At 39.5% G+C, this 167860-nt stretch carries 155 protein-coding genes and 7 tRNA genes; 67 read left to right on the forward strand and 95 right to left on the reverse strand.

From position 1 onward, the window contains the following. Nucleotides 1-213, reverse strand: a 213-nt coding sequence (locus tag AC1M9N_RS07910; protein WP_481954557.1) for a hypothetical protein, incomplete at its 3' end; no start/stop codon positions are given. Nucleotides 214-584: 371 nt separating this feature from the next. Beyond that, a complete protein-coding gene (locus tag AC1M9N_RS07915; RefSeq protein ID WP_035264120.1) occupies nt 585-1709 on the reverse strand; it encodes an endonuclease/exonuclease/phosphatase family protein in 1125 nt (374 codons plus the stop codon). A gap of 186 nt (nt 1710-1895) precedes the next feature. On the opposite strand from AC1M9N_RS07915, the gene asd reads away from it, so the two are divergent. The 4 genes from asd to truA all read left to right on the forward strand — a co-directional run bounded on the left by asd (nt 1896) and on the right by truA (nt 7042). Next, nucleotides 1896-3014, forward strand: a complete 1119-nt coding sequence (asd, locus tag AC1M9N_RS07920; RefSeq protein ID WP_481954558.1) for an aspartate-semialdehyde dehydrogenase — start codon at nt 1896-1898, stop codon at nt 3012-3014. 284 nt (nt 3015-3298) lie between these two features. Further along, nucleotides 3299-5221 (forward strand): hypothetical protein, encoded by a 1923-nt coding sequence (locus AC1M9N_RS07925; RefSeq protein ID WP_481954559.1) that lies wholly within the window; start codon nt 3299-3301, stop codon nt 5219-5221. 37 nt (nt 5222-5258) lie between these two features. Then, a complete protein-coding gene (locus tag AC1M9N_RS07930; RefSeq protein WP_481954560.1) occupies nt 5259-6236 on the forward strand; it encodes an asparaginase domain-containing protein in 978 nt (325 codons plus the stop codon). An 8-nt stretch (nt 6237-6244) separates the two neighbouring features. Further along, nucleotides 6245-7042, forward strand: coding sequence for a tRNA pseudouridine(38-40) synthase TruA (gene truA, locus AC1M9N_RS07935; protein WP_481954561.1), 798 nt, complete (start codon nt 6245-6247; stop codon nt 7040-7042). 52 nt (nt 7043-7094) lie between these two features. On the opposite strand, the gene AC1M9N_RS07940 is transcribed toward truA, so the two are convergent. Next, nucleotides 7095-8102 (reverse strand): AraC family transcriptional regulator, encoded by a 1008-nt coding sequence (locus AC1M9N_RS07940; protein ID WP_035264130.1) that lies wholly within the window; start codon nt 8100-8102, stop codon nt 7095-7097. A gap of 228 nt (nt 8103-8330) precedes the next feature. Here AC1M9N_RS07940 and infA point away from each other — a divergent pair, with 228 nt between their 5' ends. Next, nucleotides 8331-8552 carry a translation initiation factor IF-1 gene (gene infA / locus AC1M9N_RS07945; RefSeq protein ID WP_004692529.1) on the forward strand — a complete coding sequence of 74 codons (222 nt, stop codon included), beginning with the start codon at nt 8331-8333 and terminating at the stop codon, nt 8550-8552. 329 nt (nt 8553-8881) lie between these two features. Then, nucleotides 8882-9199, forward strand: a complete 318-nt coding sequence (locus AC1M9N_RS07950; protein ID WP_481954562.1) for a hypothetical protein — start codon at nt 8882-8884, stop codon at nt 9197-9199. 27 nt (nt 9200-9226) lie between these two features. Here the strand turns inward: AC1M9N_RS07950 and leuB are convergent, their stop codons facing one another. The 5 genes from leuB to leuC all read right to left on the reverse strand — a co-directional run bounded on the left by leuB (nt 9227) and on the right by leuC (nt 13472). Beyond that, a complete protein-coding gene (leuB, locus tag AC1M9N_RS07955) occupies nt 9227-10306 on the reverse strand; it encodes a 3-isopropylmalate dehydrogenase (RefSeq protein ID WP_179998721.1) in 1080 nt (359 codons plus the stop codon). Nucleotides 10307-10336: 30 nt separating this feature from the next. After that, on the reverse strand, nt 10337-10915 hold the full coding sequence (locus AC1M9N_RS07960; RefSeq protein ID WP_179998722.1) for a hypothetical protein: 579 nt from the start codon (nt 10913-10915) through the stop codon (nt 10337-10339). 97 nt (nt 10916-11012) lie between these two features. Further along, nucleotides 11013-11663, reverse strand: coding sequence for a 3-isopropylmalate dehydratase small subunit (leuD, locus tag AC1M9N_RS07965; RefSeq protein WP_481588649.1), 651 nt, complete (start codon nt 11661-11663; stop codon nt 11013-11015). Nucleotides 11664-11681: 18 nt separating this feature from the next. Next, nucleotides 11682-12011: a hypothetical protein gene (locus AC1M9N_RS07970; protein ID WP_155756938.1), complete on the reverse strand. Its 330-nt coding sequence runs from the start codon at nt 12009-12011 to the stop codon at nt 11682-11684. 12 nt (nt 12012-12023) lie between these two features. Beyond that, on the reverse strand, nt 12024-13472 hold the full coding sequence (leuC, locus tag AC1M9N_RS07975) for a 3-isopropylmalate dehydratase large subunit (RefSeq protein WP_035264359.1): 1449 nt from the start codon (nt 13470-13472) through the stop codon (nt 12024-12026). Nucleotides 13473-13706: 234 nt separating this feature from the next. Between leuC and AC1M9N_RS07980 the strand changes: the two genes are divergently transcribed. Both AC1M9N_RS07980 and AC1M9N_RS07985 read left to right on the forward strand, forming a co-directional pair. Continuing rightward, nucleotides 13707-13943, forward strand: a complete 237-nt coding sequence (locus AC1M9N_RS07980; protein WP_035264169.1) for a DUF2061 domain-containing protein — start codon at nt 13707-13709, stop codon at nt 13941-13943. Between the two features lie 131 nt (nt 13944-14074). After that, on the forward strand, nt 14075-14932 hold the full coding sequence (locus AC1M9N_RS07985; RefSeq protein WP_035264171.1) for a LysR family transcriptional regulator: 858 nt from the start codon (nt 14075-14077) through the stop codon (nt 14930-14932). Nucleotides 14933-15002: 70 nt separating this feature from the next. On the opposite strand, the gene AC1M9N_RS07990 is transcribed toward AC1M9N_RS07985, so the two are convergent. Then, entirely contained in the window at nt 15003-15254 is a 252-nt protein-coding gene (locus AC1M9N_RS07990; RefSeq protein WP_035264173.1) for a DUF2789 family protein, read from the reverse strand. A gap of 185 nt (nt 15255-15439) precedes the next feature. Next, on the reverse strand, nt 15440-16090 hold the full coding sequence (locus AC1M9N_RS07995; RefSeq protein ID WP_035264175.1) for an HAD family hydrolase: 651 nt from the start codon (nt 16088-16090) through the stop codon (nt 15440-15442). 183 nt (nt 16091-16273) lie between these two features. Between AC1M9N_RS07995 and AC1M9N_RS08000 the strand changes: the two genes are divergently transcribed. From AC1M9N_RS08000 to AC1M9N_RS08010, 3 genes are all read left to right on the forward strand, one after another. Next, entirely contained in the window at nt 16274-16744 is a 471-nt protein-coding gene (locus AC1M9N_RS08000; protein ID WP_035264177.1) for an RNA pyrophosphohydrolase, read from the forward strand. Nucleotides 16745-16842: 98 nt separating this feature from the next. Beyond that, on the forward strand, nt 16843-19137 hold the full coding sequence (ptsP, locus tag AC1M9N_RS08005; protein WP_481587333.1) for a phosphoenolpyruvate--protein phosphotransferase: 2295 nt from the start codon (nt 16843-16845) through the stop codon (nt 19135-19137). A 68-nt stretch (nt 19138-19205) separates the two neighbouring features. Next, nucleotides 19206-19400, forward strand: coding sequence for a hypothetical protein (locus AC1M9N_RS08010; RefSeq protein WP_481610080.1), 195 nt, complete (start codon nt 19206-19208; stop codon nt 19398-19400). Between the two features lie 3 nt (nt 19401-19403). Here AC1M9N_RS08010 and AC1M9N_RS08015 read toward each other — a convergent pair whose 3' ends face one another. The 6 genes from AC1M9N_RS08015 to AC1M9N_RS08040 all read right to left on the reverse strand — a co-directional run bounded on the left by AC1M9N_RS08015 (nt 19404) and on the right by AC1M9N_RS08040 (nt 27795). Further along, on the reverse strand, nt 19404-19589 hold the full coding sequence (locus AC1M9N_RS08015) for a DUF7230 family protein (protein WP_481610079.1): 186 nt from the start codon (nt 19587-19589) through the stop codon (nt 19404-19406). A gap of 217 nt (nt 19590-19806) precedes the next feature. Then, nucleotides 19807-21366 (reverse strand): MoaF-related domain-containing protein, encoded by a 1560-nt coding sequence (locus AC1M9N_RS08020; RefSeq protein ID WP_481954563.1) that lies wholly within the window; start codon nt 21364-21366, stop codon nt 19807-19809. A gap of 321 nt (nt 21367-21687) precedes the next feature. Further along, on the reverse strand, nt 21688-23601 hold the full coding sequence (locus AC1M9N_RS08025; RefSeq protein WP_481610077.1) for an ABC transporter permease: 1914 nt from the start codon (nt 23599-23601) through the stop codon (nt 21688-21690). Next, nucleotides 23601-24770, reverse strand: coding sequence for an efflux RND transporter periplasmic adaptor subunit (locus AC1M9N_RS08030; RefSeq protein WP_481610076.1), 1170 nt, complete (start codon nt 24768-24770; stop codon nt 23601-23603). Before AC1M9N_RS08030 ends, AC1M9N_RS08025 begins: the two co-directional genes overlap by 1 nt. 207 nt (nt 24771-24977) lie before the next feature. Next, nucleotides 24978-26627 (reverse strand): acyl-CoA dehydrogenase family protein, encoded by a 1650-nt coding sequence (locus AC1M9N_RS08035; RefSeq protein WP_481954564.1) that lies wholly within the window; start codon nt 26625-26627, stop codon nt 24978-24980. A 151-nt stretch (nt 26628-26778) separates the two neighbouring features. Beyond that, complete coding sequence (locus tag AC1M9N_RS08040; RefSeq protein WP_481954565.1) at nt 26779-27795, reverse strand: AraC family transcriptional regulator; 1017 nt, start codon at nt 27793-27795, stop codon at nt 26779-26781. A gap of 109 nt (nt 27796-27904) precedes the next feature. Here AC1M9N_RS08040 and AC1M9N_RS08045 point away from each other — a divergent pair, with 109 nt between their 5' ends. Further along, nucleotides 27905-30142 carry a fatty acid desaturase gene (locus AC1M9N_RS08045; protein ID WP_481954566.1) on the forward strand — a complete coding sequence of 746 codons (2238 nt, stop codon included), beginning with the start codon at nt 27905-27907 and terminating at the stop codon, nt 30140-30142. Nucleotides 30143-30568: 426 nt separating this feature from the next. After that, nucleotides 30569-32089, forward strand: a complete 1521-nt coding sequence (locus AC1M9N_RS08050; protein ID WP_035264193.1) for a catalase — start codon at nt 30569-30571, stop codon at nt 32087-32089. Between the two features lie 46 nt (nt 32090-32135). Here AC1M9N_RS08050 and AC1M9N_RS08055 read toward each other — a convergent pair whose 3' ends face one another. Then, nucleotides 32136-33257, reverse strand: coding sequence for an MBL fold metallo-hydrolase (locus AC1M9N_RS08055; protein ID WP_092766704.1), 1122 nt, complete (start codon nt 33255-33257; stop codon nt 32136-32138). Between the two features lie 681 nt (nt 33258-33938). Here AC1M9N_RS08055 and hcaR point away from each other — a divergent pair. Continuing rightward, a complete protein-coding gene (gene hcaR / locus AC1M9N_RS08060; protein WP_092766703.1) occupies nt 33939-34844 on the forward strand; it encodes a DNA-binding transcriptional regulator HcaR in 906 nt (301 codons plus the stop codon). 43 nt (nt 34845-34887) lie between these two features. Here hcaR and AC1M9N_RS08065 read toward each other — a convergent pair whose 3' ends face one another. From AC1M9N_RS08065 to AC1M9N_RS08075, 3 genes are all read right to left on the reverse strand, one after another. Next, on the reverse strand, nt 34888-35556 hold the full coding sequence (locus tag AC1M9N_RS08065) for an HAD family hydrolase (protein WP_481954567.1): 669 nt from the start codon (nt 35554-35556) through the stop codon (nt 34888-34890). A gap of 126 nt (nt 35557-35682) precedes the next feature. Continuing rightward, nucleotides 35683-36648, reverse strand: a complete 966-nt coding sequence (locus AC1M9N_RS08070) for an RluA family pseudouridine synthase (protein ID WP_035264199.1) — start codon at nt 36646-36648, stop codon at nt 35683-35685. A 553-nt stretch (nt 36649-37201) separates the two neighbouring features. Continuing rightward, a complete protein-coding gene (locus AC1M9N_RS08075) occupies nt 37202-37339 on the reverse strand; it encodes a hypothetical protein (protein WP_179998737.1) in 138 nt (45 codons plus the stop codon). A 67-nt stretch (nt 37340-37406) separates the two neighbouring features. Here AC1M9N_RS08075 and AC1M9N_RS08080 point away from each other — a divergent pair, with 67 nt between their 5' ends. The 4 genes from AC1M9N_RS08080 to AC1M9N_RS08095 all read left to right on the forward strand — a co-directional run bounded on the left by AC1M9N_RS08080 (nt 37407) and on the right by AC1M9N_RS08095 (nt 43132). Then, nucleotides 37407-40784, forward strand: coding sequence for an Rne/Rng family ribonuclease (locus AC1M9N_RS08080; protein ID WP_481954600.1), 3378 nt, complete (start codon nt 37407-37409; stop codon nt 40782-40784). A 205-nt stretch (nt 40785-40989) separates the two neighbouring features. Next, nucleotides 40990-42831: a long-chain-acyl-CoA synthetase gene (locus AC1M9N_RS08085; RefSeq protein ID WP_481588638.1), complete on the forward strand. Its 1842-nt coding sequence runs from the start codon at nt 40990-40992 to the stop codon at nt 42829-42831. Nucleotides 42832-42961: 130 nt separating this feature from the next. Next, a tRNA-Lys gene (locus tag AC1M9N_RS08090) sits at nt 42962-43037 on the forward strand. A gap of 19 nt (nt 43038-43056) precedes the next feature. Continuing rightward, nucleotides 43057-43132, forward strand: a tRNA-Lys gene (locus AC1M9N_RS08095). Between the two features lie 91 nt (nt 43133-43223). Here the strand turns inward: AC1M9N_RS08095 and AC1M9N_RS08100 are convergent. Continuing rightward, nucleotides 43224-43835, reverse strand: a complete 612-nt coding sequence (locus AC1M9N_RS08100; RefSeq protein ID WP_481588637.1) for a hypothetical protein — start codon at nt 43833-43835, stop codon at nt 43224-43226. Between the two features lie 270 nt (nt 43836-44105). On the opposite strand from AC1M9N_RS08100, the gene AC1M9N_RS08105 reads away from it, so the two are divergent. The 3 genes from AC1M9N_RS08105 to AC1M9N_RS08115 all read left to right on the forward strand — a co-directional run bounded on the left by AC1M9N_RS08105 (nt 44106) and on the right by AC1M9N_RS08115 (nt 46807). Beyond that, nucleotides 44106-44369: a PspC domain-containing protein gene (locus AC1M9N_RS08105; protein ID WP_179998741.1), complete on the forward strand. Its 264-nt coding sequence runs from the start codon at nt 44106-44108 to the stop codon at nt 44367-44369. Nucleotides 44370-44517: 148 nt separating this feature from the next. Then, nucleotides 44518-45300 carry a sulfite exporter TauE/SafE family protein gene (locus AC1M9N_RS08110; protein WP_481596198.1) on the forward strand — a complete coding sequence of 261 codons (783 nt, stop codon included), beginning with the start codon at nt 44518-44520 and terminating at the stop codon, nt 45298-45300. A gap of 97 nt (nt 45301-45397) precedes the next feature. Beyond that, nucleotides 45398-46807: an SLC13 family permease gene (locus tag AC1M9N_RS08115; RefSeq protein ID WP_481596197.1), complete on the forward strand. Its 1410-nt coding sequence runs from the start codon at nt 45398-45400 to the stop codon at nt 46805-46807. A gap of 74 nt (nt 46808-46881) precedes the next feature. Here the strand turns inward: AC1M9N_RS08115 and AC1M9N_RS08120 are convergent, their stop codons facing one another. After that, nucleotides 46882-48108 (reverse strand): hypothetical protein, encoded by a 1227-nt coding sequence (locus AC1M9N_RS08120; RefSeq protein ID WP_481596196.1) that lies wholly within the window; start codon nt 48106-48108, stop codon nt 46882-46884. 348 nt (nt 48109-48456) lie between these two features. On the opposite strand from AC1M9N_RS08120, the gene glyQ reads away from it, so the two are divergent. Then, a complete protein-coding gene (gene glyQ / locus AC1M9N_RS08125) occupies nt 48457-49434 on the forward strand; it encodes a glycine--tRNA ligase subunit alpha (RefSeq protein ID WP_035264216.1) in 978 nt (325 codons plus the stop codon). Then, nucleotides 49434-51503 carry a glycine--tRNA ligase subunit beta gene (glyS, locus tag AC1M9N_RS08130; RefSeq protein ID WP_481954568.1) on the forward strand — a complete coding sequence of 690 codons (2070 nt, stop codon included), beginning with the start codon at nt 49434-49436 and terminating at the stop codon, nt 51501-51503. Before glyQ ends, glyS begins: the two co-directional genes overlap by 1 nt. 41 nt (nt 51504-51544) lie before the next feature. On the opposite strand, the gene AC1M9N_RS08135 is transcribed toward glyS, so the two are convergent. Next, the gene (locus AC1M9N_RS08135) at nt 51545-52552 is read right to left on the reverse strand and encodes an ATP-binding protein (RefSeq protein WP_481608879.1); all 1008 of its coding nucleotides are present in this window, start codon (nt 52550-52552) and stop codon (nt 51545-51547) included. Between the two features lie 130 nt (nt 52553-52682). Here AC1M9N_RS08135 and AC1M9N_RS08140 point away from each other — a divergent pair, with 130 nt between their 5' ends. Further along, complete coding sequence (locus AC1M9N_RS08140; RefSeq protein ID WP_481608880.1) at nt 52683-53075, forward strand: hypothetical protein; 393 nt, start codon at nt 52683-52685, stop codon at nt 53073-53075. A gap of 196 nt (nt 53076-53271) precedes the next feature. On the opposite strand, the gene AC1M9N_RS08145 is transcribed toward AC1M9N_RS08140, so the two are convergent. Next, nucleotides 53272-53805, reverse strand: a complete 534-nt coding sequence (locus tag AC1M9N_RS08145; RefSeq protein WP_481597538.1) for an HPP family protein — start codon at nt 53803-53805, stop codon at nt 53272-53274. A gap of 96 nt (nt 53806-53901) precedes the next feature. On the opposite strand from AC1M9N_RS08145, the gene AC1M9N_RS08150 reads away from it, so the two are divergent. The 3 genes from AC1M9N_RS08150 to AC1M9N_RS08160 all read left to right on the forward strand — a co-directional run bounded on the left by AC1M9N_RS08150 (nt 53902) and on the right by AC1M9N_RS08160 (nt 57966). After that, nucleotides 53902-54441, forward strand: a complete 540-nt coding sequence (locus AC1M9N_RS08150; protein WP_481597537.1) for a TetR/AcrR family transcriptional regulator — start codon at nt 53902-53904, stop codon at nt 54439-54441. 499 nt (nt 54442-54940) lie between these two features. Then, nucleotides 54941-56959, forward strand: a complete 2019-nt coding sequence (locus AC1M9N_RS08155) for a CocE/NonD family hydrolase (RefSeq protein WP_481954569.1) — start codon at nt 54941-54943, stop codon at nt 56957-56959. 374 nt (nt 56960-57333) lie between these two features. Next, nucleotides 57334-57966 carry a hypothetical protein gene (locus AC1M9N_RS08160; protein ID WP_481610896.1) on the forward strand — a complete coding sequence of 211 codons (633 nt, stop codon included), beginning with the start codon at nt 57334-57336 and terminating at the stop codon, nt 57964-57966. A gap of 110 nt (nt 57967-58076) precedes the next feature. On the opposite strand, the gene AC1M9N_RS08165 is transcribed toward AC1M9N_RS08160, so the two are convergent. The 3 genes from AC1M9N_RS08165 to AC1M9N_RS08175 all read right to left on the reverse strand — a co-directional run bounded on the left by AC1M9N_RS08165 (nt 58077) and on the right by AC1M9N_RS08175 (nt 61407). After that, a complete protein-coding gene (locus AC1M9N_RS08165) occupies nt 58077-59030 on the reverse strand; it encodes a 2-hydroxyacid dehydrogenase (protein WP_180028624.1) in 954 nt (317 codons plus the stop codon). A 70-nt stretch (nt 59031-59100) separates the two neighbouring features. Then, the gene (locus AC1M9N_RS08170; protein WP_481596187.1) at nt 59101-59841 is read right to left on the reverse strand and encodes a TetR/AcrR family transcriptional regulator; all 741 of its coding nucleotides are present in this window, start codon (nt 59839-59841) and stop codon (nt 59101-59103) included. Between the two features lie 303 nt (nt 59842-60144). Continuing rightward, nucleotides 60145-61407: a hypothetical protein gene (locus AC1M9N_RS08175; protein ID WP_481610061.1), complete on the reverse strand. Its 1263-nt coding sequence runs from the start codon at nt 61405-61407 to the stop codon at nt 60145-60147. A gap of 121 nt (nt 61408-61528) precedes the next feature. Between AC1M9N_RS08175 and AC1M9N_RS08180 the strand changes: the two genes are divergently transcribed. Together AC1M9N_RS08180 and AC1M9N_RS08185 are read left to right on the forward strand one after the other, a co-directional pair. Further along, nucleotides 61529-62302 carry a class I SAM-dependent methyltransferase gene (locus tag AC1M9N_RS08180; RefSeq protein ID WP_481610060.1) on the forward strand — a complete coding sequence of 258 codons (774 nt, stop codon included), beginning with the start codon at nt 61529-61531 and terminating at the stop codon, nt 62300-62302. A 53-nt stretch (nt 62303-62355) separates the two neighbouring features. Beyond that, complete coding sequence (locus AC1M9N_RS08185; protein ID WP_481592251.1) at nt 62356-62931, forward strand: hypothetical protein; 576 nt, start codon at nt 62356-62358, stop codon at nt 62929-62931. 49 nt (nt 62932-62980) lie between these two features. Here AC1M9N_RS08185 and AC1M9N_RS08190 read toward each other — a convergent pair whose 3' ends face one another. Together AC1M9N_RS08190 and AC1M9N_RS08195 are read right to left on the reverse strand one after the other, a co-directional pair. Further along, nucleotides 62981-63418: a protease inhibitor I42 family protein gene (locus AC1M9N_RS08190; protein ID WP_481610894.1), complete on the reverse strand. Its 438-nt coding sequence runs from the start codon at nt 63416-63418 to the stop codon at nt 62981-62983. Nucleotides 63419-63496: 78 nt separating this feature from the next. After that, nucleotides 63497-64066 carry a hypothetical protein gene (locus AC1M9N_RS08195; RefSeq protein WP_481610083.1) on the reverse strand — a complete coding sequence of 190 codons (570 nt, stop codon included), beginning with the start codon at nt 64064-64066 and terminating at the stop codon, nt 63497-63499. A 241-nt stretch (nt 64067-64307) separates the two neighbouring features. On the opposite strand from AC1M9N_RS08195, the gene AC1M9N_RS08200 reads away from it, so the two are divergent. Next, nucleotides 64308-64940: a class I SAM-dependent methyltransferase gene (locus tag AC1M9N_RS08200; RefSeq protein WP_481610893.1), complete on the forward strand. Its 633-nt coding sequence runs from the start codon at nt 64308-64310 to the stop codon at nt 64938-64940. Nucleotides 64941-64971: 31 nt separating this feature from the next. Here the strand turns inward: AC1M9N_RS08200 and AC1M9N_RS08205 are convergent, their stop codons facing one another. Beyond that, nucleotides 64972-65439: a Holliday junction resolvase-like protein gene (locus AC1M9N_RS08205; RefSeq protein ID WP_481610892.1), complete on the reverse strand. Its 468-nt coding sequence runs from the start codon at nt 65437-65439 to the stop codon at nt 64972-64974. A 132-nt stretch (nt 65440-65571) separates the two neighbouring features. Here AC1M9N_RS08205 and AC1M9N_RS08210 point away from each other — a divergent pair, with 132 nt between their 5' ends. The 4 genes from AC1M9N_RS08210 to AC1M9N_RS08225 all read left to right on the forward strand — a co-directional run bounded on the left by AC1M9N_RS08210 (nt 65572) and on the right by AC1M9N_RS08225 (nt 68709). Beyond that, the gene (locus tag AC1M9N_RS08210; protein WP_481592254.1) at nt 65572-66216 is read left to right on the forward strand and encodes a ParA family protein; all 645 of its coding nucleotides are present in this window, start codon (nt 65572-65574) and stop codon (nt 66214-66216) included. A gap of 126 nt (nt 66217-66342) precedes the next feature. After that, complete coding sequence (locus AC1M9N_RS08215) at nt 66343-67452, forward strand: AI-2E family transporter (RefSeq protein ID WP_035264258.1); 1110 nt, start codon at nt 66343-66345, stop codon at nt 67450-67452. Between the two features lie 121 nt (nt 67453-67573). Next, complete coding sequence (gene sodC, locus AC1M9N_RS08220) at nt 67574-68152, forward strand: superoxide dismutase family protein (RefSeq protein WP_035264260.1); 579 nt, start codon at nt 67574-67576, stop codon at nt 68150-68152. Nucleotides 68153-68418: 266 nt separating this feature from the next. Then, nucleotides 68419-68709: a DUF3817 domain-containing protein gene (locus AC1M9N_RS08225; RefSeq protein WP_179998758.1), complete on the forward strand. Its 291-nt coding sequence runs from the start codon at nt 68419-68421 to the stop codon at nt 68707-68709. Between the two features lie 29 nt (nt 68710-68738). Here the strand turns inward: AC1M9N_RS08225 and craA are convergent, their stop codons facing one another. Both craA and AC1M9N_RS08235 read right to left on the reverse strand, forming a co-directional pair. Continuing rightward, nucleotides 68739-69962 carry a chloramphenicol efflux MFS transporter CraA gene (gene craA / locus AC1M9N_RS08230; RefSeq protein WP_481954570.1) on the reverse strand — a complete coding sequence of 408 codons (1224 nt, stop codon included), beginning with the start codon at nt 69960-69962 and terminating at the stop codon, nt 68739-68741. 171 nt (nt 69963-70133) lie between these two features. Continuing rightward, the gene (locus AC1M9N_RS08235) at nt 70134-71015 is read right to left on the reverse strand and encodes a pirin family protein (RefSeq protein WP_481954571.1); all 882 of its coding nucleotides are present in this window, start codon (nt 71013-71015) and stop codon (nt 70134-70136) included. 305 nt (nt 71016-71320) lie between these two features. Here AC1M9N_RS08235 and AC1M9N_RS08240 point away from each other — a divergent pair, with 305 nt between their 5' ends. Beyond that, nucleotides 71321-72049, forward strand: a complete 729-nt coding sequence (locus AC1M9N_RS08240; RefSeq protein ID WP_481954572.1) for a YoaK family protein — start codon at nt 71321-71323, stop codon at nt 72047-72049. Between the two features lie 61 nt (nt 72050-72110). Here AC1M9N_RS08240 and AC1M9N_RS08245 read toward each other — a convergent pair whose 3' ends face one another. From AC1M9N_RS08245 to AC1M9N_RS08255, 3 genes are all read right to left on the reverse strand, one after another. Then, nucleotides 72111-72482, reverse strand: coding sequence for a hypothetical protein (locus AC1M9N_RS08245; protein WP_481954601.1), 372 nt, complete (start codon nt 72480-72482; stop codon nt 72111-72113). 224 nt (nt 72483-72706) lie between these two features. Next, nucleotides 72707-73135: a hypothetical protein gene (locus tag AC1M9N_RS08250; RefSeq protein WP_092766682.1), complete on the reverse strand. Its 429-nt coding sequence runs from the start codon at nt 73133-73135 to the stop codon at nt 72707-72709. 77 nt (nt 73136-73212) lie between these two features. Next, nucleotides 73213-74622: an FAD-binding oxidoreductase gene (locus AC1M9N_RS08255; protein WP_481954573.1), complete on the reverse strand. Its 1410-nt coding sequence runs from the start codon at nt 74620-74622 to the stop codon at nt 73213-73215. Between the two features lie 352 nt (nt 74623-74974). On the opposite strand from AC1M9N_RS08255, the gene serA reads away from it, so the two are divergent. The 3 genes from serA (at nt 74975) to AC1M9N_RS08270 (ending at nt 78204) form a co-directional block, all read left to right on the forward strand. After that, nucleotides 74975-76207, forward strand: a complete 1233-nt coding sequence (gene serA / locus AC1M9N_RS08260; RefSeq protein ID WP_035264273.1) for a phosphoglycerate dehydrogenase — start codon at nt 74975-74977, stop codon at nt 76205-76207. A 135-nt stretch (nt 76208-76342) separates the two neighbouring features. After that, the gene (locus tag AC1M9N_RS08265; protein ID WP_481596175.1) at nt 76343-77212 is read left to right on the forward strand and encodes an EamA family transporter; all 870 of its coding nucleotides are present in this window, start codon (nt 76343-76345) and stop codon (nt 77210-77212) included. 113 nt (nt 77213-77325) lie between these two features. Beyond that, on the forward strand, nt 77326-78204 hold the full coding sequence (locus tag AC1M9N_RS08270; RefSeq protein ID WP_481596174.1) for an EamA family transporter: 879 nt from the start codon (nt 77326-77328) through the stop codon (nt 78202-78204). A 35-nt stretch (nt 78205-78239) separates the two neighbouring features. On the opposite strand, the gene AC1M9N_RS08275 is transcribed toward AC1M9N_RS08270, so the two are convergent. The 3 genes from AC1M9N_RS08275 to truB form a co-directional block, all read right to left on the reverse strand. After that, nucleotides 78240-78698 (reverse strand): hemerythrin domain-containing protein, encoded by a 459-nt coding sequence (locus tag AC1M9N_RS08275; protein ID WP_035264279.1) that lies wholly within the window; start codon nt 78696-78698, stop codon nt 78240-78242. Between the two features lie 148 nt (nt 78699-78846). Continuing rightward, the gene (locus AC1M9N_RS08280; RefSeq protein ID WP_092766679.1) at nt 78847-79614 is read right to left on the reverse strand and encodes a sulfite exporter TauE/SafE family protein; all 768 of its coding nucleotides are present in this window, start codon (nt 79612-79614) and stop codon (nt 78847-78849) included. A 12-nt stretch (nt 79615-79626) separates the two neighbouring features. Then, on the reverse strand, nt 79627-80532 hold the full coding sequence (gene truB / locus AC1M9N_RS08285; RefSeq protein WP_035264283.1) for a tRNA pseudouridine(55) synthase TruB: 906 nt from the start codon (nt 80530-80532) through the stop codon (nt 79627-79629). 146 nt (nt 80533-80678) lie between these two features. Between truB and AC1M9N_RS08290 the strand changes: the two genes are divergently transcribed. From AC1M9N_RS08290 to AC1M9N_RS08320, 7 genes are all read left to right on the forward strand, one after another. Next, complete coding sequence (locus tag AC1M9N_RS08290) at nt 80679-81719, forward strand: lipase secretion chaperone (RefSeq protein WP_481590088.1); 1041 nt, start codon at nt 80679-80681, stop codon at nt 81717-81719. Between the two features lie 37 nt (nt 81720-81756). After that, complete coding sequence (locus tag AC1M9N_RS08295; protein WP_481954574.1) at nt 81757-82743, forward strand: lipase family alpha/beta hydrolase; 987 nt, start codon at nt 81757-81759, stop codon at nt 82741-82743. 282 nt (nt 82744-83025) lie between these two features. After that, nucleotides 83026-84009: an esterase/lipase family protein gene (locus AC1M9N_RS08300; protein ID WP_481954575.1), complete on the forward strand. Its 984-nt coding sequence runs from the start codon at nt 83026-83028 to the stop codon at nt 84007-84009. A gap of 221 nt (nt 84010-84230) precedes the next feature. Further along, nucleotides 84231-85220: a lipase family alpha/beta hydrolase gene (locus tag AC1M9N_RS08305; protein ID WP_081403225.1), complete on the forward strand. Its 990-nt coding sequence runs from the start codon at nt 84231-84233 to the stop codon at nt 85218-85220. A 158-nt stretch (nt 85221-85378) separates the two neighbouring features. Next, nucleotides 85379-86353 (forward strand): esterase/lipase family protein, encoded by a 975-nt coding sequence (locus AC1M9N_RS08310; RefSeq protein WP_481592260.1) that lies wholly within the window; start codon nt 85379-85381, stop codon nt 86351-86353. Between the two features lie 228 nt (nt 86354-86581). Next, nucleotides 86582-87559, forward strand: coding sequence for a lipase family alpha/beta hydrolase (locus AC1M9N_RS08315; protein ID WP_481590092.1), 978 nt, complete (start codon nt 86582-86584; stop codon nt 87557-87559). A gap of 142 nt (nt 87560-87701) precedes the next feature. Further along, nucleotides 87702-88682, forward strand: coding sequence for a lipase family alpha/beta hydrolase (locus AC1M9N_RS08320; protein ID WP_481954576.1), 981 nt, complete (start codon nt 87702-87704; stop codon nt 88680-88682). 61 nt (nt 88683-88743) lie between these two features. Here the strand turns inward: AC1M9N_RS08320 and rplS are convergent, their stop codons facing one another. The 12 genes from rplS to ispH form a co-directional block, all read right to left on the reverse strand. Next, the gene (rplS, locus tag AC1M9N_RS08325; protein ID WP_004787066.1) at nt 88744-89115 is read right to left on the reverse strand and encodes a 50S ribosomal protein L19; all 372 of its coding nucleotides are present in this window, start codon (nt 89113-89115) and stop codon (nt 88744-88746) included. A 179-nt stretch (nt 89116-89294) separates the two neighbouring features. Continuing rightward, on the reverse strand, nt 89295-90035 hold the full coding sequence (gene trmD / locus AC1M9N_RS08330) for a tRNA (guanosine(37)-N1)-methyltransferase TrmD (protein ID WP_092766672.1): 741 nt from the start codon (nt 90033-90035) through the stop codon (nt 89295-89297). Nucleotides 90036-90061: 26 nt separating this feature from the next. Then, nucleotides 90062-90610: a ribosome maturation factor RimM gene (gene rimM / locus AC1M9N_RS08335; RefSeq protein ID WP_035264305.1), complete on the reverse strand. Its 549-nt coding sequence runs from the start codon at nt 90608-90610 to the stop codon at nt 90062-90064. A gap of 18 nt (nt 90611-90628) precedes the next feature. Then, nucleotides 90629-90886 carry a 30S ribosomal protein S16 gene (rpsP, locus tag AC1M9N_RS08340; RefSeq protein ID WP_035264308.1) on the reverse strand — a complete coding sequence of 86 codons (258 nt, stop codon included), beginning with the start codon at nt 90884-90886 and terminating at the stop codon, nt 90629-90631. Nucleotides 90887-91030: 144 nt separating this feature from the next. Further along, nucleotides 91031-91495 carry a type IV pilin protein gene (locus AC1M9N_RS08345; protein WP_481596170.1) on the reverse strand — a complete coding sequence of 155 codons (465 nt, stop codon included), beginning with the start codon at nt 91493-91495 and terminating at the stop codon, nt 91031-91033. Further along, nucleotides 91479-91976 carry a type IV pilin protein gene (locus AC1M9N_RS08350; RefSeq protein WP_481954577.1) on the reverse strand — a complete coding sequence of 166 codons (498 nt, stop codon included), beginning with the start codon at nt 91974-91976 and terminating at the stop codon, nt 91479-91481. The genes AC1M9N_RS08345 and AC1M9N_RS08350 overlap by 17 nt, the downstream gene beginning before the upstream one ends. A 9-nt stretch (nt 91977-91985) precedes the next feature. Beyond that, nucleotides 91986-95657 carry a PilC/PilY family type IV pilus protein gene (locus AC1M9N_RS08355; protein ID WP_481954578.1) on the reverse strand — a complete coding sequence of 1224 codons (3672 nt, stop codon included), beginning with the start codon at nt 95655-95657 and terminating at the stop codon, nt 91986-91988. A 12-nt stretch (nt 95658-95669) separates the two neighbouring features. Then, complete coding sequence (locus AC1M9N_RS08360; protein ID WP_481607267.1) at nt 95670-96413, reverse strand: pilus assembly protein PilX; 744 nt, start codon at nt 96411-96413, stop codon at nt 95670-95672. After that, nucleotides 96410-97447, reverse strand: coding sequence for a PilW family protein (locus tag AC1M9N_RS08365; RefSeq protein ID WP_481607266.1), 1038 nt, complete (start codon nt 97445-97447; stop codon nt 96410-96412). Before AC1M9N_RS08365 ends, AC1M9N_RS08360 begins: the two co-directional genes overlap by 4 nt. After that, entirely contained in the window at nt 97447-97965 is a 519-nt protein-coding gene (gene pilV, locus AC1M9N_RS08370) for a type IV pilus modification protein PilV (RefSeq protein WP_228143086.1), read from the reverse strand. Before pilV ends, AC1M9N_RS08365 begins: the two co-directional genes overlap by 1 nt. Beyond that, nucleotides 97965-98396 carry a pilus assembly FimT family protein gene (locus AC1M9N_RS08375; protein WP_481607265.1) on the reverse strand — a complete coding sequence of 144 codons (432 nt, stop codon included), beginning with the start codon at nt 98394-98396 and terminating at the stop codon, nt 97965-97967. The genes pilV and AC1M9N_RS08375 overlap by 1 nt, the downstream gene beginning before the upstream one ends. Nucleotides 98397-98549: 153 nt before the next feature. After that, complete coding sequence (gene ispH, locus AC1M9N_RS08380) at nt 98550-99500, reverse strand: 4-hydroxy-3-methylbut-2-enyl diphosphate reductase (RefSeq protein WP_092766665.1); 951 nt, start codon at nt 99498-99500, stop codon at nt 98550-98552. A 134-nt stretch (nt 99501-99634) separates the two neighbouring features. Here ispH and gmk point away from each other — a divergent pair, with 134 nt between their 5' ends. The 6 genes from gmk to bfr all read left to right on the forward strand — a co-directional run bounded on the left by gmk (nt 99635) and on the right by bfr (nt 104419). Further along, nucleotides 99635-100255: a guanylate kinase gene (gene gmk, locus AC1M9N_RS08385; protein WP_035264330.1), complete on the forward strand. Its 621-nt coding sequence runs from the start codon at nt 99635-99637 to the stop codon at nt 100253-100255. Nucleotides 100256-100330: 75 nt separating this feature from the next. Beyond that, the gene (rpoZ, locus tag AC1M9N_RS08390) at nt 100331-100612 is read left to right on the forward strand and encodes a DNA-directed RNA polymerase subunit omega (RefSeq protein WP_035264331.1); all 282 of its coding nucleotides are present in this window, start codon (nt 100331-100333) and stop codon (nt 100610-100612) included. Nucleotides 100613-100815: 203 nt separating this feature from the next. Further along, the gene (locus AC1M9N_RS08395) at nt 100816-102918 is read left to right on the forward strand and encodes a RelA/SpoT family protein (RefSeq protein WP_481954579.1); all 2103 of its coding nucleotides are present in this window, start codon (nt 100816-100818) and stop codon (nt 102916-102918) included. Nucleotides 102919-102993: 75 nt separating this feature from the next. Then, complete coding sequence (locus tag AC1M9N_RS08400) at nt 102994-103377, forward strand: RidA family protein (RefSeq protein ID WP_035264336.1); 384 nt, start codon at nt 102994-102996, stop codon at nt 103375-103377. Between the two features lie 153 nt (nt 103378-103530). Further along, entirely contained in the window at nt 103531-103725 is a 195-nt protein-coding gene (locus tag AC1M9N_RS08405) for a bacterioferritin-associated ferredoxin (protein WP_035264349.1), read from the forward strand. A gap of 229 nt (nt 103726-103954) precedes the next feature. Then, nucleotides 103955-104419 (forward strand): heteropolymeric bacterioferritin subunit Bfr, encoded by a 465-nt coding sequence (gene bfr / locus AC1M9N_RS08410; RefSeq protein WP_035264352.1) that lies wholly within the window; start codon nt 103955-103957, stop codon nt 104417-104419. 36 nt (nt 104420-104455) lie between these two features. Here bfr and AC1M9N_RS08415 read toward each other — a convergent pair whose 3' ends face one another. From AC1M9N_RS08415 to tpiA, 16 genes are all read right to left on the reverse strand, one after another. After that, nucleotides 104456-106084, reverse strand: coding sequence for a PglL family O-oligosaccharyltransferase (locus AC1M9N_RS08415; protein ID WP_481954580.1), 1629 nt, complete (start codon nt 106082-106084; stop codon nt 104456-104458). Nucleotides 106085-106153: 69 nt separating this feature from the next. Continuing rightward, nucleotides 106154-107134, reverse strand: coding sequence for an O-antigen ligase family protein (locus AC1M9N_RS08420; protein ID WP_481954581.1), 981 nt, complete (start codon nt 107132-107134; stop codon nt 106154-106156). 377 nt (nt 107135-107511) lie between these two features. Then, nucleotides 107512-107973 carry a pilin gene (locus AC1M9N_RS08425; protein ID WP_481954582.1) on the reverse strand — a complete coding sequence of 154 codons (462 nt, stop codon included), beginning with the start codon at nt 107971-107973 and terminating at the stop codon, nt 107512-107514. Between the two features lie 182 nt (nt 107974-108155). Beyond that, nucleotides 108156-108716: a TPM domain-containing protein gene (locus tag AC1M9N_RS08430; RefSeq protein ID WP_481954583.1), complete on the reverse strand. Its 561-nt coding sequence runs from the start codon at nt 108714-108716 to the stop codon at nt 108156-108158. Continuing rightward, nucleotides 108710-109780 (reverse strand): TPM domain-containing protein, encoded by a 1071-nt coding sequence (locus AC1M9N_RS08435; protein WP_481954584.1) that lies wholly within the window; start codon nt 109778-109780, stop codon nt 108710-108712. The genes AC1M9N_RS08430 and AC1M9N_RS08435 overlap by 7 nt, the downstream gene beginning before the upstream one ends. Before the next feature lie 30 nt (nt 109781-109810). Beyond that, on the reverse strand, nt 109811-110401 hold the full coding sequence (locus AC1M9N_RS08440) for a LemA family protein (RefSeq protein ID WP_035266027.1): 591 nt from the start codon (nt 110399-110401) through the stop codon (nt 109811-109813). Nucleotides 110402-110552: 151 nt separating this feature from the next. After that, entirely contained in the window at nt 110553-110957 is a 405-nt protein-coding gene (locus AC1M9N_RS08445) for a ribosome-binding factor A (RefSeq protein ID WP_035266025.1), read from the reverse strand. Next, the gene (gene infB / locus AC1M9N_RS08450; RefSeq protein WP_180028666.1) at nt 110957-113671 is read right to left on the reverse strand and encodes a translation initiation factor IF-2; all 2715 of its coding nucleotides are present in this window, start codon (nt 113669-113671) and stop codon (nt 110957-110959) included. Before infB ends, AC1M9N_RS08445 begins: the two co-directional genes overlap by 1 nt. Nucleotides 113672-113685: 14 nt before the next feature. Then, nucleotides 113686-115170, reverse strand: a complete 1485-nt coding sequence (gene nusA, locus AC1M9N_RS08455; RefSeq protein WP_035266021.1) for a transcription termination factor NusA — start codon at nt 115168-115170, stop codon at nt 113686-113688. 39 nt (nt 115171-115209) lie between these two features. Further along, a complete protein-coding gene (gene rimP, locus AC1M9N_RS08460) occupies nt 115210-115734 on the reverse strand; it encodes a ribosome maturation factor RimP (protein ID WP_035266019.1) in 525 nt (174 codons plus the stop codon). 202 nt (nt 115735-115936) lie between these two features. Next, a tRNA-Met gene (locus AC1M9N_RS08465) sits at nt 115937-116013 on the reverse strand. Nucleotides 116014-116104: 91 nt separating this feature from the next. After that, a tRNA-Met gene (locus tag AC1M9N_RS08470) sits at nt 116105-116181 on the reverse strand. Between the two features lie 81 nt (nt 116182-116262). Beyond that, nucleotides 116263-116339: transfer RNA gene (locus AC1M9N_RS08475), tRNA-Met, on the reverse strand. 48 nt (nt 116340-116387) lie between these two features. Continuing rightward, nucleotides 116388-116472, reverse strand: a tRNA-Leu gene (locus AC1M9N_RS08480). Nucleotides 116473-116525: 53 nt separating this feature from the next. Further along, complete coding sequence (gene secG / locus AC1M9N_RS08485; RefSeq protein ID WP_035266018.1) at nt 116526-116855, reverse strand: preprotein translocase subunit SecG; 330 nt, start codon at nt 116853-116855, stop codon at nt 116526-116528. A gap of 13 nt (nt 116856-116868) precedes the next feature. After that, nucleotides 116869-117660, reverse strand: a complete 792-nt coding sequence (gene tpiA / locus AC1M9N_RS08490; protein WP_481954585.1) for a triose-phosphate isomerase — start codon at nt 117658-117660, stop codon at nt 116869-116871. 261 nt (nt 117661-117921) lie between these two features. On the opposite strand from tpiA, the gene pilB reads away from it, so the two are divergent. From pilB to coaE, 4 genes are read left to right on the forward strand one after another with little or no spacing between them, the layout of a single operon-like run. Next, complete coding sequence (gene pilB, locus AC1M9N_RS08495; RefSeq protein ID WP_481954586.1) at nt 117922-119631, forward strand: type IV-A pilus assembly ATPase PilB; 1710 nt, start codon at nt 117922-117924, stop codon at nt 119629-119631. Between the two features lie 20 nt (nt 119632-119651). After that, complete coding sequence (locus AC1M9N_RS08500) at nt 119652-120878, forward strand: type II secretion system F family protein (protein ID WP_092766657.1); 1227 nt, start codon at nt 119652-119654, stop codon at nt 120876-120878. Beyond that, on the forward strand, nt 120878-121738 hold the full coding sequence (locus AC1M9N_RS08505; RefSeq protein ID WP_481954587.1) for a prepilin peptidase: 861 nt from the start codon (nt 120878-120880) through the stop codon (nt 121736-121738). Before AC1M9N_RS08500 ends, AC1M9N_RS08505 begins: the two co-directional genes overlap by 1 nt. 42 nt (nt 121739-121780) lie before the next feature. Continuing rightward, the gene (coaE, locus tag AC1M9N_RS08510; RefSeq protein ID WP_481597508.1) at nt 121781-122383 is read left to right on the forward strand and encodes a dephospho-CoA kinase; all 603 of its coding nucleotides are present in this window, start codon (nt 121781-121783) and stop codon (nt 122381-122383) included. Between the two features lie 16 nt (nt 122384-122399). Here the strand turns inward: coaE and AC1M9N_RS08515 are convergent, their stop codons facing one another. From AC1M9N_RS08515 to ppnP, 3 genes are all read right to left on the reverse strand, one after another. Next, nucleotides 122400-123326: a DMT family transporter gene (locus AC1M9N_RS08515; protein ID WP_481954588.1), complete on the reverse strand. Its 927-nt coding sequence runs from the start codon at nt 123324-123326 to the stop codon at nt 122400-122402. A 6-nt stretch (nt 123327-123332) separates the two neighbouring features. Then, nucleotides 123333-124079, reverse strand: a complete 747-nt coding sequence (rlmB, locus tag AC1M9N_RS08520; protein WP_035266007.1) for a 23S rRNA (guanosine(2251)-2'-O)-methyltransferase RlmB — start codon at nt 124077-124079, stop codon at nt 123333-123335. A 136-nt stretch (nt 124080-124215) separates the two neighbouring features. After that, the gene (ppnP, locus tag AC1M9N_RS08525) at nt 124216-124539 is read right to left on the reverse strand and encodes a pyrimidine/purine nucleoside phosphorylase (protein ID WP_092766653.1); all 324 of its coding nucleotides are present in this window, start codon (nt 124537-124539) and stop codon (nt 124216-124218) included. Between the two features lie 316 nt (nt 124540-124855). Between ppnP and recN the strand changes: the two genes are divergently transcribed. From recN to ruvX, 3 genes are all read left to right on the forward strand, one after another. Further along, nucleotides 124856-126523 carry a DNA repair protein RecN gene (recN, locus tag AC1M9N_RS08530; RefSeq protein WP_481608908.1) on the forward strand — a complete coding sequence of 556 codons (1668 nt, stop codon included), beginning with the start codon at nt 124856-124858 and terminating at the stop codon, nt 126521-126523. 81 nt (nt 126524-126604) lie between these two features. Further along, nucleotides 126605-127159: a YqgE/AlgH family protein gene (locus AC1M9N_RS08535; protein ID WP_035266003.1), complete on the forward strand. Its 555-nt coding sequence runs from the start codon at nt 126605-126607 to the stop codon at nt 127157-127159. After that, on the forward strand, nt 127152-127595 hold the full coding sequence (gene ruvX, locus AC1M9N_RS08540) for a Holliday junction resolvase RuvX (protein ID WP_481954589.1): 444 nt from the start codon (nt 127152-127154) through the stop codon (nt 127593-127595). Before AC1M9N_RS08535 ends, ruvX begins: the two co-directional genes overlap by 8 nt. Before the next feature lie 16 nt (nt 127596-127611). Here the strand turns inward: ruvX and AC1M9N_RS08545 are convergent, their stop codons facing one another. Next, entirely contained in the window at nt 127612-128235 is a 624-nt protein-coding gene (locus AC1M9N_RS08545) for an alpha-ketoglutarate-dependent dioxygenase AlkB family protein (RefSeq protein WP_481954590.1), read from the reverse strand. 135 nt (nt 128236-128370) lie between these two features. On the opposite strand from AC1M9N_RS08545, the gene AC1M9N_RS08550 reads away from it, so the two are divergent. Next, a complete protein-coding gene (locus AC1M9N_RS08550; protein ID WP_481610035.1) occupies nt 128371-130173 on the forward strand; it encodes an ABC transporter ATP-binding protein in 1803 nt (600 codons plus the stop codon). 3 nt (nt 130174-130176) lie between these two features. Here AC1M9N_RS08550 and AC1M9N_RS08555 read toward each other — a convergent pair whose 3' ends face one another. From AC1M9N_RS08555 to uvrC, 5 genes are all read right to left on the reverse strand, one after another. Continuing rightward, nucleotides 130177-130710 carry a DUF4269 domain-containing protein gene (locus AC1M9N_RS08555; RefSeq protein ID WP_481596157.1) on the reverse strand — a complete coding sequence of 178 codons (534 nt, stop codon included), beginning with the start codon at nt 130708-130710 and terminating at the stop codon, nt 130177-130179. Nucleotides 130711-130808: 98 nt separating this feature from the next. Beyond that, nucleotides 130809-131177 carry a hypothetical protein gene (locus tag AC1M9N_RS08560; RefSeq protein ID WP_481596156.1) on the reverse strand — a complete coding sequence of 123 codons (369 nt, stop codon included), beginning with the start codon at nt 131175-131177 and terminating at the stop codon, nt 130809-130811. A 55-nt stretch (nt 131178-131232) separates the two neighbouring features. Then, nucleotides 131233-131820, reverse strand: coding sequence for a CDP-diacylglycerol--glycerol-3-phosphate 3-phosphatidyltransferase (gene pgsA / locus AC1M9N_RS08565; RefSeq protein WP_035265993.1), 588 nt, complete (start codon nt 131818-131820; stop codon nt 131233-131235). A gap of 103 nt (nt 131821-131923) precedes the next feature. After that, entirely contained in the window at nt 131924-132718 is a 795-nt protein-coding gene (locus AC1M9N_RS08570) for a thioesterase family protein (RefSeq protein WP_481952169.1), read from the reverse strand. A gap of 115 nt (nt 132719-132833) precedes the next feature. After that, nucleotides 132834-134633 carry an excinuclease ABC subunit UvrC gene (gene uvrC, locus AC1M9N_RS08575; RefSeq protein WP_180028652.1) on the reverse strand — a complete coding sequence of 600 codons (1800 nt, stop codon included), beginning with the start codon at nt 134631-134633 and terminating at the stop codon, nt 132834-132836. A 228-nt stretch (nt 134634-134861) separates the two neighbouring features. On the opposite strand from uvrC, the gene AC1M9N_RS08580 reads away from it, so the two are divergent. Next, nucleotides 134862-135911, forward strand: coding sequence for an AAA family ATPase (locus AC1M9N_RS08580; RefSeq protein ID WP_481596154.1), 1050 nt, complete (start codon nt 134862-134864; stop codon nt 135909-135911). 32 nt (nt 135912-135943) lie between these two features. Here AC1M9N_RS08580 and AC1M9N_RS08585 read toward each other — a convergent pair whose 3' ends face one another. Both AC1M9N_RS08585 and lpxO read right to left on the reverse strand, forming a co-directional pair. Further along, nucleotides 135944-136897, reverse strand: coding sequence for a hypothetical protein (locus AC1M9N_RS08585; protein ID WP_481596153.1), 954 nt, complete (start codon nt 136895-136897; stop codon nt 135944-135946). Nucleotides 136898-137026: 129 nt separating this feature from the next. Beyond that, nucleotides 137027-137941, reverse strand: a complete 915-nt coding sequence (gene lpxO / locus AC1M9N_RS08590; protein ID WP_035265982.1) for a lipid A hydroxylase LpxO — start codon at nt 137939-137941, stop codon at nt 137027-137029. A 505-nt stretch (nt 137942-138446) separates the two neighbouring features. On the opposite strand from lpxO, the gene fadB reads away from it, so the two are divergent. From fadB to AC1M9N_RS08605, 3 genes are all read left to right on the forward strand, one after another. Further along, a complete protein-coding gene (gene fadB, locus AC1M9N_RS08595) occupies nt 138447-140600 on the forward strand; it encodes a fatty acid oxidation complex subunit alpha FadB (RefSeq protein WP_092766638.1) in 2154 nt (717 codons plus the stop codon). 12 nt (nt 140601-140612) lie between these two features. Further along, nucleotides 140613-141785: an acetyl-CoA C-acyltransferase FadA gene (gene fadA, locus AC1M9N_RS08600; RefSeq protein ID WP_035265978.1), complete on the forward strand. Its 1173-nt coding sequence runs from the start codon at nt 140613-140615 to the stop codon at nt 141783-141785. Nucleotides 141786-141868: 83 nt separating this feature from the next. Beyond that, nucleotides 141869-142612 (forward strand): hypothetical protein, encoded by a 744-nt coding sequence (locus AC1M9N_RS08605; RefSeq protein ID WP_481954591.1) that lies wholly within the window; start codon nt 141869-141871, stop codon nt 142610-142612. Nucleotides 142613-142707: 95 nt separating this feature from the next. On the opposite strand, the gene AC1M9N_RS08610 is transcribed toward AC1M9N_RS08605, so the two are convergent. After that, entirely contained in the window at nt 142708-143217 is a 510-nt protein-coding gene (locus AC1M9N_RS08610) for a hypothetical protein (protein ID WP_481954592.1), read from the reverse strand. Between the two features lie 574 nt (nt 143218-143791). Between AC1M9N_RS08610 and AC1M9N_RS08615 the strand changes: the two genes are divergently transcribed. Next, the gene (locus AC1M9N_RS08615) at nt 143792-144469 is read left to right on the forward strand and encodes an Lnb N-terminal periplasmic domain-containing protein (protein ID WP_481954593.1); all 678 of its coding nucleotides are present in this window, start codon (nt 143792-143794) and stop codon (nt 144467-144469) included. A gap of 54 nt (nt 144470-144523) precedes the next feature. Here the strand turns inward: AC1M9N_RS08615 and AC1M9N_RS08620 are convergent, their stop codons facing one another. Beyond that, on the reverse strand, nt 144524-145318 hold the full coding sequence (locus AC1M9N_RS08620) for a hypothetical protein (RefSeq protein WP_481954594.1): 795 nt from the start codon (nt 145316-145318) through the stop codon (nt 144524-144526). A gap of 298 nt (nt 145319-145616) precedes the next feature. On the opposite strand from AC1M9N_RS08620, the gene AC1M9N_RS08625 reads away from it, so the two are divergent. Both AC1M9N_RS08625 and AC1M9N_RS08630 read left to right on the forward strand, forming a co-directional pair. Beyond that, nucleotides 145617-146330 carry a DsbA family oxidoreductase gene (locus AC1M9N_RS08625; RefSeq protein ID WP_481952164.1) on the forward strand — a complete coding sequence of 238 codons (714 nt, stop codon included), beginning with the start codon at nt 145617-145619 and terminating at the stop codon, nt 146328-146330. A gap of 428 nt (nt 146331-146758) precedes the next feature. Continuing rightward, nucleotides 146759-147955 carry a hypothetical protein gene (locus tag AC1M9N_RS08630; protein ID WP_481954595.1) on the forward strand — a complete coding sequence of 399 codons (1197 nt, stop codon included), beginning with the start codon at nt 146759-146761 and terminating at the stop codon, nt 147953-147955. A 60-nt stretch (nt 147956-148015) separates the two neighbouring features. Here AC1M9N_RS08630 and AC1M9N_RS08635 read toward each other — a convergent pair whose 3' ends face one another. The 6 genes from AC1M9N_RS08635 to AC1M9N_RS08660 all read right to left on the reverse strand — a co-directional run bounded on the left by AC1M9N_RS08635 (nt 148016) and on the right by AC1M9N_RS08660 (nt 154243). Next, a complete protein-coding gene (locus tag AC1M9N_RS08635) occupies nt 148016-148297 on the reverse strand; it encodes a hypothetical protein (protein WP_481954596.1) in 282 nt (93 codons plus the stop codon). A gap of 220 nt (nt 148298-148517) precedes the next feature. After that, nucleotides 148518-150437 carry a molecular chaperone HtpG gene (htpG, locus tag AC1M9N_RS08640; RefSeq protein WP_481954597.1) on the reverse strand — a complete coding sequence of 640 codons (1920 nt, stop codon included), beginning with the start codon at nt 150435-150437 and terminating at the stop codon, nt 148518-148520. A 92-nt stretch (nt 150438-150529) separates the two neighbouring features. Next, nucleotides 150530-150877: a lysozyme inhibitor LprI family protein gene (locus AC1M9N_RS08645; RefSeq protein WP_481954598.1), complete on the reverse strand. Its 348-nt coding sequence runs from the start codon at nt 150875-150877 to the stop codon at nt 150530-150532. Between the two features lie 131 nt (nt 150878-151008). Next, nucleotides 151009-151593: an OmpW/AlkL family protein gene (locus AC1M9N_RS08650; RefSeq protein WP_481587406.1), complete on the reverse strand. Its 585-nt coding sequence runs from the start codon at nt 151591-151593 to the stop codon at nt 151009-151011. Between the two features lie 308 nt (nt 151594-151901). Beyond that, a complete protein-coding gene (locus tag AC1M9N_RS08655) occupies nt 151902-153272 on the reverse strand; it encodes a Na+/H+ antiporter family protein (protein WP_092766629.1) in 1371 nt (456 codons plus the stop codon). A 92-nt stretch (nt 153273-153364) separates the two neighbouring features. Beyond that, nucleotides 153365-154243, reverse strand: coding sequence for an alpha/beta fold hydrolase (locus AC1M9N_RS08660; RefSeq protein WP_481954599.1), 879 nt, complete (start codon nt 154241-154243; stop codon nt 153365-153367). A 124-nt stretch (nt 154244-154367) separates the two neighbouring features. Between AC1M9N_RS08660 and AC1M9N_RS08665 the strand changes: the two genes are divergently transcribed. Continuing rightward, the gene (locus AC1M9N_RS08665; protein WP_035265952.1) at nt 154368-154856 is read left to right on the forward strand and encodes a DUF4442 domain-containing protein; all 489 of its coding nucleotides are present in this window, start codon (nt 154368-154370) and stop codon (nt 154854-154856) included. Between the two features lie 62 nt (nt 154857-154918). On the opposite strand, the gene AC1M9N_RS08670 is transcribed toward AC1M9N_RS08665, so the two are convergent. From AC1M9N_RS08670 to AC1M9N_RS08715, 10 genes are all read right to left on the reverse strand, one after another. Beyond that, complete coding sequence (locus AC1M9N_RS08670) at nt 154919-155275, reverse strand: DNA transfer protein p32 (RefSeq protein WP_481592362.1); 357 nt, start codon at nt 155273-155275, stop codon at nt 154919-154921. A gap of 197 nt (nt 155276-155472) precedes the next feature. Next, on the reverse strand, nt 155473-159666 hold the full coding sequence (gene rpoC, locus AC1M9N_RS08675; protein WP_035265945.1) for a DNA-directed RNA polymerase subunit beta': 4194 nt from the start codon (nt 159664-159666) through the stop codon (nt 155473-155475). 144 nt (nt 159667-159810) lie between these two features. Continuing rightward, complete coding sequence (gene rpoB, locus AC1M9N_RS08680) at nt 159811-163899, reverse strand: DNA-directed RNA polymerase subunit beta (protein WP_481590119.1); 4089 nt, start codon at nt 163897-163899, stop codon at nt 159811-159813. Nucleotides 163900-164204: 305 nt separating this feature from the next. Beyond that, nucleotides 164205-164576: a 50S ribosomal protein L7/L12 gene (rplL, locus tag AC1M9N_RS08685; protein ID WP_035265942.1), complete on the reverse strand. Its 372-nt coding sequence runs from the start codon at nt 164574-164576 to the stop codon at nt 164205-164207. A gap of 51 nt (nt 164577-164627) precedes the next feature. Further along, nucleotides 164628-165134: a 50S ribosomal protein L10 gene (gene rplJ / locus AC1M9N_RS08690; RefSeq protein ID WP_035265941.1), complete on the reverse strand. Its 507-nt coding sequence runs from the start codon at nt 165132-165134 to the stop codon at nt 164628-164630. 301 nt (nt 165135-165435) lie between these two features. Continuing rightward, nucleotides 165436-166131 carry a 50S ribosomal protein L1 gene (gene rplA / locus AC1M9N_RS08695; RefSeq protein WP_035265940.1) on the reverse strand — a complete coding sequence of 232 codons (696 nt, stop codon included), beginning with the start codon at nt 166129-166131 and terminating at the stop codon, nt 165436-165438. Between the two features lie 3 nt (nt 166132-166134). Continuing rightward, the gene (rplK, locus tag AC1M9N_RS08700) at nt 166135-166563 is read right to left on the reverse strand and encodes a 50S ribosomal protein L11 (protein WP_004813566.1); all 429 of its coding nucleotides are present in this window, start codon (nt 166561-166563) and stop codon (nt 166135-166137) included. Nucleotides 166564-166678: 115 nt separating this feature from the next. Next, entirely contained in the window at nt 166679-167212 is a 534-nt protein-coding gene (gene nusG / locus AC1M9N_RS08705) for a transcription termination/antitermination protein NusG (RefSeq protein ID WP_035265938.1), read from the reverse strand. 7 nt (nt 167213-167219) lie between these two features. Then, nucleotides 167220-167660: a preprotein translocase subunit SecE gene (gene secE / locus AC1M9N_RS08710; protein ID WP_035265936.1), complete on the reverse strand. Its 441-nt coding sequence runs from the start codon at nt 167658-167660 to the stop codon at nt 167220-167222. A 77-nt stretch (nt 167661-167737) separates the two neighbouring features. Further along, nucleotides 167738-167813, reverse strand: a tRNA-Trp gene (locus tag AC1M9N_RS08715). Nucleotides 167814-167860: the final 47 nt, after the last annotated feature.

Consider the following 167860-nt stretch of genomic DNA (forward strand, 5'->3'; position numbering starts at 1 on the left):
TTTAGCTTCTTTAGCTTCTTTAGCTTCTTTAGCTTCTTTAGCTTCTTTAGCTTCAGTGTTCGCGACCTGTTCTTGAGATGCAACCGCATCCATCATTTTTTCATCAGCTTCTTGTGCAAATACGCTGGTGCTCATTAGTACATTTAACACAACGATTGAAGCGAAGGATTTGCTTGTAGTTATGTCTTTCATATTTTTAAGAAACAAAGTCATACCCCATCTGCTCAATATTTTCATTTTGGCAAATCATATCATTAATAAAAGATTAGAGCTGAATAACGAGATTTAATTCATTCGACCTGTATGCATATAAACGTTTAAATCCACCATAAACTAAACCCGAGTTCTACATCCTGTAAAACTCGGGTCGATGAGGTTGTGCTTTTCAAAAATCATATTATTGTTTTATTGGCTTTCCTTTCCTACATCATCTCCATGATGATTTTCCGTCGGCGTCGTCTTCCATATTGGGATCATTCCATTCCCATTCCCTGTGCCGATAAGCTTAGATTACGCTTAAGCTCGCTTCGTGACTATGGGTCAACAGACACATTCATTGTAAGCAATTTCTTACACGCATCTATTCACACTTGTTTGCCATCTTTATAATCTTGCGCAATTTCATCTGTCACTTGTTTCTCTTCTTTCTCAGCTTTCGCAATACCTTCTTGAATCGCCTCCTGAGCCTCTTGCTCATCAGCATCCGTCTGTTCTAATTCTTGCTGTACTTGCTCAAATTGTCGTCCAGTTTGTAAAACAACGTACACAGGAAAGTGATCCGAACCAATATGCGGTAATCGCTCCATTTTCACCAAAGCAAAATCAGTGCTGTGGAATACATGATCGAGTGACCATCGTAATAGCGGATAGTCCGCATGGAAGGTATTGACATAATGACGTCCAACACGCGGATCTAATAAACCACTGATACGTTGAAATAGTCGTGTGGTACGAGACCATGCCACATCGTTTAGATCTCCCATGACAATGCAACTTTCATCCAAGTCTTTAATTTGATCACCCACAATCAACAATTCAGCATCACGTAATGTAGAGTCTTTGGCTTCAGTTGGACTCGGCGGTTTGGGATGTAAACAATATAATTGAACTGGTTGTCCAGAACGTAATTTCACTGTGGTATGAATAGAAGGAATCTCATTACTCAGTATGAATTTGACTTCGGTATCACTCAATTCCAACTTACTGTAGAGATGCATTCCATAGAGATTATCTAAAGGTACTGGAACACGATAAGGATAATCCGCTTCGATGACTGAAAGTTCATTCTGCCAGGTTTGGTCTGTTTCAAGCGTCAATACGATATCGGGTTGATGCTGATGAATCTGTTCAATCAAACGATGATATTCTGTATTTGGTGTTAAAACATTCGACACAATTAAAGAGATTTGCTTTGATGGATCAAGTTGATCTGGTTGGACCTGTTTCACCTGTTTTTTCCAAATTAAGGTATAAGGCAAAACCATCTTCAATTGATATGCTAATGCAGCAATTAATCCAACAAATATGACTTGGCGTCTTAAATCCCATTCCCCATCCCAAATCAACAGGAGGATAAATGCGATAAAGCCTAGGGCTAAAATTTGTAGTCTTGGAAAATCGGCACCTCGAAACCACCACTCATCACGCGGAATCAAAGACCAAAAACTTAACCAAATCACAACAACAGCCAGTATCTCAATCCATAGCATAGCGCTTCTCTTTATATATTCTTAATTTTTCGATGATTCATAAATTTATATTAGTTTTGCATGTAACATAAACAAGATATATTGCACAATATATTTGCTGTTTTGATTGTGTACCACTTGCAGTTATACACTCTTTTGATACACTCGAACCCCCTTTTTTATTTTAACGCACCGAGGCAAAGTGACATGAAAGTAGGTCTGGTCGGTTGGCGCGGGATGGTTGGTTCCGTCCTTATGCAACGTATGGTTGAAGAGAATGATTTCGCTCATTTTGAGCCATTCTACTTCTCTACCAGTAATGCAGGTGGTGAAGCCCCTGCGTTTGGTGGTAAAACTGCCCCAGCACTTATGGATGCGACAGACATTAATAGTCTGAAGCAAATGGATGTCATTATTACCTGCCAAGGTGGTGATTATACCACTGAAGTTTTCCCTAAGTTGAAAGCTGATGGTTGGAATGGTTACTGGATTGATGCTGCATCTACAATGCGTATGGACGATGAAGCAATCATCGTATTAGATCCAGTCAACATGAATGTGATCAAAGACGGTTTGGTAAAAGGTACGAAAACATTTGTGGGCGGTAACTGTACTGTTTCATTGATGTTAATGGGTCTTGGTGGTCTGTTCCAAAACAATCTTGTTGAATGGGCGACTTCAATGACTTACCAAGCTGCTTCTGGTGCGGGTGCGCAAAACATGCGTGAACTCATCACAGGTATGGGCTATTTGTATAACAATACAAAAGATCTATTAGACGATCCTCGTTCTCCAATTTTAGATATCGACTCTAAAATTGCTGAATTACAACGTGGTGAAGGATTCCCTTCAGCAAACTTCGGTGTACCTTTAGCAGGTTCTTTAATTCCTTATATCGACAAACAGCTTGAAAGCGGTCAATCGAAAGAGGAATGGAAAGGTCAAGTTGAAACCAATAAGATTCTTGGTAATTCACAAATTGTACCTATTGATGGTCACTGTGTACGTATTGGTGCAATGCGCTGTCACTCACAAGCATTGACTTTAAAACTTCGTAAAGATGTTCCTTTAAATGAAATTGAAGACATCATTGCAAGTGCAAATGACTGGTCTAAAGTTGTGCCGAACACACGTGAAGCATCAATGACTGATCTTACACCTGTTGCAGTAACAGGCACGCTTACTGTTCCAGTAGGTCGTTTACGTAAACTCAATATGGGTAAAGAGTATTTAGGCGCGTTCACTGTTGGTGACCAATTACTTTGGGGTGCTGCTGAACCTTTACGCCGTATGCTACGCATCTTGATTGACTATAAAAATGCTTAATATTTAATAGTCACTTCAATAAAAAGCCGGTCTGATTAGATCGGCTTTTTTTATGCAATTTGAATTGATTAGAGCTTGGAGTGCTATTTGAAAGGAAATATTATGACATCGATACAAAAAACAGTTAAATTACAATCTCATCACTTCTTATTTCGAACATCTTGATCGATGCATAATGATGAACTGAGAATATAAAAAATCGAGATTAAAAACAGTCCAATATTTCGAGCACTCAGGTATTAGATTTGCAATAAATTCATTGAATTCAATGAAGGGGAAAAATTATGTTGTATGTCATTCCATTTGTCGTCTTGTTGTTAATCGCACTGGTGCTCAAAAAACGTGAGGATAAACAAAAAAATGGTGACACAGGATCAACAAAATCTAAAAAAAATGTGAGTGTAAAACGCGCTAAGAAAAGCCCTAAAACTCGCTCCACCCCACAACAAGCCTATTCACAGCACGGTCATGGCGCACCACAAGACTTAAGTGCTGAACCAGTGGCTGATGAACTTAAAGCCAGCATTGAATACTTAATTCAATCAGAAAGCTATATGTCAGCCGAAGCAAAAATCAATCAAGCATTGAATCGTGATCCTAGACAACATGAGCTTTACTCGTATTTGATTGATATTCACATCCTACAGAATGATGAATTTGCTTTAAAACAATTAAGTAATTATTTACGCTCCACTGGATTACATTACATTGCGGATGAAGCTGAAGACAAACTTAAAGCTGCAAAAGAAGCGGAACAGAATAAAGAAATTGCGAAAGAATCACGGGATATATCGAACACCGAGAATCAGCCTCGTCATGCTGCACAGTTTCATAGCACCAGTTTTATAACTGAAATCCCTGCAGTGCAATCAGAACAAGCCTTTGATCATCTCATCAAATCACAGGATGAACAACATAGCACTCAGGAAAGCACACCCACTGAAACAAATGAGACCACAGAGCAATCTTCTCTTCCTTCTCAAAGCTCAACATTTGTGTTTGAAACAGAACAATACCCACATCCCTTACAAGCCAAAGAGAAGAAAAGCACTCCTGAGGAAGAAACTGAGCATGTCTCTGCTGAACCTACTGCTCATTTTGTATTTAGCTCAGAACAGCTGGATTTAGCAGAAGAGTTTACGCTCAATAAAACCAATGAAGAAATCATTGACCAGCTCCCTTCTGATCAGGCTGAAAATCAGCAGGCAACTGAACAACAGACTCCATCGCAAAACGAGCATTTTGAACTCGATTTTTTTATGGAAGATACACCTCAACCCACTTCACAACATCCATTCGAGCAAGTTGATGAGAAGGCTCCTGCATCAAAAGAGCAAACATCTTTAGAATTTATAACGACAGATTTAACTTTCGAGCAAAATGCTCAAACACAGACTGAATCTGAAACAACCAATCAATCGACTGAAGATCGCGCACCCTTAGAGTTTGATTTAGACTTCACCAGTTTTCAGTCTGAAAATAAATCACAAACAGAATCAGTGCAGTCGACCGCTAGAGAGAACCGTGCTTCAGAAAATGAGTCCATCCAAAATCTCGACTTCACACTTGATTTGAGTCAAGAATGGGGTGAAAAAACAGATCTCCCTCATTCAGCACTGAGTTCTTCTCCATCAGAAAAAAATCTACAAGAACTGAATATTGAAATCGATCCATTGGAATTTAGCTTTTCAGATCAGTCGGAACAGCCTCATTCTCAAACAACATCTAAGGATGAACTCACTTTTGATCTTTCAGATGATTTTAACTTTGATGCTGAAATATCTAGCTCAGCAAAAGTTCCAGAACAAACCATGAATGATCAGAATTTAGATTTCGTGACTTTAGAATTTGAAGAAAATCTTGATTCAAAATCTACAGAAAAAAGCTCAATTGAACCAACAAACGAATTTAATTTTGACCTCAATTCTTCAGATGAAAACGTAGAAGTGCAACACAGTCATTCGTATGAAACATCTGCGATAAAAATGAATCCGAATCGTCCTGATGATCCTCTTGTGCAACGTTATCCTGAATTACTCAACGTTGATGAAATTCAACTTAATTTAGATTTGGCGGATCAATACATTAAATTTGGCGCGTTTGATGAAGCAGAAAAATTAATTACGGAATATGAATCGCATTACAATGACGAACAAAAAATGCGTGCAGCAAAACTCCGAGAGAGCATGGAATCTGATTCCAATTAATCTTAATATGAAGCAGTCTAATCAGGCTGCTTTTTTTATGAGTTCAAAAATAGCTTTAATCTATATGGGTGGGACATTTGGTTGCGTTGGTGAACCTTTAGCGCCTATGCCTGCTGCCGATTTTTTTCCGCAATTAAAAGAAATTTTGCCCGTTCAAAATCAAATCGAGCTTGTCCAGGCTCATGAGATTAAAGACAGTAGTGCATGTACGGCACGTGATTGGTTGCTGTTAATCCAACAAATCCAGCAATTACAAACTAAACAATTTCAAAAATTTATTGTCATTCATGGTACCGATACCATGAGTTATGCTGCGGCTATTCTTTCTCGATTTCTCCATGATACGTGTCGAGTCATTATCACAGGTAGCCAATTTCCCCTACTCAATCATGCCGCGACAACTTTGCATCCATCGAGCGACGCTTTAAATAATCTAAATCATGCCATCCAACATATGGAAAATGTGTCTGATGGTGTTTACTTATGCTTTAACCATCAAATTTTTCATGCTAGAACTGCAGTTAAGACTCATCGCACGGCACTAAATGCATTTTGTGGTGAAGCATTTACAAATGTCATCAAGCCCATATCAAGTTCTTTTTTCAACATTACTGAGCAACATATTGAACGCTCGATACAACTCAATATTGCGAATCTGAGTCTTCGCCCCATTGAAATCAAATTATTCAATCAGCATTTAACGCGTTTTATCGACAATCCGCCTCATGTACTCATACTTCAAGCATATGGAACCGGTAATTTAGCAATTAATGCGGATACCACAGATATTTTGAAGCAGCTTCGTGCCTTAGGCTGCCATATTGTATTAAGTAGTCAGGTCATGTTTGGAGAATTAGATCAACGCTATGCAATTAGCAGTTGGATTAAAGCATCTGATATTTTGATCGACGATACACTCAGTGATGCCGATCTTTATGCCAAAATTCTAAAAATGTATTTACAATACCCCTCCACAGATCAATGGTTACAACATTGGTATGATTCATCAAATTAGAGGTTCAAATGCCGCGTTTTGCAATCGGAATTGAGTTTAGTGGCGTTCGGTATCGAGGTTGGCAAACACAGCAACCTGGTGTGCCGAGCGTACAAGAAACCATGGAAAAAGTGTTGAGCAAAATTGCTGATGAACCCATCATTTTGCATGGTGCGGGTCGAACAGATGCAGGTGTTCATGCCACAAATATGGTGGCTCACTTTGACACAAATGCAATACGTCCAATTCGTGGCTGGCTTATGGGGGCTAACAGTACACTCCCTAAAGATATTGCCATCCAATGGATTCAAGAAATGGATAGTGATTTTCATGCACGCTTTAAAGCGCAGGCTCGCCGTTATCGTTATGTCGTTTATAACAGCCCCATGCGCCCTGCCTTACTCCACAAACAGGTAACGCATGCTTATTACCCACTTGATGTGGATAAAATGATTGCTGCAGCCTCAAAATTTGAGGGTACTCATAACTTTGAAAGCTTTAGAGCTGCTGCGTGTCAATCCAACCAGCCTGTACGCCATGTGAGCCATTGCAAACTCATCAAACACGGTGCTTACCTCGTTCTAGACATCCAAGCAGATGGTTTTTTACACCATATGGTTCGCAATATTATGGGCTGTTTACTGGAAATCGGTCAGGGCATGTACGACATTGACTATATCGATGAAATATTCGCAGCAGAAGACCGTAAAGCAGCAGGGATCACAGCACCACCTGACGGCCTTTACTTTATCCAAGCACACTATCCTGCAGAGTTTAACTTGCCTAAAGTACCCCTAGGCCCTCATTGGTTAAACATGCCTGAATAGTTTTTTATTTTGAATTGAATAGAAAAAAATCCCTTCAAAAGAAGGGATTTTTTTAGCGCTGTTTCCGCTTACGATATTCAACAGGTGTCTCATTGGTCCATCGTTTAAAGGCACGATAGAACGTACTTGGTTCCGAGAAACCCGTCAGATAGACAATTCTCTCTACGCTTTCATTGGTGTTTGCCAAAAGTTTTTTAGCTAAACGACAACGATAGTCAGATAAAATTTGCTGGAAGCTTGTATTGGCTTCACTGAGCTGTGTTCTCAAACGACGTGGGGTAATATTCAACTGAGCCGCCACAGTTTCTAGCGTTGTTTCTCCACTCTCAAGTGTAGAACCAATGGCACGGCGCACCTCACCCACTAAATCGTATCGAGCCAACTCCTGTAATTTTTCAATCGCCAACTGCTCATGTAGTTGAAGTAATTCTGGCTCGGCTTGCCAAAGTACATAATCTAAAATTGCAGGATCAAAATAAAGTCGCGTTTCTTTTTGACCTAAACTTACCGGGCACTCATATACACGGAAATACTCATCGTCTGAAGCACCCTCGCTAAAGTTAAAATCGATATATATAGGTTGAAAACGACCTTCAGTAATAAATTTGAAGAATCTTAAAATGCCTGAAATCGCGCACTCAGAAAAATGACGATTGACTAGGTTTTCAGAGAAAGGTTGTTCACCATTGGTTAGGTAGCAACGATCATCTTCAATAACCAATTTGGCATGAAATGCATCACTGATTAGACGTTGATATGCTAAAGCCCTTTTCAGGCCTTCGCCAAAATTTTCAGATGAAATAAAAAGATGTTCAATCACTTGACCACGATAAAGTGGTAAATGCTCACCTAAATGTAGACCAATGTCTGGATCTTTACTGACTTCTTCGGCAGCAACCCAGAAAGCGTACTGCGCGCTTAAAGGCGTACGCGCATTTTGATCTACTTGATTTAAGGCCACACCCGCTTTTGTTAAAATTTCTTCTGTGGGCAATCCAGCACGACGAATTGCTTGATAACCTAATCGTAGAACAACCGAAGCATCAGTTAGCTGACTCACGCAGTGCCCTTCCTTGTATGTTATTAATATTTACTTAAAACTTATGAATTAGATTACAGTCGATTGACCAAACTGACAACATAGTTAAGCATTTTTTTGTTTAAAAATTTTATTTGTTTGTTCGACAAGTTTGACCATAGAAACGCCGACTGAACTTGGTTTAACCTTGTTTTTTTCTAAAATTTTGCCTATAATTTGCGCCTTTCCAATTTGATCATCAGGTAGGCTATGGCCAATAAAGAGGAACTTATCGAGTTCGAAGGCGTTGTCACCGAAACGCTTCCTAATACTATGTTCCGTGTACGTTTAGAAAACGGTCACGAAGTAATTGCACACATTTCTGGTAAAATGCGTAAACACTATATTCGTATTTTGACTGGCGACAGTGTTAAAGTTGAAATGACACCTTATGACTTATCTAAGGGTCGCATTACTTACCGTGCACGCTAAGTGTTAGTAAGCGAAAAGCCACATTGAGTGGCTTTTTTTGTTTTTGTACTTTTATTTTATGAATCGCATAGAAAGTTCATTCAGCTAAATCAATCGCCTGTCTTTGTGATAAGAGACAAATTCAGATATATAGAATAATTAAACTCACTATTTGTTCTTAACTTTCAATCAAATATAAAAACAATGCTCATATACACACTCAACCACAAAAAATCGTCGTACTGCCCCACTATTTCGTGCACTAAATAAATTGTGTTTTTTGCCCATCTGCATATTTACACTTTTCCTGTTTACGGCATGCCAAACAGCAAATTTTCAGAACAAAAAATATGAACACTTATGTTTCACAATTTGTACGGCAAGATATCCAACATATGCGTGAAAATATCAATTTGAATTCTTTTAACATTAAACTGAAGTCTAATCTTGTGATTCGAGATGAGCGGGAAATTTTCACTTTTGAACGTATAGTCAACACCGCGATTCCAATGGGAAATTCGATGAAAGATGAAAATGGTTTTATGATTCCTGTACAGACAGCTTCAGCAAGTCAGTCATACGGTAACGTAATGACTTGCTCAAGTGTTTTTAGCTTAAAAAAACAATATCGCTTTCAAAAGCTCGGCAATAAAAAACGCAGCTCATAGGCTGCGTTTTGAATGAATCAACTGAAATTAGTTAAGCGCTGCAACAACTGCTTCACCCATTTCAATTGTCCCAACCTTCTTCATGCCTTCAGACATAATGTCAGCTGTACGTAAACCTTGGTCTAAAACATTCCCTACTGCATCTTCAATCGCTTTTGCTGCAGCTTCTTGACGGAACGTATATCGAAGCATCATTGCAACAGATAAAATTGTTGCCAATGGGTTTGCGATATTTTGACCTGCGATATCTGGTGCTGAACCATGACAAGGCTCATACATCCCTTTACCATTTTCATCTAAAGAAGCTGATGGCAACATACCGATTGAACCAGTCAACATCGCAGCCTCATCAGACAAGATATCACCGAACAAGTTACCTGTTACGATCACATCAAATTGTTTAGGTGCACGAACCAATTGCATTGCTGCATTGTCGACATACATATGTGACAAGTTAATGTCAGCATACTGTTCAGCATGCAACTGAGTTACTGTTTGTTTCCAAAGCTCAGTGACTTCAAGAACATTCGCCTTATCCACTGAACACACTTTACCACCGCGTAGTTTCGCCATTTCAAACGCCACTTTAGCAATACGTTTGATTTCTGACTCTGCATATACGTCGGTGTTAAAGCCTTGCTTCTCACCATTCTCTAATTCACGAATACCACGTGGTTGACCGAAGTAAATACCACCAGTTAATTCACGGACAATTAAAATATCTAAGCCTGAAACAATTTCAGGTTTCAAACTTGAAGCATCTGCCAATTGAGGATACAAGATCGCTGGGCGCAAGTTAGCGAAAAGGTTAAGTTCGCTACGTAATTTCAATAAACCACGCTCAGGACGAATTGAGCGCTCAATTGTATCCCACTTCGGACCACCAACAGCACCTAACAAAATCGCATCTGCTTTTTTTGCTTGTTCAGAGGTAACTTCTGGATAAGGTGAACCATGCGCATCAATTGCAGCGCCACCCAATAAACCTTGTTCCCATGTTAAATCTAGATTGAATTTTTCATTGACACGGGTGAGGACCTGTTCAGCTGCTTTTACAATTTCAGGACCAATGCCGTCACCAGCTAAAATCAAGATTTGTTTAGACATGAGATTTTCCATTTGTAAAGTTAGTATGAACTAACGTGTTTTTAAATTTTTTTGTTCCACAAACTCACCTAGTCCATTGAGAACATTATAGGGTTTGCAGAAACGACGAATGGTTTGTTGCTCTTGCAACAAGTCAACACATAATGGCTCTGGTGCAGAAGCATCAAGTAAACTTTTTTTTCCACTGCTTCGATCTCTAAACATTACAAATCGGTAATCTTTTTTTGCTTCGAAGCGATGGATGACATTAATAGTTTCTGCTTTTTCCTCTGAAATCGGATAAAAGCGAACCACCACTTCATGCAGTCCAGCAGGAACTGAAAGATATAAGGCTTGCGGATCTTTCAAAGAGCCAGCATTTAATCGCACGATACCTTGCTTGATCGCACGCTGATCTAATCTTCGAGATTGAGCATCAACAATGGGATGCTCATCGAATCTTTCAAACTCACAATTCAGCGTTCCTGAGCAATAAATCAAAGCATGATTTCTGGTTTCAGGCGTTTCTTTAATCTTTTTCAGTTGTAATCGGTCTACGGTCTGACAAGCGGATAAAACGGCGACAGACAATCCGAAAAACGCGTAGCGTAATAAAACTTTTGCCTTCATTTGTGCCCAACCTCACCAAACGGCGCAAAACTAAAAGAATAATTTTGCACCGATATTAGCAAGACTTGAATCAGAGCACTATAGCTTTAAGTATCAGTTACGCTTTGATTTCTTGGAATACCCATGGGCGAACAGCTTTAGTTCTTTCCTCATAAGCACGAATGTCTTCTGCCGCTTGTAACGTTAAACCAATATCATCTAAACCATTCAACAAACAGTGCTTTCTGAATGGATCAACTTCAAATTTAAATGCTTCGCCTGTAGGTGTACGTACTTCTTGTGCTTCAAGATCAATCGTTAACTGATAACCTTCTTGAGCTGCACACTCTTTGAATAATTGATCCACAATCTCTTCAGACAAGATCACTGGTAACATGCCATTTTTAAAGCTGTTGTTGTAGAAAATGTCTGCATAGCTTGGTGCGATTACGGTACGAAAACCATATTCTTCTAAAGCCCATGGCGCATGTTCTCGGCTTGAACCACAACCAAAGTTGGCACGTGAAATCAAGATTGAAGCACCTTGATAACGTGGTTTGTTCAACTCAAAATCTGGATTCAAAGGACGTTTTGAGTTGTCTTGCCCCAAATAGCCTTCATCTAAATAACGTAACTCATCAAACAAATTCGCGCCGAAACCTGTACGCTTAATTGATTTCAAGAACTGTTTTGGAATAATTAAATCTGTATCGACATTGGCACGGTCTAAAGGTGCAACGATACCTTGTTCAACGGTATATTTTTTCATGATTACTACCTAATGGAATCAAGACCATGTTTCACAAGAACTATCATATCTAAAATGTATAAAATTAACTTTTAACAGTTCAACTTTATCTTTTAAATATTTGTACTCCACATGGACTCCATTTTCTTTATGATCAAATTTAATGAGTGCAAACAGTTCATCATTTAAATAACAAGACCAACATGCCATAGCTGGAAATGAATAGTGTTTTAAAATTTCATTGAAAAACTGTTCACTCTGTTCATATTTTACAATGTGAGTCTGTAACAAATGAGGAGCATTTACATCATCCCCCATGCAAACTGAGTCTCTAGTCAGTGAGCATTTCACTTCAGTTACATAACTCATTTCTAGGTTTGCTTAGAACGTACGCACATCTACAAAGTGACCTGCAATTGCCGCTGCTGCTGCCATCGCTGGACTCACTAAATGCGTACGACCACCATTACCTTGACGACCTTCGAAGTTACGGTTTGATGTTGATGCACAGTGCTCACCCGGTTGTAATTTGTCTGCGTTCATTGCTAAACACATTGAGCAACCCGGCTCACGCCATTCAAAACCAGCTTCAATTAAGATTTTATCCAAACCTTCAGCTTCTGCTTGTGCTTTGACTAAGCCAGAACCCGGAACAACCATCGCTTGCTTAATCGTGCTTGCAACTTTTTTGCCTTTTGCAACTTCAGCTGCCGCACGGATATCTTCAATACGAGAGTTGGTGCAAGAACCGATAAATACGCGATCCAATTTAATATCAGACAATGCTTGACCCGCGGTTAAGCCCATATATTGATAAGCACGTGTCCAATCGTTACGTTGTACATCATCTTTTGCTTGTTCTAATGTCGGTACTGCTTGAGATACAGGAATCACCATCTCAGGAGATGTACCCCAAGACACTTGTGGCTCAATCTCTTCACCTTGTAATACAACAACTGTATCAAAGTGTGCACCCTCATCAGAATGTAAAGTATTCCAATAAGCTACAGCTTGATCCCACTGCTCTCCTTTAGGTGCGTATGGACGACCTTTTACGTATTCAATGGTTTTTTCATCAACGGCAACCATACCTACACGGGCACCGCCTTCGATTGCCATGTTACACACCGTCATACGACCTTCGATCGACATATCACGGAATACTTGACCACCAAATTCGATGGCATGACCTGTACCACCAGCTGTACCGATTTTACCGATAATCGCTAAAACCACGTCTTTTGGTGTTACGCCTTGACCTAATTTACCGTCAACACGTACCAACATGTTTTTCATTTTCTTTTGAACTAAGCATTGCGTTGCCAATACATGTTCAACTTCTGATGTCCCAATACCGTGTGCCAAGCAACCAAACGCACCATGCGTCGCTGTATGAGAGTCACCACAAACAACCGTCATACCCGGTAAAGTTAAACCTTGCTCAGGTCCAACAACGTGTGCGATCCCTTGACGGACATCGTTGATATCAAACTGTGCAACATTAAATGTTTTACAGTTATCATCTAAAGTTTGCACTTGGATACGTGAAGTATCATCTTCGATCCCCGCAATCCCTTCAGAACGCTCTTTCGTAGACGTTGGTACGTTATGGTCAGGAGTTGCCACGTTTGCACTTAAACGCCAAGGTTTACGTCCTGCAAGTTGTAAGCCTTCAAAAGCTTGTGGAGAAGTCACTTCATGCAACAAGTGACGATCAATATAAAGTAAAGAAGATCCATCATCGCGTTGTTTAACTAAATGATCGTCCCACAATTTATCGTACAACGTTTTTTTTGTTTGAGTTTCTGCTTTTTGGGTTTCGCCTGCCATGTCGATTTGCTCCACTGGACTGGGTAATTCTGTCATTAATTACGATTATAACGGCCTATTCACATAAATCTAATTTATCATTTTTATTAGTTTAAAAACTTTTTAGAATCAATTTAAACACAAAAACCATCTATAAAAACGATTAATTTAAAAATAATATTCGCTTTTACAGATTAAATAAGAATGCTTATCATTTTAACATCTCCAAGATCACCACCAACTGAGGATGTTCACATGGCACATATTCAAAAATTTGTTGAAGATAATCAACGCATGTTCAAAAAAACATTAAGCTACTACATTATGCACATTACGGTAGCCATGATTGTAGGCTACCTTGTCACAGGCAGCATTTGGATGGCAATTACTTTAAGTTTACTTGAGCCTACTGTACAAGCCGTGGCTTATTTCATTCACGAACGCGTGTGGGAGAAAAAAACGATACAACAGGAAGAAAATATCGTCGCATAGTTTCACCTGTGATCCTCCTCATCTAAGCCGCACTATGCGGCTTTTTTTGCAACAGTTTATGAAGAATTACTTCGCAATAGATATAAATTTATTTTATAATTAAATAATATTTTCATAACCGAGTTTAAATTATGAATCTTGCTGCCTTTGAAGCTTTTATAAAAGTCATGGAAACGGGTTCGATTTCTATGGCAGCTGATCAACTATTTATCACTCAGCCCGCTGTCACCAAACGTATTCATAGTTTAGAAGATTATTTTGGTGTCAAATTATTTGAATCTGCTGGCCGAGGTGTACAAGCCACCCATGCGGCTCATTCCCTGCTTCCTAAAGTTAAAAATTGGTTAAATGAACTAGGTGATATTCATCACACCTTAAGCCACGACCAAAATCAGATTAAAGGAAAGCTTAAAGTTGGTACCAGCCATCACATTGGATTACATCATTTACCGCAACATTTAAAAAGCTATGTTCAGCAATATCCTGATGTGACATTAGATGTGCATTTTGTAGATTCAGAACAAGCGCATGAAAAAGTGTTAGCCGGTGACCTTGAACTGGCATTCTTAACCTTACCCCCTGTCCTAGATGAACGTTTAAAATATGTTCCTTTATGGAGTGACCCTTTGGTTTTCGTTGCTGCAGTTTTTCATCCATTGGCAAATATGAAAAATTTAAGCCTTGAAGATCTCATGCAGTACCCAAGTTTATTACCTGCAGCTCAAACATATACAGCGCAGATCACCCTTGCAGAATTTGAAAAAAATGGATTAAAACCTAAAGTGTCCATGAGCAATAATCCGCTTGAATCCATTCGCATGTTGGCTTCTATTGGGTTAGGTTGGTCTGTCCTGCCAAGTACTTTAGTCAATCAAGACTTGGTCAGACTGGATATTAATTTAGAAATGCAGCGTCAATTGGGTATGGTTTGGCATCCGGGACGCACCCAATCTAAGGCTGCCAAGGCACTGGTTGATTTAATGAAATAATTTCGGCACTCGATATTTAAAAAGTCATCTAATAAGATGACTTTTTACTTTATTAAGACAAGTGAGCTACTTAAGCTTTTTTCTTCAATGAATCTTCATGTAAAGACTCATTGAGCTGATCGATAATTAATGCCCATGAACCATCTGAACATAATTTTTCTTTCAAAAATTGACGTTGACCTTCAGACCAAAAACTTGCTTCAGTCAAAAAGGTTTCAGCTTCTAACTGATGTGTTTCAATAAATTCTGCAATAGCTTGCTCGCTAGAATCCAATCCTAATTGCTCAAATAAGTTGGTCATTCTTGGCTCTGCATTTAGCATCGTGTATTCCTTATGATTTTGATTAATTTTAAGTTAGTTGTTTGCGCATAAGGTATCACCAAGCGATGAAAGCGTCTGTAAATTTATGCTGAATTTCATCTCAAGTTATTTCAATGCTGATCAATGAAAAAAAGCCATTGATACAATGGCTTTAGCAATGATTTAATTTTGAGAATAAAACTGTCTTAAATGGACCAGTCTTGGATATCCCAACCCTGCTCTTTAGCCAATGCTTCAAGACGCTCATCTGGATTGACTGCAATCGCATGATCCGCATATTCCAATAAGAATCGATCGTTAATGGAGTCTGAATATGCCCATGATTCAGTAACGTCTCGTCCCTCGAGCCATTGATCTAATCGTGCCAATTTACCTTTTTGATAACACGGAATATTAATGACTTTACCCGTATATTTACCATCAACCACTTCTGCATTGGTTGCAATAATTTCTGTAATACCAAATTCACGAAAAATAGGTGCAGTAATAAAATCTGATGTTGCGGTAATCCCTACTAATTGATGCCCAGCATCTTGATGACGTTGAATCGCTTTATAACCTTCAGGACGCATTTGAGGTCGAATCACTTTTTGCATAAAAAGCTGATGTAAGTCGGTCAAATACTCATTGTCATGTTGCGTTAAAAATTCAAATACAAATTCGTTGTAGGCAATTGGATCAAGTTGTCCTGCTTTGTAGTCTTCATAAAATTTGTCATTCATGGCGCGATGTCGAACTGGATCAACCAAGCCTTCATTGACTAAAAACTCACCCCAAGAATGGTCAGAGTCGGTATTTAACAAGGTGTGATCTAAATCAAACAACGCCAATTTCATGAAATTACTCGTTCAAACTGAAATTTAAGAAAAAAAATGTAAATCTATCTCCGCTAGTCGATAGAAATTCGTTAAGATCATAGCAATTTTAAAACATTATTACTTTGAACTTTTCGAGTTGGGCATAGAGAGTGGATGCCCCCGAACCCAAAGTCAACGAATTTAATAAATTTTAGGTGCCAAATGATCGACTCAGAAGGTTTCCGACCGAATGTCGGGATCATTTTGGCAAATGATATTGGACAAGTTTTATGGGCAAAACGCATTGGTCACAATGCTTGGCAATTTCCTCAAGGAGGCATCCAATTTGGTGAAACTCCAGAACAGGCACTTTTCAGGGAACTCCGTGAAGAAGTCGGGTTATTGCCGGAGCACGTCCAAATAATTGCTCAGACCGAAGGTTGGTTACATTATCGTTTGCCACTTCGCTACATCAGATCAGATTCTGATCCTGTGTGTATCGGACAAAAGCAAAAATGGTTTTTATTGAAATTAGTCGCGTCAACGAATCATATTCAGTTGAACTTAAATGATCCGCCAGAGTTTGATCAATGGCAATGGGTCAGCTATTGGTATCCACTAGGCCAAGTGGTGAACTTCAAAAAAGATGTTTACCGTCGTGCCATGTTGGAATTGTGTATGCATCTGCCATAGCATGATTTATATTAAACATTGAATTTAAATGTTTGATTTTTATTTCGACTATTTGAATAATCACCATAATTACATCCCTTTAAGAGGAGCACCGCTACATGTCGAACATGCAATTAGACTCTTTACGGCGCATTGTCCAAGAAATCAATGCGTCTGTCAGTTTGCATGATTCGTTAGAAATTATGGTCAACCAAATTTCTGAAGCAATGCATGTAGATGTGTGCTCTATTTATTTACTTGATGAACGTAACCAACGTTACGTTCTGATGGCTTCCAAAGGCTTAAATGCTGAATCTATTGGCAATGTCTCACTGCAGCTGGGTGAGGGTTTGGTCGGACTCGTTGGGCAACGCGAGGAAATCGTCAATATCGAGAATGCGTTTAAGCATGAGCGTTTCGCGTATTTCCCAGAAACGGGTGAAGAGATTTATAACTCTTTCCTTGGCGTTCCTGTCATGTATCGTCGAAAAGTCATGGGTGTTCTCGTGGTTCAAAATACTGAACCACAAGACTTTAGCGAAGCTGCTGAATCGTTTTTAGTCACACTTTGTGCGCAACTTTCTGGCGTTATCGCGCATGCGCATGCAGTTGGAAATATTGATGTTTTCCGTAAGCCAAATAATTCTCCAACCTATAAAACATTTCAAGGATCATCAGGTGCAGGTGGTATTGCATTAGGTCGTGCACTTATTCTTTATCCACCCGCAGATTTAGGTTCAGTACCTGACCGCGAAGCTGAAGATATTAGTGAAGAGCTTGAATTACTTGATCATGCGGTTGATTCAGTTCGCCAAGAAATTCAATCACTTGATGAAAAAATGCAAGATTCTTTGATGTCTGAGGAACGTGCATTATTTAGCGTATTCTTGAGAATGTTGGATGAGAATGCCCTGCCTGCTGAAATCAAAGAGTTAATCCGTGATGGTCACTGGGCTCAAGGTGCAGTTAAACACGTTATAGATCGTCATGTGGCAATCTTTGCACAAATGGAAGACGATTATTTACGAGAACGTGTTGCAGACCTAAAAGACCTTGGGCGACGTATTTTAGCAGCACTTCAAGAAGATGATTTAAGTCACCGAGAACTGAGTAATGACAGTATCATCGTGGGTGAGGAAATCAGTACGGCAGCATTGGTTGAACTACCTGTCGATAAGATTGCAGCGATTGTGACGTCTGAAGGGGCTGCCAATTCACATATGGTGATTGTGGCACGTGCTTTGGGTATCCCGACAGTCGTTGGGGTCACCGAGCTTCCAGTAACCACACTTGATGATGTGGAAATGATTGTTGATGCCTATCAAGGACGTGTATTTATCAATCCACCACGCCGTTTACGTCAACGTTATCGTGACATCCAAAAAGAAGAAGAACAAATTGCCAAAGATCTTAAACAGTATGAAACCAAAGATGCCATCACTCCTGATGGTGTTGCAGTACGCTTATTTGTGAATACAGGTTTAATGATTGATGTCGTGCGTGGTGTACAACGTGGTGCCAAAGGTGTCGGACTCTATCGTTCAGAAATTCCATTTATGTTGCGTGATCGTTTCCCGGGTGAAGAAGAGCAACGGGCGATTTACCGTCAACAACTTAGTCACTTTGCCAATAAACCAGTCGTGATGCGTACTTTGGATATTGGTGCAGATAAAGATTTACCTTATTTCGAAATAGAAGAAGAAAACTCAGCATTAGGATGGAGAGGGATTCGTTTTACCTTGGATCATCCTGAGATTTTCTCTTCACAAATTCGTGCGATGTTAAAAGCCAGTGTTGGTTTGAATAATTTGCATATTTTGCTGCCAATGATCACCAGCGTCAGTGAAGTAGAAGAAGCGCTTTATATTATTGAGCGTGACTTAGCTGCGGTTCAGGAAGAAGAACAAGTTAAAATTAATCGTCCTAAAATTGGCATCATGGTGGAAGTACCTAGTGTTTTACTTCAAATTGGTGAGTTTGCAGAATTAGTTGATTTCTTCTCTGTGGGTTCGAATGATTTAATCCAATATTTGTTGGCAGTCGACCGTAATAACCCACGTGTATCGAGTGTTTATTCTCACTTCCATCCCTCAGTGCTTCGAGCATTGCAACGCTTAGTTCAAGAGTGTCATAAATATGACAAACCTGTCAGTATTTGTGGTGAAATGGCTGGCGATCCACTCTCAGCAATTTTACTGATGGCAATGGGCTTTAATACGCTTTCAATGAGTTCGAGCAATATTCTCAGAGTCCGTAAAGCAATTTGTCATGTTCCAATGGTAGATGCGCAAACACTTTTGGATGAAGTGGTGAAAATGAGTAATCCACTCATTGTGAAAAGTTGGATGGAGTATTATTTCCGTCATCATGGTTTAGCGGATATGGTGAAATCGAATCGTATTGTAAATGCCTAATATGAATCCCCGTTTAAGCAGAGATACAGCTGAGTAACAAACATGATCAATTGGCTTTTTTTATCTTCATGTCGATCGTAGCGATCTCGGTAATTCTATTTCATTTATATATTAGTAAATTAAAAAGTAGTTCAACACCTAACAAACCTATTTCAAATCATACGCTAGGTCATGGCTCAACGATGAATTCTGAACACCAAATGAGCGAATTATCATCACATGTTGATATAGATTGCGGTGGAAGTATCGGTGGAGCAGACTAACCTTCACGTGTTTAGGCATATAAAAAAAGGGAGATAATCATTCGAATATCTCCCTTTTTTATGCTTGCTGTAGCCACGTTTTGCATCTTTCTTTCGATCGACAAACACTCGGCTTTTGTTGACTTCATGCATATGTTTTGCCACAAAGTTGTGAATCACAACCTCTGGCAACGCTTTTTTCTTTGCCATTTTTTAATCGCCTTCAGTTTACCCATCCTTCAGATGGGAAAGCGATATTACGCTTTTTTGTATATTTTACAAGCAAATTGATAATGGTTTTTTCAATGACCTACATCGAAGGTATACAATGTTTCAAATTAGCTCTGCCATTTTTCTATGTTAAATTGATCAATAACTCGAGCACCCGAAGGTGCTCTTACACAGCATAGAAAGGACTAAATCATCATTATTCCGGTAGAAGACTAAATGTACCTCGATGATGATTAAATTTTCCATCTGGCATTGCGATATTTTGGTAAACGATCTTTTGCTTTTGATCGATGACTAATACAACATTTTCTTTAGTCCCATCATCTGTCCAATACACCATAAACTGCTCAGGTCCAACCTGTGTGGCTACATATTCAATATTGGCAGATGTATTTTGTCCTGATGCGATATTTAAAAGACCTTGGTCTTTGAATTCAAGATGCCGCGTTTGACCATTGATGTTTAACACCAAAGTCTGTCCAATAGCGAAGAATGGTTTGTTCAATGCTTGTTGTAAACCGATGTCCTTGATTACACCTTTGACGCCCTGTATTTTGCCTTTAAGATGAATTGTTCCATCATTCCCAGCAATGTTGGTGTAAACGACATCTCGATTATAATCTTGAATATGAACGACATTATCTCCTGATTTATCCTCATGCCAATAAACCATAAAAATATTTTTAGCAATTTCAACAGGTGTGTATTTTACCGCTTCAGAAAGATCTGGCCCAACTGCGCCACCGGCACCTGTAAAAGTTAGGTTCTGATGGTCTTTGACATCAAGATCAAATTTCAAACTCGTAAAATCGACTTGTATTTTTTGTCCTATTGGCGGATAAGGAGATGCGACTTTCCAATCGGTTTCTTTGGCAAATACTTGTGCAGACATTTTTAGCACTTCTTCACTCGACTCAAGATCTGGATACTTTGCTTTCATATATCCAAAAATCCCCTCCGAGCTTTGATTTTCAGTAACTGCTGTTTTAAAGTTCGTTAAATACCCTTTAATCCAATCCAATGGCTTAGGTGAAAAGTCACTTTTTACATAATGACCTGGGATCACTTTTTCAGGATTTAAACTCAGTATTTTATCAATTTGCTTCTTCCAAAGATCGATCCCTTGCACACCATTGGTATCGGCCATCCACAAATGCTCACCATAAGCGACCGAAATACCACCCAATGCCGTTTTTAAACTTGGAATCCATAAGAAACCATGTGCGGAATCTTCTGGATCAAGTTGGACTTGAATCTTTTGCCCATCTAATTCCATATATCCTGAATTTAAGGCTTCAGGAATAATAATCTTTTCAGGAGCATCGCCTTTTGCTAATTGTGGCTGCCAAACTGATAACTTATCTTCTTTAGAGGCTTGTATCAAATAAGCTGTCTGCGCGGTTGAAACAACCTTAGCATTTGGAAATGCTTTTAAAATTTCATTGGTTCCAAAATAATAGTCAGGATCACTATGGGAAATATAAATATATTTTAAATTTTTACCTGATTTCTTAATCAGATTTACTACGTCTTTAGCGTATTGATTCTGAAATTGAGCATCGACCAAAATAGCATCTTTTTTTCCTGAAATTAAAGTTGATGCAACGGCAAAAACAGCATCCTCTCCAGGAGTATAAGTCTGCAAAGTGAGTGGAGATGGATTTGATGAATCTTTTGGACTTTTATCATTAGAATCATTACAGCCACTTAAAGCAATGGTGGTCACAAATAAACTAGTGATTAGGAGTTTTGTCATATCAGCCTCATGAGATAAATTTATCTATGGTTCTTATTGATCTTTATTTTTTAAATAAGCTTTAAAGCAAAAGTGCCATATTCCCCCTCGTCATACTGCGGATGTGGCAGTGTAACAAGGCGAATTAACAGCTTATTGAGGCAGAAGAAGGATGAGAAGTACTTACGGTTTAGTAAGTAAAAAAATCGAATTTCCAGTTAAAATATTAGACTGATTTGCAACAATAAATTCCACGATAAAAAATGTTAACTTTAGTATCTTGAACTTTGAATACCTGTTAATACAGACAATACTCACTGAACAGCCATCTCTAATTTTTTCTTATTCATGGGCTAAAGCTTCAATTGGTTTTAAGTTTGCAGCACGTTTAGCGGGCATATAACCAAAGATCAAACCAACCAGTGTTGAAAATAGCAGTGCGATAATAGCAACTGACCATGAAAATACCATCTTATAATCTGAGCTAATCGCATTAAAAATAAAACTGGCGATCAAGGCGATCGCAACACCAATTACGCCACCAATTAAACATAAAACTGCAGATTCAATCAAAAACTGAGCCTGCACATCACTTTGGCGAGCACCAACTGCTATTCGTAAGCCAATTTCCTTAATTCGCTCGGTCACAGAAACGAGCATGATATTCATCACACCAACGCCACCTACGACCAATGAAATAAAGGCTACTGCAGAAATAAAGAAAGTCATCGTTCCTAAATATTTTTCAAAGGACTTCATAGACTCATCACTGTTATATATATCAAAATCCTCCACACCATGACGAGCAATCAATAGTTGCCTCACTTTCTTTTCGGCTTTCACTGAGTCAGTATTTTGATGTAGTACCGCAGTCAGCAGATTGACATTATCACTACTTGAAATTTGTGACATCAATACATTATAAGGCATCCAAATTTGTGAAGAACCTGAGCTATATTGAGGTTCAGCGATTCCAACAACTTCATAAGAACGCTTATTAAATAACACAGTTTTACCTAAAGCTAATTTTTGCTGTCCAAATAACTTTTCAGCAGCTTGCTTATCAATCACTACGATTTGGGAACGCTGTTCAACATCGCTCTGTGTAAAAAAGCGACCATATTGAACTTTCATGTTTCTAATTTTTAAATAAAAACCATCTGCACCTGTTGCACTCACATCAATATTACGATTTTGATAAATCATGTTCCCACTTAAACTGACATGTGGAGAAACATGGATAATTTCTTTCATCTCATTGAGTGCATTTAAATCATCCATATTTAAACGGCTGGCAGATGCAGCTAAAGCTGTTCCCCCTGGATAAATCTCAAGTGTTGCTGTTTTCAATCCCCCCCAATCATTCAAAAATTTTTCTTTTGCTCCATTACCAATCGCAATGACAATGGTGACTGAGCAAATGCCAATAATAATCCCTAGCATGGTCAAAAATGACCTTAAACGATTGGCGAAAATTGAGTGCAAAGACATTTTCATCGCTTCATACACTTGGGAAACAAAGCTGAATTTCATGTCCGCATGAAAAACTTTTGATGGAGAAACTTGCCCTAAAGATTTACGCTGCGTATCCGAAAGAATGCGTCCATCTTTAATTTCAATGACACGATCTGCACGTTCTGCAATACTTTTATCATGAGTAACTAAAATAATCGTATGCCCTTGACGGTGTAGATCTTCCAAAATTTGCAAGACCATTTCACCACTTTCAGAATCCAAAGCGCCTGTGGGTTCATCGGCTAAAATAACCTCACCACCATTCATAAGCGCGCGGGCAATACTGACTCGTTGCTGCTGTCCACCCGACATTTCATTGGGTTTATTGTCACTCTTATCAGCTAAACCGAGCTGAGCTAAAAGTTGCAGTGCTCGATCTGCACGGTTTTCTGCATTCAAATTTGAATAAATCGCGGGCAAGGCGACATTCTCTAAAGCAGATAAAGCATTCAATAAATTATAGCGTTGGAACACAAACCCAAAACTTTTTAAACGTAACGATGAAAGCTCATCATTACTCAATAAGGAAATATCTTGTCCACGAAACAGAAACTGTCCTGAAGAGGCTTGATCCAAACATCCAAGTAAATTCATTAAAGTAGACTTACCTGAACCTGATTGCCCAATAATCGAAATAAACTCACCCTGTTCAATACTGAGACTGACATCTTTTAGGATGTGTTGTTGATTATTTTCTGGACCTACAAATTTATTTATTTTTTTTAGTTCAATCAAACTCATTAAGTATCGCCTGATGTATTCGCACTATCGTCAGGTGCCTCTGCCAAAATTTTTTCACCCAACTTTAAACCAGACTTGATTTCAATATCATTTGAGTCAGAAATTCCAGTCACGATTTTTCTTGGTTGAGGTTTTGTATCAGGTTGATAGAGGTAAACAATGGCATCTGATCCATATCCAATCACCGTTGTTTTCGGAATTTTCAGCACATTCTTTTTTTGATTTACAATAATGTCATTTTGGGTTGTCATACCGATACTGAGTTTACGCTCAGGGTTGTCCACCAACATTCTTGCATAGTAGAACACTGCTGCATTCGCATTTTCATTTTTATCGTCGTAAGTTCCTTTGGTCAGGGTCGTTAAAGCAGGATCAATACTTTGAATCACACCATCTAATTTCACATTGGGGTCTGCCAAGGTGCTAAATTTAACTGGCATGTTTTCTTTTAATTTAGTGTAGTCACCTTCTGCGACCTGCATTCGGATTTCCATCTTATTCAAGTTGGCGATCGTCGCGATCAAAGGTGTCGTTTGTGCAAAGTTAATGGTTTGACCAGCTTCAACAGGCATGGAAACCACGGTACCCGTCAATGGAGAGCGAATCTGTGTGTAGCCCAATTCAGTTTGTGCTGTATTCACATTAATCTGTAATTGTTTCAGCCGATATTCATTTGACTCAACATCTGCAATCGCTTGTTTAAGCTGATTATTCGCCTGTTCGAGCTCTTCACGAGAGCCTGCTTCAGCTTTGTATAAGGTTAATTTACGCTGATAGTTTTGTTTTAAAGTTTGTAAAGCGACACGTTTCGCTGCCAAGTCTGCCTTCGCAGCTTCAAGTTCGGCTTTACTGGTATTGAGCTTGTCCAACTGTGTTGTCGAGTCAATTTCAGCGATTAATTGGCCTTTTTTTACATCCTGTCCTAACTTGATATACAGCTTTTGAATTTGACCTGAGACTTGCGCACCCACGGAGACAATATCAGATGCATAAATTTCACCTGTGGCTTTAACAATCTGCGTTAGATCACCTTGAGTGACTTCAACGGTCTGCGGTTCTGGCTGCTTTTTTTGTGACTGAATATAGAAATAAACAGAAAGAGCTAAAGCAACCAATACCACTAAGACCAAAAAATACTTTAATTTTTTTGATTTTTTTTGCATGTGCATAATGACGAATAATCTTTATTGAGGAGATAACTTTTGATCAACATGTTTTATTCACTTTAATATGATCAAAATTTAAAAATTTTTAATGACACGATTCTAGTGAATTCTATTTTTTCACACTGTCGTACTTATTTATTTTTATGTATCGATAACAGCCAACCGCATCTATGTGTTGGCTGTCTATCAGAAAAGGGTTTTGGAAAATAATTAAGCGGCAAATGCTCGATTTAAAATTGAGGTCACATCTACTTGTTTAGGATCAAGCATCCCCACCACCTGACCATGAAATTTTTGATACCGCGTCGCAATAAAAGCATTGGCAATAAAATCTGGCGCATAACGTTTCAGCAATACTGCTTGAGAGAGCACAACCAAACGACTGACTAAGCTTCTCCCCATAAATTGTAAATCATCAGGTTCCTGATGAAATAATCTAAACAGTCCCTGCAACTCTTCATTAAGTATTTTGTCTTGACTTGCAGTAGATAATAAATCTTTAAATAAATGCTCGATTGATTCAGGATCACGTGAAATAGCACGAAGCACATCGAGACACATGACATTACCTGACCCTTCCCAAATAGTGTTCACAGGTGCTTCTTTAAAGAGACGAGCCATGATGCCATGTTCAACGTAGCCATTGCCACCGAAAACTTCCATCATTTCACCAGTCATCTCTACTGCTCTTTTACAGATCCAAAATTTTGCTGCTGGTGTCATGATACGTTTCCATGCCAAACAAAGTTCGCTGTCATGTTCATAACAATGAGCCAAATGAAAACTCAACTGCACTGCCGCTTCAGTTTCTAAAGCAAGATCTGTGAGCACAGACCGCATTAATGGCTGCTCAATGAGTCTCTTACCAAATGCTTGACGTTGACGAGTATAGGCAATGCTTTGTACTAGGGCCTGACGCATAATGCCACTTGAACCTACCGCACACGTTAATCGGGTATAATTCGCCATTTCAATAATCGTTGGAATGCCGCGTCCAGCCTCCCCCATCATAATGCCCCAAGCTTCTTTAAATTCGACCTCAGAGCTGGAATTGCTGCGATTTCCAACCTTCTCTTTGAGTCGTTGAATATGAATCGCATTTTTTGTGCCATCTTCCAACCATCGCGGAACAAAGAAACATGCCAAGCCATCATGCTCAGTTTTAGCAACAACCAAATGTGCATCGCACATAGGTGCTGAAAAAAACCATTTATGCCCAGTTAGTAAATAAGCTTGTCCTCTTCCAGACTGCCCAACTGGAACAGCTGTCGTTTCATTAGCACGCACATCAGAACCACCCTGCTTTTCAGTCATGCCCATTCCAATCCAAATCGATTTTTTCTGAGCAATTGGTAAATCACGTTCATCATATTCAGTGGATAAAAGTTTATCTCCTAGCTTTTTCCACAGCTCAGGTTCTTTTTGAATCAATGGAATGCTGCCCAAGGTCATTGAATTTGGACATAAGTTTCCACACTCCACTTGACCACTGAGGAAGAATTTTGCTGCCCAATCCACCCAACCAGATTCTTGAGTGAAATTTAGAAAAGGATGTGCATGAACCGCATATTTACGATTTAACGCCATCCATTTGTGCCATGAAGGATGAAATTCAACAAAATCTGCCCGCCTACCTCGAGCATCAAAACTATTTAAAATAGGAGGATGTTTATTGGCAAGATCAGCATGGTGATAAAAGCTTTCACAACCTACGACTGCACCAAACTCACTTAAATGGACTGAGTTTCTACTGCCATAACGCTGTAAGATTTCTTGTAAGATTGGATCTGTTGTATATAGATTGTAATCTTGAAGCTCATCAAATTGATTATGTATTTGATGTGTCATCCATGCCGACATAAACGAACCCTCTTTGGAATTTTTATCTATAACTTGATTATTTATATTTTCGAGTATAGCTTTTGAAAGTAGATTATCTAGTGCAAAAGATGACCTGAATTGTCATTAAATTTTTATCAACGTCTTAATATGATCTCAGTATTATGTCTTACTATTGTTGCATCATCTTCCGATATTTTGCGGGCGGCATACCCTTACAGCGCTTGAATGCTCTAGAAAATACAGATACTTCCGCATAACCCAACCGTTCAGAAATTTGATCTATTGTAAGATCAGTACCCAGCAACAAATCATCTGCCAAATCCTCACGTAAATTTTTAACCAATTGGTGAAACGTAATCCCTTCATTGGCTAAATTGCGCTGAATGGTACGAATATTGACAGCTAAAGCTATCGATATATCTTCAATCGTCGGCATTTGGGATGCATTTTTTAATAAAAACTCACGTATTTTTTTACTATAGTCCCCTAAGCTTTTTCGGCGTCGAAATACATGCTCACACTCTTTTTGATAACGCATAAAAGTGAAGTCATCAGCTTGACGCAATGGGGTAAGCAACAATTCAGATTGAATCGTGATTCGACTTTGTGGTTTATCATAAAAAATAGGATAGCCTGTTAAGCCTTCTATCTGGTTTGCATAGCAAGGCTTGGTCATCGCTAAATCTATCTGAAAGGGTAATTGAGCACCAAGAATATCATTTTGAAGTGTGATGATCGTGGCAATATCTCTTTCTAAAATAAATAATTGCATATCAGCACTTAGGTCATGATGGAATAAATTCAAATGAGTAAATTCACCATCTTCTTGCAAGGCCACATCAGAAAAAATTGCGCCTAATTTTAGATATCGTATCGCGATCAACAACGCTTCTCTGACATTGGGACTACTTAAAATTGCAAATCCCCAAGCCCCTAATGTGGTGGTGTGATGTCGAAGACCAGCTTCGAGCGCAATGGGATGTTCATCAGAGATTAGATTCAGAATATTTCTGATGATCTGTAATTCATTTCGCTCTTGGATTTCAAAATTTTCTCGATAAAGATCCTGTTTCGTCAGTTGTGTATTTTCTAGGCATTGCTCAAAAGTAATACCGTAGCTTTCAGCAACATGACATAGTACCCGAGCTGTATTCGCTTCCCTTAAAAACTTCCATGAATTAAGCATCATTGTTCGCGTTTTTATTTGTCATCTAATGTCAAATTTAACTGTTTAATTATCATTCTACAAGTGAATTCAATCTCTTATATTCATAAAAAAAGAAAATGGAATTTTTATGAACATGTATGCCAATCTTGCTGAGGAACAGCAAAGCCTGGTCAATGAACTCACGGCGTTATATGAAAAAACCAAAGCCGAGATGAACGACCAAGATATTGATCATATTCGAAATGTTGCTGCATATTCAAAGGCTATAAAATTACGCAGTGAGCAACTTATTCGTGAATGTGTAAGTTTAGAATCTTGGGGACGGGGCATTATTCTGGGTTGTTTACACACCCTACTCGAATTTTCAGAGCTCGGTCATAACATCATGCACGGAAGTTATGATCACCTCCCCCAAGCAACCGAGTTTCATTCAGAACGCTGGGTATGGGACTTTGTGACTGATCCTCGTGAATGGCGCGTCATGCATCATCAAAATCATCATCCATTTACCAACATCGTTGGCAAAGATCATGATTTAGGGTATTCCTTTTTAAGAAGCTTGGCAGGTCAAAGCTGGTACGGGCATCACAGTGTTCAATTACTGATTTACAGTGCGCTGATGATCACTCCATCCTACTATTTCACACTCTATACAGCCACATCAGCAGCACGTACAGAAGGTCGAAAGATCCTTTCCAAAGAAACCTTTACTCAATCACTTCGTCTCATAAAAGCTCATGCTCAAAAACAGTTTATTGAAGCACCAGTCGCTGCAAAATGGTCAAAAAAATTACCTGTTTTTATCGGAAATTATCTTACAACAACGATAGGCTATGGTTTTTTACTTCATATCCTCTTCTTAGAACATCACGCTGAAAATTTGGAGCTTTATTCAGATCCTGGACCTGATGAGACGCAAGAAGAATATTTCATACGACAGATTAAAAGTACCACCAATTTTATCCCATATGCACCGCTGGATCAGTTTCTCAAAAAAATCCTTGATGATGAGGTCCCGTATCCAAATCCACCTCCATTTGAAATCTTTTATGGCGGATTAGATACACATCTTGAGCATCATTTATTTCCAGATTTAGCATGTAATCGTCAAAGACAAATCAAAGCTGTAGTACGTAGTATTTGTGAAAAATATCATTTGCCTTATCACAATTCACCCATGGAAAAGCTGATTCCAGCGATACCGCTCAGCCTCATTAAAAGGACTCTACCTTTTGGTAATCAAGAAAAAAATAACCCTTTCAAATTACTCATTCGACCAAAAGAATTATTAAAACGTATCAAACGAGGAATTCAATATCAGCCACCCTCAACCATGACATATTTACACAAGCCACAGTTCTATAATGCGTCGGCAAAAGTTATACAAGTCGAAATACAGCTTAATGGTCAAGTCAAAACACTCAAAATGAGCAAGCCTCAAGGCTGGGAACATTTAAAATGGCAGGCAGGTGCATTTATTTCATTAAGCTTTGAAATAAATGGGCAAACTTATATTCGTCAATACAGCTTATTGCATGAAAGCCAAAGCGCAGATGGCTATTTTGAAATAGCAGTGAAACGTACACCTGCGGGCATCGTTTCTCACTATATTCATGATCATGTTCCTGTAAATACAGAGGTGACGATTGTAAGTCCACCACAATCTACACCTGATTTTGTTTTAGACACCCTCCCGCCGAAGTTAATCTTTATCGCAGCAGGAGTCGGTATTACACCAATTTTAAGTATGTTAAGAAAATATCAGCGTATCGAAAGTAAAGCTGAAGCTCATTTGTTTTACTTTAACCACGATGAAAACTCTATTTTGTTTGAAAATGAGATTCGTCAAATCGCGGGGCATTCGAATTTGAATGTTCACTTCATCTGCTCCAAAGTTCAGAACGAGTCGACATCTGATTTACGACAAGGACGTTTTAGTCTTGAAATTTTCCAACCTTATATTCGAGATTTTAAATGCCAACACGTATATGCCTGCGCCCCTCAAGCATTAATCGATTCTGCTCGCCAACAACTTATTCAAGCAGGCGTTAAAGCAGCAGCATTTCACACAGAAAATTTTAAACCTGCTCCTCTCAGTTTTGAGTCTGATGGTGTTACACGTCGAGTGATTTTCAAAAAAAGTAATAAAAGTATCGATATTGAAGGGAATGTCACTTTACTTGAAGCCGCGCGTTGGGCTGGACTAAAACTGCCAAGCGGTTGTCGACAAGGTTTATGCAAAGCCTGTGTATGCACTAAATTGGAAGGTCAAACTCAATTAGAAGTTAATTCATCCACTATTCAACATCGCATTACCCTATGCAACACTGTGGCTCGCTCACCAATCATTGTGCTTGATGTTTAACAAAGATTCTTAAGTTAATCGCCGTCATGAAGTAATCATGCAATGCTTCATGACAGTATGATTCAAACACTTAAACAACCAAACTTATGATTCATATCCAAAAATTACACAACCAAAACCTTACTGTAAATCATCGTTAAATCCTTTTAACTTGAACCAAATATTCTATTGGTGAATATTCAAATAAACCCTTAATTTATATGAGGGTAATTGGAATTTTATTTACAAATTAAACACTCCAATTGAACGCATCATGATTTATGATGAATTTGTAAACTCAATAAAACACACATTCTTGTCACAATGTTGCTTTAGAATGATCGAACAAAACGGTTCATGTCTCTGATATTGGAGGCGCTAGAACTTATAAAAGTGAATGCTCAGCCAACCATCAAGAAAGGCATATATTATAAATGGAGAATGAATATGAGCGATGACTCAAAAAAATGTCCTGTCACCCACTTAACAACTGATGCTGGTGCTCCTGTAGTAGACAACCAAAACAGTATGACAGCAGGTGCACGTGGTCCTTTACTTGCACAAGATTTATGGCTGAATGAAAAATTAGGCAACTTCGTTCGTGAAGTGATTCCTGAGCGTCGTATGCACGCGAAAGGTTCTGGGGCATTTGGTACCTTCACTGTTACCCATGATATTACGCAATATACTCGCGCTAAATTATTCTCTGAAATCGGTAAAAAAACCGATATTTTTGTGCGCTTCTCTACAGTTGCTGGCGAACGTGGTGCAGCAGATGCTGAACGTGATATCCGCGGTTTCGCAATGAAATTCTACACTGAAGAAGGTAACTGGGATTTAGTAGGTAATAACACTCCAGTTTTCTTCTTACGTGATGCGCGTAAGTTCCCTGACTTAAACAAAGCAGTTAAACGCGATCCTAAAACCAACAAACGTAGTGCAACCAACAACTGGGATTTTTGGACTTTACTTCCAGAAGCATTACATCAAGTGACGATTGTCATGTCAGACCGAGGTATCCCAGATGGTTACCGTCACATGCATGGTTTTGGTAGCCATACCTTCAGTTTCATTAATGCCAACAACGAACGCTTCTGGGTTAAATTCCATATGCGCACGCAACAAGGCATTAAGAATTTAACTGATGCAGAAGCTGAAGCGATTATTGCGAAAGATCGCGAAAGTTCTCAAACTGACTTATTTGATGCGATTGAACGTGGTGATTTCCCGAAATGGAAAATGTACGTCCAAATCATGCCTGAGTTAGATGCAGAGAAAGTTCCATATCACCCATTTGACTTAACCAAAGTATGGCCTAAAGGGGACTATCCTTTGATCGAAGTCGGTGAATTCGAACTTAATCGTAACCCTGAAAACTACTTCCAAGACGTAGAACAAGCTGCCTTTGCTCCAAGTAACTTAGTGCCAGGCATCAGCTTCTCACCTGACCGTATGCTTCAAGCACGTCTGTTCAACTATGCAGATGCTGCACGCTACCGTGTTGGTGTTAACCATTATCAAATTCCAGTGAATGCACCGCGTTGCCCTGTTCACTCAAACCGTCGCGATGGTCAAGGTCGTACTGATGGTAACTATGGTGCTTTGCCACACTATGAACCAAATAGTTTCAGCCAATGGCAGGAACAGCCACAATATAAAGAGCCACCATTAAAAATTTCTGGTGCGGCAGATTTCTGGGATTACCGCGAAGATGATAATGACTATTTCAGTCAACCACGCGCATTATTCAATCTCATGAATGATCAGCAAAAACAGGCTTTATTTGACAATACAGCCGCAGCAATGGGCGATGCATTAGATTTCATTAAGTATCGTCATATTCGTAACTGCTATGCTTGTGACCCAGCATATGGCGAGGGTGTTGCAAAAGCATTAGGCATGACCGTAGCTGATGCACAGGCTGCACGTGCAACTGACCCAGCACAAGGAAATCCTGGCTTACTTTAATTAATATCTCCATAAAAAAACCGCTGTTATCAGCGGTTTTTTTTATTCAAACAATTAGTTTTTTACCTTCCCGAATACAATAAAACGGACTGATAAATTTAGATGCATTTTTCATCGCTTGGTGCAGATCCAACTCAGGTTGATTTCGATCTTCATCTGTTAACTGAAAAGTACGATAGTGAATCGCTAGTGAACGTTTTGCGTGTAAATCTTTATGTGCTTGGAATGCATCAGCAGGATTCATATGTAGATATTGCATCAATACTCTTGGTTCATATGCACCGATTGGCAGTAAAGCAATCCTTGGTGCACCTAAGCGCTGGTGAATCTCTTTAAAATGTTGTGCATAGCCTGTATCACCAGCAAAGTAACAATGACCATGCTCAGATAAAATTGAAAAACCACCCCATAATGCAAGGTTTTGATCACGAAGCCCTCGACCAGAACCATGTTGGGCAGGCGTGTAGACAATTTTAAAATCTTTGAATAAGGCAGACTGCCACCAATCCATCTCAATCACATGAAATGCTTTCGGCAAATAGGCTGCATTTCCTAGACCTGTATAGATCGGCATAGCAAATTTTTGATGTAGCCAATTCAAACTCGCTAAATCCATATGATCATAGTGATTATGACTGAGTAATACTGCGTGAATCTGTGGTAAATCTTCAAGTGCAATCCCTGCAGGGATAACACGTTTCGGTCCACTCCCGTGCTTTGGGCTTACATAATCCGCCCATACAGGGTCGGTTAAGAAGTTATATGGACCAATTTGAATTAAAACCGTAGCATGACCAACAAACCATACTTGCCAATCTTCTAAATCTGCATGCGGACGAGCCTCAGGCTTAGCACGTTTGGTTTGAATAAAGTCCTGTTGCTCTTTCGCGAAATCACCTTGCCAGGTAAAGCTTTTACGAGCCATCAACCATTTATATAAATTCCATTGGTTGAGCTGTGCAGGACGTGGTTCCTGATTAACGAATCTTTGCCCATTATGGTGATCCAGTGAAACCAATTTAAGTTTTGGTTTAAACCACACATGCCGAATACAATCTTCAGTCTTTAGTTGATAGTGCAGATTAGAATCTTGCGGCTTCCGTCCAACAACAAGTGTAGACTCTGGATTACTCGAAGTCGTCGTTGGAATATCAGTCAAATTAGACATAATAAATGTAAGCACCTTAAACCGAAGCGATTTTGAAATAGTTGATTATTCAGTTATATAAATAGATTATGTTCATCATCTATTCGCATTTTTAAATTATGTTTTTAAAAGATACACTGTTCGTGTTTCATTTAAGACAACATCAATCTCAATTCCCATGAAGTGGTTATAATTTCATCAATAAATTGTGAAATAGAACACCAATCATCCCTCTATTATTCATCATATACAACTCAGACTTTCTTTTTGTTTATGATTTTGTTGTTTTTTTCTGATTTTTGATGTTTTTTTAATCACCCACAGAAATCTTAAATAGAGGAAGTTAAATTTTGTTTAGGATGTGACTTAACGCTGAACAACTGATCTCCCAAAGCTTCAACGTACTTTTCTCTACATTATTATTTTTCATAGACTTAAAGCCGAAACAATTGGTTTCAACTTTAATAGATACAATCTTTTCTAAACCTATACAAATCAGTCACTCATTCACGATGAGAGTTCGATCTTGAAATCTAAAATTTCTATCTAAGTAAGAAATTAAATGCATGTAAATTTTAAAATACAAAAAAATGCTTCATTCACTAACTAAATACCAAAATACATCTACTTATTGATCAATTTCACTTATACTCATCTTTAGCAACATTAAGACATTTTTTAGATTATTCTCTGGAAGGCTATATGGAATTACGGCATTTGCGCTATTTTATTACAGTTGCAGAAGAGCTTAATTTTAGCAAAGCTGCACTTAAGCTCTACACAGCACAGCCTTCACTCAGCCAACAAATCAAAGATTTAGAAGAAGATGTTGGTGTGCGTTTACTAAATCGAACCAAACGAAAAGTTGAATTGACCGAAGAAGGCGCTGTGTTTCTGGAACAGGCGAGACTCACCATTGCTCAAGCAGAAAAAGCAATTAATATGGCGCGCCAAGTGTCTAAAGCAAAACAAAAAATGCTACGCATTGGTTTTGTGCCAGTTGCAGAAATGAAAATCTTTCCTTATGTATTACCTAACTTACGTGTTCAAAATCCCGAATTAAAAATTGAATTACAAAGCTTAAATAATATTGAGCAATTCAAAGGCATAAAGAAAGGTGAATTGGACATTACTTTTACTCGTCAACGTTTAGATTCTGAAGAGATCGAGAGTCGCTTTGTACTCCGTGAGCCTTTAGTTTTTATTCTGCCTAAAGATCACCCTTTGGCAAAGTACGATCGTATTCCTGTAAAAGCGCTTGATGGCATTGATTTTGTGATCCCTTCAGATGAGCAATCTAAGACCCTGCATGACACCATTTTAGGCTTTGCTGAACAAAATGGCGTTTCTTTTAAAATTGTTCAAAAAGCTGACAATATCTTGTTTAACATTAACTCTATTGGTATTGGCTTAGGGTGTACGATTCTTCCTGGCTATATTATGCCACTTCTCTTGGAAAATAGTGTGACTCGTCCACTCGATGTAGAGCTACCTTCGCTTGATCTCTTTGTAAGTTATCGCAAGAATGCCACTGGTATTGCTGTGCAAAAATTTATGGAGTTACTTTCAAAAGTCTTTTATTTAGACTTTAATCAAAGTTCAACGTGAATAAAAAACCCGCTGAATTGAGCGGGTTTTTTATCGATGTGATTTAGCAAGCAACTGACTGATTAATCAAATTTTTTAAAAGTTGATGTAATTCATCAATGGAATCCACGACCGCAAGTGGATGATATTGCTGTAGTACCTCAGGTACATGAACGCCATACGTCACCCCTATACTTGGCATACGAATATTCAATGCCATTTCAAGATCGTATGAAGTATCTCCTACCATTATCGCTTGATCTGCATTAAAACCAGTTTCGGCTAAAATTTCAGCCAACATCAACGGATCTGGTTTTGATTTTGTTTCACTGGCTGCACGTGTCGCTGAAAACAAACTCACACTCTGAGTTTGCCCCAGTACTCGATCTAGCCCCTTACGACTTTTTCCTGTCGCAACAGCCAAATGAATACCTGACTCTTTGAGATCATGCAACATTTCAGCCACACCATCAAACCAACGATCATGTTTCGAGTGCTCAACATAATGCGCTGAATAAGACTGTAAAATTGCCTCGTGTAAATCAGGAACCTGAGGAAATAAAACCTGCGCTACTTCAGGTAATCCTAAGCCAATAATGCTTTTAGCATCCTCATCAGTCAAAGGTTGATTAAATTGTTTGGCGGCAAATTTTAAACTTTCAACAATTTGACCCACTGAATCAAATAAGGTGCCATCCCAATCAAAAATAATGAGTTTTACCGCTGATGTCATATTTTGTATCCTAATTTTGATCGGGTAGATGCCATTTAAATATCATATTGACATATTAAGATCTCATCGTTGCATGACCTCGTCATGACACAATGATTCAATCCTTACACAACCACTGAGACGCAATCAGTCTTGTTGAGACTGCACTACAGGTTTATCCGCTTTTTGTGCGCGAAGTTGTGCAACCAGGCTTTGCATATCCTCAGGCAATGGTGCTTCAATTACTGGATATCCAGGAATCTCTAAGCGCATTGCGTGTAAACATAAACGACGTGGTTTAGGTCCACGATATTCCGTCTCATGCCCGTACTTTTCATCACCCACCAAGGGATGACCAATACTGAGTCCATGTACGCGAATTTGATGTGTACGACCAGAAAGCGGTGATGCATACACGAGTGATGCATGCATAAAGCGTTCTGCTACCTTCCATTGGGTTTTTGAAGGCTTTCCTTCTTTAGATACACGCACTCGACGTTCACCATTGGCTAACTCATAGCGATGTAATGGTGCATCGATTAATTGGGAATCTAGTGTTACTTGGCCTTTCACCACAGCAGCATAAGTTTTTTGAATCTTGTGTTCACGAAGCATATCTTGAAGTGTTTTTAATACGCTACGCTTTTTAGAAATCATCACCAAGCCTGAAGTATCTCGGTCAATACGATGGATCAGTTCTAAATATTTTTTCCCTGTCGCTGCGCGTAAGCCTTCAATTAAGCCATACGCCACACCACTTCCACCGTGCACCGCAATCCCAGAAGGTTTGTTCACCACTAAAAGACCTTCATCTTCATAAACCACACGGCTTAACAAGCCCTGCGCGACTTTGTCTGATACTGGAGCTTGAGATTCATCTTTTTGTTCATAACGAATCGGTGCAACACGGATTTGATCACCAATATTTAATTTGGTTTCCGCTTTCACACGCTTTTTGTTGACCCGCACCTGACCTTCACGAATTAAACGATAGATTCGACTTTTCGGTACTCCTTTAAGACGAGCGAATAGAAAATTGTCGATGCGTTGCCCCAATTGGTGCTCATCCACTTCAAACCAAGTGACGCTTTGCCATTCTTGCGTAGAATTCATACAGTTACGTTGACCTAAAAAAATACTAAATTCGATTAAAAACTGATCATTTAGACTACCCAATTGACTAGAAATGTCTGTGTAGCCCATAGGCAGATGATCTAAGGTTTGCTATAGTCAGCGCACGGATACCGCCGTAAGTGAACATTTGTTTAGAGATTTCAAAATTTTGAAATTCAAACTAAATTTTTGTTTAGCATAAACTCGGAATGGTCCCAAAAGAATATGCCAACGCCGAAGGCTTATTATATCGGCAAAAAGACAAACTGTTGCGTTTAATTGTGCTTTTGCACATAAATCAGTTTGTTTAAAAAAATATGTCGCCAACAATTATGTTGGTTTTTAAACGTTAACTGATACACATCAGAATAGTCGCAACCTGATTTCTCATTCAGGCTATAACGTTAGATGCATTGGATCTGCACAATTTGTAAAGATACGACGATAATTCCGTATCAAGACACTCTATCAAAAAATTGAAGAGATGATCTTCGAGCAATGTGACAGTGAAAGTAACGAACATCCAATGCACCGTTAGTCCGCCAGTGAATGTTCAGGCTTCTTTAATCAGTGACAGGATTAAAGCCGTATTGCCATCATCAATACGTGAATCAAAATACCGAAGCCCATCAATAAAGGCCGGTAATACACTTAGATCAAACTGATTATGGTGATCTAGGAATTGATCCATGCGGGTTGATGTTCGCTACGTAAATCGCGATGTTTTTGCTTGTGTATCACTATTAGGTGTTACACCCATGAAACGTATGTTGATCAATGCAACACATGCCGAAGAAGTTCGCGTTGCACTCATCACTGGTCACCGTCTTTACGATTTCGATTTAGAAAATCGTACTCGTGAACAAAAGAAAGCCAATATCTACAAAGGTCATGTGACTCGCGTTGAGCCATCTCTTGAAGCTGTGTTTGTAGAATATGGTGCAGGCCGTCAAGGCTTCCTTTCAATGCGTGAAATCGCAAACTCATATTACAAAGCTGACCCTCGTCAAACTTCAAACATTCGTGAGTTAATCACTGAAGGTACTGAGCTTTTAGTTCAAGTTGAAAAAGAGGAACGTGGCAACAAAGGCGCTGCTCTCTCAACTTTTATTTCCCTTGCTGGTCGTTACTTGGTCTTAATGCCAAACAACCCGAAAGGTGGTGGTATTAGTCGTCAAATTTCTGGTTCAGTTCGTGAAGAATTGAAAGAAATGTTGGCGTCTTTAAATGTACCTCGTGGGATGAGCGTGATTGTACGTACTGCAGGGATTGGTCGCTCACAAGAAGAGCTGCAACTTGATCTTCAGCACCTTCTCGATCTTTGGGCACGCATCCAAAGTACAGCAAATTCTGGACCTTCTCCAATGTTGGTTCATCAGGAAGCTGGTGTAGTTACTCGTGCAATTCGCGACTATTTACGTGATGATGTTGCAGAAATTTTAATTGATTCTGAACAAGCTTATAACGAAGCCTATAACTTTGTTAAAGCCGTGATGCCGAACCAATTAGACAAGTTAAAAACATATACTTTGAATGAGCCTTTATTTGCTCATTTTGGTATCGAAAGTCAAATTCAAACAGCTTACGAGCGTGAAGTTAAGCTTCCTTCTGGTGGTTCAATTGTCATTGACCAAACAGAAGCATTGGTTTCGATCGATATTAACTCTGCAAAATCTACTCGTGGTCACGATGTAGAGGAAACTGCGCTTAGTACTAACTTAGAAGCAGCAGAAGAGATCGCTCGCCAACTTCGCTTACGTGATATCGGTGGTCTGGTCGTGATTGACTTCATTGATATGACCAAAGAACGCAATCAACGTATGGTTGAAGCGAAACTGCGTGAATCAACTCAAAGTGATCGTGCACGTATCCAGTTCGGTCAATTGTCTCGTTTCGGCTTAATGGAAATGAGTCGCCAACGTTTACGCCCTTCTTTAGAAGAAGCGACTGGCTATGTATGTCCACGTTGTCATGGCACAGGTATGGTTCGTGACTTGCGTTCTCTTTCACTTTCAATCATGCGTAAAGTTGAAGAAATTGCACTTCGTGAGCGTCAAGGTGAAGTTCAAGTAGAAGTTCCTGTTGAAATTGCAGCATTCCTTCTCAATGAAAAACGTCATAGCCTCGTATATTTGGAGCAAACTTCAAATGTACGTGTGACTGTACTCCCTCACCCGCATTTAGAAACGCCACATTACGAAATCTCGTATAATCCTGAAGGCTTTGCACCAACCAGCTATGAACGTACTGAAGCGACTCGTTCTAGTGAAAAAGAGTTGGGTTATGAGTCTTCAGAATGGCACTTAGAAGAAGAGCATACAGCTCTACCTACGCATGCCCCTGTAACGCAGGAAAAAGGCAATAAGCGTCATAAAAACAATCAAAATGCTACACAACCTACGGTAGCACAAAAAACTGCCCCAGCAGTAGCTGCTCCAGCAACTAGCCCATGCGCATGGTTAGAAAATCTTTTTGTTCAAAAACAAGCGAGTACGATTGACCAATCGCGTACGGCTAACTCTGCAGCGGCTGCAATTGAACAAATGGTGAACGGTGGTGCAGTAAGTCGCGGTCAATTTGGTCAAATTGCACCTGTGACGCCTGTGGCAATTGAAGCATCTACACCTGTTGAGACAAATGCGTATATTTCACATACGCCTGTTGCGAAAAATGATGCACGTGACCAAGAACGCCAAACTGAAAAAGACGAGCGTCCACAACGTCATAATAAGAAAAATCGCAATAAGCAACGTGACACACGCGAAGTTAACGCAGATCAACATGTGATTGAAGAAGTTGTACAGGCACCTCGCCATGAACAACGTCAAGACAATCGTCATGAGTCACGCAATGAAAACCGTCATGAGCAACGCCAAGAACAGCGTGATCAGAAACGTCATCAAAAGCGCCCTCAACAAAACGAGACGGCTTTCGAAGCACAAACTGAACAAGCTGTGCCACGTCGTGACCGTAATGCACAACGTCCACAACGCCCAAATCGTCACCGCGATCAAAGTGTATTAAATCAAGAACAATCTTCAGCACCTCTTGCTCCAGAAGCTCAAGTTAAAGTTGATTTAATTGATGTACCTCGTAATGATGAGCTTAAAACAGCGTTAGTGGTTAATGTTGATCAAGCACAAAGTGAGATTGTTGCATTAACGCCTGAAGTAGCAGCACCTGTAGCAACTGCTCCAGCACCTGTTGTGACAGACGCTGAAGTGTCAGCACCTCAAGTGGAAATTACGGTTGATGAACCTGTCATTGAAGCTGAGGTTAAACCTCAACAAGCACCACAACGTGCAAGTAACGACCCACGTCAACGTCGTCGTAACAAGCATCAACATGACCAGAAAGCAAAATCAGATGCGCCGAAGCTTCGCCCTTCACAAGTGCCAGCTTTAGCACAACATACGGTTTTAAGTTTAATTCAACATGTTTATGGTGCGGATTGCTCTGTATTGATTGAGCAATTTGGATTAATTCCAACCTTCAATCGCGCATTGCAAAAGTTCACTGAACAGTATGCAGCGAGTTTAAATACTCAATCTGCTGAACCTGCTACTGAGAAAAAACCAGTAACACGTGATGTCGCTGTTCAACAAGCTCCAGCTGAAAAAGAGCCTGCACCTGTGTTGGACTTAACACCTCCAAAACCAGTGTCTGATAAGCGTGTTGCAAACGATCCACGTGAGCGTCGTCGTCTTGCAAAACTTGCAGCAGAGCAAGCAAAACAAGCGCGCCTTGAAGAAGTTGCAGCACAAGAAGCCGTGAAAGTTGAAGCACCTGTTACGGATGCTCCACAAGCAGCTGATGCAACATCTGAAGTTGCACATCAAGAAACAGCAACACAGACAGCTGAAGTGACTCAATCTGAAGTGAAGACTGAAGAAAAAGTTCAAACTTCTTCACAACAGCAACCTGAAGAAAAATCTTCAGAATCAACTGAAGTTGCGTCTACAGAAGCAGAAACTGCGAAAGTTGAAGTGGCGGAAGTTGCCGTAAGTGCTGAAGATAAATCTGCACAAGCTGAAGCAGATAAGGATGATGCAGAACAGCAGGAAGAAGATAAACCTGTTCGTCCGCGTCGCCCTCGTGGTCGCCCACCAAAAAAAGCAACACCATCAGCTGAGTAATTTGCTTAAACTACATTAGCTTTTGACAAACCTAGTCATTACGGTGGCTAGGTTTTTTTGTTATGGTCTTTAAAGTTTTGACTGAAAAATCCTGTTCAGAATTGATCAATTTTTCAAAATGGATAAGATATTCAGTGACAAAACCAAGTAAAAAACTTGCGAAAAATTAAAGACTAAACGGAATATCACAAAAAATAGGACCAGTATGAGCCAGACTTATCAAAACGATCTCATTGGAATCAAAGACGTAGCAGCACGACTCCCACATTTGGTCACGAAGTTGCCAAATATTCTTGTCGGGCTCAAACAGGCTTATTTACGTACCCCTAAAACGCCAGCAGGTCTTGCCCTCGCTTTTGAGCGTGCAGCGCAAAAAAATCCTCAAGGTATTGCGCTGTTATGTGAAGATCAGAAATATACCTACCAACAACTAAATGATTGGGCAAACCAAATTGCACACTACTACATCGCTAAGGGTGCAAAAAAAGGTGATGTGATTGCGGTCATTGTTGAAAACCGTAGTGAACTTATTGCCACCGTCATTGGTCTTGCAAAAATTGGGGTTGTTTCAGCGCTCGTCAATACGTCTCAAACAGGTAAGGTACTTACCCATAGTATTAATTTGGTTAAACCAATCGGCGTAATTGTCGGTGAAGAATGCCGTGAAGCTGTCGATGAAGTACGCGAACAACTGACTGTCGCAAAAGATAAGCTCTATTGGTTTGCTGATCAAAATACACGCCAAAATGCTGGTCAAGCACCTGAAGGCTATCATAATCTTGCACAAGAAATTTTATCTGAATCTAAAGATAATCTAGCGGAAACACATAAGGTGACTGGTGCTGACGGCTTATTCTACATCTATACGTCTGGCACAACAGGTTTACCAAAAGCCGTAGTCTTTACCAATAGTCGTTGGATGTTAGCGTATGGCACATATGGTCATGTCCTCAATCTAAATAAAGATGACGTTATGTATGTCACTTTACCGCTTTATCATGCTACAGGCATGGTGGTGTGCTGGTGTGGTGTAATTGCTGGTAGTTCGACACTAGCGATTCGTCGTAAGTTCTCAACCTCTTCTTTTTGGAAAGATGTTCAAAAATTTAATGCTTCAGCAATTGGCTATGTTGGTGAGCTATGTCGCTATCTTCTAGATGCACCTGAATCACACCAAGATCGCAATCATCGCGTCACCAAGATGATTGGTAACGGCATGCGTCCAAATATTTGGGATAAATTTAAAAATCGCTTTGGCATTGAAGAAGTGCTCGAACTTTATGCTTCAAGTGAAGGTAATGTCGGCTTTTCCAATATTTTAAACTTCGATAATACCGTAGGTTTCTCTCCTATTCCTTATGCCATCATCCAATATGACAAGGAAAAGGAAGCCCCTATTCGTGATGCAAAAGGTCATTGTATTAAAGTCAAAAAAGGTGAAACAGGCTTATTGATTGGTAAAATTACCAATCGCTCTCCATTTGATGGTTATACCGATCCAGAAAAGAATAAATCCTCGATCATGCATGATGTTTTTACCAAAGGAGATTCTTATTTCATCACAGGTGACCTCGTGCGAGATATCGGGTGCCGCCATGCTCAATTTGTTGACCGTCTCGGTGATACCTTCCGCTGGAAAGGTGAGAATGTCTCTACAACTGAAGTTGAAAATATTTGTAGTGATTATGAAAAGATCACAGAAGCAGTGGTATACGGCGTTGAGATTCCAAATACTAACGGTCGTGCAGGTATGGCAGCCATCACTTTAGCAGAAGGTGCTGAACTAAATGAGCAAGATTTATCCGATATGGCTCAGTTCTTTAAGAAGTCTTTGCCAAGCTATGCGGTTCCAGTGTTCTTACGTGTACAGAAAACACTCGAAACCACAGGAACATTTAAATATCAAAAGAGTAAGTTAAAGGAAGAAGCTTATTTTCCAGACAAAACTTCAGATCGTATTTTGGTTTTATTACCAAATGAAGATGCATATTGCGATTTAAATGAAGAGATTCTGAAAAATATTGAACAGTATAAATATCGTTTTTAAGCTAAAATCGATTGTTTTTTGGCTAGAAAACACGAAATTGTGTCATTTCTAGCCAAACGTAACAAAGTTTTATATTTTTTACTTGCGCTACTCAAATAACTTGCTAAAATACGCAACATCAAAACGAGATGGGTCGTTAGCTCAGTTGGTAGAGCAGCGGACTTTTAATCCGTTGGTCCCGCGTTCGAGTCGCGGACGACCCACCACTTATTTTGAAACCCCTATGGGTCGTTAGCTCAGTTGGTAGAGCAGCGGACTTTTAATCCGTTGGTCCCGCGTTCGAGTCGCGGACGACCCACCAGATTCTTAAAAAAGCCTTTCATCTTGAAAGGCTTTTTTATTGCCTGCAATATAATACAAGCTACCCTCATAGAGGATCAATTCTTATATCTTCAAAGCTTTTGACGTTGCAAAGTATATGCACGTGACGGAAGCGGATTGTCTTTAAAGAAAGTTTGGTTCACTTCCGTTGCATTGGCAATTTTATCAAGATCCATGACCATATTACCCTGCTCATCCAAATCGTAAAAAAACTGAACCCCACTCTCTCTCAAAATAATGATTTGATGGTGATGCGGATCATACAACCAACGATCTTGGCGATATTGACGTTGCGTTGTAAATTCAACCTTACCACGATGCATAAAAATACGATGAGCTGTGCCATCAGCCAATAAATTGATAATAAACTCAGCTTCACCCTTATCACAACGAGCAAAGCCATCATCACATTGCATGGTGGTTTGGTAACGACCTACAAATTTCTGCCATTCTTTAGCAACAGACTGCGGTGTTGTATCCGCATTCTCTTGAACTGGAGGCCGTGCCTTACCTGCGACATTCGTTAATGAGTTAGAAGACTCAGGCGTATGCGACTCCTGAATTTGGTTGATGTGTTCAATATGTGGCGATTCATTCTGGCTACATGCCGCAAGTGCAATATTCATGATGGCGATAATGCTGAACATTGAGATTGAATGAACTTTAAAATTTAAATTCATCATTTTATATCTTGAGCCATTTCATAAATTGCGATGTATAAAAATATTATCCTTATAAAATAGGGATATACAAGTATTAGACTGATCTGACTATTTATGCAGAACCTATACCACATCAAGGTTTTATCTTTTTCATTACATAAAATTACGATATTTTTTGAATAATCTCCTTTAAAACTAAAAATTATTCTCCATATAAAATGTATAGACAAACGTTAAAGAAAAATTGCGAAGTCTATTTCATGACTATTTTAGGTTCTAAAGGAGAACTCAATGGCCAATGTTGGTTTATATCGCTCAAACCGCTCTAACATGATTGCTGGTGTGATGGGCGGTATTGCTGAACGTTTTGGTTGGAATGCGAATTTATTACGAATTATTTTTGTTCTAGTGTCAGTGATGAGCGCTGCATTTCCAGGAATTTTAGTGTACTTAGTGCTTTGGTTAGTGATGCCAAAAAATAAAGTTCAGCACGAACATTCAAATACTTATGATCGTCCAATGCGCACTGTACATCAGGACAGATCACCGCTTTAACTTGAGTTTACCCTCAATCACCCACACAACCTCGGGTGAGTTTTTTAACACGATAATTTCCCCCAATTATCGTGTTTTTTTTTATTCTCATTTTGCATCTTTCTCAAAATAGCGCTAACTTGAACAAAACAATAAATATGGACAATCAATGGCACAGTCGGAATGGATGGTATTGTGGCTATGCGCACTGGCCGCATTATTACATGGCCTGAGCGGTTTCGGCTTTCCCATGATGAGTACCGCCGTACTCTCTACTCAACTCCCGCTCAGCCTCGCTGTCACTTTGGTCATTCTTCCCTGTCTCATTTTAAATTTAATTCTGCTAACTGCTCACCCTCAGTATTCAATATGGCAGAGCATTCAACACTACAGCATAAGATTTTTTCCCCTTATTCTAAGTAGCTTAGTTGGCAGTCTGCTTGGGGTGAAACTTTTATTGTGGCTCAATGAAGGTTATTTAAAGCTTTTACTTGGCATGGTGATGGTACTGTATGTGATTGATCAATTACGACAACATTCATTCACCGTCAGCCCGTCAGTGCTCAATATGCTGATATTCGGTCTGTTAGCAGGCATTATCGGTGGTGCTACCAATGCAATGGCACCATTTCTAATGATGTATTTACTCAGCTGTCAGCTGAGTAAAACCGATATTGTGATCGTGAGTAATTTAAGCTTTATCGCCAGCAAATTGATACAACTCCTTCTACTTTACCCAATTTTGGTCAATATTGATAAGCATCAACAACTTTTAGTCATGTTGATCTGTGTTTTTGCAATATTTGGGGTATGGATCGGAGGACGGATCAGGCAACACATCTCTCAACAGTTTTTTAAAAATACAGTATTGATCCTATTACTTTTGCTCGGTATTCAAGCCCTGTGGCAAAGCTATAATTTATTAGAACAATCGATTTCATTGTTTAAATAGTATATTTTGAAAAGTGATAAGGATATTCATTCTTCAGAATTAAGAAGTTTAATACATGCAACTATAAAACCTATAGCGACATTCAAAAGGAGCGAATATGACGGAACAACTCGCGACCCCAACCAACATGATGCCAAAAGGGCTCATCAAAGGTTGGGTGTTGATACTGATCGCCGCTTTTATTTCTTATGGACTCTATCAAGTCTTACCCTATGATGAAAACGCCAATAAAGGGTTGGCATTACTTTGCTTTATCGGCATTTTATGGCTGACTGAGGCCATCCATATCACGATTACCGCCCTATTGGTACCCGTACTCGCGGTTCTTCTCGCGATGCCTATGGCTAAAGGCGATGAGCTTATACCAATCACAACACAAGCGGCATTAGCTACATTTGCAGATCCTGTGATTTTTTTATTTTTTGGTGGCTTCGCATTAGCGACCGCGCTGCATATTCAAAAGCTCGATAAAAAAATTGCGATGTGGATCATCTCTATGTCTGGTGGTCATCTCGGCATCTCTGTAATAGCGATTTTTGCTGTAACAGCACTTTTATCTATGTGGATTTCAAATACGGCGACTGCAGCAATGATGCTTCCACTTGCCCTTGGTTTACTTTCACATTTAGATGTCAGTCGAGATCGAAAAACATTTGTTTTTATCCTGTTAGGTATTGCCTATTCTGCAAGTATTGGTGGCTTAGGGACCATGGTTGGCTCTCCACCAAATGCAATCGCGGCTAAGGCTTTAGACTATGATTTTGCAGATTGGATGAAAATCGGTTTACCGATGATGCTGCTCATTTTACCTGCCATGCTCTTGAGTCTCTATCTGGTACTTAGACCTAAGCTCAACCATAAAGTCCAATTTGTGACTGAGGATATCCCTTGGACAGGCACTCGAATTGCAACAATGATATTGTTTGTCTGCACAGCTATCGCTTGGATCTTCAGTAAAAAGCTCACCGATACTTTTGGTATCACTCAACCTGATACCTGGATTGCTGTGTTAGCAGCATGCTTGGTCGTGATTATCGGAACTGCAACATGGAAACAAGTCGCTGAAAATACGGATTGGGGCGTTTTATTTTTATTTGGCGGTGGTTTAACCCTCAGTGCAATTTTAAAAGATTCAGGCAGTTCATTGGTGCTTGGTCAAACCCTAGCCAATGCCTTTGGTGATGCCTCCCCACTCCTCATTATTTTCGTCGTTGCTACGTTCATTATCTTCTTGACTGAATTCACCAGTAACACTGCATCTGCTGCACTGTTAGTACCAGTCTTTGCAGCGATTGCCGATCAAATGGGTATGCCTAAGGAAATTTTAGTTATTGTGATCGGCATTGGTGCTTCTTGTGCATTTATGCTTCCTGTTGCGACACCACCAAATGCCATCGTATTTGGTACCGGACATATTCAACAGTCTGAAATGATGAAAGTCGGATTCGTCCTGAATATAATGTGTATTTTCATTGTGTCACTATTTATCTATTGGTTCTTTAGCTAATTTAAAAAATGTTCAAAAAAGAAAAAAGCACGATATCGTGCTTTTTTCTTGTCGATTCAAAGCCAGTCTTTTATTTATTTTGCAACACCCAACCAAGTGAATTTTTGTGGTACGGCATCTAGCTTGATACTGCGTTCAATCTTGGCCGATTTCAAATCAATCTCATGAATCTGTTTCGTCACCACATTATTGATGAAAACACGATCTTGCTGACCATGCGCAATCAGCGCTGCCTTCTCTATCGCTTCTGAACCTTGCTCAATCACTTGAATACGATGTTTCACTGTCCAAGACTCAGTATCTAAAATCACCAATTGCCCCAATGAATCGAGTATCACGAAATAATCGCCAGATTGGCTATACGTCTGCTGAAGACGTTTCACATTGGTATCTTTCTCAGTCCATGGAATTTGTTGAACCAACTTATTTGCACCATTGATAATGAATAAATCAGGTGTAGCGGATGCCAATCCAACTAGCTCTTGCGCATTGGCTTGGCCAACGACTGTACCAATACGAACGTCCAACTTAATCTTCGAGTCTTTAAAAAGACCTGCAACACCATGCTCGACAAGCAATACGCCGTCTTCACAGCCAAATGCACTATAACCTTTAACCGATGAAGCCCCGTGCAAACCTGGACACGTATTTTCTAAATTATTTTGACCATGGAAATGATCACCATGCAGTTCGTAATTTCTCACCACACTTGCTAATGTTTCGCCTGATCCTGAATATGAACTCAATACATACTCACCCAACGGTTCAGCTACACCATGATGTTTAAATGGCAGCTTTTGCGATGCCACATTTTTTGAAGCGATTCCTGCATCTGTAAATACATCAAATTTTGATGTTTCAGTCTCGCTACCATCATAAAAAATAGCAGCCTGACCATTAAAATTCCGATAATGCGTAGGTGCAGCACCATTGAGTTGGAAGTTCAATAACTGAGGTGAAGCAGTTCCCTTATCACTTAAACCGCTGTCATAAAAATTAACAGTGCCACCAACTCGATCCATCAAGATGCCATAACGTGAACTGGGACTGCTATGTAACGCAAATGGCATCGTCTTCAGTTGTTTAACATCGATGACTTTTTGCTGTTCTAAATCGAATAAACTCAATTCTGGTCGATCGACTTGATCATTGATGATCAAAAGTCTCCCCTCTTGATTTACCACAGTTGTTGGTTTTTCAGGCGGATTATTCTGATTTGATTTGTTGTTATCACTACCACCACAAGCTGTCAGTAAAATAGCTGAAAGCAAAATGCTGATCTTTGGTAATTGGTTTTTCATGGAGATCATCTCTTATTATGACAATACATTACACTTGAAATGTTATAACATAACATTTATAACATAGTGATACAGAGATTCAAAGATTTATTCATTATCTCAGATGAAATATCTCCACTGAAAAGCCAAAAGTTAAAGTAAAAATGAAATCAACTGAGGTTGATTTCCTGCCATCTGATTAAAAACTTCAACATGTAGGCAAGAACACTACAGATGTCGTTCTGCTCCAAGTATGCAAACTTTTTAGCAATTGAGTTGGCCGCACAAATTTATGGACTAACCTTTGCCACTCCCTGCTAAAGTCCTTATAATTGAGCGCAATTTTTCTCTAATTTTAAGTGGAAGACCATGAGTCGCGCCATATCGCATATTGATACTTTCCAAGGCTTAATTCTTGCCTTACAAAACTACTGGGCGGAGCAAGGCTGCGTCGTGTTACAGCCTTACGACATGGAAATGGGTGCAGGTACATTCCACACTGCAACTTTCCTACGCGCATTAGGGCCTGAAACTTGGAACGCTGCATACGTTCAACCTTCACGTCGTCCGAAAGACGGTCGTTATGGTGAAAACCCAAACCGTTTGCAACATTACTACCAATTCCAAGTGGTACTTAAGCCAAACCCAGACAACATCCAACAGCTGTATCTTGACTCGCTTAAAGCGATTGGTATTGATCCGTTGGTACATGACATTCGTTTCGTAGAAGACAACTGGGAATCTCCAACGCTTGGCGCGTGGGGCTTAGGTTGGGAAGTATGGTTAAACGGCATGGAAGTGACTCAGTTCACTTACTTCCAACAAGTCGGTGGTGTTGAGTGCTACCCTGTTACTGGAGAAATCACTTACGGTTTAGAGCGTCTTGCAATGTACTTGCAAGGTGTAGACTCAGTTTACGATTTGGTTTGGACTAAAGGTCAGTTTGGTACAGTGACTTATGGTGATGTATTCCATCAAAATGAAGTTGAACAGTCGACTTATAACTTTGAATACGCACCTGTTGATAAACTGTTTGAACTCTTCGACTTCTATGAAACTGAAGCAACACGTTTAATCGAAGCAAAACTTCCACTTCCTGCGTATGAGCAAGTGGTTAAAGCGTCGCATAGCTTTAACTTACTTGATGCACGTGGCGCGATTTCTGTGACTGAACGTCAGCGTTATATTTTACGTGTACGTACATTGGCGCGTTCAATTGCAAATGCTTATGTGGCTGCACGTGCGGAACTTGGTTTCCCAATGGCAGAACCAGCATTACGTGATGAGGTATTGGCACAGTTAAAGGCACAAGTTGAAGCAGAAGCAAAATCTGAGGAGAGCAAATAATGTCTAAACATACCGTTTTGTTCGAATTAGGTTGTGAAGAACTTCCACCAAAAAGCCTTAAAAAATTACGTGATGCACTACAAGCAGAAACCGTTAAAGGCTTAAAAGATGCAGGCTTAACGTTTGATTCTATCGAAGCTTATGCTGCACCACGTCGTCTTGCCCTTAAAATCGTAAATGTAGATGGCGCGCAAGCAGATACGCAAAAACGTTTTGATGGCCCTGCTAAACAAGCAGCGTTTGATGCTGATGGTAACCCAACTAAAGCGCTTGAAGGCTTTATGCGTGGTCAAGGCATCACGGTTGATCAAATCTCGACTTTTCAAGCGGGTAAAGTCGAAAAAGTTTGCTACTTAAAAGATGTCAAAGGTCAAAGCCTTGATGCTTTACTTCCACAAATTTTACAAAATGCATTGGACAATCTTCCAATTGCGAAACGTATGCGTTCAGCGGCAAGCCGTACCGAATTTGTACGTCCAGTAAAATGGGTGGTATTGCTTAAAGACAACGACGTTGTTGATGCAATCATTCAAGATCACAAAGCAGGTAACGTAACGTTTGGTCATCGTTTCCATGCACCTGAAGCAATCACGTTGACTCACGCTGACGAATACTTAAGCAAGCTTAAAGCAGCTTACGTTGTGGCAAACTTTGAAGAGCGTCAAGCAATCATTGATAGTCAAGTTAAAGCATTGGCTGATGAAGTCAATGCCATTGCAATTGTGCCTGCGGATCTTCGTGATGAAGTAACTGCACTTGTAGAATGGCCTGTTGCACTTCGTGCAAGTTTTGAAGAACGCTTCCTTGCGGTTCCTCAAGAAGCATTGATTACGACGATGCAGGACAACCAAAAGTACTTTTGCTTAGTGAATGCTGACAATAAACTTCAACCGTACTTCATTACTGTGTCAAACATTGAGTCGAAAGACCCGACACAAATTATTGAAGGTAACGAGAAAGTGGTTCGTCCACGTTTGTCTGATGCTGAATTTTTCTTCTTACAAGACCAAAAACAACCGCTTGCTTCTCGTAAAGAGAAACTTGCCAATATGGTCTTCCAAGCAGAATTGGGTACGCTTTGGGACAAATCGACACGTATTGCAAAACTCGCTGTTGCTTTAGCGCCAATTACAGGTGCAAACCCTCAAGACGCTGAAAAAGCTGCGCTTCTTGCAAAATGTGACTTAACCTCTGAGCTTGTGGGTGAATTCCCAGAGCTTCAAGGGATTGCGGGTACTTACTACGCACGTCTTGAAGGTGAAAATGATGAAGTTGCTGAGTCTTTAGGTGAGCAGTACTTACCTAAATTCGCTGGTGACGTTTTACCAAAAACTAAAACAGGTACAACGATTGCCCTTGCTGACCGTTTAGATACGCTCACAGGTATTTTTGGTATTGGTCAAGCACCGACAGGCTCTAAAGACCCGTTTGCGCTTCGTCGTTCTGCAATTGGTATTTTACGTTTAGTGACTGAAAACGAGCTTGATGTGTCAATTGAAGACTTGATCAAACTTGCACTTGCTGCTTATGGCGATGTATTAAAAGACCACGACAAGACTTTAAACGATGCTGTTGCATTCCTTGAAGGTCGTTACCGTGCGAAATACGAAGACCAAGGCGTTGCTGTTGATGTAATTCAAGCTGTTCAAGCGTTGTCACCAAAATCTCCTCTTGATTTTGACAAACGTGTAAATGCGGTAAATCACTTCCGTGCATTACCTGAAGCGGCTGCGCTTGCTGCTGCAAACAAGCGTGTTGCAAACATTCTTGCGAAAGAAGCTGCACCTGAAGGCGCTGTGGTTGAAGCAAACTTGGTTGAAGATGCTGAGAAAGCATTGTTCGCTGAACTTGCGAAAATTACGCCTGTGGTTGAGCCGTTATTTGCTGCGAAAGACTACACTGCTGCATTGTCTGCACTTGCTGCACTTCGTGCGCCTGTAGATGCATTCTTTGATGGTGTGATGGTCATGGCAGATGATGCTGAATTAAAAGCGAACCGTTTACGCATGCTTGCTCAACTTCGTGACTTGTTTACGAAAGTTGCTGATATTTCAGTGTTACAGCACTAAGGTTCAGTTAAATAAAAAAACCCGCTTTAAAGCGGGTTTTTTTATACATTAACAGATCGACTTCGAGTAGAGGCCTTGACAATTCTTCCTGCTTCTCGTGCTTCTTCTTCACCTGAGTCAGCAATCATAGAAATAACATCTTCAATATCATTTGGATACATTGAAAACTCAATTGACACGCATGTTCCTGTGAAACCATTTACTCTTTCTTCGTTCTCAGTTTTTTTATTTTTTATAATCATTGTTTTACCTGAACTCGAGAGAGTCATACGGCCAAAGTTTTTAGCTAAATGTTGTAAAACATATAAACCAAATCCCGAATTACCATGTATATTTTTATCTTCATCTAAATTTAATGTTCTGGATAATCCTGCCTGTAAAGCAATTTTTAAAAAATTTTCCTTATCCACATCGATCTGAGCATTACTTAGTGAACTAAGAATCCCTATTCCTTCATCAACAACAGCAATTTGAGCTCTATTATTTTTCCACCTTTGTGCGCATACATAACAAACATCTCTTTCTGAATGCTCCAAAGCATTCCTTATTGTCTCTCTAATGGAATAAGCAATTGTTAAATAAACTTGTTTATTAAAATTTGCTCCTACTAACACCCGAGCGACATAAGCTGCTTCTTCCTGAATCAAATCTTGTAAACTTTTCCCAGTTTCGAAACTTTCATTTAATAGTACTTGTTTATCTATCTTTCTAATTGGAACAAAGCTCTCACCAGCTTTTACCTGACCAATCTTGTTACCAAAATTTACACCGATAAAATCAAAAAAGCCTATATGTGCCAAATACCCGATTGAATTATGTGTTTGATTAATTGAAATAAGAGTATTTCTGATTCCTCTAGCTTTCTTAAAGTCTCTGAGTATTAATGCTAAACAAAGAATAGTCTGAGGATCATAAAAATTAACACCAGTTAGATCAATAACCACTTTTTCAGCATAATAATTCTCTTTTAATTTATTATTGAAATCATTCAGAATTGATAGAGTTAAATAGTTTGCTTCTAATAAGATAGTGTTCTGATGAATTGTCATATATTACTCTTCACTTCCAAAAATAAACTCTTTTATATTTATTAAAAGACACAACCCCAATCTTCTCCCTATAGGCAATGTTATTTAAAATTCATATACTTAAATTTATATAGTTCAGAATATAAAACTTATGATGAAAACTCAATCTTTAGTTATTTCAGCTTTAACATGTTTAGCTCTTACAGCCTGCTCTTCAATACCATCAAATCCCAATACCCCTATCGTATTAGAACAACACAAAAACATTGCTGTTGAGCCTGAAACCAAAGACAACTTAGCACGACTCATCAAACAAAAAGAAAACTGTCTGATCGAGTTCACTGGCAACTTTGCAACAGGCAAAGCCACTGAATACTGGTTCTTCCAAGGGGAGCAACTGATGTCAGCGCATTCAAATTTAGATGCTGATGTCGAAAACAAACAAACCGTGTTTGATATTCAAGATTCAGTAAAACAAACCAATTTCAACGCGCTCAAAAACCACTTTAAAGCGAAAAATCTTCAACAGTGTGAACATTTCTAAGACGCTAAAAACCATTCATCTGATCATTCATAAACTAGAACAGCACAATTGGCTAAAACCAACTGTGCTTTTTTTATAAGAGGGGAGTATAAAGTGACTCGACCAATGCCAAGTCTCACAAAAGATAGGTTTGAGTGAAAGGCTATCTCAGGTAGTTTCACATAAGATTAAAAAAATCGAATGATGCAAATTTCAATTATGACTTGGATTTGATTATACCTAAACCGTAAAGTGGCCATTTATGATTAGGTTTAATATTATTCACAATCATCGCAATCAATACTAAAGCCACAGATCCTAAAAGCACAGGAAATATGAGGAAATTCCATCCATAGCTGATTGAATCTGCTGTTAATAAAATGACCAATGGATTTGCTCCTGCTGGAGGATGCACACATCTAAAAATTTGCATTAAGGCAATCGCACAACCGACTGATAAAGCTACAGTCAAAATCGAATCAGGAAAAAACTTAAGAAAAAATAGACCGATAAAAGCAGAAATAAAATGACCGAAAATCACATTTCTAGGTTGAGCTAATGGCGACTGTGATACTGCATAAAGAATTACACAAGTTGCGCCAAAAGGCGCCATGATATAAATATTTCCCGTTAATTTACTCAACAAAAGTAGCAAAAAAATACTAATTGTTCCTCCAATAAAGCTCCGAATCATTTCGTGCGGTTTAGGAAAAGCAGTAAGTTTTTCTTTTCCTTCAAAAATTGAAATCATACTGATATCGCCTTTTTAATATTGTTTTAAAAGCATAATACAGATAAAATAAAAATAGTACAGATCTGTACTATTTTTATTTTCAGGATTGCAAGGATGTCAAAATCAGCATTAAAAATTCTTGATACAGCAGAAAAACTATTTAACCAAAATAGCTTTGTTGGCGTAGGTGTAGACTTAATTCGAAATCAATCAGGGTGTTCGAAAACCACGATGTACACGTACTACAAAAATAAGATGCAGTTGGTTGAATCCGTTCTCAAAGCTCGTGATGAAAAATTTAAAGAGAGTTTGTTTCAATATATCGGCAAATCAGAAGGTCTTGCGGCAATAAACAAAATTTTTGATTGGCATATGCAGTGGTTTCAACAAGACTCCTTTAAAGGATGCTTATTTGTTAGAGCTGTCGCTGAATCGAACCAAGACGATAAATCTATAATCTCAGTTGCTCAAAATCATAAGCAATGGATAAAAGAATTAATATCAACACATTGCTTGAATATGGGCCGGCAAGACTTATCCGAATTAATTTACACATTAATAGAAGGATTAATTAGCCGATTCTTGGTAGATGGATTTGATCCTCAACTTGGTGCTCTGATTAAGAAAAATATAAATCATCTATTCGAGCAATGACTTTGATTTAAAGCTGCGCATATTTTGCCTAAATCAGTATTGCTTCAGATATCAGAGTAAAAAAATTTGATTAATCACGATTTTTCATAAAGGTGAAAGTCTCACATAGCGCTGAGTTTCTACAGTTTCAATAAAAGCTCCTGATTGGCATAAATGCTCACAATTTATAATTTTCTTTAGAAATCAGATAGAAGAAATATCTTCTAAATTATGATTAAGTTATATACAGTTGTATTTTTTAAACTGACCCAATCAATATTTTTTTATATTAAAAATAAAATACTTAATCAAAACATCATTGCCAATCCGACAAACAGCAAGACCCCAACTTGTTAGTTAAACTAAACAGTGATACAACATCAAAGCCTAATCTGAATTATCTTTTTTGATCAGATTATGAGACATAAAAATAAAATGAATGGAACGATTTGGCTTTATGCATATTTCATTCTTCACTCAAGCACGACTACAAAAATGAAAAACAAAAAGGAATTATGTAATGAAATTGCTAAATTCTTTCTATGCTGCTGTTGGCATCGGCGTCACGATACTTGCGACCACCATTGGCATAGCGAATAAAACAATTAATCCAACTCCAAATGTGACACCAGACTTAAGCTATTTAAGTCCTCAACCCGACCCAGTGACCTCCCCAGATGTCACGCTCCCAGGTACTCCCGTTGCATTAAAAAACACCCGACTCGGAACTAGACAATCTCCGAGTCAAACTCAAGTCCCATCACTTTCCAATGCCAATGCTCAATGGCAATTGTATGATCGACCTGCTGAATATCCTAAGTCGGTGACCTTGCCAGCACAGTGGATTACCATGCGTGATGGAACGCGAATCGCCACTTATGTCACGCTCCCTGCGGATGAGTCAGGTCGTCCTATCAATGCAAAATTCCCTGTGATTGTTATTCAAACGGCCTATAGCGCAGGGGTTGCAGGTAAGGTTTCAGCAATAGCAGGTGGTGCAGACCCTGAAATGGTGAAACGTGGCTATGCAACAGTCGTTGCAGATGTTCGTGGAACAGGTAACTCTACAGGTAAGTGGGAAGCTTTTGGCAAAGTCGAACAACAAGATGCTTATGAAATTATTGACTGGTCAAGTAAACAAAGCTTCTCTGATGGAAATGTCGGCTTATATGGTGTTTCTTATTTAGGTATCACGGCGATGCTGGGTGCAGCGACACAACATCCAGCAATCAAGGCAGCGTTCCCAATCGTACCTATGGGTGATGCGTACCGCGATATTCTTTTCAATGGCGGGCAGCTAAATACTAACTTCATTCCACTTTGGATGAGTTTAATTACACTGTTGGGTACTTTACCAATTGATACCTTGGGGCAAGACCCGATTACTGGAAAACTGACCGCACTCGATAAAATTATTAACAGTACAGAATTCCAAATACCGCTTTTTGCCAATGCTCTAAAAGGCAAAGCTGATGCTTTTGATAATGACTTTTGGCAAGAAAGATCGCTGTTAGAACAAGCCAATAATATTAAAGTTCCGACTTTTATTGTCGGGGGAACACGTGATTTGTTCCAACGCAGTGAACCGCTTTGGCATGAAGCATTAAAAGGTCATACCACAGTAAAAACCTTTATTGGACCTTGGGCACACATTCAAGCCGCACAACTTTTCCCAAGTTTGCCTAAAGGTAATATACCGCGTTTAGACAAAATGCAACTTCAATGGTTTGATCAATATTTAAAAGGCATCAACACTGGCGCTGAAACTCTACCTAACGTCACACAATGGGTACATGGTTATGAAGATTATGTCGTCAGTACGGATTGGCCGCATGTAGCATTAGAACCAGATCGTTTATTCTTAAATACACGTGGAAATCTTGCAAAAGATCGACCAACGTCAAGCTCTGGTGAAAACTACTTATTACAAGCGCCAACTTTCGGTTTATGCTCAAGTACTGTTGAACAAGTTCTCATTGGTGCAACGTCTATCCTACCGTTCCCATGTCTGGAAAATAGCAACTTGGCGAATATTCCTGCATCGGTCTTTAACTCAGTCCCTTTAACTGAAGACTATTATTTAAATGGGCCGATACAAGCTGACTTGTGGATTTCATCCAGCTCAAAAGACAGTGGTTTAGTCGTACGTGTATCCGATGTGGACCCAAGAACGGGCAATGCTAAAACATTAAGCACGGGTATTATCACAGCATCCATGCGTAAAGTTGATGAATCACGTTCTCGTTATATCAAAGGACAAATGATTCAACCTTGGCATACATTTAAAGCATCGGATATTCAACCTTTAGACAAAAACAAGCCAGTCTTGGTCAATGTTGAGATTCCAGCAACTGCTGCGCTTATTCCTAAAGGACATCGTATTCAAATTTCGGTGGTTTCGAGTGATGTATGGAAAGGCGTTGCCCCATTACCAAGTTTAACTTCATCGCTTTTGGGATCGATTTCGATCTATTCGAATTCACAATACCCATCAAGCGTGGTTTTACCAAAAGTCCCGACTCAATATCTGAAGCATTGATTTTTAGATTTCTTATAAACAGCGTCTGAGCATGAATCCATGCTCAGACTTTTTTTATGTTGAATATATTGGTTTGATCAACACCTGTCTTAGAATCGGAGGATAAACTTTACTTTTAATTTTGTTGTCCACGATCCAATTCACACGATGTAGCGTTGTATCCTAAGAGCCTTTAAGCGATACAAGATGAATAAAAATTGTAGCTTTAGTCATTAAAACTGCCGAAGCACAACGTTACGGATACATTTCAACATTGAAACAGCCCCATCGCTCATGTAGTTTGCTTGGAAACTGATAAAAAATTCAAAAGTTTTGTACAGATGAGGCGATTGAGTCACAGCGCCACCCATACAGAACCGAGAAGAGGATCCTTCATGAACATAATGAAAACGATGCTGGTAAGTTGTATTACGCTAAGCTCAGCAACTACATTTGCTCAAGACTCTACTTTAACAGGCAACAATCCTGCTTACGGTGACAATCCAAATTTAGCCAAAGTACTTGCAGTCAAAGCACAAGAGACTTTGCAAAATACAGCCAACACCGTTGATGATGCGACCAAGCGTGGTATTGCTAAAATCAAACCATCCGTCGATTCAGCTTGGCAAAACACCAAAGAATTCACCAATGAAAAAGCGATTGCATTACGTGACGGTGCTCGTCAAGGCGTGGATACAACTGTTAAATCTGTGCAGCATGCTAAACAGAACCTCGTCGGTGCAGGTGGTGTTCCCATCGAAAGAGGCAGTTTGAGTCAACCCAACCCAACGACAGCACCTGCTGTCACAGCCTCCCCTGCTCTAACTACTGCATCGGTCGCTTTACCCGTTCAAGAAAATTCAGTCAACCTTGAAACTGCGCAATCAGCCAACACCACGCTAGCAAGTCAAAATCAAGCACCTGAAGCAGAACCGACCATTCAGCGTCAAAGTGTTGCTTTACCTAATAGTGGAGCTACCACCTCTAGTCCAGCTGTAGATGACAGTGATGCAGGTGTCCCACGTTAAACCAGGTCGTTTTATTCAAACCTAAGTGGAGTTTATTTATTAGGTTGAGTTTATTTATATCTCTTCAAGAAAAAAGGTGCTTCTCACAGCACCTTTTTTATTACTTAACTTCAGTTAACTTGACGGATCGGTTGACCCGCTTTAAATGCAGCTGCGTTTTCCTGTACTTGTTGCACAATGCGTTGACGTGCTTCAACGCTTCCCCATGCGCTGTGTGGTGTAATAATGAGATTAGGGATATCCGAATTCAATAACACATTGCCTTGCTGAGGCGGTTCTATACTCAATACATCAGTCGCTGCCCCTGCGATTCTCCGATTGATTAGTGCTTCCGCCAATGCTTGTTCATTCACAATGCCACCACGGGCACAATTAATTAAATATGCACTTTCTTTCATTAGACTGAATGCTTCTGCATCAATTAAGTCGCGTGTTGTTTCAGTTAATGGACAATGTAAGCTAATAAAGTCTGATTGACGCAGCAAGCTTTCTAAACTGACACGATCAGCGGCTGCAGGTCGTCCTGGTAAATGAGCCACAATCACCTTCATACCAAAGGCTTCAGCCAACTTCGCTACGGCTTGACCAAGTTCACCATAGCCCAAAATCCCCAAGGTCTTACCATTCAATTCGGCAATGGGGAAATCTAATAAACAGAATTGTGACGCTTTATTCCATTCACCCGCACGAACTGCACGATCATATTGAATAAAAGACGTTGCCAAGTTCAGCATCAACATCATGGTATGTTGAGCTACAGCGGCAGTACCATATGCCTGACAGTTACATACCACAATGTTTTGAGCTTTTGCTTGGATTAAATCGACATTATTGGTGCCTGTGGCTGAAATTAAAATTAATTTAAGCTGCGGTCGTTGTTGCATCATGTCTGCCGTAATCACCACTTTATTGGTCACCACCACATCTACATCCGCAATGCGTTCAAGCACTTGATCTGGATCAGTGCGCTCAAAGAATGTTACCTCATCAAAGACTTGGTACCACCCCGAAAAATCTAAATCATTCTGATCGAGAGAGAATTGATCCAAAAAAACAGCTTTCACGTTGAACCTCAGCAATATTGATCTGCATTTCGACTGCAAGATTTTCATGATAATTCAACTGATTGTAAGCTTAATTGTAGGTCAACAATAGCTGATTTGACTGTTTTTTTGTCTCAGATTGCGTCGTTGCTGCACGCTGTGCTTTTAGGGAAAATTGATCTTCTTTCAGCGCATTTAAATATGCCGTTGCCAAACGATACGCTTCTTCACAAATACGTTCAGAAATCCGATCTTCTGTGTAATAACCATGTTTCATACAAGTAAAGATCATTTCAATAATGATCAACATACTGTCAGGTTGTTGCGGTAAATAATCATCTACCCGAATTGCTTTAAGTGCATCTCTTAAATCTTGACTGAACTGTTTGAGTTCCATTTGATGACGTAAATATACTTGTCGGTTCAGTGGTCCTGATAAAATCAATAATCGGGCCACAGCAGATTCATTATAAAACTTGGCAGTGGTCTCAATCACAGCTGCAGCCACCATTCGACCATAAGCCGACATACTTTCGTGCGGATGTTCTCGTATGACGTTTAAACCAGCTTCCTTAAGCAAGCTTACCAGTTTCTGCAAATGCAACTGTGCCATATGATGCAACAGATCATATTTTGTCGGAAAGAACTGATAAATACTGGCTCTTGGAATTTTTGAAGCATTGGCAATTTCGGGAATTGAAATTGACTCTAAGCCCATTTTAACTAAAAGTTTTTCAGCAGTTTGAATCACCTGCATAACACGGCGATGTGTACGCGATTGTTTTGGAGGATTCATTCCTGTTTCAGTTTTTACAATTTTCTTTTTATTCATCTGTCCCACCTAAATTCCATTTATATGGGTTTTTGTGCTCAAGTAGACACGTCAAAGATGCATGAATATTCCGATATTCATAAATACATCATCATTTGAATCATTCAAATTGGTTATATATTGCCTGATCTTAACAATGAAACAGAGTCATTCCATCGCTTTCGTTACAAAATAAACACGGGTAAATTTTAAACAATATCGCTTTTTACGACAGATTGAGATCTATCACACACTCTATATTTTTTTACTTAAAGATAAAAAAGCGCCGAAGCGCTTTGATCAATTGCTATGAAAAATTCAGCCTTACTCCACTGAAAATTTTTCTGCCTCACCAACAGTGTCTGATTCAAAAATACAGTTTCCTAACTCATCGCAGTGCATATAGAGATGCTTATAACTGATACTAAAGAAACCTTCGCCCTTTTTCACAATCAAAGGGCTCATATCCGCACTCAGCGCATCATCCATTTTGATCAATTTGGTAACACGGCGATCATTCATACAAATGAGATAGTGCTGTTTTTTAATTTCAATCTGGGCCAATCCAGTACTTTCCACATGTAATGGAATAATGTACTTACCATTAATATCAATCACATGTTGTTCATAGCTTTCTAATTTTTGGGTGATCACGTTAAAGACCAAGACTTTGCCAAAGCTGTCATGAAGTTGTGTTTTATTTTCAAATGGCAAATGAATCGAAATACCAAGCTTTTGTAAATCTTGTTCATCAACTCTTTTATTGGTCAGTAAGATACGTGTAATCGTCTGTTTAAGACTGGCATCAAAAAAGCTACTGTCTAGTTGTAGATCGATGGTTTTTAAAATATTACCTAATGCTTCATTGTGGGTGCCAAGCAGATGTGCGATCACGCTTCGATAGTAAAATTTACTGTTCTTTTTAACTGCTCGAATCTGGCGATAAAAGTAGGTTGCATCAAATTCATGTTCAATAAAATCATGCAATAACGCAGAATTTGCTAATACAGCAACCGCATCATGGCCTGTATAAGGTAAATGTAGTGTATTGAGTTGAGGAATAAGTGGCTTAATCTTTTCATAGTGCTCGCGATCCAGATCAAAGTAAGGATCATAAACCACGATATATTCTGCATCGGACGCAATATCTGTCGCGTCAATTTGCATGTCAGCATTGACGTTAGGATCGTAAAAATCAGTATAACGGCGGTCTTCGATTTCAGCAGGATTAATTGAATATTGTGGCACCATAGAGATCACACGTGCTGCGCCCAATAGCTTACTGTACTTAATCGCTGCGTAGCCGCCCATAGAACCACCATAAGCCACGACACGCTGAAATTGATTCAACAAAGGTGATATTTGCTCGATTAAAGCGTGCATGCTCTGTGATGGGAACCATGACTTTTGTTTTGGCATGATACCTATGACATTGTAGTCATATTTGGCTAAGGATTTTTCAGCATTAATGGCATTGCCTTTGGCACGACTGATCAAGTCACCAAAAGAGAGAACCAATGTTTCTGTTGTTCCTTTTAAATAAATTGCTCTGATGTGTTCGTCTTCAAATACTATTTGCTTATCCATTGCAATTCCAAAAAAGGGTTCTCATCATCTGGTTTGCAAAATGAATCAATCGTTCACTTGCTTACATCACATTGTCGGTGTCATATTTTATAGATACTGTTCAGATTAAAAAGCGCAAAATATGACACATTCACTTCATCCTGCTGCTGAAAATGGGTTTAGTTCTGCGGCTGAACTTTATCAACAAGTCCGACCAAATTATCCACAGGCTATCGTTACGTGGTTGAAAGATGAATTGAATCTTCATCCTGATGCAGTTGCGATTGACTTAGGATCAGGGACAGGAAAATTCCTGCACTATCTAAAACAAGTCACCTCGAACATAATCGCCGTTGAACCGATTCCAGCAATGCTCGAACAATTGAAAATAGTACATCCTGAGGTGAAGACACTACAAGCATCAAGCCATCAAATTGCGCAATCAACGCATAGTGTTGATGCTATTTTATGCGCACAGTCATTTCATTGGTTTGCTGAACGACAAACATTGCAAGAAATGCATCGCCTTCTTAAACCCCAAGGGCATTTAGGTCTAGTCTGGAACCAACGAGATATCTCAGTGGATTGGGTCAAAGCATTGGCAGATTACATCGCACCTTTTGAGTCCGATACGCCACGCTTTCATAGCAACCAATGGCAAAATGTATTTCAGCAGCAAGAATTATTTGAATTCCAAAGTTTAAGCACCTTCACTCAGCATCAAGTCGGCAGTGTTGAACAGGTCATCAGCAAACGACTCTTATCTACCAGTTTTATTGCGGCAATGTCAGCGGCAGACCAAGCAAAAATGAAGACAGCATTTGAATCGATCGTATTTGAACATACGGGACTCATGCTCCATGATGAAGTTTCCTTTCCTTATATCACTTATGCCTATCACTATCGTGCGCGATAAACTAAACTTAATCTCGATCATTCATTAAAAAAACCAACAGAGGATTGACTCTCATGACGGCAAATCTTCACCCTATTCGACTTTCGATATTTGCACTCTGCTTGAGTATGCCTTTCATGCTCATTGGATGCCAAAAAACAGAACAAAACCCTCAGACCGAACAAAAAGAATCCGTTGATCCATCTGTTGAATTGAAAACACAAATTGAAGCACAGCCGATCAAATCGTTTGAATCCACTCCAAATGACGCACATGACGTTGCTTTGCTGAATCAATATGATCAAAGTTTTGAGCAATTAAGTGATGAGCTAGACGCAGAACTTCAGCAATTAAAAGCAGATGGCAATTTAAATGCGGATATGGAGTTTCAGCGTAAACGAGATCTCATTCAGTCCTCCCTCAATATGTTGAAAGAATTAGATCTTAAGACGGAACAAGGTAGATATATTCAAGGCTTATTTTATCAATACTGGGAAAATCAGATTGAGGTCTATCAAGAGCTCGAACAGTCTCCCGAAGATGAGCTTCGAAATCCTAAAGATGCAATTCGAAATATGAGTGATTATTATACTGCGAAAGCCCAACTCCAACATTGGAGTCAAAATACTAGTGTCACGAAAGAACAATAGCGTACATAGTAAAAGTACAGCACAATTTTAGAAACAGTCTTCTGCCTGCTTAAGAAATACGTACTCGACATTGCCACGATGTTGGGGCATCTGTTTGAGTACGGTCTTGAGCAACTTCCCAAGGTCGCACATACGCCAATTCAATGAGTTCCTGACCAGGCTTTAGCGCAGTCAGCTTCACTGTCTTTTCACCTCCAAGGCCTACCATCGCTTTTGATTTTTCAGTCGCCAAATATTGTTCTTCAACTTTAAAGAGATGAAGCGGTTGCATAATTTGCCATTGATAACCCGTACTTGGATTTTCTGCTGCATTAAATTCTAAGGTTTCACCCACTTTCATCACCAATAGTGCAGGACAATTTTGCTGATCAGTATAGTGATGGGACTCCGCTTGCACTTCAGAGACTGGATTTTGACATGCGGCAAGACTACTCCCGAGTACGCCAATACATAAACTTATCCATAAGGATGTCTTGCCAACGCTCATGATCCCACACTCTCATTTATCTAATGATCAAAACTTTGAGCTGAAAATCATTTCAAACTCATCAATCTCAAATCATATTTAAATATTTCGCTTTTCTAACCATTCAATTGATTCGACGCGAATTAATTTGCATGCACCATCGCCGATACCATTCCAATCCAAAGCTGACTTCCACACCAAATCTTTGGCATTGATTTGCACCAATTCCCCTTCTAGGCGCACCAGATCACCACGTTGAACTTTCTTAATTTCTTTCGCAATTTGTGGATTAGCCGGGATAATGTGCATGTTACTCACCAACTGTGTTGCTAAGCGTGGGTGAATCGGTGGTTTTGCCATTTTCCAATTTAAATAGCGGTCATACTGATTAATCGAAATTTGTCGTGCAATTTCAGGTTCTGTGAAAATACCGCGGGTCACTGCATAGTCGATGGGTGAAAATTGGGCTTGCGGATCATCGGTATATTCTTTCGAACCAAGAATACGAAATTCCCCTTCAAAAGGTTCCAATACCGAAATTTTTTGATCTGCCGAAGCTGGGGGTAAACCATTGGCAATATTAAAGTCGCTCGACTTCACACTGGCAGAGCTATAAGCCGAAACACCACCAAGGGCGATACATAATGCGAGAACTAACTTTTTCAACAGACATCCATCCTTCTTTCTAAGTGTCAAAAACAACTCAACAGCAGCACATACATCTACTATGGACAACATCCGACTGAATTGTATTTAACCTAAATCTATATGATCTATCTTAAAACTTCATTCTGAAAAGGAAATTGATGAACAGTAACAATCTATCGTGCTTTAGTCACAATTTTGTCTACTGTTAAAAGTTTATTGAACGTGTAAAATAATCGAATAATGGAAGATGTTAAGAACAAAAATGATTTATAAATTTTATCAGCAACGAGTATTCCCGCATATTCTGAATCAAGTCATGCAGTTACCAAGTATGATGGATAGCAGACGCCGTCTTCTACTTCCGATTCAAGGTGAGGTATTAGAAATCGGTTTTGGTACAGGAATTAACCTGCCATTTTATCAAGCTGTGGGCAGTCTCTATGCGCTTGAACCGAGCCTAGATGTATACAAATTAGCTGAACAACGTATTCAAAATGCACCGTTCCATGTGGAACATGTTCATGCTAAAGCGGAAAATTTACCATTTGAAGATCAATCTATTCAACATGTCGTCAGCACATGGACATTATGTAGTGTGAGTCATGTTCAACAAGTTTTACATGAAATTAAACGTGTATTACGCATCGGTGGCACTTTGCATTTGGTTGAACATGTCGCTTACGATGCACAACAGCAAAAGAGTTTAAAGCGTCTTCAAGATCTTTTAACGCCAGTACAGAAAGTGATTGCTGATGGTTGTCATTTGAACAGAAATATCGAGCAAGCACTGCTTGATGCTGGCTTTGAGATTTCTGAACTCGATTATTTCGAAGCAGAAGAAGTGCCCAAAGTAGGTCGTCGCATGATGCTTGCTCGCGCGACTAAAACCAACTGATCACTTCTAAGTAGTGGATTATTGATCCAAGCTAGTCTTGAAAGTCGATACGGATCGTCTCAAAACGCACACGCCCTTCGGCAATTGCATTCGCAATTGCCATCTGACCTTTGGTGAGCCGTGCTCCACCACTTTTAATATCAATCAGTACAACTTCAATATCTTCTGCTACGCCATCACCATCACGGAAATCTGTATATCCATCAAATACCACATAGTCGACAGGATCACCTAAGAATTTAGCATCACTGGGTAAATATTGAAATTCAGGCATAATCGGTGCTAATTGTTCAGCCATTTTACCTTTCAGCACCGCACGACTGGTATTTACACTGCGTTTTTGAGCAGCAGCTAATGCGTGTTGATGCTCAAGTTCAAGCTCTGCAATATATTGTTCATATTCTGCTTTGATACGGCCATTGCGGGTTGAGCTCAACATCATTGTGGTGATTACCACGCCAATACAGGCGCCTATTAACATTGCCATCCAAATGGACATTGACGTTCTCTATGACTTGTTATGCGGACAATTTAAACAAGAACTAAACTTTTGTCATGTATGCGCGTTTTGGCTGATTTTAATGCTAAGCTAAGATCAGACCTTATTTGAAGCATGTATAATTTTAAACTCATGAAAACGATACTGATTGCCAACCAAAAAGGTGGCTGTGGAAAAACAATTTCTGCGATTACACTGGCGACAGCACTCGCACAGAAAGGTTATAAAGTTGCATTGGCGGATGCGGACAATCAAAAATCTGCATTGCAATGGTTAAAGCAGCGCCCAAAATCAGCAACACACATTCAAAGTTTAGATTGGCGCCATGAAAAATCGATTGGTGATGCACCGAAGAATCTTGATTATCTGATTATTGATGCTCCAGGTGCATTAACAGGCGAACATGCAGAACAATTAATTGCAGAATGTCATGCAGTGGTCACACCTCTGCAACCTTCTTTTTTTGATATCGACAGCACGCGTCGTTTCTTAAAACACATTCATGACATTAAACGTATTCGGAAAGGTAAAGTTCAAGTTCATTTGGTGGCAAATCGTGTCAAACCAAATAGTCAGAGTGCTCAAGAGATCCAACAGTTCTTTGCCAAGATTGAACAACAACCTGTTGCTTGGATTTCTGAACGAACAGCTTATGGTCAATTGGCGATGCAGGGTCTCAATATTTTTGATAAAAATCAAAAAACTTATTTATCAATACAACAACAATGGCAACCCTTGTTAGATGTTTTAATTGATGATCCAAGTGATTGGTTCTAAATAAAGAATACAGATTGTCATCGCACTTTTTTTTCATTTTCATATATGATGTTAAATGCATACTCGAAATGAATCAGATGTGCGGCAGATACGTTTGAAAATCAAGAATATAGATCAGAGACTTTAGTGCAAGATTTTAATCCAACTTTACAGCGTGTACTTTTATTTGGCTTGTTTTTTATTCTGCTTTATTTGGGATATGACATTGTCAAATACTTTATCGTACCTGTGTTATGGGCTTGTATTATCGCCTATATGACTTGGCCTTTATACAAACGTATTCTCGCTTGGTGTGGTAATCGACCTACATTGGGTGCGTCTGTTATGACGTTCTTATTGGCACTCGTTGTCGGTTTACCGTTCACCTTTGCTATCTTCTTACTTCAACATGAAGGCCGAAACTTATTCTTTGATTTACAGCGCCAACTGGCTTCTGGTCATATCACCGTTCCTGACGTGATACGTGAGTTACCCATTGTAGGTAAAGAAGTTTCTCGAATTGTACGTGACATCAATGCCGACCCAAATGCACTTTTTAGTAATATTAGTGTATGGATTCAAGGACATCTAAATTACGGTAAATTCGTGATTAGCGAAATTACCAAAAATTTAGTCAAACTTGGTTTTGCCATGCTCTCTCTCTTTTTCTTTTACCGTGATGGACAAACGATTGTTCAACAGGTCAGTAAAGCGATGGAGAAAGTCATTGGTCCACGTATCCAACATTATATCGACACGATCTCTGAAACAACGCGTGCAGTGGTATATGGTGTTGGTTTGACTGCCGTTGCACAGTCGATATTGGCAGGAATCAGCTATTACGTTGCTGGTGTTCCAAATCCAATGCTTTTAACCATTATGACCTTTATCATGGCGCTAATTCCTTTTGGTCCTCCAGTGGCATATGGTGCTGTTTCACTGTGGTTATTTTCACAAGGTCAGACCGTTGAGGCGATTGGCGTAATGGCTTGGGGCGTTTGTGTGGTGAGTACAGCCGATAATGTCATTCGTCCTTTGGTCATTTCAGGTGCTACTCAAATTCCGTTCTTATTGATCATGTTTGGTGTATTGGGTGGTTTAGCGAGCTTTGGTTTAGTTGGACTCTTTATTGGTCCTGTAATTCTCGCCATTCTTTTAGCCATTTGGCGTGAATGGTTACATGAAACACTGGAACCAGAACCCGTGCCTAAAGCCACGATGGCCTACGATCAAGACAATGAAACACCACTCTCATAAGTGGTGTTTTATTTTTTACTGATAAGAAATCTATACAATCAAATACTTAAATCGTTCTTGTTGCTAAATGCCAAATTTGTTTCAATGCGTTATCACTTACATGGAACAAGGATAGAACAGCATGCAAATGCAATCGAAAGTTTCAGCATTCAAAGTTTCTATGCTCAGTGCATTGCTGAGTTTAGGCTTTGTGGGATGTGCAGCAACGCAAAATACATCTGCATCCAAAGAATCCAACACTAAAATCCAAACCATTCCTGTAAATGCGGTGAGTGCTCAAGGAGTTCATGATCAAATTGGAACGATTAGCTTCCAAGATAGTGACAAAGGTCTTGTGATCACAACGGACTTAACTAAATTATCACCTGGATATCACGGGTTCCATATCCATGAAAAAGGCTCATGTGAGCCTGCTGAAAAAGATGGAAAAATGGGTGCTGCGCTTGCCGCTGGTGGACATTACAATCCAAATCAAGCGCCTGGGCATGGTACGCCAAACGATGGTCATCTAGGTGACTTACCTGTATTGAACGTTGACGCGTCAGGTAATGCAAAAACACAAGTGATTGCACCACGTCTTACACTTGCAGATATTCAAGGTCTATCCATCATGGTACATGCAGGTGGTGACAATTATTCAGACCAACCTAAACCACTAGGTGGTGGGGGTGATCGTGTAGCATGTGGTGTTATACGCTAAACTACACCCAAGACTCATCAAAGGATTAAGCTCTAGCTTAGTCCTTTTTTATTTCGCTGATGATCTATAAAATGTTGTGAGTATCACTTCATATCCATCTTTATAGACATGATTGACATATTAGCTTATTTTTAAATCTACTATCATAAAAAACGATTATTATAAATTATATTTCCCTTAAACAATGCGATCTAGTCCACATAGATTCTAACTTTGCTACAACAACGATTAGGTGAAATAGGATGTCTTCTTTTGTGGGGTTTAGAATGAATATTAAGTCCTTACGTATTATTGGTTTACTTGAAGGGATTTCATTCCTACTACTGCTTTTTTTTGCCATGCCAATGAAATATATGTTAGATCAGCCTATTTATGTGAAATATATTGGCATGGGACATGGCGTTCTATTTGTGTTGTTTTTAGTCGTATTATTTGTGGTATGCGAGAAGCAAAAGTGGTCTATCAATGTATTTATTCTTGGGCTGATAGCTTCCGTTCTACCCTTTGCCCCTTTTATTTTTGATCGTAAACTCAAACATCTCGAACAAATACAATGATTAAAAAATCCTCCACAAGGAGGATTTTTTTATGCTGAAGTGGCTCTTTCTTGCATGATCTGATGAACAATTTTTCTTGGAGCACTAAACCACAGTGCAATAAGGATAAAACAAGCCAATGCATATGCCATCGTGCCGTAAGATTCATACATAATGCGTACAATTTCGATCACAACAAAGAATGCAATCATCATAATCATACCTACTGCGGCAGCAACAGTTCCTTTAGATACCTCAGATGCATCTAAACTGAAACGATAAAGCACAGAAAAACTGCAGCCCTCACCAAAACTGATTAAGGTCATACCGATAATTAAGCACCATAACAAATAATCCTGCCAAATCACACCTGCCAAAACAATAAGCGTTCCAACCAACATCAACGGCAATGCAACTAGCACGGTCTTTCCTACCGCATAGCGATCAATGACGCGAATCAAGACTATATTTCCAATAATTAAACCACCCAATACAGGCACCTGTGCATAGCCATATTGCATATTGGTCAGACCGAGCTGTTCGACCAAAATTACAGGTGACATAGCGATCCACAAAATCAGTGGAATTGAGACCATGGGTACTGACAAAGCCAAGCCCATAAATTTTTTATTTTTAAAAATGGCTTTGAAGTCATCCCATACATAGCTTAATGGTTGCTTAGGAATACTCAAATGCTGCTCAGGCATTTTTGCTTTAAGACCAAACCAACTTAAGGCTGCTAAAAAGGCAATCCCAATGAAACCCCAATGCCAAGACACATGGTCTATCATAAATGCGCCGAGCACAGGACCAAGTAATGGTGCGATCAATGAAATATTCGCCATTAAAGCCATGACTTTAATCGCATCTCTTTCCTCAAAAATTTCTTGGATGGCAGCATAACCCACAGCTGAAATAATGGTCAGCCCAATCCCTTGTAAAAAACGAAATGCAAGAAATTGCTCTATAGACTGGGTGAATAAAATGAGCAAACAACAGACCACAAAAAAGAAAACACCTCCAAGGAGTACTTTTTTACGACCTAAGCGATCTGATAACGGACCTAAAAACCACGCCAAACATGCTCCACCCAATAAAAAGAAAGACATGGATGATGGCGCCCACTCACTGCCTACACCAAACTCACGTGTAATCGTAAGGATCGCAGGTTGTACAAGATCATTACAGATATAGACTGAAAATTCGAAGAGCACCAATGCCAAAGGAAACATAATTGTTGCCCGACTTAAGGTTGCTTTACTCACCTTTTGCATGTTTTTTTTCACATGTTTGAATATTTTTTGGAAGCGTAGTTTACGTGAAATGCATCACAATGCCATGACAAAGTTTTGCGTTTTTGTAACCCTGAATTGAGAAAGAAAGTCTGAAAATTAAACGAAAATTTAGCCTTTATCTTAAATCAATTTCTCACCCAAACATTCACATCATTTGGCATCAATTGCATGACTTTTCAAAAAAGTACCATGCTTCATTTCCTCAATCGCTTCAACAATCTCATCTTGCGTATTCATGACATAAAAACCACGCCCGACTAAAGGTTCATTTAGTGGCTGTCCCATGAGATATAAAATTTTGCTATCAGACAATGTGGTGAATTCAACGTTTTCACCATGACTTGAAAATACTGCCATTCCCTGATCAGTCAGTAATTCATCATCTGTACCAAATTCAACTTTACCACGGCGCATATACATCAGTGTGGTATCCAAATGTCCTGCTGGTAATATGAGTGTGTGACCTGCTTTTAAATCCAAATCCAAAACCAGCAAAGGACTATGGACTAATGCTGGTCCTTTCACTTGCATAAAGGCTCCAGCAATGACACGCACAGTACCCGCATCATGAACTAACTCTACAACCGGGATATTAGATTTGAGTAAGCTTTGATAACGCGGATTCGATTTTTTTGCAGTTGCTGGCAAATTCACCCACAGCTGAATCATTTCAAATCGTCCACCTTCTCGGGAAAATGACTCACTAAATTTTTCTTTATGAATAATGCCTGATGCAGCAGTCATCCACTGTATATCACCTTTCTGAATAACACCTCCACCACCTTGCGAATCCCAATGCTCTAACTCACCTTCATACACGAACGTGACTGTCTCAAATCCACGATGTGGATGTTCTTCAACACCTTTACGCAGTTGAGAGGGTTTCAACGTACCGGGACCAATATGATCGAGAAGCAAAAATGGGGATACTGTATTTCCCAGTTCATAGTGTGAAAAAACAGACACAACCGGATTAAAGTCACCAACTGAAAAATGACTGTCGTTACGATGGATAAAAGCGAGTGTTTTCATTTTTTATCTTATTTATTGAATGACTTTAGTTTAATGTGGTTTTAGATTTCCCTCTACGTTAATTTTATGATGCTTTCAGTTGTGTTTTATCAATTGAAATATTTTTGTCATCAAAATTTGATGCAATTTGAAACATATAAAATGTTAGAAATCATCTAATCTGAACATTCACCAGTGATCAATATGAAACTTTTAATTACTTAATGTTCATGTGGACTAATTCCACAAAGCAAAGGATCTGCAGACTCAATAAAACACTTGTTTTGTCGATGTAATCTCTCAGTACACCTTGAGCTTTTAGAACTATGTCAAAATGCTACATACCAATTAAAAATCGCTGGCGACATCATCATGAAGCTTCGATTCTATCTCTCGTCGGTGGTTGGCTAAATACCGTTGGATTTATTTCATTATTTGGCATTTATACCAATCATGTTACTGGCTATATCGTGACTGCAGGCAAAGAAACGATCCTGGGAGGATTAGGACTGTGGGCTCTTTTTATTGGCATTTTCGTATTTACGATTGGTATTACCGCATGGTGTGAACAACGTTGGAAAGACAAATATCCGAACATCTTACTTGGGTTCTTTATTGCAGAGACAATACTGTTAACGCTCTTCATGCTGGCGGGACTTAATTTCAGCCCGTTTTATACTTTGGCTGAATTTGGCGCAATACTTACCGCAACATTGGGCATTGCTGCAATGGGAATTCGAAATGCCATTATCCGAACGTTACTATCTACAATGGCTACCTCAACCTTAATGACGGGCAATCTTGCTCAACTGACCATTGATTGTACTATTGCTTATGGGGCGCCTCATGTATCAGAAGAACGCAAACAAGTTGCCAAACAAAATATTCTAAAAATCTTACCGACTATTTTATCCTTCAGTTCAGGTGCAATATTAGGTGCGATTACTTATATGTTGTTTGGCTTCTTATGTATGATTTTTCCCATTTTAGCGATGGGCTATATTTGCTATCGTGAGTGGCGCTTCTCGTCTACTCATCCTTATTCGACTCAATAATGCATGCAATAAAAAAGGCATAACTCATTATGCCTTTTTAAACCGAATTTCTGGTCTGATGTCATGGACAAAGCGCAGTTTGGAAAGATTTTGTATTTTTTCCTCGCACACATTTGTATTCCGTTTTCTTATTAACTTGCTGCCATTTACCATCGTTCAATTTAAAACTATAGATAAAGCGCTCGGCAGCAATTGAGTCATCCATCAAGCCTGTTTGTGTCACTTTGACTTCGGCTACGGTCGGTGCTTCGGCACGATTAAAATACTGACGTAATTCAACAGTCGCAAGCTCATTGCGTAATTCAGGATGTAGCTTCAAGACTTGCTCTAAAGGAGTGTCATTCCCATGTACTTTAGAAATAACATTTTTCGTAGTAGCACACCCCGTGAGCATCATACTAACTAGACCAACTGTGGTCATTACTTTCATCATCATTGTTTTACTCAGTTCGCCATTGATCTTTTACATATGATGTTCTGAACTGTTGTGACAAAAAAGAACAGATATGTATGTTATTTTTTCTAAAGCACATTAAAAATGATTAATAGAACGAGAAATACGAATAAAAAATGCAGCATATTGATGCTACATTTTTGAATTTAAACAGTTCAAATGACGCTCGTAACAATTTTATGGAAAATTTCGAAAGTAAATTTTTAAGGGCATAATTTATTATGAAAGTTTGTAGTATCTGGTCCACGACCACATTTCCAAGTTTCATCTTTTGATATTTCTTTCCACTCACTATTAATGTATTCAAATTGGTAAGTTTCACGTTGTGCAGAAACAGAGTCATCCGCTAGTCCACCATAGGTGACAGTTACTTTTGCATGAGATTTTCCAGATTCAGGTGTATCGAATTCCTGTTGTAAATCTACTGTTCTCATATCTTCAAAGCTTTGAATTTTCCGATACACTTGATCTAAAGGAGAGTTTTGAACAGAATTGGCATTTTGTTTCGACGTTTCTACTTGACCAGTTACAGAATTATGATTTTTAGTATTGATCTCATTCGACTGTTTTTGACCTATACATGCATTAAGTGAAAGTGCAATTGCACTTAGAAAAATTATTCTTTTTAACATTAAAATTTCTCATGAAATAAAAAAACAGCATGACAAGCATGCTGTTTTTTAGACCTTATTTATAGATAGATTTTGTTTCACAAATCAAATAATTTACCTGGATTCATAATCCCATTTGGATCAAATACTTGTTTGAGTGCTTTCATATATTCAATTTCTTCAGCTGAACGTGTGTACTCAAGATATGGCTTCTTCGTCATACCCACACCATGTTCCGCAGAAATTGAACCATCATACTTTTTCACAGTATCAAATACATACTTGTTCACCACCTGACATTTCGCAAAGAATTCATCTTTGGTTAAATTTTCAGGCTTTAAGATATTTAAGTGCAAGTTACCATCGCCAATATGACCAAACCAGCAAATTTCAAAGTCAGGATAATTGTCGGCAACAATTGCATCAATTTCTTTAATGAATGCAGGTACGTGTGTGATGAGCACTGAAATATCATTTTTGTATGGGATAAATGGTGCGATTGACTCAGAAATATCTTCACGCAGACGCCATAAGCTTTCTACTTGGTCTAAGCTTTGACTAAGCACGCCATCAAGTACCCAACCTTGTTCCATACAATGCCCAAAGATTTCCATTGCCTTGTCCATAATTGGCTCAAATGGCGCTTCAAACTCAAGCAATACATAAAATGGGCATTCGGTTTCAAATGGACGTTGCACGTGACCATTTGCCAATACTTTTTGCATCGCAAGTTCACCGAAGAACTCGAACGCAGTTAAATCAATTTTCGCTTGGAACGCGTGAAGAACTGGCATCACGGCATCAAAGTCAGGTACACCGAGCACCATCACTTGCAAATCTTGTGGTTGACGCTCAAGTTTAATTTCCGCTTCGGTCACTAAGCCTAACGTACCTTCACCACCAATAAATAAGTGTTGCAACGCATAACCTGTCGCATTCTTGATCATGCCTTTGTTTAAACGCAGCACATCACCTTTACCAGTGACCACAGTAAGACCGAGTACCCAGTTACGTGTCATACCGTATTTAATGACTTTAATACCGCCTGCATTAGTACCGATGTTACCGCCGATTTGTGATGAACCAGCTGAAGCGAAATCAACTGGATAATACATACCTTGTTCTTCAGCATAGTTCTGAAGTTGCTCAGTCACCACACCTGCTTGCACACGCACCATACGGTCTGCTGGGAAGAATTCCAAAATTTGGTTCATCTTGTCCATGCTGACCACGATTTCACCGTTGGCAGCGACAGCCCCTGCAGAAAGACCAGTACGACCACCTGACGGTGTCACAGCAACATTAAATTGGTTTGCTAGTTTCACAATTGCCTGAACTTGTTCAGTCGTCGAAGGAAAAACGATGACTGATGGGTTTGGATCAAAATGTTTAGTGTGATCGCGTCCCCAATTTTGTAGGCTGTCCGTATCAGTTTTGATACGGTTTTCACCAACAATTGACGTTAATTGAGTCAATAACTCTGGGGTTAAAGCAACTGGAGCATTCATCGTTTGCAGACCTAGCAAGAAAGATACAAGTTGTAGATTGCTTAAAAAACAAACCTTTAATCAAGATTTTAAAAGCGTATTTGTTAAGCGAATGTGAAGAAAATATCACCACGACTGGATGAGTCAATTTCACGATTGTGCATTATAAAGCATTTTCCCATGAAACCCCGATAAAATCAGACATTTTGCGAATGTTACTTAGATATGATGCAGTTAATTCAACCGCAGTTTGTCTGATAAGGACTATATCTTGCAAAAATATCCATAGCTCAAGTCATAAAGGAAATGTATATAGCACGCTCACGTATGCTATCATACTGCCACTAAATTTGGCCTTTGTAGCGGAGCCGTAATGAGCCAACATCTCTCTTTGCCTAAAGATAAAATTCGTTTCCTATTGTTAGAAGGCGTTCACCAAAACGCAATCGACACTTTGAATGCTGCTGGATACACCAACATCGACTATCGTAAAACTGCGCTTGAAGGTGAAGCGCTGAAAGAAGCGATTAAAGATGCTCACTTCATCGGTATTCGTTCGCGCACACAATTAACTGAAGAAGTTTTTGAAGCTGCGAATAAATTGATCGCGGTCGGTTGTTTTTGTATTGGTACAAACCAAGTGAACTTGAATGCTGCGATGAGCCGTGGTATTCCAGTGTTCAACGCACCATACTCAAATACTCGTTCTGTTGCTGAACTTGTATTAGCTGAAGCTATTCTTCTCCTTCGTCGTGTACCTGAAAAATCTACAGATACACATGCAGGTGGTTGGAACAAATCTGCAGTAGGTTCATTTGAAACACGTGGTAAAACTTTAGGTATTGTGGGTTACGGTTCAATTGGTTCACAACTTTCTGTACTTGCTGAAAGCATGGGTATGAAAGTGATTTACTTTGATACAGTAACAAAATTACCTTTAGGTAATGCTCGCCAAGTTGGCTCAATGGGCGAACTTCTTGCCAATGCTGATGTTGTATCACTACACGTGCCAGATGTCCCTTCTACACGTAATTTCATGACCAAAGAGCAATTTGCTCAGATGAAACAAGGTTCAATCTTCATCAATGCTGCACGTGGTACATGTGTAGTGATTGAAGATTTAGCTGATGCTCTGAAATCAGGTCATTTGGCTGGTGCTGCTGTTGACGTATTCCCGAAAGAGCCTAAAGCGAACGGTGAAGAGTTTATCTCTCCACTACGTAATATCCCGAACGTGATTTTAACACCGCACGTGGGTGGTTCTACGATGGAAGCTCAAGCAAACATCGGTCTAGAAGTTGCAGAGAAATTCGTTGCTTACTCTGACAAAGGTATGACATTGTCAGCAGTTAACTTCCCTGAAATTGCGCTTCCATTGACTGAAGGTAAACACCGTTTACTTCACATTCACAAAAACATTCCAGGCGTGTTGTCTAAAATTAACAACCTGTTTGCTGAACACGGGATTAACATCTCTGGTCAGTCTCTTATGACCAAAGGTGATGTGGGTTATTTAGTCATGGACGTTGATGCTACAGCTTCTGCTGAAGCACTTGATACACTTCATAACGTAGAAGGTACAATCCGCGCTCGCGTATTGTTCTAATCTCTAATACATTTGGAAAACCACAGCTTTTTCGAGCTGTGGTTTTTTTATGGTGTCTCATCTGAGTTGACGTTGGCTCCGCCAACTTAGATGAAAGATATCCCTTTCTAATCTAACCACCATACATTTAAAACCATGTCTTTGTTAAAAATAAACCCGCAGTTACAAGCACTCGGTTTGTTATTGATTGCCATGATCAGTCTACAAAGTAGTGGTTCATTAGCAAAAGTTTTATTTGAACAATTCCCGATCATTACTGTGTCAGCTCTACGTCTGACATTTAGTGCTGTGATTTTGGCGCTTATTTTTCAAGTTTGGAAAATTCAATTTAAACAAATTAAATGGACAGCCATTGTCAGTTATGGTGTCGCATTAGCTGGCATGAATATGTTGTTCTATCTTGCCATTGATCGTCTTCCACTCGGTTTAGCAGTTTCATTTGAATTTATTGGTCCACTCAGTGTGGCCTTATATTATGCGCGTCAAAAGTTTGATTTTATTTGGGTTAGTTTGGCCATTATTGGACTGATCCTTTTATTTCCCTTTGACCAAGCCAAACAACCTTTGGATTTACTTGGTGTATTTTTTGCGTTGGCAGCTGGCGCATGTTGGGCACTTTATATTATTGCTGGTCAGCGGCCTTCGGGAGTTTCAGGTAATCACACCGTATGTTTAGGCATGTTTGTTGGAAGTATCATTCTCATGCCGATCGCCCTCAGTATCGGCTTGCCAGCAAGCGTATTTGAAATTAATCATCTAATGTTATTCATCACTTTAGCGTTACTCGCCAGTGCTTTACCCTTTACTTTAGAAATGATTGCACTACGAAATCTAACAACATTAAGTTTCGGTACCCTGATGAGTATTGAACCAGCTGTTGCCGCATTATCTGGGTTTGTATTTTTGGGTGAGCAATTGTTATGGAATCAATGGCTAGCATTGTTTACCATCATTTGTGCCTCAATTGGCTGCACCTATACCACTCAACACGCCAAACAAAAATGATCTCATACTTAATTTAAACTACATTTTCCATGATGGATTGAAGCACTGTGGTCATCATAATAATGTTAAAATTTGAGCAGTCTCACTCTTTTTAATTCGGCTTCGTTTTCCCAATGCCAAATGCTCAACTCACTGCCGTGCTGTTCATGGTCTTATCCATGATCGCCTATCAAATTAGTGCATCCTTCGCAAAGCAGCTTTTTGAAGTTTTGGATCCATTTACTGTGGTCACTTTACGTCTATGCTTTGCATCAATTATGGTTGTATTGATGTTCCGTTCATGGAAAATTCTTCGTCGCCTTCCTTACTTAAAATGGAAAGATCTTCTCTTTTATAGTGGTTCAGTCGCTTTGATGAATGTCTTGTTTTATGCATCATTAGGAAAACTACCGCAAGGGATTGCAGTAGGACTTGAGTTCTTAGGACCACTCACCTTGGCTTTACTATCAATTCAACAACGAAGTGATTACATTTGGGTCATCCTGGCAATTTTCGGTGTAGCACTGATGGTGCCTTGGCAAGATGCCAATGCGACTAACTTTTCATATCTTGGGGCTGCTATGGCCATTGGTGCGGGCGTTTGTTGGGCATTCTATATTTATTTTGGACAGAAAGTCGTTCGGCAGAATATCGGCATGCATGCTCTCAGCATTGCAATCGTCCTCTCAGCGTTGACATTATTACCGATCAGTATGGTTCATAATCCATACGCATTAGTTCAATTTGAATATTGGCCACAAGCCATCGTCATTGCGCTTTTGGCTACAGCCATTCCCTATGCATTGGATTTATTGGCATTGAAGAATTTAAGTAAAATGTCTTATGGAACGCTATCAAGTTTGTCACCAGCATTAGGCGCATTGACAGGTTGGTTACTGTTGAATGAACACATTACCTTATTACAAGCCGTTGCTTTGGGTTGTATTATGATTGCATCAATTGGTGTTACTTATCGCGCTGCTAAAATGAAATCACATAGCATAGAAACATAAAAAAGATGGCATCTGCCATCTTTTTTATCATGGGATTAAACCAAGCTGTCTTTATCTAATTTCTTATATTTCTTATATTCAGTTTGATATTTTTTAGCCAAACTCTCTTTTTGTTTATCCTCTAGAATTTTTCCTGCTTGCTGAAAAAAACCATGCTCTTCTTCTTCAAGATGATGATGCACGGTTTCTGACAATTTTTTTGCGATGGCTAGCCATCCTGGATTACTGAATTCAGTTTCTGTGAGTTGCTCAAGTAATTCGTCCATTTCATGATGTTCAGCCAATGCATGACGCGTAATATTCAAACCTGAATCGGTCATCATCAGTGGAATATAGAAGTATCGGTCTTCTGCCACTGCATGAGCAAACAATTCATTTTTTAGCTGTTCAAATAATGTTCGGCGTTCTGGCGTATCCCCTGAAGTTTGAACCAACTTCTCAGCAAGTTCACGTTGAACATCATGACTTTCACGTAAAGCTTCAAAAATATTCATCTTGTTATCCTGTCTTATAAATATGATTTGAAAAAAGAAAAACTTGAATGATCTTCAAAACACTCAACTTACTATAAGAGCTTAGGCGATAACTTCGAGATAGGTTTAAGAAGCGATTTGTATAAAAAAGTTTAATGTTGAGAATGGTTTACATTAAGAACATCTGATAACTTAATCGAACAATTAAAATAGATACTAGAATTAAAAACAGAATACGAATAAAACCGCTACCGTATTTAAGCGCCAACTTCACCCCGACAATCGAGCCGATCATATTAGCGACAGCCATCATGGCACCTACTGCAAATAAAATGTGGCCAGCAGGAATAAAGAATGTAAGAGCGGCTAAATTGGTCATCACATTACCAATCTTGGCCAAAGCTGCTGCATGCAAAAAATCGACTTGTAAATATCGAATAAAATAAAAAATAAAAAAACTTCCCGTTCCCGGACCGAATAATCCGTCATAAAACCCAATCGCCAAACTTCCTATTCCAGCCAAGATCAGAATTTTAGTGTTTACCGTTTGTGCAATATGAACCTGTCCAAACTCCTTCTTTGACAATGTGTAAATTGCCATCACAATCAGCATCACCAAGACAAAGGGCTGCAAGATTGATTTCGGAATCATGGAAACACTGGCAGCTCCCGCAAAAGAACTGATGGCAGCACATATCGCCACCACCAGTAATAACTTCCATTCAAACTTAACTTTTTTAGCGAAAGTCCACGCAGATGTTGCTGTTCCAACAACCGCAGCTAGCTTATTGGTGCCAAATAATGTTGCTGGCGCCATATGAGGAAAAGCACTCATCAATGCTGGAATCTGAATGAGACCACCACCACCGACTGCTGCATCAATTGCGCCTGCGCAAAATGCAAAAAAAATCAGGCTGAGGATGATGTCTAATTCCATAATTGAGTTCGCTTATAAATTTAATACACGTTTAGGAACTAGACGTTTTTTATCAGTAATTTCAGCTAAACCTAAACACTTTTTTTCGTCAAAAACGAGGACTTGAGATTCGGCAGGATGATCAATATTGCTTTCCATCCCACGACAAAAATATTCTGCACGACCTTCTGGTACTTGAACTTTTGGAAAATGATCCACAGGCGCATAAGCAGGTAACAACAATGCTTCACGTTGTTGTTCAGTTAGACTTTCTAAGTATTCAATGGTGTACTCTGGCACAATACCAAAATGTCCAGTTTGAATACGATGTAAATATGTTAAGTGCCCATAACTTCCTAAAGCTTGAGCAATATCCTCTCCCAATACTCGGATATACGTTCCTTTTGAGCATGTCACATCCAAAGTAATTGAATCTTGAGTGAAAGACATCAGTTCAATCGCGAAAATATGAATTGGACGAGCCTCACGTTCGATTTCAATTCCTTTACGCGCCAGCTCATACAAAGGACGACCTTCTTTCTTTAAAGCAGAATACATTGGAGGAACTTGTTGAATGTCTCCAACGAATTGCTGAATCACGCTTTGAATTTTATCTTCGTTAAGTTCAATCGGTTGTGCTTCGAGCAAAACTTCACCCTCGACATCACCTGTAGTTGTACTATTTCCCAATTGAATCGTCGTTTGATAACGTTTAGTAGATTCCAGTAAAAAGTGTGAAAACTTGGTCGCTTCACCTAAGCAAATCGGGAGTAAGCCTGATGCTAATGGATCTAAAGCGCCAGTATGACCACCTTTTTCAGCACGATAGAGCCAACGCACTTTTTGCAATGCTGCATTTGAGCTAATCCCCAAAGGTTTGTTGAGTAGAAATACACCACTTATATGACGTCGAGTAATTTTTGGAGATTTAGCAGACATTAGATAATATTCAGATCAGTAAAATACTGCTATTTTATCAAATCCATTTATCGAATATTGATTAAATTTTTATGCATAAAATGTGACATTTGTGGCAAATTATTCTACACCATTAATAATAACTAAATGATTTCATAGGATGTGAAATGAATTCAAAAGCTAAATTGAAAATTACACTGCTGATTGTGGCGTGTCTGATCGTTTTATTCCTTCTCTTTCAATGGTTGAAACCTGACTCAGCTGAATCTGCTGAAAACTCACAACGAGCAGCACAAGATGCCGAAATTCAATCAGAAAATATGGCGCTACAACAAAGTACAACCGTGAATGGTTCTAGCTTTGCAAGTAAAAGTCAGCAAGATATTCAAATCAATTGTCAAATCCAAACCGATAACGCCAACCGTTTGATTGTGAATGAAAATACTAAGAACTGTTTTGAGTTTTTTATTACCCAATACGGCGAAAAAGAGATTCCGCAAATCAAGGCTGATTTTATTAAATTTGCTCAAAGCACCTATCAAGAACCATTACTAGGTCAACTGACAGATTTATGGTCACGCTATGTTCAATATCGTGAAAAAATGGGTGACCTAACACCACCAAACCATGACAAAGAAAGTGCGCAGTATTACAAAGCTATTTTTAATCAGATGAAATCATTGCGTAAACAATTTTTTTCAGACTATGAAATTGAAGGTTTATTTGGTATCGAAGATGAATATCATGATTATACCTTGGCTCGCATGAGTGTCATGGAAGATAAAAATTTATCGGAAAAACAAAAAGCCGATAAATTAAAAGAACTGTTCAATGATCTACCTGAAGATTGGAAAGAAAATTTAAAACAACTTTCTCAACTCGAAGATCTTCGTCAATTAACTGCAGAAATTAAAGCTCGTGGTGGTAGTGCAGAAGAAATTCGTCAAATGCGTCTCAGTTTAGTCGGTCCTGAAGCAACACAACGTCTAGAAAATCTTGATGGACAGCGCTCAAATTGGAAAAGCAAAGTCAATCAATATTTGTCTGAGCGTGACAGCATTGTCAAAAGTAATATGAGCCCTAGTGCAAAGCAGGAAGCTGTACAACGCCTCCGTTCTCAACATTTTAATAATTCACAAGAGCAACTTCGGGTAGAAACATTCGAGCAAGTTCATGATCAAGGCGGTCAACTTCCTTTTGCCGATTAATCTTTTCAAGGAACACATTCATTCACAGGGAAGAACGATGAAAAACTTAAAACTTAAATTGATACCTACAACGTTAGCATTCGTCGCAACGCTATGCTTATCAAGCTCATTCACTGCCCACGCAGGTCCGGGATTACTCGAAGTAAATGAGACAAAGATCGGTAGTTACGCAAAAACCAAATATCCTATTGTGATGACACACGGTTGCTTAGGCTGGTCTCGCATAGGCAATGAAACATTCAATATTGACTATTGGTATCAAATCTTACCTGATCTATCGCGCAATGGTGCACGCGTTTTTGCAGCACAACTCTCACCTGCTCATACGACTGAATTTCGAGGAGAACAATTAATTTCTCAGGTTGAAGAAGTAATTGCGATTACTGGGCAGAAAAAGGTCAATCTGATTGGTCATTCGCACGGCGGACCGACTGTGCGTTATGTTGCAGCAGTAAAACCCGACTATGTTGCTTCTGTTACTGGTGTAGGAGGGACTTTCAGAGGTTCTATGGTCGCAGATAAAATTCAAAATAATGAAGCAACTCGAACAATATTTAATATTTTAGGGGATTACATCATTCCCCCATTAATTGCTTATGCACAAGGTCGTCCTGATATGCCGATCAGCTTTGATGCTTCGATGAAATCATTAACTGAAACAGGCTCTGCTGCATTTAATGAACGTTTTCCAACAAAAGCTCTCGCGTCAAGTTGTACTCGTTTAGGCAGCCCAATAGACAACGGAATCTTTTATTATTCTTGGACTGGTGTTGCACAAACCACCAACCTCTTAGATATCGATACCATTTTAATGCAGCTCGGGCCTTTAGCGTATGGCAATAAAGATAATGATGGCATGGTTGGGCGCTGTAGCACGCATATAGGACGTGTAATTCGTGATGATTACAAACTAAATCATACCGATTTAGCTAATATGATGTTCGGTCTCAAAGGTTTATTTGCCCCAGATCCTATTTCACTTTATCGCCAGCATGCCAATCGTTTGAAACTGACAGGACTCTAGACGCACAAAATAGCGCAGTTAAATGGAAAGCTATTCATCAGAATAGCTTTTCCGACCATCAGCGACTCTCGACAAAATTTAAATAATGCTTTTTGAACACATTTGCTAATGATTAAATCCTTTAATTATTTCAACTTTTGATTCTTTTTTGCTTTTTATATGTTAATTCGGCAAGCTAAATTGGCATTTTTTGTATCTTGTTGCATTCAATAACATCTTTTAAGGTCTTCTGTATGTTCATCTGGAAGAACATCATAGATTCACTAAAAACTAGGAATAATAATGAAAATAAAACACATTCTAGGCTCGTTGGTGACAGCGCTATGTCTAACATCTACGACAACTTATGCTACTCAAGCTCAACAGATCAAAGTCTCAAGTGTCAAATCTGACTATGCCAAAACGAAATATCCTATTGTATTCGCTCATGGAATGGTTGGATTTATACGTTTGGGCACTGAAAGTCTAGGCATGGATTACTGGTATCAAATTTTACCTGATCTAGCGAGAAACGGTGCAAACACATGGGCGGCTAGAATGTCTCCTTTCAATTCTTCTGAAGTCCGAGGTGAACAATATGTTCAACAACTTGAAGAAGTCATGGCGATTACTGGTGCTGACAAACTCAATCTGATTGGTCATAGTCATGGTGCAAACTCTGTTCGTTATGCCGCAGGTGTAATACCTGAACATGTTGCATCGGTGATGACTGTAGCCGGTGCCAACAAAGGCACAATCATCGCGTCAGATGTATTAAAAATCGCAGATAAAACAGGAACATCCGAGCTACTGAATGTTCTCATCAGCACTTTTGGTAAAGTCATTATGTGGGCGCAAGGTCTTCCTGCTGATACGTTCCCACATGATGCGATGGCCGCTGGTGTGAGTACATCTGTTGAAGGAACTGCCTTGTTTAATCAAAAATTCCCTCTCGGTTTACCATTAACCCACTGTGGCGAAGGTGCTTATCAAGAAAAAGGAATTCATTTATATTCAATGACAGGAAACAAGCCTTTTACGAATGCCTTGGATCTAGGTGACCCTGTCATGGTTCTACTTGACCGTTTGTCGGTTCATAAAGCAGGAAAAAATGATGGCATCGTTCCAGTTTGTAGTGCCCATTTTGGTAAAACTATTCGTGATGACTTTCCGTGGAATCATTTAGATGAGGTGAACTTGCTGTTCGGAATTAAAGGATTTTTTGCTCCTGACCCAGTTGCAGTTTATAGACAGCACGCCAACCGCCTTAAATTACAAGGACTTTAAATCTCTAGCTCTTTAATTGAGTAATTGCTTTCAAATTCATTAGGCTGGATTTGAAAGCAGATTCAAATCTTCATCAAGATAGTTCATTGATCAAATCTACCTCTCTTTTTTAACCTTAAAAATTTACCATTCATCTATTCGATATTTAAAATGTGATTTACATCACTATAATCAATTTAACTCTAGGATTAGGGTTTGATAATAAAAAGTTGAGGATGATGATGAAATACAACAAAATTATGGCGTGCCTACTTACGTCTGCAGCTTGCTTAACGACTCAATTATCTAATGCTTCTGCATTAGAAGTGAAACCTGTAACCTCGACACTTGGCAAATACAATACCTACGCAAAAACTAAATACCCAATCGTATTTGCACACGGACTAACAGGATTTGTCCGTCTTGGTACAGAGAGCTTTGGTTTAGATTATTGGCACCAAATCCTGCCAGATCTAGCGCGTAATGGTGCTAATGTCTGGCCTACACGAGTATCTCCATTCAACTCCAACGAAATTCGTGGAGAGCAATTGCTTCAACAAGTTGAAGATATTTTAGCCATTACTGGTGCACAAAAAGTGAACTTAATTGGGCATAGTCAAGGTGGACCATCAATACGTTATATTGGTGGAACAATTCCTGAACATGTGGCATCCATGACCACTGTCGCTGGTGTGAATAAAGGATCACCTATGGCAGACTTTATCTTGCGTTCAGAAGGAACAGGACTTGATACTGTGCTTGCGACAGCGATGAATTTTGTCTCGGGAGCAATTGTTTGGGCACAAGGATTAAATGCGAAAAGCCTGCCACATGATTCGCTTGCCTCGGCTAAAAGTTTATCTACAGCAGGCTCATTAGCATTTACAGAACGTTTCCCTGCGGGTGTACCAACCACAAAATGTGGTGAGGGTGCATATCAAGTCAATGGCATGCGTATGTATTCATTTACTGGTAATACACCGTTTACCAATGCCCTTGATCCATCGGATTATGCAATGCAAGCGGCATCTTTCATTGTATCTAAGGAAGGTGCAAATGATGGTTTAGTCCCAGTTTGCAGTGCTCGCTTCGGACAAACGATTCGGGATGATTACCGTTGGAATCATTTAGATGAGGTCAATCAAATGATGGGGATGACTAGCATTTTTGCAGCAGATCCAGTATCGGTTTATCGACAACACGCAAATCGTTTGAAACTTCAAGGACTATAATCTTCTCAAGCCTCCATACACTCATCACGAAATTATGGAGGCTTATCTTAAAAATTGTTCCCTAAAGTTTAAATCCACTTTTCTTTCCTTTTGCTTCGCTATACTCTTATTGTGACAACGGAAATTGTCGAGTATTTCAATCCATCTAAGGAATAGAGATGAGAAAATTTATTTTGGGGACATGCCTCTCTTTCGCATGTTTAATTGGCACGAGTTACGCTGCTACAGCACCTGAACAAGTGACTTCAAAATTTCAAACTACTTATGCAAAAACCCAGTATCCAATCGTATTTAGTCACGGAATGTCTGGTTTTATCCGTATTGGCACTGATCCACTCGGTGTAGATTATTGGTATCAAATTTTACCTGATCTCGCCCGTAACGGTGCAAATGTATGGGCTTCCCGTGTATCGCCATTTAACTCATCAGAAATTCGGGGTGAGCAACTTTTACATCAAGTTGAAGAAGTCATTGCACTCACTGGATCGCCTAAGGTCAATCTAATCGGTCACTCTCACGGCGGGCCCACAATTCGATATGTCGCAGGTGTAAGACCTGAATTAGTCGCATCAATGACAGCGATTGGGGCGCCACATCAAGGCTCACCAGTGTCTGATTTTATATTAAAAATTCGTGATACAGCACCAATCCTTGAAACACCTATTGTGGCTGTAGTCAATCTACTGTCTAAAGCTATTATTTGGGCACAGGGACTTGATCCAGCATCCTTCCCTCATGACTCACTTGCGGGAGCCAATAGTTTGAGCTTAGCAGGATCAGCAATATTTAATCAAAAATATCCTATAGGCGTTCCTCAAAACTCATGCTCTGAAGGTTTATATCGTGAACAAGGAATATATAACTATTCCTTTACGGGTATCGGAACGGCCACAAACCCACTTGATCTAGACTCAGCTTTAAAAATTACCAGTCTATTAATTGACGGTGGTCAAGAGAATGATGGACTAGTTTCACGCTGTAGTGCGAAATTCGGTAAAACCATCCGTGATGATCTCAATTGGAATCATCTAGATGAAGTCAATCAAGTGCTTGGTTTAAAAAGTGTCTTTGCGCCAGATCCAGTCTCGATGTATCGTCAACATGCAAATCGCCTTAAACAACAAGGTCTCTAATATATTTTTTTGTCTGCACTCATCTCTAGATGGGTCCAGACTGTTTAAATAGCCCTCATTAGCATGACATATCTATCCTATAAATGAGTCACCCATCCAATTTATATCAATAAATTTGCACTTTATCTCTTTTTTGTAGACTTAAGTCACAATTTTAGTATCTTAAATTATGGCGATGGATATCGCCTGAATCATAAAAATAAACGAATCACTGAATGAGTATCGAAAATGAAACTAAAAAAAATAGTCATGAGCCTATGCATAGGTTCATGTTTTCTTCCTGTTGCACAAGCCTCAACGCAAATTAAAGATTTAGCCGTTAACCATACCGTCAAAACACCTAAATCAAATTATGCACAAACCCAATACCCTATTGTGCTTGCCCATGGCTTATTTGGCTTTGGTAGTATGGTCGGTGTTGACTACTTTTATCAGATCACTCCTGATCTTGCTCGAAATGGTGCAAACATCTGGCAAACACGTGTTTCAACGATGAACTCAAGTGAAGTGCGAGGCGAACAAGCACTGAGTCAAGTTGAAGAGATACTTGCCATTACCGGTAAGCAAAAAGTGAATTTAATCGGACATAGTCATGGTGGTCAGACTGTTCGATATATTGCAGGTGTTATACCTGATCATGTCGCATCTGTTACGACAATTGCTTCTGGAAATCAAGGAGCAAGAATGGCTGATATACTAGAAGGTGTTCTGGTAGGTAATATTTTAGAAGCACCTGCTCGCGCGATTTTTGACAATCTGGTATCGCCAGTGATTACATTCGCATCTGGTCTTGATCCAAAAGTCTTTCCTTATGATGCTAAAGCAGCCCTACAAAGTTTAGGAACGAAAGAATCTCTCAAATTTAGTCAGAATTTTCCAAATGGTGTACCTACAACCCAATGTGGTGAAGGGGCTTATCGTGTCAACAATACTCATTATTATTCATTTATGGGTAACTCTCCATTTAATACCGCTTTAGATCCATCTGATTATGGCATGTTAGCTTCTTCTCTTTTGGCTGAAAAAGATGGAGATGGAATTGTAGGACGTTGCTCCGCTCGATTTGGCAAGGTCATTCGTGATAATTATAAATGGAATCATTTAGATGAAATTAACCATCTACTCGGTTTAAAAAGCATTTTTGCACCAAGCGCTGTAGATGTTTATCGTCAGCATGCAAATCGACTTAAACTCCAAGGGCTATAAAACCTAAACACAAAGGGTGAGCTTTTCACCCTTTCTTTCAGTTTAATAATGATTAACATTTAGTCGGATTTATCTTATTTTTGTTTAGTTTTTCTTTACAATATTTTTTGACAATAAATATTGTCTTTTTAAGGAAGAAAACATGAAAACAAAAAAAATGATCCCAGTACTTCTGCTAAGTCTGGTAGGATTATCTCAACTTACATATGCTTCCGGCCTGATCGATGTCGAAGCTAAATACGTAAATACCAATTATGCGCAAACTAAGTACCCTATTGTTATGGCCCATGGCTTTGCATTAGGTTTTAGCCGCATTGGTACAGAACATTTCGGTTTAGATCAGTTCTATCAAATTACCCCTGACCTCGCACGAAATGGTGCACGTGTTTTTGTCGCTCAAATGTCTCCTGTCGAATCAACTGTGGTTCGTGGTGAGCAACTGTTACAACAAGTAGAAACAGCTTTAGCTATTACGGGTAAAGACAAGGTCAATTTGATCGGCCATAGTCATGGAGGACCTACTGTACGGTACGTTGAAGCCATTGCTCCTGAGAAAGTTGCTTCTCTAACTGCTGTTGCAGGCAGTATTAAGGGCTCTCCCCTAGGAGATACTTTCGTAAATAGTAAAGTGCTTAATAGTGTAGCAAAATTAGTTATTGGTGATATTTTGGCACCTGCAATTTCAATTATGGAAGGTAATCCAAGTCTTAGCGTTAATTACGAACAATCCATGTATGATCTTTCTGTAAAAGGTTCTTTAGAATTTAATCAAAAGTTCCCTTCTGCTGCGATCCCGAAAGACTGTAATTCTAACGGTTCATCACAAACGGCTAACGGCGTATATCATTATTCTTGGATTGGTTCTTCAAAGGTGACCAATGTTCTCGATATTTTAGATACCGCAATTGTTGTCTTAGGGACAGTGATTATGCCTAATGAACGCAATCACGATGGTCTCGTGCCTATTTGTAGTGCTAAATACGGCAAAGTAATTCGTGATAATTACAACTTAAATCATTTTGATGAAGTCAATCAAATACTTGGGCTTAAAGGCTTCTTTGCTCCTGATCCAGTATCAATCTTTAGACAACATGCCAATCGTTTGAAGATTCAAGGTTTGTAAGTTTTGATCATAAAAAAATGCGCCAAAAGGCGCATTTTTTTGCTTCGAAGCAAGGCTAAAATTAACCTTGTTTACGAGCTGGTAACTTTTCACGAATACGTGCAGCTTTACCAGAAAGTTCACGTAGGTAATAAAGTTTAGCACGACGAACGTCACCACGACGTTTAACTTCGATTTTAGCTACGATTGGTGAATGAGTTTGGAAAACACGCTCAACACCAACACCGCTAGAAATTTTACGTACTGTGAACGCAGAGTTCAAACCACGGTTTTTCTTAGCGATTACAACGCCTTCGAACGCTTGTAAACGTTCACGGTCGCCTTCTTTTACTTTTACTTGGACAACTACTGTGTCACCTGGTGCAAAAGCTGGGATGTCTTGTTTAAGCTGAGCATTTTCTACAGCTTGTACTAAAGGATGCTTACCGCTCATGGGGTATCTCCAATATGTGTGGGTCAGAAGAGGTCTGATATCCACTGGGGCTAGAGGCTAAGGCGCATAGACCCGATTGACTTTCCCTTTATGCTTGACCGCTTCAATGCATAAAGAGCCTATTTAATACTTCAAGCAATATGCTTGAGGTCATATTTGCTTAAATAAATCTAAAAGATTTATTTTTGCGAATCTTTGAGCCATTTCTTTTGCTGCTTAGTCAACTCAACTTTTTCAACCAATTCAGGTCGACGTTCAAGCGTTCGTTGATAGCGCTGCAAAAAACGCCATTTTTCAATATTTGCATGATGACCTGATTTTAGTACCTCAGGCACATCCAAACCTTCAAAATGATCAGGCTTTGTATATTGCGGACAGTCGAGTAAACCATCTACAAATGAGTCTTGAACGTGTGATTGTTCATCAGACATTGCACCCGGAAGTCTCCGAATAATACTGTCCAATAAAACCATCGCAGGCAGTTCTCCCCCAGATAAAACGTAATCCCCTATGGACCATTCCTGATCAACATATTTTTGGATCAAACGCTCATCAACACCTTCATAACGACCACACAATACAATTAATCCGTCATATTGCACGAAATCTTGTACTGAAGGTTCATTTAAGGTTTTACCTTGTGGCGACATATACACCACAGGTACATGAACAGCACCTGCTTGCGTTGCAAGCTCTTTGGCACGATGAATTGCTTTTGCCAATGGCTCAGCCATCATCACCATACCAGGACCACCACCAAATGGACGCTCATCCACTCGTTTGTAGTTCCCTGTTGCAAAATCACGAGGATTAATACAATGAATTTGCATTAAATCGCGTTTCGCTGCGCGACCGCTAATACCAAAACTTGTAATCGCTTCAAACATTTCAGGAAAAAGCGTAATGACTGCAAAAAACATCGCAGACTCCCGTATTTCCGAAAATATTAGTAATCTACGCCCCAATTGACATAGATACGACCAGTTTCGAGATCAACGCGTTGCACCACATCTTTATGCCATGGAATCATTCGCTCTTCGCCATCGACACTGTCAGCAGTTGCGCGAACTACCATCACATCGTTAGCACCTGTTTCAAACAATTCGTGGATTTGACCAAGATTGACTTCTTGCTCTTCATCATCCAGACCTAACACTGTTAGACCCTTTAGATCAGACCAATAATACTCGTCCACGCCTGGTTGAGGCAGTTGCGATTTAGAAATCCAGATATTTGCGCCAACTAAATTGTCTGCTGCAGTACGATCACTCACACCTTTCAGCGAAACAACTAAGCCTTTACCATGTGGCTTCCAACGTTTCACATCTACAATTTGCCAACCTGCTTTGGTCTCGATGTACCAAGGCAGATAGTCAAATATGTTGCTCATAGGTTCTGTGTTGGAATAGACCCAGAGCCACCCATTTAATCCATAAGCTGAACGTAGCTGTCCAATCTGAATACGATCTTCGGGAACATTCTGTGTTGGTGTCATGGGCTAGCTTCTACCGTATTAAACAGCAGCTGCAGCTTTTTTAGCTTGAGCAGCTAATGAAGCAACACGTTCAGAAGGTTGAGCACCTTGAGCAACCCAGTGAGCGAAACGATCAGCATCTAAACGAAGTTTTTCTGCTTTACCTTGAGCTGTAGGGTTGAAGAAACCGATACGTTCGATGAAACGACCGTCACGTGCATTACGGCTATCAGTCACGATGATTTGATAGAACGGACGTTTTTTAGCACCACCGCGTGCAAGACGAATAACAACCATGATAGAACCTTATAGTTTTTACGGATTATCCCTGCACCGACCATCGATACATTTCAAACCCCTTTCATAGAGGGCAGTATTTTACGTGAACTTTGATCCGATTAAAAGCTCAAAAATTATTTATCCACATTTTTGAATTTAAATTTATTTTCCATCCCAGTTTGTACTTGAAGAAGGTGTACAAGAAGCTGCTTTCACCCAACATTTTTCATTGGCTTCATTTATGACAAAGTGACCATCTGTTTGCATCAATTTTCCACTCACAGGCACTGCACTCAACACCCAACTGTTGTTGGTTACATCTGATATACCAACCGTATAGACAGGATCATAATACGGAACTTCAACTCGATTTTGCGCATTGGTCTGAAATCCCAATTCAGCCAACGTGACTGCTTTGCCATCCGGTTTAATATAACTGTAATTCGCAACCTGATAGTGCTGAAGTCGAGCTGCAATATCTGCCAATGTGGTTTTTACTTCGACACGTTTAGTTTTACGAACATATTCTTGGTAGGACGGATAGGCAATCATGGCTAAAATTCCAATGATGACCACTGCAATCATAATCTCTACTAAAGTAAATCCTGAATTACCATTGTTTTGCATTTGCACCACATCCTGTATATGCATTGACTTCTTTTAAGTCATTTTCCACCAAATATTCTCTTTTACAACGAATACCCTGACTCGTCGCCAAAAACGCATCATAGCCTGTCTGCGTTGGTACAGCTCGAATCCCCCATGCCCGTCCCAAGCCCTGATCTGAACTTAATAAGGTTTTAGGTGTTTTTTCACTGATATCGGCAATACTAATCACATATTTTGGTTTCTTCGCATCAGGCAGGGAAATACTCGTCATTGAAGTATCTTGATCGTAGATATACTTCGCATCAAAACCTCGATAGGAAAAACTACGACTTTTATAGCGTTCAAGTTGTTCAATAATTTTGGATACTTCTTGCTGAGCCTGTGCAGCAGCATTACGTTTTAAATAACTTTGGTAAGATGGCACTGCGATTGTCATCAATATGGCAATTATCACTACAACAACCATCAACTCAATCAGCGTAAAACCTTTTTGATTCATGGTAACCACCTACTGACGCTCAAACCAGTTATAAGCTTTCAGCACTTTGGTTGTGATGTAGTTGGTATAACCACCGCCCAGCAAAGTCGTTTTCTTTTTACCATTCTGGACAATAGGTACGCTGTTTAGCTTACTAATCCCATCAGACTTAGTCTCTGAGATTTCTGCCACAATTTTATTTTGAAGATTAGACGTTGATCCAGCATCTCCACAAACACCATACGGCAAGCAAAGCTTTAAGGTACGACTTGCTCCTTTAATGCCCCCAGTACATTGGTTCGGTTGTTGTGACGATGCATCATTTGGATTGTATAAAGACACATATAAATCTGAATGACTTGGACTATTTGCGATCGCAATATAACCATTTAATGCTTTAACTGTACCAGTATTCGCTGTTTCGTTTTTAGCCGTTGTTCGTTGCAACACATAGAACCAACCACGCTTATTACGGTTCATCAGATGTGGCACTGTTGTACCTGATAAATTAGACCATGCAGTTAAATGAGCTTCGGTAAGGTTTTGTGTTTTAGCAAAATTCGCTTGAAACAAATTCGGTTGTGCCAAGTCATAATCATGTAACACATAGACTCGATTGTCATAAATATTGCTGGTATTTAATGGAAAGCTGCGATTTCCTGACGCAATACTCACCGCACCAAATCGCTCACCATTCAGATCATGGATGGTCAAAGCAGGCATTTCATAAAAACGTTGGTGATACGCACTAAAATCAGCAAGACGTGTCACTCGTCCAAACGCGGTTGTATTCGTTCCAAGACGATTATTGAGATCGACGCGCCACACTTGCCCACCTAAATCACCAAAATATAGGTGATCGATCAAACCATCCGTATTGCGGTCAAATGCTTTAATTTGACTGACCACACTATATTTCATCTCAGCATGCTTAACATCAACACTGGTTTGATTCGATTGGTTGCCATAGCGTGCATTCCACAATAATTCGCCCGTTTCAGCATCAAAAATATAGACGCCCGCCCCTTGATTAGCTCGTTGACCAGTTAATGCAGATTGAGGCTGATAACCATCCGTTTCATAGGCCATATCATAGCCACCACCCACAATCATGACCGTTTTAACTTTGCCGTCAAAACGAATTTTAGCAATGGTAGGTTTAGACCAACTATATCCCATAGCTTTTAAGGCATCTGATTGATTTGTGCCACTCACTGATGTTGATTTACTCTTTATCGTTCCAGAACTTGGATCAACATGGAAAAGTAATTCAGGTTGGTTCGGATTTTTCATATCCAAGGCATAATAACTACGCCCACCCATGCGCATACCACCATAAATGTTGGCTTTCGCAGCAATAAACTTATTGTTGTTCTGATCAATCTTATATTGAACATCTGAAGTCCATGATCCATCCATGCCATAAATAGGATGCGCAGATGACAATAATGTATTGGACTGTTCAAGTAACGCGTCTCGTCGACTTGGATCTTGAACCATTTCATGAGCTAAGAAACTAAATGCCTCTTCACCAGTTTCTTGATCCACAACATGCAATAATCCTTGCATCGTCCCAAATACCACGTAATCTTTTCGATGAGTCGCATTACGGGTATTCGCTAAAATGGTACCAGACCCCGCGTTATATTTTGCTTCGAGCGTCACCAACAATGGTTCCGAGTGAACAACGCCTCCCATTTGCTGCATCACCTTAAGATCTTTAACCTTATTTAGATCATTCCAAATGTATCCAGCAGGTAAGCTACTTAAGTAGTTTTTATCAAGTCGATAACCCAAAGCCGACAGTAAATAGGGTTGATATACATTTTGTCGCCACCCCGACTTGGTTGAATCAATATAGGTCGCGGCTAGCACATTCTGTGTCGTTAATTTCGTCAGTTGTCCATTCTCAGAACCTACCAATCGTTTTGCTTGATCACCCGTTGTGGCAATCGTTGCATTGGTGAATAAAGGGCGCGTTTTTATTTTGTCTGTAGCAGTAACACCTGCTAGTGGTGAAGGTGTGGCAATCCGAGAGAACACGCCCCCTTGAATTGCACTCAAACCATCATCTATTCCAGTATTGTTCCAAAAATCCTGCGTATTGGTTCGTATTGCACCTGATCGATCAAGTACCTCTTTCCCCCCACGATCAATCATCACAGCTTGAGCGTTAATACTGTATTTCTTTAAGTTCCCTAACCATAATTGATGTGTGGAAGCCAATACCGAATTTGCTGTGCTCACCTGTGGTTGAAACTGCGGTGCGAACACATAAGGATATACTGAACTTGTTGATAAACGGTCAAATGGCACCACATAAGTACCAAAACTAGCAGCCTCAAAGTTACCGTGAGAGACGGCAACCAAGAAGGTATTCAATGCATTCTGAATATCTTCACCAGAAGTCGCTTGGGTATACCCCCCAATTTCTTGGCGAGTCCCGTAGGTATCCCCTTTACCAATCACATTCCCCAACTGTTTTAATGCTTGAGCATTCATACTATTGGAAATGTCATTTCCAGAACCTGTATAGCTACTATCAAAAGTACAATGATCGTATAGACCGTCATTGTCATAATCACGACAGGTTTCTCGTGGATGCTTTTGGAATAAGGGACCAAAACCTACAGTAGATGTATAAACACGCTTCTGATTCGCATCGCTGGTCATCTGTGTTTGATTTGCCAAACGCTGAACCATCTTACCCACACAAGCCCATGAACTACGGTTTTGCCAGGTGGTTTGATTGGCTGACACAGCATTACCAATATCATCTTCATAAAAACGATATGGCTGCGTCGCCATTTCCTTAAACTCGCCATTGAAGGTCGCGGCACCACTGGCACCTTTGGCATTACCGTAATTGTAATAGACATCTTTTAAGGGCGAGCCTTCACAAGTAAAGCTGTCATCTGCCAACGCATTTTGCATGACAGGGAGTACCGTCTTTGGTCTCAAACCAACTGGCGCCCCATCTGTTAAGAAAAAAACACCTTGCGTACTACATTGGGCATCACTGTTATTCAACTTGTTGAGTGGCGCTCTATAACTACCATCCGCTTTGCGAATGTCCGCTGGCGCAAATGATGCTCCAGATAAACCACGGCTATAATTAGAATATTTAGATGAAGGAAGTAAATCGATGCCTTTTAGGTTAGCCCCAAAGGTACGATTTCCTAGTAAATACGCATAAGTTTCTGAGAGTAATAGTGGTGTGGGCGTACTACCTACGGCTCCAATACTATTAATTTTATTGATTAAATCCGTACGGTGAGCAGGTGTAAGTTGTTTTGCTTCTAGTAAGATTTTAGATGAACGAGCATTTTCACCATAGCTTAACCAATCTTCTGTTGTCCCTATTTCACCCGTTGACGTAAACACCGACACCCCAATATAAACATTATCTGGAATACGATAATTTCCTGATAAGTCCTTTGCATTTAAGGCATCTACCAATGAGTTTTTTAAGGCATTTAAACGGCTAACACTTTGACCTTTATAAGTTGCATCTACTGCACTCATACTCATCGAGTTATCAATCGCCAACATGATAATCGGATTATTTTTTGCTACAGGATTTTGATAAATTTGTAGATCACTGGCGTTCATTTGCATTGGGATCGCACCCAATGCCATCACGACTGCAATACTTTGCGCAATCATCTTTTTTGTAAAATGATTCTTTATCTTTTTATTCACAACACATCCCCATTAAGATTCAGCGCGCTGATAAGCATCAAAAATGTAACTTTGAATTTGGGTGTTATACGGCACACCAATTTCCTTTAAACAGGACGAAATGGTTTGTGCATTACCCACCAATGGTGCTGTATGTGGTCGGCGCAAACAAAGATGGATTTCATCCGTTAAATCTGTCGAAGACAATGCGGGTAAGAGCGATGTTGAATAGACTGTTATTTTTTTAGTATCAGAAGGTTGTCCTATACTTTCAGTGTCAGTTCCAACGTTTGCGTTTGAAAGTGGGATATCATGATCACTGTCTGATGGAGGGCTTACGATTACAGACACCTGAGTTAATTGCGCCTTACGAGCACTGGCATAATCCCCATCATTTGATAAGGAACAAAACCCAGAAACACCATCGACTGAGACATCACTCATTGCTTCATTCCAACGCAATACACTACTGTTGGAAACATTAAACATCGCACTATTGGATTGGTTTCTAAAACAGAATACGACTTCGTTACCTTCATTCTGAATCGAGTAACCAATTAAGCTCAGAGGGTTACCACTGGAGGCAGCATAGCCGCCATGCCCCAATCGATAAAAAACAGTATCGGAAGATTGCATTAACAATTGTTGCGCTTGGCTGTTGGTGGTGATATTCAAACTCACCATACTTTGTCGAATCGCCCAAGTACCAATAATGGTGAGCAGAACTAACATAATCAGTACCACAATCAGCGTTGCACCACGTTGATGTTGAATCATAAGCCCTCCGCTGAATCCATCACACTCATACCATTTCGAATCGCGATCGTTTGTGTAATGACTTGTCGAATAAATTTAGTCGCGACGGTTTTTTGTGCTTTTTTTAATTTTACTTTTTGATCAAGAACTTCAAATTCTTGATGAGGAGAAATTGCTTGATTTTGACCTACATTCTCAGATGACCTTACTAATAAACCGACCTGTATTGAATTAATGCGTGGACGTGGATAAACATTGAGCTTTTTATAATCTTCAATACTTATATATCTTTGCTGTGCCGTATTATCGTCATTAGAAATCCCCAACAGATAGTGAAAGTGATCAACACGATGCATCAAAATTTCACCATTCGTTGTTCCAAAGACAGTCTTTTTATTATTAAAATTTTTTAAAATTTGAGTGCTGTTACGCGTGTACCACCCTGCTTCACAGGCCAAGACCAATGCATCGTGTGGTTCTTTTTGAATATTTGCATTTGCATCTTTACGTAGAAAAAAACGTTGAACAATATATCGTCCAGCATCGTAATTATTACCTTCACAATCCACACCTTGTGTATCAGCATAAAACTGCATGACCAATTGGTCGCTCATTCCCGCTTGAGCAGGTTGTGAAGATTCAGCTGAAACCAACTCTATATTACTCGGCATACCAGATTGCGATACAGGCACAACCTCCGTATTTGGAATATTTCGTGAAATATTGACAGGAATATTGGTCGCATTAAATGCCAAATCACCAGATGTAGGCACCACTGGAGACTGAGCTGAAGTGATAACAATGCCACCATGCGTCAAACGATCATTAATGATATTTACTTGACCATAATTTGCTTTACGAATTTCATAAGTAAGAAAGCGCAGACCAAAGTTGCCGTTATCTTGAACCTCCGACATCCCTTTCTGCATCGTGAATCCCATCTGCCCTGTAAAAAACAGATGTACCGCAGCAGCGGTAATCAATAATCCAAGCACCAAAGCGATCATAAGCTCGACTAGCGTCAAACCTTTTTGTGTATACCTAAGATGCTGCATCAATAAAGCTCCATAACGATGCATTGCGCTTTTGGTAAATAACTTCCACCATGGGTACATGCATCTTTTGCAGAAGCATCATCGATAGGTTTTGTTTTTCCCCAGGCTACGTAAATGCATCGGCGAGATTGCAAATTATTACTGACTTGGCAATTCGGCATTTTGATACTCATACCAAGACCATTGGCATTTTTTATTATCTGGGCAGCATCATAATGGGCAAAATCGGCTGCTTGAACACATGGATTCGTCGTTCCTTTTTGCACACATGATTTGGCTGTAGTTGTTTGTGTTTCTGCATTTATTCTAGCTTGATACTGAGTATAAGCATTTGAGTTCGCACGTATCTTCTCAGATAAGTCACGCGCTAAATTCATGGCTTGTAATTTAGACATTGCTTCATGTGAAGCATCAATTGCGCGCATTTGTAAAAATGAAAACCCCAATACCCCAATGGCCAAAACCAATAAGGCAACTAGAATTTCAATCATTCCTACCCCCTGTTGCGCAGCACGCATTAGCATGTCCCCTCTGCTTTTAAATATTGTGTTCCCATTCTTGTAATTGCTATCGTTTTAGAAACACCTAACACCTTATTACAAATAGAAAAATTTATGTCAGATGTAAAGTCAGAAATTCCCCCATCCATCCAGAATGTGACTTTTTCTTGTGATGAAGTCAATTTATTTTGCTCTTTGGGTGTCCAATGAAAGATTGTATTGCTATCTGATTGATTCGACTGAAGATCTACAGTCACATCTTTTCTTAACAATGTTGCTTGATTACGCGCCATCATCAGCACGCTTGATAATTCACGCACATCTGAATTTAGGCGATATTGCGCAACAAGATTTTTAAAAGATGGAATAGCCATGGTTGCTGTGATTGATAGCACAATTGTGGTAATCAGCAGCTCAATAATGGTAAAGCCCCGTTGTAAGTCTTTCATATTCAAACTTTTGTATTTATTTATTAATGTTACAAAAGTAATATTTTATAATTATAAAACCAACACAGTTATGACAAATGGTATGAAAATGAGGATAAGATCACGATTTTGCAATCTGTTCACTTATCCTGCTATGTCATTGATAATTCATTATTAAGCTTGAGTAACTTGAATTCTCAATTCTTTAGGCAAGCTAAAGGTTATGTTCTCTTCTCGCCCATTTAATTCCTGTGGTGACGTAGCGCCCCAATCTTGTAGACGCTGAATCACTTGTTTAATCAAAATTTCAGGTGCTGAAGCACCTGCAGTAACACCGATTTTAGTGGTTTCAGCAAACCATTCTTTTTTTAGCTCATCCGCATTATCTACGAGATAAGCATGCTTACCCATTCGCTCTGCCAATTCTCGAAGACGATTAGAGTTCGAGGAGTTTGGAGAACCAACCACTAAAACGACATCACATTGAGTCGCTAAATCACGGACCGCATCTTGACGGTTTTGAGTTGCATAACAGATATCATCTTTACGTGGCCCTTGGATGGCTGGAAATTTAGCACGTAAAGCATCAATGACCTTTGCAGTATCATCAATTGAAAGTGTCGTTTGAGTGACAAATGCTAACTTATTAGGATTATTCACCTGTAAAGCAGCAACATCATCTTCATCTTCAACCAGATAAATTGCACCACCATTTTTCAGATCATATTGACCCATGGTGCCTTCAACTTCTGGATGCCCTTCATGACCAATCAGAATGGCTTCAATCCCTTCACGCGCATATTTTGTTACTTCGATATGCACTTTTGTCACGAGAGGACATGTGGCATCAAATACTTTTAATCCACGGCGCTCAGCTTCTTGTTGTACAGCTTTTGATACACCATGTGCACTAAAAATCACAATATTGTCATCAGGAACTTCATCTAATTCATCTACAAAAATTGCACCACGTTGGCGTAAATCGTCCACAACAAATTTGTTATGTACCACTTCATGACGAACGTAAATCGGAGGATTAAAGCTTTCAAGTGCACGATTAACGATCGCAATAGCGCGGTCTACACCAGCACAGAAACCACGTGGATTAGCTAAAACAATTTCCATAAGACCCTCAAACGATCGCTAAAATTTGGTCAATGAATCAGAATATTTTTTAAAACAAATGCGAATTGCTATTTAGTTTAAAAGCACTCTGCTCTAAAATAGAGAAGATATTTTATCATATCAGGAAAAATATCATGTCGGGTCTCTTGTTTGTCGTTTCAGCTGCTTCTGGAACTGGCAAAACATCATTAGTTAAAGCCCTACTTGAGCGCGTAAGCAATTTACACGTTTCTGTTTCACACACTACTCGAGGTCAACGCCCTGGTGAATTAGATGGTGTGCATTATCACTTTACCAGCAAAGAATCTTTCATTGAGCAAGTGAATCAAGGTGGTTTCATCGAATATGCGGAAGTTTTCGGTAACTACTACGGCACTTCACAAGCGACTGTAAAAGAACAACTTGCAAAGGGTCATGATGTTTTACTTGAAATTGATTGGCAAGGTGCAGAACAGGTTCGCAAACTTTTTCCTGAATCAAAACAAATTTTCATTCTTCCACCTACTCAATTTGATCTTCGCCAACGCCTATCAAACCGCGGTACAGATTCTGTTGAAGTGATTGAACATCGCTTAAGTTGTGCAGTAGAAGATATGCAACAGTACGTAAACTTTGATTACATCATCCTGAATGATGATTTTAATAAAGCTTTACATGATCTTGAGTCTGTCATTAATGCGAACCGTCTTTCATTATCACAACAGGCTCACCGACATAAAGATTTAATTCAAAAATTAATCACACCGAATTCGTGATTAAACTTGAGTCTATAGACAAAGCATTTTATACTGCGCAGTCTGTTAAAAAATTTCATACATACGAGAACTCTTATGGCACGCGTAACCGTTGAAGATTGTTTAGACCATGTAGACAACCGCTTTGAGCTTGTACTAGTGGCAAGCAAACGCGCGCGTCAACTTGCTCGTCAAGGTATCGAACCAACTGTAGAATGGGACAATGACAAACCAACAGTGGTTGCTTTACGTGAAATCGCTGAAGGTCATGTCACTAAAGATATCTTGAAACAGCGTGAGCAAGATTATCAAACGTCTAGCTTAGATTTAGCACTTTCTGCAAATAACTTAAACTTAGATGGTTTTTCTTTCCAATAAGCTTAAGCCCTGCATTTAAAAGAGCCTAGTCCAATGACTAGGCTTTTTTATTGAATTTTTTTAGAGAATGATTCGACAAAATTGAAAAAATTTGTTAAAAAAATTAGAGCTATTCTCTATTTAAAAATAGAGCATTGTAGCAATATGAATTTTTAGTAAAGTCTTTTACTTTTTACTCTCTTCCACGGATTCAAAGGTGTAGTATGCCAGGCCCATTGGTCAGCCAAGCTAAGCAACAGCTAAAAGTCATCATCGACGCGTATTTATCTGAAAAGGACGTCGACAGAGTGCTTGTGGCCTGCGATTATGCTGACATGGCGCATGATGGTATTACACGCAAAAGCGGTGAACCCTATATTCTGCATCCGATAGCCGTAAGTTGTATTCTGGCGCATATGCGTCTAGACCCAGAAACGTTGATGGCAGCACTACTGCACGATGTCATTGAAGATACCGACTTTAGCAAAGAAGACATTACTGAAAAATTTGGCAAAACAGTGGCTGAGCTGGTCGATGGTGTTACGAAATTAAGCCACTCTAGTGACAAAGAATATAATAAAGCAGCCTCATTCCGAAAAATCCTACAAGCCACATTACAAGATCCTCGTGTGATCATCATTAAACTTTCAGACCGTTACCATAATATGACAACTTTGGAAGCTTTAAGACCAGATAAACGTGCCCGTATTGCACAAGAAACTTTTGATATATTCGTGCCAATGGCACGTTTGGTCGGCATGAATGAAATGGCTGACAATCTTGAACACCTCTGTTATCAAAATCTTGATCTAGATATGTTCAATGATGTTCAAAATGCTTTGGCGCAAACCAAACCTCAACGCTGTAAGTACCAAGCCATTTGGGAAAAACATTTGAGCGATCTCTTGGAAAACTTCAATATTCCCGGGCGGATCAAAAAGAAAAACAATAACATTGAATTGCTACGCCACTTTGTTAAAAACGAAATTAACCTTCAAGAACTCACACATAGTCATGCGTTTGAAATCGTTCTCCAGACCATTGCCGATTGCGATCGTTTAGTTGAGTTGTTAAAAGATAACTTCCAAGTTTTAAATTACCAAGATCATATCCGCCGCCCTCTCCCTGGTGGCAATCAATCCTTGATGCTGCGTTTGAAAGGCGAGAAAACAACGCTTTCGCTCACCATACAAACTGAACTTATGCGTAAGGCTGCGCGATTTGGGGTGGTATTAGGTGAAAATGCTCCTCAAACATGCCGATCTGCCATTCAGGCATCTATGCAGAATTTGCATACCTTAGTCGGTGGCGACTGTGCAAAGACCACGTTTAATGATCTATTGGATTATCTACATCAAGAAAAAATATGGGTCTATACTCCTCAAGGTCACTTACATGAGTTACCACAAGGAGCGACAGCAGTAGATTTCGCTTACTCTGCAAGCTTGTTCTTAGGTAACCATGCCGTCGGCTGTAAAATTGATGGTGAAATCAAACCGCTTTCTACACCACTCTCAAGTGGTCAAGTCATTGAGGTGATTACAGATGTTCTCGCTTCACCCAACCCTGATTGGCTGAGCTTTATCAACACTCAAAAAGCCAGACGCTCTATTCAAAATATTTTGCGAGATCAAGATATTGATGAACAGCGCCTTGTCGGTCAACAAGCTTTAAATCGTGCATTAAAGTTATTTAATACGTCTATTCATGATCTAACCGATCAAAATTGGACTGAACTATTACAATGGCGCCATATTCCAACCAAGAATCAACTTTTTGAACAAATTGCTGTAGGTGATTTGCTCCCACAACTTGTGGCGAACCATCTCTTTGCTCAAGATCATCATCAAGATCAAGCATCAAGTCGCCTGATCTTAGGTACTGATGGTGTAGATGTAAAATATGCCCATTGTTGTAATGCAGTGCTAGGCGATCCTATTCAGGGACATTTATCTCGCCGCGGTCTTATTGTTCACCGTGCTCGCTGTAAGAACCTTCTACACGAACAACAGTTACACCCTGAAAATATTATGCCGTTGCACTGGAAAGATGAAGGTGAATCAGAAATCAACTTCAATGCTTACTTGTGTATCGATCTATTATTAAGTGATGAGCAAATTTCAGAACTGATTTATATCTGCCGTAAATCAAAAATAGGAATCGAGTCCGTTCGAAAATACGATTCAAAAACCTATCTGAGTATTGTTGTTCATAGTCGTCAGCAAATTGCGCAAATCATTCGTGAACTCCGCATGCAATTTGGTTTTCCGCGTATTTCACGCATGTCAGCTCCTCTTGCGGTTGAAGAAGTCTCACAAGCCTGCTAAAGAATACAGATTAGAGCTTTCACCTATAGTGTTCATCCTTTATGATGAAGCTAGATTTGAATAATGGAGAAATAGATGTCCCGCCAAGTCATTCATACTGAAAATGCACCTGCTGCAATTGGTACTTACTCTCAAGCCATTCTTGTCGGCGATACACTTTATCTTTCAGGACAAATTGGATTAGATCCATATAGCATGGAATTGGTTGAGGGCATTGAAGCTCAAATTCGTCGTGTATTTGATAATCTAAAAGCAGTTTGTGAAGCTGCTGGTGGTTCTTTAGCTGATATTGCTAAACTGAATATTTTCCTCACTGATTTATCTCACTTTCAACTGGTAAACCAAATTATGGGGGAATATTTCGCTCAGCCTTACCCTGCACGAGCGGCATTAGGCGTTGCAAGTTTACCTAAAGGCGCACTGGTTGAAATGGATGGTGTTGTGATTATTTCTAAATAATTTCAATATCTTAAAAAATACCACCTATGAGGTGGTATTTTTTTATCTAGAAAATCGATGAATTAAACAGCATTTTTAAATGAATTTCATTGACAAACGATAATAATTATCAATAATATCAACTATCGCATTTATCCTTGTGGTTGAGCAGAAATGTACGTTTGTTTATGTCGTGGAATTACAGATCAAGATATTAAAGATGCTATGGCAAATGGCGCTGAATCTTATCGTGAAATTCGTGACTTGCTTGATCTAGGCACTTGTTGCGGACGCTGTGTTCCTGAAGCACGCAGTATTATTAATGAAGAACTTGCTGAAATAGCTGCCAGAATTTCAATCGCCGCTTAATTCAGAATGTGCTAAAAATAATAACAACTCATTCTATAACTATAATTCAGATTTCCAATTTCTCCCCCCGCTTTGACTCAGCGGGGTTATTTTTTGAAAAAGTGTATTTGATTGCGATTTTCATTTGCTGTTCAATAAATTACTCGTCAGGCTTTAGCAAGTTGGGTTAAGATAATCTCTATCGATAGCCTTCTATGATAGGCTAAATTTTGAGTTTGGAGCTAAGATCATGAAAGGCAACCGTGACGTTATTCATCAGTTAAATCAGGTGCTTTACCACCATCTTACAGCCATCAACCAATATTTTTTACATTCACGCATGTTTAATGATTGGGGCATCGAACAACTCGGTTCAGCGGAATATAAAGAATCTATCCGCCAAATGAAGCATGCAGATAAAATCATTGAACGCATTTTATTTTTAGAAGGTCTTCCAAATCTTCAACATCTGGGTAAGCTCTATATTGGTCAACACACAATCGAAGTGCTGCAATGCGATGTTCGGAAAGTAAAAGAAAACATTGAAACGATACAAACTGCTGTGAAATTAGCAGAAGAACAACTCGATTACGTTACGCGTGATTTAGTACAAGAGATTTTAGAAAAAGAAGAAGAGTATTTAGATTGGGCGACCACTCAACTCGATCTTGTCGATCAAGTTGGTGTAGAGAATTATATTCAAAGCCAAATTTAATGATTGAAATAAAAAAATCCCCTTTCGGGGATTTTTTTATTTCAATAAGTCATCATACTCAATATGTTGCTTATGCAATGTTTCTAAAATCCATAGTTGATGCTTCGCTTCTTGCTCCTTACCATTAAAAGCCAACACTTGTGCATACTTATGTAAATCATATTTTGATGCCAAGTTTGCAACCATTCGCTCTAGATCAGCAAGTTGTTGTTCTGTCATTTCAGTTTTAGGATCTAATCCGATCCACCACACACGCTCTTTAAATTGAGTAATCAACCAAATTTTCTTTTGCATGGTGTGTTGCTGATCTACTGTTAAAGCTTCTGTCTTTGATGCGAGTACACTTTGCTCTTTATATAAAAAATAATCCCGTGTCGTAGCTAAAGCCCCAACAATCGTGATAAGAGCAACCACTGCGAACACTCGACCATTTATTTTCACTGAAGGCAATTTTGCATATTGCGCCTGAATGATGCCCAGTAAGAAACCTGCTGGAAGTAGAAAATAAGCATAATGCAAAGGAAACTCTAACATGCCATGAATGAAGATTGCACATACCATTAATGTTGCAATGATCGAGATATTATCCTTCACCCCTTTATTGAGCCAAAGTAGCCAAGCTGTAAAGTACAGAAGAATAAACCCACCTAAAATCAAACCATTCCATACCAATAAGTCTAGAATCATGTTGTGTGCACTTTTATACCAAAGTGAAACTTGGAAGGTATCGGTAATATAGTATTGTGCTAAGCCTGTTTGATTCCACCCATACCCCCACCATGGTTGATGCAGAATCGCTGCTATCATTTGTTGCCACATATCAAGACGAATATCGCCCATACCTTGGACAGCACGGTTTGCTGCGGAACTTTGCACAACTGAAGCTGAATCACCAATAGAAAAAATCAACTGGTTGATCGTCGTTAAATTTAGTGTTAAGAGTACAAAAACACCTAACCAAAAAGCTAAATGGGTCAATGAAAATCGATTCTGTTTTTTGAATTGTTTGATTAACCAATAGATCACGATAAAAGCACAAACGATAATGCTTGTTCGGGATTGTGCTAAAACAATTCCCAATAAAATAACAAATGCTATTGGTATAAGATAAAGATTGGAAAGTAATCGTTTTTCAAATAGATAGAGCGAACTCAGTAGACCTAAAAAAAGTAAAGTCCCTAAGTTATTGGGTTGAGCTAAATTGGCGTAAGGTCTATTTCCCTTTAGTGGATAAATGAGATCGCCTAAAATCCAATTCAACTGAAGCCATTGAAGCATCGCGAATATAGCGGAAATGAAGCCAACGGAAATAAATGTTAAACAGGTAATTTTAAATACTTGCTCTCTCTTTTTCTGCTCAAGGCAAAGTTGATATCCAGCAATGACCATCAATGCAAAGAACAGAATATACGCAAAACTAAATAAAGCATTGCTCAAATAGATGTTCTGACCAAATATAAATTGAATGAGTGGAATACTTAAAAATGGCAATAAATAAAGCTGTGGTTTTGCGATTTTTACTTTAGATTTTGCGAAGCATAGCAATAAAAAAGAGGCTGCGATAAACGTCAGTACTTCTGAACCGAAGGTTGGCCAAGGAGAACGATGGTATGGCAACAGCCAAGCAACCATGATCAATACAATACTTAGGGCATAAAAAATCATAACTATGGTGCTAAATTAAATTTACACTATGTTAAAACATTTGCTTCTATTAGATTAATTAAATTATTCCTACTTTTCTAAGCTAGCGCTGTGACCTAATCCCCAAAAATAAGGTAATGCTTTTCCTTGCATTCCAGCACACCCTTGACATAGAAAGTCCTCTCGGAGGAAACTGATTACTAAAATGATAAAAATGCAATAGAATAATCCGAATATATACTTTTGATTCAACCCTTGTTTAACTTGACTGCTCTCAACTGTAATTTGATACTGCACTTGAAAAGCTAAAGCAAGAAATAAGATGCAAATGACCTGAGCAGCTGGGTAAATAAAATTACCCGAAAAGAAGCCATCAATCATTATCGCAAGGACACCCATTTTTAGGATTATTGGTGTTTCTGATCTAAAAAATACAAATAGCTTAATCAAAATCCAACTTAAGAATAATATCCCAACAACTCCCCATTCAAATATCAAACGAAAATAAATATTATGCATATGATGAGCAATATGATATTGGATACTAGCTAGATAGCCTCCCCCTAAACCAGTAAAAGGTTGATATAACCATTGTTGAGCAACAAACTCCCACATTTCAGAGCGCCCAGAACTTGAATATCGGACGATATTTAAGATCTTTTTCTCTGGATATAATTGTGAGTAAAAGTAATGGGTTAGGTTAAAAATAACGTATGCAATTAAAATCACTAAAGCACAGATCATTATAGATTTACGATGCTGTGGTCCAATAATGAATAAAAAAATAAGAGGTGCGATAATACTTAGTAAAGCTGCACGTGCACCATCGAAAAATAATCCTAAAAACAATAAAAAACTGAAAATGGGAAAGAATTTCCAGATAAAAGTATTTTTATCTTTTAGATAAAAACCTAACCAAAACATTACAACTAAAACACTATCAATGATTCGTACAGATCCAGTATTTAACTGCCATCGGTACCAAATACCGCTCTGCATTAACTCAAAAATAGAAAAAAATAAATTCAGAAAAGGTATGCAAGACAGAACCAATAAAATAGCGATCAACATATTACTCCGATCGCTTGTCAAATCAGTATGAGTTAGACAAATAAATAGTAGAAATAGACCCAAAAGTTGAAGAAAATCATAAATGTGATAGATTGAAAAATGCCAGAAAATTAGAATAATTGACAATATACCAACCAGAAAAGTGAATGAACTTTGAGTTTTAGAAAGTATTTTTTGTTTTTTACTAAATAAGAGAAATGGTCCAGTTAGACTAATTAATAAAATTTGTATAAGTCGTAATTCATCATACTCACTAGTGAGCCAAGCAAAGTTTATCCCTAACAAAAATAGGGATAAAAAGAAAATGACCAAGTACAACATTTATTTTTCTCATAAAAAAAGAGGATTTTAAAATCCTCTTTTTAATTCAATTTAACTTATGAACCAGAAACCGTTAAAGATTGTGGTAGAAAGTCTACATTAGTAGTTGTATTCGTTTTATCAAGAACCAATGTTCCATTCTCTTGAACACCAACAACAATTTTTGAGTTTGAAACTTTATTCGAAACACCTGTTTCTTTAAAAGTATATGTAATAGTACAACCTGTTTCACCTGCTGTAGGTGCAGTAGCTGCAGTACCACCAATTACAGCATCACCATACTTACCTGCCAATTTGTCTTTATCACCAACAGTAGTATTACCATCAGCAAAACAAGTATTATTTTGTAAGTTGGTTTGAATAGCTGTTTTTAGACCTGCAGATAAACTTAGAGCTTCACTCACTTGAGATTTAGCGATGTAGTTTTGATAAGCAGGAATCGCAATCGCAGCAAGAATACCGATAATTGCAACAACAATCATTAACTCGATTAAAGTAAAACCTTTTTGAGCGTTCATAACATCTCTCCTAATTTTTTAAGTTCAAAGTTAACAACCTATCCCCAAAATAGATTTTATTGTTGCTAACTAACTGATGCTATTTTCGGATAACGCTTTAAGGTTGCCAATAAATAATTTTCAAATTTATTTTTAATGTTAATTTATGTAAAAAAGTGACATTTTTTGTCACTTTCCTTAACTCAATTTAAAATAATTGGCTGATTACTGAGCTCATTTTCTAAATCTTGCACTTTATCATCATAAAAACGATTCAGAATTTCACCGACTTCCATTACACCAACAATAACACCCTGTTTATAATTTTTATTTTTTAGCTCATTAATCATGTGATCACAGATTGCTTGCCAATCCTGTTGCGTTGTGGCCTTTTGAATTCCACGATCAATCACAATTTCAACTTTCTGTTCACATAGATTTAAATATATCAGTACACCACTATTAAATTCTGTATCCCATACACCTAATTCAGCAAAAAGCTGTTCGGCGCGCTGACGAGTATTCATTGAATAAGCCAAGGCACATGGAATATATCCCTCTATGACCACTTGAATCTCTCCAATATGACCTTGCTCCGCTTGTTTCACTGCCTCAGCAATTGCATTTTGGTCCATCTTGGAAAAATAACGTTTAGATGCAGGCAAATAACAAAAGTGCTTAATCCAGCGCTTGAAGCTCGGTTGAGATGCTTGTTGCAACTTTGGTTCAGTGATAATTTCTGTCGTTTCAGTTTTTGTTACCATGAGCCTGACGCACCTCCCCCACCAAAGCCACCACCACCGCCACTAAATCCACCACCGCCAAATCCGCCTCGACCGCCACTGCCGCCGCGTCCTCCGCCAGATAAAAATGCTTGGAAAATCAACTGTGCGATGGATGTAAATAATAAAAAGAAAATTCCGATACCCACAATCAAGCTGATTAAAATCCCTGAACCATAAATCATGCTCGCTGCAAAAGCAGTAACACCCGCCACCGATGCACTTAAACGATTACCAATAATAAAAGAACCAATCACACCAGCGATCAAAATAAATAATACCGTGTTAAATGTCTTTTCTTTTGCATATTGTGCTTTTAACGCTTGTTCTTGCCTAAGTTTCAGTTCTTCAGCGGCTTGTTGGGCAATTTCCGGATCAAGGTTAACGATTCGTTGAATTTCTCTAACCCCTGCAATTAAACCCTGTCCAAATTCATTGGCTTTAAAATAAGGGGTGATTTGTTCGCGAATGATTCGACTCGCAACGATATCTGGAATCACACCTTCCAATCCATAACCTGTTGCGATATGTAATCTTCGATCATTAATCGCCACTGCGATTAATAAACCATTATCTTGTTGAGCAGAACCTAACCCCCAAGTCTGTGCAGTACGCATTGCAAAATCAAAGATACCTTCCTGACCAGTTGTTGGAACAATGACGATCCCAATTTGAGCCTTACCCTCGTTATATAGACCGCGAATTATTGTATCGAGTTCCGACTTTTCTTGAGGAGAAAGTATATTCGCCTGATCTATCACAGGTTCATTTAATGTAGGGAGTTGACGTTGAGTGTCTCCTTCCTGCATATCATTTGAAACAGTAACAGGAGGTACTGGAGTTGGTTTATTTTGCTGAGCACTTGATGATGGATTTGTTGAATTGGGTTGAATCACTTTTCCCAGCACAATCGCGTCAGACTCATGATCTACTGCTGTTGCAGTTTCTGCATGAATCATTTGCAATGTACAGGTCATCGCAAAGACAAATAGCCATGAAAGCAATTTCATACTATTGTGTCTAAGATGCTGAGTTCTCATGCTCATGCTCATATTCATCAACTTATAATTATTGATTTAATCAAAAGAAACATTAGGTGCCTTTTGTGCACTCGCTTCAGCACTAAAGTTTTCTTTTGCATCCATGCCAATGACTTTCGCAGTTACGACTTGTGGGAATTGACGAACATAGGTGTTGTAATCTTGGACGGTAGAAATATAGCGATTACGCGCAACTGCTATACGGTTTTCTGTACCCTCTAATTGTACCTGCAAATCACGGAATTGCTCATTCGCTTTAAGATCTGGATAGTTTTCAGTCACTGCCAGCAAACGTGATAATGCACTTGTCATTTGCGATTGCGCTTCTTGATAACGCTTGAATAGTTCAGGATTTTCAAGAACTTCTTTATCAACTTTGAGCCCTGCAACATTTGCACGTGCCTCTGTGACTTCAGTTAAAACTTGTTCTTCATGTTTTGCATATCCTTTAACTACATTCACCAAATTCGGAACAAGGTCTGCTCGACGCTGGTATTGGTTTTGTACCTCAGACCATGATGCAGTCACCGCTTCATCTTTCGCTTGAAGTGTATTGTACCCACAACCTGTGAAAAGCAAGGTACTTGATAATGCGAGCACAACAGCTGATTTTTTTAAAATTTGCATGACATCAACCTCATTATTTATTTGTATTTGTTTAATTAAAAATATTGTATACGCAAATTCAAAATTGAATGTAGCATTTATTTTATGGCTTTAATTTATATAAAAACATTAAGATAAAAAAAGCCACCCTAAGGTGGCTTTTTGTTTGAAACTACTCTTCGTCTTTTTTATCGTCAGCTGGAGGTAAGTCCTTCACAGCTTCAGCAATTAGACCAAACATGTAGTTTCCGTATGCATTAGTTTTATCATAATGGAAACGTAAACGAGGTGTGATACGTGTCTTAATACGACGACTCAGCTCATGACGTAGAAAACCTGATGCTTTATTTAAAACATCTAGAGTATCTTTATTTGCTGCTTCACTTTGCTCATCACCAAGTTCACGACCCATGACAGTGACATAAACTTCAGCATAGCCTAAATCTGGGCTCACTTTCACCGCTGAGATGGTCACAAGACCACCTAAGCGTGGATCTTTCAGCTCCTGACGGATAAGTTCAGACAATTCACGCTGAACCGTGTCCGCCATACGCTTAAGACGTTGACTACCCGCCATTAAAGACTCCGTTTAATTAATTGAACATCATAGACTTCGATTTTATCGAGCACTTTGATGTCTTTATAGCCTTTGACTGCAAGACCACATTCCATACCAGCACGAACTTCTTCAACCACTTCTTTATAACGGCGCAGTGATTCAAGTTCACCTTGGAACACAACCACGTCATCACGTAAGACACGAATTGGTTTATTACGGTGTAATAAGCCCTCAAGAACCATACAACCTGCTGCCGCACCAAATTTACTTGAGTGGAATACTTCACGTACTTCAGCCACACCAAGAATTGTTTCACGATGTTCTGGTGCAAGCTTACCACTCATTGCATCTTTCACATCATCAATCAATTGATAAATGATTGAGTAGTAACGGATGTCGATACCATCTGCGTCAGCTTTTTGACGTGCTGTATTATCTGCACGAACGTTAAAGCCTAATAAGAATGCTTCTGAAGATTCTGCAAGTGTGACATCAGACTCAGTAATCGCACCAACACCTGAACCAATGACACGCACTTTCACTTCATCAGTTGAAAGTTCAGCCAATGCAACATGAAGCGCTTCCAATGTACCGCGAACATCTGTCTTCAGAACTACATTCACAATCGGCACATCTTTTTTGCCCATTGAAGCCATTAAGTTTTCAAGACGCATTGCAGATTGACGCTCTAAACGTTTTTGACGTTCACGATCCATACGCGCATCAGCCACTTCACGTGCTTTCTTCTCATCATTTACAACAAGAACTTCGTCACCTGCCATTGGCGCTTCTGGAAGACCTAAGATTTCAACTGGAATCGATGGACCTGCAGACTTAATACGTTGACCATTTTCATCAGTCATCGCACGTACACGACCGTAAGATGCGCCTGCAAGAACGAGGTCACCTACTTTTAATGTACCATTTTGAACAAGAATCGAAGTAACCGCACCACGACCTTTATCAACACGTGCTTCGATTACAACACCTTGTGCCGCACCTTCTTCAGAAGCTTTTAGCTCTAGAAGTTCAGATTGAATCAAGATCAAGTCAAGAAGTTCATCAATACCTGCACCCGTGTGCGCAGAAACCATCGCGACAGGGACATCACCACCCCATTGCTCAGGCACGATTTCTTTAGTTGTCAATTCATTCAATACGCGATCTGGATCAGCAGATTCTTTATCCATCTTGTTGATTGCAACAATGATTGGCGTACCTGCTGCACGAGCATGGTCAATCGCTTCCGCTGTTTGTGGCATAACACCATCATCAGCTGCGACCACCAATACAACGATATCAGTTGCTTTCGCACCACGTGAACGCATCGCAGTAAATGCTGCGTGTCCCGGAGTATCTAAGAAAGTGATAATACCTTTATCCGTTGTAACGTGATAAGCACCGATATGCTGTGTAATACCGCCCGCTTCACCTTGCGCTACTTTCGCACGACGAATACGATCAAGAAGCGATGTCTTACCATGGTCAACGTGACCCATGATAGTAACCACTGGTGGACGCGTTGTTTGTGCACCACGTGCTTCTTCAGCCGCTTCAAGTAAGTTATCTTCTGCTTGAGTATCTGATACTAGAACTGGGTTATGACCCATTTCTTCAACCACTAGAACTGCTGTATCTTGGTCAATTGATTGGTTTTGAGTGACAAGCTCACCCATTTTCATGAGTGTTTTAATTACTTCACGAACCTTAATCGCCATTTTTGCAGCAAGGTCAGCAACAACAATAGTTGCACCGATTTCAACATCATAAACTTGCTTTTTAACTGGCTTCTCGAAACCATGTTTATTAGCTTGGCTTGATTTCAAACCACGTTTATGAGAGTTGTCACGGAAAGATTGCTCTTCTTGACCACGACGACCACCTTTCTTAGGAGAACGTGCACCTGGTGTGTTATTACCACGCTTAATGTCACGGTCTTCTTTCGCAAATGAATCTTCGTATGCTTGACCAACAAGACCAGCAGCCAATGGAGAATCATCGACCACACGAATCGTTGCAGTTGCATCTTCATTAGAGTACTTAGAAGCCATCTGACGCATTTGTTCAAGCGTACGTTGTTGTGCTTCTTCAGCTGCTTTACGACGTGCTGCTTCTTCAACTGCTTTTAATTTAGCAGCTTCAGCTTCACGTGCTTTTTTCTGTTCTGCAGTTTCAGTTGGCTTAGTTGCTTGTTTAACAATCGGTTTATTTGTTGACTTGCGCTTAACCACAACCGCAGCTTTAGCAACTTCTTGCTTCTCACTCGATTGTTTCGCTGCAGCACGCATTGCATCTAAGTTCGCTTTCGCTTTACTTACTGCAGGTTGCGCCTTCTCTTCAGCTTGAACTGGTTTAACTTCAACTTTTTGCTGTGCTTTTGCTTCAGTTTCAGCTTTTGCTTTTGCCAATGCTTCAGCTTTAATTTGTTCAGGATCTGGCTTAGTGAACGTATGCTTCTTACGAACTTCTACGTTAATAGTTTTAGCTTTACCTGATGTACTTGCTACTTTTGCAGTACTCGTAGTTTTACGTTTCAACGTGATTTTTCCTGCGCTGCCGCTGTCTTGCCCATGCGCTTTTTTCAAATGAGCGACTAAACGGTCTTGCTGTTCTACTGAGATTGTGTCTTCTGCCTTAGATTGAGGCAACCCAGCATCTCGCACCTGATCTAATAGTTTTTCAACTGGAAGACCTACGCTGACTGCTAACTCTTTAATTGACTTATCCGTCATGTATGACCTCCTCGTTAATTAAACCATGATTCACGTGCTTTCATGATCAATTGACCTGCTTTCTCAGCACCTAAACCTTCGATATCAGAGATATCATCAGTTGCCTGATCTGCTAAATCATCTACTGTGATTACACCGCGAGCCGCTAATGCATAAGCAAGCTCTGAACTCATTCCTTCCATTGCTAGAAGCTCTTCGCTCGGTTCTTGAATATTTTCTTGCTCTTTCAGTGCATCTGCTAATGCAACTTCTTTCGCACGGCTTTGTAAAAGCTCAACCGTTTCTGCATCTAATTCGATTTCATCAAATGTTTCAGCTGGAACGTAAGCAATCTCTTCAAGTGAAGTAAAGCCCATTTCTACCAATGCCATCGCAAGGTCTTCTTCAATATCAAGACGACCTACAAACATATCGAGATATTGCTGTGCTTCATTTTGTTGACGAGCACGGTACTCTTCTTCAAGCATCATATTGAGCTTGTAACCAGTTAACTCAGAAGCTAAACGTACGTTTTGACCTTGAGAACCAATTGCACGCGCCAATTGATCGCTTGTAGCAAAAATAATATCTGCTGTGCGTTCTTCTTCATCAATCACAATACCCGATACATCTGCTGGCTCTAAAGCACTTGCGATATATTGAGCTGGATCATCTGACCAAACTACAACATCAATACGTTCACCGTTCAATTCTTGCTGTACAGCTTGGATACGTGTTCCACGCATACCAATACATGCACCAACTGGATCAATACGATGATCGTTCGTTTTCACTGCAATTTTAGCACGAACACCCGGTTGACGTGCAGCAGCTTTAATTTCGATGATTTCTTCAGAAATTTCTGGAATTTCTTTTTTCATCAATGCCATTAACATTTCTGGCTTAGCACGAGAAAGTTGTAGCTGCGCACCACGACCTTCACGGTTTACGTTAAATAAAATCGCATTTACACGCTGTTTAGGACGTAAAATTTCTTTTGCGATCATTTCTTCACGTGCAAGATATGCTTCCGCATTCTCACCGAGGTCAATAATGAAACCATCTTTAGTTTGTTTCTTTACTTCACCGTAAATTAACTCACCAACTTTAGATTCATATGCATCTGCAATAAGCGCACGTTCAGCTTCACGAATTTTCTGAACAATAACTTGCTTCGCGATTTGAGCTGCAATACGACCAAATTCAATTGATTCTACTTCAAGCTCACGCACATCACCGATTGACCATTTCGCTGGGTCCACATCAGAAATCGCGTCTTGGCATGCAGGCATTTCATGATCTTCATCTGCTACTACAGTCCATTGACGGAAAGTACGGTATTCACCAGTCTTACGATCGATTTCAACGCGCAACTGTGCTTCTTCAGAATTTGTGCCTTCGTAGAATTTTTTCTTCGTTGCAGCAACTAGAGCTTGCTCGAGCGCTTCGAAAATCGCTTCACGACTAACACCTTTTTCATTACTAACCGTCTCAGCAACGGTAAGAATTTCACGGCCCATAAGTCACCTACTATTCAAATTCTTTTAGTTAAGATTAATTTAGTCTTGGTAGATCAAGTTGGCCTTATCGATATTGTGACTATCGATCTCGAGCACTTGTTGCTTTTCAACTTCAACTTGGATCATTTCATTTTCTACATCTACAGCAACCAGTTTCGCTTGGAATTTACGGCGGTTATCCACTGCAGAAATCAAACGTAAAGCAACTTGTTGACCAATATATGCTTGCATCTGTTCAAGTTTAAAGAAAGTACGATCCCAACCTGGAGATGACACTTCTAATGCATATTCACCAGAAATTGGATCATGAACATCGAGGATTGCACCAACTTGTTGGGTAACACGTACACAATCTTGCACACCCACACCACGACCAAGATCAATTTCACCGTCTTCGGAAATAACAGGTTCTTTGTTTGGATCTTCAGGCTTGTCAATGTAGATACGTACTAGCGAACGCTTACCCTGAGGTGTAAATTCTAAACCCCATAGTTCAACATCGCACGCCTCAACAGCGGGTGCGATCAGTTCATACAATGCTTGGGTTTTATTTGATAACTTCATTTACTCTCGTCATTTATGTGCGATTCAATCGGCCAACAGACCGACACAGACTAACTATAGTGATAGCATGATTATTTGACCAATTGATGTCCACACTACACGATAGATAACAAAAAAGGGCGCATTCGCCCCCATTATTGCACAGAAAAGCAATGCCCACTGTGCAAAAAGGCCCACCTAGTTGTGAGCCTCTTTAGAAACTTGGTAGCGGGAGCTGGATTTGAACCAACGACCTTCGGGTTATGAGCCCGACGAGCTACCAGACTGCTCCATCCCGCATCAACGTGCAAAATTATATCTAAATTTGAATCATTTTTCAATCAGAAAAACTTTCTAATTAGACTTGATTAAGTTGCACCTTAATCAAAAGTGGTAGCGGGAGCTGGATTTGAACCAACGACCTTCGGGTTATGAGCCCGACGAGCTACCAGACTGCTCCATCCCGCATCAACGTGCAAAAAGTATATCTCAACTCAAACTTTGTTTAAGTTGCCTATTTTAAGTTTGCATCTTAATTATAGGATTGATTGGTAGCGGGAGCTGGATTTGAACCAACGACCTTCGGGTTATGAGCCCGACGAGCTACCAGACTGCTCCATCCCGCATCAACAGATTTTGCTGCAAACACCAACTTAAACTTCTGGATTATAAGTTGGTGCGGAAGGGGGGACTTGAACCCCCACGCCCGAAAGCACTACCACCTCAAGGTAGCGTGTCTACCAATTCCACCACCACCGCAGCTGTGACGCATTCTAGTGGTTTCAATGAAAAATTGAAAGCGAAATATTCAATTATTCAGCTGGTTTTGGTGCAGTTGATGAAGTTTCAGGCGATTTTTGATCAACTTGCTCAGTTGTGTTAATCGTTTTCAAACCATAAGCATCTGTCGTTTGCTGCTTCGCAAAGTAAGCCAAGCTAATACTTGTGATAAAGAATAAAGCAGTAAGTATCCCGGTTAAACGAGTTAAGAAGTTACCAGAACCAGAAGCGCCGAATACAGTCGCTGCACCGCCACCGCCAAAAGACGCACCTGCATCTGCACCTTTACCATGCTGTACTAGAATTAAAATAATCATCAATAACGCTAAAATGATGTGTAGCACCAGTACAAAAGATTGCATGATGAACTCCTAATTATTTTGATTGGGCAAATGCTTGCGCAATTTGAACAAATGATTCTGCATTGAGTGATGCACCGCCTACGAGGGCACCATTGATATCAGGGCATGCTGCCAATTCAACAGCATTCTCAGGTTTTACACTACCACCATAAAGAATTGCTATGTTTTGACCTTCAGGTGTAATTTGACTCAATCCTTCACGAATTTTAGCATGCATTGCTTGTGCATCATCCGGGGAAGCTGTTTTACCAGTTCCAATTGCCCAAATTGGCTCGTAAGCGACGGTAATATGCACCCATTGCTCTGGATTCACAACACCTGCAATGTCACAAATTTGTTGTAACACCACTTGCTCAGCTTGCCCACTTTCACGCTGTTCAAGGCTTTCACCCACACAATAGATGATATGTAAGTTAGCAGCTAAAGCATTTTTTATTTTTTCATTAAGAATCGCAGGCGTGTCATTAAATATTTCACGACGCTCAGAATGTCCAATTAATACATAATCGACCTGGCTATCCTTTAAAAGATCTGCGCTGACTTCACCTGTAAATGCACCAGTACCCGCAATACGAGATACATCTTGAGCAACCACAAACACTTCATGAGCATCTGTTGCAAGTTCATTTTTTACTTGGAGTAAAGCCAATAAAGTTGGCGCAACACCAATTTTACAAACATCATGAGCGATTGAAGCTTGCTCAAGCTGTTGTTTCAAATCAACTAAAAGCTGTTGCGTGTTAGCCTGCATTGGGTTCATTTTCCAATTGCCTACAACCCACGGAGTAATTGTCGAACCCGACATAGATCTAACCTTCTATCAAAAATGCGCACATTCTACACGGATTTTAAAAAATTAACGTAAAAATTCAATGGATACAGATTCAGCACCTAGAATTCTTTAAAAAAAGACAACATAAGATACAATACCCAACAGAATTAGTGAAAAAATTCAATTTTTTCATAGTTTTCGGATAATATTAATGATTTTAAGTATAGAATTTTCTACTTATAACCGTATAATTTTAATATTCGAATTATAAAATGAATTTAAGGCGTATTGGGGATGACTTTAGATCAAAGTGGGCCAAAATTTTCTGGGTTAAGTCGTCGTTTGGTTGATGAAGGCATTTTGACCTCCCAGCAAATGCAAAATGCTATTATTAATTCAAAAAAATCTCATCAAAAATTAGTACCTTACCTCGTTGAACATCTCAAAATACGAGCAAATACGATTGCTGAAATGGTTGCTCAAGAGTTTGGGGAGCCATTGTTCGATTTAGATGCATATAATGTTGAGTTACTACCCAAAGATATCGTTGCAGAAAATCTTGTTACAAAACATTTAATCTTACCTTTATATCAACGAGGTATATCTTTATTTGTAGCGACGAGTGATCCTACAGATATCGAAGCATTGGAAGCAATTCGATTTAATAGTAAATTAAACGTCGTTCCTATTACTGTAGAACATAATAAACTTGAAAAACTGATCGAAAAGCATTTTTCTGAAAATGAGAATTTCAATTTCGGTGATGAAGATCTTGACGTTAACGTGGTCGAGAACGATACACCGCAAAATAATAACGATGATGGTCCTTCAGGTGATGATTCCCCGATTGTTAAGTACATCAACAAGCTTTTGGTTGACGCCATTCGCATGGGTGCATCAGATTTACACTTCGAACCTTATGAAAAAACGTACCGAGTTCGATACCGCGTTGATGGTGTTTTAAGAACTGTTGCAAATCCACCATTGCAACTCGCGAATCGATTAGCTTCACGCTTGAAAGTTATGTCTCAAATGGATATTTCAGAAAAGCGTATTCCGCAAGATGGCCGTATTAAGCTTAAATTATCTCGTACTAAAGCGATTGATTTTCGTGTTAACTCATTGCCAACCTTATTTGGTGAAAAAATCGTATTACGTATTTTGGATCCGTCTAGTGCAATGCTTGGTATTGATGCATTAGGTTATGAAGAAGATCAGAAAGCTTTATTTCTTGAGGCACTTGAGAAGCCTCAAGGCATGTTACTGATTACGGGTCCAACAGGTTCTGGTAAAACAGTATCGCTTTATACAGGATTGAATATTTTAAATACTGAAAATGCCAACATCTCTACAGCAGAAGATCCCGTAGAAATTAACTTAGAAGGCATTAATCAGGTCAACGTCAACTATAAAGTGGGCTTAAGCTTCTCAGTCGCATTGAAATCATTCCTGCGTCAAGATCCTGATATTATTATGGTCGGGGAGATTCGAGATCTCGAAACAGCTGAAATTGCAATTAAGGCAGCACAAACAGGCCACATGGTGATGTCTACACTTCATACCAATAGTGCTCCTGAAACCTTAACCCGGTTGCGCAATATGGGGGTTCCCTCTTTTAATATTGCAACTTCGGTGAATCTCGTCATTGCTCAACGACTTGCTAGACGACTGTGTGTACACTGTAAAGTACCTGCTGATATTCCTAAACCAAGTTTGTTAGAAATGGGATTCACAGAACAGGATTTAGCAGATCCAGATTTTAAAATTTATCAACCTGTCGGTTGTCCTGAGTGCCGTGATGGTTATAAAGGACGTGTCGGTATTTATGAAGTCATGAAAGTGACACCTGAAATTTCGAAGATTATTATGGATGATGGCAATGCATTAGAGATTGCAGCTGCATCTGAAAGACTGGGGTTTAAGAATCTTCGACGTTCAGGCTTAATTAAGGTCATGAACGGACTCACTTCTTTACAAGAAGTGAATCGTGTGACCAGTGAATAATTAAAAATAAGGAAATCATTATGGCGGTGAAAAAAGCACAGATGATGCCAACGTTTGTATATGACGGCGTGGATCGCAAGGGAACCAAAGTTAAAGGTGAAATGCCTGCGCGTAATATTCAACTTGCAAAAGTCATGCTCCGCAAACAAGGCATTACGGTGCGTAGTATCCGCGAGAAGCGCAAGAATATTCTTGAAGGCTTAATGAAGAAGAAAGTGTCTACTTTGGACATCACCATCTTTACGCGTCAGCTTGCCACCATGATGAAAGCAGGTGTACCACTTGTTCAAAGCTTTGAAATTGTTGCAGAAGGCTTAGATAATCCTGCAATGCGTGAAGTGGTTTTGGGTATTAAAACTGAGGTCGAAGGTGGTAATACTTTTGCAGGTGCACTACGCAAATATCCTCAGCATTTTGATCAGTTATTCTGCTCATTGGTAGAATCAGGTGAGCAATCAGGTGCGCTTGAAACCATGCTCGATCGAGTTGCGATTTATAAAGAAAAAAGTGAAGTTCTCAAACAAAAAATTAAAAAAGCGATGAAGTATCCAATTACTGTCATTGTGGTTGCAATTATTGTGACCATTATTTTGATGGTCAAAGTGGTTCCTGTCTTCTCTGAGATGTTTAGCTCATTTGGCGCAGACTTACCTGCGTTCACGCAACTCGTAGTGGCAATGTCTGAGTGGGTGCAAAAATATTGGTTTATTTTAATTATCGGTATCGCGCTGACCATTATCGGCTTTATTGAAGCCAAAAAACGTAGTCAAAAATTTGCGGATGCATTAGATCGCACGGCTTTAAGGCTGCCTATTTTTGGTGATTTGGTTTATAAAGCAATTATCGCACGTTATAGCCGTACACTTTCAACCACATTTGCTGCCGGCGTCCCTTTAATCGATGCACTCCAATCAACAGCTGGTGCAACGAATAACGTGGTATATGAGCAAGCAGTTATGCGTATTCGTGACGACGTTGCGACTGGTCAACAACTTCATTTCGCTATGCGCTCGACCAATTTATTCCCATCTATGGCTGTGCAAATGGTAGCGATTGGTGAAGAATCGGGTTCACTCGATGCTATGCTAGATAAGGTTGCAACCCATTATGAAAGTGAAGTCGACAATGCTGTCGATGGCTTAACCTCCATGATGGAGCCTTTGATTATGGCCATTCTAGGTGTCTTGGTCGGCGGTTTAGTCATCGCAATGTATCTTCCAATCTTCCAAATGGGTTCTGTGGTGTAATGAACGAAATAATTGGGTATTTAATTCAATCGCCTACAGCACTCTATTTAACTGTAGGAATCATCAGCTTATGTGTCGGCAGTTTTTTAAATGTTGTCATTTACCGCACACCTAAAATGATGGAGCAAGAATGGCGTCAAGACTGTCAGACGTTTTTACATCCCGACCAAGCCATAATTGATGAAGATAAGCTCACGCTAAGTAAACCTGCATCGACCTGCCCAAAATGTAAAACACCTATTCGTTGGTATCAAAATATCCCAGTGATAAGTTGGTTATTTTTGCGTGGAAAATGTGGTGAATGTGAAAATCCGATCAGCATTCGTTATCCACTGGTAGAAGTTTTGACTGCTGTTTGCTCATTAATGGTCGTCGCGGTATTTGGTCCAAGCCTACAAATGCTTTTTGGCTTAATTTTAACGTGGACACTGATCGCACTCACATTCATCGACTTCGATACACAACTTTTACCCGATCGATATACTCTCCCCTTGGCTGCACTTGGTTTAGCGGTAAATAGCTATGCACTCTACACCTCACCTACCTCCGCAATTTGGGGATATTTGATTGGTTTCCTCTGTTTATGGGTAGTGTACTATTTATTTAAAATCGTGACAGGCAAAGAAGGAATGGGATATGGCGACTTCAAATTACTGGCCGCGCTTGGTGCATGGATGGGTCCATTTTTATTACCGCTCATTGTCCTACTTTCATCCTTAGTCGGTGCAATCATCGGCATCATTTTGATGAAAGTCAAAAAAGAAAATCAGCCCTTTGCTTTTGGACCTTATATTGCGATTGCTGGATGGATTGCATTCTTATGGGGTAACGAAATTATGAAGGTTTATTTAGGGGGTTAAGCTAAAATAAGCCCCATTATGATAATTACAAGGTTTTTTTACATGCGCTTTATTTTGGGCTTAACAGGTGGTATTGGTAGTGGAAAAACTGCTGCAAGTCAGTGGTTTGAAAAACAAAGGATTACCGTTGTTGATGCAGATATCGTGGCACGTGAAGTGGTTGAAATTGGAAAACCTGCACTACAAAAAATTAAAGATCATTTTGGGGATTGGGTGCTATTGGAAGATGGCGCACTCGACCGCAGAGCGTTAAGAGACCATATTTTTAAACATCCTGAAGCTAGAAAGATATTAGAAAATATTACGCATCCTGCAATTCGCCTATCGATTATTGAACAACTACAACGGGCGACCAGTCCTTATGCCATTTTAGTTTCCCCACTCTTGTTTGAAACCAATCAACACCAACTTACTCAACGTACTTTACTGATCGATGCATCAACAGAATTACAAATCTTGCGTGCTTCGCAACGTGATCATCAAGACATTGAGCAAATTAAAAAGATAATGAGTGCGCAAATGTCTCGTGAAGAAAAATTAAAACGTGCAGACGATGTTGTTATAAATGATGGTGAACTTGATCATCTCTATCAACAACTCGCTGTAAAACACCAATATTATCTTAGTCTTGCACAACAAGCTTAGATTAAAAAAAAGCAGTCTAAGAAGACTGCTTTTTTTGTTGCTCAAGTTTTTGGCTTAGTGCATCTTGGCGACCCAGCCATCGCCATGGTTGTAATGCGCCTATCGCCATACCCAATAACCCAAATAACATCGCAATACTTAAAGGTTCATTTAACAAAGGCACTGCCAAAATTGCAGCTAAAAAAGGCGCTAAATTGGTAATGCTCCCTGCTTTAAAAGCCCCGAGTCTTTTAATCGCTTCCACATAAGTTAAAGTTGCAATAATGACCACGAATATGCCATGAAATATTGTTTGAAACATTAAATGCTGAGGCTGAGGAGTACTAAGATCTTTGGGTAAAAATAACACGTAAATGGGTACATAAATCACGGCTGACCAGATGGCAACTCCACACATCGCCTGCCATGCACTCAGTTGGAATTTACGCAGTAATACGGTAAATATTGCCCAAAAAATGGCGCTCAAGAAGAATAATCCATCACCAGCACCAAAAGGAATGCCAGATTCACGATACATCAGGAGACTCATAATACCGAGCACGGTGATCATAATGATCAAACTTGCCCATGTATGACGATCAAAAGCCTGCTTCATCAATATTAAAGCCACGATGGCAGTACAAATAGGAATACAACCATTGAGAAAAATTGCAGCATGCGCAGTCGGTGCATAGTGAAATGCGCTATAAGCCAACAAACAATAGATCACACCACCAATCATTGCCAAGATAAATGGCTCTTTTTTAAGTAAAAAAGAGGCTTCTCTACGATAAAGTAAAATCGGCATTAAGATCAAAAAAGCCAGTGAAAAACGCAGTGCCACAATGTCCCAAGTATTGATGTGCCATAGCGCATTTAATCGTGCAGTGAGGGTAAATCCCCCCCAGATGCACATGGTAGTAATAAGAAAAAAATAGCCTTGGGCTCGATCTGAAAGTGCCATCTCAAATTAGGCTTGACGTTGTCTACATGCTTCGTAAAGTGCCATGCCTGTCGCCACACTCACATTCAAACTTTGTAAATTGCCACTCATTGGAATATAAACTTTGTGATCGCATTGCGCCTGAGTAATCGGTCTTAAACCAGTATCTTCAGCACCCATAATCACTGCGACAGGACCAGTCAAATCACATTCGTGAATAGGTAGAGCATGCTCATCTAACATCGTGCCAATCACTCGAACATTAAAATCATCTTTGATTTTAGCTAAAGTACGAGCCAAATTCGTCACTTGGATAAATTTAACTTTCTCTGCACCACCAGCAGCAACCTTACGAGCAGTTGGTGTTAAGCTCGCAGAACGATCACGAGGAACAACAACCGCGTGTACGCCCATGGCTGCCGCAGTTCGAATACACGCACCCAAATTATGCGGGTCCGTCACTTGGTCAAGCGCCAGTAAAAAAACATTGTCTGTACTTTTGATTAATTGCTCAAGATCATTTTCATTCAGCGTTGGATGAGGACGAACTGCAGCAACGACACCTTGATGAAAAGGTTGTCCAGCCAGTTTTTCAAGGCTGTCTCGGCTCGCTTTTTGAATACTAATTCCGAAAGGTTCAGCCAACTCAAAAATACGTTTTAAACGTTGATCTTCACGACCTTTTAGTGCAAATAGAGTCAAAACGCGTTCAGGTTCTAACTCCAACAATGACTCCACAGAATGAACGCCATAATAATATTCGGGTTTAGCCATGAACGACCTCAACTCACTAAGACAATACAATAATATAGAAAAGAAAAATCCCGCAAAGCCAACTTTACAGGATTTTATATAGCGAATAGTTTAACCGATTTGACCATTGGATGTTGGTCAAATTTTTTTTTGGTAATTAGCCTTCGAAATGACAAACGTAGTCTAATACGTCATCTGTTTCGATTTTGAAACGGCTCTCACCAGGCACGTAAAACGACTGCCCTGCACGGAAAAGCTCATGTTCTTCATTGTCTGCAATTGTGACACGACATTCACCAGAAATAATTTCCATACGCTCTGGTACATGTGTTTCAAAAGTAAGCGGTTGTTCCGTCGGTAGAATAACCCCAAGTGTTTTTTTCGTACCGTCTTCAAATTGAACAGTGTGGCTAATACACGTCCCGCCAAAATAAACATTTGATTTTTTTACAACAGATACATGATCAAATTGTGATGACATGCGTATTCTCCAAATAATGCGCATTTTATAAATTTTAATTGCCGTAGTTTAATTGCGCTCGAGCAACTAATCAATCAGTGTTTTGCAATGGTTTTTATAAGCAACTTTTGTTCCCTATTGATGAAATTTAAAGATTTTTTTGATTTCTTCTATATATCTTTTGTACACAGGTAAAAGAATATATTCAGTCACTAGTAATCAACCTAATTTCAGTTAAAATGCAAACTAAAAGTTCTCATATTCAAATGTCGTGACTTGAGACTAAAACAAAATTTCTCTATCTTAGAATCCACACTTTCGCAGCTCGGATGCGTTTATGCTGACACACCTTAATCTGATCAACTTTGCTTTAGCCGATAACTTAGCCATTGATATTGATCAAGGTTTCAATGTTCTTACGGGTGAAACTGGTGCAGGTAAATCTTTATTACTCGATGCATTATCAGCGTGTTTAGGCGAGCGTACTGATACGAATTACGTTCGTTATGGTTCAGATAAGGCTGATGTTACAGCCGTATTTAGTTATCAAGATCAAAGTCCCGAAGCTGAATGGTTAAGCACTCATGAGCTGGCAGATGAATCAGGTGAAATTCACCTAAGACGGGTAATCTTTGCTACAGGTCGTAGTAAAGCTTGGATCAATGGACGTCCAAGTAGCCTGTCAGAATTAAAGGAAATTGGCAGACTCTTAGTCCAACTTTACAGCCAACATAGTCAGCAACAATTGTTAGAACCACCCTATCCAAAACATTGGTTGGATCGTTACAGCAATTTTGGTCAGCATACGCTCGCTGTCAAAGACAGTTATAACGCATGGCAAAAAAATATCCGACAGCATCAAGCTGCGCTTGATGCACAGACCACCCGCCTTCAACGCATTGAGATACTTAATCTTCAATTAGAAGAATTAGAAGAAGTGGTTCGACTTGACTATAAAGAAATTGAACAAGAGTTCGATCGCTTAAGTCATCATGAACACATCATGCAAGATTGTAGTTATGCAATCAACGTTTTAGATGAGTCTGATCAAAATATCACTCAGGAAATTTCAAGTATTATTCGCAAGCTTGAATCTCATGCAGGTCGTAGTGATTTACTCTCTGAAATTTATAACTCATTATTAAATGCGCAAAGTGAACTCGATGATGCCAGTGCTAATTTAAAACAATTCATTGACCGTCAGAGTTTTGATCCTGAACGAATGGAAGAGTTAAACACACAACTGGAAATATTCCATCGTTTAGCGCGCAAATATCGAGTACAACCCGAAGATTTAAAATCAGAATACGAACATTGGCAGGCAGAGCTAGAACAATTACATCAGCTTGAAGATCCAGAGACTTTGGCTGAACAAGTTGAAATTTCACATCAACAGTTTATAGAGAAAGCTCAATATCTAGATGATATTCGTCGTAAAGCAGCAGAGCCCTTAGCCAAACTCTTAACAGAACAAGTCAAACAACTGGCTTTACCAGAAGCTCATTTTGAATTCCGTTTCGATCCTCTGGAGCAGCCTTCATCTGAAGGGTTTAGTTTTATTCAATTATTGTTCACAGCAAACAAAGGGATTCCACCTCAACCGCTTGCGAAGGTTGCCTCTGGTGGTGAATTGTCACGTATTGCATTGGTCATGCAAGTTATGAATGCAGAAAAAACTGAAGCTGAAGTACTCGTTTTTGACGAAATTGATGTGGGCATCAGCGGTGGAACAGCTGAGATTGTCGGTCGCTTATTGGCTGGATTAGGTCAACATGTTCAAATTCTATGTATTACACATCAAGCCCAAGTTGCAGCGCAATCGGACCAACATTTGTTAGTGAAAAAACTGCAAACAGACCCTGCTAGCAGCACTATCGTTGAGCTTGATGAAGATCAACGGATATTAGAGCTTGCTCGTATGACTGGTGGTGTCGAAATTAGCGAGACCACCCTTCAACATGCAAAACAATTAAGACAATTAAAGTTTCAGACCAGCACATCTTGATTATTTTAAAAGGATTGTTGAAAACCCATAAGTCTAGTATGTTGAAGTAAAGTGATACTCAAACATAGGAGAAGCCATTAGGTGAGTAAACAATTTCTAACGCACCGTTGCCTGATTGCCCCACCTGATTTAGCAGATGATTTCTTCGCAAATAGTGTGGTCTATATTGCTCGTCATGATCATGAAGGTGCGCAGGGAATTATGATCAATCGTCCAGCTGGGATTCAGGTTAAAGAACTCTTAACAGATCTTGATATCGTTGCAGATCATGTTCACCCACATGATGTCTTACAAGGTGGTCCTTTACGACCAGAAGCGGGTTTTGTACTTCATACGGGTCAACCTACTTGGCATGCGTCCATCGCTGTAGGTGAAAATCTCTGTTTAACAACTTCAAAGGATATTCTTGATGCAATCGCACACAATGAAGGTGTTGGTCGCTATCAAATTGCTTTAGGCTATGCAAGTTGGAGTAAAAACCAGTTGGAGCAAGAAATCGCTCGAGGTGACTGGCTCATTTGTGACTCTGATATGGATTTGATTTTTAACTTACCCTATGACGATCGCTGGGACGCTGCCTATAGAAAAATGGGGGTCGATCGTACATGGCTTTCATCTGAGATTGGACATGCCTGATTCAACTACCGCTCAACTCATTATGGCCTTTGACTTTGGCACACAAAAAACAGGAATGGCTGTAGGATCGTCCATTATTGAAAGTGCTACGCCACTTTCACTTTTACCGATGAAAGATGGCATTCCCAATTGGGATGATCTACTCAAAATTGTAAAACAGCATTCTCCAAATCTGTTTTTAGTCGGGCTACCACTGAATATGAATGATAGCGAATCGGAACTATCAACACGAGCACGTAAATTTGCCCGTCGTTTAAGACACCAAACCAATATAGAAACATGGATGGTGGATGAGCGATTAACAACTCGCGAAGCGCGTGATGAACTCGATCATTATCAGGCGCAAGGGCGTGGAAAAAAGTTGTCCGCAGACAGCTTGGCAGCCGCTTTATTTATTGAAAGTTGGTATCGTAATCCTCAAGGTATTCAACCTTAATAGAATATTTGCCACTTCATCTAGGATAAAAATAGCGAAAGGTTAAATTGATTCTAGGCTCTAATACTTTGGTTGATTTCGCTAAAGTGTGTTTCCAAAAACGCTGTGTTTGACCTTTCATCACAATCAACTGTCCTGATTGTAGATATATTTCCGCAGTATGAGTTTTATCACGATGTTTAAATCTAAATTTTCGGGTTGCGCCGAGACTCAGTGAAGCAATGACGGTCTCGCCATGTTCAGGATCTCTTAATGCAGCCTCATCATCACTATGCCATCCTACACCTTGAGTTCCATCTTCATACAAATTAGCCAAACAAGAATTAAATTGAACTCCTGTTATAAGTTCAATTTTTTGCTTGAGTGCTAATAATTTCAAATCCCAAATCTGTGCTTGTTTATCCATCCCTGAATAGTGATATTGATAGTTTTGGTCACCATACCATACGACTTTACGACCCGTCTTAAAATATTGGCCGTATAAAATCACTTCATCCTGTTCCCAAGCTAAAGCTTTGAAAAAATAATCGAAATAATTTTGTGATTCAGCATGAGTAAGTATAAGACCGTAATCTTCTACAATCCCATCACAAGATAGGAGATTTGAATTGGGTTCGGGTGCAAACAGCTCAAAGTTCATAACCAATTTGCCATGAAAATATAACCGTATATTAGCTGAATATTTCAACTGACAAATTGAAACATTGTGAACGCTTGTGACACTGGACAATCAAGCTTAGACTGGCATAAATGTAGACAATAAAAACAATCGCTTATGAATTTATGGCAACTTTTTCTAAAACTTAAACCTTTCGTTAGACCTTATCGCTTTTTAGTGATTGCCACTCTCTTTCTTACGCTCATCGGCTCATTCACAGCTCAAGTGAATGCACTCACTTTGCAGTATGCGGTTGATGAAATTAATGCGCTGGTTGAGAATGGCTTTGGCTTAGCCGAAGGCTGGAATATCCTGATTACCATTACAGCGATATTATTGGGTAAAGAAGTGATTAATGCTTTTGTCCAATTCGGACAAAAGTTTTATGGTGAAAAACTTAGAATTTTTATTTCACAAGATTTAGCACAAGGCATCATTGAAAAATTTCTGACCTATAGATTAGCTTTTTTCAACGAAGAGAATAATCAGGCGGGAAAATTACAAACACGAATCGATCGTGGTATTGGCTCTCTGACTCGTCTAGTTCAAATATTCTTTATTGACATTTTGCCGTTATTTACCAGTGCGATCGTGGCTTTAGGATTAATGTACTACGCCAACTTTTATGTTGGCTTAGTGGCGACCACTATCGTTCCAATCTACTTCTGGTTAACTTATAAACAAGCACAAAAACTCGGAGGCTGGCGTAGAAATTTACGTGATGGTCGAGAAAAGAAAAGCCAAGGTATCCTCGGAATTATTAATTCAATTACGGTTATCAAATCTTTCAACCGTGAGTCAATAGAATCGACCAAACAACTCAAACTACAAAAAGAACTCACAGATAATCAAATGCAAACCCGTCAGGTCAGCTTTTTATTTGATGGGTTAAAAACCTTTATTGAACAAATAGGTATTGTTTTAATCATCATCCTAACTGCGTATTTTGTGCTTGATGGTCAGATGAGCATCGGTATGATCATGTTTCATGTACTGCTGTTCAATAATGTATCCGCACCAATTCGCTCCTTACATCGTATATATGATGAAGTGAATGATGCCATGATCTATTCAGAAAGCTTCTTTAAAATTTTAGAAGCAGATGATCAAATTGAACCTACAGGTCAACTCAAACCGCAAATTCAAGGAAAATTTACGCTGAAAAATGTTGAATTCTTTTATCCAAACGGTCACCACGCACTAAAGAATATCAATATGGAGATTCGACCCAATAAAATTACTGCATTAGTTGGCTTATCAGGTGCGGGAAAATCAACCTTAATCAGTCTTTTAGATAAATTTTATGAACCTAATCAGGGATGTATCGAACTCGATGGCATCGATCTCAATCAAATTGATACTCAATATTTGAGAGATCATATTGGATTAGTCCTACAAAAAAATCATATTTTCCAAGGGACTATTCTTGAAAATATTCGCTATGGTAAAACAGAAGCCACTGAAGAAGACGTGATCATTGCTGCTAAAAAAGCCTCCATTCATGAGCAAATTTTACAACTTCCAGATGGCTATCATTCCGATGCATTGCAACTCTCTGGAGGACAACAACAGCGTATTGCGATTGCTCGTATGTTCTTGAAAAATCCGCCGATTATCTTTTTAGATGAACCGACTGCGAGTTTGGATGCCATCGCTTCGGAACAAATTAAACAAAGCCTTGATGAGATTAAACAAGGACGTACTGTCATTATTATCTCGCACAGCCTGTCGCAAATTATCGATGCGGATTATACCTATGTCATGAAAGAAGGCGAAATTGCCGAGCATGGAGAACATGATGCCCTTTACCATCAAGACGGTGTGTATAAACAAATTTTTGATGCGATGGCTAAAAGTTTGAATATCGAAAAAATTGCAAAAACTTTTGAAGACGATGGAGATGAGGAAACCCATAGTTAAAGTTTAATCTAGGTAACCTTGGCATTGAAGCAGTTGAATCAACACACAGTCATCTGCTTCATATAGCTGACTTAACTTCGTGTAAGGATCACCATCGAGCGCTAACATCTGTGCAAATGCAGGTTCAGTTTTTATACCTTTTCGCTTAAGGCGAATGATTTCCTGTTTAAATTGGTCATTTGCCAAATCTAATATTCTATGTTCAACGTAGAAGTGCTGGAATCCCGCCTGCTGATCAATTGGTGTTGTAGAACAAAATATCTCAATTGACCAAGCACAATATTCGAATCGGCAAATCCAAGTATCACGTTCAAAATAACTTCGCTCAATGCACCATGCCTTATATGTTTGAAATAATTTTAGTGTTTCAATCAAATGATTCTCTTGCTCAATCGGATAACTACAAATGAGGTCGATATCACTTTGAGCTGTTGCAATTCCTAAAGGTGGCGTACCGACCACTGTAACTTGATACCGCTTGAGTATTTCCAAAAGGTTTAAGTCATCAATGACTTTTTGAAAGTGTATTTTTTTCATTGTTATTTTTAATCTCTAAGATGATTCAACTTTAAAGCGGTTGAATCTCCCAATATGAATTACTTTAACCCTCAGCAGAAAAGCTTAAGCAATTAAGGTTATTTTTGATTTTCGATAACATCTAACGCATAAACAGTTTTAATATAATTTCGATACTGCGTTGAATAAGAGATTTCCAAACAACGCATAAGGTATGCTTTCTCTTTTGAATATTGATAGCTGCCTAACGCTTCTTTGAGCGCTTGATCAATATAATTTTGCACTTGTTTTGCCGCCTCATGGCTATGCTCACCGAGTTGAAAATATCCACCTCTCGCAATATTTGCTTCAGCTGCATAAATCTCAGAATGAGATAGACAATACGCGATCCCATCATTATGCAAATACTCTTGTGCCCTTGATAAATCATCCGCATAAATGCTTGAACTCAACAAGATACTCAAAGCAATAGCAAATTTAATTCTCATTTTTAAATCACTTTCTCAAGACAATAAAAAAGCGCCTTTTGGCGCTTTAAATACATTAGGGTTGTTTTAGATATGGCCATGCCGCTCTTAAATAAATAAACATGGACCACAGTGTTAAAATTACAGCGGTATACAATAAACCATATGCAACTAATTCAAGTGGTTTCCAATTAAGTAAGAACACGGAAATAGCGATCATCTGGAAAGCTGTTTTATATTTTCCAACCGTTGATACAGCCACATTGGTACGTGCACCGAGCTCAGCCATCCACTCACGTAAAGCAGAAACCGTAATCTCGCGTGAAATAATCACAATCGCAGCAAAAGCCATCGAAATTGTAGGTTGCCATTGCACCAAAACAATCAATGCTGCTGCGACCATTAATTTATCCGCAACAGGATCTAAAAAACGTCCGAATGCAGAAGTCTGATTCAATGTTCTTGCCAAATAACCATCAAACCAATCTGTGACAGCAGCAATCACAAAAATTGCAGTCAGAATGATATGACGCGTCATACCCCCTTCATGCCCACCCACACCAATCGCAGGAGGCCAATAGGCAATAATTAAAAAAACAGGTATTAACGCAATACGTGCTAGCGTCAAGATATTTGGTATATTCAGGATGCGACCTGTAGACATAGACACCGCCAGTTTGCCCCAATTACAGCTAAAATTTGCAATAAAAACTTGAGCTTTGATTCTTTAATCCGCTTACTTTAAACGATTCACTACCCGCTGTCGACTAGGCAAAAATCGCGACAGTCTGTCTACAAATTGCAACGAGACGGTCATTATGGTCCCAAATATGGGCATATTCAGTAGAATAACCATGCGCAGAATGATCTGTAAATACTTTATATTTAAACCAATCTCGTCGGTCAGCTTGAATAGGTTCTAACAGCGTCACATACCAAGAAATTGAACTGCCCGGTGCTGGTTTTTTTAATATAGGAAAAATTCCTGCAGGCCAAATATCTAACATTGCTATAAATTCAGGCATGCTCAGCGGACCTGCTTCAAATTTAGATTCTGCATATCGAAACCACCCACCAAAATCTGGCTTTTCAGCAGCCGTACAAGGGTATTTCCCTTCAGCCCAAATCAGATCATAGTTCTGATAGCATTGCGGCATAAGAGGATGATAAGGCAACTTAACTAAACTTTCAGGTGAATCATACTGTGGTGCTGAGCGAGTTTGATCCATATTCACAACTGATTCACGGTCTGAACCAAAACTTGCCAGCAGAATTCCCTGTACAGCATCATCCTGCCAAATCCGAGCCTCAATATTAGTCACAGATTTACCTTGCCTTAAAATTTCCACTGTCACTTTGACTGGCTTTTCCTGAACAGGACCCACAAATACCACACTGGTGCTCAATAATCTTTTTTTAGGGTCATGAATCATTTGTGTTGCTTTGTGTAGCATCATCGCCGTGGTTAAACCACCAAAAATGGTACGACCCTGCAACCAACCCTCAGGGATCTCCACCCATTCTTGTTGATCAATTTCTTGAAATACCTGTCCAAATGACATGTGCAACCCTTTTATTTTAAATTTCTTATCGCGCTAGCATGCTGAATTTTCAGATTGAGGTAAATGATCAATGACTCGCAGGTCAATGATCCTTTTGGCAAATTGATATGCATGATTACTCATGCAAGATTTTGTACACAGTCCGAGCGAGATTTGCACCAAAACCTGGGACTAAATTCAGATCCTTTTCAGAGGCTTTTAATACCCCTTGAATCCCACCAAAATGTGTTAATAAATCACGGCGGCGTTTTGGTCCTAGCCCTGGAATGGCTTCTAAAACTGACTGCCCACGACGTTTATCGCGCTTGGCACGATGTTTAGTAATGGCAAATCGATGCGCCTCATCACGAACCTGTTGAATTAAATGTAGCGCTTTATGGTCTTCAGGCAGTTGAATCTTTGTGCCATCAGTGAAATGTAAGGTTTCCAAACCAGGCTTACGTCCTTCCCCTTTTGAAACCCCCACCATGAATGCATCCAATCCAAGATCTTGCATGACCTGCATTGCCATATGTAATTGCCCTTTACCACCATCGATGAGAAGCAAATCTGGCAGCATCGCCTTCTTATACCGTCGTGTCAAAGCCTGACGCATGGCAGCATAATCATCACCGCCAGTGATATCTTCGATAGCAAACTGACGGTAATCGCGCTTGCGAGCCCCTCCACTATCAAAGACAACACAAGAAGCGATCGTTGCTTCGCCCATCGTATGGGATATATCAAAACATTCGATACGATCAATTGGACGTCCGACCACCTCTTCTAACTGATGAAAACGTTCATTCAATTCATAATGGTTAGCAAGTTGTCCTTTAATGGCATGCTGTACATTCATGGTCGCAAGCTCGAGCCATTCTGCACGGGTTTCTCGAACTTTTGATTTAATCAGAATTTTTTTGCCAAAATTTTGTTGTAGTGCCTCTTCTATGTCTTTCTTGTCTGGCAGCTCCACGTTGACGATTAATTCTGTTGGAATCTCATCGGCAACTTGGAAATAAAAGTTCGCGATAAAATCTGCCAGCATTTGTCCCAAATCATCGCCCAACATATCTGGGAAATAACTTTTTCCTCCCAACATCTTGCCATTACGCACATGCATAATCTGAACGCACGTTACCCCCGCTTGGTATGCGATCGCTAATATATCTGCTTCACCTTTGACTTTATAAATCGCTTGTTGAGTTTGGACATCACGCAATAATGCCATCCGATCACGATAAAAAACGGCTTTTTCAAATTCGAGAGCTTCTGCTGCCGCTTCCATTTTGGCAATTAATTCTTGATTAAGCTCACGTGTGTCCCCTTGTAAAAAACGAATAGAGTTATCAACATCATCTTTATAATCTTCAGGTGATATCATACCCACACATGGAGCTGAGCAACGTTTAATTTGATACTGCAAACACGGTCTTTTACGTTGCGCAAAATAACTATTTTCACATTGGCGGACATTGAATAATTTTTGTAAGACCACCAATGTATCACGTGCATTATAAGCACTTGGATAAGGTCCAAAAAATTTACCTGCTTGATGTTTCCCCTTACCACGACCTGCTGCAATACGTGGATAAGGCTTATCACTGGACACAAAAATATAGACGTAAGATTTATCATCTCGCAGCATGATGTTATACGGCGGTCGATGAAGCTTAATTAAGTTTTGTTCAAGAAGTAATGCTTCCGTTTCTGAGCGGACCACCATGGTTTCAATATCATGAATGCGGGCAACTAAAGCCTGTGTTTTGGGATGCTCAATGGTTTTAACAAAATAGCTAGAAACACGATTTTTTAAATTCTTCGCTTTTCCCACATACAACAACTCTCCATCTTTACCTAACATGCGATAGACACCAGGCAAAGTCGTAAGATTGGCTAAGATTTTTTCAATGTGTTCACGTGCGTTTTCGTTCACAAGCAGCCTTTAATGTAGAGTCAGTCATTCATGCAACAGCATGAGCTTATTGTGATGGTAACGCGCTCTATTTCAAGTGCATTTCGGTAGACGATTTTAAAACCTTGTTGATCCAACAGTTCAGGGCAATGATCGCAGATTTTATAATCAGCTGATTGTTAAAAAGTCTGAGTTGTTAAATTCAAGTTTGATATGCTTTTCAACTGATTCATTCATGGATGCGCCAACATGACTGCGACCGATCGTGCTTTTCACGCCATACAACCTGCACTCTCATCCCATAGTCCTTCAGAAAAAGATCGACTCATTGGAAAGTCTCGCTTTCATTTTGAACCAGCCAAAGTGATGCAGTTATTGCGTGATCGTATCATTGGGCAAAATCCAGCCTTAGATGAAATCGAAAAAATGCTTCACGTGGTCAAAGCTGACTTTTCAAGTCCTGAACGCCCCTTGTCCGTCACCTTAATGCTTGGACCAACAGGTGTTGGTAAAACAGAGACTGTTCGTTTGATTGCTGAAGCGATTTATGGTCGTCCTGATGCGTTTTGTCGTATCGATATGAATACACTGGCTCAAGAACATTATGCAGCCGCTTTAACAGGCGCTCCGCCCGGATATGTCGGTTCGAAAGAAGGTCACAGTTTATTCGATGAAACTGCGATTAATGGCTCTCATACCCGTCCTGGCATTATGCTGTTTGATGAACTTGAAAAAGCCTCTCCCGAAGTGATTCGTGGCTTAATGAATGTGTTGGATACAGGTCGTCTAACCCTTACTGCTGGAACAAAAACGATTGATTTTCGTAATTGTATGATCTTTATGACCAGTAATGCAGGAGCGCGCGCAGCACAACAATATTTAGATAAATTAAATGTTTTACCGCAAAAACTTCAAAATCTATGTTTAAAACGCCTACCCACGAAAGCCATTATTGAAAAAATACTGCATCGCAGTTTTGATCCGGAGTTTCTGAATCGAATTGATCGTGTCCTTCATTATCAGCCTGTTCAAGATGATGCACTCCCTAAATTGGTAGATATTGAACTGGAAAAACTCAACATTCGTTTGCAACATCAAAAACGTCAGGTTCATTTATCAGACCTTGCCAAAGCATATTTCTATCAGGGTCATGATATCCGCTTTGGGGCACGTCATTTAGCACGGAAAATGAGAACTGAACTAGAACCCATTATTGCGATCTACTTTCTAAAGCATCCAGATCAACTTCATCTCAAGCTGGATTGCAAAGACGGTCAGCTCTCGATCATCAATCAATAAAAAAAGCCCATTATGGGCTTTTTTTAAACAAATCATCTTAAACCAGGAATCGTGACAAAGGATTCTGCTGCCGTTTTATTATAATACGTACACCCTTTTTCAATATTTGCCATTAATAACTGATAACGCTGTCTATTTTCTGCAACATCATCGTTCATTATCAATTTTTCATAGAGTTTATATTCATCATCAGTCGTACGCTTCAAAGTTTGATGATATTCAGCAGGATATAGTTTGCTTTCAAATTCAATGGCTGTTGAATCATCTAAACTAATCTTCATACTGGTGTCAAAAATACTGCTAAAATTCATACCCATCCAACGATCTTTTGCGAGTTGAAATTTAACAATTGGATTTTTGTCATTTAAAAGATCAAGATACAGCAAGTTATCTTCATAAAATTGGTTAAAACTCTCTTCCAATGGTTCACTCGTGTTTGGATAGAGTTGTAAATAATCTACTCTGTTTTGTTCTGCTTTCTTTCTATAACAATAGCTACCTGAAGAAAAATTTTTAAGACCATCTTTGGCGATAAACAATCTCACATTAGGGCTCAAATCATTTCGATCAATGTTGCGATAACCTGGTAAAACTGTATCAAAAACATTTTTACCCGATAGGTTTACACGCTCCATTTCGATATCCGTTTGGATGTCACCAATGATATTCATCGTCCAATGACTAGGACTATTCACACTGAGCGTATTTTGGGCTTGATCATAGGTTTGATAGATACGATTTCGCGTCACAATCACACTATTCAACGGTTTAAAACTATCCGTATAAGTAAATTGTCCATTTTGAAATTCAATATAATTTAAGCCGAATCGATCATTGGAATTATAGTAAATTGAATAGAGTTGATCACCGTTTCGAAATTGTGTACTCGGTGATGATTCATACGAATCTCCCGACCCACCGCCGCCACAGGCACTTAAAAAAAACGGTAAAACACTTAGTACTAATATTGTTTTTTTGAGATTCATTTGAATTTTCTTTTGTATATTTTACAGACAAAAGCATAGCTTTTATTGAACTACTTCTCAATTTTAATTTACATCATTTTAAGTAAAATTAAAAAATGCGCCCTGAGGCGCATTTTGATCTGAATGCTCTTAAAACACATAAGGTCGAATGAAAATCAGGAAGAATATCCCTAACATCAAGAACCATTTTAAAAAGTAATATAACTGACGGTTCTTCGCTTTCAGTGCTTTTGCTTTGACACGCAAGCGATAAATATAACCAAATGCTTTGTTCAGACCACCCGTTTGATCCCCTGCTTCATTCGGTGAACTTGCCGCAGTCATTACATTTTTACCAAACCAATGATTAAACCGTTCCATCCAACGTGTCTTTAAAGGGCGCTCTACATCAGCAAAGAAAATAATACGATTTTGATCCGTCGTGTTTTCTGCATAATGAATGTAGGTTTCATCAAACACAACGCTTTCACCATCTCTCCATGAATACCGCTGACCATCTACATCAATAAAGCAACGATCATCATTTGGCGTCAACAACCCTAAATGATAGCGTAAAGATCCCGCATAAGGATCACGATGACGAACCAAGCGACTATCAGGAGCAAGCTCAGTAAACATCGCCGCTTTAATGGTTGGCAATGTTTTAAGCAATGCTGTCGTTTTAGGGCACAGTTCTGCTGCTGAAGGATGTGCAGAGTCATACCATTTTAAATAAAAACGCTTCCAACCAGTTTTAAAAAATGAATTAAAGCCTAGGTCATCATATTTTTCAGAGGCTTTGATCCCACCCTGCTCATATAAAGCTTTGGCTTCATCACGAATCATTTCCCAATTTTCATCTAACACTTTTAAATCTTTAAAATGCTGTGTGTCGATATAAGGCTGGTTTGGCACCTTAGAGAACATATACATCAAAAAATTAATAGGTGCCAAAATGGTCGAATGATCAAAGAATTGACGATAGAACGAATGTCGTACTTTTCCACGACGTTGAATATACAGTGCCGATATGATGAATATCGCGAGAATAATCCACTTGATCATTGATTGACTCGGTTTATCTTTGGTTAGCGGGTTAAATGAGGAGATGCTGCACCTAAATTGGAAATGAATTGTTCCAATTTAGATGTATAGATAATCACGTAAATTGTATAACGACTACCCCAAACAACGAAACATTGTGTTCTACAAATAGACTTTTGATGGCTTTATATTTCAGTTTATTGACTTTTATGACGAAATTTAAAGTGCAAAATAACTTGAAATTACCTACCTACCCCAGATATAAGTTGAAGTGTTTTTAAATAAAATGCCAATTGAAACAATCGCTTTATTGTAAGAAGAACAAATTCTACATTCGCATCTGCTGTTTTATAACGCATGCTGGTGCAATAAATAGATGACCATTGCGTCACGGCTTGATACAACTTGTTATGTTCTTTTTCGATATAGTTATCGTAAGATTAGCGAAGCTTTAATGTGCGCAGGAAATACGCACTAGCTTCACAACATCAACTTAGAAGTCCTCCAAAAAAAAGGAGATCAGGGCATGATCCACGCTGGCAATGCCATTACCGTCCAAATGCTTTCGGACGGAATTGCAGAATTCCGCTTTGACTTACAAGGTGAGTCGGTTAATAAATTCAACCGCGCAACAATTGACGACTTTAAAGCTGCAATTGCTGCTGTTCAATCAAACGCTGAGATTAAAGGTCTTATCGTTACATCTGGTAAATCTACATTTATCGTTGGTGCAGACATCACTGAGTTTGGTGAAAACTTTGCGCAAGGCGAACAAGTCATTGTAGATTGGGCGATGCCTGTTCATGAAATTTTCAATTCATTCGAAGATTTAAATATTCCTAAAGTTGCTGCAATCAATGGTATGGCATTGGGCGGCGGTTTCGAAATGTGCTTGGTGTGTGACTATCGCGTGATGTCAGAATCAGCACAAGTTGGTCTTCCAGAAATTAAACTTGGGATCATTCCTGGTTTCGGTGGTACTGTTCGTCTAAGCCGTGTTATCGGTATCGATAACGCTGTTGAATGGATGGCAATGGCGAACCCGAAAAAAGCACCTGCTGCACTTAAAGATGGTGCGGTCGATGCGGTGGTTGCTGCTGATAAATTACAAGATGCTGCGATCTCTATCGTTAAACAAGCAATCGAAGGTCGTTTAGACTGGAAAGCGAAGCGTCAAGAAAAATTAGATCCAATTAAGTTGAATCCATTAGAACAAATGATGGCTTTCAACTCGTCTAAAGGTGTGGTGCTTGCGAAAGCTAATCCTGCACAATACCCTGCGCCAAAATTATTGCTTGATTCTATGCAAGCAGGTTCAAGCTTAGATCGTGCTGGTGCACTTCGCCAAGAAGCTGAACACTTTGCAAAAGCAGCGGTAACGCCACAAGCAGGCGCGTTGATTGGTCTATTCATCAACGACCAAGTTGTGAAGAAAACTTCGAAAAAATATGAACAAGGCGCTCACCCTGTAAATCAAGCTGCAGTACTTGGTGCAGGTATCATGGGTGGTGGTATTGCTTATCAAGCGGCAAGCAAAGGCACACCAATTATCATGAAAGATATTGGTAACCCACAACTTGCTTTAGGAATGAAAGAAGCAAACGGTCTTCTGACTAAACAAGTTGAACGTAAGAAAATCAAGCCTGCTCAAATGGGTGAAACGCTTGCACGTATCCGTCCGACATTAAGCTATGATGAGTTTAAAGAAGTCGATATCGTGATCGAAGCGGTAACAGAAAATCCGAAAGTGAAAGGCATCGTACTCAAAGAAACTGAGTCTAAAGTACGTGAAAACACGATCATTGCATCAAACACTTCTACGATCTCAATCACGCGTTTGGCTGAAAACCTAGAGCGTCCTGAGAACTTTGTAGGGATGCACTTCTTTAACCCAGTGCATATGATGCCTTTGGTTGAAGTGATTCGTGGTGAAAAAACTTCACCTGAAGCGATTGCAACGACTGTCGTCCTCGCTCAAAAAATGGGTAAAACTCCGATCGTTGTAAACGACTGTCCGGGCTTCCTTGTAAACCGCGTATTGTTCCCTTACTTTGGTGCCTTTGACCTTCTTCTTAAAGACGGCGCTGACTTCCAACAAGTCGACAAAGTGATGGAAAAATTTGGCTGGCCAATGGGTCCTGCATACTTAATGGACGTTGTCGGTATTGATACTGGCGTTCACGGTGCAGAAGTGATGGCTGAAGGTTTCCCTGACCGTATGAAGCCTGATTTCAAAGGTTCAATCCAAACAATGTATGAAGCACAACGTCTCGGTCAAAAGAACGATGTTGGTTTCTACAAATATGAATTGGACAAGAAAGGCAAGAAAGCAAAAACTGTTGATCCAACAGCGTATGACGTAATTGCTTCTGTCGTGACTGGTGAAAAACGTGAATTTGATTCTCAAGAGATCATTGACCGTATGATGATTGCTTTCTGTAACGAAACTGTTCGTTGCTTAGAAGACAACATCGTTGCAACACCAAACGAAGCAGATATGGCAATGATCATGGGTGTAGGCTTCCCTCCATTCCGTGGTGGTCCATGCCGTTACATCGATCAAACTGGTGTAGCTGAGTATGTTGCGCTTTGCGACAAGTATGCGCATTTAGGTAAGGCTTATGAAGCGCCACAAATGTTGCGTGACATGGCTGCTAACAACAAAAAATTCTACGGTTAAGGAGCAACGTGAATGGCTACTTTAAATCCACGTGACGTTGTCATCGTTGATGGCGTACGTTCAGCAATGGGTAAAACCAAAAATGGTATGTTCCGCAATGTACGTGCCGATAACTTATCTGCTGAATTAGTTCGTGCATTGGTTGCTCGTAACCAGTTTGATGTGAACGAAGTTGAAGATGTGATCTGGGGTTGTGTGAACCAAACTCTAGAGCAAGGCATGAACATCGGTCGTAACATCGTGTTATTGGCAGACTTACCAAAAACTGTTGCAGGTCAAACTGTTAACCGTCTTTGCGGTTCTTCAATGCAAGCAATTCATACCGCAGCTGCTCAAATTGCGACAAACCAAGGTGATATCTTCATCATCGGTGGTGTTGAGCACATGGGCCACGTTGGCATGATGCATGGTATCGACTTGAACCCACAAGCATCTAAACATTATGCAAAAGCATCTAACATGATGGGCTTAACGGCAGAAATGTTAGGTCGTATGAATGGCATTAGCCGTGAAGAGCAAGACGCTTTTGGTGTTGAATCTCACCGTCGTGCTTGGGCTGCTACTCAAGAAGGTCGTTTCAAAAACGAAATCATTGGTGTTGAAGGTCATGATGCAAATGGCTTCAAAATCCTTTGTGATGTAGACGAAGTGATTCGTCCAGATGCGAACCTTGAAGCATTTAAAGCGTTGCGTCCTGTGTTTGACCCTAAAGGCGGTACAGTGACTGCTGCTACATCATCAGCGTTGTCTGACGGTGCATCTGCAATGTTATTGATGTCTGCTGAGCGTGCGCAAGCACTCGGTCTTAAGCCACGTGCTGTAATTCGATCTATGGCAGTTGCAGGTTGTGATGCTGCGATCATGGGTTATGGCCCAGTTCCAGCAACTCAAAAAGCGCTGAAACGTGCTGGCTTGAGCATTGGTGACATTCAAACTGTTGAGTTAAACGAAGCATTTGCTGCTCAAGGTCTTTCAGTATTGAAAGGTCTAGGTTTACATGACAAACAAGACATCGTGAACTTAAACGGTGGTGCGATTGCGCTTGGTCACCCATTGGGTTGTTCTGGTGCGCGTATCACAACGACGTTGTTAAACGTGATGGAACAACAAGATACACAAATCGGTCTTGCGACGATGTGTATCGGTCTTGGTCAAGGTATCGCAACTGTGATCGAACGTGTTTAAGTTTTAAATACGTGACCAAAAGAAACCCCGCTTAATGCGGGGTTTTTTCTCTAAAAAAAAATCTTGTTAAAAAATTTATAAATATGAAGAAAAAAAAGACATATTTCTATCCAGTATTTTATATCGTTCTCAGTCTTATAATTTTCTATTTTGGATGGAAGTTAGAAAATCAATATGAATTGCCTTTCTTTAATCCTCTATTAGTTTCTAGTATTGCTTATGGACTGGCTATTACTTTTTTAACTCCCATTTTTCTTGTTGTTATCAATCAGTTTTATGTCCGAGAAATTGAGGAGAATCGCAAAAAATTCCGTTATAAAAAAATTAATAAATTCATGAATTATTTTATATTTATACTTCTTACAGGGTTTGTGTTATTTTTTTTTTGGAGGTTATTTTCCCCGCAATTTATCACGCTTACAAACTTCGCTCTGATCAAAATAAATGAAGTCATTGGCAAGCCAGTTATCAAAGAATTTCTATTTAACGGTACGGTACAAGCTAATCCAACTCATCAACAAAAAATTAATATTGGCTCACACAAACATTCTATTTATGTTATTGATACTGTTACTCACAAGATAAATTTTACGCTATCTGATAATAAGAGAGAATACTCATTAAAGCAGTATTGCTTAACTCAAAATTTGAACCTTAATATTCAGAAATATAAAATTCAAATTGAAGGTTATAATTCTTTTTTGGGCTTTAGTGCTCAACAAAATCAACACTTGAGCAACCATGTATCTGCTCAACAAAATATCAATTTAGATCTTAACACTTTAAATTCATGTGAATTAATCTACTATAATTTACCTAGGCTTTAAGATAATTTGCAAATTATCAAACGTGTTTAAGTTTAGATACGTGACTAGAAGAAATCCCGCTGTTTGCGGGATTTTTATACTTTAGAAATCAAATTTTATTTTAGATTACTCCGCCATCCATCACCCAACAACTGATTTAAACGTTGCTCATCAAAGGTCATTGGAATCGCGCCTCCACCCTGTTGGATATGAGTCAATGCTTTGTCCCGATCAATCCCTAAAGGCTCCAACATTCTAAAAATGCCTGAACTCGGATCATTCGACTGTAAACCTGCTGCAACAGACAAAACATACTGCTGCTGTAAAGGTGATAGATGACTCATATCAGGCACTGGAGTTTTCGGTTGAATATTCAGTGCAGGTGAACTTTGCTCTAAAGCAGCATTTTGAATATCCTGCTCTTTTTTGATCACTTGATGTTGCAAAGATTGACGCACCTTTTGATCTTCTTGAAAAGGTGTAACAGTCGTCACAACCTCATCACGTAAGTCATCGTCCGCCAACAATTGAATTGATGGCAGGCTTGCAACATCTTCAGCATGAGTCAAACTCATCAGCAAGGCTGAGATCACACCGAACATCAAACATAATTTAGAATTAGTCATAAGTAAGACTCTGACATGCATCGTTCAAATTGAGCATCAACAAACAAGAATAACTAAACAAATAGAGCCATTCTTTAATTAAACTACACCAATTTATTTACGTATTCATCAGCACTCAGATAAATGGTTTCAAGTGTTTTTTAAAAGTTTTGCTAAGCAACTGAATTTCAAGACTCGGTCTGATTTTACAAATATGGACTTCAAAGCTTAACTTCAATTCATTATAAAAATAGAAAACTCATACATATCCATCAGCCATGAAAACTAAAATAAAAAACAGCCTACTCGTTATATTTTTATGTCTCACATCACTCTGGGCAATCTTATTCATTTGGACACATCAGCCTGTTAATGCCATTTTCACTTATGCACTGATCTTGTTTTGGGTTGGACTTGCCATCATTACAGGGATATTCCATTTCAAGCAACACAGCTATAAGCCCTATTTCACATGGGCGTATTTGATTATTTTTTTGATTGCCATGATTAGCTTTTTTCCTTAGAACCGCGCAATGATCGCGTTTGGCAGGATGAAACCGACAAAATTATTCAATTCCAATTCAAAGATGGCAAAGTGGAATTACAGAATGTCAGAAATTTTATTTGGCACAGTGATAAAGACTACGTGACGCGATGGGAAACACGACAATACGATTTAGAAAAGTTAGATCGTATAGATTTAGTGGTATCTCATTTTATGCAAGGTCCTATTGCGCATGTTTTTATTACATTTGGTTTTGATGGTGGCGAACATCTCGCATTTTCTTTAGAGGTTCGTCAGGAAAAGGATGAAGGTTTCTCCACCATTGGCGGTTTTTTTCGGCAGTATGAATTGGCACTGGTCGTAGGTGATGAAAATGATTTGATTTATACACGCTCAAATATTCGCGAAGAAGATGTCTATATTTATCCAATTCAAATGAATCAAACCGAAATTCAGATGTTGTTTTTAGAATTCCTGAACAAAGCCAATCGGCTGAATCATACCCCAGTTTGGTATAACACCTATATCAGCAATTGTACGACCATCTTGTTTGATTTATTAGAACATGCAGTAGGACAAATTCCACGAGATTATCGCGTGACCTTACCAGGCTTAATTCCAAACTATTTATATGACAAAAAAGTCCTCGATAATGGTATTACTTTAAATCAATGGAAAGAAAAAGCACATATTAATCCTAAAATTGAGCATGTTCATGATGTACATTTACTTTCAAGTAAAGCCTTTTCTGCCTTACTCCGTGAGTAAAGCATGCGTCCATTTTTTATAACCACGCTGAAAGAAACAACCAAGAAAGTTTGTTTATTGCGTTTCTTCCTGAACAGCAGGCTCTGAACTTGGACTTTGATTCACTGTTTGTGCTTCAATCACTTCGGCATTTTGATTTTTTAACTGATCAATTTCGCGTTGTAATTGATTTAATTCGCGATATAACTCGTTAAAGCGATTCACACTGAGATCACTTTTAAATAGGATCATTTCGTTACGGCGTTGCCAGTCATGATTCTTCAAAAACTCAAACATTTCTTCAGCTTTTTTTGTGATCTTAAGTTCTAAAGCAAACAAAGCTTGATCATTATTATGCTGTCGGCTGAATTTTAACTTTTCTTTCATTGGCTCACGCAAGTCTGCTTTCATCTCCAAAGCATCAAGCGCTTGTAAAGCTGTCGCATAAATTTGTTGGTCACGCGTTTGATATTCAGATTGAATTTTTTTCACTTGGACAAACATCTTTTCGGTGTCTTGATATTTATTCTTTTTATCTAATTCTAGGCGACGAACGTTCAGAAACTCATCCCACTTGGCTTGATCTAACTCACGTAAATACATATTTCGTGATTCAATATTGTCTACCCAATACTTCAAAATAAATTCAGAAAGTACTTTATAGTCACCATTCAAACGCTTATCTTCAACTTTAAAATTCAGAGGGGTCTTCCAATCCTTCGCTTGAACATAAAGCTGCTCAATTTTTTCTGTCATCACCAAATCAAATTGTTGACGTTGCACTTCATCATTTTTTTCATTTTGCGCGTAGGCACAATAACCAAATAATAAGGTCACCATGACGATAACCACCGCTAAAATTCCGCGCATCTCAAACTCCTATCCTTTTTTTGTTTGAGTAATGAATCACTTGCGAACAATGACAAGCACATGATGTGTATTGTATAGCATATTTTTTAAGCAGAAATAGGAATGAATTTAGTGGATATTGCTGTGATTTTGTCGATTTATTCGTGATTCTGTGATCAAGTTTCAATAATTTATTACGCAAAATTCATATTTTCGACAGAAATATATCGGATTGAAACTCTGCGTTTCAGATTTAGACCTTTAATTTTGTTGTCATTGCCCACACTATAGATTCATAAATGATGATTAGAGATTTTTTATGCGTGTAGATGTGTGGTCAGATGTAGTATGCCCTTTCTGCTATATCGGAAAAAAACGTTTAGAAGCAGCTGCTGCTGCAACTGGTGTAGAACTTGAAGTCCATTGGCACAGTTTTCAGCTAGATCCTGATGCACCGCCACGTCAAGAAGTCTCAAATAGCGAACGTTTAGCATTAAAATATGGGCGTACTGTCGCTGAAGTTGAAGAAATGCAACGCAATATTGCGGAAATGGCAAAAACAGAAGGCATCGAGTTCAATTGGGAAAATGCCAACTCAGGAAATACATTCAACGCCCATCGAATAATTCATCATGCACAAAGCTTAGGATTGGGTTCGGAAGCAAAAGAAGCCTTTTTTTATAGCTATATGACCCAAGGTTTAGCCATTGGTGAGCGTGAAACCCTCGAAGATGTTGCTTCGCGCATTGGTTTGAATCCAGTTGAAGTGGATGATATTTTGGATTCTGATCAATATGCCGATTTTGTCCAATTTGATGAAGAACTTGCACGTGATCAATTAAAAGTGACTGGCGTACCATTTTTTGTATTCGATCAGCGTGTGGCTTTGGCTGGTGCTCAACCGACTCAAGTCTTCCAAGATGTGATCAACAAAGTATTAACGACTGCCAATGAACAAACAGATCAACCCACTGTTGAAGATGCAGAAACTTGTACTGATGAACATTGTGACGTGCCACCAAGCAAATCATAAAACATCTTCGAGAACCTAAATACTGGCTTAAGGTTGCATGACTTAAGCCATATTTAGACTGTTATAAAAATAGAATTCAGCGTTGCATAAACAAGCCTATTCAAGTGAATCGGAACTGAATATACTTCATGTATAGATTCACTGCATGACTCTATACATGGTAAATTTTTATAGACCTCTTTCCCCAAGGAGGTCTTTTTTTATCTATAAAACAATTATTTAATAAAATTATTTGAGTTTTAAGTCTTCTCATTATCTGTTCCAATTTTAAATCACTTTAAATTCATTGTTGTTTATTGTGAATTTTGTTGAACAATTCATTAGAATAGATCAAACATTGATTTTTAATAATATCACGATGCTTAAGCCCATTTTTAATTTTATAAATAAATTCAGCGGCTTAACAATGAAAATGACTTAGAGCGAATATGAAAAGAATCATGCAGCAGTTCAAACCGTCAACCTTAAGTCTTGTCTTAAGTTGTAGCTTTTTAAGTACTTTCGTGTATAGCCAAGATCAGCAAGATGACTTGACTGATCCTTATCAAACAGATGAAATCAGTGTCAGTAACGAATTCCCTACTTTAGACTATCCTTTAGAATTTCAACAAAAAGATTGGCCAACATCGGATGAAAATAGCTTAGGTTGGATTAACTACGTTCCTCGCATGGTTGATGCAACGCCGACACTATTCCCAGAACAATCCAATAAAAAAATATACGCTCCGACCCAAGCGACTGAAGATTTATCATGGATTGACCGACGTCAAAAATCGATTCGCCACTGGGCAGACCGAACCGCTCAGCGAATCGATGGTTGGTTTGGTGAAGGTTATGAAGATGAAACCGCCAAAGCAACGCTACGTGTAATCTTTGATAATAAATGGAATAAGTATGATGGTTACGAATTCAAGCCACGTATACGCGGTAAAATCGACTTACCAACCTTAGAGCGTAAATTAAGTTTAGTCTTTGGTGATGATTCACTGGATAATGAAATTGACAACAATATTGCCATTACCAATGAAAATCCCGCTGCTGATCCCAACAAAAATGTCGACACTAAGCGAATCCGTGAAGATAACAGTTCGATCGCATTACGTTGGTCACAACTATCTGATAAGTTACCTTTCGATTTAGATGCTGACTTAGGTATTCGATCTGGAGATGACATTTATGCCCGCTTAAAGGCAAAAAAAGATTGGACTCTCGGGAATGATTTTTCCTTTCATGCTGAACAAATCTATCGTTATGGTATAGATAGCGAAAATTATCTAAGAACCAATTTGGAACTCACGCACGCACGTCCAAATGAAGCGTTTATTTCAAATCAGCTTTATCTAACTTATGCAGATGAGCAGGATGATGATTGGACTTGGGATAATCGTACCTATCGCCAACATCAGTTTTTCCATGATAACCGCTTTAACTACGGTATGTATGTGGGTGGTTATTACAACGAAGATGATTTACGTATGAACAGTTGGGGACCTTTTGTTTCTTGGCGCCAACCCTTATTTCGCGAATGGTTCTTTGTTCAAGGTGATCTTAACTATTTTAATGACAAGCGTGAAGATCGATCACACCATCCTCGTGCTTTAGTTCGTCTTGAAGCTAGATTTTAGCGCTCGATAATAATCATAAAACAAGCCCATCATTGATGGGCTTGTTTGGATCTTAGATTCTCAAATGACAGGCTTTTGAATCACGATACGATCATTACGTGTAATACGTGTTTTTTTAGGCGCCACTTCAGCTTCAGTTTTAGGTAAAACATAACCGACACGATCTGTGCGTGCGATACGTTTACTATCCACAAAAGGATTAATATCAAACTGTGGAATTTGATGCTTCACCACGGTTACACGATCATTTCGAACAATTTTTTTCACATCTTGTTCTGCATAAGAGACATTGGTTAAGCTCAGACAAAACATGCTAAATGCGAGCATCATTGAAGTTTTCATAGAATATTCCCAATATTTAATGATCGCTATTATAGATTAATTATTGTTTTTTAATATGTTTTACAAATCGAAACTTGGACGTATTTTTTTATCATCAACATCGAAAAAATTTATCTAGTTTAACCCAAAGCTTAAATAGTTCCTTTTACATCCTACGACGGCGCTGCATTAAAAAAGCCTATCCGAAGATAGGCTTTGGATCACAATTTAAAATATGCGCTTATTTCAATAATAAGCTGTTAATACGTTTTAAATATGCAGCTGGATCTTCTGGTAAACCACCTTCCGCAATCATCGCCTGATCAAAAATCACATTTGCAAGATCGTCAAATTGTGCTGAACCATCCAACTTTTTCACTAATGGATGCTCAGGGTTAATCTCTAAAATTGGCTTGCTTTCTGGGACTGCCTGACCTGCTTGCTTTAACATCCGAATCAACTGTGGAGACAATTCGCCTTCACCCGTCACCAGACACGCTGGAGAATCAACCAAACGAGTGGTTACGCGCACTTCTTTGGTTTTGTCTTTTAATGACTCAGACAGCTTTTCAACCACAGGTTTAAACTGCTCAGCCGCCGCTTCTAATGCTTTTTTCTCTTCAGCATCCTGTAAATCACCTAAGTCTACAGCACCTTTTGCGACATTCTGCATTGGTGTCCCGTCAAACTCATGAACAAATTCCATTGCCCATTCATCTACACGTTCAGTCATTAGCAGAACATCGATGCCTTTTTTCTTGAATAACTCAAGTTGTGGCGAGTTTTTAGCAGCGGCTAAGCTTTCCGCCGTTACATAATAAATCGCCTTTTGACCTTCTTTCATTGCTGCTTTGTAGTCAGCCAATGAAGTAGAGACCTCATCATTGTTTGAAGTTGCAAAGCGTAGAAGCTTCAAAATTCGGTCACGATTGGTGAAATCTTCACCCAAACCTTCTTTTAAGACAGACCCAAACTCAGCATAAAACTTCTTAAATTTCTCTTGATCTGCTTCATCTTCAGATTTAGCTAAAGTATCTAAAGTTGTTAAGATTCGACGTGTGTTGCCTTCACGGATGGTTTTAACATCTCGACTTTCTTGAAGTAATTCACGACTCACATTCAACGGTAAGTCTGCGCTATCCACAACACCTTGTACGAAACGTAAATAGTTCGGGATGAGATTATCTGCATCATCCATGATGAAGACACGTTTCACATAGAGCTTGATACCTGCTTTCGCTTCCCGTGAGAAAATGTTGTGCGGTGCTTTACTTGGGATATACAGTAATTGCGTATATTCAGTGCTCCCTTCTACACGGTTATGCGCCCAAGTAATCGGTGCTTCAAAGTCGTGACTTAAGTTTTTATAAAACTCAATATACTGTTCTTCAGTAATGTCATTCTTACTACGTGTCCACAATGCGCTGGCAGAATTTATCGCCTCCCATTCACCCGTTTTGACATACTGGCCTGGTTTCGCTTCTTCGCCCTCAGCTGCTTCTTCTTGTTGCCATACCTCTTTTTCCATTTGAATTGGTAAACTGATATGGTCTGAATATTTATTGATAATTTGCTTTACTTTATAACTTTGCAAATAATCTAATGCGTCTTCACGCAAGTGTAGAATAATATCTGTACCGCGACCTTCTTTCGTAATTTGCTCAACTTCAAATTCGCCTGTACCACCACTGATCCAACGTACACCTTCTGAAGCTTCAGCCCCTGCACGACGTGATTCAACTGTGATTTTATCAGCGACAATAAAGCCAGAATAAAAACCGACACCAAACTGACCAATTAACTGTGCATCTGACTTTTGATCACCGGTTAATTTAGACATAAAGTCTTTAGTACCAGATTTAGCAATCGTACCCAAATTATCAATAGCTTCTTGTTGGCTTAAACCAATACCGTTGTCTGAAATGGTGATGGTTTTATTATCTTTATCCAATTGTACGCGTACACGTAAATCTGGATCATTTTCATAGTATTCAGGATGATTAATCCCTTCAAAACGTAATTTATCACATGCGTCTGAAGCGTTTGAAATTAGCTCACGAAGGAAAATTTCTGGATTTGAATAAAGTGAATGCGTCACTAAATGTAAAAGCTGAGCAACTTCCGCTTGGAAACTATGTTTTTGTGTATTCTGCTCGCTCATAAACTACTCCTTAAACACATCAAAACAATTTTTTTGAATGCTTAATGAATGGTGTAGCTTCTAATTTTTTCAATGGTCAAAATTAAATTTTTTTAAAAAGGACCTTGTTTGTAAATTCGATCAAGATGTATTTCTAGTTTTTGCTGACGCATTTGATAGACATGATTTAAGCATTGCAAATTTGCTTGGCATTGATCACGTAATTCCAGCCATTTGACTTGTTCATTCTGAATGATTGATCGCATTCCCATCGGTACTAAACGACGTAGAATTTGATAAGTCGTAGCCATTTTAACATCTGCATCATTCACGATACGATGTACACAAACAGCTTTCTCAGTTTCGGACTGCGCCTTTTTGCAATCAAAACTCGCTGCAAATACTGGAACACTTCCACATGCAGCCAGTACAATGATGAGTTTTATGAATTGGTTCTTCATGCATACTACTCGGTTATGAGCTTTCTAGATTATTGAAAAAAATTGTTTTTTTATATGGTATTTTCTACCTGTTATAGTACAACACATAAAAAAAGCCCTATTGAATAATAGGGCTAGGCGCAACTTTATTTTTAGAATTTGTAGCTGTAACCAATGCTATAGATGACTGGATCTATATCTAGCTTGAACTTTGTTGTTCCATCTACATTCACTTCAGGGTTCAAATCTGCATAACGTACGTCAGCAAATACACCCCAGTTTTTTGCATCAGCTGGTTGGAAATTGAAACCTAACTGCGCTGCATAACCAAAATCTTCTTTTACACTTTGAACGCCTTGCTCATCCCAAGCAATAAATGCTGTTGCACCAAGACCAACATAAGGTGTAAATCCCGAGGTATTTTTAAAATGATATTTCGCAGTCAGTGTTGGTGGTAAATGTTTAATCGTCACTGCATCAGCGCCATTAATCAAAACATCATGGCGAACTGGAGTCGCTAATAATAATTCAGCAGAAATTTGATCATTAAAGAAATATTCCACCGAAGGGGTAAAAGCAAATTCATCATCGGCTTCCACTTTAGCTCCTCCTAGAGCAGCCACAGTGGTATCTTGCGTTGGAGAAATTGCAGATGCACCTACCTTAAGTTGCCATTCTCCTGCCAGTGCATTTGCTGACATCCCAACTAAAACAATCAGTGCAATTTTATTTAACATTATTATAACCTCTGAAAGAAATATCTAAATAAACCACTATTTAAATATAATAAACATGCCAAAAATTAATATGCAACTCTCAAAAATTAAATATAATACATTTTATTTATAAATAACTGATTATAATAATAATTTATTTTAAATCATACCAATTTAGTCAATTATAAAACCATCAATTATTTTAAATAACCTATTAATCATATTATTTTACTCGGAATTTTTTATTTAATCCTACTATTCTAATCTGATTTAAAATAAAAAAGGCGATTATATTAATCGCCTTTTATTCAATCATTTTTTAAATGTAGTTATAGGACCATTGCCGCGATCCAACCAAAAATCATCAATGGAATATTGAAATGAATAAATGTCGGAATCACACTGTCTTTCATATGATCATGTTGACCATCCATATTCAAGCCTGATGTTGGTCCTAAAGTCGAGTCTGAAGCTGGAGAGCCTGCATCACCTAGAGCTGCAGCAGTACCTATGAGCGCAATTGTTGCTGCTGGACTAAAACCAAACTGAATACATAATGGGACATAAATGATTGCAAGAATTGGCACTGTGGAGAATGATGATCCTATACCTAGTGTAATTAACAATCCGATGAGTAACATCCAGAATGCTGCCCAACCTTGACTATCACCAATCCATGCGACTGAAGCCTCAACTAGCGTTGGAACCTGACCAGTAGCGCCGATCACGGCTGCAAAACCTTGTGCTGCGATCATAATAAAACCCACGAGTGCCATCATACGCATACCAGTAATGATGACATCGTCAGCTTCTTTCCACTTGAAAATACCTGCACAGCTTAGGATCGCCACGCCGACTAAACCAGCTAAAATCATCGAATCAGAATACAATTGCACTGCAAGCGTTGCTAAAACAGCACCCCCCGCCATATAAATCGTAAATTTAGAAACCTCCGGTCTCGCAGAACCTTCTTGAACACCCATTTCACCCGAAATGCTTTGTGGTTGTTCTTCGACATGAATGTCACGATATTCTCGTGGTTTACGATAGCTATAAAACACTGCGATTAATAAACCTACGAACATCCCAAACACAGGAATCGCCATCGCAGAAGGGATTTGATCATAATCAATTTGGAAGCCAAGTGGTTCACCAAAAGTATTGATGTTTTGACCTAAAATATCATTTAGGAAAATTGCACCAAAACCGACTGGGATCAACATATAAGTTGCACATAAACCAAATGTGAGTAGACATGCAACCAATCGTCGATCAAGCTTTAAATGGTTGAATACCATCAATAATGGTGGAATCAATACAGGAATAAAAGCAATATGCACGGGAATTACGTTTTGAGAACAAACAGCCGCTATTGCAACCGTTGCAAAGATGGCATATTTGACACGATTTTGTATTTTAAGATTAGCCTCACCTTTAAGTGAATTAATCATTTTATATGCTAGAAGATCTGGCAAACCTGAACGAGCCAAAGTTAAGGCAAATGCACCAAGTACACCATAAGCTAAAGCAATCTGGGCACCCTTGCCCAAACCACCATTAAACGCTTCCATAGTGCCTTGTAAACCAAGACCAGCCAATAGGCCTCCTGTTACAGCACCAATGATCAGTGCAAATACCACAGGCACACGAGCCAAAGAGAGGCCAAACATGACCCCAATGGCAGCAAGAATTGCAAACATAAGAAATAGGAATCAGACAAAAAAACTATTTTATCAGAATTTGTTTGTAATAAATCTGCTCATCAGGGGTTGATACCTTCACTCGTCAGATTCTATTCGCCTTGCGCATTTTTTTTTGCAAATTGTTTAATATATGATGCGATCTCTTGTGCACGACTTAAAACTGCCCAGTGATTCGCATCTACCTCAACACGTTCAAAACCTGTCGCCCATTTTGGAATTTCGTCAATCAACTCTGGACTTACATATTTATCGCGTTTTAAGACTACCGCTTGAACGGGGCAAATCGCATGACGTTGACGAGGCATCATTAGACGTGGAATAAAGTTTGCCCGATACAGTGCCACACCATACTCACCATCCTTAGAGATATTTTGGTTTACAGGTAAGCCTTTTGTATCTTCAAGAATTTCAAATATTTTGCCCCAGCGATCTGGATTGAGAAAATTCCACATCGTCGGTGCAACTACGGGTAGCTGAAATAGTACGATGTACCAAGACTTAATCAATTGCTTAAAGAACTTTGGTTTTTGATGTTTGAATTGTTCACGCATCCAATAAGCAGCATGGTCCAAGCATGGTCCAGATATAGTGGTATATGAAAGAATACGACCTTTAAATTTAGATTCTGTTACGGATTCCCATGTTTGAATTGAGCCCCAATCGTGTGCTGCCACATGAAAGTTTCGATTTGGCAACAGATGATTTACCACACTCTCCAAATCCAAAGACAGTTGAGCTAATGCATAAGCGCGAATCTTTTTCGGTACGCTCGATTGACCAGCGCCACGCACATCATAAGTTACAACAAAATAATCTTCGATTAAATTCGAAATGATTGGTTCCCATACTTCTTGATTGTCTGGATAACCATGCACAAGCACCAATGCCGGCTTATTCCGATCTCCCCATGTTTTAGCATAGAGTTTTTGTTGATCTGTGGTGTTAATCCAATGCGATTCAAATTGCATAATATGCTCAACCTTTTTTGTTATTGATTGACCGTTTTCTTGGTCTACGATGATTTTCGATCAATGCCAGAATATTTTTTGTACTTTAGTATGCTAACTAATGAAATAAAAATAATTGACCTAAATGAGTATTTTGAAAAAGCTAACGACAATTCCGTTAATCTCCAAGTATATGTTTAATAGCTTTGCACCCTTTCAAGGCGCAGGCATTACTATCGATAAAATCGACTTAAAAAATCATCATATTCGTGTAAAAATGCCACTTACACGAAAAAATAAAAATATTGTGGGTGTCCACTTTGGCGGTAGCCTTTATTCTATGGTTGACCCATTCTATATGACATTACTCATGTATCACTTAGGTGATAAATATATTGTTTGGGATAAGGCTGCAAGCATCGATTTTTTAACTCCTGGTCGTAGCACTGTTTATGCAGATATCCGCATTGATTCCAGTGAAATACAACTCATCAAAGAGCTCGCTAGCAATCATGCTCCTGTTTACCGTAACTATACTGTGAATATTATGGATGAATCAGGCTTACGGATCGCAGAAGTTCACAAAACTGTGTATATCCGTCGCAAGAAGGCAAAAGCCACACGTTTCCGTTAATAAAAAAAGCGCTCTATGAGCGCTTTTTTTTATCACTTTAGCAAATTAACGATTATTTTGTTCTATCGCTTTTGCTCTATCGCTGCTCCTGCACCGCCGCCAATTGCACCACCAATTGCAGCGCCAGAGTTACCACCAAAAATACTTTTACCGACTGCAGACCCGATTGCACCGCCTACACCACTATAAGTGGCATTACGATCTGAGCCCCCTTGAGCTTTACTACCTATAGCGGCACCTGCACCACCACCAAGCGTTGCACCAACACCACCACCAACATTATTACCAACACCACCACCAAGTGCGCCACCTGCAGCAGCTGCACCAATACGCTGTTGATTCGGCGTCATGCTTTCACAACCTGCAAGTAGCATTGTAGATACGGTTGCCATCGCCATGACAGCTGTTAACTTTTTCATCTTGATGTCCCTCTTTGTCTATTTATATAAGCATATCGCGATCTAGAGAATAAAATTTTCAATTTCTGTTACAAGACAACGCGAAAATGATGCTATTTGTAAAGAGTTTTTTTCAAAATAGATATTTAGCCTCAAATTCACATTATCAAACTCAATAAAAAAAGGCACCCGTAGGTGCCTTCTTAATTCAGTTTAGATTAAAACTGATCTTCATTTAATGCTTGTGAGAACGCTTGGTCAACTTCAGAGAAGTCATTAACCAATTCGTGCTCAGCAGCTTCTGCTTCTTGACGACGACGCTCTAAGTGGTAAGCCAAACCTGTACCCGCTGGGATCAAGCGACCAACAACCACGTTTTCTTTTAGACCGCGTAAATCATCTTCTTTACCTGTTACAGCAGCTTCAGTTAACACACGTGTTGTTTCCTGGAACGATGCAGCAGAAATGAACGAGTCAGTAGAAAGTGAAGCTTTCGTGATACCCATCAATTGACGTTCAAACTTCGCAGGGAACTTGTTCTGAGCAAGTACTGCTTGGTTTTCTTGGACAACACGGATGTAATCCACTTGCTCGCCTTTGATGAAGCTTGTATCACCACCATCGATGATCTCAACTTTACGCAACATTTGACGTACGATGACTTCAATGTGCTTATCGTTGATTTTTACACCTTGGAGACGATATACGTCTTGAACTTCATTCACGATGTAGTTCGTAAGTGCAACTTCGCCTTTCAAACGTAAGATGTCATGTGGATTTTGCGGACCATCAGAAATCGTTTCACCACGGTTAACATGCTCACCTTCAAACACGTTAATCGTACGCCACTTAGGAATTAACTCTTCGTAAATCTCTGAGCCATCATCCGGTGTGATCACCAAACGATTCTTACCTTTAGTTTCTTTACCAAAGCTTACAACACCTGAAACTTCTGCAAGGATCGCATGTTCTTTCGGCTTACGTGCTTCAAACAAGTCAGCTACACGTGGAAGACCACCGGTAATATCACGAGTACGTGAAGTTTCTTGAGGTACACGACCAATTACATCACCCACACCAATTGTTTCGCCATCTCGGACAGTCACAATTGTATTTTGTGGTAAGAAGTAGAACTGTTCACCACCATCAACTGTATCTAATACAATCGCTGGACGTAAGTCTTTACCAGAAGCTGGACGAGACGTTACAGGTAAAATTTCAACTGTCGTCATACCAGTTGCATCATCTGTTTTCGAGGTTGCAGTTACACCATCAGCGATTTGGCTGAAACGTGCTTTACCAGCAACTTCTGTTACCAATGGATGCGTATGCGGATCCCAAGTCGCTACAATACCGCCAGCTTCTACCGCACCACCATCTTTAATCAAGATTGAGGCACCGTAAGGAAGTTTATAACGCTCACGCTCACGACCGATGTCATCAGTGATACCAATCTCACCAGAACGAGAAACAGACACTAAGTGACCTTTAGCGTGTTGAACTGTCTTCACATTATGGAAACGGACAAAGCCTGCATTACGTACTTGAACACTGTTCGCAGCAGAAGTTCGGCTCGCAGCACCACCCACGTGGAATGTACGCATCGTTAACTGTGTACCTGGCTCACCAATGGATTGAGCAGCCATTACACCCACTGATTCACCTGGATTCACCAAGTGACCACGTGCAAGGTCACGACCATAACATTTCGCACATACACCAAAAGTAGATGCACAGTTTACTACTGAACGCACTTTAACTTCATCGACACCTTGCTCTTCTAGGTAGTTTGCAAGTTTCTCATCGATGAGTGTATTACGTGGCAGTACTACTTCATCAGAACCTGGTCGCTTCGCATCTTCAGCTAATACACGACCAAGCACACGAGTACCTAAGTTCTCGATAACATCACCACCTTGAATGAATGGCGTCATTACGAGACCGTCAAAAGTACCGCAATCTGGCTCAGTAATCACTAAGTCTTGCGCTACGTCTACAAGACGACGTGTCAAGTAACCCGAGTTCGCTGTCTTCAATGCTGTATCGGCCAAACCTTTACGCGCACCGTGTGTTGAAATGAAGTACTGAAGTACTGTCAAACCTTCACGGAAGTTCGCTTTAATTGGTGTCTCAATAATCGAGCCATCCGGTTTTGCCATCAAACCACGCATACCTGCAAGCTGACGAATCTGTGCTGCACTACCACGGGCACCAGAATCAGACATCATGTAGATGGAGTTGAATGATTTTTGTTTCTCATCTTCGCCCTGTTTGTTCTTAACAGTCGTGTAAGACAAGTTATCCATCATCGCTTTCGCTACTTGGTCATTTGTACGTGCCCAAATATCGACAACTTTGTTATAACGTTCACCGGCAGTTACGAAACCTTGTTCGAACTGTTGCTCAATTTCACGAACTTCAACTTCAGCTTTCTCGATGATTGAATACTTCGCAGGTGGAATCACCATGTCTTCCATACCAACAGACACGCCTGAACGTGTTGCTTGACGGAAACCGAGGTACATCAATTGGTCAGCAAAAATAACAGTATCTTTCAAACCAAGCTTACGGTAGCAAGAGTTGATCAATTTAGAGATGTTCTTTTTGGTCATCTCAACGTTGATTTGCTCGAAGCTTAAACCTTCTGGCACAACTTCCCAAAGTAAACAACGGCCTGGCGTTGTATCAACGATAATCGTTTGTTGCTCACGCTCACCATTTTCATTGATCACAGTTTGATGTACACGAGCTTTAACGCGAGCATGTAAATCAACTTGACCTGTTGCAAGCGCACGGTTTACTTCGTGAGTATCCGCGAACACCATGCCTTCACCTTTGGCATTGATTGCATCACGCGTGATGTAATACAAGCCTAAGACAACGTCTTGCGATGGAACGATGATTGGTTCACCGTTTGCTGGAGACAAGATGTTGTTCGTTGACATCATTAACGCACGAGCTTCTAATTGAGCTTCAAGTGTTAATGGAACGTGTACCGCCATTTGGTCACCATCGAAGTCGGCGTTGAACGCAGCACATACGAGTGGGTGTAGACGGATCGCTTTACCTTCGATCAATACAGGTTCAAATGCTTGAAGACCTAAACGGTGAAGTGTTGGCGCACGGTTCAACATCACTGGATGTTGACGAATCACAGATGCAAGAACGTCCCAAACTTCTGGAGTCTCACGCTCAACCATTTTCTTCGCAGCTTTAATGGTAGTTGCTTGGCCAGACGCTTGTAATTTCGCGAAAATAAACGGCTTGAATAACTCAAGTGCCATTTTCTTAGGAAGACCACATTGGTGAAGACGTAAAGTAGGACCTACAGTAATTACCGAACGACCAGAATAGTCAACACGCTTACCAAGTAAGTTCTGACGGAAACGACCTTGTTTACCTTTGATCATGTCTGCCAAAGATTTAAGAGGACGTTTGTTCGAACCAGTAATTGCACGACCACGACGACCGTTATCTAACAATGCATCTACAGACTCTTGTAACATACGTTTTTCGTTACGTACGATGATATCTGGTGCAGCTAGATCAAGAAGACGCTTTAAACGGTTGTTACGGTTAATCACACGACGATAAAGATCGTTCAAATCAGATGTCGCGAAACGACCACCTTCAAGTGGTACAAGCGGACGAAGATCTGGTGGAAGTACTGGAAGTACAGTCAACACCATCCATTCTGGTTTGTTATTCGACTCTTTGAACGCTTCCATTAACTTCAAACGCTTAGATGCTTTCTTAAGCTTCGTTTCAGAAGTTGTATTTGGAATTTCTTCACGTAAACGAGAAATCTCAGCTTCAAGATCGATGTCTTTCAACAAATCTTGAACTGCTTCAGCACCCATTTTCGCAGTGAATTCATCACCGTGCTCTTCTAATGCTGTGAAGTATTCTTCGTCATTCAGAAGTTGGTATTTCTCAAATGGCGTCATACCAGGATCTGTTACAACGTAAGATTCGAAATACAATACACGTTCGATATCACGTAGCGTCATGTCTAAAAGAAGACCGATACGGCTAGGCAGTGATTTTAAGAACCAAATGTGTGCAACTGGTGAAGCAAGCTCAATGTGACCCATACGCTCACGACGAACTTTCGCAGTTGTTACTTCAACGCCACATTTTTCACAAATGACGCCTTTGTATTTCATACGCTTGTATTTACCACACAAGCATTCGTAATCTTTTACTGGACCAAAAATTTTGGCACAGAATAAACCATCACGTTCAGGTTTGAACGTACGATAGTTAATTGTCTCTGGCTTTTTAACTTCACCATGAGACCATGACTTAATCATTTCTGGTGACGCAAGACCAATACGGATGCGATCAAACTCTACAGGAGCATGACCGTCTGAATCCGTCTTTTTGCGCATGATATCGAGCAAGTCTTTCAATTTTTTTCTCCGTGTGTTGTGGAGATTTTCACTTCACAACTGGGTCACAAATATTGTTTTTTAACTGAATTGGTAATCTCCCCTAACCCCTCTTTTTTAAAGAGGGGTTAGTCTCCCCCTTATCAAAGGGGGATTGAGGGGGATTTAGTCACCATTTTTCAGTTCAATGTTGATACCTAAAGAACGGATCTCTTTGGTCAATACGTTGAACGATTCAGGCATACCTGGGTCCATATAATGGTTACCATCTACAATGTTCTTATAGATACGGGTACGACCCTCAACGTCATCCGACTTCACAGTCAGCATTTCTTGAAGCGTATAAGCTGCGCCATATGCTTCGAGTGCCCAGACCTCCATCTCACCGAAACGCTGACCACCGAATTGTGCTTTACCACCAAGCGGCTGTTGCGTTACAAGCGAGTAAGAACCTGTAGAACGCGCATGCATCTTGTCATCAACCAAGTGGTTCAATTTCAACATGTACATGTAACCTACAGTTACAGGACGGTCAAAACGTTCACCAGTACGGCCATCATACAGTACTGTCTGACCAGTACGTGAAAGACCAGATAGTTCTAATAACTCTTTGATTTGACCTTCTTCGGCACCGTCAAATACTGGTGTTGCAAGTGGAACACCTTTACGGAGGTTGCCTGAAAGTGCCAAGATTTCATCATCAGTTAAGCTATCAAGATCTTCTTGCTCGCCACCAACTTTGTTGTAAATCTTGTCTAAGAATTCACGAAGTTCAAGTACAGTACGTTGTTCTTTCAACATTTGATCGATCTTGTCACCAAGACCTTTCGCAGCCATACCCAAGTGAGTTTCAAGAATCTGACCCACGTTCATACGTGAAGGTACACCTAGTGGGTTCAATACGATATCTACTGGAACACCATTCGCATCATGTGGCATGTCTTCAACTGGCAAGATGTTTGATACAACACCTTTGTTACCATGACGACCCGCCATCTTATCACCAGGCTGAATACGACGTTTTACTGCTAGGTAAACTTTAACAACTTTCAATACGCCAGTTGTTAACTCATCACCTGTAGAAAGCTTGCGTTTTTTCTCAGCGAATTTCTCATCAATTTCAAGACTCTTCTCTTTCAAGAATACTTGAATTTGAGTTAAACGCTCCGCGATGCCTTCATCTACTGGTTGGATATCAAGTAGATCAACAAGTTCTAGATTTGAAAGAACTTCATCAGTTAACTTATCGCCACGTTTTGTTGTACCGCCGCCATTAGACTCTTGACCATTCAACAAACGTACAACGCGCTCACGTGCAGCTTCTTCGAAGATTTTGTATTCTTCTTTCAAATCTTTACGGTATGCATCAAGTTGAGCTTTTTCAATCGCTTGAGCACGTTCGTCTTTCTCGATACCATCACGAGTAAACACTTGAACGTCGATAACTGTACCCTTCGTACCAGATGGAACACGAAGTGAAGAGTCTTTCACATCAGCTGCTTTTTCACCAAAGATTGCACGAAGCAATTTTTCTTCAGGAGTCAACTGCGTTTCGCCCTTAGGTGTTACTTTACCAACTAAGATGTCGCCAGCAGTTACTTCAGCACCGATATAGACAATACCTGATTCATCAAGCTTAGAAAGTGCAGCCTCACCTACGTTCGGGATATCAGCAGTAATTTCTTCTGAACCAAGTTTAGTATCACGCGCGACACAAGAGAGTTCTTGAATGTGAATAGACGTCAAACGATCTTCTTGAAGAACACGCTCAGATAATAAGATCGAGTCTTCGTAGTTATAACCGTTCCAAGTCATGAACGCGACACGCATGTTTTGACCAAGTGCCAATTCACCGCCATCAGTTGATGGACCATCAGCAAGTACATCACCACGACCAACTTTGTCGCCTAGGTTCACAAGCACTTTTTGGTTGATACATGTGTTTTGGTTCGAACGTGTGTACTTGATCAAGTTGTAGATATCTACACCTGCTTCACCCGCAACCATTTCATCTTCATTCACACGAATAACGACACGAGATGCATCTACGTATTCAATACGTCCACCACGTTTCGCGATCACACACACGCCTGAGTCATGCGCCACGTTCGCTTCCATACCTGTACCAACAAGAGGCTTGTCAGCAATCAGCGTAGGAACAGCCTGACGTTGCATGTTTGAACCCATCAATGCACGGTTCGCATCATCGTGTTCAAGGAATGGAATCAGTGACGCAGCCACAGAAACAACCTGCTGAGCAGATACGTCCATGTGCGTTACTTTTTCTGGCGGCATACGTACGAAGTCACCTTGGTGACGAACAGATACGAATTCTTCTGTTAAGTTGCCATCTTTATCCAATTGAGAATCGGCCTGTGCAATCACAGTACCTACTTCTTCAATTGCAGATAAATATTCAACTTCATCCGTTACACGACCATCAACAACTTTACGATATGGAGTTTCTAAGAAACCAAAGCTATTCGCTTTCGCATATACAGATAATGAGTTGATCAAACCAATGTTTGGACCTTCAGGCGTTTCAATTGGACAAACACGACCGTAGTGAGTCTGATGTACGTCACGTACTTCAAAGCCCGCACGTTCACGTGTTAAACCACCTGGACCTAATGCTGATACACGACGTTTGTGTGTAATTTCAGACAATGGGTTGTTTTGATCCATGAACTGAGATAACTGGCTTGAACCAAAGAATTCTTTGATTGCAGCCGCTACTGGTTTTGCGTTGATCAAGTCTTGTGGAGACAAATTATCTGTCTCTGCTTGTGATAAACGCTCTTTCACAGCACGTTCAACACGAACTAGCCCCACACGGAATTGGTTTTCTGTCATTTCGCCAACAGAACGTACGCGACGGTTACCTAGGTGGTCGATATCATCGACTTCACCTTTACCGTTACGGATTTCAACCAGTGTTTTTAATACGTCAATGATGTCATCGTTTGAAAGAATACCTTCAACTTCACGTGACTTCTGATCTGTACCCACTTCGTAAGGACGACCCAAACGACGGTTGAACTTCATACGACCAACTGGTGATAAGTCATAACGTTCAGAAGAGAAGAACAAGTTATTGAATAAGTTTTCTGCAGCTTCTTTCGTTGGTGGCTCACCTGGACGCATTACCTTGTAAATTTCTACAAGCGCTTCTTCACGACCAGAAGTCGTATCAGCACGTAATGAATCAGCTACGAATGAACCGCGATCAATGTCATTGGTATAAAGTACGTTAAATTGCTTAACGCCGCCTTCAGCGATTTTAACCATCACTTCATGGCTAAGAACCGTGTTTGCAGCAATCACATCACCATTGTGTAATGTAATATCTTCAGCAGTAATACGCTCATATAAATATTCATCAGGTACTGGAAGTTTAGTTAAGCCTGCAGCTTCCATTTGACGAACATGACGCGCATTAATACGTTTACCTTGCTCAACGATTGTCTTACCGTCATTGTCTGTGATATCAAATTGTGCCATTTCGCCACGCAGACGCTCTGGAACCAAGTCAATTTGATAGCTGCCCATGTCTAGATATACAGGAACCTTTTCATAGAACATGTCTAGAATTTGTTCGTTTGTATAGTTCAAGGCACGAAGAATCACAGTCGCAAGTAACTTACGGCGACGGTCAATACGAACGTATACTAAATCTTTAGCATCAAACTCAAAGTCTAACCATGAACCACGGTAAGGAATGATACGTGCTGAATAAAGCACCTTACCACTTGAATGCGTCTTACCCTTGTCATGATCAAAGAACACACCAGGTGAACGATGTAATTGAGATACGATTACACGCTCAGTACCATTGATCACGAACGTACCATTCTGTGTCATAAGTGGCATTTCACCCATGTACACTTCTTGTTCACGTACGTCTTTAATTGATTTCGTTTCGCGATCCTTAATGATCAAACGAATTTTTACGCGCATTGGTGCCGCATAAGTTGAGCCACGAAGAATACATTCGCGAACGTCAAACTCTGGTTTACCAAGGCTATACTCAACGAATTCTAAAGCAGCATTCCCAGAATAACTTTCAATTGGAAAAACTGAACGAAATGCGGCTTGGAGACCGATATCTTCGCGGTTTTTTGGTGTTTTGCCATCTTGAAGGAACGTTCTGTACGAGTCGACTTGAATCGCGAGCAGGTACGGAGCATCCATCACTTGGGGCAATTTACCAAAATTCTTACGGATCCGTTTCTTTTCGGTATATGAGTATGCCATCTGGAGTCCTCGGAAAGTAAACTAAACCCGCCTGCAGAACGGGTCTAGAAGGAATTACGCAGGTCGATATGACCACCACTTTGTTCAAATGCTGCAATGTTCAGTGGTATTAAAACGCTTAACAATATTTTTAAACATGGAAAAATATTGGTAAGCGTTTGATTTTATTCAATTATAGTTAGTATTGATGATTTTTACATCAAGTTAACAAAAATCGAGCCGATAATTGTAACGCAAAAAGGCTGATGACCCAAGAGCCATCAGCCAATTTTTGGGGTCAAATTAATAATGACCCCATGGCGAAATTACTTAACAGTAACTTGAGCACCAGCTTCTTCAAGTTTCTTCTTAAGTTCTTCAGCTTCTTCTTTAGAAACACCTTCTTTAAGAAGAGCTGGAGCGCCTTCAACTAAATCTTTAGCTTCTTTAAGACCAAGACCAGTAGCTTCACGAACTGCTTTAATTACAGCAACTTTGTTAGCACCGAAAGAAGTCAACTCTACATTGAATTCAGTTTGTTCTTCAGCAGCAGCAGCGCCAGCACCTGGAGCAGCAGCTACAGCTACAGCAGCAGCAGATACATTGAATTTCTCTTCAAAAGCAGAGATAAGTTCAACAAGTTCAAGAACAGTTTTTTCAGCAACTGCGTTTAAGATTTCTTCGTTAGTTAAAGCCATGAGAATAACTCCAAATGGATATTGAATGGTGTGGAAATTGATTTATTAAGCTTAAGCAGCTTCTGACTCGTTTTTCTCTTTGAGCGCAGTAATAAGGCGACCCAATTTCGAAATAGGAGCTTGAAGAACATTTGCAAGCATAGTAAGCGCTTTTTCTTGGTTCGGAAGGTTCGCGATTACGCTAACTTCAGCACCTTGATAAACCTTGCCATCGAATGCAGCAGCTTTAAGTTCAAATGCTTTATTAGTTTTAGCAAATTCTTCAAACAAACGAGCAGCTGCGCCCATGTCGTCTTCAGAAGTCGAGAAAGCTAAAATTGTTGGGCCAACAAGGTTGTCGTTCAAGATATCGAACTGAGTATCTTGAAGAGCACGTTTAGCCAAAGTATTACGCACGATACGTGTAGTAACACCTAGTTTACGAGCTTCAACACGAAGAGCAGTTAATTGCTCAACAGTTAAACCTTGGTAGTCAGCAACAACAGCAGTGAAAGCAGTAGAAGCAACAGCGTTAACTTCAGCTACGATCTGTTTTTTGTCTTCGATAAGAAGAGCCATTGTAAAACCTCCTAACGGTGATTTATGTACTCACGCGAAGTACACTCCCAGTTCGTTAACTCATCACTGAGTCAACACGCGGAGGATGAACTAAATCACACCACCGCGTCTACGCAGGCTAGAATATTAAGAGCGAAGCATAAAACTCCCCTCGCCTGAGGTCTTTGACGCTGATAAATTCTCATTTACCAATTCAAAGTTTGCCTAAGTTCGCAAGAAATCCAAAACCGGTATCTTGCGTAAGATTTGAAGCAGCGCTTCAAATCTTACTCAGGGCTTTAAAATTCTGTCTAAGTTAAACTTAGTTAGAAACGTTAGTTACATCAATAGTAAGACCAGGACCCATAGTTGAGCTTAAAGTGATCTTTTTGATATAAACACCTTTAGAAGTTGCAGGTTTTGCTTTCTTAAGGTCAGCTACAAGAGCTTCAACGTTTTGACGAACAGCTTCAGCAGTGAAACCTACTTGACCGATCGCAGCATGGATGATACCCGCTTTGTCTACACGGTAACGTGCTTGACCAGCTTTTGCATTTTTAACTGCAGTTGCTACGTCAGGAGTTACAGTACCCACTTTAGGGTTTGGCATTAAGCCACGTGGACCAAGGATTGTACCTAACTTACCTACAACGCGCATTGCATCTGGAGCAGCAATCACTACGTCAAAGTCAAGGTTACCCGCTTGAATGCTTTCAGCAAGGTCATCAAAACCAACTACGTCTGCGCCTTCAGCTTTAGCAGCTTCAGCAGCAGCGCCTTGAGCAAACACAGCTACACGTACAGTTTTACCAGTACCTGCAGGAAGTGTAGTCGCGCCACGAACAACTTGGTCAGATTTACGAGGATCAACACCTAGATTTACAGCTACATCCAAAGATTCTTTGAATTTAGCAGCTGGAAGGCTAGAAAGTACTGCTACAGCTTCTTCCAAAGTATAAACTTTGTTCGCTTCTACAGCAGCTGCAATCGCTTTTTGACGTTTAGTTAATTTAGCCATGTCTTAAAGCTCCACTTCCAAGCCCATAGAACGTGCAGAACCAGCAATGGTACGTACACGCGCGTCTAAGTCAGCACCAGTTAAATCTGGTTCTTTAGTAGTCGCGATCTCTTCTAATTGAGCACGAGTCAACTTACCAACTTTAGTTTTGTTAGGTACAGCTGAACCCTTTTGGATACCAGCAGCTTTCTTAAGCAGAATAGCAGCAGGTGGAGTTTTCATGATAAATGTGAACGACTTGTCGTTGTACACAGTGATCACTACAGGAATCGGAAGACCAGCTTCAAGTTTTTGTGTAGCAGCATTGAATTCTTTACAGAATGCCATGATGTTTACACCACGTTGACCTAGTGCAGGACCGATTGGTGGAGATGGATTCGCTTTACCAGCTGGAACTTGCAGCTTGATATAGCCGTCAATCTTCTTAGCCATTTCAATTACCTCTGGGTACAAACGCCGATTAAGGCTCCCCAATATTTACAAGTAACGATACCGTTACAACAACAATGCCCGATTAATAAAATCGGGCGTTTTCAACCAATTCAGATTAAATTGTTTTTTCGACTTGGCGAAATTCCAATTCAACTTGAGTTGGTCGATTGAATACATTAATCGTCAACGTTAAGCGTGACTTTTCGTACTGAACTTCTTCCACCACACCTTTAAAGTCTGTGAATGGACCATCAGTAACCAATAATTCTTCGCCTGGCTCGAACATTGTCTTAGGACGAGGTGCTTCGCCAGTATTGCGTACACGTGCAAGAATCGCGTCAGCTTCTTTTTGCGTAATTGGAGCAGGCTTTTCTGCCGTACCACCAATAAATCCGAGTACTTTTGGACATTCTTTAACAATGTGCCAAGTATCGTCATTCATTTCCATTTCAACTAACACATAGCCTGGAAAGAATTTACGCTCTGACTTACGTTTCTTACCATCCTTCATTTCCACCACTTCTTCGGTAGGAACAAGGACTTCACCAAAGCTATCGGCAACAGCGCTACGCTGGATTCGATCATTAAGCGAACGCATCACTTGTTTTTCATAACCTGAATAGGCATGAATAATGTACCAACGTTTCATAGCTCTTTTACCCGATAATAAACTTCATCAACCAACTAATAATGTAATCAAAACACCATAAACCAATAGCGGTGATTACAACAACAAGTAACACTTGCCATGATGCAGTTACTGTTTCTTGCTTTGTTGGCCAAATCACTCGACGCAGTTCAATGCGCGAGTCTTTCAACAAACGAACAAAGCCTTTGCCTTGATGGGTGGCGTATAATAAACCTAAAGCCACAACGATACAAGCCAAAATTACCCCAACACGCACCCAAATATTGTTTGCGGGAACCCAATATGCTGGAAGATGTTGATTTACCATAAGTGCACCAGCAAGTAATGCCAATGCAATAATCCATAAAATCACGTCAACTGGTGAACCAGATTTAACGACTTCAGCGGAATTGTTTCTTTGAGGAATTGGCGCGTCGCTTAATGCGTCACGCGATTTATCATTCGACATTTTTGTACTCGTCGTTGAATTCGCGACTTATTATATGACCAGTTTAGCCAGCATCAAGCTTTTTATCAAAAATAATTTGGCAGGCCAGGAGGGACTCGAACCCCCAACATTCGGTTTTGGAGACCGACGCTCTACCAATTGAACTACTGACCTATAACAAAACCGAGAATCGAAACTCTCGGTTTTCGTTTGTACTTCTA

The organism is Acinetobacter sp. ANC_7655 (genome assembly GCF_056784015.1).

Bases quoted from the DNA above. Each gene is read 5' to 3' on its own strand.
- secE (WP_035265936.1), bottom strand. From the start codon at position 167,660: ATGTCGAATGATAAATCGCGTGACGCATTAAGCGACGCGCCAATTCCT.
- AC1M9N_RS08630 (WP_481954595.1), top strand. From the start codon at position 146,759: ATGAAAAGAATCATGCAGCAGTTCAAACCGTCAACCTTAAGTCTTGTC.
- AC1M9N_RS07985 (WP_035264171.1), top strand. From the start codon at position 14,075: ATGAATCTTGCTGCCTTTGAAGCTTTTATAAAAGTCATGGAAACGGGT.
- AC1M9N_RS07950 (WP_481954562.1), top strand. From the start codon at position 8,882: ATGAACACTTATGTTTCACAATTTGTACGGCAAGATATCCAACATATG.
- htpG (WP_481954597.1), bottom strand. From the start codon at position 150,437: ATGAGCGAGCAGAATACACAAAAACATAGTTTCCAAGCGGAAGTTGCT.
- AC1M9N_RS08235 (WP_481954571.1), bottom strand. From the start codon at position 71,015: ATGAAAACACTCGCTTTTATCCATCGTAACGACAGTCATTTTTCAGTT.
- pgsA (WP_035265993.1), bottom strand. From the start codon at position 131,820: ATGTCTACAGGTCGCATCCTGAATATACCAAATATCTTGACGCTAGCA.
- AC1M9N_RS08085 (WP_481588638.1), top strand. From the start codon at position 40,990: ATGAGCCAGACTTATCAAAACGATCTCATTGGAATCAAAGACGTAGCA.
- AC1M9N_RS08315 (WP_481590092.1), top strand. From the start codon at position 86,582: ATGAAACTAAAAAAAATAGTCATGAGCCTATGCATAGGTTCATGTTTT.
- AC1M9N_RS08555 (WP_481596157.1), bottom strand. From the start codon at position 130,710: ATGAAAAAAATACACTTTCAAAAAGTCATTGATGACTTAAACCTTTTG.
- AC1M9N_RS07915 (WP_035264120.1), bottom strand. From the start codon at position 1,709: ATGCTATGGATTGAGATACTGGCTGTTGTTGTGATTTGGTTAAGTTTT.
- AC1M9N_RS08065 (WP_481954567.1), bottom strand. From the start codon at position 35,556: ATGACATCAGCGGTAAAACTCATTATTTTTGATTGGGATGGCACCTTA.
- rplK (WP_004813566.1), bottom strand. From the start codon at position 166,563: ATGGCTAAGAAGATTGACGGCTATATCAAGCTGCAAGTTCCAGCTGGT.
- AC1M9N_RS08100 (WP_481588637.1), bottom strand. From the start codon at position 43,835: ATGATGAATTTAAATTTTAAAGTTCATTCAATCTCAATGTTCAGCATT.
- AC1M9N_RS08270 (WP_481596174.1), top strand. From the start codon at position 77,326: ATGCCAAATGCTCAACTCACTGCCGTGCTGTTCATGGTCTTATCCATG.
- AC1M9N_RS08000 (WP_035264177.1), top strand. From the start codon at position 16,274: ATGATCGACTCAGAAGGTTTCCGACCGAATGTCGGGATCATTTTGGCA.
- AC1M9N_RS08280 (WP_092766679.1), bottom strand. From the start codon at position 79,614: ATGGAATTAGACATCATCCTCAGCCTGATTTTTTTTGCATTTTGCGCA.
- AC1M9N_RS08175 (WP_481610061.1), bottom strand. From the start codon at position 61,407: ATGGATAAGCAAATAGTATTTGAAGACGAACACATCAGAGCAATTTAT.
- AC1M9N_RS08620 (WP_481954594.1), bottom strand. From the start codon at position 145,318: ATGCGCGGAATTTTAGCGGTGGTTATCGTCATGGTGACCTTATTATTT.
- AC1M9N_RS08360 (WP_481607267.1), bottom strand. From the start codon at position 96,413: ATGATTCAACATCAACGTGGTGCAACGCTGATTGTGGTACTGATTATG.
- serA (WP_035264273.1), top strand. From the start codon at position 74,975: ATGAGCCAACATCTCTCTTTGCCTAAAGATAAAATTCGTTTCCTATTG.
- AC1M9N_RS08415 (WP_481954580.1), bottom strand. From the start codon at position 106,084: ATGATTTTTTATGCCCTAAGTATTGTATTGATCATGGTTGCTTGGCTG.
- AC1M9N_RS07960 (WP_179998722.1), bottom strand. From the start codon at position 10,915: ATGAAGGCAAAAGTTTTATTACGCTACGCGTTTTTCGGATTGTCTGTC.
- pilV (WP_228143086.1), bottom strand. From the start codon at position 97,965: ATGCGTGCTGCGCAACAGGGGGTAGGAATGATTGAAATTCTAGTTGCC.
- rimP (WP_035266019.1), bottom strand. From the start codon at position 115,734: ATGAAGTTATCAAATAAAACCCAAGCATTGTATGAACTGATCGCACCC.
- AC1M9N_RS08055 (WP_092766704.1), bottom strand. From the start codon at position 33,257: ATGTCTAATTTGACTGATATTCCAACGACGACTTCGAGTAATCCAGAG.
- infA (WP_004692529.1), top strand. From the start codon at position 8,331: ATGGCCAATAAAGAGGAACTTATCGAGTTCGAAGGCGTTGTCACCGAA.
- AC1M9N_RS08145 (WP_481597538.1), bottom strand. From the start codon at position 53,805: ATGATTTCAATTTTTGAAGGAAAAGAAAAACTTACTGCTTTTCCTAAA.
- AC1M9N_RS08140 (WP_481608880.1), top strand. From the start codon at position 52,683: ATGATGAAAACTCAATCTTTAGTTATTTCAGCTTTAACATGTTTAGCT.
- AC1M9N_RS07925 (WP_481954559.1), top strand. From the start codon at position 3,299: ATGTTGTATGTCATTCCATTTGTCGTCTTGTTGTTAATCGCACTGGTG.
- AC1M9N_RS08635 (WP_481954596.1), bottom strand. From the start codon at position 148,297: ATGAAAACTTCAATGATGCTCGCATTTAGCATGTTTTGTCTGAGCTTA.
- AC1M9N_RS08070 (WP_035264199.1), bottom strand. From the start codon at position 36,648: ATGAATTCTACGCAAGAATGGCAAAGCGTCACTTGGTTTGAAGTGGAT.
- AC1M9N_RS08320 (WP_481954576.1), top strand. From the start codon at position 87,702: ATGAAAACAAAAAAAATGATCCCAGTACTTCTGCTAAGTCTGGTAGGA.
- AC1M9N_RS08295 (WP_481954574.1), top strand. From the start codon at position 81,757: ATGAAAAACTTAAAACTTAAATTGATACCTACAACGTTAGCATTCGTC.
- AC1M9N_RS08150 (WP_481597537.1), top strand. From the start codon at position 53,902: ATGTCAAAATCAGCATTAAAAATTCTTGATACAGCAGAAAAACTATTT.
- AC1M9N_RS08225 (WP_179998758.1), top strand. From the start codon at position 68,419: ATGAATATTAAGTCCTTACGTATTATTGGTTTACTTGAAGGGATTTCA.
- rimM (WP_035264305.1), bottom strand. From the start codon at position 90,610: ATGACACCAACACAGAATGTTCCCGAAGATCGTATTCAGATTGGACAG.
- AC1M9N_RS08310 (WP_481592260.1), top strand. From the start codon at position 85,379: ATGAGAAAATTTATTTTGGGGACATGCCTCTCTTTCGCATGTTTAATT.
- AC1M9N_RS08110 (WP_481596198.1), top strand. From the start codon at position 44,518: ATGGCACAGTCGGAATGGATGGTATTGTGGCTATGCGCACTGGCCGCA.
- AC1M9N_RS08120 (WP_481596196.1), bottom strand. From the start codon at position 48,108: ATGAAAAACCAATTACCAAAGATCAGCATTTTGCTTTCAGCTATTTTA.
- AC1M9N_RS08435 (WP_481954584.1), bottom strand. From the start codon at position 109,780: ATGAGCATGAGAACTCAGCATCTTAGACACAATAGTATGAAATTGCTT.
- AC1M9N_RS08660 (WP_481954599.1), bottom strand. From the start codon at position 154,243: ATGCAATTTGAATCGCATTGGATTAACACCACAGATCAACAAAAACTC.
- AC1M9N_RS08205 (WP_481610892.1), bottom strand. From the start codon at position 65,439: ATGTCCATTTGGATGGCAATGTTAATAGGCGCCTGTATTGGCGTGGTA.
- tpiA (WP_481954585.1), bottom strand. From the start codon at position 117,660: ATGTCGGGTTCGACAATTACTCCGTGGGTTGTAGGCAATTGGAAAATG.
- AC1M9N_RS08610 (WP_481954592.1), bottom strand. From the start codon at position 143,217: ATGACTAATTCTAAATTATGTTTGATGTTCGGTGTGATCTCAGCCTTG.
- glyS (WP_481954568.1), top strand. From the start codon at position 49,434: ATGTCTAAACATACCGTTTTGTTCGAATTAGGTTGTGAAGAACTTCCA.
- AC1M9N_RS08170 (WP_481596187.1), bottom strand. From the start codon at position 59,841: ATGAATAAAAAGAAAATTGTAAAAACTGAAACAGGAATGAATCCTCCA.
- ispH (WP_092766665.1), bottom strand. From the start codon at position 99,500: ATGGAAATTGTTTTAGCTAATCCACGTGGTTTCTGTGCTGGTGTAGAC.
- fadA (WP_035265978.1), top strand. From the start codon at position 140,613: ATGGCTACTTTAAATCCACGTGACGTTGTCATCGTTGATGGCGTACGT.
- AC1M9N_RS08645 (WP_481954598.1), bottom strand. From the start codon at position 150,877: ATGAAGAACCAATTCATAAAACTCATCATTGTACTGGCTGCATGTGGA.
- ruvX (WP_481954589.1), top strand. From the start codon at position 127,152: ATGCCTGATTCAACTACCGCTCAACTCATTATGGCCTTTGACTTTGGC.
- AC1M9N_RS07995 (WP_035264175.1), bottom strand. From the start codon at position 16,090: ATGAAATTGGCGTTGTTTGATTTAGATCACACCTTGTTAAATACCGAC.
- recN (WP_481608908.1), top strand. From the start codon at position 124,856: ATGCTGACACACCTTAATCTGATCAACTTTGCTTTAGCCGATAACTTA.
- infB (WP_180028666.1), bottom strand. From the start codon at position 113,671: ATGACGGATAAGTCAATTAAAGAGTTAGCAGTCAGCGTAGGTCTTCCA.
- pilB (WP_481954586.1), top strand. From the start codon at position 117,922: ATGACTTTAGATCAAAGTGGGCCAAAATTTTCTGGGTTAAGTCGTCGT.
- coaE (WP_481597508.1), top strand. From the start codon at position 121,781: ATGCGCTTTATTTTGGGCTTAACAGGTGGTATTGGTAGTGGAAAAACT.
- AC1M9N_RS08275 (WP_035264279.1), bottom strand. From the start codon at position 78,698: ATGAATATTTTTGAAGCTTTACGTGAAAGTCATGATGTTCAACGTGAA.
- AC1M9N_RS08080 (WP_481954600.1), top strand. From the start codon at position 37,407: ATGAAACGTATGTTGATCAATGCAACACATGCCGAAGAAGTTCGCGTT.
- rlmB (WP_035266007.1), bottom strand. From the start codon at position 124,079: ATGGCTAAACCCGAATATTATTATGGCGTTCATTCTGTGGAGTCATTG.
- AC1M9N_RS07930 (WP_481954560.1), top strand. From the start codon at position 5,259: ATGAGTTCAAAAATAGCTTTAATCTATATGGGTGGGACATTTGGTTGC.
- AC1M9N_RS08405 (WP_035264349.1), top strand. From the start codon at position 103,531: ATGTACGTTTGTTTATGTCGTGGAATTACAGATCAAGATATTAAAGAT.
- AC1M9N_RS08655 (WP_092766629.1), bottom strand. From the start codon at position 153,272: ATGTTTGCAATTCTTGCTGCCATTGGGGTCATGTTTGGCCTCTCTTTG.
- AC1M9N_RS08440 (WP_035266027.1), bottom strand. From the start codon at position 110,401: ATGCAAATTTTAAAAAAATCAGCTGTTGTGCTCGCATTATCAAGTACC.
- AC1M9N_RS08160 (WP_481610896.1), top strand. From the start codon at position 57,334: ATGAACATAATGAAAACGATGCTGGTAAGTTGTATTACGCTAAGCTCA.
- hcaR (WP_092766703.1), top strand. From the start codon at position 33,939: ATGGAATTACGGCATTTGCGCTATTTTATTACAGTTGCAGAAGAGCTT.
- AC1M9N_RS08290 (WP_481590088.1), top strand. From the start codon at position 80,679: ATGAATTCAAAAGCTAAATTGAAAATTACACTGCTGATTGTGGCGTGT.
- AC1M9N_RS08300 (WP_481954575.1), top strand. From the start codon at position 83,026: ATGAAAATAAAACACATTCTAGGCTCGTTGGTGACAGCGCTATGTCTA.
- AC1M9N_RS08240 (WP_481954572.1), top strand. From the start codon at position 71,321: ATGTCAAAATGCTACATACCAATTAAAAATCGCTGGCGACATCATCAT.
- AC1M9N_RS08250 (WP_092766682.1), bottom strand. From the start codon at position 73,135: ATGTTAAAAAGAATAATTTTTCTAAGTGCAATTGCACTTTCACTTAAT.
- AC1M9N_RS08550 (WP_481610035.1), top strand. From the start codon at position 128,371: ATGAATTTATGGCAACTTTTTCTAAAACTTAAACCTTTCGTTAGACCT.
- AC1M9N_RS08350 (WP_481954577.1), bottom strand. From the start codon at position 91,976: ATGAATCAAAAAGGTTTTACGCTGATTGAGTTGATGGTTGTTGTAGTG.
- AC1M9N_RS08185 (WP_481592251.1), top strand. From the start codon at position 62,356: ATGACGGCAAATCTTCACCCTATTCGACTTTCGATATTTGCACTCTGC.
- AC1M9N_RS08035 (WP_481954564.1), bottom strand. From the start codon at position 26,627: ATGTCGGCATGGATGACACATCAAATACATAATCAATTTGATGAGCTT.
- rplS (WP_004787066.1), bottom strand. From the start codon at position 89,115: ATGAGCGGTAAGCATCCTTTAGTACAAGCTGTAGAAAATGCTCAGCTT.
- AC1M9N_RS08200 (WP_481610893.1), top strand. From the start codon at position 64,308: ATGATTTATAAATTTTATCAGCAACGAGTATTCCCGCATATTCTGAAT.
- AC1M9N_RS08445 (WP_035266025.1), bottom strand. From the start codon at position 110,957: ATGGCGGGTAGTCAACGTCTTAAGCGTATGGCGGACACGGTTCAGCGT.
- AC1M9N_RS08020 (WP_481954563.1), bottom strand. From the start codon at position 21,366: ATGACAAAACTCCTAATCACTAGTTTATTTGTGACCACCATTGCTTTA.
- truA (WP_481954561.1), top strand. From the start codon at position 6,245: ATGCCGCGTTTTGCAATCGGAATTGAGTTTAGTGGCGTTCGGTATCGA.
- AC1M9N_RS08135 (WP_481608879.1), bottom strand. From the start codon at position 52,552: ATGACAATTCATCAGAACACTATCTTATTAGAAGCAAACTATTTAACT.
- AC1M9N_RS08210 (WP_481592254.1), top strand. From the start codon at position 65,572: ATGAAAACGATACTGATTGCCAACCAAAAAGGTGGCTGTGGAAAAACA.
- lpxO (WP_035265982.1), bottom strand. From the start codon at position 137,941: ATGATCAAGTGGATTATTCTCGCGATATTCATCATATCGGCACTGTAT.
- AC1M9N_RS08665 (WP_035265952.1), top strand. From the start codon at position 154,368: ATGAGTATTTTGAAAAAGCTAACGACAATTCCGTTAATCTCCAAGTAT.
- AC1M9N_RS08105 (WP_179998741.1), top strand. From the start codon at position 44,106: ATGGCCAATGTTGGTTTATATCGCTCAAACCGCTCTAACATGATTGCT.
- AC1M9N_RS08245 (WP_481954601.1), bottom strand. From the start codon at position 72,482: ATGATGAAAGTAATGACCACAGTTGGTCTAGTTAGTATGATGCTCACG.
- nusG (WP_035265938.1), bottom strand. From the start codon at position 167,212: ATGAAACGTTGGTACATTATTCATGCCTATTCAGGTTATGAAAAACAA.
- AC1M9N_RS08045 (WP_481954566.1), top strand. From the start codon at position 27,905: ATGAACATGTATGCCAATCTTGCTGAGGAACAGCAAAGCCTGGTCAAT.
- gmk (WP_035264330.1), top strand. From the start codon at position 99,635: ATGTCGGGTCTCTTGTTTGTCGTTTCAGCTGCTTCTGGAACTGGCAAA.
- AC1M9N_RS07990 (WP_035264173.1), bottom strand. From the start codon at position 15,254: ATGCTAAATGCAGAGCCAAGAATGACCAACTTATTTGAGCAATTAGGA.
- AC1M9N_RS08580 (WP_481596154.1), top strand. From the start codon at position 134,862: ATGACTGCGACCGATCGTGCTTTTCACGCCATACAACCTGCACTCTCA.
- rpoB (WP_481590119.1), bottom strand. From the start codon at position 163,899: ATGGCATACTCATATACCGAAAAGAAACGGATCCGTAAGAATTTTGGT.
- AC1M9N_RS08030 (WP_481610076.1), bottom strand. From the start codon at position 24,770: ATGCACATGCAAAAAAAATCAAAAAAATTAAAGTATTTTTTGGTCTTA.
- secG (WP_035266018.1), bottom strand. From the start codon at position 116,855: ATGCAATCTTTTGTACTGGTGCTACACATCATTTTAGCGTTATTGATG.
- AC1M9N_RS08345 (WP_481596170.1), bottom strand. From the start codon at position 91,495: ATGCAAAACAATGGTAATTCAGGATTTACTTTAGTAGAGATTATGATT.
- rplL (WP_035265942.1), bottom strand. From the start codon at position 164,576: ATGGCTTTAACTAACGAAGAAATCTTAAACGCAGTTGCTGAAAAAACT.
- rplJ (WP_035265941.1), bottom strand. From the start codon at position 165,134: ATGGCTCTTCTTATCGAAGACAAAAAACAGATCGTAGCTGAAGTTAAC.
- ppnP (WP_092766653.1), bottom strand. From the start codon at position 124,539: ATGTCATCACAATTTGATCATGTATCTGTTGTAAAAAAATCAAATGTT.
- AC1M9N_RS08010 (WP_481610080.1), top strand. From the start codon at position 19,206: ATGTCGATCGTAGCGATCTCGGTAATTCTATTTCATTTATATATTAGT.
- rplA (WP_035265940.1), bottom strand. From the start codon at position 166,131: ATGGCTAAATTAACTAAACGTCAAAAAGCGATTGCAGCTGCTGTAGAA.
- AC1M9N_RS08545 (WP_481954590.1), bottom strand. From the start codon at position 128,235: ATGAACTTTGAGCTGTTTGCACCCGAACCCAATTCAAATCTCCTATCT.
- AC1M9N_RS08650 (WP_481587406.1), bottom strand. From the start codon at position 151,593: ATGTTAAATAAAATTGCACTGATTGTTTTAGTTGGGATGTCAGCAAAT.
- AC1M9N_RS08570 (WP_481952169.1), bottom strand. From the start codon at position 132,718: ATGTCATTTGGACAGGTATTTCAAGAAATTGATCAACAAGAATGGGTG.
- AC1M9N_RS07980 (WP_035264169.1), top strand. From the start codon at position 13,707: ATGGCACATATTCAAAAATTTGTTGAAGATAATCAACGCATGTTCAAA.
- AC1M9N_RS08585 (WP_481596153.1), bottom strand. From the start codon at position 136,897: ATGAATCTCAAAAAAACAATATTAGTACTAAGTGTTTTACCGTTTTTT.
- rpoZ (WP_035264331.1), top strand. From the start codon at position 100,331: ATGGCACGCGTAACCGTTGAAGATTGTTTAGACCATGTAGACAACCGC.
- AC1M9N_RS08255 (WP_481954573.1), bottom strand. From the start codon at position 74,622: ATGAATGCTCCAGTTGCTTTAACCCCAGAGTTATTGACTCAATTAACG.
- AC1M9N_RS08050 (WP_035264193.1), top strand. From the start codon at position 30,569: ATGAGCGATGACTCAAAAAAATGTCCTGTCACCCACTTAACAACTGAT.
- AC1M9N_RS08375 (WP_481607265.1), bottom strand. From the start codon at position 98,396: ATGAAAGACTTACAACGGGGCTTTACCATTATTGAGCTGCTGATTACC.
- leuD (WP_481588649.1), bottom strand. From the start codon at position 11,663: ATGAAAAAATATACCGTTGAACAAGGTATCGTTGCACCTTTAGACCGT.
- AC1M9N_RS08500 (WP_092766657.1), top strand. From the start codon at position 119,652: ATGGCGGTGAAAAAAGCACAGATGATGCCAACGTTTGTATATGACGGC.
- AC1M9N_RS08115 (WP_481596197.1), top strand. From the start codon at position 45,398: ATGACGGAACAACTCGCGACCCCAACCAACATGATGCCAAAAGGGCTC.
- AC1M9N_RS08305 (WP_081403225.1), top strand. From the start codon at position 84,231: ATGAAATACAACAAAATTATGGCGTGCCTACTTACGTCTGCAGCTTGC.
- glyQ (WP_035264216.1), top strand. From the start codon at position 48,457: ATGAGTCGCGCCATATCGCATATTGATACTTTCCAAGGCTTAATTCTT.
- AC1M9N_RS08365 (WP_481607266.1), bottom strand. From the start codon at position 97,447: ATGCAGCATCTTAGGTATACACAAAAAGGTTTGACGCTAGTCGAGCTT.
- nusA (WP_035266021.1), bottom strand. From the start codon at position 115,170: ATGGGCCGTGAAATTCTTACCGTTGCTGAGACGGTTAGTAATGAAAAA.
- AC1M9N_RS08420 (WP_481954581.1), bottom strand. From the start codon at position 107,134: ATGTTGATCGCTATTTTATTGGTTCTGTCTTGCATACCTTTTCTGAAT.
- AC1M9N_RS08395 (WP_481954579.1), top strand. From the start codon at position 100,816: ATGCCAGGCCCATTGGTCAGCCAAGCTAAGCAACAGCTAAAAGTCATC.
- AC1M9N_RS08190 (WP_481610894.1), bottom strand. From the start codon at position 63,418: ATGAGCGTTGGCAAGACATCCTTATGGATAAGTTTATGTATTGGCGTA.
- asd (WP_481954558.1), top strand. From the start codon at position 1,896: ATGAAAGTAGGTCTGGTCGGTTGGCGCGGGATGGTTGGTTCCGTCCTT.
- craA (WP_481954570.1), bottom strand. From the start codon at position 69,962: ATGCAAAAGGTGAGTAAAGCAACCTTAAGTCGGGCAACAATTATGTTT.
- AC1M9N_RS08560 (WP_481596156.1), bottom strand. From the start codon at position 131,177: ATGAGAATTAAATTTGCTATTGCTTTGAGTATCTTGTTGAGTTCAAGC.
- AC1M9N_RS08180 (WP_481610060.1), top strand. From the start codon at position 61,529: ATGACACATTCACTTCATCCTGCTGCTGAAAATGGGTTTAGTTCTGCG.
- AC1M9N_RS08625 (WP_481952164.1), top strand. From the start codon at position 145,617: ATGCGTGTAGATGTGTGGTCAGATGTAGTATGCCCTTTCTGCTATATC.
- bfr (WP_035264352.1), top strand. From the start codon at position 103,955: ATGAAAGGCAACCGTGACGTTATTCATCAGTTAAATCAGGTGCTTTAC.
- leuB (WP_179998721.1), bottom strand. From the start codon at position 10,306: ATGTCTAAACAAATCTTGATTTTAGCTGGTGACGGCATTGGTCCTGAA.
- AC1M9N_RS08430 (WP_481954583.1), bottom strand. From the start codon at position 108,716: ATGGTAACAAAAACTGAAACGACAGAAATTATCACTGAACCAAAGTTG.
- AC1M9N_RS08505 (WP_481954587.1), top strand. From the start codon at position 120,878: ATGAACGAAATAATTGGGTATTTAATTCAATCGCCTACAGCACTCTAT.
- AC1M9N_RS08265 (WP_481596175.1), top strand. From the start codon at position 76,343: ATGTCTTTGTTAAAAATAAACCCGCAGTTACAAGCACTCGGTTTGTTA.
- AC1M9N_RS08605 (WP_481954591.1), top strand. From the start codon at position 141,869: ATGAAGAAAAAAAAGACATATTTCTATCCAGTATTTTATATCGTTCTC.
- ptsP (WP_481587333.1), top strand. From the start codon at position 16,843: ATGTCGAACATGCAATTAGACTCTTTACGGCGCATTGTCCAAGAAATC.
- AC1M9N_RS08155 (WP_481954569.1), top strand. From the start codon at position 54,941: ATGAAATTGCTAAATTCTTTCTATGCTGCTGTTGGCATCGGCGTCACG.
- AC1M9N_RS07970 (WP_155756938.1), bottom strand. From the start codon at position 12,011: ATGAGTTATGTAACTGAAGTGAAATGCTCACTGACTAGAGACTCAGTT.
- rpsP (WP_035264308.1), bottom strand. From the start codon at position 90,886: ATGGTTGTTATTCGTCTTGCACGCGGTGGTGCTAAAAAACGTCCGTTC.
- AC1M9N_RS08515 (WP_481954588.1), bottom strand. From the start codon at position 123,326: ATGGCACTTTCAGATCGAGCCCAAGGCTATTTTTTTCTTATTACTACC.
- AC1M9N_RS08425 (WP_481954582.1), bottom strand. From the start codon at position 107,973: ATGAACGCTCAAAAAGGTTTTACTTTAATCGAGTTAATGATTGTTGTT.
- truB (WP_035264283.1), bottom strand. From the start codon at position 80,532: ATGTCTGCTAAATCTCCAAAAATTACTCGACGTCATATAAGTGGTGTA.
- trmD (WP_092766672.1), bottom strand. From the start codon at position 90,035: ATGTTTTTTGCAGTCATTACGCTTTTTCCTGAAATGTTTGAAGCGATT.
- AC1M9N_RS08670 (WP_481592362.1), bottom strand. From the start codon at position 155,275: ATGAAAAAGTTAACAGCTGTCATGGCGATGGCAACCGTATCTACAATG.
- sodC (WP_035264260.1), top strand. From the start codon at position 67,574: ATGCAAATGCAATCGAAAGTTTCAGCATTCAAAGTTTCTATGCTCAGT.
- AC1M9N_RS08040 (WP_481954565.1), bottom strand. From the start codon at position 27,795: ATGCTTAATTCATGGAAGTTTTTAAGGGAAGCGAATACAGCTCGGGTA.
- AC1M9N_RS08075 (WP_179998737.1), bottom strand. From the start codon at position 37,339: ATGGATCAATTCCTAGATCACCATAATCAGTTTGATCTAAGTGTATTA.
- leuC (WP_035264359.1), bottom strand. From the start codon at position 13,472: ATGGCAGGCGAAACCCAAAAAGCAGAAACTCAAACAAAAAAAACGTTG.
- AC1M9N_RS08015 (WP_481610079.1), bottom strand. From the start codon at position 19,589: ATGGCAAAGAAAAAAGCGTTGCCAGAGGTTGTGATTCACAACTTTGTG.
- AC1M9N_RS08400 (WP_035264336.1), top strand. From the start codon at position 102,994: ATGTCCCGCCAAGTCATTCATACTGAAAATGCACCTGCTGCAATTGGT.
- AC1M9N_RS08025 (WP_481610077.1), bottom strand. From the start codon at position 23,601: ATGAGTTTGATTGAACTAAAAAAAATAAATAAATTTGTAGGTCCAGAA.
- fadB (WP_092766638.1), top strand. From the start codon at position 138,447: ATGATCCACGCTGGCAATGCCATTACCGTCCAAATGCTTTCGGACGGA.